Source organism: Synechococcus sp. MEDNS5 (assembly GCF_014279875.1).
In the GTDB taxonomy this organism is placed as follows: domain Bacteria; phylum Cyanobacteriota; class Cyanobacteriia; order PCC-6307; family Cyanobiaceae; genus Synechococcus_C.
Genome location: NZ_CP047952.1, coordinates 1,640,729 through 1,856,709, shown reverse-complemented (window position 1 = coordinate 1,856,709; position 215,981 = coordinate 1,640,729). Strand labels below are relative to the sequence as shown.

At 59.7% G+C, this 215,981-nt stretch carries 241 protein-coding genes, 10 tRNA genes, 1 other RNA gene and 2 pseudogenes (2 of these 254 running past the window's edge); 123 read left to right on the top strand and 131 right to left on the bottom strand.

Features of this window, described 5'->3' with window-relative positions:
• From moeB to SynMEDNS5_RS10060, 4 genes are all read right to left on the bottom strand, one after another.
• On the bottom strand, positions 1-1,003 hold the 5' portion of the coding sequence (gene moeB / locus SynMEDNS5_RS10075) for a molybdopterin-synthase adenylyltransferase MoeB (protein WP_186583262.1). Its footprint begins 146 nt before the window's first position; only the first 1,003 of its 1,149 coding nucleotides appear in the window; its start codon is at positions 1,001-1,003; the stop codon falls past the left edge of the window.
• A gap of 80 nt (positions 1,004-1,083) precedes the next feature.
• Complete coding sequence (locus tag SynMEDNS5_RS10070) at positions 1,084-3,228, bottom strand: ATP-binding cassette domain-containing protein (protein ID WP_186583261.1); 2,145 nt, start codon at positions 3,226-3,228, stop codon at positions 1,084-1,086.
• Positions 3,225-5,402, bottom strand: a complete 2,178-nt coding sequence (locus SynMEDNS5_RS10065; protein ID WP_186583260.1) for a cysteine peptidase family C39 domain-containing protein — start codon at positions 5,400-5,402, stop codon at positions 3,225-3,227. The genes SynMEDNS5_RS10070 and SynMEDNS5_RS10065 overlap by 4 nt, the downstream gene beginning before the upstream one ends.
• Positions 5,399-6,799, bottom strand: a complete 1,401-nt coding sequence (locus tag SynMEDNS5_RS10060) for a hypothetical protein (RefSeq protein WP_186583259.1) — start codon at positions 6,797-6,799, stop codon at positions 5,399-5,401. Before SynMEDNS5_RS10060 ends, SynMEDNS5_RS10065 begins: the two co-directional genes overlap by 4 nt.
• Positions 6,800-6,817: 18 nt before the next feature.
• On the opposite strand from SynMEDNS5_RS10060, the gene SynMEDNS5_RS10055 reads away from it, so the two are divergent.
• The gene (locus SynMEDNS5_RS10055) at positions 6,818-8,482 is read left to right on the top strand and encodes a TolC family protein (RefSeq protein ID WP_186583258.1); all 1,665 of its coding nucleotides are present in this window, start codon (positions 6,818-6,820) and stop codon (positions 8,480-8,482) included.
• A gap of 406 nt (positions 8,483-8,888) precedes the next feature.
• Here the strand turns inward: SynMEDNS5_RS10055 and SynMEDNS5_RS10050 are convergent, their stop codons facing one another.
• On the bottom strand, positions 8,889-9,629 hold the full coding sequence (locus SynMEDNS5_RS10050) for a YebC/PmpR family DNA-binding transcriptional regulator (protein ID WP_186583257.1): 741 nt from the start codon (positions 9,627-9,629) through the stop codon (positions 8,889-8,891).
• A gap of 54 nt (positions 9,630-9,683) precedes the next feature.
• Positions 9,684-10,586 carry a tRNA pseudouridine(55) synthase TruB gene (truB, locus tag SynMEDNS5_RS10045; RefSeq protein WP_186583256.1) on the bottom strand — a complete coding sequence of 301 codons (903 nt, stop codon included), beginning with the start codon at positions 10,584-10,586 and terminating at the stop codon, positions 9,684-9,686.
• 79 nt (positions 10,587-10,665) lie between these two features.
• On the opposite strand from truB, the gene SynMEDNS5_RS10040 reads away from it, so the two are divergent.
• Both SynMEDNS5_RS10040 and SynMEDNS5_RS10035 read left to right on the top strand, forming a co-directional pair.
• Entirely contained in the window at positions 10,666-11,424 is a 759-nt protein-coding gene (locus tag SynMEDNS5_RS10040; protein ID WP_186583255.1) for a bifunctional 2-polyprenyl-6-hydroxyphenol methylase/3-demethylubiquinol 3-O-methyltransferase UbiG, read from the top strand.
• 8 nt (positions 11,425-11,432) lie between these two features.
• Complete coding sequence (locus SynMEDNS5_RS10035) at positions 11,433-11,894, top strand: DUF2127 domain-containing protein (RefSeq protein ID WP_186583254.1); 462 nt, start codon at positions 11,433-11,435, stop codon at positions 11,892-11,894.
• A 15-nt stretch (positions 11,895-11,909) separates the two neighbouring features.
• Here the strand turns inward: SynMEDNS5_RS10035 and rpmA are convergent, their stop codons facing one another.
• The gene (gene rpmA, locus SynMEDNS5_RS10030) at positions 11,910-12,179 is read right to left on the bottom strand and encodes a 50S ribosomal protein L27 (RefSeq protein ID WP_186583253.1); all 270 of its coding nucleotides are present in this window, start codon (positions 12,177-12,179) and stop codon (positions 11,910-11,912) included.
• A gap of 42 nt (positions 12,180-12,221) precedes the next feature.
• A complete protein-coding gene (rplU, locus tag SynMEDNS5_RS10025) occupies positions 12,222-12,596 on the bottom strand; it encodes a 50S ribosomal protein L21 (RefSeq protein ID WP_186583252.1) in 375 nt (124 codons plus the stop codon).
• 127 nt (positions 12,597-12,723) lie between these two features.
• On the opposite strand from rplU, the gene SynMEDNS5_RS10020 reads away from it, so the two are divergent.
• The 3 genes from SynMEDNS5_RS10020 to kaiC all read left to right on the top strand — a co-directional run bounded on the left by SynMEDNS5_RS10020 (position 12,724) and on the right by kaiC (position 15,575).
• A complete protein-coding gene (locus tag SynMEDNS5_RS10020; RefSeq protein WP_186583251.1) occupies positions 12,724-13,614 on the top strand; it encodes a circadian clock protein KaiA in 891 nt (296 codons plus the stop codon).
• On the top strand, positions 13,611-13,970 hold the full coding sequence (kaiB, locus tag SynMEDNS5_RS10015; protein WP_011933861.1) for a circadian clock protein KaiB: 360 nt from the start codon (positions 13,611-13,613) through the stop codon (positions 13,968-13,970). Before SynMEDNS5_RS10020 ends, kaiB begins: the two co-directional genes overlap by 4 nt.
• 66 nt (positions 13,971-14,036) lie before the next feature.
• Complete coding sequence (gene kaiC / locus SynMEDNS5_RS10010) at positions 14,037-15,575, top strand: circadian clock protein KaiC (RefSeq protein ID WP_186583250.1); 1,539 nt, start codon at positions 14,037-14,039, stop codon at positions 15,573-15,575.
• Here the strand turns inward: kaiC and SynMEDNS5_RS10005 are convergent, their stop codons facing one another.
• Together SynMEDNS5_RS10005 and purD are read right to left on the bottom strand one after the other, a co-directional pair.
• The gene (locus SynMEDNS5_RS10005; protein ID WP_186583249.1) at positions 15,576-17,621 is read right to left on the bottom strand and encodes an ATP-binding protein; all 2,046 of its coding nucleotides are present in this window, start codon (positions 17,619-17,621) and stop codon (positions 15,576-15,578) included.
• A 24-nt stretch (positions 17,622-17,645) separates the two neighbouring features.
• Positions 17,646-18,962, bottom strand: a complete 1,317-nt coding sequence (gene purD / locus SynMEDNS5_RS10000; protein WP_186583248.1) for a phosphoribosylamine--glycine ligase — start codon at positions 18,960-18,962, stop codon at positions 17,646-17,648.
• A gap of 101 nt (positions 18,963-19,063) precedes the next feature.
• Here purD and SynMEDNS5_RS09995 point away from each other — a divergent pair, with 101 nt between their 5' ends.
• The 9 genes from SynMEDNS5_RS09995 (at position 19,064) to SynMEDNS5_RS09955 (ending at position 27,485) form a co-directional block, all read left to right on the top strand.
• The gene (locus tag SynMEDNS5_RS09995) at positions 19,064-20,068 is read left to right on the top strand and encodes a hypothetical protein (RefSeq protein ID WP_186583247.1); all 1,005 of its coding nucleotides are present in this window, start codon (positions 19,064-19,066) and stop codon (positions 20,066-20,068) included.
• Positions 20,065-20,817 (top strand): phosphoribosylaminoimidazolesuccinocarboxamide synthase, encoded by a 753-nt coding sequence (gene purC / locus SynMEDNS5_RS09990; protein WP_186583246.1) that lies wholly within the window; start codon positions 20,065-20,067, stop codon positions 20,815-20,817. Before SynMEDNS5_RS09995 ends, purC begins: the two co-directional genes overlap by 4 nt.
• A 46-nt stretch (positions 20,818-20,863) precedes the next feature.
• Complete coding sequence (locus SynMEDNS5_RS09985; protein WP_186583245.1) at positions 20,864-23,131, top strand: BamA/TamA family outer membrane protein; 2,268 nt, start codon at positions 20,864-20,866, stop codon at positions 23,129-23,131.
• Positions 23,131-23,985: a UDP-3-O-acyl-N-acetylglucosamine deacetylase gene (lpxC, locus tag SynMEDNS5_RS09980; RefSeq protein WP_186585956.1), complete on the top strand. Its 855-nt coding sequence runs from the start codon at positions 23,131-23,133 to the stop codon at positions 23,983-23,985. Before SynMEDNS5_RS09985 ends, lpxC begins: the two co-directional genes overlap by 1 nt.
• Positions 23,986-23,990: 5 nt before the next feature.
• Positions 23,991-24,461, top strand: a complete 471-nt coding sequence (fabZ, locus tag SynMEDNS5_RS09975; RefSeq protein ID WP_255440126.1) for a 3-hydroxyacyl-ACP dehydratase FabZ — start codon at positions 23,991-23,993, stop codon at positions 24,459-24,461.
• Between the two features lie 2 nt (positions 24,462-24,463).
• Entirely contained in the window at positions 24,464-25,318 is an 855-nt protein-coding gene (gene lpxA, locus SynMEDNS5_RS09970) for an acyl-ACP--UDP-N-acetylglucosamine O-acyltransferase (protein WP_370593526.1), read from the top strand.
• Positions 25,318-26,511 (top strand): lipid-A-disaccharide synthase, encoded by a 1,194-nt coding sequence (lpxB, locus tag SynMEDNS5_RS09965; RefSeq protein WP_186583243.1) that lies wholly within the window; start codon positions 25,318-25,320, stop codon positions 26,509-26,511. Before lpxA ends, lpxB begins: the two co-directional genes overlap by 1 nt.
• Positions 26,511-27,146, top strand: coding sequence for a peptide-methionine (S)-S-oxide reductase MsrA (gene msrA / locus SynMEDNS5_RS09960; protein ID WP_186583242.1), 636 nt, complete (start codon positions 26,511-26,513; stop codon positions 27,144-27,146). Before lpxB ends, msrA begins: the two co-directional genes overlap by 1 nt.
• Before the next feature lie 156 nt (positions 27,147-27,302).
• Positions 27,303-27,485, top strand: coding sequence for a hypothetical protein (locus SynMEDNS5_RS09955; RefSeq protein WP_186583241.1), 183 nt, complete (start codon positions 27,303-27,305; stop codon positions 27,483-27,485).
• Here the strand turns inward: SynMEDNS5_RS09955 and SynMEDNS5_RS09950 are convergent.
• From SynMEDNS5_RS09950 to SynMEDNS5_RS09930, 5 genes are read right to left on the bottom strand one after another with little or no spacing between them, the layout of a single operon-like run.
• Positions 27,482-27,730 carry a hypothetical protein gene (locus tag SynMEDNS5_RS09950; RefSeq protein WP_186583240.1) on the bottom strand — a complete coding sequence of 83 codons (249 nt, stop codon included), beginning with the start codon at positions 27,728-27,730 and terminating at the stop codon, positions 27,482-27,484. The two genes, SynMEDNS5_RS09955 and SynMEDNS5_RS09950, sit on opposite strands and share 4 nt — an antisense overlap.
• A gap of 24 nt (positions 27,731-27,754) precedes the next feature.
• On the bottom strand, positions 27,755-29,245 hold the full coding sequence (locus SynMEDNS5_RS09945) for a leucyl aminopeptidase (protein WP_186583239.1): 1,491 nt from the start codon (positions 29,243-29,245) through the stop codon (positions 27,755-27,757).
• A 37-nt stretch (positions 29,246-29,282) separates the two neighbouring features.
• The gene (locus SynMEDNS5_RS09940) at positions 29,283-29,870 is read right to left on the bottom strand and encodes a GIY-YIG nuclease family protein (RefSeq protein ID WP_186583238.1); all 588 of its coding nucleotides are present in this window, start codon (positions 29,868-29,870) and stop codon (positions 29,283-29,285) included.
• Between the two features lie 4 nt (positions 29,871-29,874).
• Positions 29,875-30,447 (bottom strand): type II secretion system protein GspK, encoded by a 573-nt coding sequence (locus tag SynMEDNS5_RS09935; RefSeq protein WP_186583237.1) that lies wholly within the window; start codon positions 30,445-30,447, stop codon positions 29,875-29,877.
• A 34-nt stretch (positions 30,448-30,481) separates the two neighbouring features.
• A complete protein-coding gene (locus SynMEDNS5_RS09930) occupies positions 30,482-31,207 on the bottom strand; it encodes a response regulator transcription factor (RefSeq protein WP_186583236.1) in 726 nt (241 codons plus the stop codon).
• A 125-nt stretch (positions 31,208-31,332) separates the two neighbouring features.
• Between SynMEDNS5_RS09930 and SynMEDNS5_RS09925 the strand changes: the two genes are divergently transcribed.
• A complete protein-coding gene (locus tag SynMEDNS5_RS09925) occupies positions 31,333-31,659 on the top strand; it encodes a DUF1825 family protein (RefSeq protein ID WP_011933843.1) in 327 nt (108 codons plus the stop codon).
• 41 nt (positions 31,660-31,700) lie between these two features.
• Positions 31,701-32,945 (top strand): tyrosine--tRNA ligase, encoded by a 1,245-nt coding sequence (gene tyrS, locus SynMEDNS5_RS09920; RefSeq protein ID WP_186583235.1) that lies wholly within the window; start codon positions 31,701-31,703, stop codon positions 32,943-32,945.
• Here the strand turns inward: tyrS and SynMEDNS5_RS09915 are convergent.
• The 3 genes from SynMEDNS5_RS09915 to SynMEDNS5_RS09905 all read right to left on the bottom strand — a co-directional run bounded on the left by SynMEDNS5_RS09915 (position 32,935) and on the right by SynMEDNS5_RS09905 (position 34,192).
• On the bottom strand, positions 32,935-33,345 hold the full coding sequence (locus SynMEDNS5_RS09915) for a type II toxin-antitoxin system VapC family toxin (protein WP_186583234.1): 411 nt from the start codon (positions 33,343-33,345) through the stop codon (positions 32,935-32,937). The two genes, tyrS and SynMEDNS5_RS09915, sit on opposite strands and share 11 nt — an antisense overlap.
• Positions 33,345-33,572: a type II toxin-antitoxin system Phd/YefM family antitoxin gene (locus SynMEDNS5_RS09910; RefSeq protein WP_186583233.1), complete on the bottom strand. Its 228-nt coding sequence runs from the start codon at positions 33,570-33,572 to the stop codon at positions 33,345-33,347. The genes SynMEDNS5_RS09915 and SynMEDNS5_RS09910 overlap by 1 nt, the downstream gene beginning before the upstream one ends.
• Before the next feature lie 182 nt (positions 33,573-33,754).
• Positions 33,755-34,192, bottom strand: coding sequence for a cupin domain-containing protein (locus SynMEDNS5_RS09905; RefSeq protein WP_186583232.1), 438 nt, complete (start codon positions 34,190-34,192; stop codon positions 33,755-33,757).
• 24 nt (positions 34,193-34,216) lie between these two features.
• On the opposite strand from SynMEDNS5_RS09905, the gene pyrF reads away from it, so the two are divergent.
• Positions 34,217-34,978: an orotidine-5'-phosphate decarboxylase gene (pyrF, locus tag SynMEDNS5_RS09900; protein ID WP_370593525.1), complete on the top strand. Its 762-nt coding sequence runs from the start codon at positions 34,217-34,219 to the stop codon at positions 34,976-34,978.
• On the opposite strand, the gene SynMEDNS5_RS09895 is transcribed toward pyrF, so the two are convergent.
• Complete coding sequence (locus tag SynMEDNS5_RS09895; protein ID WP_186583231.1) at positions 34,962-35,171, bottom strand: hypothetical protein; 210 nt, start codon at positions 35,169-35,171, stop codon at positions 34,962-34,964. The genes pyrF and SynMEDNS5_RS09895 overlap by 17 nt on opposite strands.
• Before the next feature lie 71 nt (positions 35,172-35,242).
• Between SynMEDNS5_RS09895 and SynMEDNS5_RS09890 the strand changes: the two genes are divergently transcribed.
• Entirely contained in the window at positions 35,243-35,500 is a 258-nt protein-coding gene (locus SynMEDNS5_RS09890; RefSeq protein ID WP_186583230.1) for a type II toxin-antitoxin system Phd/YefM family antitoxin, read from the top strand.
• Entirely contained in the window at positions 35,501-35,890 is a 390-nt protein-coding gene (locus SynMEDNS5_RS09885) for a type II toxin-antitoxin system VapC family toxin (RefSeq protein ID WP_186583229.1), read from the top strand.
• Here SynMEDNS5_RS09885 and SynMEDNS5_RS09880 read toward each other — a convergent pair.
• The 6 genes from SynMEDNS5_RS09880 to SynMEDNS5_RS09855 form a co-directional block, all read right to left on the bottom strand.
• A complete protein-coding gene (locus SynMEDNS5_RS09880) occupies positions 35,845-36,105 on the bottom strand; it encodes a hypothetical protein (protein ID WP_186583228.1) in 261 nt (86 codons plus the stop codon). The two genes, SynMEDNS5_RS09885 and SynMEDNS5_RS09880, sit on opposite strands and share 46 nt — an antisense overlap.
• 78 nt (positions 36,106-36,183) lie before the next feature.
• Positions 36,184-36,795: a glycerol-3-phosphate 1-O-acyltransferase PlsY gene (gene plsY / locus SynMEDNS5_RS09875; protein ID WP_186583227.1), complete on the bottom strand. Its 612-nt coding sequence runs from the start codon at positions 36,793-36,795 to the stop codon at positions 36,184-36,186.
• A complete protein-coding gene (locus SynMEDNS5_RS09870; protein WP_186583226.1) occupies positions 36,795-37,751 on the bottom strand; it encodes a DUF3086 domain-containing protein in 957 nt (318 codons plus the stop codon). The genes plsY and SynMEDNS5_RS09870 overlap by 1 nt, the downstream gene beginning before the upstream one ends.
• Positions 37,752-37,854: 103 nt before the next feature.
• Positions 37,855-38,286 carry a DUF3119 family protein gene (locus SynMEDNS5_RS09865; RefSeq protein ID WP_186583225.1) on the bottom strand — a complete coding sequence of 144 codons (432 nt, stop codon included), beginning with the start codon at positions 38,284-38,286 and terminating at the stop codon, positions 37,855-37,857.
• 12 nt (positions 38,287-38,298) lie between these two features.
• Positions 38,299-39,045 carry an ABC transporter permease gene (locus SynMEDNS5_RS09860; protein WP_186585954.1) on the bottom strand — a complete coding sequence of 249 codons (747 nt, stop codon included), beginning with the start codon at positions 39,043-39,045 and terminating at the stop codon, positions 38,299-38,301.
• A 23-nt stretch (positions 39,046-39,068) separates the two neighbouring features.
• Positions 39,069-40,427, bottom strand: coding sequence for an MFS transporter (locus SynMEDNS5_RS09855; RefSeq protein WP_255440123.1), 1,359 nt, complete (start codon positions 40,425-40,427; stop codon positions 39,069-39,071).
• Positions 40,428-40,522: 95 nt separating this feature from the next.
• Here SynMEDNS5_RS09855 and SynMEDNS5_RS09850 point away from each other — a divergent pair.
• Positions 40,523-40,593 (top strand) — tRNA-Gly (locus SynMEDNS5_RS09850).
• A 32-nt stretch (positions 40,594-40,625) separates the two neighbouring features.
• On the opposite strand, the gene SynMEDNS5_RS09845 is transcribed toward SynMEDNS5_RS09850, so the two are convergent.
• Positions 40,626-42,704 carry a glycogen-debranching protein gene (locus SynMEDNS5_RS09845; RefSeq protein WP_186583224.1) on the bottom strand — a complete coding sequence of 693 codons (2,079 nt, stop codon included), beginning with the start codon at positions 42,702-42,704 and terminating at the stop codon, positions 40,626-40,628.
• 63 nt (positions 42,705-42,767) lie between these two features.
• Between SynMEDNS5_RS09845 and SynMEDNS5_RS09840 the strand changes: the two genes are divergently transcribed.
• From SynMEDNS5_RS09840 to gluQRS, 3 genes are all read left to right on the top strand, one after another.
• Positions 42,768-43,442 carry an MBL fold metallo-hydrolase gene (locus tag SynMEDNS5_RS09840; RefSeq protein WP_186583223.1) on the top strand — a complete coding sequence of 225 codons (675 nt, stop codon included), beginning with the start codon at positions 42,768-42,770 and terminating at the stop codon, positions 43,440-43,442.
• Between the two features lie 156 nt (positions 43,443-43,598).
• Complete coding sequence (locus tag SynMEDNS5_RS09835) at positions 43,599-43,874, top strand: HU family DNA-binding protein (RefSeq protein WP_006043393.1); 276 nt, start codon at positions 43,599-43,601, stop codon at positions 43,872-43,874.
• A gap of 99 nt (positions 43,875-43,973) precedes the next feature.
• Positions 43,974-44,822, top strand: coding sequence for a tRNA glutamyl-Q(34) synthetase GluQRS (gene gluQRS / locus SynMEDNS5_RS09830; protein ID WP_255440122.1), 849 nt, complete (start codon positions 43,974-43,976; stop codon positions 44,820-44,822).
• 214 nt (positions 44,823-45,036) lie between these two features.
• On the opposite strand, the gene SynMEDNS5_RS13190 is transcribed toward gluQRS, so the two are convergent.
• Positions 45,037-45,168 (bottom strand): hypothetical protein, encoded by a 132-nt coding sequence (locus SynMEDNS5_RS13190; RefSeq protein WP_255440401.1) that lies wholly within the window; start codon positions 45,166-45,168, stop codon positions 45,037-45,039.
• Positions 45,169-45,190: 22 nt separating this feature from the next.
• On the opposite strand from SynMEDNS5_RS13190, the gene SynMEDNS5_RS09825 reads away from it, so the two are divergent.
• The 4 genes from SynMEDNS5_RS09825 (at position 45,191) to SynMEDNS5_RS09810 (ending at position 46,636) form a co-directional block, all read left to right on the top strand.
• Complete coding sequence (locus SynMEDNS5_RS09825) at positions 45,191-45,529, top strand: hypothetical protein (RefSeq protein WP_255440121.1); 339 nt, start codon at positions 45,191-45,193, stop codon at positions 45,527-45,529.
• Positions 45,530-45,596: 67 nt separating this feature from the next.
• Positions 45,597-45,842: a lactate dehydrogenase gene (locus tag SynMEDNS5_RS09820; protein ID WP_186585951.1), complete on the top strand. Its 246-nt coding sequence runs from the start codon at positions 45,597-45,599 to the stop codon at positions 45,840-45,842.
• Positions 45,843-45,923: 81 nt separating this feature from the next.
• Complete coding sequence (locus SynMEDNS5_RS09815; RefSeq protein ID WP_186583221.1) at positions 45,924-46,130, top strand: hypothetical protein; 207 nt, start codon at positions 45,924-45,926, stop codon at positions 46,128-46,130.
• 11 nt (positions 46,131-46,141) lie between these two features.
• Positions 46,142-46,636, top strand: coding sequence for an early protein (E6) (locus SynMEDNS5_RS09810; protein WP_186583220.1), 495 nt, complete (start codon positions 46,142-46,144; stop codon positions 46,634-46,636).
• Here SynMEDNS5_RS09810 and SynMEDNS5_RS09805 read toward each other — a convergent pair.
• Entirely contained in the window at positions 46,633-46,866 is a 234-nt protein-coding gene (locus SynMEDNS5_RS09805) for a hypothetical protein (RefSeq protein ID WP_186583219.1), read from the bottom strand. The two genes, SynMEDNS5_RS09810 and SynMEDNS5_RS09805, sit on opposite strands and share 4 nt — an antisense overlap.
• 115 nt (positions 46,867-46,981) lie before the next feature.
• Between SynMEDNS5_RS09805 and SynMEDNS5_RS09800 the strand changes: the two genes are divergently transcribed.
• From SynMEDNS5_RS09800 to SynMEDNS5_RS09785, 4 genes are all read left to right on the top strand, one after another.
• Positions 46,982-47,323 (top strand): hypothetical protein, encoded by a 342-nt coding sequence (locus SynMEDNS5_RS09800; RefSeq protein ID WP_186583218.1) that lies wholly within the window; start codon positions 46,982-46,984, stop codon positions 47,321-47,323.
• Positions 47,324-47,396: 73 nt separating this feature from the next.
• Positions 47,397-47,657, top strand: a complete 261-nt coding sequence (locus SynMEDNS5_RS09795; protein WP_186583217.1) for a hypothetical protein — start codon at positions 47,397-47,399, stop codon at positions 47,655-47,657.
• Between the two features lie 45 nt (positions 47,658-47,702).
• Positions 47,703-47,900 carry a hypothetical protein gene (locus SynMEDNS5_RS09790; RefSeq protein ID WP_186583216.1) on the top strand — a complete coding sequence of 66 codons (198 nt, stop codon included), beginning with the start codon at positions 47,703-47,705 and terminating at the stop codon, positions 47,898-47,900.
• Between the two features lie 224 nt (positions 47,901-48,124).
• The gene (locus tag SynMEDNS5_RS09785) at positions 48,125-48,460 is read left to right on the top strand and encodes a hypothetical protein (RefSeq protein ID WP_186583215.1); all 336 of its coding nucleotides are present in this window, start codon (positions 48,125-48,127) and stop codon (positions 48,458-48,460) included.
• A gap of 901 nt (positions 48,461-49,361) precedes the next feature.
• Here the strand turns inward: SynMEDNS5_RS09785 and SynMEDNS5_RS09780 are convergent.
• The 4 genes from SynMEDNS5_RS09780 to SynMEDNS5_RS09765 form a co-directional block, all read right to left on the bottom strand.
• Positions 49,362-49,430 (bottom strand) — tRNA-Arg (locus tag SynMEDNS5_RS09780).
• Positions 49,431-49,595: 165 nt separating this feature from the next.
• Positions 49,596-50,069 carry a hypothetical protein gene (locus SynMEDNS5_RS09775; protein WP_186583214.1) on the bottom strand — a complete coding sequence of 158 codons (474 nt, stop codon included), beginning with the start codon at positions 50,067-50,069 and terminating at the stop codon, positions 49,596-49,598.
• Positions 50,070-50,437: 368 nt separating this feature from the next.
• A complete protein-coding gene (locus tag SynMEDNS5_RS09770) occupies positions 50,438-50,746 on the bottom strand; it encodes a hypothetical protein (RefSeq protein WP_186583213.1) in 309 nt (102 codons plus the stop codon).
• A gap of 442 nt (positions 50,747-51,188) precedes the next feature.
• Positions 51,189-51,262 (bottom strand) — tRNA-Arg (locus SynMEDNS5_RS09765).
• Positions 51,263-51,330: 68 nt separating this feature from the next.
• Here SynMEDNS5_RS09765 and SynMEDNS5_RS09760 point away from each other — a divergent pair.
• Positions 51,331-52,071, top strand: a complete 741-nt coding sequence (locus SynMEDNS5_RS09760; RefSeq protein WP_186583212.1) for a helix-turn-helix domain-containing protein — start codon at positions 51,331-51,333, stop codon at positions 52,069-52,071.
• Between the two features lies 1 nt (position 52,072).
• Here SynMEDNS5_RS09760 and SynMEDNS5_RS09755 read toward each other — a convergent pair whose 3' ends face one another.
• Both SynMEDNS5_RS09755 and rsmI read right to left on the bottom strand, forming a co-directional pair.
• A complete protein-coding gene (locus SynMEDNS5_RS09755; protein WP_186583211.1) occupies positions 52,073-52,300 on the bottom strand; it encodes a hypothetical protein in 228 nt (75 codons plus the stop codon).
• A 22-nt stretch (positions 52,301-52,322) separates the two neighbouring features.
• Positions 52,323-53,189, bottom strand: coding sequence for a 16S rRNA (cytidine(1402)-2'-O)-methyltransferase (gene rsmI / locus SynMEDNS5_RS09750; RefSeq protein ID WP_186583210.1), 867 nt, complete (start codon positions 53,187-53,189; stop codon positions 52,323-52,325).
• 23 nt (positions 53,190-53,212) lie between these two features.
• Here rsmI and SynMEDNS5_RS09745 point away from each other — a divergent pair, with 23 nt between their 5' ends.
• On the top strand, positions 53,213-54,124 hold the full coding sequence (locus tag SynMEDNS5_RS09745) for a 3'(2'),5'-bisphosphate nucleotidase CysQ (RefSeq protein ID WP_186583209.1): 912 nt from the start codon (positions 53,213-53,215) through the stop codon (positions 54,122-54,124).
• Positions 54,125-54,136: 12 nt separating this feature from the next.
• Here SynMEDNS5_RS09745 and SynMEDNS5_RS09740 read toward each other — a convergent pair whose 3' ends face one another.
• The 14 genes from SynMEDNS5_RS09740 to sppA form a co-directional block, all read right to left on the bottom strand.
• A complete protein-coding gene (locus SynMEDNS5_RS09740) occupies positions 54,137-56,302 on the bottom strand; it encodes a polyribonucleotide nucleotidyltransferase (protein ID WP_186583208.1) in 2,166 nt (721 codons plus the stop codon).
• A 163-nt stretch (positions 56,303-56,465) separates the two neighbouring features.
• Entirely contained in the window at positions 56,466-56,768 is a 303-nt protein-coding gene (gene rpsN / locus SynMEDNS5_RS09735; RefSeq protein ID WP_186583207.1) for a 30S ribosomal protein S14, read from the bottom strand.
• 43 nt (positions 56,769-56,811) lie between these two features.
• On the bottom strand, positions 56,812-57,897 hold the full coding sequence (rseP, locus tag SynMEDNS5_RS09730) for an RIP metalloprotease RseP (RefSeq protein ID WP_186583206.1): 1,086 nt from the start codon (positions 57,895-57,897) through the stop codon (positions 56,812-56,814).
• Between the two features lie 19 nt (positions 57,898-57,916).
• Positions 57,917-59,194 (bottom strand): serine--tRNA ligase, encoded by a 1,278-nt coding sequence (serS, locus tag SynMEDNS5_RS09725; RefSeq protein ID WP_186583205.1) that lies wholly within the window; start codon positions 59,192-59,194, stop codon positions 57,917-57,919.
• 59 nt (positions 59,195-59,253) lie between these two features.
• Entirely contained in the window at positions 59,254-59,415 is a 162-nt protein-coding gene (locus SynMEDNS5_RS09720) for a hypothetical protein (RefSeq protein ID WP_186583204.1), read from the bottom strand.
• 72 nt (positions 59,416-59,487) lie between these two features.
• On the bottom strand, positions 59,488-60,987 hold the full coding sequence (locus SynMEDNS5_RS09715; RefSeq protein WP_186583203.1) for an AAA family ATPase: 1,500 nt from the start codon (positions 60,985-60,987) through the stop codon (positions 59,488-59,490).
• Positions 60,980-61,534: a DUF177 domain-containing protein gene (locus tag SynMEDNS5_RS09710; RefSeq protein WP_186583202.1), complete on the bottom strand. Its 555-nt coding sequence runs from the start codon at positions 61,532-61,534 to the stop codon at positions 60,980-60,982. Before SynMEDNS5_RS09710 ends, SynMEDNS5_RS09715 begins: the two co-directional genes overlap by 8 nt.
• Positions 61,531-62,682, bottom strand: a complete 1,152-nt coding sequence (yidC, locus tag SynMEDNS5_RS09705; RefSeq protein WP_186583201.1) for a membrane protein insertase YidC — start codon at positions 62,680-62,682, stop codon at positions 61,531-61,533. Before yidC ends, SynMEDNS5_RS09710 begins: the two co-directional genes overlap by 4 nt.
• A 75-nt stretch (positions 62,683-62,757) precedes the next feature.
• Positions 62,758-63,189, bottom strand: coding sequence for a PH domain-containing protein (locus tag SynMEDNS5_RS09700; protein ID WP_186583200.1), 432 nt, complete (start codon positions 63,187-63,189; stop codon positions 62,758-62,760).
• Entirely contained in the window at positions 63,186-63,581 is a 396-nt protein-coding gene (locus SynMEDNS5_RS09695) for a ribonuclease P protein component (protein WP_186583199.1), read from the bottom strand. The genes SynMEDNS5_RS09700 and SynMEDNS5_RS09695 overlap by 4 nt, the downstream gene beginning before the upstream one ends.
• 24 nt (positions 63,582-63,605) lie before the next feature.
• Positions 63,606-63,743: a 50S ribosomal protein L34 gene (gene rpmH, locus SynMEDNS5_RS09690; protein WP_011360548.1), complete on the bottom strand. Its 138-nt coding sequence runs from the start codon at positions 63,741-63,743 to the stop codon at positions 63,606-63,608.
• A 53-nt stretch (positions 63,744-63,796) separates the two neighbouring features.
• Positions 63,797-64,387 carry a DUF2808 domain-containing protein gene (locus SynMEDNS5_RS09685; protein WP_186583198.1) on the bottom strand — a complete coding sequence of 197 codons (591 nt, stop codon included), beginning with the start codon at positions 64,385-64,387 and terminating at the stop codon, positions 63,797-63,799.
• A gap of 98 nt (positions 64,388-64,485) precedes the next feature.
• Positions 64,486-64,866, bottom strand: a complete 381-nt coding sequence (aroH, locus tag SynMEDNS5_RS09680) for a chorismate mutase (RefSeq protein WP_186583197.1) — start codon at positions 64,864-64,866, stop codon at positions 64,486-64,488.
• Positions 64,863-65,675 carry a signal peptide peptidase SppA gene (gene sppA, locus SynMEDNS5_RS09675; protein ID WP_186583196.1) on the bottom strand — a complete coding sequence of 271 codons (813 nt, stop codon included), beginning with the start codon at positions 65,673-65,675 and terminating at the stop codon, positions 64,863-64,865. Before sppA ends, aroH begins: the two co-directional genes overlap by 4 nt.
• Before the next feature lie 53 nt (positions 65,676-65,728).
• On the opposite strand from sppA, the gene SynMEDNS5_RS09670 reads away from it, so the two are divergent.
• From SynMEDNS5_RS09670 to SynMEDNS5_RS09660, 3 genes are read left to right on the top strand one after another with little or no spacing between them, the layout of a single operon-like run.
• Positions 65,729-66,691 carry a DMT family transporter gene (locus tag SynMEDNS5_RS09670; protein ID WP_186583195.1) on the top strand — a complete coding sequence of 321 codons (963 nt, stop codon included), beginning with the start codon at positions 65,729-65,731 and terminating at the stop codon, positions 66,689-66,691.
• Positions 66,688-67,791: a glycosyltransferase gene (locus tag SynMEDNS5_RS09665; RefSeq protein WP_186583194.1), complete on the top strand. Its 1,104-nt coding sequence runs from the start codon at positions 66,688-66,690 to the stop codon at positions 67,789-67,791. The genes SynMEDNS5_RS09670 and SynMEDNS5_RS09665 overlap by 4 nt, the downstream gene beginning before the upstream one ends.
• Positions 67,791-69,635: a glycosyltransferase family 39 protein gene (locus tag SynMEDNS5_RS09660; protein WP_186583193.1), complete on the top strand. Its 1,845-nt coding sequence runs from the start codon at positions 67,791-67,793 to the stop codon at positions 69,633-69,635. Before SynMEDNS5_RS09665 ends, SynMEDNS5_RS09660 begins: the two co-directional genes overlap by 1 nt.
• On the opposite strand, the gene SynMEDNS5_RS09655 is transcribed toward SynMEDNS5_RS09660, so the two are convergent.
• Entirely contained in the window at positions 69,629-70,171 is a 543-nt protein-coding gene (locus SynMEDNS5_RS09655) for a DUF721 domain-containing protein (RefSeq protein WP_186583192.1), read from the bottom strand. The genes SynMEDNS5_RS09660 and SynMEDNS5_RS09655 overlap by 7 nt on opposite strands.
• Before the next feature lie 83 nt (positions 70,172-70,254).
• Here SynMEDNS5_RS09655 and SynMEDNS5_RS09650 point away from each other — a divergent pair, with 83 nt between their 5' ends.
• The 5 genes from SynMEDNS5_RS09650 to SynMEDNS5_RS09630 are packed head-to-tail and all read left to right on the top strand — an operon-like array spanning position 70,255 to position 74,362.
• The gene (locus SynMEDNS5_RS09650; RefSeq protein WP_186583191.1) at positions 70,255-71,022 is read left to right on the top strand and encodes a PspA/IM30 family protein; all 768 of its coding nucleotides are present in this window, start codon (positions 70,255-70,257) and stop codon (positions 71,020-71,022) included.
• A gap of 55 nt (positions 71,023-71,077) precedes the next feature.
• Positions 71,078-71,404: a thioredoxin gene (gene trxA / locus SynMEDNS5_RS09645; protein ID WP_186583190.1), complete on the top strand. Its 327-nt coding sequence runs from the start codon at positions 71,078-71,080 to the stop codon at positions 71,402-71,404.
• Positions 71,391-72,584 carry an aminotransferase class I/II-fold pyridoxal phosphate-dependent enzyme gene (locus SynMEDNS5_RS09640; RefSeq protein WP_186583189.1) on the top strand — a complete coding sequence of 398 codons (1,194 nt, stop codon included), beginning with the start codon at positions 71,391-71,393 and terminating at the stop codon, positions 72,582-72,584. Before trxA ends, SynMEDNS5_RS09640 begins: the two co-directional genes overlap by 14 nt.
• Positions 72,584-73,354, top strand: coding sequence for a biotin--[acetyl-CoA-carboxylase] ligase (locus tag SynMEDNS5_RS09635; protein ID WP_186583188.1), 771 nt, complete (start codon positions 72,584-72,586; stop codon positions 73,352-73,354). Before SynMEDNS5_RS09640 ends, SynMEDNS5_RS09635 begins: the two co-directional genes overlap by 1 nt.
• A 30-nt stretch (positions 73,355-73,384) precedes the next feature.
• A complete protein-coding gene (locus SynMEDNS5_RS09630; protein ID WP_186583187.1) occupies positions 73,385-74,362 on the top strand; it encodes a M23 family metallopeptidase in 978 nt (325 codons plus the stop codon).
• Here SynMEDNS5_RS09630 and SynMEDNS5_RS09625 read toward each other — a convergent pair.
• Genes SynMEDNS5_RS09625 through SynMEDNS5_RS09615 form a run of 3 tightly spaced genes read right to left on the bottom strand, consistent with a single transcriptional unit; the run spans position 74,351 to position 77,424 of the window.
• Positions 74,351-75,091, bottom strand: a complete 741-nt coding sequence (locus SynMEDNS5_RS09625) for a response regulator transcription factor (protein ID WP_186583186.1) — start codon at positions 75,089-75,091, stop codon at positions 74,351-74,353. The genes SynMEDNS5_RS09630 and SynMEDNS5_RS09625 overlap by 12 nt on opposite strands.
• A gap of 31 nt (positions 75,092-75,122) precedes the next feature.
• Entirely contained in the window at positions 75,123-75,860 is a 738-nt protein-coding gene (locus SynMEDNS5_RS09620) for an ABC transporter ATP-binding protein (RefSeq protein WP_186583185.1), read from the bottom strand.
• A complete protein-coding gene (locus tag SynMEDNS5_RS09615) occupies positions 75,853-77,424 on the bottom strand; it encodes an NAD(P)H-quinone oxidoreductase subunit N (RefSeq protein ID WP_186583184.1) in 1,572 nt (523 codons plus the stop codon). The genes SynMEDNS5_RS09620 and SynMEDNS5_RS09615 overlap by 8 nt, the downstream gene beginning before the upstream one ends.
• A 127-nt stretch (positions 77,425-77,551) precedes the next feature.
• On the opposite strand from SynMEDNS5_RS09615, the gene topA reads away from it, so the two are divergent.
• The 5 genes from topA to SynMEDNS5_RS09590 are packed head-to-tail and all read left to right on the top strand — an operon-like array spanning position 77,552 to position 83,583.
• A complete protein-coding gene (topA, locus tag SynMEDNS5_RS09610) occupies positions 77,552-80,272 on the top strand; it encodes a type I DNA topoisomerase (protein ID WP_186583183.1) in 2,721 nt (906 codons plus the stop codon).
• On the top strand, positions 80,272-80,742 hold the full coding sequence (locus SynMEDNS5_RS09605) for a hypothetical protein (protein ID WP_186583182.1): 471 nt from the start codon (positions 80,272-80,274) through the stop codon (positions 80,740-80,742). The genes topA and SynMEDNS5_RS09605 overlap by 1 nt, the downstream gene beginning before the upstream one ends.
• Positions 80,742-81,386 carry a DUF2232 domain-containing protein gene (locus SynMEDNS5_RS09600; RefSeq protein WP_186583181.1) on the top strand — a complete coding sequence of 215 codons (645 nt, stop codon included), beginning with the start codon at positions 80,742-80,744 and terminating at the stop codon, positions 81,384-81,386. The genes SynMEDNS5_RS09605 and SynMEDNS5_RS09600 overlap by 1 nt, the downstream gene beginning before the upstream one ends.
• Positions 81,358-82,563 carry a nicotinate-nucleotide--dimethylbenzimidazole phosphoribosyltransferase gene (locus SynMEDNS5_RS09595; RefSeq protein ID WP_186583180.1) on the top strand — a complete coding sequence of 402 codons (1,206 nt, stop codon included), beginning with the start codon at positions 81,358-81,360 and terminating at the stop codon, positions 82,561-82,563. The genes SynMEDNS5_RS09600 and SynMEDNS5_RS09595 overlap by 29 nt, the downstream gene beginning before the upstream one ends.
• Before the next feature lie 9 nt (positions 82,564-82,572).
• Positions 82,573-83,583, top strand: coding sequence for an ABC transporter substrate-binding protein (locus tag SynMEDNS5_RS09590; RefSeq protein WP_186583179.1), 1,011 nt, complete (start codon positions 82,573-82,575; stop codon positions 83,581-83,583).
• On the opposite strand, the gene SynMEDNS5_RS09585 is transcribed toward SynMEDNS5_RS09590, so the two are convergent.
• Both SynMEDNS5_RS09585 and SynMEDNS5_RS09580 read right to left on the bottom strand, forming a co-directional pair.
• Positions 83,572-84,708 carry an aldo/keto reductase gene (locus SynMEDNS5_RS09585; protein WP_186583178.1) on the bottom strand — a complete coding sequence of 379 codons (1,137 nt, stop codon included), beginning with the start codon at positions 84,706-84,708 and terminating at the stop codon, positions 83,572-83,574. The genes SynMEDNS5_RS09590 and SynMEDNS5_RS09585 overlap by 12 nt on opposite strands.
• Positions 84,709-84,725: 17 nt before the next feature.
• Positions 84,726-85,316, bottom strand: a complete 591-nt coding sequence (locus tag SynMEDNS5_RS09580) for a bifunctional nuclease family protein (protein ID WP_186583177.1) — start codon at positions 85,314-85,316, stop codon at positions 84,726-84,728.
• A gap of 57 nt (positions 85,317-85,373) precedes the next feature.
• On the opposite strand from SynMEDNS5_RS09580, the gene SynMEDNS5_RS09575 reads away from it, so the two are divergent.
• Both SynMEDNS5_RS09575 and SynMEDNS5_RS09570 read left to right on the top strand, forming a co-directional pair.
• Positions 85,374-86,021, top strand: a complete 648-nt coding sequence (locus SynMEDNS5_RS09575) for a riboflavin synthase (RefSeq protein ID WP_186585950.1) — start codon at positions 85,374-85,376, stop codon at positions 86,019-86,021.
• Between the two features lie 73 nt (positions 86,022-86,094).
• Positions 86,095-86,685 carry an HdeD family acid-resistance protein gene (locus tag SynMEDNS5_RS09570; RefSeq protein ID WP_186583176.1) on the top strand — a complete coding sequence of 197 codons (591 nt, stop codon included), beginning with the start codon at positions 86,095-86,097 and terminating at the stop codon, positions 86,683-86,685.
• A 76-nt stretch (positions 86,686-86,761) separates the two neighbouring features.
• Here SynMEDNS5_RS09570 and SynMEDNS5_RS09565 read toward each other — a convergent pair whose 3' ends face one another.
• From SynMEDNS5_RS09565 to SynMEDNS5_RS09550, 4 genes are all read right to left on the bottom strand, one after another.
• Positions 86,762-87,139: an AbrB family transcriptional regulator gene (locus SynMEDNS5_RS09565; protein ID WP_186585949.1), complete on the bottom strand. Its 378-nt coding sequence runs from the start codon at positions 87,137-87,139 to the stop codon at positions 86,762-86,764.
• A gap of 95 nt (positions 87,140-87,234) precedes the next feature.
• Entirely contained in the window at positions 87,235-87,837 is a 603-nt protein-coding gene (locus SynMEDNS5_RS09560; RefSeq protein WP_186583175.1) for a cytochrome c oxidase subunit 3, read from the bottom strand.
• A complete protein-coding gene (gene ctaD / locus SynMEDNS5_RS09555; protein WP_186583174.1) occupies positions 87,834-89,504 on the bottom strand; it encodes a cytochrome c oxidase subunit I in 1,671 nt (556 codons plus the stop codon). Before ctaD ends, SynMEDNS5_RS09560 begins: the two co-directional genes overlap by 4 nt.
• Positions 89,501-90,325, bottom strand: coding sequence for a cytochrome c oxidase subunit II (locus SynMEDNS5_RS09550; RefSeq protein WP_186583173.1), 825 nt, complete (start codon positions 90,323-90,325; stop codon positions 89,501-89,503). The genes ctaD and SynMEDNS5_RS09550 overlap by 4 nt, the downstream gene beginning before the upstream one ends.
• 225 nt (positions 90,326-90,550) lie before the next feature.
• Here SynMEDNS5_RS09550 and SynMEDNS5_RS09545 point away from each other — a divergent pair, with 225 nt between their 5' ends.
• Genes SynMEDNS5_RS09545 through SynMEDNS5_RS09515 form a run of 7 tightly spaced genes read left to right on the top strand, consistent with a single transcriptional unit; the run spans position 90,551 to position 95,715 of the window.
• Entirely contained in the window at positions 90,551-91,480 is a 930-nt protein-coding gene (locus SynMEDNS5_RS09545; RefSeq protein ID WP_186583172.1) for a heme A synthase, read from the top strand.
• Entirely contained in the window at positions 91,473-92,474 is a 1,002-nt protein-coding gene (locus tag SynMEDNS5_RS09540; protein WP_186583171.1) for a heme o synthase, read from the top strand. The genes SynMEDNS5_RS09545 and SynMEDNS5_RS09540 overlap by 8 nt, the downstream gene beginning before the upstream one ends.
• A 29-nt stretch (positions 92,475-92,503) precedes the next feature.
• Positions 92,504-93,517: an ATP-binding cassette domain-containing protein gene (locus tag SynMEDNS5_RS09535; protein ID WP_186583170.1), complete on the top strand. Its 1,014-nt coding sequence runs from the start codon at positions 92,504-92,506 to the stop codon at positions 93,515-93,517.
• A gap of 38 nt (positions 93,518-93,555) precedes the next feature.
• Positions 93,556-94,413, top strand: coding sequence for an ABC transporter permease (locus SynMEDNS5_RS09530; RefSeq protein WP_186583169.1), 858 nt, complete (start codon positions 93,556-93,558; stop codon positions 94,411-94,413).
• A 4-nt stretch (positions 94,414-94,417) separates the two neighbouring features.
• Positions 94,418-94,825, top strand: coding sequence for a hypothetical protein (locus SynMEDNS5_RS09525; protein ID WP_186583168.1), 408 nt, complete (start codon positions 94,418-94,420; stop codon positions 94,823-94,825).
• Entirely contained in the window at positions 94,825-95,514 is a 690-nt protein-coding gene (locus SynMEDNS5_RS09520; protein WP_186583167.1) for an N-acetylmannosamine-6-phosphate 2-epimerase, read from the top strand. The genes SynMEDNS5_RS09525 and SynMEDNS5_RS09520 overlap by 1 nt, the downstream gene beginning before the upstream one ends.
• A gap of 18 nt (positions 95,515-95,532) precedes the next feature.
• Positions 95,533-95,715, top strand: a complete 183-nt coding sequence (locus SynMEDNS5_RS09515; protein ID WP_186586031.1) for a hypothetical protein — start codon at positions 95,533-95,535, stop codon at positions 95,713-95,715.
• Positions 95,716-95,752: 37 nt separating this feature from the next.
• Here SynMEDNS5_RS09515 and groL read toward each other — a convergent pair whose 3' ends face one another.
• Positions 95,753-97,423: a chaperonin GroEL gene (groL, locus tag SynMEDNS5_RS09510; RefSeq protein WP_186583166.1), complete on the bottom strand. Its 1,671-nt coding sequence runs from the start codon at positions 97,421-97,423 to the stop codon at positions 95,753-95,755.
• 129 nt (positions 97,424-97,552) lie between these two features.
• Between groL and SynMEDNS5_RS09505 the strand changes: the two genes are divergently transcribed.
• Complete coding sequence (locus SynMEDNS5_RS09505; protein ID WP_186583165.1) at positions 97,553-97,741, top strand: hypothetical protein; 189 nt, start codon at positions 97,553-97,555, stop codon at positions 97,739-97,741.
• A 28-nt stretch (positions 97,742-97,769) separates the two neighbouring features.
• On the opposite strand, the gene fabG is transcribed toward SynMEDNS5_RS09505, so the two are convergent.
• Genes fabG through SynMEDNS5_RS09490 form a run of 3 tightly spaced genes read right to left on the bottom strand, consistent with a single transcriptional unit; the run spans position 97,770 to position 100,487 of the window.
• On the bottom strand, positions 97,770-98,522 hold the full coding sequence (fabG, locus tag SynMEDNS5_RS09500; RefSeq protein ID WP_186583164.1) for a 3-oxoacyl-[acyl-carrier-protein] reductase: 753 nt from the start codon (positions 98,520-98,522) through the stop codon (positions 97,770-97,772).
• A 47-nt stretch (positions 98,523-98,569) separates the two neighbouring features.
• Positions 98,570-99,655, bottom strand: a complete 1,086-nt coding sequence (locus tag SynMEDNS5_RS09495) for a TrkA family potassium uptake protein (protein WP_186583163.1) — start codon at positions 99,653-99,655, stop codon at positions 98,570-98,572.
• Positions 99,656-99,659: 4 nt separating this feature from the next.
• The gene (locus tag SynMEDNS5_RS09490) at positions 99,660-100,487 is read right to left on the bottom strand and encodes a glycosyltransferase family 9 protein (protein WP_186583162.1); all 828 of its coding nucleotides are present in this window, start codon (positions 100,485-100,487) and stop codon (positions 99,660-99,662) included.
• A 72-nt stretch (positions 100,488-100,559) separates the two neighbouring features.
• Between SynMEDNS5_RS09490 and ispD the strand changes: the two genes are divergently transcribed.
• On the top strand, positions 100,560-101,231 hold the full coding sequence (gene ispD / locus SynMEDNS5_RS09485) for a 2-C-methyl-D-erythritol 4-phosphate cytidylyltransferase (RefSeq protein WP_186585948.1): 672 nt from the start codon (positions 100,560-100,562) through the stop codon (positions 101,229-101,231).
• On the opposite strand, the gene SynMEDNS5_RS09480 is transcribed toward ispD, so the two are convergent.
• Both SynMEDNS5_RS09480 and SynMEDNS5_RS09475 read right to left on the bottom strand, forming a co-directional pair.
• On the bottom strand, positions 101,222-102,142 hold the full coding sequence (locus SynMEDNS5_RS09480) for an LD-carboxypeptidase (protein WP_186583161.1): 921 nt from the start codon (positions 102,140-102,142) through the stop codon (positions 101,222-101,224). The genes ispD and SynMEDNS5_RS09480 overlap by 10 nt on opposite strands.
• Positions 102,142-103,038: a 4-hydroxybenzoate polyprenyltransferase gene (locus SynMEDNS5_RS09475; protein ID WP_186583160.1), complete on the bottom strand. Its 897-nt coding sequence runs from the start codon at positions 103,036-103,038 to the stop codon at positions 102,142-102,144. The genes SynMEDNS5_RS09480 and SynMEDNS5_RS09475 overlap by 1 nt, the downstream gene beginning before the upstream one ends.
• Positions 103,039-103,135: 97 nt before the next feature.
• On the opposite strand from SynMEDNS5_RS09475, the gene SynMEDNS5_RS09470 reads away from it, so the two are divergent.
• A complete protein-coding gene (locus tag SynMEDNS5_RS09470) occupies positions 103,136-104,797 on the top strand; it encodes a Ppx/GppA phosphatase family protein (RefSeq protein ID WP_186583159.1) in 1,662 nt (553 codons plus the stop codon).
• Here SynMEDNS5_RS09470 and SynMEDNS5_RS13185 read toward each other — a convergent pair.
• From SynMEDNS5_RS13185 to petC, 7 genes and pseudogenes are all read right to left on the bottom strand, one after another.
• Positions 104,781-105,059, bottom strand: a complete 279-nt coding sequence (locus SynMEDNS5_RS13185) for a DUF4115 domain-containing protein (RefSeq protein ID WP_255440389.1) — start codon at positions 105,057-105,059, stop codon at positions 104,781-104,783. The genes SynMEDNS5_RS09470 and SynMEDNS5_RS13185 overlap by 17 nt on opposite strands.
• Before the next feature lie 345 nt (positions 105,060-105,404).
• Positions 105,405-105,599: pseudogene (locus tag SynMEDNS5_RS13180) on the bottom strand (helix-turn-helix domain-containing protein); the annotation flags it as partial.
• 115 nt (positions 105,600-105,714) lie between these two features.
• Positions 105,715-105,786 (bottom strand) — tRNA-Val (locus SynMEDNS5_RS09460).
• 38 nt (positions 105,787-105,824) lie between these two features.
• On the bottom strand, positions 105,825-106,586 hold the full coding sequence (cobM, locus tag SynMEDNS5_RS09455; protein ID WP_186583157.1) for a precorrin-4 C(11)-methyltransferase: 762 nt from the start codon (positions 106,584-106,586) through the stop codon (positions 105,825-105,827).
• Positions 106,583-107,449 (bottom strand): prolipoprotein diacylglyceryl transferase, encoded by an 867-nt coding sequence (lgt, locus tag SynMEDNS5_RS09450; RefSeq protein WP_370593521.1) that lies wholly within the window; start codon positions 107,447-107,449, stop codon positions 106,583-106,585. Before lgt ends, cobM begins: the two co-directional genes overlap by 4 nt.
• A 5-nt stretch (positions 107,450-107,454) precedes the next feature.
• On the bottom strand, positions 107,455-108,387 hold the full coding sequence (gene petA, locus SynMEDNS5_RS09445; protein WP_186583155.1) for a cytochrome f: 933 nt from the start codon (positions 108,385-108,387) through the stop codon (positions 107,455-107,457).
• Positions 108,388-108,428: 41 nt separating this feature from the next.
• Positions 108,429-108,965: a cytochrome b6-f complex iron-sulfur subunit gene (petC, locus tag SynMEDNS5_RS09440; protein WP_186583154.1), complete on the bottom strand. Its 537-nt coding sequence runs from the start codon at positions 108,963-108,965 to the stop codon at positions 108,429-108,431.
• Positions 108,966-109,050: 85 nt separating this feature from the next.
• On the opposite strand from petC, the gene SynMEDNS5_RS09435 reads away from it, so the two are divergent.
• On the top strand, positions 109,051-109,416 hold the full coding sequence (locus SynMEDNS5_RS09435; RefSeq protein ID WP_370593594.1) for a DUF3067 family protein: 366 nt from the start codon (positions 109,051-109,053) through the stop codon (positions 109,414-109,416).
• Here the strand turns inward: SynMEDNS5_RS09435 and tatC are convergent.
• Together tatC and SynMEDNS5_RS09425 are read right to left on the bottom strand one after the other, a co-directional pair.
• Positions 109,367-110,101: a twin-arginine translocase subunit TatC gene (gene tatC / locus SynMEDNS5_RS09430; protein WP_186585946.1), complete on the bottom strand. Its 735-nt coding sequence runs from the start codon at positions 110,099-110,101 to the stop codon at positions 109,367-109,369. The genes SynMEDNS5_RS09435 and tatC overlap by 50 nt on opposite strands.
• 113 nt (positions 110,102-110,214) lie before the next feature.
• A complete protein-coding gene (locus SynMEDNS5_RS09425) occupies positions 110,215-111,930 on the bottom strand; it encodes an NFACT family protein (protein WP_186583153.1) in 1,716 nt (571 codons plus the stop codon).
• A 63-nt stretch (positions 111,931-111,993) separates the two neighbouring features.
• On the opposite strand from SynMEDNS5_RS09425, the gene gmk reads away from it, so the two are divergent.
• The gene (gene gmk, locus SynMEDNS5_RS09420) at positions 111,994-112,563 is read left to right on the top strand and encodes a guanylate kinase (protein WP_186583152.1); all 570 of its coding nucleotides are present in this window, start codon (positions 111,994-111,996) and stop codon (positions 112,561-112,563) included.
• A 65-nt stretch (positions 112,564-112,628) separates the two neighbouring features.
• On the opposite strand, the gene psaJ is transcribed toward gmk, so the two are convergent.
• On the bottom strand, positions 112,629-112,742 hold the full coding sequence (psaJ, locus tag SynMEDNS5_RS09415; RefSeq protein ID WP_011933743.1) for a photosystem I reaction center subunit IX: 114 nt from the start codon (positions 112,740-112,742) through the stop codon (positions 112,629-112,631).
• 40 nt (positions 112,743-112,782) lie between these two features.
• Positions 112,783-113,262, bottom strand: a complete 480-nt coding sequence (locus SynMEDNS5_RS09410; protein ID WP_186583151.1) for a Photosystem I reaction center subunit III — start codon at positions 113,260-113,262, stop codon at positions 112,783-112,785.
• A 76-nt stretch (positions 113,263-113,338) separates the two neighbouring features.
• On the opposite strand from SynMEDNS5_RS09410, the gene tsaD reads away from it, so the two are divergent.
• A complete protein-coding gene (tsaD, locus tag SynMEDNS5_RS09405) occupies positions 113,339-114,409 on the top strand; it encodes a tRNA (adenosine(37)-N6)-threonylcarbamoyltransferase complex transferase subunit TsaD (protein WP_186583150.1) in 1,071 nt (356 codons plus the stop codon).
• Between the two features lie 39 nt (positions 114,410-114,448).
• Positions 114,449-114,643, top strand: coding sequence for a high light inducible protein (locus tag SynMEDNS5_RS09400; RefSeq protein ID WP_186583149.1), 195 nt, complete (start codon positions 114,449-114,451; stop codon positions 114,641-114,643).
• 21 nt (positions 114,644-114,664) lie between these two features.
• On the opposite strand, the gene SynMEDNS5_RS09395 is transcribed toward SynMEDNS5_RS09400, so the two are convergent.
• A complete protein-coding gene (locus SynMEDNS5_RS09395; protein ID WP_255440388.1) occupies positions 114,665-115,759 on the bottom strand; it encodes a type IV pilus twitching motility protein PilT in 1,095 nt (364 codons plus the stop codon).
• Between the two features lie 200 nt (positions 115,760-115,959).
• Here SynMEDNS5_RS09395 and wecB point away from each other — a divergent pair, with 200 nt between their 5' ends.
• Genes wecB through SynMEDNS5_RS09375 form a run of 4 tightly spaced genes read left to right on the top strand, consistent with a single transcriptional unit; the run spans position 115,960 to position 119,083 of the window.
• Positions 115,960-117,072 (top strand): non-hydrolyzing UDP-N-acetylglucosamine 2-epimerase, encoded by a 1,113-nt coding sequence (gene wecB / locus SynMEDNS5_RS09390; protein WP_186583147.1) that lies wholly within the window; start codon positions 115,960-115,962, stop codon positions 117,070-117,072.
• Complete coding sequence (locus SynMEDNS5_RS09385) at positions 117,053-117,598, top strand: DUF1643 domain-containing protein (protein WP_255440120.1); 546 nt, start codon at positions 117,053-117,055, stop codon at positions 117,596-117,598. The genes wecB and SynMEDNS5_RS09385 overlap by 20 nt, the downstream gene beginning before the upstream one ends.
• Complete coding sequence (locus SynMEDNS5_RS09380; RefSeq protein ID WP_186583145.1) at positions 117,598-117,843, top strand: hypothetical protein; 246 nt, start codon at positions 117,598-117,600, stop codon at positions 117,841-117,843. Before SynMEDNS5_RS09385 ends, SynMEDNS5_RS09380 begins: the two co-directional genes overlap by 1 nt.
• Positions 117,833-119,083, top strand: a complete 1,251-nt coding sequence (locus SynMEDNS5_RS09375) for a sodium:proton antiporter (protein ID WP_186583144.1) — start codon at positions 117,833-117,835, stop codon at positions 119,081-119,083. Before SynMEDNS5_RS09380 ends, SynMEDNS5_RS09375 begins: the two co-directional genes overlap by 11 nt.
• Here SynMEDNS5_RS09375 and gltX read toward each other — a convergent pair.
• The 6 genes from gltX to SynMEDNS5_RS09345 all read right to left on the bottom strand — a co-directional run bounded on the left by gltX (position 119,066) and on the right by SynMEDNS5_RS09345 (position 121,986).
• Positions 119,066-120,496, bottom strand: a complete 1,431-nt coding sequence (gene gltX, locus SynMEDNS5_RS09370) for a glutamate--tRNA ligase (protein ID WP_186583143.1) — start codon at positions 120,494-120,496, stop codon at positions 119,066-119,068. The genes SynMEDNS5_RS09375 and gltX overlap by 18 nt on opposite strands.
• Before the next feature lie 21 nt (positions 120,497-120,517).
• Positions 120,518-120,591 (bottom strand) — tRNA-Asp (locus tag SynMEDNS5_RS09365).
• A gap of 192 nt (positions 120,592-120,783) precedes the next feature.
• Positions 120,784-120,972, bottom strand: a complete 189-nt coding sequence (locus SynMEDNS5_RS09360) for a hyperconserved protein Hcp (protein ID WP_006043540.1) — start codon at positions 120,970-120,972, stop codon at positions 120,784-120,786.
• A gap of 36 nt (positions 120,973-121,008) precedes the next feature.
• Positions 121,009-121,081, bottom strand: a tRNA-Trp gene (locus tag SynMEDNS5_RS09355).
• 63 nt (positions 121,082-121,144) lie between these two features.
• A complete protein-coding gene (rplS, locus tag SynMEDNS5_RS09350) occupies positions 121,145-121,639 on the bottom strand; it encodes a 50S ribosomal protein L19 (protein ID WP_186583142.1) in 495 nt (164 codons plus the stop codon).
• A gap of 32 nt (positions 121,640-121,671) precedes the next feature.
• Positions 121,672-121,986 carry a PepSY domain-containing protein gene (locus tag SynMEDNS5_RS09345; RefSeq protein ID WP_186585945.1) on the bottom strand — a complete coding sequence of 105 codons (315 nt, stop codon included), beginning with the start codon at positions 121,984-121,986 and terminating at the stop codon, positions 121,672-121,674.
• Positions 121,987-122,056: 70 nt separating this feature from the next.
• On the opposite strand from SynMEDNS5_RS09345, the gene map reads away from it, so the two are divergent.
• Positions 122,057-122,896 (top strand): type I methionyl aminopeptidase, encoded by an 840-nt coding sequence (gene map, locus SynMEDNS5_RS09340; protein WP_186583141.1) that lies wholly within the window; start codon positions 122,057-122,059, stop codon positions 122,894-122,896.
• Here map and SynMEDNS5_RS09335 read toward each other — a convergent pair.
• Positions 122,877-123,659, bottom strand: a complete 783-nt coding sequence (locus SynMEDNS5_RS09335) for an SDR family oxidoreductase (protein ID WP_186583140.1) — start codon at positions 123,657-123,659, stop codon at positions 122,877-122,879. The two genes, map and SynMEDNS5_RS09335, sit on opposite strands and share 20 nt — an antisense overlap.
• 20 nt (positions 123,660-123,679) lie before the next feature.
• Here SynMEDNS5_RS09335 and ebsA point away from each other — a divergent pair, with 20 nt between their 5' ends.
• The 3 genes from ebsA to SynMEDNS5_RS09320 are packed head-to-tail and all read left to right on the top strand — an operon-like array spanning position 123,680 to position 125,726.
• Positions 123,680-124,060: a type IV pilus biogenesis protein EbsA gene (gene ebsA / locus SynMEDNS5_RS09330; protein WP_186583139.1), complete on the top strand. Its 381-nt coding sequence runs from the start codon at positions 123,680-123,682 to the stop codon at positions 124,058-124,060.
• Positions 124,061-124,088: 28 nt separating this feature from the next.
• On the top strand, positions 124,089-125,177 hold the full coding sequence (locus SynMEDNS5_RS09325) for a phosphotransacetylase family protein (protein ID WP_186583138.1): 1,089 nt from the start codon (positions 124,089-124,091) through the stop codon (positions 125,175-125,177).
• Positions 125,178-125,213: 36 nt separating this feature from the next.
• Complete coding sequence (locus tag SynMEDNS5_RS09320) at positions 125,214-125,726, top strand: DNA recombination-mediator protein A (protein WP_186583137.1); 513 nt, start codon at positions 125,214-125,216, stop codon at positions 125,724-125,726.
• 3 nt (positions 125,727-125,729) lie between these two features.
• Here the strand turns inward: SynMEDNS5_RS09320 and SynMEDNS5_RS09315 are convergent, their stop codons facing one another.
• Complete coding sequence (locus SynMEDNS5_RS09315) at positions 125,730-126,173, bottom strand: NfeD family protein (protein WP_186583136.1); 444 nt, start codon at positions 126,171-126,173, stop codon at positions 125,730-125,732.
• Between the two features lie 56 nt (positions 126,174-126,229).
• Between SynMEDNS5_RS09315 and SynMEDNS5_RS09310 the strand changes: the two genes are divergently transcribed.
• Positions 126,230-127,144 carry an SPFH domain-containing protein gene (locus tag SynMEDNS5_RS09310; RefSeq protein ID WP_186583135.1) on the top strand — a complete coding sequence of 305 codons (915 nt, stop codon included), beginning with the start codon at positions 126,230-126,232 and terminating at the stop codon, positions 127,142-127,144.
• Here the strand turns inward: SynMEDNS5_RS09310 and SynMEDNS5_RS09305 are convergent.
• Positions 127,141-127,644, bottom strand: a complete 504-nt coding sequence (locus SynMEDNS5_RS09305) for an MAPEG family protein (protein WP_370593520.1) — start codon at positions 127,642-127,644, stop codon at positions 127,141-127,143. The two genes, SynMEDNS5_RS09310 and SynMEDNS5_RS09305, sit on opposite strands and share 4 nt — an antisense overlap.
• Between SynMEDNS5_RS09305 and SynMEDNS5_RS09300 the strand changes: the two genes are divergently transcribed.
• Both SynMEDNS5_RS09300 and SynMEDNS5_RS09295 read left to right on the top strand, forming a co-directional pair.
• Entirely contained in the window at positions 127,643-128,209 is a 567-nt protein-coding gene (locus tag SynMEDNS5_RS09300; protein WP_186583134.1) for a CHRD domain-containing protein, read from the top strand. The two genes, SynMEDNS5_RS09305 and SynMEDNS5_RS09300, sit on opposite strands and share 2 nt — an antisense overlap.
• A 25-nt stretch (positions 128,210-128,234) precedes the next feature.
• Complete coding sequence (locus SynMEDNS5_RS09295; RefSeq protein ID WP_186583133.1) at positions 128,235-128,729, top strand: YajQ family cyclic di-GMP-binding protein; 495 nt, start codon at positions 128,235-128,237, stop codon at positions 128,727-128,729.
• Position 128,730: 1 nt separating this feature from the next.
• Here SynMEDNS5_RS09295 and SynMEDNS5_RS09290 read toward each other — a convergent pair whose 3' ends face one another.
• Together SynMEDNS5_RS09290 and hemL are read right to left on the bottom strand one after the other, a co-directional pair.
• Positions 128,731-129,978 (bottom strand): carbohydrate porin, encoded by a 1,248-nt coding sequence (locus SynMEDNS5_RS09290; RefSeq protein ID WP_186583132.1) that lies wholly within the window; start codon positions 129,976-129,978, stop codon positions 128,731-128,733.
• A 5-nt stretch (positions 129,979-129,983) separates the two neighbouring features.
• On the bottom strand, positions 129,984-131,285 hold the full coding sequence (hemL, locus tag SynMEDNS5_RS09285) for a glutamate-1-semialdehyde 2,1-aminomutase (RefSeq protein ID WP_186585943.1): 1,302 nt from the start codon (positions 131,283-131,285) through the stop codon (positions 129,984-129,986).
• Positions 131,286-131,420: 135 nt separating this feature from the next.
• Between hemL and SynMEDNS5_RS09280 the strand changes: the two genes are divergently transcribed.
• Complete coding sequence (locus SynMEDNS5_RS09280; protein ID WP_186583131.1) at positions 131,421-132,893, top strand: FAD-linked oxidase C-terminal domain-containing protein; 1,473 nt, start codon at positions 131,421-131,423, stop codon at positions 132,891-132,893.
• Here SynMEDNS5_RS09280 and xth read toward each other — a convergent pair.
• On the bottom strand, positions 132,890-133,720 hold the full coding sequence (gene xth, locus SynMEDNS5_RS09275) for an exodeoxyribonuclease III (RefSeq protein WP_186583130.1): 831 nt from the start codon (positions 133,718-133,720) through the stop codon (positions 132,890-132,892). The genes SynMEDNS5_RS09280 and xth overlap by 4 nt on opposite strands.
• A 60-nt stretch (positions 133,721-133,780) precedes the next feature.
• Here xth and SynMEDNS5_RS09270 point away from each other — a divergent pair, with 60 nt between their 5' ends.
• On the top strand, positions 133,781-134,107 hold the full coding sequence (locus SynMEDNS5_RS09270; RefSeq protein WP_186583129.1) for a hypothetical protein: 327 nt from the start codon (positions 133,781-133,783) through the stop codon (positions 134,105-134,107).
• On the opposite strand, the gene SynMEDNS5_RS09265 is transcribed toward SynMEDNS5_RS09270, so the two are convergent.
• On the bottom strand, positions 134,052-134,816 hold the full coding sequence (locus tag SynMEDNS5_RS09265; protein WP_186583128.1) for a tetratricopeptide repeat protein: 765 nt from the start codon (positions 134,814-134,816) through the stop codon (positions 134,052-134,054). The two genes, SynMEDNS5_RS09270 and SynMEDNS5_RS09265, sit on opposite strands and share 56 nt — an antisense overlap.
• Before the next feature lie 79 nt (positions 134,817-134,895).
• Here SynMEDNS5_RS09265 and SynMEDNS5_RS09260 point away from each other — a divergent pair, with 79 nt between their 5' ends.
• Genes SynMEDNS5_RS09260 through SynMEDNS5_RS09230 form a run of 7 tightly spaced genes read left to right on the top strand, consistent with a single transcriptional unit; the run spans position 134,896 to position 143,045 of the window.
• Positions 134,896-135,546, top strand: a complete 651-nt coding sequence (locus tag SynMEDNS5_RS09260) for a hypothetical protein (protein WP_186583127.1) — start codon at positions 134,896-134,898, stop codon at positions 135,544-135,546.
• Positions 135,546-136,184: a hypothetical protein gene (locus tag SynMEDNS5_RS09255; RefSeq protein ID WP_186583126.1), complete on the top strand. Its 639-nt coding sequence runs from the start codon at positions 135,546-135,548 to the stop codon at positions 136,182-136,184. Before SynMEDNS5_RS09260 ends, SynMEDNS5_RS09255 begins: the two co-directional genes overlap by 1 nt.
• On the top strand, positions 136,181-137,401 hold the full coding sequence (larC, locus tag SynMEDNS5_RS09250) for a nickel pincer cofactor biosynthesis protein LarC (RefSeq protein WP_186583125.1): 1,221 nt from the start codon (positions 136,181-136,183) through the stop codon (positions 137,399-137,401). Before SynMEDNS5_RS09255 ends, larC begins: the two co-directional genes overlap by 4 nt.
• On the top strand, positions 137,395-138,360 hold the full coding sequence (locus SynMEDNS5_RS09245; protein WP_186583124.1) for a lysylphosphatidylglycerol synthase domain-containing protein: 966 nt from the start codon (positions 137,395-137,397) through the stop codon (positions 138,358-138,360). Before larC ends, SynMEDNS5_RS09245 begins: the two co-directional genes overlap by 7 nt.
• Positions 138,361-138,419: 59 nt before the next feature.
• The gene (locus tag SynMEDNS5_RS09240; RefSeq protein WP_370593519.1) at positions 138,420-139,847 is read left to right on the top strand and encodes an MFS transporter; all 1,428 of its coding nucleotides are present in this window, start codon (positions 138,420-138,422) and stop codon (positions 139,845-139,847) included.
• 7 nt (positions 139,848-139,854) lie between these two features.
• A complete protein-coding gene (locus SynMEDNS5_RS09235; RefSeq protein ID WP_255440118.1) occupies positions 139,855-140,862 on the top strand; it encodes an esterase-like activity of phytase family protein in 1,008 nt (335 codons plus the stop codon).
• Between the two features lie 2 nt (positions 140,863-140,864).
• Positions 140,865-143,045, top strand: a complete 2,181-nt coding sequence (locus tag SynMEDNS5_RS09230) for a PhoX family phosphatase (RefSeq protein WP_186583122.1) — start codon at positions 140,865-140,867, stop codon at positions 143,043-143,045.
• Here SynMEDNS5_RS09230 and SynMEDNS5_RS09225 read toward each other — a convergent pair.
• From SynMEDNS5_RS09225 to SynMEDNS5_RS09205, 5 genes are all read right to left on the bottom strand, one after another.
• Entirely contained in the window at positions 143,024-144,595 is a 1,572-nt protein-coding gene (locus SynMEDNS5_RS09225; RefSeq protein ID WP_370593593.1) for an ABC transporter permease, read from the bottom strand. The two genes, SynMEDNS5_RS09230 and SynMEDNS5_RS09225, sit on opposite strands and share 22 nt — an antisense overlap.
• A 28-nt stretch (positions 144,596-144,623) precedes the next feature.
• Positions 144,624-145,667, bottom strand: coding sequence for an extracellular solute-binding protein (locus SynMEDNS5_RS09220; protein WP_186583121.1), 1,044 nt, complete (start codon positions 145,665-145,667; stop codon positions 144,624-144,626).
• Positions 145,668-145,800: 133 nt separating this feature from the next.
• The gene (locus SynMEDNS5_RS09215) at positions 145,801-145,947 is read right to left on the bottom strand and encodes a hypothetical protein (protein ID WP_011933705.1); all 147 of its coding nucleotides are present in this window, start codon (positions 145,945-145,947) and stop codon (positions 145,801-145,803) included.
• A gap of 52 nt (positions 145,948-145,999) precedes the next feature.
• Positions 146,000-147,115, bottom strand: coding sequence for a GTP-binding protein (locus tag SynMEDNS5_RS09210; RefSeq protein ID WP_186583120.1), 1,116 nt, complete (start codon positions 147,113-147,115; stop codon positions 146,000-146,002).
• A gap of 37 nt (positions 147,116-147,152) precedes the next feature.
• Complete coding sequence (locus SynMEDNS5_RS09205; protein WP_186583119.1) at positions 147,153-147,434, bottom strand: 4a-hydroxytetrahydrobiopterin dehydratase; 282 nt, start codon at positions 147,432-147,434, stop codon at positions 147,153-147,155.
• Between SynMEDNS5_RS09205 and SynMEDNS5_RS09200 the strand changes: the two genes are divergently transcribed.
• The 3 genes from SynMEDNS5_RS09200 to lepA all read left to right on the top strand — a co-directional run bounded on the left by SynMEDNS5_RS09200 (position 147,411) and on the right by lepA (position 151,166).
• A complete protein-coding gene (locus SynMEDNS5_RS09200) occupies positions 147,411-147,749 on the top strand; it encodes a hypothetical protein (protein ID WP_370593518.1) in 339 nt (112 codons plus the stop codon). The genes SynMEDNS5_RS09205 and SynMEDNS5_RS09200 overlap by 24 nt on opposite strands.
• A gap of 7 nt (positions 147,750-147,756) precedes the next feature.
• Positions 147,757-149,289 carry a carboxypeptidase M32 gene (locus SynMEDNS5_RS09195; protein ID WP_186583118.1) on the top strand — a complete coding sequence of 511 codons (1,533 nt, stop codon included), beginning with the start codon at positions 147,757-147,759 and terminating at the stop codon, positions 149,287-149,289.
• Between the two features lie 68 nt (positions 149,290-149,357).
• Positions 149,358-151,166 (top strand): translation elongation factor 4, encoded by a 1,809-nt coding sequence (lepA, locus tag SynMEDNS5_RS09190; protein ID WP_186583117.1) that lies wholly within the window; start codon positions 149,358-149,360, stop codon positions 151,164-151,166.
• 38 nt (positions 151,167-151,204) lie between these two features.
• On the opposite strand, the gene SynMEDNS5_RS09185 is transcribed toward lepA, so the two are convergent.
• The 6 genes from SynMEDNS5_RS09185 to SynMEDNS5_RS13235 all read right to left on the bottom strand — a co-directional run bounded on the left by SynMEDNS5_RS09185 (position 151,205) and on the right by SynMEDNS5_RS13235 (position 156,993).
• Positions 151,205-152,608, bottom strand: a complete 1,404-nt coding sequence (locus tag SynMEDNS5_RS09185; RefSeq protein WP_255440114.1) for a vWA domain-containing protein — start codon at positions 152,606-152,608, stop codon at positions 151,205-151,207.
• A 303-nt stretch (positions 152,609-152,911) separates the two neighbouring features.
• The gene (locus SynMEDNS5_RS09180) at positions 152,912-153,559 is read right to left on the bottom strand and encodes a Tfp pilus assembly protein FimT/FimU (protein WP_186583114.1); all 648 of its coding nucleotides are present in this window, start codon (positions 153,557-153,559) and stop codon (positions 152,912-152,914) included.
• Positions 153,556-153,990 (bottom strand): hypothetical protein, encoded by a 435-nt coding sequence (locus tag SynMEDNS5_RS09175; protein WP_186583112.1) that lies wholly within the window; start codon positions 153,988-153,990, stop codon positions 153,556-153,558. The genes SynMEDNS5_RS09180 and SynMEDNS5_RS09175 overlap by 4 nt, the downstream gene beginning before the upstream one ends.
• A gap of 156 nt (positions 153,991-154,146) precedes the next feature.
• Entirely contained in the window at positions 154,147-155,853 is a 1,707-nt protein-coding gene (locus tag SynMEDNS5_RS09170; protein WP_186583110.1) for a hypothetical protein, read from the bottom strand.
• Complete coding sequence (locus SynMEDNS5_RS09165) at positions 155,854-156,330, bottom strand: type IV pilin protein (RefSeq protein ID WP_255440112.1); 477 nt, start codon at positions 156,328-156,330, stop codon at positions 155,854-155,856. It abuts the gene before it with no gap.
• 159 nt (positions 156,331-156,489) lie between these two features.
• Positions 156,490-156,993, bottom strand: coding sequence for a type IV pilin protein (locus SynMEDNS5_RS13235; RefSeq protein ID WP_186583107.1), 504 nt, complete (start codon positions 156,991-156,993; stop codon positions 156,490-156,492).
• A 131-nt stretch (positions 156,994-157,124) separates the two neighbouring features.
• Here SynMEDNS5_RS13235 and SynMEDNS5_RS09155 point away from each other — a divergent pair, with 131 nt between their 5' ends.
• Positions 157,125-158,411 carry a sensor histidine kinase KdpD gene (locus tag SynMEDNS5_RS09155; protein ID WP_186583106.1) on the top strand — a complete coding sequence of 429 codons (1,287 nt, stop codon included), beginning with the start codon at positions 157,125-157,127 and terminating at the stop codon, positions 158,409-158,411.
• Here the strand turns inward: SynMEDNS5_RS09155 and SynMEDNS5_RS09150 are convergent.
• Positions 158,386-159,093, bottom strand: coding sequence for a response regulator transcription factor (locus SynMEDNS5_RS09150; RefSeq protein ID WP_186583101.1), 708 nt, complete (start codon positions 159,091-159,093; stop codon positions 158,386-158,388). The genes SynMEDNS5_RS09155 and SynMEDNS5_RS09150 overlap by 26 nt on opposite strands.
• Before the next feature lie 76 nt (positions 159,094-159,169).
• Between SynMEDNS5_RS09150 and SynMEDNS5_RS09145 the strand changes: the two genes are divergently transcribed.
• The 5 genes from SynMEDNS5_RS09145 to SynMEDNS5_RS09125 all read left to right on the top strand — a co-directional run bounded on the left by SynMEDNS5_RS09145 (position 159,170) and on the right by SynMEDNS5_RS09125 (position 162,747).
• The gene (locus SynMEDNS5_RS09145; protein ID WP_186583100.1) at positions 159,170-159,667 is read left to right on the top strand and encodes a hypothetical protein; all 498 of its coding nucleotides are present in this window, start codon (positions 159,170-159,172) and stop codon (positions 159,665-159,667) included.
• Entirely contained in the window at positions 159,667-160,071 is a 405-nt protein-coding gene (locus SynMEDNS5_RS09140) for a hypothetical protein (protein WP_186583099.1), read from the top strand. The genes SynMEDNS5_RS09145 and SynMEDNS5_RS09140 overlap by 1 nt, the downstream gene beginning before the upstream one ends.
• Positions 160,068-160,595 (top strand): prepilin-type N-terminal cleavage/methylation domain-containing protein, encoded by a 528-nt coding sequence (locus tag SynMEDNS5_RS09135; protein WP_186583098.1) that lies wholly within the window; start codon positions 160,068-160,070, stop codon positions 160,593-160,595. Before SynMEDNS5_RS09140 ends, SynMEDNS5_RS09135 begins: the two co-directional genes overlap by 4 nt.
• Positions 160,596-160,599: 4 nt before the next feature.
• Positions 160,600-161,190 carry a prepilin-type N-terminal cleavage/methylation domain-containing protein gene (locus SynMEDNS5_RS09130; protein WP_186583096.1) on the top strand — a complete coding sequence of 197 codons (591 nt, stop codon included), beginning with the start codon at positions 160,600-160,602 and terminating at the stop codon, positions 161,188-161,190.
• 93 nt (positions 161,191-161,283) lie between these two features.
• Positions 161,284-162,747 (top strand): HAMP domain-containing sensor histidine kinase, encoded by a 1,464-nt coding sequence (locus SynMEDNS5_RS09125; protein WP_186583094.1) that lies wholly within the window; start codon positions 161,284-161,286, stop codon positions 162,745-162,747.
• Here SynMEDNS5_RS09125 and SynMEDNS5_RS09120 read toward each other — a convergent pair.
• The gene (locus SynMEDNS5_RS09120; protein ID WP_186583092.1) at positions 162,695-163,066 is read right to left on the bottom strand and encodes a hypothetical protein; all 372 of its coding nucleotides are present in this window, start codon (positions 163,064-163,066) and stop codon (positions 162,695-162,697) included. The genes SynMEDNS5_RS09125 and SynMEDNS5_RS09120 overlap by 53 nt on opposite strands.
• The gene (locus SynMEDNS5_RS09115) at positions 163,066-164,475 is read right to left on the bottom strand and encodes a HAMP domain-containing sensor histidine kinase (protein ID WP_186583091.1); all 1,410 of its coding nucleotides are present in this window, start codon (positions 164,473-164,475) and stop codon (positions 163,066-163,068) included. The genes SynMEDNS5_RS09120 and SynMEDNS5_RS09115 overlap by 1 nt, the downstream gene beginning before the upstream one ends.
• A 119-nt stretch (positions 164,476-164,594) precedes the next feature.
• On the opposite strand from SynMEDNS5_RS09115, the gene SynMEDNS5_RS09110 reads away from it, so the two are divergent.
• Entirely contained in the window at positions 164,595-165,413 is an 819-nt protein-coding gene (locus tag SynMEDNS5_RS09110; protein WP_255440386.1) for an ABC transporter permease, read from the top strand.
• Between the two features lie 20 nt (positions 165,414-165,433).
• Positions 165,434-165,694, top strand: a complete 261-nt coding sequence (locus SynMEDNS5_RS09105) for a hypothetical protein (protein ID WP_186583089.1) — start codon at positions 165,434-165,436, stop codon at positions 165,692-165,694.
• 6 nt (positions 165,695-165,700) lie between these two features.
• Here SynMEDNS5_RS09105 and SynMEDNS5_RS09100 read toward each other — a convergent pair whose 3' ends face one another.
• A complete protein-coding gene (locus tag SynMEDNS5_RS09100; protein WP_186585939.1) occupies positions 165,701-166,420 on the bottom strand; it encodes a MauE/DoxX family redox-associated membrane protein in 720 nt (239 codons plus the stop codon).
• 50 nt (positions 166,421-166,470) lie between these two features.
• A complete protein-coding gene (gene trmH, locus SynMEDNS5_RS09095) occupies positions 166,471-167,160 on the bottom strand; it encodes a tRNA (guanosine(18)-2'-O)-methyltransferase TrmH (RefSeq protein ID WP_186583084.1) in 690 nt (229 codons plus the stop codon).
• A gap of 142 nt (positions 167,161-167,302) precedes the next feature.
• Between trmH and SynMEDNS5_RS09090 the strand changes: the two genes are divergently transcribed.
• Genes SynMEDNS5_RS09090 through SynMEDNS5_RS09080 form a run of 3 tightly spaced genes read left to right on the top strand, consistent with a single transcriptional unit; the run spans position 167,303 to position 169,360 of the window.
• A complete protein-coding gene (locus SynMEDNS5_RS09090; RefSeq protein ID WP_186583082.1) occupies positions 167,303-167,635 on the top strand; it encodes a glycine zipper 2TM domain-containing protein in 333 nt (110 codons plus the stop codon).
• Entirely contained in the window at positions 167,635-168,024 is a 390-nt protein-coding gene (locus SynMEDNS5_RS09085; protein WP_186583078.1) for an MGMT family protein, read from the top strand. The genes SynMEDNS5_RS09090 and SynMEDNS5_RS09085 overlap by 1 nt, the downstream gene beginning before the upstream one ends.
• Positions 167,996-169,360 (top strand): 16S rRNA (cytosine(967)-C(5))-methyltransferase, encoded by a 1,365-nt coding sequence (locus SynMEDNS5_RS09080; protein WP_186583076.1) that lies wholly within the window; start codon positions 167,996-167,998, stop codon positions 169,358-169,360. Before SynMEDNS5_RS09085 ends, SynMEDNS5_RS09080 begins: the two co-directional genes overlap by 29 nt.
• On the opposite strand, the gene SynMEDNS5_RS09075 is transcribed toward SynMEDNS5_RS09080, so the two are convergent.
• The 3 genes from SynMEDNS5_RS09075 to SynMEDNS5_RS09065 are packed head-to-tail and all read right to left on the bottom strand — an operon-like array spanning position 169,338 to position 172,560.
• Positions 169,338-171,380: a transglycosylase domain-containing protein gene (locus tag SynMEDNS5_RS09075; protein WP_186583075.1), complete on the bottom strand. Its 2,043-nt coding sequence runs from the start codon at positions 171,378-171,380 to the stop codon at positions 169,338-169,340. The genes SynMEDNS5_RS09080 and SynMEDNS5_RS09075 overlap by 23 nt on opposite strands.
• Positions 171,377-172,330, bottom strand: coding sequence for a chlorophyll synthase ChlG (chlG, locus tag SynMEDNS5_RS09070; RefSeq protein ID WP_186583074.1), 954 nt, complete (start codon positions 172,328-172,330; stop codon positions 171,377-171,379). Before chlG ends, SynMEDNS5_RS09075 begins: the two co-directional genes overlap by 4 nt.
• A gap of 11 nt (positions 172,331-172,341) precedes the next feature.
• Positions 172,342-172,560 (bottom strand): DUF2862 domain-containing protein, encoded by a 219-nt coding sequence (locus SynMEDNS5_RS09065; RefSeq protein ID WP_186583072.1) that lies wholly within the window; start codon positions 172,558-172,560, stop codon positions 172,342-172,344.
• 54 nt (positions 172,561-172,614) lie between these two features.
• On the opposite strand from SynMEDNS5_RS09065, the gene hisF reads away from it, so the two are divergent.
• The 9 genes from hisF to SynMEDNS5_RS09020 all read left to right on the top strand — a co-directional run bounded on the left by hisF (position 172,615) and on the right by SynMEDNS5_RS09020 (position 181,121).
• Positions 172,615-173,406: an imidazole glycerol phosphate synthase subunit HisF gene (gene hisF, locus SynMEDNS5_RS09060; RefSeq protein ID WP_186583070.1), complete on the top strand. Its 792-nt coding sequence runs from the start codon at positions 172,615-172,617 to the stop codon at positions 173,404-173,406.
• Positions 173,407-173,427: 21 nt separating this feature from the next.
• Positions 173,428-173,697: a hypothetical protein gene (locus SynMEDNS5_RS09055; protein WP_255440110.1), complete on the top strand. Its 270-nt coding sequence runs from the start codon at positions 173,428-173,430 to the stop codon at positions 173,695-173,697.
• A complete protein-coding gene (gene ubiE, locus SynMEDNS5_RS09050) occupies positions 173,694-174,395 on the top strand; it encodes a bifunctional demethylmenaquinone methyltransferase/2-methoxy-6-polyprenyl-1,4-benzoquinol methylase UbiE (RefSeq protein WP_186585937.1) in 702 nt (233 codons plus the stop codon). The genes SynMEDNS5_RS09055 and ubiE overlap by 4 nt, the downstream gene beginning before the upstream one ends.
• An 87-nt stretch (positions 174,396-174,482) precedes the next feature.
• Positions 174,483-174,830, top strand: coding sequence for a hypothetical protein (locus SynMEDNS5_RS09045; RefSeq protein WP_186583069.1), 348 nt, complete (start codon positions 174,483-174,485; stop codon positions 174,828-174,830).
• A gap of 49 nt (positions 174,831-174,879) precedes the next feature.
• Positions 174,880-175,770 carry a glycine--tRNA ligase subunit alpha gene (glyQ, locus tag SynMEDNS5_RS09040; RefSeq protein ID WP_186583068.1) on the top strand — a complete coding sequence of 297 codons (891 nt, stop codon included), beginning with the start codon at positions 174,880-174,882 and terminating at the stop codon, positions 175,768-175,770.
• Between the two features lie 53 nt (positions 175,771-175,823).
• Positions 175,824-177,779, top strand: coding sequence for a ComEC/Rec2 family competence protein (locus SynMEDNS5_RS09035; protein ID WP_186583067.1), 1,956 nt, complete (start codon positions 175,824-175,826; stop codon positions 177,777-177,779).
• A 25-nt stretch (positions 177,780-177,804) separates the two neighbouring features.
• A tRNA-Ser gene (locus tag SynMEDNS5_RS09030) sits at positions 177,805-177,891 on the top strand.
• Positions 177,892-178,044: 153 nt separating this feature from the next.
• Positions 178,045-178,452: a hypothetical protein gene (locus tag SynMEDNS5_RS09025; RefSeq protein WP_186583066.1), complete on the top strand. Its 408-nt coding sequence runs from the start codon at positions 178,045-178,047 to the stop codon at positions 178,450-178,452.
• A 500-nt stretch (positions 178,453-178,952) separates the two neighbouring features.
• Entirely contained in the window at positions 178,953-181,121 is a 2,169-nt protein-coding gene (locus tag SynMEDNS5_RS09020; protein ID WP_186583065.1) for a hypothetical protein, read from the top strand.
• A gap of 4 nt (positions 181,122-181,125) precedes the next feature.
• Here SynMEDNS5_RS09020 and SynMEDNS5_RS09015 read toward each other — a convergent pair whose 3' ends face one another.
• Together SynMEDNS5_RS09015 and SynMEDNS5_RS09010 are read right to left on the bottom strand one after the other, a co-directional pair.
• On the bottom strand, positions 181,126-181,443 hold the full coding sequence (locus SynMEDNS5_RS09015) for a hypothetical protein (RefSeq protein WP_186583064.1): 318 nt from the start codon (positions 181,441-181,443) through the stop codon (positions 181,126-181,128).
• A gap of 83 nt (positions 181,444-181,526) precedes the next feature.
• Positions 181,527-182,153, bottom strand: coding sequence for a carbonic anhydrase (locus SynMEDNS5_RS09010; protein WP_255440108.1), 627 nt, complete (start codon positions 182,151-182,153; stop codon positions 181,527-181,529).
• A 93-nt stretch (positions 182,154-182,246) separates the two neighbouring features.
• On the opposite strand from SynMEDNS5_RS09010, the gene SynMEDNS5_RS09005 reads away from it, so the two are divergent.
• Entirely contained in the window at positions 182,247-182,759 is a 513-nt protein-coding gene (locus tag SynMEDNS5_RS09005; RefSeq protein ID WP_186583063.1) for a hypothetical protein, read from the top strand.
• On the opposite strand, the gene SynMEDNS5_RS09000 is transcribed toward SynMEDNS5_RS09005, so the two are convergent.
• Genes SynMEDNS5_RS09000 through SynMEDNS5_RS08990 form a run of 3 tightly spaced genes read right to left on the bottom strand, consistent with a single transcriptional unit; the run spans position 182,720 to position 187,601 of the window.
• Positions 182,720-184,876 carry a hypothetical protein gene (locus tag SynMEDNS5_RS09000; protein ID WP_186583062.1) on the bottom strand — a complete coding sequence of 719 codons (2,157 nt, stop codon included), beginning with the start codon at positions 184,874-184,876 and terminating at the stop codon, positions 182,720-182,722. The genes SynMEDNS5_RS09005 and SynMEDNS5_RS09000 overlap by 40 nt on opposite strands.
• 14 nt (positions 184,877-184,890) lie before the next feature.
• Complete coding sequence (locus tag SynMEDNS5_RS08995) at positions 184,891-185,394, bottom strand: hypothetical protein (protein WP_186583061.1); 504 nt, start codon at positions 185,392-185,394, stop codon at positions 184,891-184,893.
• Entirely contained in the window at positions 185,391-187,601 is a 2,211-nt protein-coding gene (locus SynMEDNS5_RS08990) for a heavy metal translocating P-type ATPase (RefSeq protein ID WP_255440107.1), read from the bottom strand. The genes SynMEDNS5_RS08995 and SynMEDNS5_RS08990 overlap by 4 nt, the downstream gene beginning before the upstream one ends.
• A 48-nt stretch (positions 187,602-187,649) precedes the next feature.
• Between SynMEDNS5_RS08990 and SynMEDNS5_RS08985 the strand changes: the two genes are divergently transcribed.
• From SynMEDNS5_RS08985 to SynMEDNS5_RS08975, 3 genes are all read left to right on the top strand, one after another.
• Complete coding sequence (locus SynMEDNS5_RS08985; protein ID WP_186586030.1) at positions 187,650-188,186, top strand: hypothetical protein; 537 nt, start codon at positions 187,650-187,652, stop codon at positions 188,184-188,186.
• 80 nt (positions 188,187-188,266) lie between these two features.
• A complete protein-coding gene (locus SynMEDNS5_RS08980) occupies positions 188,267-189,280 on the top strand; it encodes a hypothetical protein (RefSeq protein ID WP_186583059.1) in 1,014 nt (337 codons plus the stop codon).
• Positions 189,281-189,792: 512 nt separating this feature from the next.
• On the top strand, positions 189,793-190,518 hold the full coding sequence (locus tag SynMEDNS5_RS08975) for a DUF1345 domain-containing protein (RefSeq protein ID WP_186583058.1): 726 nt from the start codon (positions 189,793-189,795) through the stop codon (positions 190,516-190,518).
• On the opposite strand, the gene SynMEDNS5_RS08970 is transcribed toward SynMEDNS5_RS08975, so the two are convergent.
• Complete coding sequence (locus tag SynMEDNS5_RS08970) at positions 190,519-190,776, bottom strand: hypothetical protein (protein ID WP_186583057.1); 258 nt, start codon at positions 190,774-190,776, stop codon at positions 190,519-190,521.
• Positions 190,777-190,972: 196 nt separating this feature from the next.
• Here SynMEDNS5_RS08970 and SynMEDNS5_RS08965 point away from each other — a divergent pair, with 196 nt between their 5' ends.
• Positions 190,973-191,731 carry a sugar transferase gene (locus SynMEDNS5_RS08965; protein ID WP_186583056.1) on the top strand — a complete coding sequence of 253 codons (759 nt, stop codon included), beginning with the start codon at positions 190,973-190,975 and terminating at the stop codon, positions 191,729-191,731.
• Between the two features lie 156 nt (positions 191,732-191,887).
• Positions 191,888-192,469, top strand: a complete 582-nt coding sequence (locus tag SynMEDNS5_RS08960; protein WP_186583055.1) for a hypothetical protein — start codon at positions 191,888-191,890, stop codon at positions 192,467-192,469.
• 1 nt (position 192,470) lies between these two features.
• Here SynMEDNS5_RS08960 and cbiB read toward each other — a convergent pair whose 3' ends face one another.
• Genes cbiB through SynMEDNS5_RS08935 form a run of 5 tightly spaced genes read right to left on the bottom strand, consistent with a single transcriptional unit; the run spans position 192,471 to position 197,056 of the window.
• Entirely contained in the window at positions 192,471-193,466 is a 996-nt protein-coding gene (cbiB, locus tag SynMEDNS5_RS08955) for an adenosylcobinamide-phosphate synthase CbiB (protein WP_186583054.1), read from the bottom strand.
• Positions 193,467-193,493: 27 nt separating this feature from the next.
• Positions 193,494-194,489, bottom strand: a complete 996-nt coding sequence (ilvC, locus tag SynMEDNS5_RS08950; RefSeq protein WP_186583053.1) for a ketol-acid reductoisomerase — start codon at positions 194,487-194,489, stop codon at positions 193,494-193,496.
• 56 nt (positions 194,490-194,545) lie between these two features.
• Positions 194,546-195,148 (bottom strand): ATP-dependent Clp protease proteolytic subunit, encoded by a 603-nt coding sequence (locus tag SynMEDNS5_RS08945; protein WP_186583052.1) that lies wholly within the window; start codon positions 195,146-195,148, stop codon positions 194,546-194,548.
• Between the two features lie 51 nt (positions 195,149-195,199).
• Positions 195,200-195,871, bottom strand: a complete 672-nt coding sequence (locus SynMEDNS5_RS08940) for an ATP-dependent Clp protease proteolytic subunit (protein WP_186583051.1) — start codon at positions 195,869-195,871, stop codon at positions 195,200-195,202.
• 30 nt (positions 195,872-195,901) lie between these two features.
• Positions 195,902-197,056 (bottom strand): PIN/TRAM domain-containing protein, encoded by a 1,155-nt coding sequence (locus SynMEDNS5_RS08935; protein WP_186583050.1) that lies wholly within the window; start codon positions 197,054-197,056, stop codon positions 195,902-195,904.
• 71 nt (positions 197,057-197,127) lie between these two features.
• On the opposite strand from SynMEDNS5_RS08935, the pseudogene SynMEDNS5_RS08930 reads away from it, so the two are divergent.
• Positions 197,128-198,420: pseudogene (locus SynMEDNS5_RS08930) on the top strand (coproporphyrinogen-III oxidase family protein); the annotation flags it as partial.
• On the opposite strand, the gene panB reads toward SynMEDNS5_RS08930, so the two are convergent.
• A complete protein-coding gene (panB, locus tag SynMEDNS5_RS08925) occupies positions 198,302-199,120 on the bottom strand; it encodes a 3-methyl-2-oxobutanoate hydroxymethyltransferase (protein WP_186583049.1) in 819 nt (272 codons plus the stop codon). The pseudogene SynMEDNS5_RS08930 and the gene panB overlap by 119 nt on opposite strands.
• A 44-nt stretch (positions 199,121-199,164) precedes the next feature.
• Between panB and ffs the strand changes: the two genes are divergently transcribed.
• Positions 199,165-199,261, top strand: an RNA gene (ffs, locus tag SynMEDNS5_RS08920) — signal recognition particle sRNA small type.
• A gap of 8 nt (positions 199,262-199,269) precedes the next feature.
• On the opposite strand, the gene ftsZ is transcribed toward ffs, so the two are convergent.
• The 5 genes from ftsZ to miaB form a co-directional block, all read right to left on the bottom strand.
• Positions 199,270-200,424, bottom strand: coding sequence for a cell division protein FtsZ (ftsZ, locus tag SynMEDNS5_RS08915; protein ID WP_186583048.1), 1,155 nt, complete (start codon positions 200,422-200,424; stop codon positions 199,270-199,272).
• Positions 200,425-200,497: 73 nt separating this feature from the next.
• The gene (locus SynMEDNS5_RS08910; protein ID WP_186583047.1) at positions 200,498-201,349 is read right to left on the bottom strand and encodes a cell division protein FtsQ/DivIB; all 852 of its coding nucleotides are present in this window, start codon (positions 201,347-201,349) and stop codon (positions 200,498-200,500) included.
• Positions 201,349-201,759 carry a hypothetical protein gene (locus tag SynMEDNS5_RS08905; protein ID WP_186585935.1) on the bottom strand — a complete coding sequence of 137 codons (411 nt, stop codon included), beginning with the start codon at positions 201,757-201,759 and terminating at the stop codon, positions 201,349-201,351. Before SynMEDNS5_RS08905 ends, SynMEDNS5_RS08910 begins: the two co-directional genes overlap by 1 nt.
• Before the next feature lie 25 nt (positions 201,760-201,784).
• A complete protein-coding gene (locus tag SynMEDNS5_RS08900) occupies positions 201,785-202,846 on the bottom strand; it encodes a D-alanine--D-alanine ligase family protein (protein WP_186583046.1) in 1,062 nt (353 codons plus the stop codon).
• A 38-nt stretch (positions 202,847-202,884) separates the two neighbouring features.
• The gene (gene miaB / locus SynMEDNS5_RS08895) at positions 202,885-204,378 is read right to left on the bottom strand and encodes a tRNA (N6-isopentenyl adenosine(37)-C2)-methylthiotransferase MiaB (protein WP_255440104.1); all 1,494 of its coding nucleotides are present in this window, start codon (positions 204,376-204,378) and stop codon (positions 202,885-202,887) included.
• Here miaB and SynMEDNS5_RS08890 point away from each other — a divergent pair.
• Positions 204,377-205,459, top strand: coding sequence for a dipeptide epimerase (locus SynMEDNS5_RS08890; protein WP_186583045.1), 1,083 nt, complete (start codon positions 204,377-204,379; stop codon positions 205,457-205,459). The two genes, miaB and SynMEDNS5_RS08890, sit on opposite strands and share 2 nt — an antisense overlap.
• Positions 205,459-206,520 carry a DUF1611 domain-containing protein gene (locus SynMEDNS5_RS08885; RefSeq protein WP_186583044.1) on the top strand — a complete coding sequence of 354 codons (1,062 nt, stop codon included), beginning with the start codon at positions 205,459-205,461 and terminating at the stop codon, positions 206,518-206,520. Before SynMEDNS5_RS08890 ends, SynMEDNS5_RS08885 begins: the two co-directional genes overlap by 1 nt.
• A gap of 17 nt (positions 206,521-206,537) precedes the next feature.
• On the opposite strand, the gene SynMEDNS5_RS08880 is transcribed toward SynMEDNS5_RS08885, so the two are convergent.
• Positions 206,538-206,610 (bottom strand) — tRNA-His (locus tag SynMEDNS5_RS08880).
• An 88-nt stretch (positions 206,611-206,698) separates the two neighbouring features.
• On the opposite strand from SynMEDNS5_RS08880, the gene SynMEDNS5_RS08875 reads away from it, so the two are divergent.
• The 3 genes from SynMEDNS5_RS08875 to SynMEDNS5_RS08865 are packed head-to-tail and all read left to right on the top strand — an operon-like array spanning position 206,699 to position 209,667.
• A complete protein-coding gene (locus SynMEDNS5_RS08875) occupies positions 206,699-207,082 on the top strand; it encodes a DUF4359 domain-containing protein (protein WP_186583043.1) in 384 nt (127 codons plus the stop codon).
• The gene (locus tag SynMEDNS5_RS08870; RefSeq protein WP_186583042.1) at positions 207,079-208,308 is read left to right on the top strand and encodes an amidohydrolase family protein; all 1,230 of its coding nucleotides are present in this window, start codon (positions 207,079-207,081) and stop codon (positions 208,306-208,308) included. The genes SynMEDNS5_RS08875 and SynMEDNS5_RS08870 overlap by 4 nt, the downstream gene beginning before the upstream one ends.
• Before the next feature lie 27 nt (positions 208,309-208,335).
• Entirely contained in the window at positions 208,336-209,667 is a 1,332-nt protein-coding gene (locus SynMEDNS5_RS08865; protein WP_186583041.1) for an FAD-binding oxidoreductase, read from the top strand.
• Here the strand turns inward: SynMEDNS5_RS08865 and SynMEDNS5_RS08860 are convergent.
• The 5 genes from SynMEDNS5_RS08860 to murA all read right to left on the bottom strand — a co-directional run bounded on the left by SynMEDNS5_RS08860 (position 209,657) and on the right by murA (position 214,164).
• Entirely contained in the window at positions 209,657-210,181 is a 525-nt protein-coding gene (locus tag SynMEDNS5_RS08860) for a pentapeptide repeat-containing protein (protein ID WP_186583040.1), read from the bottom strand. The two genes, SynMEDNS5_RS08865 and SynMEDNS5_RS08860, sit on opposite strands and share 11 nt — an antisense overlap.
• 22 nt (positions 210,182-210,203) lie before the next feature.
• The gene (locus SynMEDNS5_RS08855) at positions 210,204-211,448 is read right to left on the bottom strand and encodes a folylpolyglutamate synthase/dihydrofolate synthase family protein (protein ID WP_186583039.1); all 1,245 of its coding nucleotides are present in this window, start codon (positions 211,446-211,448) and stop codon (positions 210,204-210,206) included.
• Positions 211,445-212,665 (bottom strand): aspartate aminotransferase family protein, encoded by a 1,221-nt coding sequence (locus SynMEDNS5_RS08850; RefSeq protein WP_186583038.1) that lies wholly within the window; start codon positions 212,663-212,665, stop codon positions 211,445-211,447. The genes SynMEDNS5_RS08855 and SynMEDNS5_RS08850 overlap by 4 nt, the downstream gene beginning before the upstream one ends.
• Before the next feature lie 81 nt (positions 212,666-212,746).
• Positions 212,747-212,828 (bottom strand) — tRNA-Leu (locus SynMEDNS5_RS08845).
• Between the two features lie 37 nt (positions 212,829-212,865).
• Positions 212,866-214,164 (bottom strand): UDP-N-acetylglucosamine 1-carboxyvinyltransferase, encoded by a 1,299-nt coding sequence (gene murA / locus SynMEDNS5_RS08840; protein ID WP_186583037.1) that lies wholly within the window; start codon positions 214,162-214,164, stop codon positions 212,866-212,868.
• Between the two features lie 146 nt (positions 214,165-214,310).
• Between murA and SynMEDNS5_RS08835 the strand changes: the two genes are divergently transcribed.
• From SynMEDNS5_RS08835 to lpdA, 4 genes are all read left to right on the top strand, one after another.
• Positions 214,311-214,394 (top strand) — tRNA-Leu (locus SynMEDNS5_RS08835).
• Between the two features lie 36 nt (positions 214,395-214,430).
• Positions 214,431-214,679: a hypothetical protein gene (locus SynMEDNS5_RS08830; protein ID WP_186583036.1), complete on the top strand. Its 249-nt coding sequence runs from the start codon at positions 214,431-214,433 to the stop codon at positions 214,677-214,679.
• A gap of 1 nt (position 214,680) precedes the next feature.
• Entirely contained in the window at positions 214,681-215,556 is an 876-nt protein-coding gene (locus SynMEDNS5_RS08825; protein WP_186583035.1) for an RNA methyltransferase, read from the top strand.
• Positions 215,553-215,981: the 5' end (the start) of a dihydrolipoyl dehydrogenase gene (gene lpdA, locus SynMEDNS5_RS08820; RefSeq protein ID WP_186583034.1), read on the top strand. 1,020 nt of this gene lie beyond the right edge of the window; 429 of the gene's 1,449 nt are visible here — the first part of the coding sequence; the start codon lies at positions 215,553-215,555; its stop codon lies beyond the right edge, outside the window. Before SynMEDNS5_RS08825 ends, lpdA begins: the two co-directional genes overlap by 4 nt.

Here is a 215,981-nt window from a genome sequence, read left to right as displayed (position 1 = left end):
TATTCTTTATGTTAATAACTTCTTCATTTGTAAATTCCCATTTTATTATTTTGTTCAATGGGATATGGATAGATTCTTTTATGCTGCATATATTTCGTTCCTGAATAGTTCTTACATCAATTAATGCGATTTCATCTGACTCTTTGCTTCTCAGGCTATTTAGCTCTTTTACACTTATTTCTACACTGCTGTTCTTCGTGTTAATGCTACCCTGATCTTGTTTACTTGCTTTTATTTTATCTATGCTTTCTCGTTTGGGATCTTTTTTTATTTCAAACTCTGTAAATCTCATTTCGATTGCGTCATATATAAGCAGACGGCCGTCCAATGGTTTTCCAATTCCCGTTAAGACTTTTATTGCTTCTGTCGCTTGGATTGTCCCTATGACCCCTGGTAATACCCCTATGACGCCTCCTTCAGCGCAACTGGGAACCATCCCCTCCGGTGGTGCCTCGTAAATGAAATCACGATAGCTTGGGCTATTATCCTTTAAATTAAAGACTGATACATGACCTTCAAATTGTAAAATTGATCCATATATATAAGGTTTTTTAAGAATAACTGACGCATCATTCAACAGATACCTACTCTCAAAGTTATCAGTTCCATCACACACTAGATCATATTCTTTTAATGTATCCAATACATTGTTGTCATTCAGTTTTATATAATGAACCTCAACTATTATATTTGGATTTATCTCTTTGACTCTCTCTTTCGCTGATTCTACTTTAGGCTTGCCTATCCATTTCACATTGTGTATAATCTGCCTCTGTAAATTTGATTTATCAACGATATCAAAATCTACAATTCCAATTCTACCTACTCCTGCAGCTGCTAAATAAATAATTATTGGTGATCCTAATCCTCCTGCTCCAACCACTAACACATTAGAATTGATTAATTTTTCCTGGGCATTGATGCCAAAGCCAGGAAGCGTTAGGTGTCTAGAATATCTTAAATAATCATCCTTACTTAGTTTGTTCTTATTAGAACTCTCCATTCCAATTGCACTTATCTTATGGCGATTCTAATTTAATCTCCAGTTTAAACAGGAATGGATGAAATATTTATTAATCTTGATTAAACTTTTATAATTCCTTTTTCTACTAACTCACTAAACTTACCACTTCCTTCAACCGTTCCTTTTCCAATGTAGATTACTTGGTCAGCATCTGCAATTGTTGACAATCGATGTGCAACGACTATACGAGTCATTTTCATTCTAGATAAGTTCTCTGTGATTAACTTTTGTGATTCATTGTCTAAAGCACTTGTTGCTTCATCCATCAATAACAGTTTTGGTTTTGAGATAATGGCTCGAGCTATAGCTATACGCTGTCTTTGTCCTCCAGATATACCTTGACTAGATTCGTTCAAAACAGTATCTAATCCTAATGGCATTCTTTTGATTTGTTCATCAACAGCTGCATTCTTAAGCGCATCCCACACCTCATCTTCTGTACATTCTAATCCTGCTGATACAATCTTATATATAGTTCCAGATGGCAAAGGTGCTAATTGCATAACGACCCCTATTTGTTTTCTAAGTTGTCGTATATTGTAATCCGTTATTGATAATCCATCTATCAAAATACTTCCATTAATTGGTTCATAAAATCCTAATAACATAGATAGTACTGTAGATTTTCCACATCCTGATTCACCTGTTATCGCTGTCAAACTACCTGCCGATATTTTAAATGATAAATTTGTGAATAAATCTTTTTGTGCTTCGTCATATCTAAACTTTACCTCATTAAATTCAATATCTCCCCTGATGTTTCTGACAATCGTCTCAGGACCGTAACCGGTTTCTTGATCTTGAAAAAGTACTGGCTTTGCTCGTCTCCAGTTTACTATTACTTGACCACCAATATTTGAAAGTGTCCTAAATACACTTACCATATTTTGGTTGAATGCTGAGTAAGCTGCATAAAAGGGGAAAAATGAAATAATTAAACCTGTGCTGCTTAGTGCTGTGTTATTAGCAAATACCAATTGATATACGATGTATCCAAAAAGTGTTGTGGCTCCTAGTGGCTGCACCATAGATGATATTACTTCCGTAACATTTGTCCATAAAGTGTATTGCCTTGTCAAGTAACTAATATTACTAATCTCTTTGAACCACTTTGCAAAAATAAAGGGTTCAGTTTCTGTTGATCTTATTTGAGCTACCCCGTTGATCGTTTCAAAGGTAAAGCTTGTTAAATCTGCTTGCTCCTGTAATAGCGGCCATTGCAGCATTGATTGTTTGTAAATACTATAACAACCAATTACAACTACAATTACCGTTACTGCTAATGCTACCCATGTTAGTGGCGGGTTAGTAAGATACATCATTATAAAGTATATGAATGAAAACAAGAAACTCAATATAGTTGTGAGCGCCTGATTACCTAATAACTGCCTTAATGTTGTTATAGCTGAGATTCTGCTATTCATATCACCTGTGGTGTATTTTAGCATGAATGTAAGAGGTAGTTTTAACGTTCTCTCCCATACTGCAGTCTGGACTTGTAAATCCACTTCTGTTTCTAATCTCAATGAGATCAACGCTTGAAAGTATTGAAATATTCCTGTTAATGCTGCAATTATCAAAGCAGGCCATATCATCTGTATGACGACTTCTTTACTTGTCGATGGTATAGCCGTCGAGGTTAAAAACTGAGTGATAATTGGTTGAGTAAGGTTAAAGCACATCACCAACACAGAAACCGTTACTATTCCAATTAAAACTGATATGAATTTTCCAAATGAGAACGAGAGAATATCTATTGGAGACTCTAACTTATATGGTAAGTGCCTATATAGTTCATATGCTTTTTCAGGCTTTTCTTTGTTAATTCTCGAAAATTCACGAGCTAGCTTTGTTCTATTGATTCTAGGACAGTAAACTAACCTTTGGCCTCTTTTTGTATAGGTTACTATTTTGGAATTATCTTTGTATTTTAAAAGGATTGCCAAGTTTTGTGATTTTTTTGAGCTATATTTTTTGATGTTAAAGTCTATTTCGCGAGGATGTATCCTATTGAAAAACAGTTTGTCTATCAGCTTTAAGTTTTCTGATAAATTATCGACTGGATTTGCATTTGCTAAGTTTCTTGTGATGAACTGAACCAGTCTGTCGTCTTCATTTGTATTACTTATTTCATTTATCTTTTCTAGATCAAGATTCTCTGCATTTTCTATAATTTGTGTAATTAGTTTGTTTTCGGTAGTCATTTCGACGCCTCCTCTGATTTAACAAGTTCTGAAAATAAACCATTCCTTTTTAAGAGCTCATACGGTGGACCATATTCCATAAGTTTGCCATTCTGCATTACCAATACATTATCTGAGTTAACGGCTGTATATAATCTATGTGAAACTGATATTACAGTCATTTTATTTGCTAAAATTGAATTTATTACTTTTGTTTCTGATTTATTATCTAATGCACTTGTGGCTTCATCTAACAGGACTAGTTCGGGACGTCTTGCTAATGAACGTGCAATTGAAATTCTCTGCTTTTGTCCACCGCTTAATTTACTACCACCTTGTCCGATATTGTAACTATATGACTGTGGAAATGTGCGAATAAAATCTGCTATGTCTGCCATATTGCAAGCCCATTCAATATCTTCTTGTTTTATATCAGGATCCCATAATGATATATTATTAGCAAAGGATGTGTCAAACATAAAAATGTCTTGTGGTACATACGCTACTGCACTACTAAATTGCCGAAATCCGTACTCTTCTCTTGTGACTCCGTCAAATTTTATTTTCCCAGAATTTTGTGTATATAAGCCAGCTATTAATTTTAGTAAGGTTGATTTCCCACAACCGCTCGGTCCGCAAATCGTTAGAGAAGTGCCTTCCTTTACTGTAATGTTTAAACTGTCTATAAAATTGTCTTCGTTTGCTCCATAAGCAAAACATAAATCTTTAATTTCTACATTTATCCCTCTTTCATTGTTCAGATCTATTATATTGAAGTCATTTTTTGTTGTTTTTAATGATGTAACATTTGGTTCGTCTTCTTCCTCTGTTAAATCTTCTGTCCTGCCAAAGTAACCATCGACCAATTGTAAAACACTTCCTAGACTGGCAATTCCCCCAATTGGCGCCTGGAGTGTAGGTTGTAGGAATTGAAAAGCAAGTAGTCCACCTAACGTAAATCTACCATCTATTATTTGCAATCCGCCTACAATCAAAACAGCTACATTTAATACAAATCTCGATGTTATTGCCATAGTTGTCATTATACCTACTTGTGAGCCTAATACTTGCTGTTGATAGTTAAATGATGTATACACATTCATCCAATTGTTTAATGTTTCCACTTCAAGTCCACATGATTTTATCATTTGAATATCTTTAATCGCTACTAACCCTGTTCCTGAAACTAACCCTTGTTGCCTTGATAATTTCTTATTTTCATCTTTTCTTGTTTCGGTAAAGTAATAGCTTAGCCCTAAGTTGAAGACGATTACAATTAAAGTCATCAGTGTAAGCCATGCATTGATGAACGCAGTAAATATCAATAATAGTAGAGATGATATTAATGTTAAGACAAATGATAATATTTGACCTATAATTGAACTCGACAATGCAATACCTAGAAGTAGTCTAGTTGCAACCTCTCCGGAAGACCTTTGAGCAAAAAAATTAAGTTGTGACGAAAATAGCTTTATGAACAAATTAGCTGAGATCCTCTTTGAAAGTCTATATCCAAGCCTTCTGAGTATTAGTTTTGATAGCGATGAAAAAATTCCTAGAACTGTCACTGATATTAATGATATCCAAAATATTGGTAATCCAAAATATGCATGCCCCTCCGACAAAAAACCATTTGCAAATTGTGCTGCTGATCCTGCAATGACTAGTTGTGGAACAATATTTAGTATTGCTATGAATAGGAGAGTAACTATTGCTGTTGGGAATGTGAACGAAGTGTTTAATAGTCTTTCCCATATGTTTGTAATTTTCCCACTCTTTTTAAAATCTTCCCCTGGTCTTACCAGTAATGTAATGCCTGTATATGATTCATCAAATTCTGTTTCATTAACAGAGTACTTTCCTTCTGCTGGATCATTCAGGTAAATTTCTGTTTTATTCTCATTCCATCCTTCAACAACTAGGAAATGATAAAATTTCCAAAAAATTATAAATGGTGGTTTTTGTTTAAATAATTGCTCAATACTATATTTTTTACCCCCTGTTATGCAGCCGTATTGTTGTGCTGCTTTTAATATTTTTATTGCACTTGAGCCATCCCTATTAATTCCACATGCCTTTCTTAACTCTGTTAGTCTGCAGTGTTTTCCGTAGTAACCTAAAATCATACCCAATGATGCAGCACCACATTCCGTTGCTTCATACTGAAGAATTGTTGGAGTATTACATTTGATCATTTCTTATCACCTCCTGTAAATGTAGTTGGACCATCGAGTCCAATGGTCTCTTTTACTATTGGTATCACTAGCTGCAATGGTGTTTTCTTTTCTGCTGTGACAGAAATAGATAATACATCTCCCAAGTTTGTTGATCTTGTTGGTTTGTTCTTCGATGTCCATATATAATCATCCTTCTCTTCATCTCTCTCCATTTCTATTAAAATTAAATTTGGTGTACTATTCATCCCTTCAACGGTTTGAGACGCTACGGTACTCGTTCCTAGTATTTTGCTTAAGGTTTTCGAACTTTCGCCGAATGGCACCAATGTTTTAATTCTTCCGACCATCCCTCCATATTCAGCCTTATTTACTCCTACTGGTGTTGCTATTACATGATCACCTTTATTTAAATGGTTACTTGCTTTTGTCTCCACAAGTCCTGCGATTACATCAGGCAAGTGATCTTTATTTTCTCTAGTCGATATTGATAATATTTCTGATCCTTCCGAAACTACGGATCCTTGTCCAACACTTAGATTGGCTATGTACCCGTCTGCTTCTGCTGTCACGAATGATTTTACTATATATTCCTGCATTGCTATCATTAACGACTTTAGCGCCATGATTTTATCGGTTTCTGCTTCCTCTAATGTTGATTTTGATTGTGCTATTTGCGAAATATAGTTTGTCACAAGTGATTTTTGCTCTAAGAACGATACTTTCGATACATAGTTTTTGTTTTCAAGCTTTGCATACGATTTTAGTATTTTTTTCTGTCCAGCCAACAAGGTTTGGTAGTTGTCTATCAATGCTGCTGATCTTGTTTTTCTTGCCTCTGCATCCGCTAAATCCTCGAAGTTTTTCTTTAGGCTCTCCACAAAGCTTTGCCTCGCATCGTCGCTAAAAATAATTCCTACTGGGTATCCTGTTTTTGCAGGAATACGTGATGCTGCGATATCTCGAAGTGCTATACCCGTAGGTAATTTGTCTACAAACTTTTCAAAATTAGCAAAGTCTGTTATGTTCAACATTGACTCGGCAAATACTGCCAATTTTCTTGGTTCTATTTGAAGATCTGGATCATTTTGTATTTTCCATGCCTCTTTAAATATATCTTTATGCTTCTTCAACGTCTCTGATTTTGTCAACACAAACCTACCGGGGCCTCCTGCTAAAACATCCATTTGATTATCCACACTAAGGACAACTGCGGTCCCCGAATAATTGATTGGTATTTTGGCTAGACAAGCCCATATAATTCCTCCTGTTGCTGAAGCTAAGGATGCAATTAATAAAGCTTTTGTTGGTAAACGAAAGATTTGTACTTGTCTTGATTCTAACTTATCCCCTTTCTTTTTTTCCTCCAGCGCTGCTTTTCGGAATATATTTTGAGACATAGATTTCCATATAATCATCAATTTTATAAGGCTTCAGTGGATGCGTCAAATTTCTTTACCCTTTTTTTAATTATTTGTCTTTCTCGTACCTCAATCTTGGTTTATAATTCCCGCTTGTGTTTGCTCCTTATTTTGTATAAAGTAATTTTCGCCTTTTTAGTTGTATTTTCTCTCTACTCCGGAAAATCATATTCACGTGAGCGTGAGCCTTCTGGTTTGGCTTCTGCTAGCACGGATCAACTACCCCTTGTTCAGCTAGATACCAGTAAATTGTCTGCTTTGCCCAAGCTTCTTAGCTTGGTCGATGATCTAAATCTTAGAATCCGCAGATATGAACAATTATCGAAGCCTATAACTTTAAAATCTTCACTCGAGTTGACACTTGTTTCCAATCCAACACTTGCAAGTTATCGTAATCTTATACTCTCTGAGTTCTATAATTTTAAAGCCTCTCAATCTTCCTGGTTTCCTAGTATTATTGCCTCTCCAACTGCACCTGCCTTTGGTCAGGTTTTTTCATCTACGAAGACCGGAAATTCTGCGGACAATATCTCGCCCTTTTCTAGTTCAACCAGTACAATTACTGAGAGTTATCAATTCACTCCAGGTATTGTCATTAATTGGAGTTTTTTGGATTTTAGTCGTCAACCTTTCATTGATTCCAGATTCCAGGCATTTAAGCAAAACCAATTTTTATACGCCTCAGCTGTCCGTGATCAATTGCTTTCTGTTCAAACTAATTATTATCAAATCCAGGCATCTGCAGCTCTAATTGCTTATTATAAGCCCCTTGCTGAAAATCTTCTTGATGAATATATTCTTCAGCTTGCCCAATTCGATGAGGGTTTGATTGATGTTGGTTCACTTTCGCAGCAGCGTTCTCAGTTGTTCCAGACTATTAATCAAATGATCGGATTTTATGATACTTTGTTTAGTTCTTCTTATACTCTTGCTGATAGTATCGGTTTATCCCCTGATTCTATTTTTAGACCAACTGACAAGTTGTTAGTTTCTGGCAAATGGCCTCTTTCCCTAGAAGATACTCTTGTTCAGGCTGAGACTTCTAGAGAGGATATTTTTGCTGCGATAGCAGCTGTTAAAGAGTTTGACGACCTCGCTAAATTTTATATACGTCAATATCTTCCTACATTCTCTTTGTATGCTACGGCTTCTATTGCAAATACTTGGGGGTCTTCTACTGAATCATATTTCCGAAATGGTCAAAGTATCGGTTCTAGAAGAGTGCCGTCCACTTATGATAATACTGCTTCCGCCGCTGTAGGCATTAATTTCTCTTGGTCCATTTTCGATGGCGCTAATAATTATTTTACTTCTAAGTCGAATAAAGAAACTGCGAATTCCAATCGTAACAAGGTTCTTTCTCAAGTTAATTCTGTTTCCGCGGAGGTGAAAAGTGCTTATTCTTTGTATGTGTCTAGTCGTTCGCAGCTTACTGCTGCATCAGAATCGCTTAAAGCCGCTCAAATTTCTCAAGAGGTGGCGCTCGAGAGATTCCGAGTTGGTATTAGTAATATAACTACCTTTATTCAAACCGTTCAGCTCTACTCAACTGCTGCTGTTGATTACACCGAGGCCCTCCAAAATTACAATATCTCACTCGCTCAGCTGTACCGTTATTCCGCCTCCTTCCCCTTGGATGTAGCAAATATTGATCCTAATTCATTTTTTTATGTTCAGTAGCTGATCGTAAGCGTAGAGAGTTTTTGAGTAATTCTTTGTTGCTTGATGATGATATTGTTTGTTTTCATTCATTTGCGATGTAACTTCGAGTTATCCGGGAGCACTCGGCTGGGCATAGCATTAATTTTGCCGTCAAGGCAGCCTTGATCTTTGGGCTTGAGCGTTCTTTGATTGCCGGAGAATTTGTCGGCGGCTTTCTCCGGGACTGATATAGCTTCGATGTTGCTTCTTCGATTATTTTTTGATTTGGAGAGAAGTGCATACCCACCTGCTCACCAGAGCCCTGGCCGACGTTGGTTAGCGCAGCGACGGTACCTGACCTGTGCGCTGATGGACGCCTACTGCGGCAGGGGTGTGCCCAGCTTGAGGTGAAGCCTGGGATTCGTTTGTTGATGGCCAGGTCTTCTCACGTGAATAGAGCCTCATCGATCTTCATATTGGTGCTGATGCTGTTCACATCATCCAGCTCTTCTAGCGCTTCGAGAAGCTTGAGGCACTGCCGCGTGGTATCTGCATCCTGCGGGCTCACCTGGGTGAGGGGATGCCAGGCATGGGTCCATTCCTGCACCGGCCACCCCTGCTCTCTGAGGCCGTTTTGCAGGGATTCAAGCCCCTCGAAAGGACCGTGCACCAGGGCCTGGTCGCCATCGAGCTCATAGCCATCGGCCTCGAGGCTGAGGAGGCTTTCCAAAAGTGCTTCCTCGTTCGCTGCTTCAGCAAGAATCCTCACCTCGCTCCGATGCTGGAACAGGTAGCTGACGCATCCACTTTCGCCGAGGTTTCCGCCGTGCTTGCTGAAGGCCAGACGGAGTTCCGCTGCAGTGCGATTGCGGTTGTCACTGAGGGCTTCCACCAGCACGGCCACGCCGCCGGGGCCATAGCCCTCGTAGCGGATGGATTCCAGTTTGATGGCCTCTCCGCCTTGCCCTGATCCCTTGGCGATGGCCCGCTCGATGTTGCCGGCCGGAACGCCGGCGGCCTTGGCCTTGGCAATGGCCGTTCTGAGCTGGAAGTTGCCATCGGGATCAGCACCCTGTCTGGCCGCAACGGTGATCTCGCGACCGATCCGGGTGAAGACTGCGCCGCGTTTGGCATCCACCACCGCCTTGGTGCGCTTGATCTGGGACCATTTGCTGTGGCCGGCCATCGGATGCGTTGGCGTCCATCTCTGGCACAGCACGGTACCGACCCGTCACCCGATTCAGCCTTTGGCTTCGAACACCACCTTCGGTCGCAGGCCACCGGCTTCATCCGGTACTCCAAGGCCGAGCATGCGTCCGGAGTCGCTGAGCACCACCACCGCGTCGCTCTCAACGTTGACCCCCGGGGTGATCCGTCGCCCGCAGCTCCAGTCTTCCCGCTCACTGGGCGATAACCGACGCTGCGGCAGGTGATGGAGGGCGTCCTGCGGAGGAAGCAGCGGGAGCACCTCCGAATCTGCAGAGGTCACCCCTGGCTCAAGTTGCTCCGGGAGGGGAATCGCCTGGACGTCTTGGAAACCAAGCGCCTGGGTGCGGCGCAGGCTGGCCAGACAGCCGCCACAGCCAAGATTCTCCCCCAGATCTCTGGCCAGTGAACGGATGTAAGTGCCTGCTGAACAGTGCACTTCAACGCTCAGCTGGCCCTGCTCCGGGCACCAGTTGAGGAGGTGCAGGTGGTGAATTGTGATGGCGCGCTCCGGCAGATCCATGTGTTCACCGCGCCGAGCTCTGGCATGGGCGCGTTCTCCATCCACATGAACGGCTGAGACCTGTGGCGGGCGCTGCTGGATCAGGCCGCGGAACGGGGCGATCGCCTGCTCCAGCTCGGCGCTGCTCAAGGCAGGCAAGGGATGGCGTGAAACGATCTCTCCTTCGAGATCATCGGTCGTGGTGGTGACGCCCAGTTGGATCACCCCCCGGTAAGTCTTCTCGCCGGGGAGGTAGGGCAGCAATCGGGTGGCCTGCCCGACGGCGATCGGCAGCACCCCTGTGACCGCTGGATCCAGGGTGCCGCCATGGCCGACCCGACGCATGCCGAGCAGACGCCGGATCCTGGCCACACAAGCGTGGGAGGTGAGACCAGACGGCTTGTCAATCACAGCGAAGCCAATGGGCGCAGTCAAAGGACGGGCAGGAACAGTGCAGGGTTTCGACTGTGGCACCTGGCTCGCACGTAAGTTTGCCCACATCAGCAGGCAGGTCATGCAGCCAGTGATTGCGACCGGAGACGTGTCGATCCAGGAGTTTCTGGCCAGCGGCTTCTCGGTGAAAGACCACCTCGCCTCCTATCTCTCCCTTTCAACGGCTGAGGTTGAGGAGCGGCTTCCACAGAGCAAGGAGGATCTGGCTGCCATGCACCCAGGCGCCTTCGATCCCGAGCGAGCGGAGCTGTTTTATGAAGACACCGTGGGCACAGGCCACCTGCTCGAATTGGCGGCCTGGCATCTCAGCAGTGCTGATTACATCGCCGACACCCTGCGCTTGCAGCAACAGTTCGCCCATGGGGATGTGTTGGATTTCGGTGGGGGCATCGGCACCCATGCGCTGGCTGCCGCTGGCTTGAGCGACGTGCGGCATGTGTGGTTTGTTGATCTCAATCCCCAGAACCGGGCGTTTGTTGCTCAACGCGCTGCAGCCCTCGGACTTGCGGATCGACTCTCCGTGCATCGCGATCTCGACAGTCTTCCCAGCCAGAGTTTCGACACAGTGGTCTGCCTGGATGTGCTGGAGCACCTACCCGACCCAGCAGCCCAGCTGATGGAGTTTCATCGCCGCCTTCGTGCCGGTGGCCGGGCCGTTCTGAACTGGTATTTCTTCAAAGGGCACGAGGGTGAGTACCCCTTCCATTTCGATGACCCAGAGCTGGTCGACACCTTCTTCCGTTGCCTGCAAGGACATTTCCTGGAGGTGTTCCATCCCTTGCTGATCACAACCAGGGTCTACCGTCCCCTCGAGATCTGAGCATTCCAATGGCGCAGTCCCAGGGCCGAGGACGATGGCTGATCAAGCTGATCGTGCTGAAGAAGGTTTTGCTTGCCCTCGTGCTTCTGGCGATCAGCTTTGCTGCTTTGTTCGGTCAAAGCCATTACGCCGAACTTTCCGATTTCGCCCAGTCCTGGGGACAAGCCGATCGCGAACTGCTGTCCCACCTTGCTGAGCAGGGCACCCTCCTGGGTCCCACACGCCTGATTCGGCTGGCGATTGCATCAGCGGTGTATTCGGGGCTGATCCTGCTGGCCGCTTGGGCCACCTGGACAGGTCGGCATTGGGGTGAGTGGCTCCTGGTCGGTGTCCTCGCGCTGGCTCTGCCCCTGGAGGTGATCCATCTGCTTCATGAACCAAGCCCCAGAACGGCGATCGTCCTGGGGCTCACGGTTCTCGGGATGGTTGTCACCCTGAAACAGGCGTTGCGCTCATTCCGGCACCATTAGGCAGTGCCGGCGTGCTCAGCCGGCTGCGGTTGCCACGTTGATCCGCTTGCGATTGCGAAGGCCGCGGCGTATGGTCTCGAACTTCACCACTCCGTCAGTCAGAGCGAACAGGGTGTCGTCTTTGCCTTGGCCGACATTCACACCGGGAAGAACGGAGGTGCCGCGCTGACGAATCAGAATCGAACCGGCCGTGACGGTTTCGCCGCCATAGGCCTTCACGCCAAGGCGTTTGGAGTTTGAATCGCGTCCGTTACGGGTTGAACCTGTGCCTTTCTTATGTGCCATGGGGTGGTGGTGAAAATCGTGAGGGGCTAAGGGTGATTCGAGTCAGCTGATGGACTTGCCGCCGACGGAGATGGACTGAACCATCACCCGGGTGAGTTCCTGCCTGTGACCATTCTTACGACGCGTTTTCTTTTTGGGTCGCATTTTGTAGACGATCACCTTGGGCCCACGGCGATGGGCCATCACCTTCAGTTCAACGCTGGCATCCTTCACATAAGGCTTGCCAAGGGTGGCTCCCTTGGAGTCCTTCACAAGGAGCACGTTGTCGAGAGTGATCGTGGTGTCGACCTCGGCCTGAAGGCGGTCGAGATCGTAATAACGGTTGGGTTGCAGCCAGAACTGCTGGCCCGAGGCCTCAACGATGGCGTAGGTCCCGGTGTCGGGAGCATCGGATCGGCTGGTGCTGGTTTCGGCCATGGAACGAAAGGACGCAGTCAGGCTCGGCGAACCGATTTGGCCTGAACCGCAATCGAAAGACAAACAAAGATCTTCGGCCTTCGCAGCACCCTTCGTCAAGATTCAACTCAGGACACTTACGCGGTGGATGGCCCGTCCGGCACTCACGATCGCCTTGTTGCTCACCACGAAGGAGCTTGTGGATGCCTGTGGCCAGTGGTTGCCGGTGAATCGGTATAAACCTGTGGATCTGCATCAGGCCGCCTCGGGGGAAGGACTTCTGGAGGTGCTGTCTCACCAGCGTGAAGCGGTGGATGCGGTGGTCATCGAGCAGTCTCTTCTCGACGAGAGCACCCGCGAAGGCCTGCGTCGCGAAGGGCTGCTCTTCCCTGCAGTGGTGGTCGGGGAACTGATGGGCCGGGTCGATTACCACCCGGAGGAGGTGCATCTTCCCGTCGATCAGCTCGAGCAGCTGGGATACAACGTGGACGCTGCTATTTCCCGCTTTCTGCGTCAGGGCCAGAAAGAAGCAAGACCGGAGGATGAGTCGGATGCGAGCGCACTGCCCTCAGCGCAGAGCAGTGCGTGGAAGCTGTCGAGTCGTCTTCAGGAGCGCCTGGGCTATCTGGGTGTCTTTTACAAACGGGATCCTTCCCGTTTTCTGGCCAATCTCCCCCCGGATGAGCAGCGGGAGCTGGTGCAGTCCTTGCAGCGCACGTACCGCGATCTTCTGATCAGTTACTTCCGTGATCCGGCCGCTGCCAACCAGGCCCTGGAGAGTTTCGTGAATACGGCCTTCTTTGGAGACCTTCCCATCACCCGCACTGTGGAGATCCACATGAATCTGATTGACGAGTTCTGGAAGCAACTCAAACTTGAAGGGCATAAGAACGATTTTCTGCAGGACTATCGGCTCGCTCTGCTCGACGTCATGGCCCATCTCTGCGAGATGTATCGACGCTCCATCCCCCCCGAGGTCGCTTTGGCGGTTTCTTCAGAGCAACGCCGCTCCCTGATGGATTCGGAGATGTCCTCATGAGCCCACGTAAGACCTACATCCTCAAGCTGTACGTGGCTGGGAATACGCCGAACTCGATGCGTGCACTGAAAACCCTGCGCAACATTCTTGAGACCGAATTCAAGGGCGTCTATGCCCTGAAAGTGATTGATGTGCTCAAGAACCCACAGCTGGCGGAAGAAGACAAGATTCTGGCGACACCGACGCTCTCCAAAATCCTTCCTCCACCGGTTCGCCGCATCATCGGGGATCTGTCCGACCGCGAGCGGGTGCTGATCGGCTTAGACCTTCTCTACGACGAGCTTGCCGACAACAGCCTGACTTCGACGCTGATGGATGCGTTGGAAGACGCAGACACAACGGATTCAGATTCTTAAGCCCGACCGTGTGACTGACCGCCCGCTTCGTTTTTCTCTTTAGCGTTTCTCCATAAGCTCGCCACCATGCAGATCTCCAGCTCCAGTGGTTCGCCACAGATGCAGGTTCAGAAGCTCCCAACAGGGATTGAGGGCTTCGATGATGTCTGCCATGGCGGTCTGCCGATCGGTCGCAGCACCCTGATTAGTGGCACGTCCGGAACTGGCAAGACCGTTTTTTCTCTGCACTTTCTGCATAACGGCATCGCGCACTTTGACGAGCCAGGCATCTTTGTCACCTTTGAAGAGTCGCCCCTCGATATCCTGCGCAACGCAGCCAGCTTCGGTTGGAATCTGCAGGAGATGGTGGAGCAGGACAAGCTATTCATCCTCGATGCATCCCCGGATCCCGATGGACAGGATGTGGCCGGAAGCTTTGACCTTTCCGGTCTGATCGAACGCATCAATTACGCCATTCGCAAATACAAAGCCAAGCGGGTGGCGATCGACTCGATCACGGCGGTGTTCCAGCAGTACGACGCAGTATTCGTCGTGCGTCGTGAGATCTTTCGTCTGATCGCTCGTCTCAAAGAGATCGGCGTCACCACGGTGATGACCACGGAACGGATCGATGAGTACGGCCCCATCGCTCGCTACGGCGTTGAGGAGTTCGTCTCCGACAACGTCGTGATCCTGCGCAACGTGCTTGAGGGCGAGCGTCGCCGGCGCACGGTGGAGATCCTCAAACTCAGGGGAACCACGCACATGAAGGGGGAATTCCCTTTCACCATGGGAGCCCATGGCATCAGCATCTTCCCCCTCGGAGCGATGCGCCTCACCCAGCGCTCCTCGAATGTGCGGGTCAGCTCCGGCGTGCCTCGGCTTGATGAGATGTGCGGGGGTGGTTTCTTCAAGGACTCCATCATCCTCGCCACTGGTGCCACCGGAACCGGCAAGACCTTGCTGGTATCGAAGTTCATTGAGGATGCCTGTCGGAATAAAGAGCGGGCGATCCTGTTCGCCTATGAGGAGTCACGTGCCCAGCTGCTGCGCAATGCCACAAGCTGGGGGGTCGACTTCGAGCAGATGGAGCAGGACGGACTGCTGAAGATCATCTGTGCCTATCCCGAGTCGACAGGTCTGGAGGATCACCTCCAGATCATCAAGACCGAGATCAGCCAGTTCAAGCCGTCACGGATGGCGATTGACTCTCTCTCCGCCCTGGCCCGTGGCGTCAGTCACAACGCCTTCCGTCAGTTTGTGATCGGTGTGACCGGCTATGCCAAGCAGGAGGAAATCGCCGGATTCTTCACGAACACATCGGAGGAGTTCATGGGCAGTCATTCGATCACTGATTCCCATATCTCCACCATCACCGACACGATCCTGCTGCTGCAATACGTGGAAATCCGAGGGGAGATGGCCCGGGCTTTGAACGTGTTCAAGATGCGGGGCTCCTGGCACGACAAAGGAATCCGCGAATTCGTGATCACTGGCAACGGTCCTCAGATCAAAGACTCCTTCTCCAATTTCGAGCGGATCATCTCCGGAGTTCCCCATCGGGTGACCACCGATGAGCGCAGCGAGCTTTTACGCATTGCGCGGGGCGTGGATCCCGATGCCTGATCAGGAATCGTTCTGCCGTTCAGCCTTCCACTGCAATTCTTCGGGATCTTCTTGAGCCAAAGGCAGATCGAACCAGAAGGTTGTGCCCACTTCAAGTTCACTGGCCATGCGGATGTCGGTTCCATGCTTCTCGAGGATGCCGCGCACGATCGAGAGGCCCAGACCGGTTCCCACTTCTGTATGCACGGTATTTTCAACCCGGTAGAAACGCTCGAAGATGCGCTGTTGATTTTCGGGACTGATGCCGTAACCGGTGTCGCAGATTTCCACCCGCATGCGCGGAAGCGGTGATGTGAGTGGGCAGGTTGGCCCATCGTTCTCTTGCTGCTGTGGTGTCATCTGGCAACTGTCCGGCCAGGTGTAGGCACGGATCATCAGCTGACCGCCCTCGCGATTGAATTTGAGGGCATTGCCCACAAGGTTGTCGATCACCTGGAGCAGTAGATCCCAGTTGCCGAGAATGTCGGGGAGGTCTCGATCCGCTTCAAGGCGGAGTTCTACTTTCTTGTCTGACGCATTGAGCTGATAACTGCGCAGGGTCTGCTCCAGTCCCTGACGCAGCTCAATCGGCGCGAAGGTGACGCTGCGGCTGGACTCCAACCGCGACAGATCGAGCACATCGTTCACCAGTCGCGTCAGGCGATCAGTCTCTGCGTTGGCAATGCCCAGAAAGTCGCGGCGGTCTTCATCGCTGAGCTGATCCCCCATGTCGTGGAGGGTTTCCACATAGCTCTTGATGTTGAAAAGGGGCGTGCGCAGTTCGTGGGACACATTGCTGATGAAGCGGCTCTGAGCAGCGTTCAACTCCACTTCGCGGGTCAGATCCTGGATCGTGACCGCCAAGCCTTTCAGGGTTTCGCCGCTGGGTTCGCGAACGGCTTGCAGAACGAATCGGAGGGTTCGCGGTGGATCGCCGATGCTGCTGCGTAGCTCATTGGTATCGGTGCGGTTGCTTGTCACCGCCTCGATCGGCTCATGCAGCTCCACGGCGAGGAGCTCGGGGAGTTCGTTGAGAAAGTCCTGTCCCTCGAGGTTGCGTCCTTCCCAACGGAACAGACGCCGAGCTGTTGGATTGGCCAGCACGATGCGTCCATCGCCGTCCAGCAAAACGGCGCCGTCAGCCATGGTGGCGATCAGGGAGGCCTGTTTTACCTGCGCGGCCTGCAGTTCCTCGATGTTCGCCGCGTCGTAAACCTGAAGCTGGGAGGCCATGGCGTTGAAGCCCTCCAACAGTTCGCCAAGTTCACCGCCAACGGGGAGGCCGATCCGGGCGCGGAAGTCGCCATCGCCGATCGACCGGACCCCTCGAAGCAGCTCCTTCACCGGTCGGGTGATGGTGAGGGCATTGAACACGGCCCCCAGGATCACCAGCACCCAGATGGAGATGAACACCGCCACCGTCACCTCCCGGGTGAGAGCCGCACTCGCCAGAGCCGTTTCGTTGGGATTGACTCCCAGGGCCAGCACACCCAGATAGCGGTTTTGCTCCACCAGGGGAACGAAGACGTCGGTGACCAGACCCTGGGGGGTGATGTGCTGCCGCACCAATGGGTTCTTGGGGCGGTTCGGCATTTCCGCGGGCAGTTCCAATCGCCGATTGAGACGGAGATCACTGTCTGAAGTGTTATCGCTTCCGCTGATGGGAATCCCCAGGTAGACGATTCCCTCCGGGTCGGCGAAAAAGATGTAGCGGAGGCTTCGGCTGGATCGCCAGAACGTTTCGGCCACATTGGCCAATTCCCGATCGCGACCCTCAGCAACCAGCTCGCTGACGTTGCCCGCCAGCAGCAGCCCGAGATCTCTGGCGTAGCGGGTGTCGTTCATCTCTGCATCACGCTGGATGCCATTGAGCGCGAAGAAGGTGATGCCCGTCATCATCAGACTCACCACTAAGGTGGCCACCGCCAACAGCTTCGTTTGAAGGCTGAATTCAGCCCACCAAGCCCCGATCCGCTCTCTCCAGCCCTGGCCTTCACCCTGTTGGGGTTCGATCACCGCCCACGAGGCCAGGCCATCCTTCGAGGCCGTCGCTGGTTCGCTGGCCATGGCTCCGACTCGCTTTGGCTGAGCCTAAGACCGACGCACCTGGTGGCCAATGTCCCGGCGGTATTGCATTCCTCTGTAGTCCACCGATTCGAGAGCTTGGTAAGCGCGAGCGAAGGCCTGGTCAAAACTTTCACCCTGTGCCACCTGGGTCAGGACCCTTCCTCCGCTGGTGAGCAGACGACCGTCCTGATCCCGGCGGGTTCCAGCGTGGAACAGCTGGCGCTGGGGATCGGCAGCCGGCGCAATGCGAATCACATCTCCTTTGCTGGGAACCTCGGGGTAGCCCTCGGCGGCGGTCACCACGCAGGCACTGCATGCCTCGTTGATGGCCAGCGGTGGTGCCAGATCAAGGCATCCCAGGGCACAGGCCTGAAGCACCTGGGCCAGTTCCGGCCCCATCAGCGGCATCAGGGTCTGGCACTCCGGATCCCCAAACCGGCAATTGAATTCGATCACCTGGGGACCAGCGTTGGTGAGCATGAGGCCGGCGTAGATCACACCTCTGTATTGAATCCCTCGGCGGCATAGAGCATTCAGGGTTGGTGTGAACACCTGCTCTCTCACCTGCTCGAGGCCGGCGGCGTCGAGCAGAGGGGCTGGGGCATAGGCGCCCATGCCACCGGTGTTGGGACCCCGATCACCATCGAGAAGACGTTTGTGATCCTGGGCCGGGGGGAGCAGCACCATGCGCTCGCCATCGCACAGCGCAAACACCGAGACCTCTGGCCCTTGCAGGCGTTCTTCGAGTACCAGGCGTTCACCCGCGCTGCCGAACCGGCCTGCGAAGGCTTCCTTGATCGCTGCTGCAGTGGCTTCAATGGTTTCTGCCACGGTCACTCCTTTCCCGGCGGCGAGGCCATCAGCCTTCACCACGAGAGGCCGCTGCAGCTGATCGAGCAGGGCCAGTGCCTCGGATTGCTCCGATACAGCCCAGTGCCCTGCGGTGGGGATTCCTCCTTCCTGCATCAGCTGCTTGGCCCAGGCTTTGCTGGCCTCCAGCTGTGCACCATCGGCACCCGGCCCGAACACCGCCAGTTCTGCTTCTCGAAGACGATCAGCCACCCCTGCAGCCAGGGGTGCTTCTGGGCCGATCACCACCAGATCAATGGCGCTGTTGCGGCAGTGCGCGATCAGGCCATCGGCATCCAGCTCGCTGATGCCAAGAGCCCGACAACCTTCGAGATCCGTTGTTCCGCCGTTGCCAGGGGTGACCCACACCTCCTCCACCCCTCGGCAACGGCGCAGCGCCCAGGCCAGTGCCTGCTCACGGCCGCCGCTGCCCACCACGAGCAGGCGGCGCAGGGGGGGCAGAGACTGGGGACGGGGGCTGGAATGGGCCATGGAGGCAGGCGTGATGGGCGAGGACCCTTAGGTTTGAACGCTCCATCACAGTCTTCGACGGTGATGGAATCCATCCATCTTTGTTGAGCGCCTGCCGGCCCATGGGTTTTTTCCCCCTGTCCCTGACGCTTCTGCTGGCGGCAACCCCGATTCCGGTGGAGGCCCCTCGGCTTCAGGACGATGCTGCACCTGTACTGGAGCAGGCGATGGCGCCGGAAGCGTTCGAGGCCGTGCTTCTCGAGGGCGATATTCCTGCGCTGCAGCTGGCGTGTGCTGATGCTGCTCAGTTCGGCTTCGAGGAGCGATTGCGCTTGTTGCGCAATCGCTTGATGGTGGTGGCACCGGCTCCCCAGCCCTTCGAGGTGGTGATGGCGAACGCTCGGGCTCTGATGCAGTGCAAGGCCCCCGACAGTGTGCCTGTGGTGCTCAGTCGCTACGGACCAGCTTCAGGCCAGCAGCGCCGGGACTGGCTGCTGCTCTCCTGGCAGGCGGCAGCTGCGGCTCTGGACCAGGAGCGGGCGATCCTGGCTCTCCTGCGCCTCGCTGAAGGGGATCCCTCGCGACTGGAAGCTGAAGCTCTCGTGGTGGGGCTGGATGAGGAAGGGCAGCCATTGACGCGGTCTGCTCTTGATCTGCTGGCGGACCACCAGATCGCCAACGGAGAGACCGCTGAGGCAGTGATCACCCTGCTGGCCGGGCGCAGCCCTGGGGTGGCGGCGGCCCGCCGGCTCGGTTTGGCGTCCGACCTGTTGGGCGAGCTGGAACCTGAGCGCAGTGCTCCCCTGCTGGAAGCGGCACTTGATCAGGCTGCCGCCGCTCAAGCCTGGAACCTGGCGGAGGATCTTCTGCGGCTGCAGTTGATGCTGGAGCTGGAGAACGGCGGCAGTGGTGATCGCCCGCGCGAGCGTCTGCGCCGCCTGGCCACGCGGGTGGATGATCGCCTCACCCTGTTGGATCTCGATCGGGACGCGCCGGTTTTGGAGCCTGGGCAGCGTGAGCAGCTGGATCAGGAGCTGCGCTCCCCGCGCGCGCCGGGAGGACATTCCGCACTGGGAGAATCAGAGGCGTCCGAGGCCGACGCGACCGTTCTCCCCGCACAGCCATGACCCTGTCCCACGGCGAACTTCTTTACGAAGGCAAAGCCAAACGTATCTATGCCGGCGGAGACGCCCAGCAGGTTTTGGTGGAGTTCAAGAACGACGCCACCGCCTTCAATGCCCAGAAAAAAGCCCAGTTGGAGCACAAGGGGCGTTTGAACTGCCAGATCTCTGCCTGCCTGTTCGAGTTGCTCGAGCGCCATGGGATTCCCACCCATTACATGGGTGTTTCGGATGCCACCTGGATGGTTGTTCAGCGGGTGGAGGTGATTCCGATCGAGGTGGTGCTGCGCAACACGGCCACCGGTTCGCTCTGCAGAGAAACCCCGATCCCCCAGGGCACAGCCCTCGATCCGGCCCTGCTCGATCTCTATTACAAGGATGATGCGCTTGGTGATCCGCTGCTGACGGATGCCCGGATCGCCCTGCTTGGCGTGGTGAGTGCCGAGTTGCGCCAGCGCATGGAGACTCTGGCTCGCCAGGTGAATGTTGTGCTGGAGCCGTTCTTCAGGGACCTGGGGTTGCAGCTGGTGGATTTCAAGCTGGAGCTGGGTCTGAATCAGGCCGGCGAGCTGCTCGTTGCCGATGAGATCAGTCCCGATACCTGCCGACTCTGGGACCTCAGCAGCACCGATGCCAATGAGCGGATTCTTGACAAGGACCGATTCCGCAAGGATTTGGGCGGTGTGATCGAGGCCTACGGGGAGGTCTGCAAACGGGTACAAGGGGCATGCCCACAACCCCGGATCTACGGGTAGGTTCTCCAGACGTTTGTGGCCTTTCCGGCCGACTTCCGTCCCTCCCATGGTGACCTTCTCCTCCAGCCGAACCAGGACGTCCGTTCGGAGGAGCGTTTTGGGATTAGCGCTTTCGCTCCCTTTGATGACCAGCCTTCCGGCAAGGGCCCAGGCGGAGGCTGAGACGATCCAGGTGGAGGATGTAACCGGTGAGGCTGAGGTCGAGCAGAGCACGACCGAAGAGATCGACGTCACTCCTGCGGCGCCGGATCAAACCCCACCCGCAGAACAACCACCTGCCGCAGAAACCCTTCCCCAGGCTCCGTCAAGCCCCAGGGTGTTGATCACCGAGGTGATCATTGAAGGCATCGCCGACCATCCGGAGCAGGAACGTCTTGAGTTGGCGGCCTACGACGCGATGACCGTGCGTCCGGGCAGCCGGGTGACCCGGGAGGAGCTCAAGCTCGATCTCGATGCCATCTATGCCACCGGCTGGTTCTCCGATGTACGCATCGAGCCGATCAATGGCCCGCTGGGCGTGCAGCTGGTGGTGCAGGTGGTCCCGAACCCAGTGCTCACTCGGGTGGAACTCGAGCCGGAGGACAACAAGATCAAGCCGGAGGTGATCGACGACACGTTCAGCTCCGACTACGGACGCACACTCAACCTCAACGAGCTGCAGCTGCGCATGAAGGAGCTGCAGAAGTGGTACGCCGACGAGGGGTATTCCCTGGCCAGGGTGAGTGGCCCGACCCGCGTGAGTCCGGACGGTGTAGTACAGCTCAAGGTGTTAATCGGCACCGTTGACGGTGTTGAAGTTCAGTTCATAACCAAAGAGGGTGAAAGCACTAACGACAAAGGTGAGCCGATCAAGGGCAAGACCAAACCCTGGGTCGTGACCCGGGAAATTTCGATTGAGCCTGGCGAGCCCTTCAATCGCAAACAACTGGAAGAGGACATCAAGCGCCTATACAGCACGTCGCTGTTCAGCGACGTCAAAGTGACCCTCAAGCCTGTGGCTGGGGAGCCGGGCAACGTCACGATCGTGCTGGGAATCGTGGAGCAATCCACCGGATCTCTATCAGGGGGTTTGGGTTACAGCCAAAGCCAGGGTGTGTTCGGTCAGGTGCAGTTGTCGGATAGCAACCTTTTGGGTCGAGCCTGGAACCTGGCGCTCAACATCACCTATGGCCAGTTCGGCGGGCTCGCCAACTTCACCTTCACTGACCCCTGGATCAAAGGCGATAAACACCGCACATCCTTCCGAACCTCCATTTTCTTGAGCCGGGAAGTTCCCCAGGTGTTCCAGAGCCAGAACGCGGGTGACATTGTCACCGTGACTGACTACCAGGACAACAACTCCAAGTACGCCTTCGACATCAATAACAGCAATAACCCGGCGGATCGACGCTTCAACAATGTGGCCAACGCCAGCAAGCAGTTCCCTGATGAGAGTTGGTTTGAATTTGAAGGTGACTCTGTCGCCTTGCAGCGGGTGGGAGGCAACATCATTTTTGCTAGGCCTCTCAATGGCGGTGATCCCTTCAAAAAGGTTCCCTGGCAGGTGCTGGCCGGTGTGAATCTTCAAAACGTGCGGCCGATCAACTTCAACGGTGACACCCGCCCCTATGGCGTGCCCAGTGGAAATATCGACGACGGCCGCATCCCCAACGATGAGGTGATCTGTATCGCCTTTAATTGCGCCAATGAAAACAATCTGGCCAGTGTGCGTTTTGCGGCCACCTACAACACTCTCAACGATGGAAGGAATCCCACCTCTGGTAATTTCTTCAGTTTTGGTACTGAGCAGTATGTATCGATCGGAGAAAATTCTCCGACCTTTAACCGAGTTCGTACGACCTACACCCACTTCATTCCTGTGAAGTGGCTCAAGTTGTTCAAGGGATGCCGACCTAAACCCGGTGAAAAAGAGAACTGCCCGCAAGCTCTCGCCTTCCAGGTGAAAGCAGGAACGATCGTTGGGCAACTACCTCCTTACGAAGCTTTCTGCTTGGGTGGCTCCAATTCGGTGCGTGGTTGGTTTGATTGTGATCTTGCTGTGGGCCGAAGTTTTGGAGAAGCCACGATCGAATACCGTTTCCCGATCATCAGCATCTTCTCCGGCGAGGTGTTCATTGATGCCGGCACCGATTTCGGCTCCCAGGCCAATGTTCCTGGCAAGCCTGGCCAGCTGCTCAACAAGCCAGGATCCGGTGTATCCCCCGGTGTGGGTGTGATCGTGACCACCCCCGTGGGTCCATTGCGACTGGAAGTGGCCAGCCAGGACTTCACTGAGGAATGGCGCTTCAATCTTGGTGTGGGCTGGAAGTTCTGATGGTTCGCTGGCCCGTTGATTACGACGGTGCCTGGACTCTGGCTGGGCCTGTGCGCCGTAGTGGCATTGGTTTGCACAGTGGCCAGCCGGTGTCGGTGACGCTGAAGCCGTCGGTCGATCCGGGCGTGTGGGTGCACTGGTCGTCTGACGACGCTCCCCCCGTGCGGCTGAGCCCGTCGCAAGTGCGTGACAGCCAGCTCTGTACCACCCTCGACCTTGGGGACCGCCGTTTGGCCACGGTTGAACATCTTTTGGCAGCCCTGGCGGGGTGCGGGCTGACCCATGCCCTTTTGGAGGTTGAAGGGGAGGAGATTCCCCTGCTCGATGGCTCAGCGCTCGGATGGGTGGAGGCGATCGCTGAAGCGGATCTTGAGGAGGTCTCCGGTTGGCGTCCGCAGCGCCCCATGCTCGATCAACCGCTCGCCCTGCATCGCGGCAGCAGTGTGATCACCGCCACTCCTGCTGAGCGGTTCAGTGTTGTCGGCGTGATTGATTTCCCCCAGCCGGCGATCGGCCGGCAACAGTTCGCGTTGGAGCTCACACCGCAGCGTTTCGTCGACGAGATCGCCCCCGCTCGCACCTTCGGCTTTCGGGAGCAGGTGGACCAGCTGCGTGCCGCTGGATTGATCCAGGGTGGAGCACTTGATAATGCCCTTGTTTGTGATGGAGAGCACTGGCTTAACCCACCGCTGCGCTACCCGGATGAACCGGTGCGCCATAAGCTGCTTGACCTGATCGGCGATCTGGCGCTCGTGGGATTCCCGCGCGCGCAGGTGCTGGTCTACCGAGGCTCCCATGGTCTGCACACGGACCTGGCGGCGGCCCTGGCCGATCGTTCCCCTGTTCAGCCCTGACTGTTTTGACCTCTTCCTCCGCCAACGACATCGCGTCGTCCCAGCCCGTGCTCAATGCGGAGCAGATCATGGGTCTGTTGCCGCACCGTTACCCCTTTGCCCTGGTGGATCGGGTGTTGGAGCATGTTCCTGGTGAAAAGGCTGTGGCCATCAAGAATGTGACTCTGAATGAGCCTCAGTTTCAAGGGCATTTCCCAGCGCGACCGCTCATGCCCGGAGTGCTGATCGTGGAGGCGATGGCCCAGGTGGGCGGCTTGATCGTCACCCAGATGCCCGATCTACCGAAAGGACTGTTCGTGTTCGCCGGCATTGACGGCGTGCGTTTTCGCCGGCCAGTGGTCCCTGGTGATCAGCTGCGCATCAGTTGTGAGTTGCTCAGCCTTAAGCGCAAGCGCTTCGGCAAAGTGAAAGCGGAAGCCACGGTGGATGGCCAGCTGGTGTGTTCCGGCGAGTTGATGTTCTCGCTGGTTGATTGACGATGATGAGCGAACAGCGTTCCACTGTTGTGACTGCTGAGAACCGGCCCGCCCAGGTGCACCCCCTCGCTGTGGTTGATCCGCGCGCCGAGCTTGCGGCTGGCGTGGTGATCGGTCCCGGCGCCGTGGTGGGTCCCGATGTGCAGATTGGAGCTCACACCTGGGTTGGCCCCAATGCCGTTCTTGATGGGCGTCTGATCATCGGAGAGCACAACAAGATCTATCCAGGTGCCTGTCTGGGACAGGAACCCCAGGATCTGAAATACAAAGGTGCGCCCACGGAGGTGGTGATCGGAGATCACAACACCATCCGCGAGTGCGTCACGATCAACAGAGCCACCGATGAGGGCGAACAGACCCGAATCGGTGATCACAATCTGCTGATGGCCTACTGCCATCTCGGCCACAACTGTGAGTTGGGCAACGGCATCGTGATGTCGAACAGCATCCAGGTGGCGGGCCATGTGCTGATCGAGGATCGGGCGGTGATCGGTGGTTGTCTGGGCATCCATCAGTTCGTGCAGATCGGTGGCATGGCGATGGTGGGCGGCATGACCCGGGTAGACCGTGATGTGCCGCCTTACTGCTTGGTGGAGGGACACCCCGGTCGGGTGCGTGGTCTGAACCGGGTGGGATTGCGCCGGCGGGGCCTTGATCGCAAGGACGATGGCCAGGACCTCAAGCAACTGCAGGAGATCTGGTCGTTGCTGTACCGCTCCGATCATGTGATCGCCGATGGCCTCAAGCTGGCGCGGGAGCAGTCCCTGCTGCCTTTAGCGGATCATCTCTGTTCCTTCCTGGAAGGCTCCATCGCACCCGGGCGCCGTGGACCAATGCCGGCCCTCGGCTCTCGCTGATGGTGCGATTGCTGATTAGCACCGGTGAGGTGTCCGGTGATCTGCAGGGAAGTCTGTTGATCGAGGCCCTGCATCGGCAGGCTGCCCTCAGGGGTTTGGATCTGGAAGTGCTGGCCCTTGGCGGCAGCCGGATGCAGGCGGCTGGAGCGGAACTGCTGGCGGATACGGCGCCGATGGGGGCGATTGGCCTGTGGGAGGCCCTGCCCCTGGTGATGCCCACCTTGAAGCTGCAGGCCCGTGTGGATCAAGAGCTGCAGCAGCGCCCACCGGATGGGGTGGTATTGATTGATTACATGGGGGCGAATGTGCGCCTGGGCAACAGCCTGCGGCGTCGGTTGCCATCGATTCCGATCACTTATTACATCGCACCTCAGGAATGGGCCTGGCGTATCGGTGATGGAGGCACCACCCAGCTGCTGAAGTTCACCGATCGGATTCTGGCCATCTTCCCGGAGGAGGCTTCGTTTTATGCCAGTCGGGGGGCGGACGTGACCTGGGTTGGCCACCCCCTGCTCGACAGTGCGGCCAACCGCCCTGAGCGTGCTGCAGCCCGTGTGCGGCTGTCGCTGCCGGAGGAAGGCCGGCTGCTCTTGTTATTTCCGGCATCCAGGCCCCAGGAGTTGAAGTATCTGATGCCGGTGTTGGTGCAGGCGGCAGCCCGTCTTCAGGCCCGGGATCCCTCCCTGGATGTGATAGTTCCGGCCGGATTGGCCACCTTTGAACAGCCCCTCAAGCAGGCCCTGGCCGCTGCTGGTGTGCGGGCTTCCGTGGTGCCGGCCGCAGAGGCCGACACCTTGAAGCCCTGGTTGTTCGCGGCGGCGGATCTGGCCCTGGGCAAATCCGGCACGGTGAATGTGGAGTTGGCGCTCCATGGAGTGCCTCAGGTGGTGGGGTATCGGGTGAGCCGGGTCACGGCCTGGGTGGCACGGCACCTGCTGCGCTTTCAGGTGAAGCACATCTCTCCGGTGAATCTGCTGCTGGATGAGCGCCTGGTGCCGGAGCTGCTGCAGGATTCATTCAATGCCGACCATCTCGTGCAGTTGGCGGCGCCGCTGCTGGATGACCCTGGGGCACGGCAAGCCATGCTGAGTGGCTACAAACGGCTCACGGAAAGGCTTGGCGAACCAGGCGTGACCGATCGCGCCGCCTGCGCCATTCTCGATCAGCTTTCCTGCACCCCAACCGCCTCGTGATGCGCCTCGTTCTGCCTCTGTTCATGGTGGGAGCCATGCTTCTCGGGGCTCCCGGCTCCGTGTTCGCGGCCGTGGAGAACGCCGTGCTTGCCGGGGGATGTTTCTGGTGTCTGGAGAGTGACCTGGAGAAACTGCCCGGGGTGCTTTCGGTAGAGAGTGGCTACAGCGGCGGGACCGTGGCCAAGCCCACCTACCGGCAGGTGACCAGCGAGACCACGGGCCACCAGGAGGTGGTGGAGGTGCGGTTTGATCCGGCCAAGATCAGCTACCCCCGCCTGCTGCAGTCGTACTGGCGCAATGTGGACCCCTTCGATGGTGGCGGGCAGTTCTGCGATCGGGGCGATTCCTATCGGCCGGTGATTTTCACCAACAGCGAGGCACAGGCCCAGGCGGCCCGCGCCAGCCGCGCTGCGGCCGCTCGAGAGCTGGGGGTGCCTGAAGCCAAGCTCAAGGTGGAGATCAAGCCCCTCAAGAAGTTCTGGCCTGCAGAGGGCTATCACCAGAACTACGCCAAAAACAACTCCCTCCGCTATCGCTTCTACCGCTTCAGCTGTGGCCGTGACCGCCAGCTCGATCAGGTGTGGGGCAGCAAGGCCCGCAGCGGCGCTGCTTGGAGCACACCGGCGAAGCGTTGACAACGCTGGGCAATCTGGACTAACGAATTCTGAGGAAATTCTGTAGTCGTCGATTCGTTCTGACTCACTGACTTCTCAGTGAAGGTGCGGGTTTTACCCCATCCTCTTCCTCGATTGATCTGGTTACCATGACGCCGAGGCGCTTAGGAGGTCTGTATGTATCTGCTGACCATCAAGGACGGTCTTGTCACCCGTCACGTTGGCCCGTACCCCTCACCCAAGCAGGCTTCCGATGATCTCGATCGGGTGCTGGCCAATTGCTCTGAGCGGGCCCGCTGGCAGATTCATGCTCTCGAGCACCCACTATCCGTCGTCAAGCCTGTAGCTGTGGCCTCCTAGGGCGACGCCTGATCGGACCGCCGGCCGGGGTAGCCGCGTAGCAGGCCGGATTCGATCATCAGACCCACGCCAGCATTGATGGCAATCAGGCTGAGGGTGCCGTACCAGAACCAGGGGCCCCGATCCTGTCCGAGCATCTGCACGATGCGCCGACTCACCGCTTCCCCGAAGAGGCAAAGCCCAGCGGGAAGCAGCAGCACCCCCAGCTGGGCTCGGATGTACCAACGCAGGGGTTTGGAAGCCATGGCGTGCGGTGACGGCCCCCGAACTTAGGTGGTGGTGGTGCCGGCCTGGTTGCGGATCCAGTTCACCAGGGTGCGAACCCCGTAGCCGGTTGCCCCCGATGGGTCCAGCCCCCGGCCCTTGTCGCTCCAGACCGTGCCGGCGATATCAATGTGGGCCCAGGGAATGCCGGCATCCACAAACTCCTTGAGGAACAGGGCGGCCGTGATCGAACCACCCGGCCGGGGGCCAGTGTTTTTCATGTCCGCCAGCAGGGATTTGAGGCCTTTGCGGTACGCACTGTGCAAGGGCATGCGCCACAGTCCCTCGCCGGCGGCCTGGGCGGCCTGCTCCAGTTGGGAGGAGAGGCTGTCATCGCCGCTCCAGAGGCCAGCGATCTCCTCACCAAGCGCGATCACACAGGCACCCGTGAGCGTGGCGAGATCAACGATGGCGTCGGGTTTGAGCTTGCAGGCATAGACGAGGGCGTCGGCGAGGGTCAGCCGCCCTTCGGCATCGGTGTTGTTGATCTCGATCGTGGTGCCGTTGGAGGCGGTGACGATGTCGCCGGGGTGTACGGCGGAGCCATTGATCATGTTTTCGCAGGACGCCACCAGCATGTGCACCTCCACGCCAGCAGGACGCAGTTCTGCGATCGCCCGCATGGCGCCGAACACGGCCGCGCTGCCGCCCATGTCGAACTTCATCATGTCGATCTGAGCGGCACCCACTTTGAGGTTGTATCCGCCTGAATCGAAGGTGAGCCCTTTGCCCACCAGCACCAAACGCCTCTTCACCTCATCGTTGGGGCGGTAGGTGAGGTGGATGAATTTGGGGTCCATGTCCGACCCCTGGCATACCGAGAGGAAGGACCCCATGCCGCGCTCCTCGCAGTCGGAGCGCTCGAGGATGGTGAGCTCCAGGCCATGTTCATGGGCCAGGTGGCTGGCGGTGCGTGCCAGTTCCGCCGGGGTGACGCTGTTGGGGGGGGCGGCGACCAGCTCGCGGGCCAGTTCCACGCCGGCGCACACCGGATGAACGGCTTCCAGGCCGTGGGATAAGCCTCCGGGCAGAGGTCCCAGCAGCTCAAGCTGGTTGGGTCTGGGGCTGGGTTCGGGCTTGCTGCGGAAGCGCTCGTCGCTGTAGAGCGCCAGACGCACCGCTTCCGCGGCGGCGGCGGCATCCTCTTCGGGGGTGTCGCTGCTCCAGGGGAGCAGCAGGCCCAGGGTGCCCCCTTGCCCCAGGGCAGCCCTGGCCGCGGCGGCCGCAGCCAGGCGCAGGCGGTCGCGATCAACGCTGGAGGCCTCCCCCAGTCCCACCAGCACGAGGGCCGTGCAGTCGCTGCGCAACAGGGGCAGGCTGACGCAGTCGCCGGGCTTGCCGTTGAAGGGTTTCTGCTTCAGCCAGCCGCTGAGTTGCAGGCTGAAACGCTGCTCCATTGCAGCCACCAGGCCCTGGGGGTCGTTCTCAGGGATGCCGAGGGCCAGAACGGAACCGCTCCAGGCCTCAGGGGTGGCCGGAGAGAGGGAGATCTTCATGGGGAGCCGATGCCTGCATCGATGCTAGAAGCCACCCTCAGGCCGCATGGAAGGGTGTGGCCCAGCGCTCGCGCGTTTCCTTGTTGAAGGGCGGTTGCCAGCGTTGGATCAGGGTCTGCTCCAGCTGCCGGCGGGCCCTGGTGGCCCTGGGCACATCGCCCCAGAAACGGATGCTGGTGCTGCAGCGCAGACCACAAGCCATGCAGGCTTCCTGGTAAGCGGCCAGGTAGGCCTTGCAGTCGTGCTCCCCCTTCCAGCGGCGATCGGCGGCGATCGTTTCACCGATGTAAAGCAGCAGGGGTTGCTCGAGATCAGCGGGCCGGTCCATCACCAGATAGAGCGCTGCACCTTGATGGGGGCCTTCCGGCCAGCGCCAGAAACTGAGCGGCAGGGGTTTGAGTTGTAGGGGGTCAAAGCCTGCAAGCAGATCCCGCTCCGGCTCGAACAGGACACCCTGCAGCGCCTCCGGCGGTGTGGGCGCAAACAGCGCTGCCTGGAAGGCATGCACCCGCTGCTGCCAGCGGCGCAGCTGGGTGGCCGTGATCGCCAGCTCTACGCCGCCACCAGTCTCGCTGGCTTGGGAGGCCGCGTCGAAGAGATCGCCCTGGCGGGGTGCGTCAGCCATGCACTCAACGCCGCGGCGGCAGGCTGGGGCCGGAGGGCTTGGCTCCGAACGTCACCCGGCCGATGAGCGCTTCCACGGCATCAGGCGGCAGACAGAGTCGCTCCTGCAGGTCCGCAAGGTGCTGGAAGGGTTGGCGTCGCCGCTCGCTGATCAGGCGCTGCAGCCGCTCCTCCGGCCAACCCAGGCTGGCGGCCAGCAGGGAGGGACTGCCGGCATTGAGATCAAGGGTCGTTTGATCCGGCAGCGGGGGTGCGTCGCCATGCCAGCGGAACACCAGATGGGGGCGCCAGCGATCGCAGAGCGCAGGTGGCAACTCGAGCAGACGGGCCAGATCCTCCAGCTGGCTGAACTGCACCCCGCCTTGCTGCAGGCGCAGGAGCAAATCCACCATGGCGTCGCTGCAGCCGGGTAGTCGGCGCCAATCGTCGGCAGTGGCCCGGTTCACATCAATGCACCAGCTGGGTTCTTCTTCCTCAGTGGTGGAGGCAGCGGGTGTGCCCACCGGATCGGCAGGCAGGTCGCCGATGGCCTGCAGCACCTTGCGTGCCAGGGGATCGAGCCAGTGCCGGCGGGCCATTGCCGCGTGTCTCCTTAGCAGCCTGGCCAGGACCCTAGGTCCAGCGGGGCGGTCTGGCGGGGACCTGCACGAGCCCCTCACGGAAAGCGGTCACCACTGCCGCGGTGCGGTCCTTCGCCGACAGCTTGCGCAGCAGGCTGCTCACGTGGCTTTTCACGGTCTCGATCGACACCACCAGGTCGTTGGCGATCTCCTCATTGGTCATGCCGCGGCACAGCCCGCGCAGCACGTCTTCCTCACGCATCGTCAGGTCCTGCAGAGGCAGCGGCCGGCTGCTTCCGTTGAGCCGGCTGTGGTGGAGCACGCCGCTGATCACCGGATCGAGGTACTGCCCATCGCTGTCAATCGCGGTGAGGGCGGCGGCCACCGCTCCTGTGCCTGCGCTCTGAACGGCGCAGATGCCATGGCAGCCGGCCTCGATCGCGTCCAGGATCGTGCGGGCGATCGGCCTCTGCAGCAGGATCAGCGCCTTGAGCTCCGGTTGGAGAGCTAGGGCGCGCCGCACCAGGCTGATGCCGCTGCCGCTCTCCAGCAAGTCGGTGCAGAGCAGCAAGGTGGCTGCGTGGCTCTCAAGCTTGTTGAGGCAGTCGTCTTCCCTGGTGCAGGCGGCCACCAATGGCCCCTGGCCTTCGAACCAGATCGTCCAACTGGCGAGCAGCACAGGGTCGGCGGTGGCGATGGCGGTGCGGCTGCGCCGCAGCAGGCTGTGACCCTGGCGGGATTGCTGTTGCAGAGAGGGGATCCGGGAGCTGAGATCCATCGGTGAAAACGGTCGGGAACCAAGGCCGCTGGCGTTTTCATCGTGGCTCGAATCCAGGGGTGTGGATCCGCACTGTCAGCGACGGCGGCAATTGTTCAGACTTTCTCAAGTAAACGGATGGAGCCATGGCGTTCTTCGACTCCGAAATCGTGCAGGAGGAGGCCAAGCGGCTGTTCGGCGATTACCAGCAACTGATGCAGCTGGGTTCTGATTACGGCAAGTTCGACCGGGAGGGCAAGAAGAAATTCATCGACACGATGGAGGAGCTGATGGAGCGCTACCGCGTGTTCATGAAGCGCTTCGAGCTTTCGGAAGACTTCCAGGCCAAGCTCACGGTGGAGCAGCTGCGCACCCAGCTCGGTCAGTTCGGCATCACCCCGGAACAGATGTTCGAGCAGATGCACGGCACGCTGGAGCGAATGAAGAGTCAGCTGGAGCAGCCCCCCAGCTGAGGCGACCCGTACGATTCAGCCCGCAACCGCTCCGCCTGTTCATGGCCCCGACCCCGTCCTTGCCGGCCAGGCTGTCGCGCGGCATGGCCGATCTCTTTCCTGCGGGAGACCCCGCCGATGCGGATCAGGCCCTGGCGGCGCGCCTGGCGCAAGCGGAGACGCAGGGGCGGCCGTTGCGCGTGAAATTGGGCATCGACCCCACCGGCAGCAGCATTCACCTGGGTCATAGCATCCTGTTCCGCAAGCTGCGTGCGTTTCAGGAAGCGGGCCATACGGCGGTGCTGATCATCGGGGATTTCACCGCACGGATCGGCGATCCCACCGGCAAAAGCGACACCCGGGTGCAGCTCAGCAAGGAGCAGGTGGCCGCCAACGCCTCCACCTACCTGCGGCAGTTGGGCCAGGGCCAACCGAAGGACACAGCCCTGCTGGATTTCGAGACCCCTGGACGCCTGGAGGTGCGCTACAACTCCGAATGGCTTGAGGGCATGGACCTGCCGGCGGTGATCGGCCTGCTCGGCACTGGCACCGTGGGCCAGATGCTGGCGAAGGACGACTTCTCCAAGCGCTATGGCAGCGGCACGCCCATTGCCCTGCATGAGTTTCTCTATCCGCTGCTGCAGGGGTACGACTCGGTGGCCGTGAATGCCGATGTGGAATTGGGCGGCACTGATCAGAAGTTCAATGTGGCCATGGGCCGCGATCTGCAGCGCCATTTCGGCAAGGGAACGCAGTTCGGGTTGCTGTTGCCGATCCTGGTGGGTCTGGACGGGGTGCAGAAGATGAGCAAGAGCCTCGGCAACGTGGTGGGGCTGGAGGAGGATCCCCTCTCGATGTACTCCAAGCTCGAAAAGGTGGGCGACGGGGCGATCAACGACTACGTGACCTTGCTCACCGACCTGGATCTGGCGGCATTGCCGGAGAATCCGCGCGAGAAGCAGAAGGCGATGGCCCTGGCGGTGACCGCCAGCCGCCATGGACTGGAGGCAGCCGAGAAGGCCCAGCGCGATGCCGCCACCTTGGTGAGCGGAGCTGGTGATGCGGCGGCGGAGGTGCCCGAGGCCTCCCTGGCGCAGGTGAACTTCCCGGCCAAGGCCTTCTATCTGCTCAGCGCGGTGGGCATCTGTGCCAGCAGCAGCGAGGCGCGGCGTCAGATCAAGGGTGGTGCTGTGCGTCTGGAGGGAGAAAAGATCAGCGATCCCAACCAGGAGTTTGCGTCCGCAGCGGAGCTGGAGGGCAAGGTGCTGCAGCTGGGCAAGAAAACCTTCCGGAGGCTCACCGATTGAGCAGCGTCACGCTGGTTCCGTAGTGGCGCAAGCGCTGATCGCAACTCAGCAGCTTGAGCTGTTCCCGCTCAGCCTGAGCGATCAGCAACCGATCAAAGGGATCCTTGTGGTGCCAGGGCAGATGTTGAACGGCTAAGCAATGCTCGGCCTGGATGGCTAACTCTTCAAACCCTTCACGCTGGAGATGCTGGCGTAACGCAGCAGCGTCAAACTGAAAATCGGGCCGGTTGAGCGAGCGTTTGATCGCAACTTCCCAGAGGCTGACCACACTCACGACAAAGCGTTGTTGACGGTCTTCCAGATCTGGGATCAGCGTGGATGGGAGCTGTTCCGGTGCAAAGGCCATCCAGATCAGCAGCTGCGTGTCGAGCAGGCGCGGCGGTGCTGTTCGGCTGGTCATTAGCTGAACATGGCGTTGATGTCATCAACGAAGTCGCCTTTCACATCAGCGGTGGCGATGCCCTGGCTGCGCATGAACCCAAGCGTCCGCCTGCGCGGTGAGGTGTCAACGGGCACGAGCTTCACCAACGGTTTGCCGGCCCGAGCGATCACCACCTCATCCCCATCCAGGGCCTGCTCCACATAGCGGGAGAGGTTGGTCTTGGCGTCGTGGAGATTCACTTGCATCTATTTAGCTTAGCCGGAAATCCGGCTAAGTCTTTCCAGTGCCGGCGCGATGGGATGGACTCCGGATCCATTGCTTGCCTTGGTTCTGTCGCTGGCCGCTGATCTGCCTGATCTCAATGTGTGGCTCGCGCCGCCAGCATCAGCGTTCCCTTGCGTCGAGGATCCGCGAGAGCCACGGGGCGTCAAAGGCTGCGCAGCACCTCCAGATCTTCGGGTTCGAGGGCAGTGGGGATGCCCTGGCGCAGGATTTCCGAGAAGCCCTCATCGCGGTTGAGCACGGTGAGCAGGTAAAGGCGGTCGGGGCCGGGATTCTCGAAATCGTGAATGGCCTCCGCTGGAACCACCACAAAGTCGCCGGTGTTCGCCGTGATCGAGCGTTCCTCGATGTGGAAGATCACCGTGCCCCGCAGCACGAAATAAAACTCCGCAGAGTGATGGTGGGTGTGCAACGGCACCCGGTCGCAGGGGTCATGGATTTCCAGAAACAGGCTGATCCCTTCCTGGGAACCGCGGTCGTCATCCCCATCGGCTGGTGAGCTGAGCAGGGCCAGTCGGCAGTGGTCCTGATCGCTGAAGCGGTAGCCCTGGAGGTTTTCGGGGTGAATGATGCGCGGAAGCATGGCTCGGGTCGCTGTGGCCTCAGGATGGAGACTGCTGCTGCGGCTGTCTTGGCTTCGTTGCGTTCCGCCCTTCCGGCTGATCGGATCATCGTGGCCCTCGACGGCATGGCGCCTGATCAGGCTTTGGCCTTCAGCGCTCAAGTGGAAGGGCTGCGTTGGGTGAAGGTGGGGCTGGAGTTGTTCTTGCAGGCTGGGCCGGAGGTGGTGGCTCAGTTGCGTGAGCAGGGCCTGCGGGTGTTTCTCGATCTCAAATTTCACGACATCCCGGTCACGATGGCGGGCGCTTGCCGGCGGGCGGCGGCGCTGGGTGCGGAGCTGATCACCGTGCATGCCTGCGCCGGCAACGAAGCGTTGCAGGCGGCTCAGACCGCGGCGGTGGAAGGAGCGCAAAGCAGCGGGCAGCGGGTTCCCACTTTGTTGGCAGTCACGGTGCTCACCAGTTGGGAGGAGCAACGACTGCAACGGGAACTCGCCATTGCCCAGGCCATCGCCGAACGGGTGCCGGCATTGGCGCAGCTCTCGGCGACTGCCGGCATCGGCGGCTGTGTGTGCTCACCTCTAGAGGCCGCGGCGTTACGGGCCCAGCACCCCGAGCCGTTTGCGTTGGTGACGCCCGGGATCCGTCCCAAGGGGGCAGCGGTGGGTGATCAGGCCCGTGTAATGGGGCCTGCTGAGGCGATTTCAGCAGGTGCAAGCCAGTTGGTGATCGGCCGGCCGATTACCAAGGCGGAGGATCCGAGTGATGCGTTTGCCGCTTGCTGCGCTGAACTCAGAACCGGAAGTTGAGACCGCACTGCACCTGCCAGGAGGTGCCGCGATCACCACCCCAGAGCACCACCCCGGTGCGGGCGTAGACGCCCATGGAGGTGTCGGTGAAGTTGTAGGTGGTGCAGTCGAGGCCGAGTTCCACCAGGGCACCGTTGTCGGCATCGCTGTTGATGCTGTTGCGATTGGTGGATCCGGCTTCCAGGAAGGTCACCGCAGTGATCCTCCTGGAGCGACCCTTGCCTTGGTTAGTCGACTGAGCTGGTTGAATTGTTGAGGGGCGTGGTGAAGCGGGTCAACATGCACGAGGCCAAAACTCATCTATTGCGCTTGGTGGATGAGGCGGCAGCTGGTCAGTCGTTTGTGATCTGCAAGGCCGGTAAGCCGATGGTGCGCGTCACACCCCTGGCCCAGGCCGGTGATGCAGCACCGGTGTCCTCGCGGCTGGGGTTGCTGAAGGGTCTGGTCTCGGTGCCGGACGACTTTGATCGTATGAGCCAGGAGGCGATGGCCAACTTGTTTGAAGGGGTTGCCCAGAGCTGAATGCAGTTGTTGTTGGACACCCACCTGTTGGTGTGGGCCATGGGGGAGCCCGAGCGTCTTGATCCAGCGCTGGTTCGCTTGCTGGAAGACCCCATGAATACACCTGTGTTCAGCGTGGCAAGCCTCTGGGAACTGGTGATGAAACGTGGTCTGGATCGGCCCGACTTTCAGTTGGAGCCCTCTTTGCTCCGCCAGGTCCTAGTGGAGGCTGGCTGGCGTGAGTTGCCTGTGGAGGCGCACCATGTTTTGGCTGTGGGGCAGTTGCCGCCGCTGCATCGTGATCCCTTCGATCGCTTGTTGCTGGCCCAGGCGCAGGCCGATGGCTTATTGCTGATCACAGCGGATCAGCAACTTGCGCAATACCCCGGCCCCGTGCGCCGGATGGACTGATCGCTTTCAGCAGATCGTCGTCGGCGAGGCGTGCATTCAGCCCAGTTCACCCCTGAGTCAGGCTTCTTGTCGCCCCAGCGCTGGAGCTCCCTGGCTTCTTCCTCCAGGGCGTTTACGCGATGTGCAGCATCGAGTTGATCCGCCAGTTCCGGCTGGCGGCAGTGCTGCAGCCGGTGCATTGCTTCATGCAGCAGCGTGCTTTTGAGCGCAGTCATCCAGCACCAGCACACGCGTGTGCCCTGCAATCTCAACCTGTGCAATCAGCGTGAGCAGGCCCAGGCCGGTCGCTGCACTCAAGGCTTCTGTCCCACCTTGGGTTCGCTGCCGTTGATCAGGCGCTGCAGGTTGCTGCGGTGGCGCCAGAGCACCAGCACCATCGCCACCAACGTCACCAGGATGTAGGGAGGGCTGCCGGTGGAGAGCACCATCAGCAGGGGCAGGCTCACGGCGGCTATCACGCTGGCCAGCGACACGATCCGGCTCAGGCTGAACACGGCCACGAACACCCCGAAGCAGGCCAGTCCCACCGGCCAGGCCAGGCCGAGGAACAGGCCAAAGCCAGTGGCCACTGCCTTGCCGCCCTTGAAGCCCAGCCACACTGGCCAGATGTGACCAGCCAGGGCCGCCAGGCCAGCCAGCACCTCCACCCAGTTGCGCATCAGCTCCATCCCCACCAGGCCTTCGGTGAGGGCCCGGGCCAGCAGCACTGCCGCCGCTCCCTTGCCCACATCCACCAGAAACACCACCAGGGCCGGGCCCTTGCCCACATTGCGCAGCACGTTGGTGGCGCCGGTGGAGCCCGATCCGATCGTGCGCAGGTCGATGCCTTTGCACCAGCGTCCGGCCAGGAAGCCGCTGGGGATGGAGCCGAGCAGATAGCCCAGCAGCACAGAGAGGAGGCCCATCAGAGCAGGTCGTCGATGTCGTCGGTTTCACCTGGTCCGGCCGCAAAGGCCAGCCAGAGCGGAAACTGAAGCACGGGAATGTCCACCACTTGCTCCGAGGCATCGATCAGGATCAGTGGTACCTCACCCCGTTCCTCAAGGCGGTCGGCCCGTTCCACCAGGGCGTCGCCTCGCTCAAAAAGCACGATGCCGCTGTTGGGGCCGAAATCCTCCCGGCCCAGGCCCAGGGCATCCTGCAGACCCCGTCGCCAGTCGCCCAGCCGTTCGGGTTGGCCCGCCAGCACCAGGGTCTGGAACTGATCGCCGTAGAGCTCCCCAACCACTGCGATCAGCGCGGACGCCAGCAGCACGTTGCGCGGCCGGCTGCCCCGACTGGGTTGGGCTCCGCGTCCTCCCTGATTGAAGAACCAGTCCTCGAGTACGGCGGTGTCCGCCCCATCCAGGCTGCGGCGCAGCTTCCAGGGGTCGGCGTAGAAGTCGGGCTGCTCCAAGAAGCGTTTGAGGTTGGCGCGGATCAGCTCCTCATCGGGGCGGAAGGTGTCGGCCAGCGCCGGGGCTGCGCCTGCGCTGGCCGCCTGATCGGCGGCCTCGGCTGCGGACTGCTGCGCGTCGAGCGGTGAGGGCTGCACCACCACCGGCTGGGCCACCAGCTCCAGGGTTTCCACCGACTGGGCAAGCCCCTGGAGGGCGCCGCCCAGGTATTCCTGGAAGCCCTTCACGCGTCGGGCGATCGCATCGGATTGCCCGGCAAAGCTGGCGGCCATCTCCGTTTCCAGCTGCTGTTTGCGTTGCGTGAGGGTGTCGATCTCCTGCTGCAAAGCGTCGCGGCGTTCTTGCAGCTCGGTGAGGGCCAGCTGGATTAGGGGCGCATGGTTTTTCTGTTCACGGTTTTGCAGCTCGGGGCCTGGCTCCGGGGGGGCCGGCACCTGGGGCGTCAGATCGGTGTCGTCAGGCATGGCGCACTTGTCCTGACTCCATTCCAGCGGATCGCCGACGACCTAGCACGCAAGGTACGTGGATGCGTTAAATGCGTTTCTATTTCGTAACGCTGGCGTGTTTTCAGGGGGTGTTGTTCTGGGGGGTCGGCTGTTCCAGGGCGCCCACCCGCAGCACCAGCTGCTCGCGTAGCTGTGCTGGATCAAACAGGATTGGCAGGAAGTGAATGCTGTTCACCTCGCGGAAAAACAACAGTCCGGGCAACCAGGCTGCGAACAAACGCCAGCTCTGCCACTCCGCGTAGGGAAAGCGCCGCAGTTCCTGCTGGCCGCGCCACACCACCAGGGTGTCGACGCAGAACTCCAGGCGCAGGCTGTAAGTCTGCACCAGCAGAAACAGACCGAACAACCCAACCACCAGGCTCGGCCAGGGGCGCAGCGGTAAGGGCAGCAGCGCTGCACTCAGCAGCAGAATCGCCAGGGGTAGCCGCGGGCTGGGGGCGATGCTCACGCTGTTTGCGTCAGTGGTGGCTGGTGCTGGAGAAGGTTCGCTCATGGGGGTGGGGCTTCAGCCGAAGAGGATCTGGGTGAGCACGGTGTCCATCAGGGCCACGGTGACCAGGATCATCACCACGGCTCCGGTGGTGCTGGTGCCCACCTCCTTCGGGCCGCCCTGGGTGGTCATGCCCCAGCCGCAGGAGAGCACGGCGATCTGCAGGCCGAACACCAGGGCCTTGATCAGCATGAACGGCATGTCGTCGGGCAGAAGCCAGCTGCGAACCGACGACCAGAACACCTCTGGCGGAATCGCGTAGAGCTCGGTGCTGCTGATCTGGGCGCTCCAGATGGCTACACCGAAGAACAGCAGGCACTGCACCGGGGCCATCACCACCATGGCGATCAGTCGAGGCACCACCAGGTACTCCACCGGGTCGGTGCGCAGCATGGTGATCGCGTCGATCTGTTCGGTCACTTTCATGGTTCCGAGCTGGGCGGCGTAGGCCGTGGCCACCTTGCCCGTGAGCAACGTTGCCGTGAGCAGCGGCGCAATCTCCCGCGCCAGGCCCACAGCCAGCACGCCACCCACCGTGGCGCTGGCACCCATGCTGCTCAGCTCCTTGGTGATCTGGATGTTGAATACCGTGCCCGCAGCCAGGGACGTGATGATCACGATCAGGAAGCTGCCGGGACCCGCTTCCTGCAGTTGGTCGAGCAGGTCAACGGTGTTGATGCGGCCCCTGGCGGTGGCCGTCACGGCCTGCCCGCCGATGATCAGGCTGCTGCCGAGCCTGTTCAGCCAACGGGGGGATTTCAAGCGGAGACGGAGCGGGGAGGAGGTCATGCGCGTTGCAGGTGGGCGCCGCGGTCGGGCCAGCGTCGCATCAACAGAAGCCCGAGCACGACTAACACAGCTGGTATCAAACCCATGCAAAGCCGAATGGCAATCAGTGCTGTTTCAGGTTGTTGGACAGAACTCAAGGCGCCATCGGCTGTCTTCGTGGAGATGTATCCAGTGAGCGAGAGCAAGGTTCCAAACACGCTCATGCTGAGGCCAATGATTAATTTTTGCCCAAACACCATCCAAGCGGTGTAAAGGCCCGCTGGGCGGGTGGAATCCGCGTCGATCGCATTGGGAAGCAGGGACCAGGGGATGAGATAAGCGGTTGAGGCTCCGAGTCCCACGAGCATGATCAAGCCGATCACAGGGATCAGAGCAACCACGCCACTGTTTTCAGGGATCGGGTTGAGGAGCGTGGAAAGAAGGCAGGCGGTAATCCAGATGCTCGAGCCCCAACCGAGAGCTGTGATGCGTCCATGCCGGTTCGACAGCACGCTCCAAACCTGAAGTCCCACCAATGCTGCGACATTGAAGGCAAGCAAGAGCAACGTGGCGATTCCAGCTGGAACGTGGATGACTTGGACGAGCCAAATCAAGGCAACCACTTGCATCAGCTGTAGGCCAAACCACAGCAGCAAATACAGCCCTAGCACCATCAGAAATCGTGAGTTTGAGCGAATGCGCCGCAGTTGTTGCAGCAAGGGCTCTTTGTTGCCACTGGGGCGTTGCGCTTTTTTGGCATAGGGGGCCAGACCCCAGCAGCAAAGCAGGGTTGCCACTGCTGCGATCGTTCCTGAGATTTGTCCCATCAATAGGTAGCCACCACTGCCCTCTCGCAAGACGAAAACAGCGATGAGCAACCCGATGGTTCCCGCCATGATGGATCCGGTAAATCGAGCTGCATTCAGCCGCGTGCGAATCGCCGTATCCGGTGTGAGCTCGGTGGAAAGCGCCGCGTAGGGCAGATTCACGCTTGTGTAGGCCGTCATCAGCAGGATGGCCATCAGTACGTAATACGCTGTGCGTTGCAACGTGCTGCCCTCAGGGACCCACCACATCGCTGCCAGGCTGATGCCTAACGGCAGCGCAGCTGCAAACATCCAGGGAAGTCTTGGGCCCCATCGACTGTTGGTGTGATCGCTCATCCAACCGATCAGGGGATCATTGATGGCATCCCAAAGTTTGATCACGGTGAGGAGGGAGCCGGCAATGAAAGCTGGCAACCCTGCCGCAGAGGTGAAGAAGGGAAACAGGTAAAAACCCAGCGTCGTGGCGGCTAGTCCGGTTCCAGCATCTCCGAGTCCATAGGCGAACATCAGGCGTTGTCGGGATCCCCCGGAAAGGGTGCTCTTGCTCATCAGGCCAGGGGAGGGGGCAGGCGGAACGCCATAATGGTGAAGCATGCATCCAGGAACACCACCCAACGAGGGTGAACTGATTCGGATGTATTAATGCGGGCGTAGTTTAGTGGTAAAACCTCAGCCTTCCAAGCTGATGATGCGGGTTCGATTCCCGCCGCCCGCTTCCTGAAATTTTGCTCAAGCCGTGCTCCTGGCTTACAGCTTGAGCGTGTTTGTGTACTCCCTGGCCACCATCACCACCAGGCTTCTGGCCTCCAGCGGCACCCCTGGCGGTGTCCAGGGTTCGGGATGGGCCGGAAGGTCCTCTCCCGGTGGCAGGGCCGTGTCGATCAAGCGATGCCACGGTGTGGCTGCCACCGGTAAGTCGAAGTGCATGGCCTTGAAATAGGCGTTGAAGCCAGCCCATAGCACCGCCCCCTGGCTTCCTCTGTGCACGCTGAGTGCCAAGCAGTGCGACCAGCTGGCCCAATCGGGTTTGCCCAGTTCCACGCCATGCCACTGACGCCAGAACCCTTCATGGTCGCTGCTGAGCTGTTGGGGCTTTTCGTTGTGGGCGATCAGCGGGGTGAACAGATCCCTGAGCTGATGACGCACTGCGATCAAGCGCCGCACATAGGTCAGCAGATCCCTGTCGCAGTGATGATCCGACCAGATCATCCAGCTCAGCGGGCTGTCCTGACACCAGGTGTTGTTGTTGCCTCCCTGGCTGCGGCCTACTTCATCACCCATTAACAGCATGGGCACACCGCGGGCCAGCAACAGGGTGCTGAGCATGTTGCGCTGCTGGCGCCGGCGTAGGGCCGTCACTGCATGGTTGGTGGTCGGCCCTTCCACGCCGTGGTTCCAGCTGATGTTGTGATTTTCACCATCGCGGTTGTCTTCCCCATTGGCCAGGTTGTGCTTGCCGTTGAAGCTCATCAGGTCCATCAGGGTGAAGCCGTCGTGAGCCGTGAGCAGATTCACAGAACGCCCCAGATTCACGGGCTTGCCTTCGTAGAGGTCTGGGCTGCCGCGCAGGCGTTGACCCAGGGCCCAGGTGCTGTTTTCGTCCCCTTTCCAGAAGCCGCGCAGGGCATCGCGAAAGCGGCCGTTCCAGGTGCCGATGCGCTGGGCCGGGAAATCGTTGAGTCGGTAGAGCCCGCCGCAGTCCCACGGTTCACTCACCAGCTTGAGATCGCTTAAAAGCGGGTCAGCTTCCATCGCCTCCAACAGGGGTGGCTGCTCGAGAGGTTTCAGGCCTTCCCCCCGGCTCAACTCAATCCCTAGATCAAAGCGGAAGCCATCCACCCCCAGCTCGATGGCCCAGCAGCGCAGGGACTCCAGGATCAATGTTCGCGACAGGGGCTGATGGGCGGCAATCGAATTGCCGCAACCGCTCACATCGAGATAGTCGCCGTTGCTGGACTGGTGGTAATAAACCCTGTCTCCGAATCCACGCCAGCTCAGGGTGGGCCCGTTTTGATTGCCTTCAGTGGTGTGGTTGTAGACCACATCCAGAAGTACCTCGAGGCCGGCGTCATGGCAGGCGGCCACAAGGGCGCGCATCTGATGGCGGGCCTGCAGGGGGTCGTCTCCGCAGATGTAGCCCGAATGGGGTGCGAACCAACTCAGCGGGCTGTAGCCCCAAACGTTGTCGCGTCCTGGAGGTGCATCGTCCGGATCAAAGGCCTGCACCGGCAGCAACTCGATCGTGGTGACACCGAGGTCTTTGAGATAGGGAATCTTGTCGATCACGCCCAGAAGGGTGCCGCGCCGCTCAGGTGCCACACCGCTGTTGCTCCGGCGGGTGAAGCCCCCCACGTGCAGTTCGTAGATCACCGTCTGCTGCCAGCTGTGGCGCGGTCTGGGGTGGGCATCAAAGTCGAAGCGGTCCCGCTCACACACCACGCCTTTGAGGCAGCAGTCGGTGTTCGGTGAGGCCCCGGTGGCCATCTCCCGCTGGTACACCGACCAGCCCTCGATCCCCCGGGCGCAGGGATCAAGGAGCACTTTCGCCGGCCTGAAGCCGTGCCCACCCGGTGCCAACGGTCCGAACACCCGGTAGCCGTAGAGACAGCCTTCCTTCAGGCCCTCCACCTCCACATGCCAGTAGTCACCGGAGCGGTGGGTCTGCACATCAAGATCGATGATGCGGTCGGGACTGGGGGCCTCACTGCTGTTGAAGAGCAGCAGCTCCACCCGGTTGGCCCGCGGTGCTGCCACAGAAAAATTCACCCCCCGTGCTGTCACGGTGCTGCCCAGGGGCCAGGGTTTGCCTCGAAGGATTGCGCTCACTGAACCGCCCGCCGGCCGCAGGACGCACTGGTTTCAAAGTAGTGGTAACTGCGGTGAAGCACCGTGACTGTGTTGACGTCCGCCCTTGAACCCGGTCGCCCTCCGCAGCGCATCCGCCCGGATCTCTGGCTGTTTCCTCCCAATCGCGACTGCCGGGGTGGCTCCTCCTGGTGGTTGGATGTGGCTCCGGAACCGGTGCTGATCGACTGCCCCCCGCTCACAGAGGCCACGCTGACGGCCCTGAAGGAGCTGGCTGGAGGCCGCGTGGCCCGCATCCTGCTCACCAGCCGGGAAGGCCATGGCCGCTTGCGCCGCCTGCAGGAACAGCTCGATTGGCCGGTGCTCGTGCAGGAGCAGGAGGCCTACCTGCTTCCTGAGGTGCCAAACCTCAGCACGTTCGCAGACGCCCACTCCACCATCTCCGGGTTGCGCCTGCTCTGGACTCCGGGGCCGACCCCGGGGCATGCGGTTGTATATGCCCCAGCACCATCCAATGTGCTCTTCTGCGGACGCTTGCTGGTGCCAGTCGCCGCCGATTCTCTGGCCCCACTGCAGCACCGACGCACATTTCATTGGCCCAGACAGCAGCGCAGCCTGCAGCATCTTCGGGAGTGGCTTCCTTCAGATGCTTGTCCAGCACTAGCATCTGGGGCCGGGCTTGGTGCCTTGCGCGGTGGGCGTCTGGCCCCGTTCAGCAGTTGGAGTCCCGCCGGGCAGCGCGGAGGATCTGAGGTCTGAATCAGGCAGATTTTCAGAGAAAGCATTGCGGCACGGTGTTTTTCGGTTGCCGCACTGCTCAGACCTCCATACGATTGGCGCGCTTAGGCAAGCCGTGCGGATGTCGACCTCCGCATCGTCGTTCCAACCGCTTCCGCCACTTTCCTCTTTTTCTCCATGAACAAAGCCGATCTCGTCAATCTGGTTGCTGCCCGCACCGAGCTCACCAAAACCGACGTGTCCCTGGTTGTGGACGCTGCCATCGAAACCATCATCGATTCCGTTGTTGAAGGCAAGAAGGTCTCTATCCTTGGCTTCGGCTCCTTCGAGCCCCGTGAGCGCTCCGCGCGTCAGGGCCTGAACCCCAAGACCGGCGAAAAGATCAAGATCCCCGCCAAGCGCGTGCCTGCCTTCACCGCCGGCAAGATGTTCAAGGACCGCGTTCAGGGCTGATTTGCCTCTGCTAAACGCTTTGAGGTGGTCCCTTGGGACCACCTTTTTCATGTGATCTGCCCAGACCATCTTCTTGCCGTCCTGAGCCGCGGTGAGGCCTTGCGTTCCACGGGATACCGAGGACGGTTTGCTCCGACGCCCTCCGGCCCCCTGCATCTGGGCAATCTGCGCACAGCCTTGCTGTCGTGGTTACAGGCCCGTTGGCATCAAGGCCAGTGGCTGCTCCGCATTGATGATCTCGACACGCCGCGGGTTCAGCCCGGAGCGACTGAGTCGGCTCTGAATGATTTGCAGTGGCTGGGTCTTCACTGGGATGGGCCTGCGATCGTTCAGAGCCAACGCCAGGGCCTCTATGGATCCTTCCTGTCGGCCCTGCGCCGCCAGGGTTTGGTGTATGCCTGCCGCTGCAGTCGCCGGCAACTGACCGGGTTCACCCGTTACCCAGGAACGTGCCGTGGCCGAGACCTGAGCTGGGGATTGAAAGACGGCCGTCTTCCGGCCTGGAGACTCACCGTGCCGGAACCCTATGCATCGTCCTGCGGTGATCCGGTGTTGCGCCGCGCGGATGGTTTCGTGGCCTATCACCTGGCCACGGTGGTGGATGAGCTCTCCCTGGGCATCACAGAGGTGGTGCGCGGCAAGGATTTGGCTCCGGCTTGTTTGCCGCAGCAGGCTCTGGCGGCGGTGCTGGGGCAAACGGCACCCGCTTACCGCCATGTGCCACTGCTCCTTGCGGATGACGGCATGAAGCTTTCGAAGCGCGAGCGGGCACGGGGATTGACCCCCCTGAAGCAACAAGGATGGGGGCCGGATCGGGTGGTGGGCCACCTGGCCGCATCCCTGGATCTAGTCCCTGCGGAGACCGCCCTTTCAGCGCTTGAGCTGCTCGACCATGTGCGTCGGCAGCCCGAGCTATGGCAGAACCGCATTCAGTTGTTGCATTCTTAAGGAAGGCTTCGGGATCAAGTGGGTCTGTTGCTCCCACACTGATCCCATTACTTGGTTTCGGTCATGGCCATCTGCTCCTGCTGCGGAGGCAGTGGAATTCAACGGGTGAGTGAACAGCAGTTCCGCACCTGTCTGGCCTGTTTGGGGCAAGGCTGCAACGGGGCTGAGGATGCTGAGATCGAGTCACGGCTTGATCAGCCAGCATCCAAGGGCATCAACGCAGTTGCTTCTTCCGCTGCTGCCAGATGAAGAAGGTGGCGGTGGCCACCACAGCCAGCAGGGGAACGCTGGTGAACAGCAGCAGGGCGACGGCGGTCCAGTCGGTGTACATCCAGTCAGCGATCAATCCCGATCATTCTCTCAGGAGGATGCGTCGATCTGCTGACCGGTTGGGGATGCGTTCTCTCGGGATGGGTATTGCTCTGGGGATGGTGGCTCTGATCCGTCCGGTAAGCGCGGGGGGGCTGGAGACGATTCAGCCGGTCCTGAGGGCCTGCTTCTCCACGGGGGATCCGACCCGCTGCGATCAGGCCCTGGATCTCACTGAACAGCTGCAGCGCCGAGCCGCCAGGGCCGATCGTTATCCCTGCCAGACCCTGTTGCTGGGCCTGCAGGCTGATGTTGTGATGGTTCAGCTCTCCCAAGGGCGCGGGGAGCGGGTCTTTGACACCCTTCAGGCCAGTGCCCGTGCCTGTCGGGGGCTGTAGGGGCAGATCGCAGCGATCAAGGGCAAACTGGAGCCCAACTGCGCTATCCGTCATGAAGGCAATCTTGATGTCCTTCTCCGGCATTACACTGGCCGGTGCGCTTCTGGCGGGCACGGTGGATGCACAGATCCGCTTCGATGATTGCCAGCCGGCAGCGGGGGGTGGCATCACCTGCAACACGGTTCCCTATGGCAACACCAGGGCCGACATGATCGATGGCGAGTACGGCCTGCTCGATCAGGCCAGTCCAGGCTGGGCTGAATACAACCCCTACGAGGGCTACGACGACATGCTGGGTGGCAATCAGACCTGAGCCGCAGGGGGAGGCACCCCTGACAATCCTCTGGACGCCCGGCCAGAACTCGATCAGCATGAATTGGCGCGCTTTGATTGCATGGATCAGGATCCAAACGCCACCAACTCAAGGGAACGCACGGTGCTGATTGTTCTGCTCCTCGCCCTGGGGCTTGGGCTTGTGGCCATCCCACCTGTGCGGGAGGGGATCCTCAAGGATTTCAGGCGTAAGTGGGAACAGAACGGGCAGGTGCATCAAACGGGATCGATCCTGTTGGCAGCCCGTGCTGATGCCTTGGTTCACTGACCATGGTTTGAATGCCATCGCAACCCCGAAATCGTGTCGGCGAGGTGTACGGCAAGCTCACGGTGCTGCGGCTTTCAGAGCGGCGCACCAAGGGCGGGAATGTCTTCTGGTGGTGCCGTTGCTCCTGTGGTCGAGAGCGGGAGGTCCCTGGAGACAAGCTCTCGCACAACACCAGTCGTAAGAAACCGGTCGTGATCGCGTGCCTTGCGTGCGCTCGGGAGCTGCAGGTTGAGGCGGTCCAGGTACGGAATGATCGCGATGAGCAGGAGCGGCGGGAGGAGGCGCATCGCAACAGGAGCGCATTGCAAGGCCAGGTGCCAGACAGCTGGCTCAGGCTGGCGTTGACGGATGCCCACGCGCGGGAGCTCGGCCAGGTGCTCTTTTTCCGGGGGACGCGCTGCCTGCGCAATCATCTGGCGCCTTATCGCATCAATGGGGGATGCCTGGCTTGTGCTGGTCAGAGGCCCTCAGCGCTGACTGAAGCGCCTTCTTCGGGGTCTGATTAGTTCCAGAGGGAGTCGGGCATGCTCATCCAGAACCAATCGATGGCGAACTCAATCAACAGCGCGTGAATGATGAATTTGGGTTGCTGGCTCGCGAGCGGCCGACGTCGCCGTGGTTGCCCAAGGCCTGTATTGGCTTCTCCGTCGCTCCCCAGTGCCAACGAAGCCCCCCAGTTCAGGATCAGCCAGGTGAACAACCACTGGATCAGAAAGGGAAGGGAGAAAAAATTCACGGGGAGCCAACGTCAAGTTGAGACAAGTTTCGCCTGTGATTGAGCCTCTGTCGGCTCGGCGACTTGCAGATCCTTTTTGAAGCGCGTAGAGAGGCGATACCAGCAGCACAGATCCATGGCATCCAAGTTCTTCCACGTTCACCATGAATTCCGCGCGGGCAAGGCTGCGCAGTGGTGGCAGGCTGCGCAAACAGCCATGGCTCCTGGTGGCGGTTGGGATGACGCTGTTGCCAAGAATCTCGAGGCTGGTTTTTATAACCACGCCTTTTGCCCTGTTGGTCCAGAGGGACCGGCGTTCTGCATCTGGGAAGTGCGTGAAGGCATCACAGCCGAGCAGTTTCAGGAGTTCATCGATGGCCCGATGGGTGTCAATTTCGGGCTGGGTGCATGGATGAACATCTGCAGAGAAATCAACATCGAGCTTGCCGGTAACCCTCCCTATCCCAGGAAGTTTTGACCCTGAATCCCACCAACGCCCCAACCATGGGTCGTTGGTGGGAGACTGACTGTCTTTCAAAGGCATCGGCGCGTTGAACCCATCCACCATCAGGCGATTTGTTTTCACGCTGATTACCGGATACCTGGCGATCTATGGGGTCAGGCAAATTCCCTATGAATTTCCCAACGAATGGGGCGTCATCATCCCTGTTTTGATTGTCGTTTATATCATTACCGTTTGGCTCGATGGGCTGATCTTTAACGACGCCACAGCGGAAATCACGTCGGATCGTGTCGCAGAAACGCCATCAAAGAGGAAGCCCAAAAAGCGTGCGTCTGGTTTTGGCGATTAATCAGCCATCGCTGGCATCGGAACCACTCTTGTCCACAATGGTTGAATGACAACTCCCACTCTTGAAGCCGCCACCGCTGCGCTCAAACGCCTGCTTCTGAGCAGCATCACCCCTGCCATGGCATCAGAAACGGAAGGCATGGCAAGTATCAGCGAGCGTATCAACGCCTGCATGGCGCGGGCGAAGGTTGATGCGTCAGAGGGGCCTCCCTCGTTTCTGAATGCGCTCCCCATGGGCGAGTGATGGCGGCCCAGGCTCAGAAGGCCTTGGCAAACATTGAAGCTCTGGCGGTGATGGAGACGCTTGTGGCTGAACTCGATGGAGCCCCGCGATGGGGGTGAAGATCGCCTGTCATGGCAGATGGGGATTGCCTTGTAACCCAGTTGGGGTGTAGAATCATCGCTCTAGTGTGCAGGCCTAAGGAATGCCTTCACGCACGTAAATTTCAGATGAAACTCTTCAATTTCTTGAGTGCTTCCGCTGTTGTTGGTGCAGCACTTTTCACTTCGAGCTCAGTTGAAGCAAGACCTCATCTCTACACAGGTGTTTTTGGCTATAGCGGAAACTTGGAAGAATGCATCGGAGGGGCAAAGACTTTGCTAAAAACGAACGGATTCAATAAATCACTTGAGGTTGACAAAAAAGAGAGAATGGCGTATGTGACTGCTTACCATGAAAATGAATACATGGTGGTAGAAATTGGATGCGACCAAAAACTAGGCGTGACTTATCTTGCGGTCTCAGGTCTTGATAATGATACGACGTATAAAATCTATTCAAAGCTATACGGATCTGAGTGGTAATCGCCATCGTCCAGGAATCCGTAAGTCCTAAAGATGAAAGCGATGCAAGACCCAACAAGGGGAAAAACAAGGTGCTTTGTTGTCGCTATCTATCTCGCAACGTTACATGCATCCCGTCAGCAATGGCGGGGTTTTTTGTTGCTAGAACGTAAAAATTCTTCTTTTGACTCAGTCAGCTGCGCAAGCCACGTTACGAAGTACTTAAGCCCAGCATCGCACTGACCCAGAAAGACCCTCAGACAGCCCCAGGTGTGTGGTCAGCGATCCGATAAGCCTGGTGTTTGAATGGGGCAGTGTTCGTGAGCCATCTGGCGTAAGACAGCATCTGTTCCGTTGGTGTTATGAGTCTCTTTGTAAACAGCCAGTTGATTGTTTAATTCTTGGCAGCTCTTGCGTTTGAGGTCCATTTGGTCAGTCCGTGAACTGAATTAACTATGGCCATCGTTGAACAGCAGTTGAAGTATCAGATAGCACTTTTTGTCTCTCAATCTCGTTACGGGAAAGCCTTCCCATCGGCCCGTCGTTAGCTCCTGCGTCTTGGGGGCTTTCTGCTCAATCCACTCCTACGCGGTGAACCAGCAGTGATTGAGCTGATGCTCGACGGGCTGAACCCAATCCTCACGACAGACGAAACCGACAGGCTGGTCGGTTGGCACCTTGGGGTGAGCCTCTAACCCAGTTGGGGGGATGCACCCGCCATCTCTGGCCAACCGTTCCCTTCAGCGTTTCGCGTAGCGCCTGAGCCCATCTAGGCGTGGATCTGGGCATTGAAGGGTCGTTTTGAAGCTGCAAACAGTTTGCAGATGCGTTTGCAAAATGGCCAGTATTTGTTTGCACAGGTTTTGCCATGCTGCCCAGAGTGTTTCTAAGAAGCATTGCTGTGACTGGCTTTTGGTGACGCCCCCTGATGGATTCGAACCATCGACCGACTGCTTAGAAGGCAATTAATTCTCCAGTCATACCAAGGGTTTTCAAGGCTATGACGAGGAATTAAATGTTGGAGGGAACCCTAGGGCGCCCCGAGATGGGGTGTTTCTGGAGACATCTTGTGGGGTGTCTCCAGTTTTAAAAACCGACTGCTTTTGAGGCAGTCAGTCGATGGTGTCTTGGCAACTTGGCTTCTGATGGATGTGGTTCAAATGTCGACGTCCGCCCCAGGGAGCAACGTCTTGGCGCGATGGACCTCAGCAGCAGCGGACAAGTTGTGGCCGCTGTACAGCCAGCCCTGGGCATCGAGAAAGGTGAACATCTTGATCATGTGATCAACGCACTCACCTGCCTCATTGGATGCCTTCTGGTTCGCCTCCTCCCAGCGCCTCACACCATCGGCGTCGATGTATTGATCGAGCACCTCAGTGATTAGCTCCTGTGCAGCGCTTGGCCGTGTGATCAAAGCGTTGGCTTCAACCTTGCGGGCGCCATGCTCTGACAGGTATTGCTGGACGTGAGGCTTGCGGTGGTCCTTGTGGTTTGGATCAGAAAGATCCTTCCCGCTAGACGTTTCCAGCCCATCGATCCACAACAGGCCGTTGCTCTCAATGAAGTCGGCGTTAAGGCCAAACCGGACGATCTTGAGATCATCCATTGAGTACAGAGACCGGCTGTGCATCTCCTAGGGCTGCTGGTGATCTGACCGCAACACATCAGCAATGGGCTTAAGGTTGTTCCGGATTTGATCACTGATTTGCAGGCCAATTACATCCTTCATGCAACTTTCCTACCTTCTAGTCAACGAGCAGAAAACCAACTTTTATCGAGAATAAGTCGACTCTGGCTCGTCAATGTGGCTGTATTCGAGTGCGGCGAACACCAACGCTCGTTCCATCAAGATCGACCAACCGGCGATGCTTAAACCCAGCTCAGCTATCGTCCGAATTGGGTCCTTATCAAATAACGACTGGAGGGCTTTCATGCAGTTCACACCCCGCTTAGAGGCAAGGTCGAACGCTTCCGCAGATGATTCCAAATTGTGCACTCTTAAAAGTTGTAGCGGAAGTTCTTGACTTCTTCTTTCTTTCCTTCTTTCAAGCCTTCTTTCCACTCTCCTCTCTCCATTGTTTTGTTCATTAGACCTAGTACTTGATTCGTCATTGCCTCTCTCTCACAGGCTCTTGAATATGCCTTTCTTTGATAGCCTGAATATGAAGGTTTGCCGTAATCGATTATTACTTCGTCTGCTTTCCACTCAAGACACGCATCCATTGCTTGTCTTTCTGATGTGTAGTTAGAACATCTTATTACACCAACAAGTAATACTGCTGGTGCTAGTGCTGTTAGTAGTTTCATTTCCTGTGACGTTTTGACTGGCGGGGCCAGGCGACATAGACGAGAGAGCGACTGTTACCAGTCTGCAAAATAATCGGCGCAAGGTCTATTCAATGGGGACGGTTGTTTGATTACGAAGCCGCTTTGTAATGGTTGGTTTACGGCCTCCGCTGCAGTTATCGACCTGGGCCCATCTCGGAGTTGCCCAGCCATCGTCCTGAGTATTAGAGAAGCCCACCGCACGCCCGAAACGAGGAGTTGCTTGCAGCGTTCACGGGCTGCGGTCGGTGATCTCAGCTGCTGTTGCTCGTGCCATGGCCAATAAGCCTTTGAAAGCCGCTGGCACATCCAGCTTTTGGGGAATAATCAACACTAGGACAACTTGGGCCACGCTTTGGGCCACACAAAGCAACAAATAAGAAAAAAGGGCTCAGCTTTCGCTGAAACCCCTTGCTGTGATTAACGCCCCCTGTGTGATTCGAACACACGACCGACTGCTTAGAAGGCAGTTGCTCTATCCAGCTGAGCTAAGGGAGCTCGCGGGACCATTCTTGCAGTCAATCCCGACAGCGCCGCCTACTCTTGGAAGCTGTGCAGTGCAGGCGATGGCTCCAAGCCGGCTTAACGACAGTCAGAAGCAGGAGCTCCTGGATCGCTACCGCAAGGGTGAGCCCAGTGTCGCTCTGGCGGATGCCTTTGCCTGCAGTGCCAACACGGTGAGTCGCACGGTGCGCGCCTTGCTCTCGGAGGAGGAGTACAGCGCCCTCAAAGCCTCCCGTGCTCGCGGGGCTTCATTGCCACAGCCTCAGCGGCAGCCTGAGGTTCCGATTGAGGTGTCTGTTGAGGATCCAGCCAGCCCCGAGGGAGAGGACGAGGCTTCGTCAGGTCTGGCTCTGGATGACGCCGATGATTTTGGGGCCGATGAACCGGAGGCCCTCGCTGATGAGGAGTCTGGAGAAGGGTTCCCAGGTGGGGAGGAGTTCCATGAGGTGGCGGTGCTCCCCGTTGACCTGCCCCAGGTGAACACTCAGCAGGTGCATTGCCTGCCGTTTGAAGCCGGAGTGCTTCCCGACAGTGTTTACATGCTGGTGGACAAGACGGTTGAACTGGATCCGCGGCCGCTCAGCGATTTTCCTGAGCTGGGTATGGCTGATCCTGAAGAGCAGTCGCTGCAGGCGCTTTGCCTGTTCACCAGTCCGCGCACAGCGAAACGCCAGTGCGGCCGCAGCCAACGTGTGATCAAGGTGCCTGATACCCAGGTATTTGCCATCACCACGCGCCACCTGGTGGCCCGAGGCATCACCCGCTTGCTGGTGGAGGGTGCGCTCTACGCGCTCGACGCCTGATTCAGCGTCTGGAGTTTGGCAGCAGCAAGGCCGTGAGGCTGCCGCCTCCGAGCAGACCGAGAACGGCACTGACGCCCACCACAAAGCCTGCCGGCAGAGGTGCGGTGGAGCCCACCCCCAGGTTCAGGCGGTAGCGATCTCCCAGATTCTGAGCTCCGAGGCAAAGCACCACCAGCAGGGCTGCACCCCCGCCCAAGGTGAACATCAGCAGACGCAGGCGCAGCAGCATGGCGCCAACCATCGAGGCCTCGTCAGTCTGCCTGCTTTTCCGCCTCATGCAAAAGCGCATAAAGCTCTCTGCGGCTGCGTCCGCTGGTCGGGGCCAGCTCCCTCGCCGCTTCGCTGGCTTTCAGGCCCTGGTTGATCAGCTCGCGCAGCTCTTCGAGGCAGCGCTCTTCGCTGTACTGGGGCACTTCAGTGGGCGTGGCCCCTCCGAGCACCAGGGTGAATTCCCCCTGGGGAGCGTGCTGGGCAAAATGCTCCAAGGCGGCATTCACACTGGGACCCACCTGCTCTTCATGGCGCTTGGTGAGCTCCCGGCCCACTTGCAGCGGCCGGTCGCCACCGCAGTGCTCCGAGAGCTCCTGCAGCAGTTTGAGCAGGCGATGGGGGGCTTCGTACAGCACCGTTGTGCGCTGCTCAGCGGCAAGTTCCATCAGGCGCTCCTTGCGTTCCCGGCCTTTGGAGGGCAGGAAACCCTCGAAGCAGAAACGACCGCTGGGAAGGCCGCTGCTCACCAGCGCTGTGGTGGCGGCACAGGGGCCTGGGATGCAAATCACCGCATGCTTCGCCTCTCGGGCTGCCATCACCAGCTCCTCTCCAGGGTCACTGATGCCCGGCAGGCCAGCATCACTGATTACAGCAACGCTGCGGCCATCCCCCAGTTCCTCCAGGAGCTGGGGGATGCGGGCGTGGGTGTTGTGCTGGTGGAAGCTGCAGCGCCTCGCCTGGGATCCCAGGGCGCTGAGGAGCTGGCCGCTGTGGCGGGTGTCTTCACAGGCGATGGTGTCCACCGCGATCAGCAAAGCCCGGGCGCGTGGGGAGAGGTCGCCGAGGTGCCCGATCGGGGTGCCGACCACATAAAGCACTCCGGCATCAGGCTCGGCCCGCTGCTTCACAATGGCTCCGCCAAGATCTCTCCATGATGCCGATTGCTCCGACCCTTCCTGCCGGCATCGATCAAACCCAACTGCTCGAGGCCCTGCGCCCGCTCTGTTGGGGTGCGGCCGATATCCTCCGGGCCTACGCCCGCGGTGAGCAGCCCCCTCACGGTTTTCCCAGGGCTCTCAGTGTTGAAGATGGCGGTGAAGGCCCTGTTTCAGCGGCGGATCTGGCCGTGAATCAGTGGCTTCTCGATGGCTTGCGCTCGGCATTCCCGGATGCCGGGTGGACCTTGCTGAGCGAGGAGACCGCCAAAGAGCAGCTCACTCCGGGCAAGCGCCTACCCGCTGAGTGGCTCTGGATCCTCGACCCCCTCGACGGCACCAAGGATTTCCTGCAAGGCACGGGGGAATACGCCGTGCATTTGGCTCTCGTGCAGGGGGAGCGTCCGGTGCTGGGGGTGGTGCTGCTTCCAGAGGCCAATGAGCTCTGGTTCGGTGTGGTGGGCCAGGGCAGCTGGTGCGAGAATCGTCCTGCCGAGCGCAGCCCCGTGCGCTTCAGTGACCGCACCAACGATCTGGTGCTCGTGGCCAGCCGCAGCCACCGGGATGATCGTCTGGAACGTTTGATCGATGCTTTGCCCCTGGGCAGCTCCAAAGCTGTGGGCAGCGTCGGCTGCAAAGTGGCCACGATCCTGCGCGGAGAGGCTGATGTGTACATCTCTCTCTCTGGCAAGAGTGCCCCGAAGGACTGGGACATGGCGGCTCCAGAAGCGGTCTTGCTCGCTGCTGGAGGGGCTTTCACACATGCCGATGGCCGTCTTCTCACCTACAACACCGGCGACGTCCGCCAGGCTGGTTGCCTGATCGCCAGTCATGGAAAAGCCCATGCCGCCCTGGAGAATCAGGCGGCACGGGCGATGGCAGAGATTGATCCCGGGTTCCCGGTGTGAAACGGGCTGTTTTCAGTTGAGGGGTGCCACCGGTGTGGGGGCCGGTGCGGGTTCGGCGTCCTCTCCGTTCTGAGGCACACCGCGCAGGGTGAGGTTGATGCGGCCGCGGTTGTCGATCTCGCGCACACGCACGGTGACCTCGTCGCCCACTTTCACCACATCCTCCACTTTCTCCACGCGCGCCTCGGAAAGCTGGGAGATGTGAATCATGCCCTCTTTGCCAGGAAGGATCTCCACGAAGGCACCAATCGGAATAATCCTTGTGATCGCACCGCTGAAGACTTCGCCTTCGTTCACCTTGCGGGTGAGCCCTTCGATGATCTTCTGAGCTTCATCGGCCGCCGCTCCGTCGTGGGAGGCGATGGTCACGATGCCGCTGTCTTCGATGTCGATCTTGGTGTTGGTGCGCTCGGTGATGCCCTTGATGGTGCGGCCACCAGGACCGATCACGGTGCCGATCAGTTCTGGGTCGATCCGGAAGCTCAGTAGACGCGGGGCATGGGGAGAGAGTCCGTCGCGCGGTGTGTCGATCGCTTCCATCATCTTTTCGAGGATGTGAAGGCGTGCCGGCCTGGCTTGATTGATGGCCTCGGAAATGGTGCTCATCGCCAGCCCGGTGATCTTCATGTCCATCTGCAGGGCGGTGATGCCCTTGTCGGTGCCGGCCACCTTGAAGTCCATGTCGCCAAGGAAATCCTCGATGCCCTGGATGTCGGTGAGAATCCGCACCTCATCACCTTCCTTGATCAGACCCATGGCGGCACCACTCACGGGTGCTTTGAGGGGGACACCCGCATCCATCAGGGCCAGGGTGCTGCCGCACACAGAGCCCATGGAGGTGGAGCCGTTGGAACTCAACACCTCGCTCACCACGCGCACCACGTAGGGGAAGGTGTCCTTGGCAGGCAGCACGGGCATGATGGCCCGCTCTGCCAGTGCTCCATGGCCGATTTCTCTGCGGCCAGGCGAGCGCATCGGCTTGGTTTCACCCACGGAGTAGGGGGGGAAGTTGTAGTGATGCAGATAGGTTTTTTCGGTGCTGGGGTTCAGGTCATCCATCTCCTGCGCGTCACTGGGGGTGCCCAGGGTGGCGGTGGAGAGCACCTGGGTCAGGCCGCGTTGGAAGAGGCCTGATCCATGCACGCGTTTGGGAAGCACCCCGGCGGCAGCACTGATCGGGCGAACCTGGTCCAGGGTGCGGCCGTCCACCCGCTTGCCGTCCTTCACGATCTGCTGACGCATCAGCTTCTTGGTGAGCGCCTTGAAACTGGTGGGAAGCGCTTTGCTGTTGGCTGACACCAGCTTGCGCACCGGATCGCTCTCTTTCAGCCCTTCGATCGTCTCCGCGGTGCTGCTGCGGATGGCGTCCAGCTTGCTGTCGCGATCCGCCTTGCTTTGCTCGAACTGGCTGAGAACTTCGCCGATCGCCTTGGTGCAGGCTTTTTCCAGATACACCGGCAGGGTGGAGTCCTCTTCGGGTTGTTCCGGCTTCACCTGTTCGATCCCCGCCTCCTTGAGGATCGACTCCTGAGCCTTGATCAGCTCGCAGACCGCTTCGTAGCCGAAGTCGATCGCTTCGATCACATCCTGTTCGGGAAGCTGATTGGCTCCGGCTTCCACCATCACGATCCCTTCTGGGGTTCCAGCAACCACCAGATCCAGATCGCCTCGCTCGATTTCGCGGTAGCTGGGATTGAGCACAAAGTCGTCGCCAAGCAGGCCGACGCGCACGGCCGCCATCGGCCCATGGAACGGAATGCCGGCCAGCAGGGTCGCCATCGACGCGCCGGTGACTGACAGCACATCAGCCGGTACGCGCTCATCAAGGGACATGCAGGTGGCGACGATCTGCAGGTCATCGCGGAGCCAGCTGGGGAAGAGCGGCCGCATCGGCCTGTCGATCAGTCTGCTGATCAGGGTGGCCCGCTCGGGGGGGCGGCCTTCCCGGCGCATGAAGCTGCCTGGGATGCGACCTGCGGCGTACAGCCTTTCTTCGTAGTCGCAGATGAGAGGCAGGAAGTCGATGCCTTCACGGCCTGAGGATCGGGTGGCGGTGACCAGCACCGAGGTGTCCCCACACTCGATCATCACGGATCCGCCGGCCTGAGGGGCATAGCGCCCCGTGGTCAGCCGAATCTCCCGACCGTCGAAGGAGATTGACTGTGTCTGACCTTGCACTTGTGCTTATGTCTTTCTGTCAAGTCTGATTCTGGCATTCAGCAGGAACGAATCGTCAAATCACCTGAGTGCAGATGAATTTTGTTCTGTATGAGGCAAAAAAAAGGAGGTGAATGGACACCTCCGGGAAGCTTTCTTTGTTGGCGTTCCAGCAGAACGCTGATCACCAGCTGGACTTCACAACGCCGGGGAGCTCGCCTTTGTGGGCGCGTTCACGCAACTGGTTACGGCACAGTCCGAAATCGCGGTACACACCCCGGGGCTTACCGGTGGCCCAGCAGCGATTTCTCATGCGGGAGGGGGCGCTGTTGCGGGGCAGGGCCTGAATCTTGCGGTGGATTTCCAGGCGCTCCATGGGATCATCCGCTGCATTGAAGGCGGCCATCAGGGCCGACCGCTTAGCGGCGAAGCGCTCAACCATTTTCTTGCGCTTCGCATCGCGAGCGATCATCGACTTCTTGGCCATGCAGCGGTTGGAAAAGAGCAGTTCAATCTGAAACTTTACTGCCTCACTGACCCATCAATTGGCGCACCACCGTCAGCTGGCTGGTGTCACGCACGATCAACAGAACGCTGAGACCGAGCACGAGCAGCAGGCTGGATTGCATCACCACGAGTTGAAAGCGCTCGGGCAGCGGCCGTCCCCGCACACCTTCCAGCAGTAGGAAGACCAGTTGCCCGCCATCAAGAAGAGGCAGGGGCAGGGCATTGAGGACTCCAAGATTGATGGAGATCAGAGCCAGGAACAGGGCCAGGCCGGATCCTCCCTGGCTGGAGAGCTGCGCCCCCATTTCCACGATCTTCACGGGCCCAGACACCTGCTGAGCCGTGGTGCCGAAATCGGTAAACAAACTGGCGTAGCCCGACACCGTGCGGCTAAACAGACTGGCGAATTGCCTGCTGCCAGCGCTGATCGCTTCCAAAGGAGACCGCACTGGACGGCTGCCGCCGCTCATCGCCACCTGCAGCTGGGCGCCGATCCGACCGGTGCCCTGCTGGTCAGCGGGGATGAGCCGCAGCGTTCTGACGACCCCATCGCGCTGAACCTCAAGCTCCAGCCTCTGGCCAGGGCTGCGGCGGATCGGTTCAACGGCCGCTCGTACCGCTGGATCGCCGCTCCCCAGTGATTGGGAATCGATGGAGACAATGCGATCCCCCGGCCTGAGCCCGGCCTGGGCTGCTGGAGCACCGTCCTGCACCGTCATCACCATCACGCCGGGGGCTGGATCACCGGGAACACCGGCAGCGGCCGTATGGCCCACCAGCACCAGCCAGGCCAACAGCAGATTCGCCAAGACCCCGGCACTGATCACCAGAACGCGTTGGGGAATCGGACGGTTGCGAAGCAAATCCGGATCATCCAAAGGAATGGATTGGTCGTTGTCGTCGTCATCCGGGAACGAAACGAAGCCGCCCAGTGGCAGCAGCCGTAAGGCATAGGTGATGCCGTTGCGCTCGGTTTTCAGCAGCGCTGGACCGAAGCCCACGGAAAAGCCGTTGACGCGGATGCCTTGCAGACGGGCGGCCAGAAAATGACCTGCCTCATGAATCACGATCAGCAGCCCCAGAGCGAGCAGTGAGGCCAGAACGTTCATGAGGATTCGCGCAGTTGGATCATTCTGGCTGGAGACGATCCGAACCGAAGTAAGGCACGAGCGCCTTCGGCAAGAGCACGCTTCCATCGCTCTGCTGACCGTTCTCCAGCAGGGCGGCCATGGTGCGGCCGATGGCCAGGCCGCTGCCATTGAGGGTGTGCACGAGGCGGGTGGCCTTGCCGTCCTTGGTTCGAATGGATGAGCGCCGGGCCTGGAAATCGCCGCAGACGCTGCAACTGGAAATCTCCCGGTAGGCCCCGGCCCCTGCAAGCCACACCTCCAGGTCGTAGGTGCGCGCTGCTGAGAACCCGAGATCACCCGTGCAGAGTTCCAGCACGCGGTAAGGCAGCTCGAGCGCTTGGAGAACAGCTTCGGCATCGGCGGTGATCGCCGCATGCGCCTCGTCAGCGTGGTCGGGGTGCACGAACCAATACAGCTCAACCTTGTTGAACTGATGCAGGCGGATCAGCCCCCGGGTGTCCCGGCCGTAGCTGCCCGCTTCCCTCCGGAAGCAGGGGCTGTAAGCCACGTAGCGCAAGGGAAGTTGATCCGGAGGAATGATTTCATCGCGGTGAAGCGATGTCAGCGGCACCTCCGCCGTGGGGGTGAGCCAGAGGTCGTCGTCTGCACAACGGAAGCTTTCCTCGGCGAATTTGGGCAGCTGCCCTGACCCGGTGAGGCTGGCGCTGTTCACGAGCACCGGCGGCAGAACTTCGCGGTACCCCTTGCCAGTGTGGAGGTCCAGCATGAAGTTGATCAGGGCCCGCTCCAGGCGAGCACCCTGCCCGAACAACGTCACAAAACGGCTCTGAGCGATCCGCACCGAGCGCTCACTGTCGAGGAGCCCCAGGCGATCGGCGATGGCCCAGTGCTCTTCAAGGCCTTCCTGCCGGCGCGGGTCTCCCCAGGTGCGCACCTCGATGTTGTCGTTCTCATCCCGGCCGTCTGGACAGTCGGGCGAGGGAAGATTGGGGAAGGTGAGCAGCTGGGTCTTCAGCTCGGCGGCGAGTTGGCGTTCCTCGTCCTCCAGCACCGCCACGTTTTGTTTGATGGCATTGCCCTGCTGACGAAGTTCAGCCACTTCGTCGCCCTTCGGATCAGCCCCTGCCTTGATCTTGAGGCCAACCTCCTTGCCCACGCGGTTGCCTTCGGCTTGCAGGCTGCTGCGCTGCTCCTCGAGGTCGCGCTGCTGTTGGGCGAGGGCCTGCAGGCCGTTCAGATCAACCGTCAAGCCGCGGCGAGCAAGCTCCCTGGCCATCAGCTCAGGGTTCTCTCGCACCAGACGCTGATCGAGCACAGGGATTTCAATGACGGCGCGGGCAGCCTACGCGTCCGTCTTCGGGGACTTAGGCCGATTCAGAGAACCTGGCCCACCATCACGGCCGCCACGGCAGAAAACAGGGTGATGCCGAGGGCTGTGATCGGATTCTGGCCTTGCACCACAGCAACAGTGGTGATCACTCCAGCGCCGAGACAGGCTGCTGCGAGTTGGGTGGTGAGGTCTGTGGAGCGGTTCACGGCCGAGCTGTCTGTAGTGCAGGCAACCTACGGAGCTTGTTGAATGTCGTCTTGGCGACAACCCTGGATTTGTTACGGCGCGTCAGGGTTCGTTACTTGCCGCAATGAAGCGGGTCTGGCCCGGCCTGCACTGGCCCATTGCTTCAGGGCCTCCAGCTGTTCCCGGGCGGTGCGTGCCAGGGGGACCAACTGGGATGCAGCCTTGATCAGGTCACTTTCGTTCAGTTCGCGACGTTCAGCAAAGGCGAGGTGCATCGCTTCGATCACCACTTGCTCCAGTTCGGCGCCGGAATAGCTCTCTGTTCGGTCCACCACGGTGGACAGGGGCAGATCGAGTTGCGGGCGTCTGCGCTGGAGATGGAGAGCCAAAATGCCGCATCGCTCCTCTCTAGACGGCAGGTCCAGAAGGAAGATCTCGTCAAAGCGCCCCTTGCGCAGCAGTTCGGGTGGCAATCGCTCCACTCCGTTGGCCGTGGCCACCACGAACACGGCGGATCGTTTCTCCGCCATCCAGGTGAGCACTGTGGCCAGAACCCTCTGACTGGTGCCGCCATCGCTGCGGCCGTCCTGGCCGAAGCCCTTGTCGATTTCATCAATCCACAGCACACAGGGCGCCATGGCTTCGGCGCGCAGGATCATGTCGCGTGTGCGTGCCTCGCTGGCCCCAACCAGCCCTGAGAACAGGCGGCCCACATCCAATCGCAGCAGGGGCATTGACCAGCTGTGGGCAATCGCCCGGGCGGTGAGTGATTTCCCTGTTCCCTGCGGACCGACCAGCAGCACACCCCGCGGCAGGGGTAGTCCGAAACGGCGTGCCTCGTCGCTGAAGGCGCGATGACGCTGGTCGAGCCAATGTTTCAGAGTCTCCAGTCCACCGATATCCGCGGGTGTGGCATCCGTGCGGCAGAACTCCAGCACTTCGCTTCGTGCCAGGGACAGGCGTTTTTCCTCGAGCACATCGGCCAGATCATCAAGGCTGAGGCGGCCGCGCTGGGCCAAGGCTTTGGCAGCCACATGCCTCACCCTGGATTCACTGAGGCCGCAGCAGGCGTGGGTGAGCTCTTCCAACACCTCCTCCTCGAGGACGGACCCACTTGCTATGGCGATATTGCTCAACAGGATTCGCAGTTCCTCCTCCCGAGGCAGCGGCAGATCCAGCAGGGTGAGGGCCTCGTCGAGGTCGGTGGGCGGGGTCCACTGGCCGCAGCTCAGGATGAGGGTGTGCGGGGTGGACCGCAACTCGCTGGCCAGATTGCGCAGCATGCGCGCGATGCCGGGGTCATCGCAGAACCGATGCACATCCTTGAGCAGCAGCAGGGTGGGATCGTTGTTCGATCGTTCCTTCAGCCACTGCAGAACAGCCATCGGCTGCCGTGCCCCCAGGTTGTCCTGGCCCAGAGCACCGCTGAGTCCGCCGACAAAATCCCATCGCGCCAGCAAACGGTCGCCGAGACGCTGACTGGCCTGGGCCAGGAGGGCCTCAACTCTCTCCTCTTCATGGCTTCGGATCCAGATCAGAGGGGTTCCCGATCGGATCAGAAGATCCAGCTGACGGCTCCAGGATTCAGTCATGCCGTTGGTCCGGTGACGGCTCCATGGACGCTTGAAGGTCCCGCAAAGCCTGCCAACGGGGATCCTTCGGCGGCGTTGTCGTTGTGGGGGCTGCTGCTGCGCTGGTTTGCAAGGGGGGGCCGGGGCAGTGATCACCGCAGCGGTTGACCACCGACATCTGCAGGCTCAGTTGCTCAAACACCCAGCGCTCAGGCTCGAAACAGCCCCTTGGGTCGAGGCATTCCATCAGTCCCTCAGGGGCCTCAGCGTCAAACACCCCATCGCCGAGGCTTGCCTCTGAGGAATCCGAGCCAAGCCAGATCAGTTCGCGGTTGTCGACGCTGAGTTGCTGGTTGAAGTGTCCAAGGCAGCGGTCACAGCGCAGGCAGATGATGGTCTGCAGGGATCCCTCAACCTCAAGGATGTTGCCGCGGTGTTCCGCGCACACACGACCTCTGATCGGTGTGAGGCTTGAAAGCTCGTTGTGGTTCCCATTCACCTCCCAGATCCTGGGCTGACCCAGGGCAAGGAGCTCTTTCAGGGCCACCGGCTCCAAGCCGGGAATCATTTGCTTCCGCCCTTGGGTTCAAAGGGCAGACGGCCCGCCTGGGATCCGCCGCCGGCTGCGGCAGTTGCAGGAGTCTGGGCCTGCTGCTTCATCTGGTCATCCAGGATCGCCTGCAGATTGTCCGGCAGTGCTTCGCGGGTGAGAAGGAAGGTCTGAAGGGCCTGGAAGATGTTGGCGATCACCATGTAGAGCAATACGCCGGCCGGCAGGGGAAAGAACAGAAACATGCCGGTGATCATCACGGGCGTGATCTTGTTGGCCGTGGCTTGCTGGGGGTTGGCCGGCATGCCCATGCCAGACAGGAGCTGGGAGATGAAGAGGCTCAAGCCGAAGGCCCCCACGAGGATGGCGATATCCCAGTTGATGGCCCCCTCGGTGTAAAAGCCCACCTGTCCAAGGGCTTTGATGAACAGGAAGCCGCTTCGCGCTGCGAGGCCAGGGATCTTGCCCTCAACCGTGGCATCTCCTGGGGCCAAGGTCTTGATGGTGCCGTCCTCAGAGACGGACACGATCGACTCTCCTTTGGTCACCGACCAGCTGGGAAGGAAGGACTGACCGTTCTCCACATCACTGAGAACTTTGCTGAAGGGTTCACCGCTCTTGGTTTGAAGCTGGATCTGAACGTTCTCTCCAGTGCCGATCTTGGTGCCGCCGGGGAGGCTTGCGATCACAGGAACGTGATCGGTTTCAGTCACGAAGATCGAGTGGCTGGCGCTCGTGAAGGGTTTGGGGTCGACCGTGGCGATCTGGTCGGCAGGCAACACCTTGAGGTTGAGGGTGTAGGGGACGTCAGCGAACGGTGATCCCCGCAGGGTGGCGAACAGGGCGAAGAGGATCGGCATCTGCACGAGCAGGGGAAGACAACCGGCGAGAGGGCTGCCGAACTCCTTCATCAGTTTTCCCAGCTCCTCCTGCTGCTTCTGCGGGTTGCTGGCAAAACGAGCCTTGATTTCTGCCTGGCGCTTCTGCATCACCGGCTGGGCGATGCGCATGCGCCGGGCGCTGCGAATGGATCCTGCGCTGAGCGGGAACAGCGCCAGTCGAATGACGACCGTGAGCGCCACGATGGCCAGTCCGTAGCTCGGAACCAATCCGTAGAAGAAATCCAGGATCGGCAGGAGCAGATTGTCGGAGATGTAGCCGATCACGATGGCGTTCCGCGGTGTGGTGAAAGGTGATGCCAGTGTGCAACAGCGTCGCCGCTCTTGCGATGCTTCCGGGCTTCAGGCAGCGAAACCCTTGCTAGTGGACTCGTCGACACCAGCCTGGCTGGGTCGCTCGCTCGTGGGACGCGATTGGATGCGTTCAAGGATGTAGGTCTCAACCTCTCGGAAGCGGGGCAGCGAACGCATTTCGAGTCTGGATCCGTCAGCGAGCACAAGCACCATGTCTCCCCAGGCGCCGAACCCTCTGGGCACGCAACGCACCTCGCGGATCTGGCTGTACACCACCTGACTGCGGTCACGCCCCATCCAGCCCCCGCTGACGGAGACTCTGCGGCTGGTGATGTTGAAGCGCAGCCAGAGGGCTCGCACAACAGCTCCGATGGTGAAGGGAAGTCCGATGAGCGTGAAACCAAGGAGAAGGTTGACGATCAGGTCCCCCTTGGCCGGACCTCCTTCGTAGAAGGTGTCTTCCTGAATGGACTTCGTCATGGCTGGAGGCCCGCCTGTTCAAGCAATCTGTCGCATTCTTCCAGCAAGTTGGCCTCTTCTGCGTCAGCACCGGGCCGAAGACTGATCAGCAGCCAGCAGTCACTGTGCTCTGAGCGCGCTTCGAAGCGCGCTCGCAGATGGTCATGCAGCAACCGCCTGAGACGGTTGCGCACCACCGCACGCTTGTGGACCTTGCCGCTGATCACTACTGCAATCCTGCAGCTCTGGTGCTGAGCATGCATCAAGTAACTGATGGCATCGCGACGCAGCAGCTTGGAGTCGGATGATGCCTTCCGCAGCACCATCAAGGTGCCGTGATAACGCTTGCCACGCCTGTGCAAGTGATCGAAACAGCGATGGCCACGCAAACGCATGGAAGCGGGCAGAACCATCGCTGAAAATGTGGTGAGACCGGATCAGACGGCCAGACGGGTGCGGCCCCGCTTGCGACGGGTACGGATCACACGGCGGCCGGTGTGCGAACGCATGCGCACGCGGAATCCGGAGACGCGCTTGCGCTTACGGCTGGTACCACCGAGGGTTCGCTTAGTCATGAATCTGTTCCGGCGTCCGGCTTTTTCTCAAGAGGAGAGTTTATCAGGGAGGGTCAATCGATATCGATCAACCAGCTGCCGAGATAGCCGGCTACGGGAACGTCGCCAGGGGCCTGGGCCAGCGCATTGAACTGATACATGCCCTGGGAGTTGGGATTGAAGATGTTCATCACAACCGCGTAGGTGCCGCCTGTGGGAATCGGGGAATCGGGAAACACTTCGATCGCGGTTTGTTTTTCGTTCACCTCGAACACGGCGGGCAGCACATCCTTGCAACGGCTACGGGAGAGGACCCCGCCGAGCTTCATCCTGCAGAGCGACAGATTCTTGGGCTGGATCCGGGCATTGAAGTAGCTCGGAACCGTGATGCTCAGCTTGAGGATGGCGGTCTTGCGATCCTTCGGTCTGAGCATGAAGAAGTACTCGGCCCGCTCGAGTTGCGCCGTGCTGCTCTGCACGTAGTAGAGCTTCTTGTAACCCTTCGAGCCATCCCAGCGGAATTCCAGCAGCGATGGGGTGTTCTGGGCCCGCACGGCTTGAGGCGCTGTGGTGGTCAGAAGGGCTGCAGTGCCGATGGAGCCGGCAATGAGTGCAGCGGTCAGACCGGCACGGCGGGGGGTGAATCGAAACAGGCTTGGAGTCATGAAGTCAGATTGCTTACGACGATGTCGCCATGGGACGTATGTGAATTGTCCTGAGAATTGAGGGCAGATCGGCCCTTCCATGGTCGGCCCTTCAGCTGTCAGCTGTGACCGGATCTGTCCGGCCGCAGACGCGAGGCTCCGCGGAGATAGGGGTGATGCAGCGGTTGGTCCCCTGGAAGCCAGGCATGGGCCAGCAGCCGGATGCAGCGAGCGAGGTCACCATGGACGGCCATCTGCTGCACATCCAGCAGGGCGACGGCGTCCCAACCGGCACGGTGCCGGGCCGTTGCGGCTGGGAAACAGGCATCAAGATCGGTAGTCACCGAGAACGTCACCGACACGAGTTGATCAGGTTGCAACTGGTTCTGCTCCATCAGGGCATCCACCAACTCCGCCACGGCGTTGGTGATCGATGCGGCTGTGTTGTCAGAGCTGGTGGTGGCTCCACGCAGGCCACGCAGCTGCAGGGGGTGGGTCATGGCCGGTGCATCCAAAGGAGTTGACCACTCAGCTCCAGTTCCGCACGCAGCCGTTGTTGAACGGCGCTCAGCAATGAGGAACCCGGCAGTCCCTGGAGCAGGCTTTTTCGCGGCTTCCCGAGGGTTACGGGTCTGCAGCGTTCCTCATCCAGATCGGCCAGTCGGGCCGCCAGAACCCTGGCCTGTTCCTCATCGCCGAGTTCATCCACCAGGCCAAGCTCCTTGGCTTGGGCACCGCTGAACACCCGACCGTCGGCAAAGGCCCGCACGGCATCGTGCTCGAGTCCGCGTCCTTCAGCGACGGCACCAACAAATTGGTCGTAACTGCTGTCAATCAGGTCCTGCAGCAGCTGCCGCTCCTCAGCATTGAGGGCCCGATCCGGCGAAAGGATGTCCTTGTAGGCCCCGCTTTTCACGGTTTCGAAGCGGATCCCGATCTTGTCGAGGAGCTCGGAGAGATTGTTGCCGCGAAGGATCACGCCGATCGATCCGGTGATGGTGCCGGGATTGGCCACGATCGTTTCGGCTGCGACGCCCACGTACACCCCACCAGAGGCAGAGATGTTGCCGAAACTGGCCACCACCCGGCAACCTTTCTCGCGCAATCTCAGCAGGGCGGCATGGATTTCCTGGCTGTCGCCAACCGTGCCTCCTGGGCTGTCGATGCGCAGCAGCAAGGCTGGAAACTCACGCTCCTGCACCTCGCGGAGAGCCTTGAGAACCCGCCGGCGGGTGGACCCGCTGATGGCTCCTTCGATGGCGATTCTCGCCATGCGACGTCTGGATTTCCGGCGCCACGGCCACACCATGACTCTCCGTTCAACTGGCCGGATCTTAAAAAGGACCCTGTCGGCCCGATTTTATGTCCTCCCTGCAGCGCGGGCTGTTGATGGTTCTCCCCTTCGCTTTGTGGGGTACGGCCATGGCTGCGATGGCTCCCCTGGTTCATTCCGGCGGGCCAGCGCTGGTGGCCTGTCTCAGGCTTCTTCCTGCTGGAGCTGTTCTGCTGGTTGCCGTTCCCTGGCTTGGTCGTTCCCTGCGGATCGACCCCGGCGATCGGGGTTGGTTTGTGCTGTTCACCCTTGTTGACGCCTTCTTTTTCCAGATCTTTCTCGCCAAGGGAATCGAAGGAACGGGTGCAGGACTCGGTTCGGTGTTGATTGATTCCCAGCCGTTGATCGTGGCGCTCCTGGCGCGATGGCTGTTCGCGGAATCGATCAATCCATTCGGTTGGCTCGGCTTGGCCCTTGGTTTGGCAGGAATCGTTTGCCTCGGTGTTCCCGCTCCCCTGCTGAACCACTGGTGGCTGGAGGCCGATCTGTCCTCATGGGAGTCCGGATGGCAGTCCGGGACCGGATGGATGCTGTTAGCGGCCCTCACCATGGCCCTGGGAACGGTGATCAGTCGCTTTGCCTGCCGCCGCAGTGATCCGGTGGCGGTAACTGGGTGGCACATGGTTTTCGGGGGCATTCCTCTGCTGATCTGGCATGGGCTCGACCCGGCGACATCCATGCTTCCGCCCTGGAGTGGCCTGGACTGGGCGCAGATGGCCTACGCCTCCATCCTTGGCAGTGCCTTGGCCTATGGCCTGTTCTTCTGGTTCGCCAATCGTGAGGACCTCACTGGGTTCACCACCCTGGGCTTCCTCACCCCTGTGTTTGCCCTCGCTTCAGGGGGTGTGCTCCTCGGGGAACGCCTTGCGGGCTTGCAATGGCTCGCCGTTTTGCTCGTTTTGGCCTCGGTCCTGCTGGTCAGTCAGCGGCAGAAGCTCTGGGATCCATTGCTGCGAGCCGCTTCACCCCAGCCCGGAGACATGAAGGCATGACGGAGCGCCCCCTGAATCTGGTGTTGGTCAGCACGCCGATCGGTCAGCTTGGCAGTGGGCGGGGCGGGGGCGTCGAGCTCACCCTTGGATCGGTGATGCGCGGCCTTGTGGGCCGCGGCCACCAGCTCTCGCTCGTGGCACCGGAGGGATCGAGGTCGCCGGTGATGGCTGACACGGTGCAGCTCCATCCGTGCCCGGGAGTGGATCAGCCGAGCTGGCAGCACGCCCACCGTGGAGCTCCGATGCAGATTCCCGAAGACGGGGTGCTCCCCCGCCTCTGGGAGCGTGCCCTGGACCTGGGCCGTCAGGCCGATGCCGTGCTCAATTTCGGTTACGACTGGCTTCCTCTGTGGCTGACGCCCCACACCCCAGCGGCCCTGTTTCATCTGGTGAGCATGGGGTCGGTCTCGCAGGTGATGGATCGTGCCGTGGCTGCGGTGGCTCGCTGGGATCAGCGCAGACTGGCCTTTCACACCCGCCGTCAGGCCCAGGATTTCGACCTGGTGGCTCCGCCTGAGGTGGTGGGCAACGGCTTCGATCTGTCTCGCTACGAGCTACAGCTCAGACCATCGGGTCCCTTGGGATGGGCCGGTCGGGTCGCACCGGAAAAGGGACTGGAGGATGCGGCGGCCGCGGCTGCGGCCCTTGGGGAAACGCTGCGGGTTTGGGGCTTTGTGGAAGACCAGGCCTATGCCCAGCGGGTGGAGGCGGATGTGCCGCAGGGCACGATCGAGTGGTGCGGCTTCAAGCCCACGGCCGAGCTCCAGAGGGAGCTTGGGGCATGTCGGGCGCTCCTGAACACGCCCAAATGGAATGAGGCTTACGGGAATGTGGTGGTGGAGGCTCTGGCCTGTGGCGTGCCAGTGGTGGCTTACGACCGCGGAGGTCCTGGGGAGATCGTTCAAAACGGAGTCACGGGCTGGCTCGTTCCCCCCGATGACCGCGACGCCCTGACCCGAGCCACGCAGCGTGTAGGTGCCATCGATCGGCGGGCCTGCCGTGGCTGGGCGGAACAGTGGGCGAGTCAGGACGGTCTGGCCTTGCGCGTCGAGACCTGGATCCGCAGGGGGTTGTCTCGGATGGATGGCACGATCGTCTGATGACAGGGGATCGGCTTCACACGACTGAGCTCACGCCGCTGGTGCGGCGCAGCGGGCTCTGGTGCATTTTCGTTCTGGCTGTGGTGATCTTCACCTGGCAGCTGGGAAGTACTGGATTGGTGGATGAAACGCCACCTCTCTTCGCTGCCTCAGGCAGGGCGATGGCGGAAACCGGCGACTGGTTGACCCCCCGGGTGAATGGCCTGCCGCGCTTCGACAAGCCGCCTTTGGTGTATTGGCTGATGGGGCTGAGCTACAGCCTGCCGGGGTCGGCGGCATGGGACCCCCTTGGCACCTGGGCTGCGCGCCTGCCTTCGGCCCTGGCGTCGATGGCCTCGATGCTGATGGTGGGTGACACGCTGCTTCGCTATCCGCTGGCAGGCGATGCCAACCCACGGCGGACGGCGGTGGCTGGAGCGCTGGCCTTCGCCCTCTCCCCTCTGGTGCTGATCTGGAGCCGTACCGCAGTGAGCGACGCCTTGCTCAGCGGCACCCTGAGTCTCAGCCTGCTCTGCCATTGGCGCTGCTACGCGAGTGGATCCACGCGGCGCTGGTGGCTGGCCTGGGTGCTGCTGGCCCTTGCGGTGCTCACCAAGGGGCCCGTGGCGGTGGTGCTCACCGGAATCACCCTGAGCCTCTATGCCCTGATTCGCAGGGATCTCTCCGGTCTGTGCCGGCTCCTTCGCCCCATCCCTGGCTTGCTGATCACAGCCGCGCTCAGCCTGCCCTGGTACGTGGCCGAGCTGGTGGTGGAGGGCCAGCCGTTCTGGGACAGCTTCTTTGGCTATCACAACCTCCAACGCCTCACGAGCGTGGTGAATGATCACCTCCAGCCCTGGTGGTTCTTTGGTCCGGTGCTTGTGGTGGCGTCTCTCCCGTTCACGCCGCTGCTCCTGCTTGGCCTTGCACGCTGCCTGGCCGCGTTTCGGGGCGAGGGATCGCGTCTGCAGCTCCCAGCTCGCCAGAGCCTCCGCGATTTCGCTGGTTGCTGGGTGTTGTCGTTGCTGATTCTGTTCACCCTGGCGGCAACCAAACTTCCCAGTTACTGGTTGCCGGCCACCCCAGCCGCTGCCCTGTTGATCGCCCTGACGGCCCAGGCCCCCTCGCTCAAGCGACGTCCACTGCTGGTGTGGATGTGGAGCCTCACCTTGCTGCTCACCGCAGTGCTTGCGGCTGGTCTCTGGGTGTCGCCCCTCTGGATTCCCCTGATCCAGGACCCGGAGATGCCCACCCTTCCCACTGAGCTTCTGGCCAGTGGTCTGGTGTTCAGGGCCGCTGTCTGTTTCACGGTGGCGGCCTTGCTTGGCCTGTTCAGCCTGTTGCGGACCATCGATGGTCGCCTGCTTGCGGTGCAGGGGCCCCTGGTGGTGTTTCAGCTCGTTGCGCTTCTGCCGATGATCGAACTCGGTGACCGGGTACGGCAGCTTCCCGTCCGGGAGGTGGCTGAAACGGTGGTGAGTCAACGGCGATCCGGGGAGCCCGTGGCGATGATCGGCGTTCTCAAACCCTCACTGCATTTCTATACCCGACAGGTGGTGCTGTACGAGGGCAAGTCGAAGTCGGCGCTGGTCAATTTGGTGGATCGACTCAGCCGCGAGGAGCGCCAGGGATTTCAAGGCATCCCCCTTAGCGATGCCGACAGCTCGGACACGGTGCTGGTGGTGATTGATGGACGCACCGCCGCGCGTGAGCACTGGCAGGATTTGGCTCCTGAGATCTTGGGCCGATCGGGCATCTATTCGCTCTGGCGTGTAGATCGCAGCCGTCTGGAGCAGCGGGCTGCAGCTCTTCAGCGGCGTGGTGTTGCCCTGACCTGGCGGGATCCAAGGCCAGAGCGTTACTGATCGGCGCCGCTGGCAGCCTCCGAGCCCAAGTCGGCGCTTCTGCAGAAGCTGCAATGGCCCCAGTAGGCCATCTCTCCCGTCGGCGCCGGTGATCCGCAGCGCGGGCAGGTCGCCATTCCATGAACATCCATGCGGCTGGGATGGCGGTTCCATTCGTCCAGAGGGTCCCCTGGATCAGATCGGCGGGCCGTGTGGTGTTGCAGGATGCGAAGGTCGCGCACGGGGTGACCGGCAGCACGGATCGCGGCGAGAAGTTGAAGCTTGCTGTACAGCAGAGCCTGGCGCCACTGGGGATGGCTGGCACCCACGCTGAGCACCCCCTGTCTCAGGGATAGAGGCCGGCAATGTTCAGCCAGGGACGGTCCTGCCAGCTTCGGCCAGTCCTGCCATAGCGCTGCCATCGAACCGTCCTGACGCCATTGCTGGTTCAGCCGGTCCAGACATCCGCGGATTGACTGTGCCGGCTCAGGAGGCGCCGGCATCAAGAGCTCACCCTTGCCGAAGCGGCGTCGCTGTGATTTCGGAGCCCTTCCCATGGTTGATCAGGGATCGATCCCCTGACGATAGGGAGGACTGGCGAACTCTCTCGCTAGCCTCTGGTGGCTGCTTGCCCTGATCCATGGGTTTCTTTGATCGGCTGAGTCGTCTGGTTCGCGCGAACGCCAATGCTGCGGTAGGCAGCATGGAAGACCCCGTCAAGATCCTCGATCAGTCGGTGGCTGATATGCAGTCTGATCTGGTGAAGCTGCGCCAGGCGGTTGCCATGGCCATTGCCAGCCAGAAGCGTCTGCGCAATCAGGCCGATCAAGCCGAGACCCAGTCACGCACTTGGTATGAGCGGGCTGAACTGGCTTTGAAGAAAAACGAGGAGGATCTGGCCAGGGAAGCCCTGACCCGCCGCAAGACCTTCCAGGACACCGCCACATCCCTCAGCACCCAGGTGCAGGCGCAGGAAGCTCAGGTGGAGACCCTCAAGAAGAGCCTTGTCGCTCTCGAGGGAAAGATCGCTGAGGCGCGTACGAAGAAGGACATGCTCAAGGCACGGGCCCAGGCCGCCCAGGCGCAGCAGCAGCTGCAGAGCGCTGTGAACGGCATAGGGACCAACTCCGCCATGGCCGCTTTTGAGCGGATGGAGGACAAGGTTCAGTCCATGGAAGCGACAAGTCAGGCGGCGGCCGAGCTGGCCGGAGCAGACCTTGAAAGCCAGTTCGCTGCCCTGGAAGGTGGCAGCGATGTGGATGATGAACTGGCCTCCCTGCGGCAACAGCTTCAGGGTGGGCCTGAGGCCGTGGCCCTTCCGCAGGCTGATGACAAGGTGCAGCCCGTGAAGGTCGCCGAAGTGGATCAAGATCTCGAGGAACTTCGGCGTTCCATCGACAAGCTCTGAACTCCCTCCAGAGCCCCTCTTATCCATAGGATCAGATTTCCTTCGTCGTCTTGCTGTGTCTGCTGCTGTTTCCGACTTCACCGATGCCGGTTTTGATCAGGACGTCCTGAAGGCATCCGGAACAGTTCTGGTGGATTTCTGGGCGCCTTGGTGCGGTCCCTGCCGGCTGATGGTTCCTCTGATGGACTGGGCGGCCGAAACCTATGCAGAGCGTCTGCAGGTGGGAAAGCTTGAAGTGGATGGCAATCCCGCAACCCGCGATGCTTACCAGGTGCAGGGAATTCCAACGTTGATTCTCTTCCGCGATGGAGCGGAGATCGGCCGTCACGAGGGGGCCATTGCCCGTCCTCAGTTGCAGGCTTTCCTGGATGCTCACCTCTGAACGCCTGGCCCGGCTGGGCAGTGGTGTTTTCGATCGGAATGATCGCCGCAAAGCCCAGTACTGCCTTGGGAGTCGTCATCCCCAGCAGCCGCTGATTGATCTTTCGCTCGGCTCAACCGATCTGGCCCCACCTGCAGAGGTGATCGCGGCCATGGCTGGTGCGCTTCAAGATCCCATCAGTTCGGCGTACTGCCTGCATGCCGGAACCGAAGCGTTCCGACAAGCAGCGGCCGCTTGGTGTGAGCGTCGCTTCGGTGTGGCGGTTGATGCTGAAACCGAAGTGCTGTTGTTGGTGGGGTCCCAAGAGGGGACCGCCCATCTGCCGATGGCCGTTTTGGATCCAGGCGAGAGCGCCTTGATCCTTGATCCCTCCTATCCCTCCCATCGCGGCGGTCTCGAACTGGCGGATGCCTCCATCCATACGCTGCCGCTTCACGCCGAGCGGGGATGGGCTCCCGACTATTCCAGTCTCACGACTGAGCAGTGGAGGCAATTGCGCCTGATGGTTCTTGGGTTTCCCCACAATCCCACCGCTTGTACAGGGGATCAGGTTTGGCTCGATGAAGCGATGGCGCACTGCCATCGCCATGATCTCGTTCTGGCGCATGACAACCCTTACGTTGATCTGGCTCTGGACGGAGAGGCGCCGGCTCTCCTGCGCTGTCCCCAGTGGAAAGAGCGGGGCATTGAGTTCTTTTCCCTGTCCAAGGGCTGGTGCCTGGGGGGATTCCGTCTGGCCTTTGCCGTGGGGGCTGCACCCCTGATCAGCGCCCTCCGGCAACTCAAGGGCGTGGTGGATTTCAATCAGTGCCGTGCCCTGCAACAGGGAGCGGTGCTTGCGCTGGATCGCTTCGCCGATTGGCCAGGATCCCTGCGCCCTGTCTATCGGGATCGCAGGGATCGCATGCTGCGTTCCCTGGAGCGAATCGGCTGGTCGGTGCCCCAGCCCTCCATGGCCTTGTATCTATGGATGCCCCTGCCGTCCTGGGCCCGCTCTCGAGGCTGGAGCGATGAACACCTGGCCGCTGAAGTGCTCGAGCATTGCGGTGTGGCGCTCACTCCCGGTTCTGGATTTGGAGCAGCCGGAGCAGGATGGTTGCGACTGGCCTTGGTGCGCCCTTCGGCCGACCTCGAGTCTGCTGTGGACCGGCTTGCGCCCTGGTGGGCACTCCAGAGCTGATGCGCCCGGTCGCCAGGGGAGGCGCTCGCATCCTCAGGGATCTGCGCCATTGCGGCGGCACGCACTGGAGACTGCGGCAATTGCAGGTTTGCACCAGTACAGAACTCGAGCTGGTGCGTTGGCTGAAGACCCAAGCCTGGAGCGGTGATCAACCGCGTGCTGTGGTCTCCTCCCATCAGACCAGGAGCCATGGTCAGCACGGTCGTGTGTGGCTGGCACCGCGGGGCGGTGTCTGGCTCAGTGCGGCCCTGCCTTGGCCGCATCCGATCAGGGCCACTGGGTTATTCGGACTGGTTGTGGCCCTGGCGCTGACGGAACAGCTCGAATCCCAAGGTGTGCCGGTGCGCATTAAATGGCCGAACGACCTGTTGGTGCACTCCAGGAAAGTGGCGGGGATCTTGCCCACGTTGGTGTTTCGCGGGAGCCGGGTCCGGCAAGCCCGCGTTGGGATCGGACTCAATGTGTGCAATGCCGTTCCCTCCGGGGGCGTCGCGCTGAAGCAGCTCCTGCCACGAGGTCGCTGCCGGCTGCGGTGCTGGCAAGGCGCCGTCCTTCAGGCTCTGGATCGGTCGATGGATCTGGCCCGTGATCCCGCTGTTGTGGTGCGTGAAGTGGAGCGTCGGCTATGGAGTGGCAGGGTGCGCGATCCCAGTAGCGGGGAGGATTGGCAGGTTCGAGGGCTCGGGCTGGATGGACGCTTGCTGCTGGCTCAGGGCACCCAGACCTGCAGCTGGACCCGATGGGGTGACAGCAACGGCAGGAGTGTCTAGGTTCTCGCACGATGAGATCGCTTGGATCCGTTGGCACTTCGTTGGCTTGCTGCACCGATCCTTCTGACGCTGCCGTTGGCGCCGGCTCCCCCATCGGACTTCCCTGATTCAGCCCCACCGATCAAACCAGAGTTTCAAACGCCAGTTGCTCCTCCACAGACGTTTGATCACTCCCTCGACTCGCTTGAACAAAATCGCGTCATTACGCGGCAAGAACGACTCCAGATCGAAGCCGGCGGAGGAGGTGTCGCGCGTCCCATCGATGTCCCAGCGTTTCAGCAGGCCTGCCGGACGGGCGCCCTTTCGAAGCAGGAATGCCGGCAGGGTGTCGCTGTGCGTGGTAGTGATCGACGCCGTGGTGCACGCGTGGTGCTGAACGGTCGCGATCAAACCACGCCCATTTCCGTGCCGGTGTCCGCTCTTCTGACCGGCTCAACAGGCGGCTTCCGCCTCGAATCGGTCTTGGCGGTCTCGCCTCGTCCGGCTGCGATCCCCGGCAACGGCAACCGACAGCTCCTGTTTCCCATTCTTGGATCGGCCATCACCACCAGTGGGTTCGGCTGGCGCATGCATCCCATCGTGGGGCAATGGTTGATGCATGCAGGCAAGGATTTTGCTGCTCCAGAAGGAACGCCGGTTGTGGCAGCTCTGTCGGGAACCGTTCTGAGCAGTGGTCTTGCTGGTGGTTATGGCATCGCTGTTGAGCTCGACCATGGTGATCCCCCACGGCGGACGCTCTACGGCCACCTCTCTGAGATTTATGTTCAAGCGGGCCAGACCGTGCGCCAGGGAGAGGTGATCGGGCGTGTGGGAAGCACGGGCCTCAGCACTGGACCCCACCTTCACTTTGAGCTGCGTCGCCCTGAAGGTGACGGTTGGGTCGCCACGGATCCCGGCGATCTTGATCTCAATCCACTCACCGCATCGGGTGCCGATGCGGTCTCTCTGCTGGTTGGGCAGCTGATGAACAGTCTCGAACGGCCGGAAGCCTCAGCCTCAGGAGCCTGACGCGGGCTTCTCCTCTCTGAGGATGAACCCGACCCCTCGCACGGTGTGAATCAGGGTGGGCAGTTCTTTCGACTCCACCTTCTGTCTCAGATAGCGGATGTAGACATCCAGAAGGTTGTCGTCTCCATAGAAGTTCTCTCCCCAGACCCCGCGCATGATTTCGGCACGCTCCAACACCTTGCCCTTGCCGCGCATCAGGAAATGAAGCAGCTCGTATTCCTTCACAGAGAGCTGAATCACCCGTTCACCTCGGGACACATCACGAGTGATGGTGTTCATGCTGAGGTTCCCCACTGTCATGGTTTCCGGTTGTGGTCCATCACCATTGACGGCCGCAAAGGTGATGGCGCGGCGCTGCATGGCCCGCAACCTGGCCATCAGTTCCTCGATGGAAAAGGGCTTGATTAAGTAGTCATCCACGCCTGCATCCAAGGCGGTGACCCGATCAGAGATGTCGTCATGCCCGGTGAGCATGAGAATCGGTGTTGTAACACCACTGGTTCGAATTCTTTGGCAAATATCAACACCACTGAAATCAGGCAGATTCCAATCCAAAACAATCAGATCAGGGCCAGGAGTTTCTCGGGCATGGAAGAGACCTGAGGCTCCATCAGCGGCCACAACCACCTCATACCCTTCCACCTCCAGTTCCATCTTGAGGAGATCCGTTAATCGGGCCTCGTCATCCACAAGAAGGATGCGGATGGATGGAGCGGCAGGAGCTCCCATGCGAACCATTCCTGATACCTGCACACCCTAATCAGAGGTGTTTTGAAGGACCTGTTTTCGTTTCCGGGATTTCCCAGCGTTCCACCTGTCCATCGCGGAAATGCGCCACACGCTCTGCGCGGGCTGCCACGTCGTCTTCGTGGGTGACAAGAACCACGGTGATGCCTTGGCTGTGCAGGCTGTCGAACAGGTTGAGAACGTCGTCTGTTGTGCGTGAATCGAGGGCTCCGGTCGGCTCATCGGCGAGCAGGAGCGCGGGTTGATTGATGATGGCCCTTGCAATGGCCACGCGCTGCTGCTGGCCTCCAGACAGTTGATTCGGTCTGTTCTCGAGGCGATCCCCCAGGCCAACCCTCTCCAGGGCTGCACGGGCGCGATCCCGCCGCTGGTTCACATCAATTCCGGCGTAGATCATCGGCAGCATCACGTTCTCCATGGCCGTGGCATGGGGAAGCAGGTGGAACTGCTGGAACACGAATCCCAGTTCCTGGTTGCGTAGATCGGCGAGCGCATCATCGTCGAGCTGCTCGACCGCATGGCCATTCAGAAGGTACGACCCACTGGTGGGGCGATCCAAGCAGCCAAGGATGTTCATGGCGGTGCTCTTGCCGGATCCGCTGGCACCCATCACGGCGAGGTAGTCCCCTTGCAACACCGTGAGATCAAGTCCATCCAATGCTCGTACCTGGGTGTCCCCTGCGCCATACACCTTGTCGACTGCTCTCAATTCAGCAACCGGCCGACGTTCGGGTGGGATGGCGTCAGCCAAGGGGAGATCCGTTCACACTGGCGATCGCCTGCTGCAGCAGGGGCGTGCCGGCCACCGCATCACTGGCCCATTGGAAGAGGGGATTGGAGAGAATTCCGCCCACGGCGGTCACCACCACACAGGCCACGAGGGCGACGCGCAGGGGGGGAAGCCCAAGCGTTGACCATTGAACAGGGGGGTAGGCCTTCACGGCGTCTGACGCCTCCTGGGGCTCCTTCACCACCATCATCTTGATCACACCGATGTAGTAATAGATCGAGATCACTGACGTAATCAAACCAACGACCACCAGCAGGTACTGGTGATCAGCCCAGCCGGCGAAGAAGAGATAGATCTTGCCGAAAAAGCCGAGCATCGGGGGAATGCCCCCAAGGGAGAGCAGGCAGAGACTGAGTCCGAGCGTGATCAGTGGATCTTTCTGGTAAAGCCCCGCGTAATCAGCGATCCGGTCACTTCCTGTGCGGATTGAGAACAGGATGATGCAGGCGAAGGCGCCCAAGTTCATGAACAGATAGGCCGCCGTGTAGAGAACCATGGCTGCGAAACCATCTTCGGTTCCGCACACCAGGCCGATCATCACAAATCCGGCTTGACCGATGGAGCTGTACGCCAGCATCCGCTTCATTGAGGTCTGGGCCAGTGCCACGACATTGCCCAGGGTCATGCTCAGCACGGCCAGCACGGTGAACAGCAACTTCCACTGGGTGTCGAAGCTGCCGAAACATCCCACGAGAAGTCTCAGGGCAAGGGCGAAACCAGCAGCCTTCGAGCCCACTGAGAGGAAGGCGACCACAGGCGTCGGTGAGCCTTCATACACATCAGGTGTCCACTGGTGGAAGGGAACAGCAGCGATCTTGAACGCCACGGTGGCCAGAACAAACACCAGCGCCAGAGCGGCCAGTGGGGTGGGACTGGTGAGCAGCGCCTGTCCGATCGCTTCAAGGCTTGTGGACCCGCTGAGGCCGTAGAGCAGGGAGGAGCCGTAAAGGAAGACCGCGGCCGCGGCCGATCCCACCAACAGATATTTAAGAGCGGCCTCGGAGCTGCGGGCATCGCGCTTCATGTATCCCGACAGGAGATAGCTCGCGACGGAAAGGGTCTCCAGTGACACGAACACGCTCACCAGATCGGTGGCTCCGCAGAGAAGCATCCCGCCAAGGGTTGCTGCGAGGAGGATCGCCGCATATTCCCCGACGGGGGTTCCGCTCTGTTCGGCGTATCGCCAGCTGATCATCAGCGACAGCAGGGTGGAAAGCGCCACGACAGCCCGGAAGGCAATCGCGAGGTGGTCAGGCAGAAAAGCTCCGAGGAAAGAGGGTTCCAGGGGGGCATTCCACTGAAGCGCCAGCAGGAGAAGAGCTGTCCCCAAACCCGCGTAACAAATGGGAGGAACCCAGCGCGTGGAGATCTTCTCGCCGGCCAGATCCACCAGAAGGGTGGCCAGCATGGCGAGCAGAACAGCACCCTCTGGTGCAACAGCACTCGCATTCAGCGAGAGATTGAGCAGCTCCCCAGGAGCTGCCAATGCCGTGGTGGACAGAAGCAGAGCACCCATCTCGGGCATGGTGCGCGCAGGGCAGAGCGATAGGGGGGACTGTAGCGGCGTTGCCGATCAGGCTTGAGATGAACGGTGAATTCGCTGCAGCCGGAGCGGCGGTGCGATAAAGAAGGGGACGGTTATCTGCCCGCCTGTGGCGCACACCCTGGTCATTGTTGAAAGCCCTACCAAGGCCCGCACCATCCGTGGATTCCTGCCAAAGGCCTTCCGCGTGGAGGCTTCCATGGGCCATGTCCGTGACCTCCCGAACAACGCCAGCGAGATTCCAGCGGCTCATAAAGGGCAGAAATGGGCCAATCTTGGTGTGAACACCGAAGCCGACTTCGAGCCGCTGTATGTGGTTCCGAAGGACAAGAAGAAGCTGGTCAAGGAGCTCAAGGATGCGCTGAAAGGGGCTGATCAGCTCTTGCTGGCGACGGATGAAGATCGCGAAGGAGAAAGCATCAGCTGGCACCTCCTGCAGCTGCTGGCCCCCAAGATCCCCGTCAAGAGGATGGTCTTCCACGAGATCACGAAGGAGGCGATCGGGCGGGCTCTCGATCAGACCCGCGAGCTTGATATGGAGCTCGTGCATGCCCAGGAAACCCGCCGAATCCTCGACCGATTGGTGGGCTACACCCTCTCCCCGTTGTTGTGGAAGAAGGTGGCCTGGGGGTTGTCAGCGGGCCGGGTTCAGTCGGTGGCAGTGCGTTTGCTGGTGCAGCGGGAACGGGCCCGACGGGCGTTCCGAAGCGGTAGTTACTGGGACCTCAAGGCCGCTTTGGAGAAAGCTGGCACTCGTTTTGAAGCAAAGCTCACCCATCTCGAGGGGCAACGCATTGCCACTGGCAATGATTTCGATGAGAGCACCGGTGGCCTGAAAGACGGCAGCAAGGTGCGGCTTCTCAGCGAGGACGAGGCCCGAAACCTGTCAGCCGCTGTCGAGTCCGCTGGCTGGAGCGTGACGGCCGTGGAGGAGAAACCCACGGTGCGCCGTCCTGTTCCGCCCTTCACCACCAGCACGCTCCAGCAGGAATCAAATCGAAAGTTGCGGCTGTCGGCACGGGAGACCATGCGTTGCGCTCAAGGGCTTTATGAGCGGGGCTTCATCACCTACATGCGAACGGATTCGGTGCACCTGTCGGATCAGGCCATCAGTGCAGCAAGAAGCTGTGTGGAATCCCGCTACGGCAAGGAGTACCTCAGCAAGTCGGTGCGTCAGTTCAGCACCAAGTCCCGCAACGCCCAGGAAGCCCATGAGGCGATCCGCCCCGCCGGCGAGAGTTTCCGGGCTCCCCAAGACACTGGTCTGGACGGGAGGGATCTGGCCCTTTACGAACTGATCTGGAAGCGCACCGTGGCCAGTCAGATGGCTGAGGCCCGTTTGACCATGCTCTCCGTGGATCTCAGCGCTGCAGATGCCGTGTTCAGAGCCAGTGGCAAGCGCATCGATTTCCCAGGGTTTTTCCGTGCCTACGTGGAGGGCAGTGATGATCCGGATGCAGCCCTGGAAGGCCAGGAGGTGCTGCTTCCCTCGCTGAGCGTTGGTGACGCGCCGTCATTGAAGGATGTTGAGGCTCTTGGACACCAGACCCAGCCACCGGCGCGGTTCAGCGAAGCGTCCCTGGTGAAGATGCTGGAGAAGGAAGGCATCGGCCGGCCCTCCACCTACGCCTCGATCATCGGCACGATCGTGGACCGTGGTTACGCCACGCTTCTGAACAACTCCCTCACCCCCAGCTTCACAGCCTTTGCGGTGACATCGCTCCTCGAGGCGCACTTCCCTGATCTGGTGGACCCGGGGTTCACGGCCCGGATGGAGAACACACTCGATGAGATCTCTCATGGGACCGTGCAGTGGCTTCCCTACCTCGAAGAGTTTTACAAAGGCGATCAAGGGCTTGAATCCCAGGTTCATCAACGCGAAGGCGATATCGATCCCGGCGCCTCCCGCACCATTGATCTCGAAGGCTTGCCTTGTGTGGTGCGGATCGGTCGTTTCGGTGCCTACCTGGAGTCGAAACGCGTTGGAGAGGATGGCGAGGAGGAACTGATCAAGGCCACCCTGCCGAGGGAAATCACCCCTGCGGATCTCGATCATGATCAGGCGGAGCTGATCCTCAAGCAGAAGGCCGATGGCCCTGAAGCTTTGGGTGAAGATCCCGAAACGGGCGACCTGGTGTATCTGCTGTTCGGGCAGTACGGCCCTTACGTGCAGCGCGGGCAGGTGAGTGATGAGAACCCGAAGCCCAAGCGTGCCTCCTTGCCCAAGGGCGTGAAGCCTGAGGATCTCAGCCTTGACGATGCACTGGGATTACTGCGCCTGCCGCGTCTGCTGGGGGAGCATCCCGATGGTGGCAAGGTTCAGGCCGGTCTCGGTCGTTTCGGTCCCTATGTGGTGTGGGACAAGGGCAAGGGAGAGAAGGACTACCGATCGCTGAAAGGGGATGACGATGTGCTGGCCGTTGGCCTGACCCGGGCCCTGGAATTGTTGGCGATGCCCAAGCGGGGGCGGGGCGGCCGCACAGCCCTCAAGGACCTGGGGATTCCCGAGGGCAGCGAAGAGACCATCCAGGTGTACGACGGTCCTTACGGCCTGTATGTGAAGCAGGGCAAGGTCAATGCATCGCTTCCCGAGGGCAAGGGCGCTGAGGACATCACCCTGGAGGAAGCGGTGGAGCTGCTGGCTGCGAAGGCCTCAACGAAAAAATCCAGCAGTCGCAACTCCGCTGCCGCCAAAAAGCCTGCGGCGAAGAAACCTGCCGCCAAAAAACCAGCTGCGAAAAAGCCAGCTGCGAAAAAGCCACCGGCCACCACCAAGTCGGGACGCCTTCGGGCCAGTGCGGTGCGGGTGATCCGGCCTGGTGATTCCTGATGTCCCTGAGGCTGCTTCCTGGTGTTCTGCTGGCTCTGATGCTCCTGCAGGCTTGTGACGGCACGCCGTTTGGCCAACGGCTGTCAGACAGTTTTGATGGCCCAACGGCCCAGCCCTCCTCAGAGGACGCAGCGCAGTCTGTTCAGGTCAAGCCAGAGCCCGTGGAGGAGGCGCCAGTCGAAACGGATTCAGTGAAGAAGGATTCAGCGAAGGCTGAGCCTGTGGACACCAAGCCTGTGGACACAAAGGCTGTGGAGATCAAGGCTGATCTCCCTCGCGCCATGACCGGACGCACGCTGCCGTATCGCATCACCATCCGACTGTCGTCGGCCGATCCAGCGGCCCCTGCCGAGGGGGTCACCGAAGCTTTGCGCAAGGCCGGAATTGGCTTTGAAGTGGAAACCATCGAGAAAATCTCCACGGCACAGTCGGCGAAGCCGATGGAGGAACAATCGACTCCATCGCCCTGATGCCTCCAGCCCTCAGCCATCGACAGGCTCTGCGCATGATGGAGTGCTCGTACCTAGCGGCCGCTGCCGCTCTGATCTGGCTCGCGCTCTATTACCTCCCGGTGGGTGGCTCGCTGTTTCGCCTGGCTCTTCCCCTTCCCATTGCCCTTCTGACGGTGCGTCGGGGGAGCCGTGCGGGACTTGAAGGGCTGGCTGTGTCGATCCTCTTGCTGATCGCCTTGATGGGGCCCGTGCGTGGACCCTTGATGCTCTTTCCCTACGGCTTGCTGTCGCTCTGGCTGGGCTGGTGCTGGCAGCATCGGCAGAGCTGGTGGATCAGTTGGTGCTTCGGCCTGGTGATCGGAGCCGCAGGGTTTTTGGTGAGGGTCGTGGCTCTTTCATTGCTCGTGGGTGAGAACCTCTGGGTGGTGATCACCCGAGCCGGCGCTGGACTTCTCGATCGCCTGCTTGAGCTGCTTCAGCTTCCGCTCGCGCCGGATCTTCTTCTGGTGCAGGTTATGGCCCTCGTGCTGGTTGTGATTCAGCAGCTGATTTATGTGCTGGCCCTCCATGCCTTGGCCTATTGGATCTTCCCCCGGCTGCAGGCGCCGGTTCCTGAGCCTCCACGTCTTCTGCATGGTCTGGTTGCCCTCGATCCCCTCTGATCTCGATCTCCCTTCCGGCTGTCGCCGGCTGACAGGGACGTCTTCGGGAGCCAGAGGGACAGCCCTGCTCAACCGCTGGCAATCCCAGGAGTTGTCCACCCCGGATTGTTTGCTGGTGCTCGCCTCCACGCGCTCTGCCGAGGTTCAAGGCATCTCCGCCGCTGGATGCACGGCCGCAGCCCGTCGCACCACGGCCCTCGCGGATGCTGAGCTGCTGATTCATGGCCCTGGCGTGCCTCCCCGCTGGCCGCTGCCCCCTCTCCCTGCAGGCGTGTCACCGGCGCTGATCAGCAGGGTCGTCGCTGAGACGATCCCACTCAATCTTCAGGTGGCAGCCCTTGGGCTGCCGATCGAGCCTCCTTTCCCCCATCTGCGTTTCGAAGCCCCATCCCATGGGCCTGCGCATTGCCTCAGCGGTGGTGCCGCGATGGATCCCGATCGGGCGGGACAGCTGATCCAACGGGGGAAACGGCTGGGCCGCCGCCTGCGCAGGCCTTTGGTTCTGGCGGAATGCGTTCCCGGAGGAACCACGACGGCGTTGGCCGTGCTCACGGGCCTTGGTCTTCCCGTGGCCCAACTCGTGAGTGGGAGTGCACTGCATCCACCGATGGAGCTCAAGCAGGCGCTTGTCGCTGAGGGGCTGTCTGCGATCCAGCCCATCACGACGGATCCGGAGGTGCTGCTGGCGGCGCTCGGTGATCCGTTTCAGGCGTTGACCATGGGGGTGTTGCTGGGGGCGGTGGAGGCAGATCAGCCGATTCTTCTGGCCGGAGGCAGCCAGATGGTGGCGGTGCTCGCTCTTGCGCTAGCAGCGCTCCCGCCCTCCCAGCGGCAGCGTCTCTGCAACAGGGTGATGCTGGGGACCACGGCATGGCTGGCGGCCGAATCGCTGGAGTCAGCGATCGGTCCCTCATCTCTCGAAGCCCTGCTGCTTTGCCTTGAACACCACTTCGGCGTTGCGTTGGAGGCGTATGCAGCGGGGTTGCGTTTCTTCCACAGTCGCCATCAACAATTGCGCGACTTTGAATTCGGTCACGTAAAGGAAGGGGTGGGTGCCGGAGGTCTGGCTCTGCTGGCCGCCTTGCGTGGTGTGGACCACGGCATGCTGCTGCAGGGGTGTGACGACGCGATGGATCGGTTGCTGCAGGCCACGGGCCTGCGTCCGCCCGCCCCGTAGGTTCGGGTCATGAAGGCTGCCACTTCCTCCCTGCCACCCCTGCGTCGTAGGACGCTGCTGCAGATCGGTGCTCTCGGTGTGGCGGCAGGCCTGGCGGGGTGCGCTCAGGGGGTGATCAGGCCAACGCTGCGCGCCCCTGCGGACATCCTGCCCTCCCTGTGGCGTCGCCAGCTCCCTGCTCCTTGGCGGTTTGAACCCCTCAGCGGGTCAACGCCGTTCCAGAGCCCCTGGCCCAAGCCCACGGATCTCATGGCTCTGGCGGATGGCTGGTTGTCGTCTCTGACCCCAGATCAGCTCCAGTCGGTGGCCGCTCCTGCGCTGGCAGCCGAGCTGGGACCGCTCGGGCAGCGTTTTCTCACGCAGGCTCCGTCGGCTTGGAGTTCCAAACTTCTCCCGGTGGGCTTCAGTCCTTACGTGCTGCTGTTTCGCCGGGAGGGCCGTGCACGTCCGGCGGCGGATGACGGCTGGATGACCTTGTTGGATCCTGCCCTCAAGGGCAAGGTGCTGCTGCCGGCCAGCCCGCGTCTGCTGATGTCCCTGGCGGATCGCATGGATGGTCCGGATGTGCTCAGCCATCTCAGGCAGGCAGCTATCAGCTTTGATGATCGCTACGGCCTCAATTGGCTCCTGCAGGGCGACGCCCGGGTGGCTGTGCTGCCCCTCCAGCGCTGCATGCAGGCTCTGAAGCGGGATCCGCGGCTGACCGCTGTGTTGCCAGAGAGTGGAGCCCCTCTGCACTGGACACTGCTGGCCCGTCCTGCGGGGACGGCCGAGCCCCTGCCACAGGCCTGGGTTTCCGAAGCCTGGAAACCGCCATTGCTTGCGCGCCTCCTGGCGCAGGGCTGGATTCCGCCTCTTTCTCGGGAGGAGCTTCTGGAGGCAGGCGGTCGAGTTCCTACCGATCTGCGCGCTCTCGTCCTTCCCTCCCAGGAGGTCTGGATGCGCAGCTGGACCCTCTATCCAGCTGCGGACGACGAGGTTTTCCGTCTGCAGCAGCGATGGAGATCGTCAGCCCCATAGGCGCCGCCTTGGGGCGGCGGCAAGCCTGCGGTGGGTGTCATCCAGCAGATCGGGGATCGGCAAATGATTGGGACAGCGGGGCAGACAGTCGCCGCAGTGAGCGCAGGCCTCGGCATTCACCGTTTCCCACCAGTGCCCGGCCCGTCCGATCAGGTTGTATCGCTCTTCTGCGAACTCCTTGAGATCGTGGCCGAGGGCCAGATTGCGCAGTCGCAGCAGCTCGGGAATTGGGACTTCGCTGGGACAGGGCAGGCAGTCACGGCATTGACCGCAGAACTCTGATCCCAACCGTTCGCTTCTTAGCGCTTCCAGGCGGGCAAGAACCTTCGTTTCCTGCTCCATCAGGGGGCCGTCTTGATTGGCCAGGGCAGTGGCCAGGCGCAAGTCGGTGGGTGTCTCCGCTCCCACCGTGAGTGTGCTCACCCCTGCTGCCAGAAGAAAGCGGTAAGCCAGCGCCAGGGGAGCGAAGGGAGCGCAGTCGCTGACCAGTTGATCACTCGGTGCCTGCAGCCGCCCGCCCTTGTCGGCCGGTGAGATGGCGAGCACACCCATCTTTTGGGCTAAAGCTTTCTCAGCCAAGGGGATGCGCTGCGGATCCAGTAGGTGGAGGTGAAGTCCGCAGAACCGGAAGCGGCCGCTGTGGATCGCCTGCTGGATGAGTGCATTGGATCCATGACTGGTGAATCCCACCTGCCCGATCCTGCCGCTGGTCAGTGCCCAGTCGATCAGCTGTGCCCCATCACCGATCAGGGCCCAGTGGAGATGCTCCTCCCTGTTGATGCCATGGATCGCCAGGTTGTCCAGCCTGGGGCGATGCAGGCGTTCCAGGCTGGCATCAAGAGCGCGACGGGCTTGGTCCAGGGTTTGGCCGGGCAACAGTTTGCTGGTGATGACCCAGTCGCCTTCCGCAGGACCGGTCTCCTCCTGATCCAGCTGCCTAAGCGCTTGTCCCAGAAAGGTTTCCGCCGGACCGTACGCTGGTGCCGTTTCCACGTGGTTGATGCCAGCGTCGCGGGCGCCTCGCAGCACGGACAGCATCTGCTGCTGAGATTGCAGCGCTCGCATGGTGCCGAGGGTGAACAGACTCACTGCTGGGCCGTCGCCGAAGGCGCGCCGCCTTGTCATTGGCGCGGGTGCCTCGCTCAAACGTCCGGTGAGTCGGTCGGTGCATCATTGGGATCCGCCGAGTCTCGGCTTTCCAGGTGGCGCACCAGCGCGGCTGGGCTCACTTGATCCAGAAAGCGGCGGAATTCATCCTGATCCTCTGCGTCGGCTTCGGCATCCACAGGGATTGAGGCCTCAGACACCACCTCCTCCAGCATCCAGATGCTGCTGCCGGTGCGGATCGCCAGGGCGATGGCGTCACTTGGGCGGGCATCGATCTCTGCAAGGCACTCCTCCTCTGGTGCCGACGCGCTCGCATCCCCCTCAGCGGGCTGATCATCGTCCTGATCGTGCCTGAGCCGCAGCACAGCACGGAATGTGCTGTCTTCAATGGCATGGATGATCACCCGCTCAAGCTGCAGGCCTCCTGCCTCAAGCAGGGCGGCCATGAGGTCATGGCTGAGGGGGCGGGGCTGGGGCGTTCCGTTCAGGCCGGCCATGATGTTGTGCGCTTGGGCCTGATCGATCCAGATCGGTACCTGACGGCGCCTGGATGGGTCGCGCAGCAGCACGATCGGACTTCTGCTGCTGGCATCGAGGGCGATGCCAGCCACACTCATCTCCACCACGGACGGCTCCGCCGCTGTATCGATTATGACCAGTTATGAGGGCACTGAATGGAACCGATGTTCACTGGGTTGGTGCAAGCGGTCGGACGGGTGGAACGCCGGGGCCGGGGACTGCTCGTCGAGGGCTGTGCTCCGTTTGCACCGCTTCAGCTCGGCGACAGCGTTGCCGTCGATGGTGTTTGTCTCACCGTGGCGTCGCTGGTGGGTGATGGCTTCCTCGCTGATGTGAGCGAGGAGACATTGCAAAGGACGTCACTGGGCCGCAAGGCATCCAGGGGAGGGGCTGTGAACCTCGAGCCCGCTTTGCGACTCTCGGACCGACTTGGAGGTCATCTCGTGAGTGGTCACGTGGATGGAACTGGCGAAGTGGTCTCCGTTGAGGCGCTTCCCCAATCCTGGACGGTGGAACTGCGGTGGAAGAATTCCCATTTCGGCCGCTACATCTGCGATAAGGCCAGTGTTGCCGTCAACGGCATCAGCCTCACCGTGGCCGGGAGCCGTGACCAGGGCGCACGCTTCTGGGTTGCTGTGATTCCCCATACCTGGTCGGTCACGGCACTCAGGGATCTTGAGGTCGGAGACGACGTCAATCTTGAGATTGATCTGTTGGCGCGTTACACCGAAAGGCTTCTTGCTGCCGGTGATGGAGGTGGGGCCTCCGGTGAGCTCAGCGCAGAGTGGCTCTCCGTCCATGGCTGGGACTGAGATTCGATCACAATTCATGGCGAGAATCGTGTGACCTCAATACCTTGCGAGGGTTGTTCATAGTGAACCTTTCATGAGCTCTGAGGACCGCTCCGGTTCCTTTGGAACCTTCAAGACCTTTGCGATTGCCGAAGGAATCCTGCTGATTGTTCTTGGCATTCTTGCCCTGGTGTTTCCTGTCATCGCTTCGGTTTGGACCACCGTGGTGATTGCCGTTCTGTTCCTGGTCGGTGGCCTGGTGGGTTGGATCAGCAACCTGGCCCGTTCCGGACGGATGGGCCGTTGGATCTGCTTCTGGCGTCTTGTGGTGTCAACCCTGTTCCTCGTGGCCGGCGCTTCGATGATCAGCAACTTTGGCGATACCGCTGATGCTCTTCAGCAGGTCGCTGCCTTCGCTCTGGCGATCGGCATCGTCTTCTTGGTGGAGGGCCTCGTGGCCTTCTTCAGTGGGTTGGCCCATGCCAAGCGTCCTGGAGCCGGCTGGGCTATCGCCAATGGTGTAATTACCTTCATCCTTGGACTGTTGATCGTGACCTTGAAGTTCTGGGGATTGCTCTGGGTCCTCGGCACCCTGGTGGGAATCAGCTTCCTCTTCAGCGGTCTTGAGCTGATTGTGTTCAGCAGCTCCATGCACGACGATCAAGATCCTCCGGCTGCAGCCTGATTCAGGCCTGATCGAGCCCAAACGCTGACCGTACAACCAGCAAGGAACCGGCAGATTCCACCTTTTGCCGGTTTTTTTAGTGCTCGACGTTGTGCTGTGGGCTGTCTGAATCGTTCATTGGATTAAGGGCGATCGTGCCGGTGTCTTTGTTGAGTTCAATCCTGAATTCCTGACCCGGCGTGAGTCCCAAACGGCGCGTGTAGGCATGGCCAATCAACAGGTTGCCATTGCCATGCACCCGCGTACGGAATTCAGCCTGCCGGCCACGCGCTCCGCCTGGGCTGGGTGAGTTGGAAGGAAGTTTGTAGCCTTTGGCTTCGACAAGTGCGCGATAGAAGCTTTTGCGGAGCACGCGGCCACTTGGACCGACATAACCGCATCCTCGTGCAATCTCATCTTCAGGCCGGTTGCTAAGAGCCCGGGCCTTCGATAGCAATTCGTCTCCAACCAGCATCTCAATTGAGAGAGACACATCAATTGTGACTTCAGACAGCCCTGAGGGCAAGGCATCGACCTTAAATCGGTTCCGGCTATGCGGCAGGGGCTTCGTTAAATGAGGTAGAGAATCACGAAGAGAATCACCCAGATGCCATCGACGAAATGCCAGTAGAGCTCAGCGGCTTCGAGGGGAAAATGATTGCTGGCGCTAACTCTCCCTGAAGGAGTGCGGCACTGCCACCAGACAATCAGGATCATCAAGGCCCCAAGCGTGACATGCAGGCCGTGAAATCCAGTGAGTGCATAGAACGTGCTCGCGTAGAGATTGTCGGCGAGTCCGAAGGGCAGCGTGAAGTACTCCACCATCTGACTGACGAGAAAGGCCAAGCCGAGCACTGCTGTACCCAGGAGCCACGCACGGCAGCGTTCGTTGAGCCCTTTGCGCAGATTCACCCCTGCGCGATGAAAGGTTGCACTGCTCACCAGAAGCAGGATGGTGTTGAGGGTGGGCAGGGGTAATTCCAGCTCGTAGATGGCCCCGGGCATCAGGGGGTTGACGGCCTTGAACGTGAGGTAAGCGGCGAAGAAGCCAGCGAACGTCATCGCGTCGGCCACAAGGAATGTGGCGAGTCCGAACATGCGATGGTCGGGGTGCTCCGCCTCGTGATGTTCAACCTGCTTTTGAATCTGGTCCTGAGGGCTGAGGGATGTCATTGGCCATTTCTCCAGAGATCACTTCCACTCACGGAACGAAGATCGATCTCATCGTCCGGAGTGCCATAGGCATAGGGATTGCTGACGAGCGGCGGCTCCCCTTTCCAGTTCTCCACCGGTGGCGGAGAGGTAGTGAGCCATTCGGGTGTGAGGGCATTCCAGGGGTTGTCGCCGGCGATGGCACCCCGGCGGGCGCTGGCGATCACATTCCAGAGAAAGGGAAGTGTGCTGATGGCCATCAAGAGGGCACCCACACTGCTGAACTGGTTGATCAGCTGGAATTGCGGGTCGTATTCCGCCACCCGTCGGGGCATTCCGTTCAGTCCGAGCCAGTGTTGCGGTGCGAAGCAGAGGTTGAATCCAACAAAGGTGAGCAGGAAGTGGAACCTCCCGAGATGTTCATTCATCAGCCGCCCCGTCACCTTGGGGTACCAGTGGTAGATCGACGCAAAAATCACAAACACTGATCCGCCGTAGACGATGTAGTGGAAATGAGCAACTACAAAGTAGGTGTCATGAACATGCACATCGAAAGGAACCTGGGCCAGTGCCACACCAGTGATGCCGCCGAGGACGAAATTGACGATGAAACCACAGGAAAACAGCACGGCGCTGTTGAGGCTGATCTTTCCTCCCCAGAGGGTGGCCAGCCAGTTGAAGAATTTGATTCCTGTGGGAACGGCGATGAACGCTGTGGCGATCGTGAAAAACAGACGCATCCAGGGAGGTGTACCGCTGGTGAACATGTGGTGGGCCCAGACCACTAAACCCAACACCACAATGGCCATGATCGAATACACCATGGTGGTGTAGCCGAACAGAGGCTTTCGGCAGTGGATCGGGAGAATTTCACTCACCAGTCCAAAGGCCGGAAGCACCATGATGTAGACCGCTGGATGGGAATAAAACCAGAACAAGTGTTGATACACAACAACATTGCCGCCCAATCCTGGATTGAAAAATCCGGTATGAGCCACGATGTCGAAACTGAGCATGATCAATGTCCCAGCCAGAACAGGTGTGGACAACACCACCAAAATGCTGGTCCCCAGCATGGCCCAGCAATACATTGGCAGTTGCATCAACTTCAGCCCTGGTCGGCGTAATTTCAGAATTGTGGCAATGAAATTGATGCCTCCAAAGATGGAGCTTCCCCCCAGTAACAGCACACTCAGGATCCAGATGATCTGTCCACTCGCTGGCGTTGTAAGGCTGAGCGGTGGGTAGGCCGTCCACCCCGACTGAGCCGCCCCTGTGATGAAGTAACTGCTGATCAGAAGTAAACCGGCTGGAGGAATCAGCCAGAAAGCCACGGCGTTGAGGCGCGGAAACGCCATGTCACGGGCTCCCACATAAAAGGGAATCAGATAGTTCCCAAATGCACCGTTGACCACGGGAACAATCCAGAGAAAGATCATCACCGTGCCGTGCAAAGTGAGGACCTGGTTGTACACATCTCGAGGCATGAAATCCGAGATGGGGCTGACCAGCTCCGTACGGATCGCGCCTGCCAGCGCTCCTCCGATCAGATAGAACGCAAACCCGCAGACCATGTATTGCAGTCCGATCACCTTGTGATCAACGCTGAAGCTCAAATAGCGCAACCAGCCTGTTGGTTGAAGGGATTGAGGAGCGGGTGGTGATTGCTGGGGAACGGTGAGTGTCATGCCTCTTGCACAGGGGATTTTCGGTTCGCCTGAAGCCAGGCATTGAAATCGTCAGCGCTGTCCACCACAACGGTTGAGCGCATGCCTCCGTGGTAAGGGCCACAGAGCTCGGCGCAGACGATCGGGTAACGCCCCGGTCGGGTCGGGGTGAAATCCAACAGGGTTGGTTGTCCGGGGATCACGTCCTGTTTGAGACGGAACTCAGGGACCCAGAACGCATGAATGACATCTTTTGCTTCCATGCGCAGGGAGACGGGGCGACCAGCCTGAACGTGGAGTTCTCCAGACATGATGTCGCCATCCGGATAATGAAACAGAAATGCGAATTGCATGGCTGTGACTTCAACCGGTAATGGTTGTAACGGCGATGCTGAAGATGTTGTAGAGATTTCCGACGATCCAATGCCTCCCCAGATGCGTTGTTCGGTTTGCATCGCTGTTCCATGGTCAGCGTGACTGAGAGGAGCCATTCCTCCCATTCGTTCGTAAATGTCGTAACTAAAAAGACCAACGAATAGAACCACGATCGCTGGAACGGCAGTCCAGAACACTTCCAATGGGAGATTTCCTTCCAGGGCCAGGCCATCTCCGAGTTGGCCCGGGCGACGGCGGAAACGCACAAGGCTGAAGATGATCAGACCAACAATGCCGAGAAACAGGATTGTTCCGATGCTGAAAAGAACACGGAACAGCTCGTCGTAGATGGGTGCATTGGCACTGGCGTCAACGGGCAGAAGATTGATGTTCTGGCCGATCCACAGTCCCCCGAGGACAAGGAGCATCCCCAGCACCAGAGTGACGATCGCTGAGGGGATCTGCACGATGACCTCATCACAGGCAACTTCAGACTATGGAGCTCTGCGTCATTCACCACGGGGTGATTGTTAAAAACGCCTGAAATTCCTTCGTTTTGACTTGCCTGATCCGGCCCATGTCAGCGAAATCGCATTAATCAGGAGACTTCATGTTGCACTCCTGCATAGAGCGTGTCGTTCTGAATCAGATCGCTACGTTTTGGACATGACTGGTTCTTCTGGGGGTCAGCGTTGACTACATCCTCGTTGGATTCGATTCGTCTCCGCCTCGCTCAGCTGGCCGCGCATCTCGTGGTGGCACTCGTGGCTTTGGTGGTCATTGGCGGTGCCACCCGGGTGATGGAGGCCGGTCTGGCTTGCCCGGACTGGCCGCTCTGTTACGGGACTTTCCTCCCCGGCCGGCAGATGAATCTGCAGGTTTTTCTGGAATGGTTCCACCGGCTTGACGCCTTTGTGGTGGGCGTCGCTCTGCTCGTGCAGCTCGCGGCCGTTTGGTGGTATCGACGCACTCTGCCGGCTTGGCTGCTTCCCCTCAGCGGACTTCTGGTGCTGATGGTGGCTCTGCAGGGAGGCTTGGGGGCTCTCACCGTGCTTCAGCTGTTGCCCTCGGCCGTGGTGACCGCCCATCTGGCTTTGGCGCTGACCCTGGTGATGTCCGTGAGTGGTCTCACCCAGATCTTGCTCAGCGGAACCACGACCGGTCCTGCTCCTCGCTGGTGGCCCTGGCTCGGTGGCCTCAGCGTGATCGCTGTTTCCGCGCAGAGCCTGTTGGGCGGTCGCATGGCGACTTCCTGGGCAGCCCAAAGCTGTCTTGAGGCCGGCCGGGCCTGCCAATGGCTGCACTGGCATCGATCCTTCGCCACTCCAGTGGCGCTGACCGTCGGTCTCTTTGTGGTTGTCGCCCTGCTCGCCGGTGGGTGGGCCCGGCAGCAATGGCCGCTGTTGCTCACGGCGCTTTGTCTTGTGGCAGCTCAGGTCGCCCTCGGGGTTTCAACGCTGCGCATGGGCCTGTCCCAGCCGGCCTTGACCGTGGGGCATCAGCTCGTGGCCTGTCTTCTGGTGGCCGTCCTCTCCGCTCTCACCTGCCGTCGTCCTCCCTCGCCCTCGGCCCCCCGTCCTGTCGTTCTCGACTCATCAACTCTGGAGACTTGTCATGGCTAGTTCATCCGCCACAGCAGTCCCGCTCACCCGTGAGCAGGTTGTTCCCTCGAGAAAACGCATCAAGCTTCCGGCCTGGTTGGAAGTCGCCAAGCCTCGGCTGATTCCTCTTCTTCTGGCCACAACCCTGGGGGGGATGGCACTCACTGAAGGCTGGCCCCTCTCATCTCCTCGCCTGGTTTGCACCCTGGGTGGGGGCGCCTTGGCGGCCGCAGCCGCAGGTGTGCTCAATTGCCTCTGGGAGCAAGAACTCGACGGTCGCATGCAACGCACCAGTGGGCGGGCCCTGCCATCGGGCCGCCTCTCTCCCACTGCGGCCTTCGCTGGCGCGATCTCCTGCACTCTGGCCGCTGCAACCCTGCTGGTAAGTGGGGTGAACTGTCTGGCTGCCGGCCTGTCATTGCTTGGGCTGTGCAGCTATGTACTGCTCTATACCGCCCTCCTCAAGCCTCGGACCCCGCAAAACATTGTGATTGGAGGGGTGGCAGGGGCGATTCCTCCGTTGGTTGGAGCTGCGGCCGCCACTGGTCATATTGGCCTCGGCGGTTGGTGGTTGTTCGCATTGGTGATGGTGTGGACTCCAGCCCACTTCTGGGCCCTGGCTCTACTCCTGCGCGAGGACTATCGCGCCGTCGGCATTCCCATGCTGCCGGTGGTGAAGGGGCCAGTGGTGACGGCAAAGGCCATTCGTCGCTACGGATGGGCGACGGTGATCATCAGCTTTCTGGGGGTCTGGGCCCTGCCCGAGGGAGGTCTGCTGTATGGCCTGCTTCTGCTTCCATTCAATGGAAGGCTGCTGCAGATGGTTGAACGGCTCGCCGATGAGCCCGACAGCACTGAGCGCGCCAAAGGGCTATTCCGCTGGTCGATTCTCTATCTCTTCGGGATCTGTCTGCTGCTGATCTTCAGCCGTCAGTCAGGCGCTGCGTTGTTCGACCTCCAGCTCAGAGGCTGGATTGCCGCCTTCCCGAGCGGCTTCCCCGGCATCAGTGCCTAGATTTTGCCCCACGTGTTTCCTAAGACGGGATGTCACTGATTGAGCTGGATCACTTGGTGAAGTCCTACGGGATGGTTCCGGCTCTGACGGATCTCACGCTTGCGGTTCCGGAAGGCTGCCTCTACGGATTTCTCGGTCCCAATGGGGCTGGGAAAACCACCACATTGCGCATCCTCGCCACGCTGTTGTCACCCGACCGCGGACGAGTCATCGTGGCGGGTGTCGATGCGTTGCAGAACCCCCGTCAGGTGCGGCAGATCCTGGGGTATGTGGCCCAGGAGGTGGCGATTGACAAAATCCTCACAGGGCGTGAACTGCTGGCTTTGCAGGGCGATCTTTATCACCTGCCCAGAACGGAGAGGAATCAGCGCATCGATGATCTGATTCAGCGTCTCTCGATGGAGGATTGGATCGACCGGCGGTGCGGAACCTATTCCGGTGGGATGCGGCGACGCTTGGATCTCGCAGCTGGCTTGCTTCACTCTCCCCGCCTTCTGGTGCTTGATGAGCCCACGGTCGGTCTTGATCTCGAGAGTCGCGCCGTGATCTGGGAGGTGCTCCAGGACCTGAGAGATCAAGGCACCACCATCCTGCTCAGCAGTCATTACCTTGAAGAGGTGGAGGCCTTGGCCGAACGCATGGCGATCATCGACGCAGGGCGTGTGATTGCTGAGGGGTCACCGGAGGAGCTCAAGTGCGCCCTTGGCGGTGATCGCGTCACTCTGCGCGTGCGCGAATTCAGTGACCAGGCCGAGGCAGAGAAGATCCGTGCACTTCTGGATGCCGTTGAAGGTGTTCGCCGGATTGTGATCAACCGGTCCCAAGGGCATTCCCTCAATCTTGTGGTGGATGGCGATCATGTCCTTCCCCGTCTCAAGCAGCGCCTGGGCGAAAGCGATCTGTCCGTTTTCTCCCTGGCGCAGAGCCGTCCGAGCCTGGATGATGTCTATCTCCAGGCCACGGGGCGCACCCTGATGGACGCTGAACTGGCGGTGGCTGGTCAGCGTGATCCAAAGCAGGAGCGTCGCCAGTCGATGCGTTGACGTTTTTTCGCGGTTGCTCTTTTTCGTTGTTCTGATCCATGACCAACTCCGTTCTCGATCTCTCCACTCCAAAGCAGAACCCACGCTCCGCTTTTTCGGAACTGGCTCAGGAGACAGGTGCACTCACCCGCAGGCTGTTTGTTCAACTCCAGCGGCGACCGTCCACCCTGGTGGCAGGAATCCTGCAGCCACTGATCTGGCTGGTGCTCTTCGGAGCCTTGTTTTCCCGAGCTCCGGAGGGCCTTTTGCCTGGAGGGATGAGTTACGGGCGTTTCCTGGGTGCTGGCGTGATTGTGTTCACAGCGTTCAGCGGGGCTCTCAATGCCGGCTTGCCGGTGATGTTCGATCGGGAATTCGGGTTCCTTAATCGTCTGCTTGTGGCTCCGTTGCGCAGTCGCAGCTCCATCGTGCTCGCATCTGTGATCTATATCACCACCTTGAGCCTTGTTCAGAGCCTGGCGATCATGGTGACCGCTTCACTTCTGGGCTACGGCTGGCCAGGCGCTGCAGGTTTGCTGCTCGTCATGGTCACGCTTCTCCTGCTGGTGTTTGCCGTGACGGCCTTGAGTCTGGGTCTCGCATTCGCGCTTCCCGGCCATATCGAGCTGATCGCGGTGATCTTCGTGGCGAACCTTCCCCTGTTGTTCGCGAGTACGGCCTTGGCTCCGCTGAGCTTCATGCCTCCCTGGTTGGGCTGGCTAGCGGCGCTGAATCCCCTTACCTTCGCGATAGAGCCGATCCGTGCCGCCTATGCCGGTCCATTGGATCTTTCTTCCGTTCTTCTGGAAGCTCCTTACGGCTCTGTCACCGGCACCACCTGTCTGCTTGTGCTCACTCTGCTGACGGCCGGCCTGTTTCTGCTCATTCGTCCCCTGCTCAACCGCAAGCTCGCCTGATCCCGTGACTTTTTCTCCTTACCAGCATCAGGACCCTCGCCAAACAACGCTGCAGCGTCAGATCGAGCAATCGCGGCAGGATGGCGATACTGAACGTTTGCAGCGTCTGGAACTTCAGTGGGTGCACCGCTTTGGTGTGGCCTCCCTGCCCGGTGTCGATCGGCCCATGCTTCAGCCTGAGATCCACCGGACGGAGCTCGAGCAGGAGATCGAGCAGCCCTCAGGAATCGGGCGGTTCACCGCCTTGCTTCGCGACTCGCTTGATGATGTGGCCCGCGCCTTGGATGAGAGCAGCGGGGATTCTCTCGAGCAGAACCGCCCGGCTTCGGCTCCTGTTCCGGTGGCCAGCCCCCAGAGGCTGCGGCGCTGGCTCACGCCAGTGAGCAGCGATGAATTTCCCAAAGCCTCCTGATGACTCTGTCCCTTAGGAACGGCCTGATCGTTTCTGTTCAGGCTCCTGAAGGCTCGCCGATGCGCCACCCGGATGTGATCGCCGCCATGGCCGACGCCTCACTCCGAAACGGGGCCCTTGGCGTGAGGTTGGAGAGCCCAGAGCACGTCGCTGCTGTACGCGAACGCTGTCCGAAGGCTTTGATCATTGGTCTCTGGAAGCGGTCTTGGCCTGATAGCTCGGTCTACATCACACCGCGTTGGCACGAAGTGAAGGCCATTTGGGGCGCTGGTGCCGATGTGGTGGCGCTGGATGCAACTGATCGGTTCCGGCCGCAGGCTGAGGAGCTGGAAAGCTTGGTCAAACGGGCCAAGGATGAACTGGGGGCTCCGTTGATGGCGGATGTTGACAGTGTGGAGAACGGCTTGAGAGCCGCGTCGTTGGGATGCGACTGGGTCGGCACCACCCTGTTCGGTTACACCGAATCCACCAGGGGGGCGAGACCACCTGGCTTGCATCTGTTGAAGCCTCTGCGTGCCCAGCTTCCAGCGGAAACAATTCTGATCTGTGAAGGGGGCATCGCGTCCCCGCAGACCGCCAGGAATGCCATCGGCGAGGGCGCCGATGCAGTGGTGGTGGGTACGGCGATCACGGGCGTGGATCTTCAGGTGGCGTCTTATCACCAGCACATCACCAGGCAAACTGTGTGAGTCCCGTGAGACCCGGCCGTGGATCGCCTGCTTGTTCTTCCGGTTGTGATGACCGGTTTTGTGTTCGGGCTGCCGATGGCCACTCTGCCGATGGGTGAGCTTCAGGCCCTCAATCGGGAGTTAGGGCAGCTTTGCCGTAAGCCACCCCAAGAGGCTTTGGCGGTGTGCCGTATTCACGCCCGCCTGATTCGCGCTCTCTGATCATCGGATCATGCGGGCCAAACGGGCGTGAGCGGGCTCACATCATTCCAGGCATGCCCATTCCACCCATACCGCCCATGCCACCCATGCCACCCATGCCACCCATGGGATCACCTCCGGGTGCAGGAGCTGCTGGAGGTTCGGGCTTGTCGGCCACCACCACTTCGGTGGTGATCAGCAGCGATGCGATGGAAACCGCATCCTGAAGGCCCAATCTCACCACTTTGGCGGCGTCAAGGATGCCAGCCTCCAGGAGGTTTTCATAAGCACCTGAGAGTGCATTGAAGCCCTGGCCGGTGCGCTGCACTTGCTCGACAACCACATCGCCATTGGCCCCTGCATTGATCGCGATCTGGCGAAGAGGTGCACTCAGAGCGCGACGCACAATCTCGACCCCGGTGCGCTGATCACCGTGCAGTTGATCAGCCAGCCCGCTCAAGGATCCGGCCAATTGGATCAACGTGCTGCCACCGCCGGCCACAATGCCTTCTTCAACAGCGGCTCTGGTGGCATTCAGGGCATCTTCGATCCGCAGTTTGCGGTTCTTGAGCTCGGTTTCCGTCGGAGCTCCGACCTTGATCACGGCCACACCGCCGGCGAGTTTGGCGATGCGCTCGTTGAGCTTCTCGCGGTCGTACTCGGAATCGGTGTTCTCCAATTCCCTGCGGATGGACGCCACGCGCTCAGCGACGGCATCACGGCTGTCTTCGCTGGCGACGATGGTGGTTTCTTCCTTGCTGATGGTGATGCGGCGGACCCGGCCGAGATCCTCCAGCGTCACCTTGTCGAGCGTCATCGCTCGGTCTTCGCTGATCACGGTTCCACCGGTGAGGATGGCAATGTCCGCGAGGGCGGCTTTGCGGCGCTCGCCAAAGGAGGGTGCGCGGACAGCAGCCACCTGAAGCACGCCGCGGTTTTTGTTCACCACCAGGGTTGCCAGGGCCTCTCCATCGACTTCCTCGGCCAGAATCACCAGGGGAGATCCTGTTTTTTGAACCGTCTCAAGAACCGGCACGAGATCAGCCACGGCACTGATCTTGCGATCGGTCAGCAGCAGCAGGGCATTTTCGAACTCACAGATCTGACGATCACCATCGGTGACGAAATAAGGCGAGCTGTAACCCCGGTCAAAGGCCATTCCTTCGGTCACCTCCAGCTCCGTGGCCAGAGACTTGGATTCCTCCACGGTGATCACCCCATCGACGGTGACCTTGTCCATGGCTTCAGCCACCATGCGACCAACTTCTTCATCGCCTCCGGCACTCACTGTGGCCACCTGACGGATGGCATCTCCACTGACGGACTGGCTGCGCTCAGCGAGACCTTCGACGATCAGAGCGACCGCTTTCTCCATGCCGCGACGGAGCTCGATCGGGCTGGCACCGGCTGCGGTGTTGCGTAGGCCTTCCTCGACCATGGCCTGAGCCAGAACGGTCGCTGTCGTGGTGCCATCACCCGCTTTGTCCTTCGTCTTCGACGCCACCTGTTGAATCAGTTTGGCCCCGATGTTTTCGAAAGGATCCTCAAGTTCAATCTCTTTGGCGATCGTGTCGCCGTCATTGACGATATCGGGAGCTCCGAAGCTTTTCTCCAGCACCACGTTGCGTCCACGGGGGCCGATCGTGACGCGCACGGCATCGGCCAGAGCATTCATGCCTCGCTCCAGTGCGGCGCGAGATTCATCCGAAAAACTGAGAAGTTTGGCCATGAGTGACACTTACCCGTTGGTCAATGTCCCACAGCGGCAGGTCTCCTCGGGCGGTTCCTGAAGTGGGGAAAGCCGAATCTTTCTCCGTTCAGGCCCACCAAAACCAAAGCTGCTCGGTAGCTTTAAACCATGAACGATTCGGGCGCGCTGTTCTTCGTTCTGATGACCGGTCTGGCCGGGATCATGGCGCTGGTTTACGTGCCACTGCGGATCTTTCTCACCGCGACGGAGCGAAGACGCCGGTACAAGCTGCTGCAGAAAATTCGCAGGCTGAGAGATGAGCTGGTGCAGCCGCTTGAACCGGGTGCAGCACCCTGAATTCTGAGATCGATCCGAGGGATTGAGATCAACCCATCACCATGCCGCCATCCACCTGCAGAACCTGCCCAGTGATGTAGGCCGCTGCCGAATCTGCGGCAAGGAAACGCACTGCCCCTGCCACCTGCTCCGGGGTCCCGAATGTTCCCAGGGGAATGGCTGTGAGAATGCCCTCGGCTTCAAGGTCCTTAGTCATGTCGGTGGCGATGAATCCAGGAGCCACCGCATTCACGGTGATTCCCCGGCTCGCCATTTCCTTCGCAGCACTGCGGGTCAGGCCCACCACACCGGCTTTGGCCGCGGCGTAATTGGCCTGCCCTGCATTGCCCATCAGGCCAACAACTGAGGTGATGTTGATGATCCGACCGCTTTTTTGCTTGAGCATTGGCCGGGTCACGGCGCGGGTGCAGAGAAACACTCCGGTGAGATTGAGATTGATCACCGCGTTCCAGTCGGCGGATTTCATCCTCATCAGCAGTCCGTCGCGTGTGATGCCCGCGTTGTTGACCAGCACATCGATGCGACCACTGCGCTCCAGCACCGTTTTGATCAATGCGTCCACGGCGTCTTCATCGGCCACGTCGGCCTGAAGGGCATAGGCCTTCTCTCCCATGCTCTCGATCTCCTTCACCACGGCTTCGGCCGCATCCGGGGAGCTGGCGTAATTCACCACCACTTCTGCGCCGCATTCAGCCAGGGCCAGAGCCACGGCACGCCCGATCCCCCGGCTGGCACCGGTCACGAGGGCGATTTGACCATCGAGGGTCCGGGTTGAGTTCATTCGATCTCTGCAGCCGAATGATCGTAAGCATCAACCCAAATCGGGCTTCAGCCAGATGCCGGTTCATTCAGGTGCGTGGCTCCGCCCATCGTTTCAACAGTGTCGAGGGCGTCTCCCAGGATCGTCCTGAACGCAGTGAGCTGATCTTGGCTGCCCATCACCACCAGCATCTGTCCTGGAGCCAGAGTCATGCTGCCGCTTGGATTGGCGGTGAGTGTGTTGTTTTCACGGATGGCAAGCAGCATGGCGCCACTCCGACGATCGAGCGCCAGCTCCGCCAGGCTGCGGTGGGAGAGATGGCTCATCAGCAGAGGATCCCGGCTCAATCGGAACTCCTCGATTTCGCAGTCAGTGCCAGCCAGTAGATCCATGAAGTCAACGGCGATGGGCCGCAGGGCCGTGGCTGCCATCACCCGGCCTCCTGCCACGTAGGGGCTCACCACCACGGAGGCTCCCGCCAGTTCCAGTTTGGAGGCGGCCTCATCGCTGTCGGCTCTGGCGATCAGCCGGCAGCTTTTGCGCAGACCCCTCGCGCTGAGAATCACATACAGATTGGCGGCATTGCTGGGTAGCGCCGCCACCAGGCTTCGACAGCGGTCGAGCCCTGCCTCCAGGAGTGTTTCATCGAGGGTTGCATCGGCCTGAAGCACTCGCAATCCTCGTTCCTGCGCGGCTCTCTGGCGTTTTGGATCCATTTCCACCACGAGAACCTGAACGTTCTCAAGCAGCAGCTGCTCACCGATCTCCTTACCGATCCGGCCATATCCACAGAGGATCACGTGGTCGTGCATGCGCCGCAGCAATCGACGAAATCGAATCTCCCGCAGCTGGCGGAAGTAGCCAGATTCTGACAGTCCCAGCACCCGTTGAATCGTGAGCTGGACCACCAAAAGCCCGCCGGCGATGATCAGCACGGTCACAAGGCGTCCTGCCTGGGACAACGGCTCCACCTCGCCATAGCCGATGGTGCTGATGGTGATCAGCACCATCCAGAGGCAGTCTCCCCAGTCCCAGCCTTCGGTGATGCGGTACCCAATGGCCCCACTGAGAATCACGGCTGTGAGCGCCATGATCGGCAGCAGCCATGGACGCGCCAGCAGCTGCAGATGGCGGCGACGTTGACCAGCTTTCATTTGATCAGAACCCGAGGGCTTTCATCACTTCCTCGGTGCTCAGGCCCTGACGATCGCCAGGCAGAACCCTGATGACGTCCCTTGAGGGCAGGGCATCGGCAGAGGAGCCCATCGCCACCAGGGGAACTCCGCAGTACGCCGTTAGCAGTTGGGTGATCGCGGAGCTGCTGAGAACAACATCGGCGCAGGCCACCGCTGCCGCACGTTGGGCGAATGGTGCTTGGGGGGTGAGGGTCTCGCAGCGCAGCTGTGGCAACCGCTCACGAATCCTCTCGGGCAACAACTGCCAACGATCTTCCGGCCAGTCGTTGGCGGCGTTATCTGGAGCCAACAGCAGCAGTGGTCCCTCCCCGAGCGGTTGTCGCTGGCGGGCTGTCTCCATGGCTTCGGCGGGCAGGCTGAGGCGGAAGTCGTCCGCCCTCAGGGACAGACCCAAAGGTTTGAGATACGACGCGAGTCGCTGGGGCTTCCATCCCTGGTCCGGAGAGACCACGGCTGTGCTCGAAAACCCTTCGGTTGCCACACGAACGGGGATATGGCTCATCGACAGCATCAGGTTGACCTGACGTCCGCTTGCGAAATTGAGGCAGGCCTGGAAGTCGGGTTCGCGCACGAGCCCTAGAAGGTTGGCCCACTCAGCGAGATTGGGATTTCCCGCAAAGGGGAAGGGAATCACTTTCTCAACCGATGGAAGCAAGCTCCATAGCGCCCGATGGGATGGCTCGCAGGCCACCTGAATCTGGGCTTCGAGCTGTTCGGCGACGGCGGCGAGGGCAGGAAGACGCTCCAGCTGCTGCAGCAGGCTTCCGGGGCTGAGAGCAAGAACGCGCATGAAGCGGCAGCACAGGGGGTGCGTGCTGATTGTATGGAGGCCGTTTCAGCCTGCCGTCAGCAGGAGTCGCTTGTGCATCTGTTGATTGCTGCAGCGGGTAGTGGCCGGCGTATGGGGGCGGATCGCAACAAGCTTCTGCTTGCTGTGCATGGGCGACCCGTCCTCGCGTGGACCTTGGAAGCCGCCGGCGCTGCGGCGTCCATTGATTGGATCGGTGTGATCGGTCAACCGGTGGACCAACCCGCCATGGCGGCCTTGTTTCACCATGCAGGGCAACCAGTGACCTGGATTGAGGGGGGCAGCACCCGGCAGGAGTCGGTGGAGCGAGGTCTGCAGGCATTGCCCAGGGATGCACGCCACGTGCTCATTCATGACGGTGCCCGTTGTCTTGTTTCTCCACAGGTGTTCAATCGCTGTGCTGAAGCACTTCTGAAGGGCGGTGCGGTCATTGCCGCGACTCCGGTGACTGACACCATCAAGCGTGTTGACTCCCAAGGCGTGATCACTGACACTCCCGATCGTTCTGAGCTCTGGGCCGCCCAGACGCCCCAGGGATTCTCGGTGTCAGAACTGCGCGAAGGTCATGCCCAGGCGAGAGCCCGAAACTGGGTCGTAACGGACGATGCCTCGTTGTTTGAGCGTCTCGGATGGCCGGTGCGGGTGCTCGATGCAGGGCCAGGAAACATCAAGGTGACCACACCGTTCGATCTCACCGTGGCAGCGGCCGTGATGGCTCAGCGCTGATTCGGACGTTCAAGGCTCAGAGTTCCCCGGTCGGCGTCCAGCCTGGCTGGAACGCCCATCGGCAGAGCTGCATTGCCTCCTTGGCCATGCCCTACCGGCAACCCCGAAATCACGGGAATGCCCAGATCGAGAGTGCGCTCCTTCAGGACCTGCTCCAGGCTGAAGGTTTGTTCCGCGTTGGCTGAGAGGTTGGCATCATCACAACCGCTGAACCGCCCCAGTCCAATCCCTGCCAGGCCCTGAAGAGTGCCCGTCAGTCGCCAGTGCGTCAGCATCCGGTCCAGGCGGTAAGGGGCTTCACCCACGTCCTCGATCACGAGGATCATTCCCCTCAGATCCGGTAGGTGGGAACTGCCCAACAGGTGAGATGCCACGGTCAGATTGACGGTGATCAATGGGCCTTGGGCTTTCCCACCCACCCAGGTCTCCCCATGGAGATCAGGTGCTGTCCGATCGAAGAGCAATTCCTGGAGGCGTTGCTGGCTCCAGTCGGGTTCATCGGCCAGCGTTGTGACCAACGGTCCGTGCACGCCGCCTCCCACGCCCTGGGCAAGCCTTGAGCAGAGCAGGGATGTGATGTCAGAGAACCCCAGCAGCCAGCCAGGGCTCCAAGGCCATGGGTGTTCGAGCAGTCGTGCTGCTCCCCAACCTCCCCGGGCGCAAGCCAGCAGGGGTGGGGACTGTCGCTGATCGAGGTCGGCTCTGCGTTGCTGGTCGGTTCCAGCCAGATAGCCCCAGTGCCGAGCATCAAGCTGATGGGGTTGCACCTCCAGTCCCCAGGATTCGAACACGGCGATTCCTCGATGCAGGCTGTCGTCGTTGCGGAGAGCCGAACTGGGCGCCGTGATGGCAAAGGCATCGCCGCGATTGAGTGACGGCGGTTGAACAACCGGAACCTTGGCGTGTGGCATCAACCCAACCGGCTGAGGATCACCCCGGCGAGTAACAAGCTGCCGATTTGCACTTGTCGGGCGAAATGTTTGGCGTACACCGAGGCTGCTTGCTGCTCCTTCGCCTTCAAGGGAAGTGTTGAACGCCAGAAGCCGATGCAGGCAACACTCCAAAAGATCCAGAAAACCACCCCCGCTTGGGTCGCGGCGGCGGCTATAGCGAGCCCTGCGGCCGTCAGGCCATAGCCAGCGCGTACAACCTTCACCGCGGAATGTCCGAGAGTCAATGCGCTGCTGCGCAGCTTGAGCGTGGCGTCGTCAGGGCGGTCCGCCATCGCGTACACGGTGTCGAAGCTGAAGGTCCAGCAGAACGTCGCCCCCCAGGTTGCGATCAGCGGCAGGCTGAAACTTAAAGACCCAGTGGCTGCAGCCCACGGAATCAGCACGGCGAAGCCCCAGCAGATTGCAAGGATGGCCTGTGGAAAGGGAAACCAGCGCTTGGCGGAGGGGTAAAGGAGGATCGGTGGTAAGGCCAAAACCGCCAATTGGAGGCAGAGCAGTCGCACGTCTGCAGGCAGGCTGATCACCACCATCAGCGACAGCGTCAGCAGAACAGCCAGCAGAGTGAAGGCCTGCACACGATTGAGATCGCCACGGGCTAAGGGTCTTTGACTGGTGCGTGCGACTTCACGGTCGATTCTCTGGTCCCAGAGGTCGTTGGCAACGCAGCCTGCCGCACTGACGGCGAGACCTCCGATCAGGATCTGCAGGATCAGCCGCAGGGATGGTGTTCCGGATGGATTCAGCCAAAGGCTCCATCCGGCTGGAATGAGAAGAATCAGACGGCCACTGGGTTTATTCCAGCGCAGCAGGGCTACCCAGGGGGACGTGAGGCGGGAGGAGAGCGTGCCGGTCACGGACTGGGCTGACGGACTTGAATTTCTCAAACCTTAATCAGCGCCGGTGTCCCCTGGTGCCGATGGCAAAGTGGGCTGGTTTCCATCCCGGTGCTCCATGCCAGGTGCCGAGCCTTTTCTTGAGACTGTGATGGACAAGAACAGCCGTCAGCTCAATCAGGAGTTATCCGACGCCTCTCCGTTCGGGGAACGCCTAAGGCAGGTTGCTGCCATCGATGTCGGCACGAATTCCACCCACCTGTTGGTGGCATCCGTAGATGTTGCGTTGGGAACGTTCAGCATCGAGCTTGCCGAGAAATCCACCACACGGTTGGGTGAAAAGGACCCAGACACCGGCGAGCTGACACCAGAAGCGATGGAACGAGGGCTTGCAAGCCTTCGCCGCTTTAAGGAACTGGCGATCAGTCACCAGGTGGAGCAGATTGTGATCGCAGCCACCAGTGCTGTTCGTGAAGCTCCCAACGGTCGGGATTTTCTGCAGACGGTGCAGGATCAGATCGGGCTCGATGTGGATCTGGTGAGCGGTCCGGAGGAGGCTCGGCTGATCTATCTCGGGGTTCTGTCTGGGATGCCCTTCGGCGATCGTCCCCATCTTGTGCTGGACATTGGCGGCGGATCCACCGAGTTGATCCTTGCGGATGGTCGTGATGCCCGTGCTCTGACGAGCACTCGGGTGGGTGCGGTGCGTTTGCAGAGAGATTTCGTGAAGGACGATCCAATCCCACCGCATCGGCGATCGTTTCTTCAGGCGTTCATTCAGGGATCACTTGAGCCAGCTGTCGACAAGGTTCACCGACGGATCAAACCGGGTGAGACCCCTGTGCTGGTCGCGACCAGTGGCACGGCCATGGCCATTGGTGCGCTGGCAGCCACTGAAGACGATCGGCCGCCGCTGAAGCTGCATGGCTACAAGGTTTCCAAGCAGCGCTTGGATCGCGTGGTGGAGCGCCTGGTGGTGATGACACCTGAGCAACGGCGGGACCTGGCACCGATCAACGACAGACGGGCGGAGATCATTGTTCCTGGAGCCTTGATTCTGCAAACCACCATGCAAATGCTGGGTGTTGGAGAGCTGGTTCTCAGTGAAAGGGCCCTGAGGGAAGGGCTGATCGTGGACTGGATGCTGCGTCATGGACTGCTGGAGGACCGCTTCAGCTTTCAGAGCAGCATCCGCCAGCGCACGGTGATGCATCAGGCTCAGCGATTTGCTGTCAACCGGGTCCGGGCGGAACGCGTCGCCAGTCATGCCCTCAGTCTTTACGACAGCACGCAGGGGTGTCTGCACCGTGATGACGGTTCAGGCCGTGATCTGTTGTGGGCGGCTGCCTTGCTGCATGCCTGCGGCCAACACATCAATCTCAGCGCCTACCACAAGCATTCTTGGTACCTGATCAGGCACGGAGAACTGCTTGGTTACTCAGAATCCGAGCATCTGATGATCGCGGCGATCGCGCGCTACCACCGCCGCAGCTTGCCCAAGAAACGACATGAAGCCTGGCAGGCATTGCAGACACGCCAAAACCGACGAACAGTCTCTGAAATGGCTTTGTTGCTTCGATTGGCAGCCGCTCTGGATCGGCGCCCGGACCCTGTTGTGAAAACACTTTCTGTGGAGTTCACGTCCAGTTCAGTGACCCTCGAACTCGTCCCAGAGCGCCTGAATCAGAATCTCAGTCTCGAGCAGTGGAGCTTGGAAAGCTGTGAAGCGATTGTCCGGGAGGTCACCGGACTCAACCTGAAGATCAGGATTCAGGAGTGATCTTGTGCCAGCGAATATCGCTGATATCACCAAGTGGTTCGGGGGGGTTATCGCCAATGCTGAGTAAAACGAGATCAGGGCGTCCTGCATAGATCTCGTCTCCTGGGTTGACAGCCAGTGGACTCTCTCCGTCAAGTGTCCCCTCGTAAACCGTCTCGCGATTGGCATTGCGGACTTCCAGCCAGCTTGGTTCCCGACTCGTAATGGACAGAGAAGGAGCTTCGGATGACTGGATCAGCGAGGAATCCGGCTCTGTTGTCATCACTGGCTCAGGGATCTCTTGAGTAGGTGGACGCAACGTTGTGTTTGAGGCCACTGCAGGAGGCGAGATCTGCCGCTGTTTGGCGAACACCAAAGCACTGCCAACTCCAACGCCAGCGAAGAGGGCGATGATTGCCGAAACCTTCCAGATTGTCGTCGATAGGTTTGATTCAGACCGTGCTGGAGATGGCTTGTCTCGGGAGACAAGAGGGGACGGGGTGGAGGGAGTCAACTGATGCGATCTTTCGGCTTGCCCCTCTGCCATCGCGATGCTCAGCTCATGGACGAGCGGGTCTGCATCAATCTGAAGCCTGGCCGCCACACGTCGGGTCATGGCCTTGATGAAAACCGGTTCAGGCAATCGGTCCCGCTCACCCTTTTCAAGAGCATCGAGCTGCTCGTGCCCCATGTGCAGGGAGTCAGCAAGTTGTGCGCCACTCAGACCCGCCGCTTCCCTCGCCGAGCGCAGTTGGCTGCCGACAGTCACCAGCTTGGACGCTGTCTCATGCCTAGCTTTGTCACCTGACTGCTCAGAGCGCATTGGGGGACAGATTCTCTGAATTCGTCCGAACATAATGGTGATCTCGGTTCTTGTCAGTCAGATCGCGCACTAACAGTCACGCCATTGCGAATGGCTGGAGTTGCAGCAGAAATCATGGGCGATACTGGATTCGAACCAGTGACCCCTTCCGTGTGAAGGAAGTGCGCTACCACTGTGCTAATCGCCCGCACAACGTAATCTTAAACCACCAGATGCTGCCCAGTCTTAGCCCCGTGGTCTGAAGAGGTGGTCGTGATCGGGAGAATAAAGCCGCGACCGATCGGAACTGTTTCGTTCTCGTAGAGCAGGGCTGATCACATACAACGTGGTGCGGATCAGGTTCCGTGCCCTCGTTGCATCAGCCATTGCCTCAAGCGGAACCACATCGATTGACTGATCGGGCCAGCTCACCCGGTAGCCGATCGCGACAGGAGTGTCAGCGGGGTAATGCTTGAGGAGCGTGGACTGAACCTCATCAACATGCCGCGCACTGAGGTAAAGGCACAGAGAAGCTCTCAATCTGGCGAGATCATTCAGTTGTTCCCGCTCAGGAACCCCTGTGCGGCCGCCGGTGCGACCGAGCACGATCGTCTGCACGATTCCGGGAATCGTGAGCTCCGCATTGATGGCCGCTGCGGTGGCTTGATAAGCACTTATCCCAGGCACAACCTCCACCGTGATGTCGGCATCGGCGAGTGCGCAGATCTGTTCGTTCAGAGCGCTGTAAAGGCAGGGATCGCCGTCATGAAGACGGACAACACGCAACCCCTGGCTTGACCGATCGATCATCAGGGGGATGACCTGTTCGAGGGTGAGTGTGCTGGTGCGGATTCGCTCGCAATGGTCCGGTGCTAAGGCGGCGATCTGCGGCGATATGAGGGAATCGGTCCAGATCAGCACATCCGCCGACTGAATTCTCTGTTCAGCTCTGCGGGTGAGTAAGTCGGGAGCACCGGGGCCGGCGCCAACGATGGAAATGGTTGTCATGAAGGGTCGACGCGGCGGAGACCAGGATCTGGAAGTGGTGCGCGGCGTCCGTAGAGCCAAAACAGTCCAGCAGAAGCCAAGGCCATCAGAGCGAGGCTCATCAACTGGGCAATCCGCAGGCCGCCCTCGCAGAACGGTGGCTGACCTCCCAGGCAGAGCGGATCAATGCGCAGACCCTCAATCCAGACGCGTCCGAGGCTGTATCCGAGGAGATAAAAGCAGCTCAAGGCTCCAGCTGGTAGCTGAATTCGGCCTCGCTGTCCAAGTCTGAACAAAACAATGAGGCCGATGAACAGAGCCAGATTCCAGAGAGATTCGTAGAGAAATGTGGGGTGGAAATATTCTGAATCTGCGAAAATCTTCGGTCTGTTGGCAAACGGAATCAGGAGTTTCCAGGGAAGATCCGTGGGAACTCCGAAGGCTTCTGAGTTGAAAAAATTGCCCCACCGACCGATGGCCTGCCCGAGAATCACCGATGGCACCAGAACATCGAGAACATCCCAGAAGGAAACGCGTCGCCACCTGCAGAACACGATCACCGAGAGCGTTCCTGCGATCAACGCTCCATGGATGGCAATTCCACCCCGCCAGATGGCGAAAGCGTCCCACCATGAACCTTGATAGGTTCTCCACTCAAAGGCCACGTAATACATCCGAGCACCCACAACGGAGGCGAGCACAAGGATGGGCAGGAGATCGCTGATCAAAGAGCCATCAAGACCACGTTGACGGGCAAGCCAGCTGGAGAGATTGAGGCCAATCAGCACGGCCAGGGCGATGAGCAGGCCATACCAACGAAGAACGAAAGGCCCGAGCTGAAAAAGCTCGGGCCCAGGGGAGGTGAAGACGGCAGGAATCAACACCGAATTCAAAAGCCCTCCGCAGCCTGCACTTTCTCAAACTGCTTTTTCTTCAGCACCAGCATGATCTGGGCCAGGGCCACGGCTGCGAAGAAGGCCAGCAGTCCGTAGATACGCACGGGGTTCTGGAGCACAACTTCGGTATCGAGTTGTCCAAAGCCGCCCACATTGGGATCGTTGCTGATGGGAGCACCCGCCTCAACGGCATCGCCGACGGACACGATCAGTGCTGGTCCAACAGGAACGGTTTCGGACAGCTCACTGCCATCAGCTGAAGCGATGGTTACCACGCTGGATCCGTTCTCACCTGCTTCGATGGAACTCACAGTTCCGGTGGACGGCGCTGTGTAGACGGCGTTGTTGCTCTTTTCACCCGTGGGATACACCTGGCCACGGCCCCGGTTGCCCCCCACGTGAATGGAGTATTTGCCGAAATGGATGTTGCTGTCAGTGGCAGGATCCGGTGACAGCACTGGGAAGACGATCTCCTGGTGCTGATCACCGGGGATTGGACCCACAAGGATCACATTGGGCTGATCATCGCTGTATTCAGAGAAGTAAACGCCCTCGGTTTCTTCCTTGATGTCATCCGTCCAGCGGTCTTGCGGTGCCAGGGTGAAACCATCGGGCAGCATCACGACAGCTCCGACCTGGAGGGGCACTTCACTGCCATCAGCACCAATTTCCGGGACAGCGGTGTCGTAGGGAATCTTCACGACAGCTTTGAACACGCTGTCGGGCAAGACCGACTGGGGTACCTCGGCTTGGGTCAGTTTTTGAGCGAGGTGGCAGTTGGCGCAAACGATTTTCCCCGTGGCTTCCCTAGGAGAGTCGTAGTTCTGCTGGGCCCAGAAGGGGTAGGCCCAACTGGTGGTGGGAGCGGTCAGCACTGTGACGCCCACGATCAGGGCGGCGAACAGAGGTGAGAGGAGGCGACGCATTGGTGGCTGGAAACGAAGAGGGGCAGGAAAAGCGGAGGTAATCAGGCCCACCAGGGCTTGTCGCCCGTGCGGAAATCGGTGTCCGTCCATTGGCTCACGAACACGTTGTCGTTTTCGACGCTCACATTGGCCAGGGCGAGCGAGAGGGGCGCGGGACCTCTCACGACTTTGCCAGTGGCGTCGTATTGGCTGCCGTGGCAGGGGCACATGAATTTGTTGGCTCCGCTGTTCCAGGGCACAACGCAACCGAGGTGCGTGCAGATGGCGTTGATGCCGTAGCTACCGATGGCATCGTCGCCCTCAACGATCAGATAGGTGGGATCGCCCTTGAGACCCTGCACAAGGCTGCGGTCTCCCTCCGGGTGAGAGCTCAACCAACCGCTGGCGGTGACTGCATTCCCGAGTTCATCCTTGGCACTGGTGCCGCCACCGCTGCCTGCGGCGCGGGGAGGGATGAAGTAGTTCACAACCGGGTAGAGAGCACCGAGCGCAACACCTGTGACCGACCCGAAGGTCAGCAGATTCATGAACTGCCTGCGCCCCATTCCGGGCACATCACCTGCTGGCATTTGGGTCATGACGGACTGTCAATCGGCACTGGATGGCGTTCATTATGGATGCATTGGGTCCTGTCAGTCTTTGCGGCGACTGGGATTTTCATCGATGTTCAAGGACGGCTTCGTGATGCCCCAGGCTGCCTCTCCCACACCGGCTGCACCGCTTAGTGCTGAGGAGGTCGTCGCCCTCTTCCGGTCCCGCTGGCAGGCCAGTTACGACATGCAGATTGTTACGCGCCGTCGTCGTTTGTACGTGCAGGTGATGTGGGCTTATCTCGAACAGCAGTCCTTCCCCCTCACGGAAGACGCCTATCAAGAGCATCTGGCTGAGGTTCTCGAAGTAGTGAACAGGCTCGGTGAGGCAGCGGCCGTGCGGGCCTGGCTGCAGACAACGAAGGACCGCCCTCGGCTTGGGAAAGCCCTCAGCCTGCAGCTGCCGGGGGAGGGTCGATTGGAGGAGTTTCTGCTTTGAATCGCTGCACAACTGCCACCAGCAAGACCCCGATGAGAAACAGGGCTGTGATCGCTCCTCCCAGAAGCAGCATGGTGATTGGGTCCGTGGAGGGTGTGAGCACCGCACCGGCCAGGGCGGAGGTGAGCACCACCCATCGCCAGGCCGAAAGCATCCGCTTCCAGTTCACCAAGCCGAAGGCACCAAGCAGCAACTGGAGCACTGGTAACTGAAAGGCCAGTCCTGTGGACAGCATCAAGAGCAGCACGAAATCGAGGTAGCGCTCGATCGACCAGATCGGTTCCACCACGTCGGCTCCATAGCTCACCAGAAAACTGAGGGCCGCCGGCACCAGAGCCCACCAGGCGAAGCCCAGTCCGGCCAGAAACAGCACCGCTGATCCTGCAACGGCGGGGGCAATCAGGCGACGTTCGTTGCGCGTGAGTCCAGGGAGAACGAAGGCCAGTCCCTGATACAGCACGTAAGGAAGCGCCAGGGTGAGCCCGGCATAGCCAGCCACCTTGAACGATACGAACAGGAACTCGCCCGGTGCCAGTTGGAGAAAGCGGATTGACCCTGCGGGCTCCTCCAGCAGTCGGACCAACGGCCTCACGGCCAGCAGACAGGCGAGAGCGCTGACTGCAACAGCGAGAAGGCTGCGAAACACCCTCTGCCGGAGCTCCTCGAGATGGTCCACCAGCGGCATCTCAACGTCATTCACCGCATCGCCCGTTGCCGTCACCTTGATGGGCGGAGGCGGTGGAAGAACGCTGGATTCGTTGGGGTCGGAGGGCTTCAGATCAAGAATCTGTTCAAGCCTCAGGCTAAGAGTTCTCTTCCCTCAAGTTGGCGCCTGGCCCGGTCAGGCTCTGCCCAGAGCAGTTCTGCATTTCGATGACGCACGGTTCCGGGCAGGGCTCCGGGAATGCGCTGAAGGGCATCGACCGCCGCCATCACCACGGGGACGGTGCGATTGCCCCGGGCACGACTGAACCATGCAGCCAGATCGGCAGCCTGTTGGATGGCTTCTTCGGATGCAGGCGCTATCGAGGCTTTCAACACCACATGACTGCCTGGACATTCCTGAGCGTGAAACCAGAGATCGCCATCTCTGGCTTGACGCAAGCTGATCCATTCGTTCTGGCGGTGGTTGCGGCCCACCTGGATCGTCAGTCCATCACTGGTGTTGATCTCAAGCGGCTGAGGCTGCCCCGTCGGTGAACTGCCACGGCGACGTCGCTGTCGTGGGGCCAACAACTCCTCCAGTTCTTGATGAAGATCCTTCAGTTGCAGACTGCGCTCATCGGGATTGTCCCAGTCAGCACAGGTGAGATCCTCCAAAAAACTTTCACTGCCTTCGATCAGCATCAGACGTCGGTCGTGATGCTGGAGTCGCTCTTCGATCAGGGGAACGGCCCGTCGCAGGCGCCGAGCTCGGTGGTAGAGCTTCTGAGCACGGGTGATCGTGTCGCGATCAGGATCCGGTTGGCACAGCAGCTGATCCGCTTCCGACTGAAGGGTTGCGGCACCTGCGGTGTCCTGCAGCCGTTGCTTCTGCTCGTCGCGTTGGGCCTGTTCCCGCTCGCGACATTGTTGGAGTCGCTGTTGCAGGTTGCCGATCTCGCGCGAAAGTCGGCGCTTTGTCACATGGTCTTGGTAATAGCAACCCAGCCTGAGACTGAGCACCCCCTGATCCCTGCCCGCAAGGGGTGGTTCGTTCCAGACGCGAAAACCGCTGCCCTCCAGCTGCAGAGAAAACGTTTCTTCGTTGAGATGGTGCAGCCAGCAGCCCCAGCGCTCATGGAGGCGTTGCCATTGCGATTCGGAAATGTCGCTGACCAGCTGTTCCTTCAAGGTCTTCCCGTGGCTGTCGAGCGACCCGGGGAAGGTGGTGAGCTGGGTTGCTAACGCTGGGCTGATTCCCTGATAGGTCTCGCGAAGTGCTTTGCCAAGGGGAATCGGCAGCAGGGAGAGCCGGCGCTTCCACTGATCAAAAGGTTCATCACAGCTTGGTGGCAGACCCTGAAGCGGTGGAGGTGGGGTATAGAAATCACCAGTGCTGAGCGGGCGGATCCTGGACTGGTGTTGCCGCACCTGACGGCCGATCGCGGTGATGCGTTTCTGTTCATCCAAGAGCAACAGGTTGCTGTGGCGTCCCATCAGTTCGAGAACCAGGGTTCGCACGGGGGGGCTGCCGGGGCGTGGCGCCAGATGAAAGAACACAACACGTTCGAAGTCATGTTGTTCGAGCTCCACCAGAGCCAGTTGCCTCAACCCGTGCTGAACCTGCTGGGCCAGGGTGCTCCCTCCGCCAAGACGTCGCGGGGCATCGATCTGTACGAGCCTCGCGGATTCCGCCTGCCAGCTGAGCTCAAGCCAAACCATGCCTTGCAGGGTTCGGAAGCCCAGCTGGAGCGCATGGGCATCGGGTTGCTGCGCCTTTTCAAATCGGCTCGGCAACACCCGGTCGCGCAGATCCTTCAGCACCGCTTTCAGAGCGGTCAGGTCCATCACCTGGAGCGTGCTGATTGCCATCCGCGCGTGCTGGTCCGGTGAGTTAGGTGCCTTCCTACCCTGCAGCCTGACTGCAGACAAGCGATGGCATCGTCTCAAGCCACTGCCCGGCTCGCGTTGCTCACCGGACCCAGCGGTGTCGGTAAGGGCACGCTGGTCGCCCGCTTGCAGGAGCGCCATCCCAATCTGTGGTTATCGGTGTCGGCCACCACACGGGCCCCCCGGGCGGGTGAGCAAAACGGTGTGCACTACTTCTTCAAGACACGCCAAGACTTCGATGCTCTGGTCAGCAGTGGTGGTTTGTTGGAGTGGGCTGAATTCGCCGGTCATTGCTACGGCACTCCTCGTCTGCCCGTGGAAGAACGGCTTGGCGCAGGAACTCCCGTTCTTCTGGAAATCGAATTGGAGGGCGCCCGCCAGGTGAGAAAGAGTTTTCCCGAGGCTCTACAGATCTTTTTGGCGCCACCGAGTTTCGAGGAGCTGGAACGGCGCATCCGGGGCCGGGCCACTGAATCCGCGGATGCGATTCAACGCCGCTTGGAGAGAGCGCGCGCCGAACTGGATGCCCAGTCTGAATTTGATGCCGTTGTTGTGAATGATGATCTCGACACAGCCCTTTCGGAGCTCGAGGGGTTGATGGGACTTTCGGGATAACGCTGAATTAACGCCAAAGAAAAGAGGGCCCGAGGCCCTCTACACGTTCATTGATGGAATGACATTTATGGGTGGAACAGGAGATCAGGGAAGAATCGATTCCACTCAATCAGAATTCCAGCTGTGAGTGTGAACCAAATGGCTGCAACCACTGGTGCAGTTGTGAGAAATTTCTGCATCGATCGGAAATGTTGGTGAAGGTTTGAGAGCTGAAAAGCTTTAGCGAGGAGACACGGTGATCTTGTTGTCGCTTTCAAGCAGCTTTCCACTGGTGAGTTCTCCGAACGCTGCAATGGGCCATGTGGCGGCAGCGATGCAGGATTTCAGCGCCAGGGGGAGGTCGATCTGGATCTCCTTGGTGTACTGCTCCTTGGTTCCGCGGGTGGCTTTCAGATATTCACGGCCGGCCCAGCCGATGGTGCCAGCGATGTAGAGAAACATCAGGCCTGGCAGTACAAATTCGCCGGCATGATCCCAGCGACCATCAACGATGAGGTGGGGCAGCCCGTCCTCACCACACACGGCTTGGCTGTACATCTCAAACCTGGCTTTGGCTTGGGCTGTGGTGGCTGCGCTGGCACGTTGCTGGAAACGGGCGCTTTCAGCGCAAGGGGTCAGGCCTGCAACATCGGCCTTGGCGACCGGTGCAAAGCCAAACACCAGCAGGGCCGAGAGCGCTAGAGCGAAAAGACGACGCATCGGAACGGTTCCTGTTAAGCCTGCCCCGGAGCGGCAGGATGTCACAAGCGGACAGTAGTGGAGGGTTTCGGCCTGAATGCCCAAGGTGCTTGCGCTCGAAACAAGTTGTGACGAGTCGGCCGCAGCTGTTGTGGAGCTCTGTGCCGGCCGAACGGAGGTGCTGGCTCACCGCATCGCCTCCCAGGTCGAGGAGCATGCCCAGTGGGGAGGCGTTGTCCCCGAAATCGCCTCCAGACGCCATGTGGAGGCCCTGCCGCACCTCATCGGCGCGGTGCTGGACGACGCAGGTCAAACGGTGGCAGAAATGGATGCCGTGGCTGCAACCGTGACGCCGGGGCTGGTGGGGGCCCTGATGGTGGGTTCGGTGACAGGGCGCACCCTGGCGGCCCTTCATGGCAAGCCCTTCATGGGAGTGCATCACCTGGAGGCGCACCTTGCCTCAGTGCGTCTGGCCTCATCACCTCCCGAGCCTCCCTACGTCGTGCTCTTGGTCAGTGGCGGACATACCGAACTGATCCTGGTGGCGATCGACGGCGGCCTGCAACGGCTGGGGCGTAGCCATGACGATGCGGCTGGAGAAGCTTTCGACAAAGTGGCCCGTTTGCTAGGGCTGGCCTACCCAGGTGGTCCTGCCATCCAGGCGGCTGCCAGAGATGGCGATCCCAAGCGGTTTTCCCTTCCCAAAGGACGGGTGTCCCGTCCGGAGGGTGGGTTCTATCCCTTCGACTTCTCGTTCAGCGGTCTCAAGACGGCCATGCTTCGGCAGGTGGAGAGCCTGAGGGCTCAGAGTGATGCGCTGCCCCTCGAGGATCTCGCTGCAAGCTTCGAGCAGGTTGTGGTGGATGTGCTGGTGGAGCGCAGCCTGCGGTGCTGTCTTGATCGAGGCCTGCACACACTGGTGATGGTGGGCGGGGTGGCTGCGAATGTCAGGCTGCGTGGACAAATGGAGCGGCATGGACGGGAGCGTGGGGTTTCCGTCCACCTCGCGCCTCTGGCGTACTGCACCGACAACGCTGCGATGGTCGGTGCCGCCGCCTTAGGTCGGCTTCAAGCCGGATGGGGCGCGAGTTCCATCCGGCTTGGAGTTTCAGCCCGCTGGCCCTTGGAGGCTGGAGGAGATCTCTATGCCCAGGATCCACAGTTTTAAGAGTTTCGGGAATAATGTTGAAGCAGGAGCTTTCTGGTGATGGTGGTTGAGTCCGAGTCCCAGCAACGGCAGCAATCACAGCCGGTTGATGCGGGTGAGCTCAATGAGTGGCGCCGCGGCTTCACCCCTCAAGCTGAAATCTGGAATGGGCGTCTGGCCATGCTGGGCCTGTCCCTTGGGTTGCTGACGCTCATTCTCGTCAGACTTTTTAGTGAAGGAATATCTGCAAGCTGAAGGCGCTCAGCTACCGGCGGTTCACGCGCTCCTCCCACGGATGGCTTGCGACAGCTCATTCGGTTTGAGGCTGACGGCAATCGCGTCCTGGGATTGGATCCGTCCGGCTACGACCAGCTCCAGCAGGGATTGATTGCTGGTCACCATCCCATCGAAGCCGCTGCGCTCCATAATTTCCTCTACCTCTTCGAGGGCTCCACGCTGGATGTAGTCCTTGCAGGCCTCCGTATTGATCAGGATGTCGTGATACGCAGCTCGTTTTCCATCGTTGGTTCGGATCAACCCCTGGGCAATCACACCCAGAAGGGATTCCGATAGCGAGCGGCGAACGCTGTCTTGATCCTCAGGGGCGAAGAGCCCAAGGACGCGTTCGACTGTTTTTACTGCCGAATTGGTGTGAAGCGTCCCGAACACAAGGTGGCCCGTTTGGGATGCTTCGAGAGCCGTGCTCAAGGTTTCGCGATCACGGATCTCACCCACCAAGATCACGTCTGGATCCTCTCTTAACGCTGCTCTCAGAGCGTTGTGAAACTGCAATGTATGCAGACCCACTTCCCGGTGCCTGATCAGCGAGCGCTGACTCTGATGAACAAACTCCACAGGGTCTTCAATCGTGAGGATGTGGCGTGTCTGATGGCGGTTGATCCAGTCAATCATTGCCGCAAGAGTGGTGCTTTTTCCTGATCCAGTTGGTCCGGTCACTAACACCAGTCCCTTGGGACGTGACGAGAGTTCCCGCAGCACCTCGGGAAGTTTCAGATCTTCAAGCGTGAGGATCGTCTGAGGAATTAACCGCAGAACCATGGCGGGTCCCAGCAGCGAATCCAGGAGGTTGATCCGAACCCTGACAAATGGGAACGCATGGGAGCCGTCGAATTCCTTCGTCTGCTGAAAGAGATCAATCTGCTGGGGCGTGAGTATTTCCCTGAGCCAGCGATGAAACGTGCTCGGATCTGTGATCGGCCACTCTGTTTGCAGCATCTCTCCGCGGGCGCGGAAGCGCGGGATTTCCCCCACACCGAGGTGCACGTCGGAGTGGCCCTTGTCTTGGGCCATCCGCACGATGTCCTCAAGGCTTGGTGATCCCTTGGCTGACGACGTCGGTGAAGGCTTCAGTGATGCAGGCGCCGCAGATGAGGGGCTATGGGTGGGGGCCGCAACAGGTTGGGGCGGAAAACCCGGGGGGAAGATCGGTTGATTCATCGGCTTCCGCTTCTTTCTTGCCTCAGCTTCGCCACTGCTGCTGCCGTGGCAAGTGAGGGTCGGCTGGGAGCTCTCTAAATCGCGCTTAGGATCCCGCCACCGATCCTGCGTTTATGGCGGCCAAACCTCGCGTCACCATTGTGCTCGGCACGCGGCCGGAAGCCATCAAACTGGCTCCGGTCATCCAGGAATTCCGAGCCTGCTCGGCATTGGAAACCCGCGTTGTGCTCACTGGGCAGCATCGGGAGATGGTGACCCAGGTGATGGACCTTTTCCAGCTCACCGCCGATCAGGATCTCGACCTGATGGCCCCCCGTCAGACGCTGACGCACGTCACCTGTGCGGCATTGCAGGGGCTCCGCGACGATTTTCAAGCCTTCCCTCCGCAAATGGTGTTGGTGCAGGGAGACACCACCACGGCCTTCGCGGCGGCTCTTGCTGCGTTTTATGAGCAGATCCCTGTTGGGCACGTGGAGGCAGGCCTGCGCACCGACAACCTCCTTGATCCCTTCCCTGAAGAAGCCAATCGCAGGCTGATCTCCCAGGTGGCTCAGCTGCATTTCGCTCCGACGCAGCGTTCCCAGGCCAATCTCGAGGCCTCGAGCGTTGTCGGTCGGGTCATGGTCACTGGCAATACGGTGATTGATGCGCTGCTGCGCATGGCTGAGCGCGCCCCTGAGCTCACCGACCTGCCCCTCGACTGGGCCAACCAGCGCGTCATCCTTGCCACCGTGCATCGCCGGGAGAACTGGGGGGATCGCCTGCGCAGCATCGCTGAAGGAATGTTGGCGGTGCTGGAGTCCCATCCCGACACCACACTCCTGCTGCCCCTGCACCGGAATCCCACCGTGCGCGAGCCTCTTCAGGATCTGCTTGGTAGCCATCCACGCGTGGTGCTCACCGAACCTCTCGATTACGACCGGTTGGTGGCGGCCATGAAAGGTTGCACCCTTCTGCTCACCGATTCCGGTGGCCTGCAGGAGGAGGCTCCCGCCCTTGGTAAGCCGGTTCTAGTGCTCAGGCGCACCACCGAGCGTCCAGAGGCCGTTGATGCTGGAACAGCGAAGCTGGTGGGTACGGACAACGCATCGATCGCTCAGGAAACAGCCCGTCTCCTCGATGACCCTGCGGCGTACGACCAGATGGCCCGTGCGGTCAATCCCTTTGGAGATGGTCTCGCCAGTGGGCGAATTCTCCAGGCCGCCCTTGATCTGCTGGTCTCCTGACGCATCCTTCAGCAGCTGTGGCCATTACCGCTGGCTGCTGCAACGTTCTCTGGTGGAGCCGTTGCAGGCTGAAGTTCCGCGAACGCTGATCTTTGTGGGGTTGAACCCTTCCCGAGCCAGTGATCATCGCGATGATCCCACCCTGCGACGTCTCATGGCGTTTGGAACGCGCTGGGGGTATCACCGGCTTGTGGTGATCAATTTGTTCGCGCGGATCTCTCCTTCACCAGAGGCGTTGCAGCGCTGCAGCGATCCGATCGGTGACAAGACCGATGCTGTTCTTCAGTGCTGGATGGAGAATTGGGCTGACAAGCCGTTCTGGGATCTCTGGCTGGGCTGGGGAACCCGAGGTGTCCTGTTTCAGCGGGATCAGACAGTGCTGGCCAGGCTTGCGCTCTGCCTCCGACGCCGTAAGGCCGGGGCTGGCCCCTTGACTCTGGGAACAACGCGCAGCGGACAGCCGCGCCATCCCCTCTATGTTCCAGGGGACCGAGTTCCGACTCCCTGGGCCTGTACGGTTCGCTGATGCCCCGTCAACCACGCCGCTATCGCATTTCTCTCCACCTCTCCGGTGGCCAGACTGAAGTGGTGCACTTCCCTACCCTCGAGACCTTTCAGGAGTGGTATCAGGACCTCGTGAACGGCGGCCAGGGGCAGGCATTCGTGAATGTCCCCCTCGGTGAGCTCGAAGGGGAATATCTGGTGATCCGCCCGGAGGCGGTGATCGGACTGCGTGTGGAACCGCAATACGCCTCCATCGATGACGCCTGAGCGGCTGGGATTGCTCTGGGGCATCACGGTGTTCGCCGGTGCCGGTGCCAGGCTGTTGGCTGCCCTTTCCGGGCTTCAGGGAGTCGTTCTTCTGCTCCTCTCCGGACTGTTGATCGGACGCTCCGGACTGGGACTCGTTGAGCCGCTGGACCTCGGGCTGGGGCTGGAGACCACGGTGGGACTTCTGGTCAGCCTGGTGTTGTTCGACGGCGGTCTGAACCTGCGTCTCCCTGGGGACACCATCAAGGCGACCGTGTTGCGGATTTCTCTGCTCCGTCTGCTGTTGTCTCTCGGGGCCGGCGTGCTGGCCGCACACTGGCTGGCGGGATTGGGCTGGTCGGTGGCTGCCGTGTACAGCGCGATCGTGTTGGGCACCGGGCCGACCGTGGTCACGCCGATTGTTCAGCAGATCCGTCTGGCATCGCCGTTGGGGGATGTGCTGGAGGCCGAGGGCCTTGTGCTGGAGCCAGTGGGTGCGGTGCTGGCCCTGCTGTTGCTTGAACTGCTGCTGGGAAATCTCCATGGCTGGCGTGAGCTGGCGATCGGGCTGATGTCCAGGCTCGGGGGCGGCGTGCTGATTGGCTTGGCCGTGGGCTGGCTGCTGTCGGAAGTGCTGCGGCGATTGCCTTCGGAGCATTCCGTGGGGCTGAGGCTTCAACTCACCCTTGGAGTGCTGTTTCTGATGTTCTCGATTGCCGAATGGCTACTCCCGGAGTCAGGACTTCCCGCTTCGGTGGCCGCCGGTGTGGTGGTAGGGCGTCGCCCCTCCACCCAGGCAGGTCAGCTGGATGAGTTGATCAGGGAATTGGCCCGGCTTGCGATCACCATGCTCTTCCCACTCCTGGCAGCCGATGTGTCCTGGGCCGAGCTCAGTCCCCTCGGATGGGGTGGAGTGAGCTGCGTGCTGGTGCTGATGCTCGTGGTTCGCCCAGCGGCAGTGAGCGTGGCCACCGTGGGACTTCCTCTCGATTGGCGACAGCGTCTTTTCCTGGGATGGCTCGCACCACGGGGAATCGTGACGGCTGCTGTGGCCTCGCTGTTTGCGATCAGACTCGAGCAGGCCGGTGTGCTCGGAGCTGGACGCCTGCAAGGTTTGGTGTTTCTCACAATCCTGATGACCGTTGGCCTTCAGGGCCTCACGGCTCAGCCCCTTGCCAAGGCTCTCGGTCTGATCGATCAGACACCCGATCCGGTCAACGACACTTCGTTGCCTGCGAAACCGTCAGAGGCAGCGCCTTAACCGGGGGCGATCCTGATCGATCTTGGCCAGAAGAGACCAGGTGGTGAGGAGGTCGGGTCCCTGCAGTCGGCCTAGCAGGGCTGCCCTGAGGCTTTTCATCAAGACTCCTTTCTTCACTCCTGCTGTGGAGGCAGCGCTTTTCAGGATCTCCTGGGCTTGGTCGATGCTGTCGCCAGACCAGGGGGCCTCGTCAAGGGCGCTTAAAAGAGCCTGCAGACAGGGTTTTGCTCCCTCCTGGTCAAGCTGTTTGAGGGCGTCCTCCTCCAAAGCGGGTTCCATGAAAAAAGGCCTGGCCTGATCCACTCCGTCGTTCAGCAGTGTCAGCGATGGTCCAAGCAGCTCCACCAAGGACAGAGCCCATCTGTCGGTGTCAGGAATCGTCCAGCCTTGATCGGCCCAGAGCGGTGAGAGTGCGTCTAGAAGCCTGGGCGGCTCCCAGCTGTGAAGGATCTGGGCATTCAGCCAGTTCAATTTGTCCCAGTCGAACTTCGCGCCGGCTTTGTTGACGCGATCGAAAGCGAAGACCTTGGCGGCTTCGTTGAGCGTGAAGATCTCTTTCATGCCTTCAGGGACCGACCAGCCCAGCAGGGTCATGTAGTTCGCGAGTGCTTCCGGGGTGTAACCCATCGCGCGGAAATCATTGATGGAGGTGACTCCATCCCGTTTCGACAGCTTGCGACCCTCGGGATTGAGGATCAAGGGTGCATGGGCGAACGCCGGCACCGGCAAGGACAGCGCCTCGTAGAGAAGCAGCTGTTTGGCGGTATTGGCGATGTGGTCTTCACCTCGGATTACATGGCTGATGGCCATTGCGGCGTCGTCAACGACCACGACCAGGTTGTAGAGCGGATCTCCGATTTGATCGGCGGGAGCCCGCCTGGCCACCACCATGTCACCACCGAGGTCGGCACCACGCCAAAGCATCGGACCACGCACGAGGTCATTCCAACGAATGTCGCGCTGCTCATCAATACGGAATCGGATCACGGCTTCCCGCCCCTCGGCCTGGAAGGCCTTTTCCTGTTCAGGCGTGAGATTGCGGTGGCGATTGTCGTAACGGGGTGCCTGGTTGGCCGCTTTCTGTTGGGTGCGCATGGCATCCAGTTCCTCTTCGCTGGCGTAGCAGCGGTAGGCCAGTCCTTTGTCCAAAAGGCCTTGAATTGAGCTGCGATGGTTTTCGGCCTGCTGGCTCTGGATCACCGGGTCGTCGTCCCAGTCAATGCCCAGCCATTGGAGGCCTTCGAGGATGTTCTGGGTGAATTCCGGCTTGGATCGCTCCTTGTCGGTGTCTTCAATGCGCAGCAGGAAGCAACCGTTTTGGTTTCGCGCAAACAACCAGTTGAAAACGGCCGTCCTCGCTGTGCCGATGTGGAGGGTTCCCGTAGGGCTGGGAGCCAGACGAACGCGAACCATGCGAAGTCTTGAGAGATGAAACGGGACCGACGGGATTCGAACCCGCAACTTCCGCCGTGACAGGGCGGTGCTCTAACCGGTTGAACTACGGTCCCAGGTTGCCGGCGGACATCTCAATCCGATCGGTTGTCCTGTGTCGCCTGCGCGACCAAATTAGTATCGACCTTTGGCCTGCCCTCCGTCAACACTGTGAAAGGGAAACGATCCCTCGCTGTTAGAGGAGGTCTGCTGACCATCAAAAAACCCCACCATTGGGTGGGGTTTTGAGGAACTTAGACGATTCAGCGTTAGGGACGAAAGCCAGCAGGCTCAATCAAACGAACTTGATTGCCGCGGGCGGTGAACTCGCGACCTTGGTCGCTCTGGACGACGACACGACCACCAGATTTGACACGAATCACCCGTGCACGAACCCAGCCGAGGGCGGCTGATTCGAGCACCTTGACCACATCACCAGGTTGAAGATCCAACTCCATGCTCGAACTCAGGAAACTGCAGTAGGGGTCATCGGACGCGCCGTGGAGGACTCGAACCCCCGACATCAGGTTTTGGAGACCTGCGTTCTACCAACTGAACTAACGGCGCAAGGCGATGAACCCCTCGACCATCGCCGAAACGATGGTATTTGGATTGAACGAGGTCGAAACCTCAGCGATCGAAGCGCTGCTTCACGCGGGTGGCCTTGCCCACCCGTTCCCGCAGATAGAAAAGCTTCGCCCTTCTTACTTTACCGCGACGTTCAACCTTCACGGAGGCAACCTGCGGACTGTGCAGCATGAAAACGCGCTCGACGCCGATTCCTTGGAAGATACGGCGCACGGTGATGGTTTGATGCATGCCGCCGTGACGCTTGGCAATGACTACGCCCTCGTAGGGCTGAACGCGTTCCTTATTGCCTTCGCTGATTCGCACGCCAACGCGGACGGTGTCGCCAACGTAAATATCTGGAAGGTCGCTCTTCAGCTGAGCTGTTTCGAATTCCCGGATCAGATCTGCAGGCTTCAGGCGAACCGTGCTGATCTTGGGCGATGACTCTGTTATCGACTCTGCAGCCGCAGTATCAGTACCACCGTTCTCAACAGCGCTATCCGTCGCCGCTGTTGCGCTGTCCTTTACAGAAGTGTCGTTTGGATCCGCTGCCATCCAGCTCCGGGGAATCACACCAAACAACTACCTTACCCTGCCGACTCCCCCTTGTTGAAACGTTTTTTGAGAGCGGAAGTCCAGCTCTGAATCAGCATGGCCCCGCCGGTGGCCAACATCCAAATCAACCCCAGGGCGTTGAGCAAAACCACAACAGGTTCGAGTTCAGGTCCAAGCCACTCGCCTTCGTGCAGGCTCATCAGCCAGTGAGCCTGATCACGACTCAATCCTCCCCAATCCCGGGCCAGTCGATACGTCAGACCACTGATCACTGATGTGAGTAGTGGCAGCAAAACGAACGGAGCAATCCATCGATGCCAGCGCCTGATCTGCGCCATCCAACGCATCACCGTCATTCCCTTTGCACGATTGATAGCGTGACAGGAAGACGTCGGGATTGTCCCGAAGGAACGACCGATGAACTTGTTCGCAGATCTTCTCGCCTCAGCTCAGAGCGGTTCCGTCACCGCGACAGGTCCACGCATTCAGCAGCGACGAGGGGTTGAGATCAAGTCGGCACGCGAACTCAAGATCATGGCGAAGGCCAGTCGCATCGTGGCCACCGTGCTGAGGGAAATCATGGATCTGGTGGAACCAGGCCAGACCACAGGCGATCTCGATGCCCACGCTGAGCGAAGAATCCGCGAAATGGGAGCCACTCCAAGCTTCAAGGGGTATCACGGCTTTCCCGCCAGCATCTGCGCCAGCATCAACAATGAAGTGGTGCATGGCATTCCCAGCAACAAGCGCGTGATCAAGGCTGGAGATCTCCTGAAAGTGGACACGGGCGCATTTTTTGAGGGCTACCACGGCGACAGTTGCGTCACGATCTGCGTGGGCGATGTCAACGAAGAAGCGGCCACGCTCAGTCGCGTCGCCCAGGAATCACTTCTTGCAGGACTCGCTCAGATTCGTGCCGGCAACACCTTGCTCGACATCGCTGGTGCGGTCGAAGATCGCGTCCGTGAGGGCGGTTTCAGCGTGGTGGAGGACTACACGGGACATGGCGTTGGCCGCAATCTCCACGAGGAGCCGTCCGTGTTCAATTTCCGCACTGACGCCCTGCCCAATGTGACGCTCAGGCCGGGTATGACTCTCGCCGTAGAACCCATCCTCAATGCCGGTAGCAAGGCTTGCCGCACCCTTAAGGACCGTTGGACCGTGGTGACTCGAGATGGGCGAATGTCGGCCCAGTGGGAGCACACCATCGTGGTGACATCGGATGGCTGTGAAATTCTTACGGATCGGGGCGATTGAGCCTGAAACTCCGGTTGTAGATCCAGCGGCCAAGCTCTGTCAGTGGCATCAAAACGAAGGTCAGTGGATTCGGTGTGACCACAATCAGTGGTAGCCCGAGGTTCGCTTGAACGAGAACTTGCTTGGCGACAAAGGCCGCAGACATCACACCGATGGGATTGAGGCTCGAGCGAAAGGGCCCAAGCACTAGTTTGCGTAGGCGAGGCAGACCCGCGCGCTGGCGTTCGGGAACACTCCAGCGCAAGCTGACCAATTGGCCGATCAGTCGTTTGCTCAGCTCATAGCCGGGACTGAGAGCCGGTTGGATTTCAGCCTCTGAAGTGTTCACCCAAAGTTCCCTTGGCCGCAGAGGGTCTTCGAGACAAATCTGCTCGAAACGCTGGATCAGGCGCCAGTGGCTCAGCGCATTGATCTCGATCGCTTTGGTCAAGGCTTCAGAAGCCTGATCTCCACCGGGATTCACGCCATGGTTAAGCACCAGCACATCAAGATCTCTCAGAGTCGGATCGAGAGCCTCTTCCTCACCACTGCACCAGCACACCCAATCCTGCGCGGACTGCAGTGGCGATGGTGCCTCGACCCTGGCGCGGTGACTGATGCCAACGACCCAGGCACCGCGCTCCCTCAACTTCGCTGTGAGGGCGCGCCCCAGTTCACCATTCGCTCCGGTGATTCCCACCCGTTGCCCCTGCCACCCCTTGGGCTCCACACCGGTCTGGGGAGAGCTGCTTCTGGTCTGTGCCATCGCGATGAACTGGGGCATGCTTGAGGCACACCGACGGTATGACCTTGTCTGGCCTTTCCTGGGAGGCTCAGTTGGCGCTCTTTGCTCCCTACTGCGGGGGGCGTGAGAGGGAATCCTTACTCAGGCAGGCGCTGGCCATGCTGCCGTTTGGGGAGCATGCCGGTGAACGGACGCTGGTCGATGCCCCTGCGCATCGTTTTTTTCTGCGTTGGGATCCAGTGCAGGCCCCGCTTGAACCCTGTCGTTGTGATCTGCGCTTTGAGAGTCATCCCGGGGTTGATTACCGCTTCGAATGTCCCGCTCATCAGTTGCTGAGCTGGTTGATGGAGGGGCCGGTGCATGGCCGCGGCAACGATCTTCCTGACAGCTTTTGGCAATGGCTCCTGCTCAGCAGGTTCGCGGACGACCGACCCCTTTAAATTGCAACAAGAACCACCAAATTCCCGCATGGGCTCCACGTTGCTGATCGGATCCTGTGAACCCTTCAGTGGCAAATCAGCCCTTGTGTTGGGCCTGGCGCGCCATCTGCTCTCATCCGGTGAACGCGTTCGGTTTGGAAAACCCCTGGCCACCAGTTTCGATTGGATGCCTGAGCAAGGTGCCTTGCCCGATCCTTTGATCGATGACGATGTTCGTTTTGTTGGTGAAACCCTTGGTCTTGATGATCAGGAGTTGATTTCATCGCTTCATCTCCTGTCGCCGTCCACCGCCGAGAAGCGTTTGGCGGAGGGCCTGTTAACTGCGGGCAATGGTTTGGATCATCTTCGGAAGCAACTCCTTGGGTTTGACGGTGGGGTGACCCTTCTTGAGGCTGCCGGTAATCTCCACGAAGGCCTGCTCTATGGCTTGAGTCTGGTGCAGCTGGCGAATGATCTTGATGCCCCCGTCGTGCTGGTGCACCTCTGGCAAGACAGCTGCAGTGTGGATGCTCTGCTTGCGGCGAAGACGCAACTCGGGGATCGCTTGTGTGGCGTTGTGCTGAATGCGGTCACCCCTGATGAGGTTGAAGGGCTCGAACGAGAGGTGGTTCCAGCCCTGCAGAGGTTGGGCCTCTCTGTGTTCGGGGTGATGCCCCGCTCTCCCCTGTTGCGCAGCGTCACAGTGGGCGAGCTGGTACGGCGATTGGATGCGCGGGTGATCTGCTGCCCCGAGAAGCTGGAGTTGCTGGTGGAAACCCTCAGCATCGGTGCCATGAATGTGAACTCGGCGATGGAGTTCTTCAGGCGTCGCCGCAACATGGCCGTGGTGACAGGCGCGGACCGGACCGACATTCAGCTGGCTGCTCTGGAGGCCTCCACCCAGTGCCTCATTCTCACCGGTGCTGGCGAACCTCTGCCGCAGCTGATCAACCGGGCTGATGAGCTGGAAGTCCCATTGCTGAAAGTGGATCACGACACTTTGGCCACGGTCGAAGTAATCGAGCAGGCTTTTGGCCATGTGCGGCTGCATGAAGCGGTCAAAGCGACCTACGCCTTTCGCCTGGTGGAAGAGCATTGCCGTTTGAACGACCTCATCAAGGCCGTTGGTCTGGCTTGATCGCTGCTAACTTCAAGACACGCACGCGCGTCGTCATTGAGCCGATCCCTCGATCTTCCTGCACTGGACAAGGTCGACACCCTTGCTCAGGAACTGGCCTTGCTGCAGGACAAGGGTCAACGGCGCATCGCCATTCTTGGTAGCCGTCACGTTCCTGTGGTGGCGATCCACCTCATTGAGCTGATTGCACGCTCTCTGGCACAGGAAGGTCATTCCCTGGTCACCTCTGGAGCACAGGGCGTGAATGCGGCGGTGATCAGAGGTGTTCTGGCTGTGGATGCTTCGAAGCTCACTGTGCTTCTTCCCCAAAGCCTCAGCCGCCAGGGACCTGAGATCCAGGATCAGCTCGAACAAGTGCTGCATCTCATTGAAAAGCCTGAGCACGACGACCTGTCGTTGCCGATGGCAAGCAGTCTCTGCAATCAGGACATCATCACCCGCTGTGATCAGCTGATCTGTCTGGCCTTTCATGACAGCGAAACCCTGCTCGCGAGCTGCCGCAACGCCGAGGACATGGGGAAAGTGGTGAGCCTGCTGTATTTCGACTGAAGGTCAGCGCAGAGCGTTGATTGGAAGAATTTGAAGTTGGGTTCCGTCTCGCCCCATCACCAGCACCTGGTCTCCGGCCTCCAGGGTTTGCTCCAGGTCGAGCGAACTTGCGGCCCAGCTTTGGCCATGCCAACGCACCCGCCCCTCTCCACCTGGAGTGATGGTGCCGAGAACCTCCGCGGTGTCTTCGTTCAGTCTGCGGCGACTTGACGATGGTGTGCGCTTGGCGGACCAGCGGCTGAGCCAGAGGGTCCCCGCCACAGTGATCACGACAAAAAGGCCGATCTGGAGCCAGATCGGCAGAGGGAGGAGGGCCGTCAGCACGGAGAGGCTCAGTCCTCCCAGCACAGCCACCATCAGGCCGTCAAAGCCTGGTTGTGATAACTCGATGGCCAACAGAAGCCCTGCCAGCAGTAGCCAAACCAGAGGGACTGCAAGAGGAGGCATCGCAAGCGACTGACTTCTCTCACTCTGGTCTCTATCGTTGAGGAAAACCAAAAATCATGGAAGCTCTTGTTGGATTACCCGCTCTGCTCCTGCTAGCGCTTCTGGGGACCGGCAGCGTCAAAGTCACCAGCGGCGGCCGATCGAGATTGGTGGAGCGTCTTGGGAAATACGATCGCGAGCTTCAGCCCGGGTTGTCCATTGTGATTCCTGTGGTGGAAAAAGTTGTGAGCCACGAATCACTGAAAGAGCGTGTGCTGGATATTCCTCCTCAGCTCTGCATCACGCGAGACAATGTTTCCATTGAGGTGGATGCGGTGGTGTATTGGCAACTTCTTGAACATTCCCAGGCTTATTACGCCGTTGACAATCTTCAGGCAGCAATGGTGAATCTGGTGCTGACTCAGATCCGCGCCGAAATGGGCAAACTTGATCTCGATCAGACCTTCACGACACGCAGTGAAGTGAATGAATTGCTTCTCAGGGCACTTGATGAAGCCACGGATCCATGGGGCGTGAAGGTGACCCGGGTGGAGATGCGCGACATCAATCCTTCCCCAGGGGTGAAGCAGGCAATGGAGGCTCAGATGACGGCAGAACGGGAAAAACGGGCTGCGATTCTGCGTTCCGAAGGAGAAAAGGAAGCGCAGCTCAACGAAGCACGGGGGCGGGCTGAAGCTCTTGTGCTCGATGCGCAAGCTCAGAAAGAGGCACTGATGTTGGATGCCGAAGCCCAGGCCAATCAGCAGAGCGTTCTGGCTGAAGCGAAATCCCAGGCTGCTCTTGTGGTTGCGAAAGCTCTTGCAGAGAGTCCGCAAACGGAAGAGGCGATCCGTTTAATGCTTGCCGAGAATTGGATGGAGATGGGGCAACGCATGGCTGATTCACCCGCGGGCAGCGTGTTGATGGTGGATCCCCAGTCCCCGGCGTCGCTGTTGGCGGCGTTGAAACAGTTCCAGCAGGGAGATCGCTAAGCCGTTGCAATCAGGGCTCGCAGCCCCTCCAGATACAGAATTCCCGTGCAGGAGAGGGCTCCTGCCCAGCAGAGACCTCTTAGAGGTGGCACGTTGGCGACATAGGCCGGCAGGTACACCAGTCTGAGCACGGGTTGAAGCAGAGCCGCAGGAATCGCAAGTCCACCCAGCGGCCCCAGTTGCAGCACAGCCATCAGGGCCAGTAGTGCAGCAGGGGCGTGCAGCGTGAAGGCTTCGAAACTGTTCTGATGAGCCCAACTGGCCCGCTGTCCCCAAGCGGGAAGGCGCTCAAACATCGCGCGGGGCGCCTTCATGTCATTCATGGTGAAATTGGCCTGAGAGCGAGCCGCGCCGAGGGGCACAACGCTGGCGATCACCACGCCACCCGACAGCACCAGCGACCAGGCGTAGGGGGCAGCGGGTGTTTGGGTCAGGAGATCAATCAAGTTCACAATGAACAGCGCAATGGCTATGACGATAGGAATCGCCTGAATCGCCATGCGCCGTGCTCTGCTGATTCCAGGTGTGTTCGCTTTGGGCGTTGTCGCCACGGCGATGCCCGCCGTCGCTGACGTCACTGTTTTTCGGCTCACCGGGGAACAAGGAAATGGCCTGTTGCCTGGTAACGGAGATTCCGGCAAGGGATTTGCAGACAAAACGGATTCATCTGCGACGGGTGGCCTGATTGATCCCAAAAGTCTGTATTACGACGCCAAGACGCGCACGCTTCACTTCGATTTCGCGTTTCAGGATCTTTCCAGTGGCGGGCTGTTTCTCCCCGCCGTGCATGGAGGGATTCATATCCATGGCCCCACACCCCAAGGGATGCCCGGCGCCAATGTGGGCGTGCTTTACAAGCTCAACACCACAGACAAGTTTCAACCCACCCTCAAGCTCAGCCGTGGGCCCCTGCCTGAAGGGATCCGCGCTGGACGCCTCAAAGGCTCTGTGCAGATCGAGGCCAAGGATCTCAAGGCTTTGATGGGATCCCAGACCTATGTCAATATTCACTCCAAGAAATATCCCAATGGAGAAATCAGAGGAACGTTGGTGCCCCAGCGCTAGGGTGGTCGAAGTGAAGATCTGAACGATGGCAACGTTTTCATTCGACGTCGTCTCTGATTTTGATCGCCAGGAGTTGGTCAACACTCTCGACCAGGTGCGGCGGGATGTTGGCCAGCGATACGACCTGAAAGACTCCAATACTGAGATTGAGCTGGAAGACGCCGCGGTGGTGATTACAACCGCCAGTGATATGACGTTGCAAGCCGTTGAAGATGTTCTCCGTGCAAAAGCGACCAAGCGCAATTTGTCTTTGAAAATTTTTGATTTTCAAACGCCTGAAGCAGTCGGAGGCAATCGCGTCAAGCAGGAGATCCAGTTGAAGAAAGGCCTCAGTCAGGAGCTGGCCAAGAAAATGAGCAAGATCGTGCGTGATGAGCTGAAAAAGGTAACGGTTGCGATCCAGGGCGAAAGCCTTCGTGTGACCGGAAAGAGTAAAGATGATCTTCAGCAGGTGATTCAGTTGTTGCGTTCTAAGGAGGATGATCTAGATGTTCCCCTTCAGTTTGAAAACTATCGCTGACTCATAGATTCAGATTCAACTGAACACCTCCGGCCCAGATGCCTTGAATTTGGCCTTGTCCGCCGGGATTGATCACCCACTGCATAACAGGTTGCAGTTGCACTGTCTCAGACAAATGTATTGAATAATTGAGTTCAATCACACCTTCATAGGTGGCGCCTGGAGAGAGGGTTGGGCTGAAGCTGGTGCGGCTGAATCCAAGAGCGAGAACATCGAGTGGACGGTTGGGCAGTACGCCTTGAGAAAGCCAACCGCCTCCCAGGAATGTGGGGAACGGGTTGTTCACAGGATCAAGGCTGAGGCTCCCTGCAGCCCAGAGTCGGTTGTCCATTCCCAGAGGAAGTTTCAACGGCCAGGTGAGCGAGCCGTAGATCCCACGGTTCAGGCCTGAACCCACTCCCGCCGTTTCCGTTGATGGAAGCTGCGTGGAGGCGAGATAGCTCCCGAGTTGCGCCTCCGGTGCAGGCAACAGGCGCTCCACTGTGATGGGGCTGTTGTTCACACGAATCGGTTCAAGTAGATCCTGGCGCGACCTCAGTGGATTGGTGCTCCACTGCAGGGCCTGGACACCCCCTCGTACCTGCGGCTGCTCAGGGTTGACCCCCAGGCTGGAGGCGATCGAAGTTTCCGGATCGAGATAGAAATATCCATAGGTCAGTGAGCCCATGGTTTCTGAGTGAGCTGCCACTTTCACGCCAGGGGTGACAAAGGGATTGATCGGCAGGCCAACCACCAGCAGGTTGAGTGTGTTGTTGAGGGTTGAATTGATGTATGAATTCATCGCTGGCGTGACCAGAAAGTCTGGATCCATCGACAGCAAGCCTGCGGATGCGCTCCACCAACTTTCGCCGCGATTGCGCTCCACACTGGCGGCCGTGATCCAGGTGCCAACCGGGTTCACCAAGGTTTGAAGCGTGAATTCTGAGCCGAGCTCCGTGTTGAGGTTGGGGTTCCCTGCCTGATTGGTGAGTTCAAGATTCACCTGCCAGTGATCCAGTGGCTTCCAGGTTTTTTCCGGCTTGTTGAGGCCGCTGCCCACGCTCAGTCCCACCACCGTGTTTTGAAACCAGCTGCTGACCGATGGATTGAGGCCCCCTTGGATGCCTCCCATCGGCTCAGAGGTGAACTGAATGCTGAAGTCAACCCAGTCCGGAAGACCGAGAAATGTCTGAAATGGACCCGCTTCAACAGGTGCGCCTAGCACGACCGACAACGTGGCAGCGCCGATGCACCTGATCGCGGAACGCACTGGGTTTAAGCGATTTCAGCGAATGATTCGCGGAATGCCTGAAGCGTTGCTTCGATATCGCCGTCGGAATGCGCCAGTGAGGTGAATCCGGCTTCGAATGCTGAGGGTGCCAGGTAGACACCGCGTTGCAGCATCGCCCGATGCAGCTTGCCGAAGCGTTCAGCGTCTGTGGCTTTCGCTTCTTCGAAATTGCGAACCGGACCCTCGCAGAGGAAGAATCCGAACATTGCGCTGACACTGCCCCCGGTGATCGCCAGGCCGGCGGCTGATGCTGCTTCCTTGATACCAGCGATGAGTTTTTCGGTGGTCGCAGTCAGCTTTTCGTAGCTGCCTGGCTGACGGAGCAGTTCCAGCGTCTTGATGCCAGCGGTCATGGCCAGAGGATTGCCGCTCAGGGTGCCCGCCTGGTACATCGGGCCGGCGGGAGCCACCATCTCCATGATGTCGCGGCGTCCGCCGTAGGCACCCACTGGCAGGCCGCCACCGATCACCTTGCCCATGGTAGTGAGGTCCGGAGTGACACCGAAATGTGCCTGGGCTCCCCCGTAACTGATACGGAATCCGGTCATCACTTCGTCGAAAACCAGCAGAGCTCCATGCTCCTTCGTGAGCTCCCGCAGACCCTCGAGAAAGCCTGGTTCGGGTTGGATGAACCCAGCATTGCCCACAATTGGCTCAAGGATCACTCCAGAGATGGCGTCTGGATTTTCAGCAAACAGCTGCTTGACCGCTTCCAGGTCGTTGTAGGGAGCGGTGAGAGTGTTGGCTGTGGTGCTTCTGGGTACGCCGGGAGAGTCGGGGAGTCCGAGGGTGGCCACTCCAGAGCCAGCCTTCACGAGGAACATGTCCGCGTGCCCGTGGTAGCAGCCTTCAAATTTGATCACCTTGTCGCGACCGGTGAAGGCACGCATCAGACGCAGCACCGCCATGCAGGCCTCTGTGCCGCTGTTCACGAAGCGCACCATCTCCACGCTGGGGACGGCGTCGATCACCATCTCCGCCAGGGTGTTTTCAAGTGCACACGGAGCGCCGAAGCTCGTGCCTTTTTCAATCGCTTCCTGGAGAGCGCTGATCACCTCAGGGTGGGCATGGCCGCAGATGGCAGGCCCCCAGCTGCCGATGTAGTCGATGTATTTATTTCCATCCACATCCCAGGCATAAGGCCCCTTGACCCGATCGAAAACGATCGGTTGCCCTCCCACGGAACGAAATGCCCTCACCGGAGAGCTCACGCCACCGGGCATCAGGGCCTGTGCGGCACTGAACAACTCCTGGGAGCGGGTTGTGTTGAGGGTGGGTGCAGTCACAGGGGCGGAAGCCAATGGGCCGATGCAAACCGTGCAACATCCTGACCCAAGAACGACCCAAATTGCTGGAACTGTTTCGGAAGGCAGGGTTTGACACGTTTGCTCTCTAGGTTATGGGCGTCTTGCAGACCGGGAGTGGTTCACGACTGGGCAGCACTTGAGCGTGATCTGAAGCGGTTTCTTGATCCCAAGGCTGTGGTCTCGCGCCGCGAAGAACTCCTTGTTTACGACTGCGACGGGCTCACCATGGATCGCCATGCGCCTCCACTTGCGGTGCTTCCCAGAAGCACCGATGAGGTTGCAGCCATCGTGGCTGCCTGTCATCACCATTCCATCCCCTTTGTTGCCAGGGGCAGCGGGACCGGACTGTCTGGAGGCGCCCTGGTGGAAGAGGAGGCGCTTTTGATTGTGACCAGCCGGATGCGCAGAATTCTCGACGTGGATCTCAGCAACCAGACGATCACCGTGGAACCCGGCGTGATCAACAGCTGGGTGACCCGTGCAGTGGCTGGTGATGGCTTCTATTACGCGCCCGATCCCTCCAGCCAGGTGGTCTGCAGCATCGGTGGGAATGTTGCTGAGAACTCCGGCGGCGTGCACTGCCTTAAGTACGGAGTCACGAGCAATCACGTGTTGTCGATGCAGGTGGTGTTGCCTGATGGCCAGGTCACACAACTGGGGGGAGAGCTCTCGGAGACCTGTGCCATCGATCTGCGCGGAGCATTCATCGGCAGCGAAGGCACGCTGGGAATCGCCACGGAGATCACCTTGCGTTTGTTGCCGGCGCCCCAGGAGGTTGCCGTGCTGCTGGCCGACTTTCCTTCTATGGAAGCGGCGGGTGAGGCCGTACGACGGATCACGTCTGCCGGAGTGCTGCCTGCCGGTTTGGAGATCATGGATCACACCTGTATTGCAGCGGTCAATGCCGCCTTCGGCGAGGAGGAATACCCCCCGGACGCTGGTGCTGTTCTTTTGATTGAGCTGGATGGCCAGGCCCTTGAAGTGAAGGAGGCTGTGACGCTGGCCATCAGCCTCTGCCGCGAGGCAGGAGCAGGGCGGGTGCGAGAGGCCTGGGATGAAACCGAGCGCGCCAGGCTCTGGAAGGGCCGAAAAAGTGCGATCTCGGCTCTGGGGCGCCAGTGCCCCAGCTACTACCTGCAGGATGGCGTCGTTCCGCGAACGGCCCTTCCGTCCGTTCTGGCTGCCATCGACCGCCTCAGTGCTGAGCATGGTCTAGTGGTGGCCAATGTGTTTCACGCCGGTGATGGCAACCTTCACCCCCTCATCCTTTATCGGGCCTCGGATCCCGGTGTGAACGCGAAGGTGAAGACCCTTGGTGCCGCCATCATGGAGCTCTGCCTTGCGGCAGGGGGAAGCATCAGTGGAGAACACGGCGTAGGCAGCGACAAGCGTTGTTTCCTTGATCGCATGTTCAGCGAGGACGATCTCGCAACGATGAAGCGACTGCGCTTGGCCTTTGATCCCGACGGTCTGGCCAATCCGGGCAAGATCTTCCCCACTCCGAAGAGCTGTGGTGAATCGCAGCGGCGCTTCGTCGCCTTGGAGCGCTCCGGGCGTCGGTTGCCCGACGAGGCTCTGGTTTATTAATCGAGCTCTGTGTCTTCGCCCTCATCGCCGAAGTCCCAGGCCAGATCCACCACCACCGGAGCATGGTCGCTCGGTTGCTCCCTGCCCCGCTCTTCTTTGTCGATGCTGCAGCTTCGGGCCAGTTCCTGCAGATCACTGCTCAGATAGATGTGGTCGATCCGCCATCCGCTGTCGCGGTTCCAGGCTCCGCTGCGGTAGTCCCACCAGCTCCAGTGTCCGCTGCCTGATTCAAACAGGCGAAAGGCGTCCCCCAGATTGGATCCGAGCACCTTGAGGAGAGCCTCTCGCTCCGCCTCGGAGGCCATGATGCCTCCGGTGAGTCGATCGGGGTTGTGGAGATCCCTCGCTTCCGGCCCGATATTGAAGTCACCCACTACACAGAGGGGTTCATCCCTGGTTTCCGCAGACCGCAGATAGCGCTCCAGGCAGCCCATCCAGTTGAGCTTGTAGTTGTACTTCTCTGAACGCAGGCTCGAACCATTCGGCACATAGAGATTCACCACCCGTATGCCATCCACAAGAGCGCTGATCACGCGCTTTTGAGCACCAAGCTCTTCGGCGTCCGCGTCATCAGGCAATTCGCCCGTAAAGCCAAGGCGCACATCCTCGAGGGGCTGGCGACTGATCAGAGCAACGCCGTTATAGGACTTCTGCCCGTGAATGCTGACGTGGTAACCCCTCTCCTGGAATGGTTCCAACGGAAATAAAGGATCGTCAACTTTGGTTTCCTGAAGGGCGAGCACATCGACACTGTTCCGATCCAACCAGCTGAGAACATGCCCCAGACGGGTCCGTACGGAGTTGACGTTCCAGCTGGCGATCTGCACAGACCCTGTTGTTAATGGCCAGTGACCCTTAGCATCGCAGTCCTGGCTCGGAGTCGACCAATGCCCTCTCTGTTGAAATCCGGAGCACTGTCGGTGGCATGGTCCGTTCTGCTGCTGGCTCCTTTGCCAGCCGCTGCCCAGACGTCTCTCTCCGAGACAGGCCCGAGTTTCGAGACGAATAATGATCGGGGAATCCTGGACACAACATCGGGCAATAACAGCGAAGGATCGGTGCTGGACGCCACCAATCCAATGCAGTTGATGCAGCGCCTGCGTCAGGCCACATCGCTCAACGATGCCACCGACCCTGTGGATGCGATCGACGCGGCACTCAAGGCTCTCGAACAGCCTGCTCCTTCTGCTGGGACGGCTGGGACTCTTCCTTAATCGCTAGCCGACGGGCGCTCGACTGGTTGCGCGCTGCTTCCAACGCCCAACTCAGCTTGGTGGACTCCAACGTGCGCTGATCGAGCTCCCCTCCACCTTCCAGGCGTTCAGCCTGCCGCAAGAGGGTCAATGCCCGGTCGCCCTCACCTTGATCGCGCTTTAAAAGTGCCAACGCCAGCAATGGTTCGGCGCGGTCTGGGTTTTCCTTAATTAACAGCTCATAGCTGGATCGCGCTCCTGTCAGCTCTCCGGCCTGACGCTGCAGATCTGCCAGCATTAGGCCAAGTTTCAGCCGCTGCTTTGGCGTGGATTGCTGGAACAGCTTCTTTAGCTGATCCACCTCCGGTTTCAGTTGCCCCTTCTTCAGGGCCAGGAGGCTGCTCAGTGCGATCACATCCGGGTGGTTGGGATGAAGCGCACGCAGCCGTTTCAACGTAAGCGTTGCAGCCTCTTGATCCCCTTGGCTGAGCTGAGTTCTTGCCAGCAGAACCGCCCATCGCCAGTCGCGCGGATGCGCCGAAACCTGTGCGCTGATCAGCTCCAGGCTTGCGCTGGCTGGTGCAGTCCTGTCCTGATTCTTGCGATGGCTCTGGAGCGGCTGTAATCCGTTGTTGGCCACAACCCATCCGCTCAGCAGGCTGAGGCCGATCCCCAGCATGAGCAGAAGGGAGTTCCGGATGCGTGTGTCGCGGAGCCCTGCCACGGACATGCGTGATCAGGTCACAGTCTGAAGGGAATCCCTAGCGCTGGCTAGAGTCCTTCCGGGCTAGTGAATGCCCTTAATACCAATGCGCGACCATCCCATTCCCGCGGTGACTGAGCCGCTTCAGTACAGGGCCATTGGTGTGGTGCGCGGAGAGTTCCGTGCTGACTCCGACGACAAGTCCACGCGCGGACAGCTCATCGATGCCGATGGCCAGGCCCTGGACTGTGTGGTGCTCGGACGGATGCTCACGTTGATGCGCCGACATCTGGATATGAGTCAGCCCCATCTGTGGGTTGTGTACCCCCGCTGCCGAGAAGAGGAGCATCTGCATCTTCAAATCGCCGGGATTTGGGAACCCAGCACGCTGTCGCGCTCGGATGACGCTGAGGACAGTGCTCCCGCCGAGGACACGTTGCCTGAAGGTGATGACTACTTTTCCATTCGCGGGGAGCTCATTTACACCAAGGCCGAGACTGCGGATGTGGTGGTGAAGGTGCGTCAGCAACCCCGAGCCGATGGCTTTCGGCCTCTTCCCTTCAAGCTTCAGCTCAAGGGCGAGCTGGCTTTGGAGCATCTGCGCCATTTCGTCAGCCTTGATGTGCGCCGACAGGGGCAGTTGCTTCAGATCGAATCCTCGGAAGTCATTGCTCCAATGCCCACACGCGGCGGTAAAGGGGGACGCGGTGGTTCAGCCCGCCGCGGTGCATCCAGCACGCGACCGGTCGGCAGCTGATGGCGTCGTCGCCTGTGTCGTCCACCACTGCGGGTCTTGCCGTTGCTGGCTGCACTGCCTTGGCTGTGTTCGGGCCGCTCGTTGGCTTGTCTCCGGCGTGGATCGCCCTTCTGATCGGCGGTGGGCTGCTTGGACTCACGGTGGATGCCTCCCAGCTCGAAGGAATGGGCGGGCACCTGGTGGCCGAAGCGCTTCCGGGGGGGAAAGCCCGGTTGCGCCGGGTGGCACGCCATGAAGCGGGTCACTGGCTCGTGGCCCGCGATGAGCAGATGGGTGTGAAACGAGTGCTGGTTGGAACGCGGGCTTGCCTGGAGGCCGGTTTGCGTTGCAACGGGGCCACCGAGTTCGCACTTCCAGACCATGCACGCCTGCCCCTTGAGGAGCTGCGCCGCTGGAGTCGGGTTCTGCAGGCGGGCATCGTGGCTGAGGTGTTGCTCGAGGGGGCAGCGCGGGGAGGCGAGGATGACCGGGCTTTGCTCGGACGGATCTGGGGCCTTTCCGGGCAAGACGTGGAGACAGCACAACGGGAGCAACGCCGGGCGCGGCGAGAAGTGGAGCAATTTCTGCGCCGTCATCGCGATGATCTTGAGGCTGTGGCCGAACGGCTGCTGGAGGGCCTGGAACCGGAGGCGGCATGACCTCCCTGTTTGTGGACTGTCCCACCGGCCTCGCCGGAGACATGCTGCTAGCGGCCTGCCTGGATCTCGGCGTTCCTGAGGAGGTGATCCATCGGCCGCTGCACCAGCTTGGTTTCGCTCATGCCTACAGCCTCAGGGTTGAGGAGGCGTCCAGCTGCGGTTTGCGTGGTTTGCGGCTCGTGGTTGAGAGCACGGAAGCGGAACCGCCTCATCGGCACTGGCGTGAGCTGCGTGACCGCATCAGCAGCTCCCCCCTGGCTGCACCGTTGCGCCAGCGGGTTCTTTCGGTGTTTGAAGCCCTTGCTCAGGCCGAAGCAGCGGTGCATGGCACCGACCCTGAGGCAGTTCATTTCCATGAAGTGGGAGCGATCGACAGCCTTGTCGATGTGGTGGGAGTGTGTGCTGCCCTGGAGCATCTGCAGGTCAGTTCCTTGCTTTGCCAGCCCCCACCGGCTGGTCGGGGCACGGTGACCACGGCCCATGGGGTGCTGCCCGTTCCCGCTCCTGCGGTGCTGGAGTTGGCCCGGCGGCATGGGTTGACCCTGCGCTGCGGCATGGAGTGGCCTGAAGCCGAACTCACCACACCCACAGGGTTGGCACTCATTGCCGTCCAGGCTGATGGATTTGGTTGGCCATCGGTGCTTGAGCCGGTCGCGACAGGGATCGGGCTGGGGCATCGCCAACTGGATCGTCCCAACCTGTTGCGTCTGATCCAGATGAAGCCTGCTCAGCGCTCTGCGTCGGATCAACCCCAGTGGCAGGACCTGGTGGTGCAGGAGGCCTGGATTGATGATGCCTCAGCTGAAGCCATCGCCTGGTTGGTTGAGCAGCTTCGCAGCGGTGGGGCTCAGGATGTGGCCTGTGCTCCCATTCAGATGAAGAAAGGCCGGGCTGGCACGGCCGTGACCGCCTTGGTGCGAGCGGATTTTGCCGAGGGGCTGCGGCAGATCTGGTGGCGGGAGAGTCCAACTCTGGGGCTGAGGGAACGGCGCCAGGGGCGCTGGGTGCTTCCCCGGCGCAGGGGAACGCTCTCCACGTCCTGGGGGGACCTGGCGGCCAAGCAGACCCGGCGTCCGGATGGCCATCTCGAGGTCAAGCCGGAACGCGATGCTCTGCAGCAGCTGGCCGACCAGAGCGGATTGTCCCCATCGCGGCTGCTCAGTCAGCTGCAGCTGGATGGTGAGGGGTTCGAGCCCTGTGAGGACTGGCGATGCTGAAGCTGCGACTCTTTCCATGGTCTGGCTCCGTGCCCGGTGGCCTGAAGCTGTGGGTGACGCTGCTGACCCTCTCGTTTGTCGCTTGGGCGCTGAAGGGGCACCTGGCAGGCCTGCGCAGCCTCACGATTTCGACCCTCGGCTGGTGGTGGCTGATGCTGGCCCTCGGGCTCAGTTGGCTCAGCCTGGTGGTGAATGCTGTCAGTTGGAGAGTCCTTGTGCTCTGGCTGGGGCATGGCACTGGCCAGACCCCCTTGTTGCCGCTTTATCTCAGCAGCAATCTTCTCAAGTACCTCCCCGGTGGGATCTGGCATTTCGTGAAGCGCGTGAGGGCACTGGCACCCTCCATCGGTACAGGCCCGGCTCTGGTTTCCGTGTTGCTTGAGCCCATGGTGATGGCTGTCGCCGCCCTGCTCTGGGTTCCTTTCGGAGGGTTCCAGGGCGGACTTGCGCTTCTCGCTCCCCTGCCGGCCTTGCTTCTCCTGCCTCGCTGGCGGGAGCCGCTGTTGCGTCGCCTCGAGCGTCAGCGGCTGCGCCAGCTCAATCGGGTGCAGGACGATTCGTCAGGTGTTCTGACTGAACCCGAGCAGTACGGAAGCGGCCGTGATGGCTACCCATGGAGCCCCTTGCTGGCTGAGCTGCTGTTTGTGGCCTGCCGTTTCTCAGGATTTTGGGCCTGTCTGCATGTCTTTGGCCTCAATCAGGTGCTGCCGATCACCGCCTGGCTGGCGGCTTTCGCCCTGGCCTGGACGGCCGGATTGGTGGTGCCGGCAGCCCCGGGAGGCCTGGGCGTTTTCGAGGCGATGCTTCTTCTGAGACTGGGGCAGTCGGTTCCTGAAGCGCCGCTTCTGGCGGTGGCGTTGAGTTACCGCTTGGTGGTCACCCTGGCGGATGTGTTGGCTGCCGGTGGCGTGTGGGCGGACAGGGTTCTATCAGCACGTTGGCTGGTGCCCAAGTCTTAATCCCGTCCTAGTGCCGACTTCTCGCCTTCTTCGCAAGGTGGGGAGGTTGGGATTTGGTGATGTCGAAACGCTCCGTTCAAGCGCATATCGAGGACATCCCCCGCTGGGAGGACGGTGCGCCTCTGGCCAGCCCTCCTCTTTCCGGCATGCAATGGCTGGTTTGGTCTCTGGCCACAGCAGGGAAGTTTTTCGAGGGCCTGATCGTGTTCATGCAGGGGGTGGGTTTGCCCCTGATCGCCAGAGACTTCGATCTCAGTGATCTCGACAAGGGGTTCGTGACAGCCGCCACCTTGGCCGGCATCCTGTTTGGCGCACTGCTGCTCGGCGGACTGGCGGATCGCCTCGGGCGCAAGCCCGTGTTCATCGGGGAGATGGTGCTGCTGCTCGTGGCATTGATCGCTGCCGCGACGGCACCATCCAAAGAAATCCTCATCTTGAGCCTGTTCGTGATCGGGCTGGCGTTAGGCGCCGACTACCCAACGGCGCACCTCGTGATTTCAGAGAGCATCCCTTCCGCCATCCGCGGGCGACTGGTGCTGGGTGCGTTCAGCTTTCAGGCGATCGGCGCGGTGTTGGGCACGGCGATCGCGGCGATCATCCTCAGTGCGATGCCCAGTGTTAACGACTGGAGACTCTTTTTCCTGGTGCCTGTTGTTCCCGTGGCAGCGGTGGTGTGGGGGAGGTTCTTCCTGCCGGAAAGCAGCCACTGGTTGGTGAGTCGCGGGTTGCCAGAGAAAGCGGAAAAACAGTTGCGCAAGTTGCTGAACCGTCAGAACCTCTCCCTCGCCAGCGTGGATCGTCTTCAGGAGGTCGCCCCAGAGCAGCGCAGTCGCGATTGGATAAAGCTGTTCCGCGGTAAGTACGTTCGCGCCACCATCCTCACGTCCGTTCCCTGGTTCCTCCAGGATCTCTCCACCTATGGAATCGGCATCTTCACGCCCGTGATCATCGCCATGGCGTTCGGGGAGATGAACCAGGCAACCACCGTGGGCGATCTGATCCAGAACGACATGATCGGAGCCAAGGGCACAGCCTTGATCGATGTGGGCTTCCTCGTGGGGATCGCAGCCGCCATCGTTCTCGCCGATCGTTGGGGGCGCATTCCGCTTCAGATCACTGGCTTTATTGGTTGTGCGGTTGGCTTGATCCTTGCGTCTCTCGGTGGTGCTGGTGGCCACACCAACCTCCCTCTCACCGTTGCTGGATTCCTGCTGTTCCAGTTCATGACCAATCTCGGCCCGAATGCCACCACCTATCTGATGGCCGGGGAGGTGTTTCCCACCAAGATCCGTGGGCTTGGAGCCGGCTTTGCCGCGGCATCGGGCAAGGTGGGAGCGGTGCTAACGGCGTTTTTCTTTCCCACACTGATTCAGACCTGGGGAACGGAGAAGGTGTTGTCCGTTCTGGTGATCACGTCCCTGCTGGGTGCAGTGATCACCTGGCTCTACCGCATCGAACCCAAGGGCCTGGATATGGAGACCCTCTGAGATGGACATGCAGCCCGTTGCTGCTCAGGTGTTGCCCTGTCCACTCGCCGCTGGTTGGGAGCTGCTGCGCACGATTCCTCTGCCGCGCACGGGCTCTGATGGACAGCCGATGGGGGGCTTCTCGGCGGCGGCTTACGACCAGAACGATGATCGGCTCTGGCTTCTCAGTGATGCCCCCCGAGGGCATCTGGTGCCGTTCAGCGGTTTGCGTGCACAGGTGACAGGGAGAGGTGCTCTGCGAGCCGGCCCCCGCTTGCTGCTCAGGGACTCTGAGGGTGAGCTGCTGCCTGAAGGGTTTGATGGTGAAGGCCTGGTGCTCGAAGGGGACGAGGCCTGGATCGTCAGTGAAGGCCGCCGCACCCCGGAGCGGCGGGCGAGGCTGCAGCGTCATTCCTTGCGCAATGGTCGTCTTCAGGAGGAGCGTTCGCTTCCTGCAGCCTGGCAGGAGCAGCCTGGGCAGGGGCTGAGGGCCAACAAAGGGCCTGAATCGCTCACGCGCACACCGGCCGGTGATCTGGTTCTGGCCGCTGAAGCTCCTCTGGTGCAGGACAGCCCTCTGGCAGGCCAAGACCTGGTGCCACTGGCGGTTCAGGCAACCGGTGAGCCGCCGCGGACCCTGGGGCGGATCGCGCTCGGCCCCGCTGGGGCCGCGGCATCCCGTTCCCTGGGCCTTACGGAGCTTCTGGCCTTGGATGCTCCACCGGCCTTGCTGGCGCTTCTGCGCAGTTATGCGCCGCCCCAGCGTTGGACTGCGGAGCTGCAATTGCTGCCCCTGCCCGCGTCCCCTCTGAAGGAAGCGCCGCCCTTGATCCCAGCCCAAGGCTGGGATCTGCTGGAGGCCGGGTTACCCGCCGATAACTGGGAAGGAATGGCCTGGGGGCCCCAACTCGATGACGGCAGGCTCGTGCTTGTGCTGGTGAGTGACGACAATTTCAATCCGCTTCAGCGAAGCTGGGTGTCGCTGCTGGTGCCGCGTCGCGGTTCAGGCTGCCCTTCCGGTCGCTTTCAGTTTTGATCATGACCCTGCCTCGCCGTTCCGTTCTTGCGCTGCTCGGTCTTGGGGCTGCCGGTCTGGTGGGATCCCGGCCCAGGGGCCAGGCCGCTGCGGCTGCTGATTCAGCGGCACCTGTTCCGTCTGCATGGCCTTTCAAGCCAGTGCCGACCCCCCTGCCAGTAGACAGCGACGGCCTGACGGCTGCGCAGCAGCAGCAGGTGTACCGGCGCATCGCGGTGGAGGACCGCTTGGTGGTTCCCGAGGGGTATCGCGCTGATCTGATCGCCGCCTGGGGAGATCCGATGCCCCAGGGGCGCTTCGGCTTCAACAACGACTACCTCGGCTTTGTGTCCAGCGGACCGGACGACGCACTGCTCACGGTGAATTTCGAATACATCAGTGCCTTGCCCTGGACCGAGGGCTTCCGCGAGGTGGTCGGCCGCCCGCTGCCCTGGCAGCAACTGGTCGCAGCTCTCGCCTCCCGCGATGGGGTGATCGATTGCGCCGCCTTGCAGGGGAATGAGCGGTTGCTGGCTCTGATTCGCTCCGTCAGCGATGAAGCCATGGCGGATCTCGGGCTGGGGGTGATCGCCATCAGCCGGAATGGCGAGGGCCAGTGGGCACGCCGCAGCGATCCCGTGGAGCGCCGAGTGGATGGTCTGGCTGGCTGGACTGACCCCTCCCAGCGCCTGCAAAGCACCGGGCCAGCGGCCGCGGTGTTCCGCCGCGCCGAGCGGATGGGCTACGACGACGGTCTCGGTGATCAGGTGATCGGCACCTTTGCCAACTGTGCTGGTGGCACCACGCCCTGGGGCACGGTGCTCAGTGCGGAGGAGAACTTCCAGTCCCAGGTGCCGGAGCCGGTGTACGCCGATGGCAGCGCGGTGTCTCCCTCTGAACGCCCCTTCGTCTGCCGGCAGACCAGGCTGGGGGGACTGGGCAATGTGTACGGCCTGGCTGGCAACAAGTACGGCTGGATGGTGGAGATCGACCCTGCAGCCCCCGACAGGCCCGTGCGCAAGCACACGGCTCTGGGGCGTTTCCGCCACGAGGCTGTGGCGCTTCGTGCTGAAGCGGGTGCTCCGTTGCGGGTTTACTCCGGTTGTGATCGCCGGGGCGGTCATCTCTACCGTTACGTGAGTGCCGATCCGGTCATAACCCCTCGCGATCCAGGCAATTCGCGGCTGCTCGAGAACGGTGAGCTGCAGGTGGCCGTCTTCCATGCGGATGGCACCGGTGAATGGCTTCCCCTGCGTGCGGATGCACCGGTGCGGCCGTTCCTGCCCAGCCGCTTCACCCAAGCGGGCCTGAGTTGCCCGGTGGAGCTTCCCCATTCCGATCGCCGGCGTGCCGGTGCGGAGTTCTTTCGCGAGGACGCCGCAGTGCAGGCCTACGCAAAGCGCTTCCCGACCCTGGGCACTCTGTATGCGGGGGAAGGAGAACTGCTGCAGGGAGCCATCCTGGTGGATGCCCACCTGGCCGCCCGAGCGGCAGGGGGAACTCCCACAGCCCGCCCCGAAGACACGGAGATCGATCCGTTAACGGGAGACCTTCTCGTGGCCTTCACCTCCGGCTATCCCAACACCACCGGTGGGCCGGACCCCGCCATCTTCCGCGGGCCCAATGGCGAAGCGATCTGGGGGCATGGCTGGGTGATGCGTCTGTCGGATGATCCGGCCCGCAGCGGCGAGGCCAGTGGAGGTGCATTCCGTTGGCGCATGGCGGCCACAGGCGGGGAACCCTGGGCTGGCGGTCTGGGGTTCACCAATCCCGACAACTTGGCCCTGGATGGCCAAGGCAATCTCTGGATCGTGACCGACCGCTCGGCCAAATCTTCAGCGAGCGATCAGTTCGGCAACAACAGCTGCTGGTTTGTGCCCCGAACCGGCGATACCGAGGCTGAACGGGCCGCCTGCTTCGCGACCGGGCCGATGGAGTGTGAGCTTTGTGGACTGAGTCTGGACGACCAGGAGCGGGCCCTCTTCCTCGCCATTCAGCACCCTGGTGAAATCCATGGTGCCCGTGGGCCCAGGGACCAGGAAATGCAAGTGCACACCTTGCGTGACCGCGATGGAGGGGTGATTGAACAGCTGCGCACGGTTGCGATGGGCTCCAACTGGCCGGCTCAGGCACCCGGGCGACCTCCTCGCCCAGGCGTGGTGGCGGTGCAGCGACGCAACGGTCAGCCGCTGCTGGAGGGCTGATCTGTTTCCCGACTGAGCTTGGGAATCAACGCTGTTGCAGCCAGCAATCCCAGGGTGAGGATCATCAGGGCCGGCCATAGGGCGGCGGCGAGGCGTTCGTCACTGGCGTACTGAAACACCCGGATGGAGAGAGTGTCGAAGTTGAACGGACGCACCGCCAGGGTGAGGGGGAGTTCCTTCACGGTGTCAACGAAAACCAGGAGGCTGCCCACCAGTAGCGGTCCGCGAAGCAGGGGCAGATGCACGCGGCGGAGCACGGCGGGCCAGCGCAGACCCAGGCCTGTGGCCGCTTCATCCAAGTTGGGCGAGAGCCTTTCCAGGGCGGCGTCCAGCCCCCCCTTGCCCACGGCCAGGAAGCGATCGCTGTACCCCCAGAGCAGCAGCAGGATCGGCGAGAGTTGCCAGGGGCCGCCCAGTAACAGCAGCGCCAGGGCCAGAACGGCTCCTGGAATGGCGTAGCCCATTCCAGCGAGGAAGGTCACGCTCCCCAGCCATCGGGAGCGACTCCAGCGCTTGGCGATGGCGAGCAGCAGGGCCGCCAGTCCCGTGAGCGCCGCGGCAGCGAGGCCCAGGGAAAGGCTGCGCGCCGTCAGAAGCAGCAGTTCCGGTTGCCAACCTGCGGCCAGTTGCCCCAGGTTGTGGCACGCCCAGATCAGGGGAATCCCCAGGCTCAGCAGCGGTGGGATGCCCCCGAGCACCTGAGCCAGCACGGCCCGAAGTCCCCCCAGTTGCCAAGCGGGGGATTCACCGCCGGCCACGCCCTCGGCCCAACGGCGGCTGCGCCGGCGCAAGCGCCGTTCTCCGAACACCAGCAGCATCACGATGCAGAGGGTGATCAGTGCCAGCCCGACGGCACCCGCGGGATTGCCATCCATCTGCCAGGCCTGAAGGATGCCGGCCGAGAGACTGGGAATCCCCAGCAGCTGAACGGCTCCGTAGTCGTTCACCACTTCCATCCCCATCAGGGCAATCCCGGCGCCGATGGCCGGTAGGGCCAGGGGCAGTGCAATACGGCGGAAGCTGTTCCAGGGGCCGACCCCGAGGCAACGACAGGCTTCGAGTTGCCGACGCCCGCAAATGGTGAAGCTTTCAGTGCTCAGCAAGAACACGTAGGGGTAGGTGCTGAGGGCCATCACGGCCACCCCCCAGCTCAAGCCATGGATGCGTAGGCCATGCAGGCTCCCCAGATCTACCAGCGTGGCGGCCAGCAAATAGGAGGGACTGGCCAGGGGCAGCAACTGGGCGATCCGCAGCCAGCGCCGACCAGGGAAGCGGCAGTTCGCCAGAAGCCAACCATTCACGGTGCCAAGCAGACCTCCGGCTAAGCCGGTTCCCACTAGAAGCACAAGGGTGCCGCGCAACTGGCTGACGCCGTCGGAGCCGAGGCTGGCGTTGCCGTTTCTGAGCCCCTGCAGGCCTTCCCCCACCAGTCCGAGCACCGGTAGCAGCGCCAGCACTGCAATCAGAAGGGCACCGGCTACCAGCAAGCGCCGGCCCGGCACCCATCGGCTGCCCTCTGGGCTTGTGCCCTGGGGCAGGGGGCAGGGAATGGAGGGACTGACGCTCTTCACCCTTTGATCATTGCCAACCGTTGGCCCTCATCAGTTCCACAGCCTTGCTATTCAGTTCACCAAGGCGTGCGGCAGACACATCAGCCTGGCGGAAGGGGCCCCAGGCCTTGAGCACTGGATCTTCACCCATGCCCTTAATGGGGTACTCGTGGTTGGCCGCGGCATAGCCCCCCTGGTTTTCGCTGGCGACCAGGAAGGCCAGGAAGCGGGTGGCCGCTTCGGGATTGCGACTTGAACGGGTCACGCCGCCGCCGGTGATGTTCACGTGAACAGGTTCGGGCCAAACCACGGTCACCGCTTCACTGAGCTTGCGGTCCGCTTCGCCTTTGTCGCCAGCCTGCAGACGTCCGAGGTAATAGCTGTTGGCGAGCGCCACACCGCAATTGTTCTGGGCCACGGCCCGAATCATTGGGGTGTCACTGCTGAAGACCGGCTGGGAGAGATTGGCGACCATGCCGCGGATCCACTTGGCTGTTGCCTCTTCTCCTTCCCGATCGAGCATGAAGGCCACCAGCGACTGGTTGTACACGCTGCGGCGGTTGCGCAGGCAGAGGCGACCTTTCAAAGCCGGAGCAGCCAGCTTCTTGTACTGATCCACCTCTTCGGCTTGCACCGAGGCGGTGTTGATCATGGGGGTGCGCAGCCTGCGGGTGAGTCCGAACCAGCGTTGCTTGGGATCGCGCAGCGCTTCAGGGACCGCCGCATCCAGTTGGTTAGAACGCACAGGTTGGAAGAGATCGAGATCGGCCGCCTGATCCAGGCGTGCGGCATCAGCAAGAATCAGCACGTCGGCAGGTGAGGTGTCGCCTTCGGTGCGCAGTCGCTGAATCAAGGCGTCATCTTTGGCCTCCAGCAGCTTCACCTTGATGCCTGTTTCGGCGGTGAAGCGGTCATAGAGCTGTTGGTCAGTGTTGTAGTGACGGCCGGAATACACGCCGATCTCAGACTGCTGGCCTTGTTGGCTGCAGGCGGCCAGGAGGGTTGTTGCTGCCAGGAGCAGGGGCAGGCCAGCGGCTCGGCCGTGGTTCAAGCCCCGGGGAAGCTTGCGCATGGAGAAGCGACTAAATGAATTTGAGAATCGTACTCAATAAGGGTGTGGCTGTTGTCTGTTGCGTTCCGGGCCCGTGCCTAGCCATCAAAAAACCCCGACCATGGCCGGGGTTGCTCAAACTTTTGATTGGCGATCAGCGGTCACTGCGCCGCACAGGGATGGGCACAAGAGTGGGCTCCATCAAGCCGCCGCCGCCGTTGTCATCGTCGGAATCAAGGAGAAGCCAGAAGGCCAGCCCTAAAGCAATCAGCAAGCTGCCAGCTGCAAGGAGTTCCACCATTCCTTCTCCACGTTGGTAGTCAGCCTAATCACATTGTTTGAAAGTGGTGCAACTAGCCGAAACCCTGACCAGCGTCCTTGGCGACGCAGGCCTGGAGTTGCTTGCGCAGGGTGTTGTGGTCGAGATCGCGACCGATGAGCACCAGTTGATTCTTTCGCTCCCCAGTCCAGTCGCTGTCGTCGATGGAAAAGCGCTTGCCAGCCAGGTGGAAGACATGCCGCCGCTCACTTTCGTTGAACCAGAGAATGCCCTTGGCCCGAAACACGCTTTCCGGAAGCTGGTTGTCGAGGAAATTCTGGAACTTGCGCAAACCAAAGGGGCCGTCACTGCGGAAGGACAGGGAGGTGAAGCCTTCGATCGCGAGGTGATCCGCCGATTGATGGGCGTGGCTGTGGTCATGCTCGTGGTCATGACTGTGCCCGTGGTCATGGTCATGGTCATGGTCATGGTCATGGTCATGGTCATGGTCATGGGCGTGATCGTGGCTGTGCCCGTGGTCATGGCTGTGTCCGTGGTCGTGATCCTCAGAGGCGCGTACAACGCGATCCGATTCGAACAGGCCCACGCTCAGGAGGAGGGGCAGAGGAACCTCCCCCTTCTGTGAGCGCAGAATCCGCGCGTCGCTCTTCACCTCCCGGAGCGTGCTCTCAATCGCTTCGAGGCGCGCTTCGTCGACCAGGTCGGTTTTATTGAGGAGAAGGATGTCTCCATAGATCACCTGGGAGCGCCCCACTTCGCTGGCGAGAATCTCCTCGCCGAAATTCTCCGCGTCGATCAGGGTGATGATCGAATCCAGGCGCGTCTGATCCCGCAGTTCGCTGCCAAGGAATGTCATGGCAACGGGGAGGGGATCAGCCAGACCGGTGGTTTCCACCACCAGATAATCCAGATCTTTGGATTGTTCGAGAATGCGATCAACGGTCTCCAGCAGTTCGCCATTAATCGAGCAGCAGATGCAGCCGTTGCTGAGCTCCACGATGTCGTCGCCGGTGCTCACCACCAGATCGTTATCAATCCCGATCTCTCCGAATTCATTCACCAGGACGGCTGTCTTGAGGCCGTCCTGGTTGTTGAGGATGTGATTGAGCAGCGTGGTTTTTCCAGCTCCGAGAAAGCCTGTGAGGATGGTTACTGGCACGGTGCTGGCCTGCTGAGCTGTGCCTGTCATTCAGGGGTCTCTGCGCGTCACACCATCGTGGCAGCTGTCAGCTGAGGGCGTCGATGGACCGGGCCAGCTGAACATCCAGATCACTCAGCCCGCCCAGGTCGTGGGTGGTGAGTTCGATCGACACCCGGTTGTAGACGTTGCTCCAGTTGGGGTGGTGCTGCATCGTCTCGGCCAGCAGGGCTACCCGCGTCATAAAGGCGAACGCTTCGCTGAAATCCTTGAATCGCCAGTCTCGCTTCAGGCGATCAGCCTCAACCTGCCAGTGAGGCAGGGTGTTGTTGAGGTTGTCCCGTTCGTGCTGCGGCAGCAGGGAGGCCATGAACTCGATGTGATCCTGACGTCACCCCTAGCGTGGCTTCAGAGGAGTGTGTTGGGACGTCGGGTGAACGACATGATGCAGAGACTGTTGATCGCACTGCTGATTCCGGCGGCTTTCGTGGCCGCGGCTCCCCGCGGGCAGGCCCAGAGGGTCGTGAAGCGCATCGCCAGCGAGTGCCCGATGGGATACATCGATATGGGAAATGGCAAGTGCAGTGCCCTTGGATTGATGACCTACACCCTCAGGCCAGCGATGGGGGAGGACTGTCCGGCAGGCTGGACGGATGTGGGTGGTGGCTACTGCCGCCGGGACTGATGCCTGAATGACGCGCGACGTGCCTTCCTCGGCCTGGACCTCGCTGGGTGATTACCTCCGGGAAACGCAGCTGCTTGGCTCGATTCAGAGCACGCTCTACTGGGATCAGAACACTCGGATGCCCAGTGGCGGTGCGGCCTGGCGCGGAGAACAGCTGGCTCTTCTGGCCCGCCAATTGCACGCGCGGCAAAGCTGTGAGCGTTACGCGGCCTTGATCGCGGAGGCGCGGCAGGCCTGGCAGGCCTCGTCGGAGCAGACCTCTTCAGCAGACCGAGCTGCCCAGGCCAGAAATCTGGATCTGTTGGAGCAGGAGTTGCGCAGGCAGCAGGCCCTCGACCCCGATCTGGTGTCTGCGATTGCCGTGGCCAAGTCGGAGGGGTATGAGTGCTGGCAGCAGGCCAAGGCTGCAGCAGCGTTCGGTCAATTCGCCCCTGCTTTGAAGCGCATGGTGGCGCTCCGCCAGGAGCAGGCGCGCCAGCTGGCGGAACCGCGCTCCTGCTGGGAAACCCTGGCCCAGCCCTTCGAGCCCGACCTCACCCTGGCCCGGTTGCAGGAGCTGTTTGCGCCGTTGCGCCGGCGTCTTCCCGAGCTGCTCGGCCAGCTTCAGGGCGGCCCTCGACCCACCTCTCTGAGCTGGGATCTGGAGGCCTCCACCCAGCAGGATCTCTGTGACCAGTTGCTCAAGGCCTGGGGACGGGATGAAGCAATCACCTGCGTGGCGGCTTCGCCCCATCCGTTTTCGATCACCCTGGGGCCACGCGACTTCCGGATCACAACCCGTGTGGTTGCTGGTCAGCCCCTCTCCTGCTTCCTGGCTACCGCCCACGAGTGGGGGCATTCCTTGTATGAACAGGGCCTGCTCCCCTCCAGCCACCAGTGGTTTGCCTGGCCCCTCGGCCAGGCCACCTCGATGGCCGTGCATGAGAGCCAGTCGTTGTTCTGGGAGAACCGGGTGGCCCGCAGCCAGCCGTTTTCCGAGCATTGGTGGCCGCGTTTTGCTGCGGCTGGAGCGCCGATTGCCAACGCCATGGATCTCTGGCGTGCCATGAATCCGATGGCACCCGGCTGCAACCGGGTGGAAGCGGATGAGCTCAGCTACGGCCTTCACATCCTGATCCGCACAGATCTTGAGCTGGCCTTGCTCGAGCAGGGTCTGGAGGTGGAGGCGCTTCCGAGCGAGTGGAACCGTCGCTACGGCGAACTGCTGGGGGTGACTCCCGCGGATGACGCCGAAGGTTGCCTGCAGGATGTGCACTGGAGCGAGGGGTTGTTCGGCTATTTCCCGTCGTATCTGCTGGGCCATCTGATCAGTGCCCAGATCAGTGAGGCCATGGAAACGGCGATCGGGGCTCCGGAAGAGCATGTGCGCCGGGATGATCTTCAGCCCGTTCTCAGCTGGCTGCGGGAGGCGGTGCATCCGATCGGCCGGGCGCTCAACGCTGAGCAACTGGTGGCCAGCGTCACGGGACGCCCTCTCTCCAGTGAGCCGTTTCTCCGTTATCTGGAAGCCAAGATCGAGCGTCTGGGGACGTCGCCTTGATCAACGGAACGGCTCTTTAGGATTGCGCTATCGACAAGAGCAGCCCGAGCCGGGATTCCGCCAACCGCATGACCGACGCCCCCGTCTCACGGATCCGCAACTTCTGCATCATTGCCCACATCGACCATGGCAAGTCGACCCTGGCCGATCGCTTGCTGCAGGACACGGGCACGGTGGCCAACCGGGACATGCAGGAGCAGTTCCTGGACAACATGGATCTGGAGCGGGAACGGGGCATCACGATCAAGCTCCAGGCGGCGCGCATGAACTACACGGCGGCCGATGGGGAGGAGTACGTCCTCAACCTGATCGACACTCCCGGCCACGTGGACTTTTCCTATGAGGTGAGCCGCAGCCTGCAGGCCTGTGAGGGCGCGCTGCTGGTGGTGGATGCCAGCCAGGGGGTGGAAGCGCAGACTCTGGCCAATGTGTATCTGGCGCTGGAGAACGACCTCGAGATCATTCCCGTTCTCAACAAGATCGATCTGCCTGGTGCCGACCCCGATCGCATCAAGGAAGAGGTGGAGGCGATCATCGGGCTCGACTGCAGCAAGGCCATTCCCTGTTCAGCCAAAACAGGGATGGGTGTACCCGAGATCCTGCAGGCGGTGGTGGACAGGGTGCCGGCACCGAAGGATTCGGTGGAGGAGCCCACCAAGGCGCTGATCTTTGATTCCTATTACGACCCCTACCGGGGGGTGATTGTGTACTTCCGGGTGATGAGCGGCCGGATCAGTTGCAAAGACAAGGTGCTGCTGATGGCCAGCAAGAAAACCTACGAGCTCGATGAGATCGGTGTAATGGCACCGGATCAGCGCAAGGTGGATGAGCTTCACGCTGGGGAGGTGGGCTATCTGGCGGCATCGATCAAGGCTGTGGCTGATGCCCGCGTGGGCGACACGATCACTCTGCTGAATGCCCCGGCGGACGAGGCCTTACCCGGCTACACCGAGGCCAAGCCGATGGTGTTCTGCGGGCTGTTCCCCACCGAGGCCGATCAGTATCCGGATCTGCGCGAGGCGCTCAACAAGCTGCAGCTCTCCGATGCGGCGCTGCAGTTCGAACCGGAAACCAGCAGTGCGATGGGCTTCGGCTTCCGTTGCGGCTTCCTGGGGTTGTTGCACATGGAAATCGTGCAGGAGCGGCTGGAACGTGAATACGACCTCGACCTGATCGTTACTGCGCCTTCGGTGATCTACAAGGTGAACATGATCGACGGAACGGAAGAGATGGTGGATAACCCCGCCACACTTCCCGACCCGCAGAAGCGTGAATCGATTGAAGAGCCTTACGTGAAGATGGAGATCTATGCGCCGAATGAGTACAACGGCGCGCTGATGGGCCTGTGCCAGGAACGGCGCGGTGAGTATCTCGACATGAAATACATCACCACCGATCGGGTGACCTTGATTTACGAATTACCTCTGGCGGAAGTGGTGACCGACTTCTTCGATCAGATGAAGACGCGCACCCAAGGCTATGCGTCGATGGAATATCACCTGATCGGCTACCGCAAAAATGAATTGGTGCGTCTGGATGTGCTGATCAATGGCGAGCGGGCTGATCCTCTCACTACGATCGTGCACCGCGATAAGGCTTACAACGTGGGCAAGGCTCTGGTGGAAAAACTGAAGGAACTGATTCCCCGCCAACAATTCAAGATTCCCCTGCAGGCCTCTATCGGCAGCCGCATTATCGCCTCCACCAGCATCAGCGCCATTCGCAAAGATGTGCTGGCCAAGTGCTACGGCGGCGATATTTCACGAAAGAAGAAACTGCTGAAGAAACAGGCCAAAGGCAAGAAGCGGATGAAGGCCATGGGCAAGGTGGACGTGCCCCAGGAAGCCTTCATGGCTGTTTTGAAGCTGAATGATTGAGGGGGAAGTTAAGTCTGCCCCCTTCTCCATCGGATGGATCAACTCACGTCGTCTTGCCCCTCTGTCAGGGAATTCTTGTCGATTTGATTGTAGTAACCCTGGGTGAGTTCAGACAGTTTCTCCAGCCAGGGTGACTCCAAACCCAGAGAGGTCGCGTTAACAATCAAAGCGCGATCTGTTCCCTGATGTTGGCGATTTGTGTTTTCCCCGGCGTAGAACGTGGCGGTGGGTTCATGATCCCTGCTCGACCAGCCGCCACCATCGCGATCTCGATTGGGTTGTCCATCCGACATTAAATACAGCGTGTCAGTTTCTGTGTCGTCAAATGCTTTCTGAATGGCATTCCAAGGATCTGTTCCGCCCCATTTGGTCACTCTTTCATCGTCAAGTGTGTTCACAAACTGAATGGCTGAGTTGCGTTTGCCCTCATCCCCCAAGCGCACCAAACCACTTGACGATTCACTCCATTCCTTGTTGTTCTTGTAGCCACCGGAGCTGAAAGCGGTTAAGCCCACCTTGGTGTTGTTGGGCAGCTGCTCAAGGATCATCGTCATTTCACTGATCAAGGATTCCATGCGGGTTAACGCGCAAATCCGGCGGGTGTCCCGGTAGCGCCCTTGGTTGGGGTCGTAAAAGGTGCGCCAGGAGCCATAGCCATCTCCCCACATCAAGCAGGCACTCATTGAGCCTGATCCGTCGATCACAAAGCGCACATTGCTGCTGGTGATGTTCTGGAAGAAGGCACCGTTGAGTGGACCCCCCTGGCCCTCACCGCCAAAGTTGTCGACGCGTTTATCGGCACGCGCGAAAGCTGTGAAATAGAGGGGTTGGTACGTCACTTGTCTGTCGCCCACCCCCAGCTTGTTGATGAAGCTTTCGGTGATGGTGTCTTCATCCTGCCCCTCGCTCCCTGCGGTGGGGTCGATGAACTTCACCAATTTGTAGTTGGTGTCGGTTTCAATCCGCAGGGCTGGTTGGCGTTCTGACCGACTCGGGGTTTTCCCTGCAGTGAAGGTGAAATTTGTGCTGTTCAGAATCTGGGCCTTGGTAGGGCCATCCTCTTCACACACGGTGGCCAGGCTTTGGCCTTCCTCGAGTTCGCTTTCCTTGCGGCAGGGAATGGCACCGATGTCGTCCAGGACGCGAGAAAGGAAAAGATTCGCCGTTTCGTTGTATTTGCCATCTGGATTCAGTGGTGCACCACAGCGTTCAATCGTGAATCCACCTGATCCCAGGCTCATGCCATAAAGAACGGGTTGATTCAATTCAATCATCTTCACACCGAATAAGGGCTTGAAGGGACGATTGCCAGCTAGAGCTGTGCACTCGCTCACTAAGGATGTATAGCGGCTGTCATGCAGGTTTATATGGGCTTGATCCTCTGTAAATGCTTCTGATTTGTTGAGCACAAGGTGCATGCTGCGCTCGACTTCTGAGCGCATGAGCCGGAGGCCATTGGTGGAATTCTGGCGAAGAGTTGTTTTCTCCTCAGATTGTTTAATAAGCTTTCCTGTGGATTGGAGTGCGACCCCAGAAGCCATGATTAAGAGTGTTCCTACTCCAGCTGCGATAACCAGTTCGTTCATTCCCGCAAAGCCGTTCTGTTTTGGCTTGTGTTGAGCATTGGTAAGCAAGGTTCTGAGTTTCATGCCCCATTCACAGCTTGATTTATCTACTGTGGTTGATTGTTGATCAATCGGTCTGTGTTGGTCCTGATAATGATCTGAGCGGCAACTGAGAAGAGCTTATTTTTCGCATTTGGAGGTGTTTGTATTCCAGCTTGCTCGGAATACTGTTCCGGTTCCAGAAATCTGCAGGCAGCGGGTGCGTAAGCGTTGTTCCTGGGTGTTGGTGGAGCGGATCAGAAAAATAAGATCCTCCGACATCGTGCTGGTTCCTGGGGGTGTGAGCTCATAGCTTGCGAGATTCACGCTCATGACCACTGCTTCTGATTCTGGTGTCCCTTCACGATCAAGTAGACGCAGCGAACGGTCGCGGATGATTTTGTCTTTTTCCGCTCCGCTGGAATCTCCAGCTAACAATGTCCCAATCTCAGGCCCATAGGCGCAGCCGCTGGATCGACCTGCAGCTTCAATATCGCTGTTGCAGCATTCGATGCGCTCAGGATGGTCTTTCATCTCCACCACATCAGCGGGTGCAGCGAAATTGTTGAGTCCACTTGTGTCGAAGTTCAATGTGCAACTGGTTTTCTGTTGGCCGAGCTTGGCGCGCAGTCCAAATAAGCCGGCTTCCAATTGCTGGGTGTAGCGGTCGACCTCACCCTGACGCATGTTGCGCAGATAGGACGGAATCGCTGCCGATACGCCGATGGTGACGATCACCATCCCCACAAGGAGTTCAAGGAGTGAAAAACCTGCTGATTTGGTTTTCATCGTGTGCTGTAACACTTGGCTGCAAAGTTTGGGGTCATCTCAATAACTCGTTGTTCCGCCTTGACCTGCTGTTCGGGGCCTTCAAAGCTATAGACAATGCGGAGAATTCCAGGAATTGAATCAATGTCAAATGTGCGTGTGATTGCTGCGAGACGAGGCTCTGGTGCAACAGTTTGGAGGTGATTACCCAGTTTTTCTGGAGGGTTCGTGCAAGCGCTTTTTAGGGCTTCTTGTCCTCCATTCTCGACGATCCACGCATCGGTGTAGTAGGAATCTTCTTTTTGCATGGCTTGAATATTGTCATTAATTGCGGCCTCAATGCTTGCCCGATCTGAGAGGTTTGCGCTACCACTTAAAGCTGCTACCGAAATTCGGCTCACCGCTGCTAAAGCAGAAGCCAGAAGAATCCCCGCGATCAGCACCTCGACCATGGAAAATCCATTAACTGGTTTCCTTGATCGCTTCTGGTGTCGATAGCGAAGTCTGTTCTTCACCCGATGGTGTCAATCAATAACAATTGAAGTGCTCTACCAATCAGTTCTAACTGATCTTTGTTGGCTGGGTCTGAGTAGTGGATGAGCGTTGAATTACCAACGCCGGAACGTATCGAGGCCTGTGCCGCGGATCCCGCGGGTCACCATCTGGCCATAACCCGGAAAGTTCTGGCTTTCCCAATCCCACTGTTCATTCAGATCACGCACAACAGTGCTGTCGCCACTGGTGCCGCTGACCAAAGTGAAGGGACCTGCATCCGTACAGATCCCATCGGCCCAGATCAGTCCATTCAGGCTGGTGCGGCTGGTCCCTGTTTTCACAATGCCAGGAATCAGATGCACGCTCGCCGCAGGAAGACTGTCGCCTTCAAAGGCAAGCACATACTTATCGCTTACGGGTGATACCCCGCAACTGCGCACGCCGCTGGGTTTTGGTGCAGCAGACAAGATGATCAGTTGTTCTGGCTTGCCATTGCAGATGTCACTGCTCGCGTCGACGCCGCAGAGTTGAGCGCCACTGCCAAGGTTGATGCTGCCGGTGATGCCCGGTTCTGAGGGGGGCACGGTGGAGGTGCCGGGGTATTCCAAATGCAGAACAACAGGGCGGTTTGCACTGGTTTCAATCAGCAGTCGCGTGCTGGTGAGGTTGATATGTTCCACAAAGATATGGCAGTCGTCTCCAGTCCCTTTGCAGAGTTCGCTCGAACTGAGCCGGATGACAGAACCGCCATCTTCTTCCAGATCGTCACGTTCTTCGGCGTTGGCTGAGTCGGAATCACGGCTGCAGACAATGGCATCACAATCTTCCAATGAATCGGTGTCGTCAAAGCTCCAAATCCGCACCTTGTCTGAGTCACTTGCCTGGTCTTGGGTCAGGCCAAGGTTCCACAAATTGCTGGTGGGCAAGCCTTTCTCGAGGATGGGAATTACTCTGTTTTTTAGGTTGTCGTTGGTGTTGCTGACTCCCACATCCTCGAGCAGGTTGGAGGGCAAGCATCCGTTGGCCGTGAGATAGCGATCAGCCGAGTTGACGTTTAGCAGCACTTTGCCCTCACCTGTGTTTCCATTTCTGTCGAGAATTTCGGTGTCTCCCAGCGAGAGTGTTTGGCCCGCCAATACCGCCCAGTCCCCTTCTCCGGCGACAATCGAGTTCACATAGAGCGATCGAAGTAGCAGGGTTCTGGCGAGATAGCCCTTGCCTGGATCATCACCATCGCGCACCACCAGGCCTTCGATTTGAAAGCGTCCTTCCCCTGCACCGTTGTTGCTGGCCGTTGCCGTGGTGGTGTAACCCCGTAATCGGTACTGAAGTTGGATGTTGGCTTTCCCATCGTCCCGTTGGCTGGATGTGCTCTCCGTTAGTGCTACGTGGGGAGGCTCGCCTGTGCTGCTGCTGGCTGGCACGGCCTCTGGCAATTGGCTGCGGTTGGTGCACAGTTCTCTTAAAGGAAAATCATCTTGGTTGGAGGCGTTCCAACCCCATTTCTCACTTCCAGAACTATCAATATCCCCGCCGTGATGATCGAGGGTGAAAAGGTAGCCCTTGTAGGCCGTGTTGTCATCGTTGTTGAGTTCGCTGAGGATCCTGTTGAAACCGTTCAATGCAGCGGTTTCGGCCATCTGCTGATAACTCTCCGCGGCTCCCAGCTTTCGGCCCATCAACTGCCGAAGCAGTAATCCAGTAACGCCGGCCATCAGCACCATTCCCATCATCAAGGCAATCAACATCGAAAGCCCTTGCTCCTGCTTAGGGCTCTTGCGTGCTGAGTGCTTCTTGAAGGGAGGGCGTGGAGATTTCATTTATCCGCAGTTGGGAGCCGAAGCGGCGGCAGTTTGGGTTCCTTGGTTGATACCGCTGGCTCCGTTGGTGAGATTCACGCAGGCAATGACGTTGAGATTGGGTTCATCTTCACGTATAGCTGTGATCGTGAAGAGGTTGTCGGTGTTGCTGATGGCTACGTCGTAATAGCCTCCTGCAAGGGTGATTGCTTGAAAGTTGTCTTGGGTGGCTGGTCCATCGTCGGTCATTACTGCACTCGTGTCGTTAAGCTCAGCCCAGCTTGTTGGTAAGACGCCAAATTCATCGGCATAGGATGCGATGGTGGTTTGGATTTGAGCGATTGTTGAAGCGGCTTCGTTTTGCCGAGTGCGGTTGACTTGGTTGAGGTAATTTGGCAGCGCAACAGATGAAAGTATTCCAACTAATGCGGTGACAACCATGACCTCAGTAAGCGTGAAGCCTGCTGAAGACCAATGCTTCTTGTGTTTGATTAACAAGGCTGACTTTTCTTTGCATTCATATTAGCACTTGCCTGCAGAATTAAACCATGAGCATGTTTAGTTTTTCATGAGTTTTTCCTTAGCAAGGTGTATTTAATGCAGAAAGCCCGCCATGAGGCGGGCTCTGAATCTTTCTGTAGTGTGATGCTATTTCTTTTATCCTTCTGGTGGGGCTTCGCATGCGGTAAACCCTGGCGCATCACCGCAGAATGCAATATTTCCGCCTTTTGTCACGTCTACGCTTCCAACAATCTCTTTATCTTTGAGGTCTCCAGAATCGGCGCCTCCTTTGGCCGTAACAGTTACGGTTGCTGGTGTTGAGCCGTCACATGTAAATCCGAAAGTGTTTGTGGATGCTGGGCACTGGCCTGGTGCATCAGCATCGTCTGAAGCCACTTCCCACGCACCTAGGCCGGTAGTTCCAGTTTCCGTCCAGGCAATTTGCGCCTCTTTCAGTGCTGAGGAGGTGAGGGTTTTGGCTTCAGTAGCTTTCGCTTTGCTGGTTTGACTTAAGAAGTTTGGAAGTGCCACAGCTGAGAGGATTCCAACAATCACAATCACGATCATCAGCTCCACGAGGGTGAAGCCCTTCTCGAGCAGATTGCGGGATTTCTTGCGGTTGAGCAGTGCCAGCTGGAGCCGGCTGTTGAGTGTGGTCATGGCTGGTCCGATGGTGATAAGTGAACTGGCACGTTTCGTGCTCACGGATCAACCATCTCCTTTTCTCATGGTTCGTACAGGAAGGAACGGCTAAAGCTTCCTAAGAAGGTTCTTAGGGTTGCTCTCAGCTTTTGCGGCGCACCGTTCTGCCATCACTGCGCGGCTGGCTTCAGTCCACCGCCTTGCTCTCGGTGATTGCCGGCTATGTGCTGCTGCTGCTGGTGAATGCTGCCTTGGGCGATCTCCAGCGCAAACAGCAGCACCTGAAGCTGGCGGCATCCCTGCTTCAGCAGGCCTCCACCGGTGCTTTGGACGCTGGACCCCTCGGTTCCCTGGGCCTGGACGCGCGTGTGCTCGCTGATGGTGAGCTGCAGTCGCCCACGCTCCAACCAGGCCTCTCGGGCCAGCAGTGGTTGCTCAGCCGCTCCAGCTTCCGATTACCCAATAACGAGCGCCGCCTTCTTGAGCTGCGCCAAGACGTGACGGACTCTCTTCAGCAGCAGCAGTTCTCGCAGATGCTGCTGGTGGCCGCCGCTGGCGCTTCCATTTTGTTCACCTCCCTTCTCCTGAGGCCGGTGTTGAAGCGCGGGCTGGTGCTGCCCCTCAATGACCTTGATCAGGAGCTCCAGGCTCTCGAGGCCGACACCCTCGGTGAGCACCTGCTCGATTCCAGCCGTCAGCCCCAGGAACTGCGTGCAATCGCCGAGGCCTTCAACAATCTCCAGCAACGCCTGGCAGCGGCCTGGCAGCGGGAGCGCTCGTTTGTGGATGGCGTGGCCCATGAGCTGCGCACGCCGATCACGGTGATCTCAGGCCACAGCCAAAGGCTGCAGCGTCAAATGCTTTCGGATTTGGCGCGGGATTCAGCCGACAGCATCGATTTAGAAGCCAGGAGAATGGGCACGTTGCTCACAGCCCTGCGCGAACTGGCCCGCTGCGATGCCGGTCGTTTGCAGTTGCAGCCGGCGCGTCTTGATGCCGAGGAACAACTGCTCCTGGCCTATGAGCAGGCCTGTGCCCGTGCAGGGGAACGCCTGCATTTGCCGCTTCCCTCTTCTCAACGGCTGCCACTGTTTTCAGCTGATGCCACGCGTCTGCAGCAGAGCCTGCAGTTGTTGATCACCAATGCCCTCAGCTTCAGCACCGGCTCTGTGCGCTTGTTCGCCGAGGTGATCGGCCATCAACTGGTGCTGCATGTGCAGGATTCCGGGCCGGGTATCGCCGAATCGGAGCGAACGCTGGTGCTGCAGCGCTTTCAACGGGGATCCACGGCTGCGGGGCAACGCGGTCCTGGCATCGGCCTGGCGTTGGTGGATGAACTTACGCGGGCGATGAATGGCGAGGTGGTGATTGCTGAGGCACCCGGGGGTGGGGCCGATCTGCAGCTGCGTTTCAAGCTTGCGGCAGCCGCGCCATGAAGCCCACACCGCGCACAGTATGCAGCAGCCGGGGACGATCGGGCCCTTCCAGCTTGCGGCGCAGATAGCCCATGTACACATCCAGGGTGTTGGGGTCGCCGACGAACGGCGCCCCCCAAACGCTGTCGAGGATGTGTTGGCGGGCCTGCACTTCGCCATGGTGTTTCACCAGAAAGGCGAGTAGATCAAACTCCCGCTGAGAGAGCGCTAACTCCTGTTCGCCGAGCTGCACTTTGCGGTTGATCAGGTCCAGCTGCAAATCGCCGAGGGTCAAGGTTTCGGCGGAGGAGCCTGGGTTGGTGTAGCGGCTGCGCCGCAGCTGGGCGCGCACCCGTGCATGCAGTTCCGGCAGCTCGAATGGTTTGGTGATGTAGTCATCGGCGCCCAGATCAAGGGCTTGCACCCGATCCTCCAGATCGTGATGGGCCGTGAGCATCAGCACCGGTGTGGTGTCGCCGCTGCTGCGCAGACGCCTGCAGATCTCAATGCCATTGAAATCCGGAAGGTTCCAGTCGAGCACCACCAGGTCAAAGCGCTGTTGGCGCAGTAGCAGCAACGCCTCCGCGCCGCAGTTGGCCCCCTGGCACTCAATGCCGTCCTGGCTGAGTTCCTCCAGCAGAAACTGCAACAGCTCCGGGTCGTCGTCGACGATCAGCAGTTGGCCGCTGGGCTCCTCGGCCATCGCGAATAGGTCGTTGCCGTCACCTTATGGCTGGAGTGCGGGGAAAGCTCTAGGCAGTTGCGATGCTCACGTTCCCATGCTCTGTCGCGAATCGCTCCGGCATCAGCACCGGCCGCTGGCCCAAGGCTTTGTGATGCCCCTGGCCCTGGGGGTGTCATCCCTGTTGCTGCTGGGCAGTGCCTCTATCCACACCCTCAGCCTCCAGGGACGCTTGCGGGCGGCGGCCCATCAGCAGCGCGCCACCAGTGCGGATCGGCTGCGTTCGGCGGCGCAGGCGTTTGCTGCAGCTGCCCAGGGTCCCCAGGCCTGCTTGTTGTCTTTGCCATCCATGGCCTGGGAGGTCGCACCATCCACCTGCCCAGAGGCGGATCCCCAACTTTTGACAAGTGGCGTTGTGGACGGGGAGTCCTGGCGGCTGATCCGTTGGGAACCGTCCGCGAACCGCGGAACCCTGCTGCTGGCGCTGGACGACGGCCGCCAAGCGCGCGTGTTGGTTCGTCTTACGCAGGAGTCAGCGGTGGCCTCGCTTGCGGAGCCCCAGCTGCTGGGCCGTTCCGGCCAGGAGGACGCCTGATGAACCTGATTGAAGTGCTGATCTCCAGCCTGCTGCTCGCAGCAAGCAGTGCCGCTGCTTTGGGGGTGTGGAGTCAGGCGGCAAGCGAAGTGGCGGCGTCCACTCGGCTGGAGCAGCAGGCGGATCAGTTGGAACGTCTCCGTTTGGCGAGCCATCGCTGGCTGATCGCCGAAGCCGGGGCCCATACCCTCATCAACGGCTCATGCCGGTTTGATGTGAGCAGTCTCAGCGTAGCCATGGATCAGGCTTTGCCAGCACCCGAGGGCACCACTCGGCACCTGAGTGCCGATCCCCATGGCCTGGGGCTCTGGCAGGAGCTGGAGGCCCGCGCACCCCAGGGCCGTGCTGTTCGGCAGCGGCGGCAGCTGATCACCCCAGGGGCCTATGGCCTGTGCCAGCCATGACGCGCTCCCGCAATGGATTCACCCTGGTGGAGGTGATGGTGGTGGTCGCCATCGTGGGCATCAGCTGCAGCATCGGCCTGGTGCATGCCGGGGCCGACCGGGATCGTCTGCAGCTCGATGCGGCGGCTCGTCGCCTGCGCCTGGGGCTTGAACGTGCCCGGCTCTCAGCCCGCAGGGATCAGCAGGCCTGCGCTGTGGCCTTGATGGCAGACGGCTGGGTGGCGGCCGACCACGCCAGCTTGCCCCCCTGCAGCGGTGCGGCCCTGTCGCTCCAGGAGGGTATTGGCCAGGCCGAGATCAAAGTGCACACCAACCTGCCCTCTGTGCTGCGGGTGTCAGCCAACGGTTTGCTCCTTGATGGCGGCACAACGGTGTTAAGTCACTTCAGAGTGTCTGGCAGCCCCTGTCTGGTGGTGAGCCTTCCCCTGGGGATCAGCCGAATTGGCCGTTATGCGGGCTCTCCCCTAGCTGGGGGCGATGCCTTGCGCAGCAGCCAGTGTCTGCCCTTGCCTCAGGAGGGCTGAACCGATGATTCATCGCCGATGCGCCAGGGGCTTCACCCTGTTGGAGCTGTTGCTGGCTCTCACTCTGGGCACTGCGCTGTTTGCGCTGCTGCTGTGCTTGATCAGTGCCGACCTGCGGCTTGGCTCGGCCATGGCTGAGCGCCTGCAGACCAAAGGCCTTCAGCGCCGCACCCTGGAGCTGATCAAAGCCGAGATTGCGACCGCTCAGGGCTGGATGGTGGATCCACCCCCCTCGAAAGCCTGGCCTTGCGCCCTCAGCGGACGGCGACCCGTGCTCGCCATCGCCATGGGGGCCGGCGATCCTGATGCCCGGGGCAGCGATGTGATCGTCTATTCCGTTGGCCGGGCACCTTCGGCGATCTGGCGTGGACAGGTGCTGATGCGCTGCGGTCCGTCTTACGGGATCGATGGCGTGATTAATCTTGAAGGGGCCTATCAAAACCGGGTGTTGCTGGATGCATTGCCCGATCGTTCCGTTCCTGGATTCAGCGCGCAGAACCATCCAACGCTTCCGCTGCTCCAACTGCAACTGGAGCAGGAGCTTCGTGATGGGTCTGGCCAACACCGGCGCTTCCAGAGCCGTCTGGATGCCTGAGCAGAGGATGTGTTGGCTCGTTCATCCCCTAGTTGGGGGACGACAAGGGCTTGGCTCTGCTTTGAAATGACTGTGTTGTTCCCAGGTTGGCTGATGCCTTGGCGGCCACGCCTGTTAACGGCACCACCTACAGCGATTCAGCGTCGTTTGGAACGCACAAGCCTGGTGGCTGTTTTGCTGGGCTATGGATTGCTGCTGGTGGTGAACCTGCAGGTGTTTGCCCAGCAGCGTTATCAACGCCAGCTGGACATGATGCGCAGAGCGGAGCGTGTCGTCCTGCGCAGCAGTGCGGAGCAGGTGGATGCGCAGACGCTGCAGCGCACCTTGAGCCACTTCTCAACATTTGATCTGGCCCTCTGGGGGCATCCCACGGGCTTTCCAGCCGGCATGGTGATGCCCCAGCTCAGCAGCAACGATCTAATCGTCTCCACGCCGGCGCTGCGTTTTCAGGCCGAAGAACAGGTGCGCCGCATGTCCCGTCCGCAGACCTTTGAGGCCGAAGGACGCACCTACACGGTGAGTGGCACGACCCTCACCCTGGGCAAGACCCCCTGGAGTCTCTATCTGCTGAAGGATGTGAGCGAGGACGTGGCCCTGCAGCACCAGCTCAATTGGATCCTCACCGCTGCGGCAGTGCTGGCGTCCCTGATCACGATCCTGTTAAACCGCCGCGGCATTCAGCGCAGCCTTCGTCCCTTGCGCCGTTTCGGCGACACCCTCAGCGCTGTGCGCTCCAGTTCGCTGCAACAGCAACGCTTCACGCCGGGCCAGGAACCAGAGGAGCTCCGGCCCCTCGCCCATGCTTTCAACGAGCTGTTGGATCGCCTGGCTCAGTCCTTTGAGCGTCAGCGGCAGTTCGCCAGCACTGTGAGCCACGAGCTGCGCAATCCGATCACTCTGATCGCCGGCTACAGCCGCCGTTTGTTGCGTCGTTCCGACAACCTCTCCGAGGACCAGCGCCATCAACTGGCGATCGTCGAGGAGGAAAGCCGTCGTTTGGGTCGGCTGGTCACGGGCTTGCTGGCGATCACGCGAGCCGAAACCGGCAGCCTGCAACTCGAGCTCCAACCCTTGAGTGTTTGCGAGGCGGTGCGGCAGGCGATTGCCCTGGCCGAGGGGGCTGGCGAACGCCAGTTTCTCTTCTGCCCTGCTGATGGCATCGATCCCCACAGCCTGCAGGCCTGGGCGGATCGCGATCGGGTCGTGCAGTGCCTCGTGAATCTGATCGAGAATGCCTGCAAGTACAGCCCCGCACACACTCCGGTTGAGATTGGCTGCTCCAGCACACCGTCGCGGGTAGAGCTGCGCGTTCGCGACCATGGCCCGGGAATTCCGCTAGACGAACGCAGCCTCGTTTTTGAGCGGTTCCGCCGCGGGCAACACAACACCGGCATCCCTGGTAGCGGAATCGGTCTGGCGGTGGTGTCCACCCTCGTCTCCCAGATGGAAGGAGCTGTGTCGGTGGAGGACGGCGAGGGCGGAGGAGCCGTGTTCGTGATCAGCCTCAGGCGATGCCCTGGTCCCTCGGATCCACGGCTTCAGCCTCATCGCCAGTGAGGAGATAAAACGCGATCACGGCAAGGCAGGCGATGGTGAGAAACAAATGATCGATCCAGCCAAAGCGCACGCCCATGCCCATCAGGGCAATGTGAGTGTTCACCACCACCAGTACAACCGAGAAGGGAGCGAACAGCAACGCGGGCAGCGGCTGGACGCTGCGGCGTTGACGCCACAGGCTCACCAAGGGGGGGATCAGCACGGCGGTTGAGAGTGCATGCAGCAGGCGCATGCTCACCTCGCTGTGCAGGTGGGGGGTGATCGTGGCCCAGAGGTTGGCCGGCACCAGCAATGTGCAGAGGATGAGGTAGGCGATCATCAAGCCGATTGCAGAAGGATGCGGAAGCGGCTGCCCATCCCGGGTTCACTGGCCACAGTGATGGATCCCCCCATCGCCTCCACCAGTAATTTCACCACGGAGAGACCGAGGCCGCTGCCGCTGTGGCCCCCGGTGTTCGACCCGCGATGGAAGCGTTCAAAGATGTGGGGTTGGTCGGCGCTGGGAATGCCGATGCCATGGTCGATCACCTCCACCTGAACTCCCTCGGCAACCCGCCCAAGGGTGAGCTGGATCGGTTGATCCGGCGGTGAGTACTTGTGAGCGTTTTCCACCAGGTTGACCAGCACCTGATGCAGCCGGGATGCATCGGCGAGGGCGACGAGAGATGCCTGATCGTTGGGTCCTTGGACTTCCATCGTGCGGCCGTAGACAGGCCCCTGCACGCGCACGATGCTGTCGATGAGGGGGGGCAGGGGCACCGCTTCCTCCTTCACCTGCAACCGGCCGGAATCACTGCGGGAGAGATCCAGCAGGTCGTTGAGGAGCTGCTGCATGTCGGTGGTTTCGTCTTGGGCGTCTTGGAGGCGTTGCATCAATGCCGGATCCAGATCCGGTGCCTTGCGCATCACCCGTTTCAGCGAACCGGATACGAGGGTGAGTGGCGTTTGCAATTCATGGCTCACCGCGCTCACGAATTGGCGCTGCTGACTCCACGACCAAGCCAGCCGCTCGATCAGGGCGTTGTAAGTGCGCGTGAGGCGGGTGAGCTCCAGAGGCCCGGTGGGGACCGGCAGAGCTGCCGATTTCAGCCCGTCGGCGGTGAGTTCAGCGCTGCGGTCGCTCAGATCCTGCAAGGGCTTGGTGATCCGTCGCACCAGCAGGGTGACCAGCGCTAGGGAGCCCCCAAGGCAGCTTCCCCAGATCAGAATCATCCAGCCCAGGAATTCCGTCTGCGATTGCCCCAGCCCGGTGATCTCCGTGCTGCTCCAGAGCAGGGCACCGGAGGTCAACTTGCGGTCGAGCAGGGTGAGGTAATCGCGCCCATTCAGCTCGATCACATGGGCCTGTCCTGGCGTGCGCGTGCTGTTGGCGGCCATGGCTGTTTGCAGCAGGCCCTCCGGTCGTGGCAGGTGCGAGCGTTCCGGGCTGAGCACTGAGCCATCTGGCTGTTCCAGCCAGAGTTGGGTGCGCACGCTGGAGTGATCCTGCAGTTCCCTGCGGATCACATCCTGCCCCTCGCCGCCGTGGGCCACCAGGCAGAACGCCAGCGATTCCGACCCAGCCCGGAGCTCAGCCTCGCCCACTTGCAGGCGTGTGCGTTCGCTCAACCAGAGCCCTGTGCTTGTGGCCGCTGTGAATCCCAGCAGCACGGCGGCATAGGTGGCCAGCTGCAACTGGCCCAGCATGCTGCCTGTGAGGCGTTGCTTCCAGGGGCGCGTCGGTTGCATAGGCCAATCCTGCTCGTTGCCGCTCAGGCAGGCAAGAATGCACCTCACCACACTCTTGCGCTGACGTGAGCTTTGCGTCGTCTCCCCTGGGCACCGCCAGGCCGAGCCTTTCAGGCCGCATGGCGCGCTGGGGCCTGGTGATCGTGACGATTTACGTGCTCGTGGCGTTGGTCACCCCCCTGCTGCTGGCGGCTGGAGTGCTTCCCGATCCCAATGCCGGGCTGGACAATCCCATCTATGCACCCCCATCCCTGCAGCACTGGTGCGGTACGGACCGGCTTGGGCGGGATGTGTGTGTGCGCACGTTGCAGGGCAGTGGAGTGGCCTTGCAGGTGGTGCTGCTGGCCGTGGCGCTTGCCCTTGTGATCGGAGTGCCCCTGGGCATGGTGAGCGGGTATCTCGGCGGCGGTGTGGACCGAGTCCTGGTGTTGCTGATGGATACCCTCTACACCCTGCCGGTGCTGCTGCTGTCGGTGGTGCTGGCCTTTCTGCTCGGTCGGGGCATCCCCAACGCGGCTGCAGCCCTTTGCGTGGTGTATGTGCCGCAGTACTTCCGTGTGGTGCGCAATCAAACGGCCCAGGTGAAAGCTGAATTGTTCGTGGAGGCGGCCCGCACCTTGGGCGCGGGTCCGGTCTGGATTCTCCGCCGCTACCTGCTGCGCAACGTGATCACCTCCGTGCCGGTGTTGCTCACGCTCAATGCGGCTGATGCGGTGTTGGTGCTGGGAGGCCTGGGATTTCTTGGCCTTGGTTTGCCGGAAACGGTTCCGGAATGGGGCAGTGATCTCAATCTGGCCCTGGCCGCTGTCCCCACCGGGATCTGGTGGACAGCTCTCTATCCAGGGCTGGCGATGTTCATCTTGGTTCTGGGGCTCTCTTTCCTGGGTGAAGGTCTGGAGGCGTGGGTGAGCAGCACAGGCCGAGACGCGGCACACTGAAACAAGCGCTTGATCCACCCATGCCTTACTGGGCCACGCTCGTGTTGTTGTCGCTGATGGTGATCCTCTGGGTGTCGGGCCGCGGCAATCCCGACGATGTGATCGGCCTGCTGGAGCAGATGCTGGCCATCACCCTGGGGCTGGTGGTGTTGTTCATCGGCCGCAGCCTGCTGCTTGAGGCGCTGGCGCTTGTGTTCGCGCTGCGTCTGCCTGCGGCCCGTCGCAACCATCCCGTTCAGCAGCGCACCCAGGGCAGCAAAGACGTGTTGATGCCGTTCTGAAGCCCATCAGAACGCCAGTTGAAACGCCACGACCACGCCCATCACGGTGAGGATGGCGTATTCCGTGAAGCTGATGATTCCCAAAGGCGTTTTGGTGTTGCCTCCCACGCAGGCGCAGTTGAGGGCGAGCTTGTCGACAAACACCGCCTTGATCACCGAGGCCATGCCGGGCACGCCTACCACCAGCGCGGCCCAACCGGCCAGAGGCAAGGGAGAACTGAGCAGAAATCCAAGGCCGATCAGCAGCTCAACTCCTGGATAGAGCTTTCCCCAGGGCCGCCAGCGCTGGGTGATGAGGTCGTATTTCACGAAGCTGGCCGCGAAAGACTCCACATCCATCAACTTGAGCATCGCTAGAGCGCAGATCGAAAAGCCCATGAAGCGCTGGATGATGCTGTCGCCTAGCACCAGCGCCATCAACAGAGCCGTGCCAAACACGGCGATGACGGGTGTATAGGAGTAGTCGGCGCTTTCAGCCTCTGCTCCCAGCACAGCAGCCAGATCGCTGTAGCCCCCGATGCGCCTGTCACCCGAAAAGATCTGGGGCGTGGTGGGCACGTTGTGACGCTGCTTGAAGGCGTTCACCTCCTCCTGGCTGCTGAGCAGATGATCCTGAAAGGCGATGCCTCTGCTCTGCAAAAGAGCGATCGCCTTCAGTCCCCAGGGGCACTCATGCTCCGGCATCGACATGCGATAGAGATGCACATCACCCAGATCGTTGGCCATCGCGGGGCTGTCGCAGTCGATCATCCGGACCGTAGCCGTTGGCTCGAAGGTCAGCAGCGCAATCTGGAGGTGCGCGGAAGAACCTCAAGAATCTCTCCATCCCCGCTCAGTTCTGGATAACTGCGCTCCTGCTCCCGGCACCAGGCGGCCACCTGGGGATAGGCCCATTCGAACAGCAGATCGCCGTACTGCTCCGCTGGAATGCCTTCGCCGTTGCGCGGTGCCAAGCCCGCCGCCTGGCGTTGGCGCAGCGCCTCGAACAGCAGGGTGGCCGTGGCCACCGACACATTCAAAGACTGCACCATCCCCCGCATGGGAATAAACACGGCCTGGTCCATCAAGCCCGTGGCCTCCTCGGTGAGACCCCACTTCTCAGCGCCGAGCACGAAGGCGCAGGGCCCTGTGAAGTCGCAGTCGCGATAGTCGCGTGCATCCACGCCCAGGTTGGTTCCGTAGAGCCGGAAACCCTGTTCCTTGAGGTGGTGCACCGCGGAAGCGATATCGGCGTGGTCGCGGAGGGGAACCCAGCGCTGACTGCCCTGGGCGGTGCTGTTGAAGGTTCTCGGTCTGCCGCTGAAGCTCACCGCATGGGCTTCCAGCACACCCACGGCATCGCAGCTGCGCAGAATGGCCGAGAGGTTGTGGGGCTTCTCCACGTGCTCCACCAGAACCGTGAGGTCGGCCATCCGTTGATTGAGCACGGTGCGCAAGCGCTCGAAGCGCCGGGGGAGCAGGGGCATCAGCCGATGGGGGAATGCATGGAGCCTGCTTTGAGGGTATGCAACGCCCCGCCCAGTCAGATTCCGACGCAACCTTGAGGCCGATCAGTCATGAATTGGCGTTGAAGCGATTCAGCATCAAAGCCATTGCACAAGCACTGGCATGAAGCGTTCGTTCGGCACCGGCGTTGCTGTGGTGATCGCCCTGGCGACCACGACTCCTGCGTTCCATCTCCCAGCTGCGGCTGCACCCCTCACGGTGTATGACTACGACAGGGAAGACGTTGATCGCCGCTATGGGCACTCAGGGCGACCGGTGCGATCCAGTGCAGCTGCCGACACCGATACCAACAGCTGCGTGGAAGGCAGCGTGATCGGCGGATTGCTGGGGGCCGGTCTGGGCGCTGCCCTGTCCCGCGGGAATGGTCGATGGATTGGTGTGCCGGTGGGAGGCGCTGCCGGTGCCCTGATCGGCTGTCAGGTGGATGGTGGTTGATGGCAAAGGCGCCCTCTTGCCTTGGCTTTGATGGGCGTGTCCATGCCGTCGTCGCCCTCATTCCCCATGGACGGCTGGCGACTTACGGGCAGGTGGCTGACTGGATCGGTGCCTATGGCTGTGCGCGGCAGGTGGGCTGGGCCCTGCGCAGGCTCTCTCTTCCGACGTCGATCCCTTGGCAGCGGGTGGTGAATGCCCGCGGACGCATTTCGATGAGCCTGAGCCGCGAGGGCTCTGATTGGATCCAGCGTGAGCTGCTGATCAGCGAAGGCATTCCCGTGGATGACGAAGGACGGCTGCCGCTGCGTCGTTTCCTCTGGGAGCCGCATCCCTTGGCGTTGCATGAGGCGCTAGGTCTGGATGCTGTGTGGCCTGACACGCGTGAGTGAGTCGCCGTCTCGATCTGAAACACCCGGGCTGGCATCGCGCCGAGTGGCCTTGGAGGTGCTTGAAGCTGTGGCGGCTGGGGCTTACGCCGATGTCGCCCTCGAGCGGTCGCTGCGGCAGCACCTCTTGCAGGCCGCTGACCGCGGCCTGGCCACCGAGCTGGCCTACGGCGCGATTCGCTGGCGTCAGTGGCTGGACGCCTGGCTCGACAAGCTTGGAAAAGTGCCGGCACGCAAACAGCCTCCACGTCTGCGCTGGCTGCTTCACCTCGGTTTGTACCAGTTGCTGCGCATGGAGCGGATCCCGGCCTCCGCTGCTGTGAATACGTCCGTGGAACTGGCAAAGCGGGGCAAGTTGGTGCGCCTGGCGCCTGTGGTGAATGGTCTGCTGCGTGCAGCGCTTCGAGCTCGTGATGCGGGCGAAGGTTTGGTCCAGCCGCCTGATCCGGCGATGGCGCTGGCGCAGGACCAGTCGCTGCCGCTCTGGTTCACCAGGGATTTGCTGCGTTGGTGCGGCCCGACTCAGGCCGCTCAAGTGGCGCAGGCCTGTAATCAGGTGCCCGCGTTGGATCTGCGCATCAACCGGCTGCGTTCATCGCCGGCAGAGGTGGCTGCGCGCCTGGCGGAACGGAGTATGTCCACGGCGGCGATCCCAGGCTGTCCGGATGGCTTGCAGGTGTTGGAACCGGCAGGGGATCTGCGCCAGTGGCCGGGTTACGACGAAGGCCACTGGTGCGTGCAGGATCGTGCGGCCCAGTGGGTGGCTCCGTTGCTGGCGGCAGAGGCAGGGCAGCGGGTGCTGGATGCCTGCGCAGCGCCTGGCGGTAAGGCCACCCACCTGGCGGAATTGATGGGTGATCAAGGTGAGGTTTGGGCTGTGGATCGTTCTGCCGGGCGCCTGCAACGGGTGGCCGCCAACGCCGCTCGACTTGGCAGTGGCTGCATCAACGCCCTGGCGGCGGATGCAGCGCAGTTGCTCGAGGAACGCCCCCAGTGGAGAGATTCCTTTGATCGGATCCTGTTGGATGCCCCCTGTTCAGGTCTGGGCACCCTGGCCCGTCATCCTGATGCGCGCTGGCGCATCACCGAGGCTTCGATTTCTGATCTGGTTCAGCTTCAGGCCGGTCTTCTCGACGGACTGTTGCCGTTGCTCAAGCCCGGCGGCCGCATCGTGTATGCCACCTGCACTGTGCATCCTGCCGAGAACACCGATCAGATTCATGGCCTGCTGCAGCGCCATCCCCAGCTTGTGCTGGCGTCTGAACAGCAGCGCTGGCCAGATCCACAGGGGGGGGATGGGTTTTATGCGGCTGTGATCACTGCACCGGCAGGGGCCTGAAATTTTCATCGACCGGGGGTCCCCCCGGTGGGGCGACGTAACGGGGAGGCGGCGGAGCTGGTGCAGCCGGCGGTTCCGTTCCCCCGAGGAAGGGCTCTTCTCCCGGCGCCCAGAGATCGGACCCAGGGGGATATTCGTATCCCCGGTAGGGAGCTTCTTTCTTCTTATCCGAACGTTTGGCTTTGCCAGGCGGCTGGAATGTGCGTGTGAGCACGGGCTTGGGGGGGAAGTTCTGCACTTGGTAAGTGCCCTTCACCTCCTCCATGAACTGCTTCCAGGCCCAGGCTGCTTCCCCGCTGTTGCTCTTGGTTTCGTTGTTGTTGTCGTAGCCGAACCACACCGCTGTGGTGAGTTGGGGAATTGATCCGATGAACCACAGATCCCGCGCCCCTTCCGAGGTGCCGGTTTTGCCGGCCACCGGGCGGTCATCCAGGCGGGCGGCGGCCCCGGTTCCTCCGCTCACCACCCGTTGGAACATCCAATTCATGGCGTCGGCCACGTCGCTGTCGAGAGCCCGCCGTCCTTTGTCGCCATCCACGCGACGGCTCCAGAGCACGTTGCCGTCGGGGCCTCGGATCTCTTCAAAAGCCGAGGGTGTGACGTAGACCCCGCGGTTGGCAACAGCGGCATAAGCGGCCGTCATGTCGAGAACGGTCTGTTCGTAGGCCCCGATGGCCATTGGGTAGTACTTACCCAGTGGGCGCTGGTTGCCAATGCCCAGCTGGTTGGCGGTGCTGATGATCGCGTCGAAACCGACCTTGTCCTGCAGCTGCACCGCCACGGTGTTGAGCGAGTTCTTCAGGGCATCAGCCAGGGAGATAGCGCCGAAGTATTTGTTTCCGAAGTTCTTGGGGCAGTAGCCCGCCCAGCAGCGGGGAGCATCGACAAACTTGTCTTCCGGCTTCACACCGGCATTGATCGCTGCGGCGTAGGGGAACAGCTTGAAGGTGGAACCGGGCGAACGCAGGGCCTGGGTGGCGCGGTTGAACTGGCTGCTGCTGAAGTCCTTGCCACCCACCATCACGCGCACCATGCCTGTGCCGGGTTCCATCGAGACGATCGATCCTTCGGTGTCGAACGGTGCGAATTCACGCACCACGGCTTGTGCTTTTTTTTGCCATTTCAGATTGAGGCTGGTGCGGATTTTCAGGCCGCCCACTTCCAGCTGTTCCGGGGTCAGCAGACGGGGCAGCTGCTGGGCGACCCAGCTGGTGAAGAAGGGCGCCGCGCTGTTGAAGTATTTGGGGATGGCAGGTTTGAGCTCCAGAGGGCTGTTGCGGGCTTGCTCGGCTTCGCTGGCTGTGATGAATCCCGCCTGACGCATGCGGTCGAGCACCAGACTGCGCCGTTCCAGGGCCAGTTTCGGATTCACCAGAGGGGAATACACCGAGGGCGCTGGGGGCAGGCCGGCGATCAAGGCGGCCTCAGGAAGGTTGAGCTCGTCGGGTGTTTTGGAGAAGTACACCCAGGCGGCATCGGCTAGGCCGTAGGCGCTGGAGCCCAGATACACGTAGTTGAGGTACTGCTCAAGAATCTGCTCCTTGCTGAGTTGGCGTTCGAGCTTGTAGGCCAGGGCCGCTTCCTTGAGCTTGCGGGTGAGCGTGCGGTCCTGGCTGAGGAACACCGTGCGGGCCAGCTGCTGGGTGATCGTGCTGGCTCCTTCGCGCACAGCTCCCTGGCGAACGTTGCGCACCAGGGCTCGTCCGATGCCCCAGAGATCCACACCATCGTGGTCGTAGAAGCGACGGTCTTCAGCGGCGATGAAGGCCTGCTTCACCAGCAGGGGCATCTGTCCAGGCTCAATCTTTTCCCGGGTAGCAGGGCCGAGCTTCTGGATCACTGCACCGTTGCTGGAGAGCAGAGTGATCGTGCCCGGACGGTTGAAGCGACTGATGCCGCGGGCATCGGGGAGGGTGGCGTCGAAGGCGCGGGTGACAGCGGCCTGGGCGAGGGCCACACCAACGCCCACCACGACGGCAGATCCACCGATCAGCGCCCAGTGGCGACGGGTGCGTATCACATCCCCGGGGTCAGGGGGCTATGGCCAATCGCCAGGGCTGTGACCAGCATGCCGAGAACCAGGAATGGCTGGGCGCTGGCTTGATATTTCACGTCGTAGGCCACGGGATCTCGCAGCAGCCAGATGTCCTGGAAAGTGATCTGAGGCACGATCAGCAGCACAAGCAGCACAGCAGCGAAATGCTGCCCGATGGCGATCAGCACGGCAACCATCAACAGCTGGAAGATGTCGATCATCCCAGCGCTGATCCAGCTTGCTGGCCGAATTCCGAATGCAACCGGAAGTGACTGGAGCCCAAGGGCACGATCTCCTTCCACGCTCTTGAAATCGTTGACAACAGCGATGCCGAGTCCTGCAAGGCTGTAAGCCAGCGTGAGAAGTGCTGTCGCCCAGGTGAGCTGACCGAACAGCGCCTGACCGGCCCACCAGGGAAGTGCGATGTAGCTCGCTCCAAGGGCATAGTTGCCGAGCCAGCCGTTTTGCTTGAGCTTTAAGGGGGGAGCGGAATAGATGAAGCTCACAAAGGAACCGCCCAGTGCGAGTAGTAGGAGCACCGGAGTGGAATGTTCTGCCCAGGCATCCAAGGCGTAGGCCACGGCGAGGCCTGAGACCAGCAGAATCCAGATCTGCAGTTTCACCTGGCCCAGGGCGATGGCCCCAGATGGGATCGGCCTGTAAGGCTCGTTGATCGCGTCGATCTCGCGGTCGTAGTAGTCGTTGATGGTTTGGGTGTAACCAGCCAGCAGGGGGCCACTCATCACCATGCAGGCAAGGGCTGCTGCGAAATGATCCAGGCGCCACTCGTAATGACCGCTGGCCGCTGCACCACAGACCACACCCCAGATCAGTGGAATCCAGGTCACGGGTTTCATCAGCTGCAGGCGCAGCTTCCAGATGTTGGTGGTGCCGCTGGCACCTTTCATGCCGAGCAGCTGACGGGCGTCACTCACGCGTTGAGTCCTCAGGCGGGAGCAATTTCATCGTCGAAGAACCAGTTGGTTGACCCATCACTGAGCTCAACAACCACACCGATTCCTTTGCCATCCACGGTCCGAAAATCAGTCACGGTGCCGTTGGCGTCGGATTTCAGCAGTTCGACAAGCGCTTTGGGAATCCGATCACGGACGCGGGTGACACGCACCTTGGAGCCGATGTCGATGGTGACTGCCTGCTGTGACATGGCCTGCGAGGCTTGGGAAGTGGCCGCAACCCTAACAGCCGCAAATCAAACGCCATGGTCGCTCTCCGCCTGATTCCCTGCCTTGATGTGGCCGCTGGCCGGGTGGTGAAGGGCATCAATTTTGTGGGACTGCGCGATGCGGGAGATCCCGTTGAGCTCGCTTGCCGGTACAGCCAGGCCGGAGCCGATGAGCTGGTGTTTCTCGACATCGCAGCCAGTCACGAAGGGCGCGCCACTCTCGTTGATCTGGTGAGGCGCACGTCCGAGCAGGTCACGATCCCATTCACCGTGGGTGGAGGGATCGGCTCCGTGGAAGCCATCACGGAACTGCTGAGGGCCGGAGCCGACAAAGTCAGCCTCAACTCCTCAGCGGTTCGGCGTCCTGAACTTGTGAAAGAGGGAGCGGAACGTTTCGGTTGCCAGTGCATCGTTGTGGCGATCGATGCCCGTCGCCGTGATGGCGGCGGTTGGGATGTGTACGTGAAGGGGGGGCGCGAGAACACCGGTCTTGACGCTGTTGATTGGGCCCGTGAGGTGGCCAGGCTCGGAGCTGGAGAAATCCTGCTCACATCCATGGATGGTGATGGCACCCAGGCGGGATACGACCTGGACCTCACCCGTGCTGTCGCAGAGGCGGTTCCGGTTCCAGTGATTGCCTCAGGTGGAGCCGGGACGCTTGATCACATTGCGGCGGCCCTCGACCAGGGGCCGAGCGGTGGACACGCATCGGCCGCGTTGCTGGCGTCCCTGCTTCACGACGGAGTGCTGTCTGTTCAAGAGATCAAAAACGACTTGCTGCGTCGTGGTTTGGCGATTCGTCCCCTTGAGTTCGCTTCGGATTATTAAAGTTTTTAAACGTGATGTGAAGTGGCCAGCGCTGTGCTGCTCCCAAAATCCAAACCTTTCGTTCTGAGCGCACTTTTGCTGCCAGGGGATGCTGCATGGTCACCGGCTACCTGGATTGGCCTCGCCCTGGTCAGCGTCGTGATCGCTTTGGTGGCTTGGGGGCTGCAGCTCATGCAATCGGCCATTGATCAACAGGAGTTCTCATTGATGTTGGCTGGATGCCTGGTGTGTTCAGCTGCCGTTGGACTGGCCACGGTGATGGTGATGACCCTGAACGACTTCTTGCTTTGAGACCAGGAGATCCAGAAGCTGTTGAACAATTGTTCAACGACGCAGCCCCCACCTACGACCGGCTGAACGACCTGCTCAGTCTCGGGTTGCATCGCCAATGGAAACGCCAGCTGCTTCTGCACCTGGCTCCGCGTCGGAGAGAGGTCTGGCTTGATCTCTGCTGCGGCACCGGCGATCTGGCCCTCGCTCTGTCCCGCAGGGTTCGCCCCGGAGGCCAGGTGGTCGGCGTGGATGCAGCCGAGGCGCCGCTTGCGGTTGCGCGCAGTCGTGCAGCGCGCGAGCCCTGGTTGCCGGTTGATTTCCAGCAGGGCGATGCCCTGGTTCTGGACTGCGACACCGCTTCGGTTGATGGGGTGGTGATGGCCTACGGGCTGCGAAACCTTGCCGATCCGGCGGCTGGCCTCAGGGAGATCAAGCGGGTGCTTCGCCCCGGGCACCGGGCAGGGCTGATTGATTTCAATCGTTTGCCGCCCACCTCCGTGGCGGCACGCTTCCAGCGGGCCTACCTGCGGCGCGTGGTGGTGCCTGTTGCCGAAGGGCTTGGCCTCAAAGACCACTACGCCTATCTCGAGGCCAGCCTGCAGCGCTTTCCCGATGGTGCATCCCAGGAACAGCTGGCGAAAGACGCAGGCTTTTCGCGTGCCTGCCATCGCGCCATGGCCGGGGGGCTGATGGGGCTTCTGATCCTGCGTTCTTGAAGAGCCATCACAGCTCAGCCTGTGTCGCTTGCGACAAGTAAGACCGGTGACTTATGAAGGAATCATTAAGAAACGGGGGGAACCACGTTGGCCTTTCCGCTGCCGTCGCTGTTGTCGTCGATCGAAGATCTGCTGGATGAAGTCCAGTGGCTGGACGGGATGATCCTGGTCACCGACTCGCAGAAAGCCACATTCGTGTCTTTCGCGCAGGTGGATCCCGTTCTGCGTCGGCTGCGTTCCCGTCCGCGGGGAGCAGAGGTCGCGGAGCAACTCTGCATGTCACTGCTTGAGACCCATGGGAAGGGAGCCTCCAAGCCTGTGCTCGTGTTCCAGGGGGATGGCAGTTTCTGGCTGGGCCTGATGGGGCCGGGCCATGGCCACCCTCACCGTCATCACGCCATCGCGCATCTCCACCGTTGCCTGTCTCTGAGTTGAGCCGGGAAGGCCTTTGAGGAGAATGCCTTGCAACGGTTCCAATGCACGGATGCATTTCCAAGACATCATCAGCACCCTCAACCGTTTCTGGTCTGAGCAGGGATGTCTGTTGCTCCAGCCCTACGACACCGAAAAGGGGGCTGGAACCATGAGTCCGCACACCGTGCTGCGCGCCATCGGGCCCGAGCCTTGGGCTGTGGCCTATCCAGAACCCTGCCGCCGACCGACCGACGGGCGCTATGGCGATAACCCCAACCGAGCTCAGCACTATTTCCAATACCAGGTGCTGATCAAGCCCTCCCCCGACGGCATTCAGGAGACGTATCTCGCGTCCTTGGAGGCTCTCGGCATCAGAGCATCTGATCACGACATCCGCTTTGTGGAAGACAACTGGGAGTCCCCCACCCTCGGTGCCTGGGGTGTGGGCTGGGAAGTGTGGCTGGATGGCATGGAGGTCACTCAGTTCACCTATTTCCAGCAGTGCGGCGGTCTGGATTGCAAACCAGTGTCGATTGAGATCACCTACGGCCTCGAGCGCCTGGCGATGTATCTCCAGGATGTGGAGAGCATCTGGGATCTGAGCTGGAATGCCCAGCGCAGTTACGGCGATCTCTGGCTTCCTTTTGAGAAGGGTCAGTGTCATTTCAACTTCGAGGCGTCCAACCCAGAGCGGCTGAAGCAGCTGTTCGCGATCTACGAAGCCGAGGCCACGGATCTGATCGCCCAGAACTTGCCCGCTCCGGCCCTGGATTTTGTGCTCAAGTGCTCGCACACCTTCAATCTCCTGGAGGCCCGTGGCGTGATCTCAGTGACCGAGCGCACGGCCACCATCGGCCGGATTCGCACGCTTGCCCGCAAGGTGGCAGAAGCCTGGCTGGCTGAGCGAGAGGCTCTTGGGTTTCCCTTGCTGGAACCGAGTGCGGAGGCTGCAGTGGTCTGATCCCCTTGCGGCCAACCGGGGAATCCTCGCTGCATCTCTGATGCGGGTGCGGCATGAATTCGGCCCTGGCCACGGCGTTGCTCTTGCTGCTGGGAGCTCTGGGGGCGGCGCTGTCCCAGACCTGGCACCACTGGTGCACGCTGCTGTTGGTGCTGGGTCTTGGTCTTGCTGTTCTGCGCCGATGCCTGCGGCTTTCTGGACAATCGCTGGGCCTGATCACCCTGTTGCTGGCGCTCGTGATCGCCCGCTCCGGCCTGGCCGCTGAGCCACGCCCCCATCCTCTGGATCCCAGTCACCGGATTCCGATGAAGGGCCCGGCTGAGGTGCTGACCCTCCAGGGACGGCTGTTGAACGATGGACAGCTCCGCAATGGGCGTTGCCGGGCTCTTGTGGAGGTGAACCATCTTGATGGTGAGCGGCGCAGGGGGCGGACTGAACTCACCGTCGATCCTTGTCAGGAGCCTTTGCGTCGAGGGGATTGGATTGAAGTCACAGGGCCGCTGCGCAGGCCTCGGCCTGCCGCCCACCCCTTGCTTCGTGGCGGAGCGGAGCGGTTGGTCGTCCGAGGAAGTTGGAGCCAGATCCGCAGTGAATCCATTCGGGTCTTGCGCCAGTCCTGGACGCCGTTGGCGGATGGCCGCCGGCGCATTGCCGAGGCCTTCACCGAGGCAGCCGGACCAGCGCCTGGTGGTCTGCTGGCTGCCCTCGTGCTCGGCAGTGCGCAAGTGAATCTGATGGCGGATCTGCGTGAGGCCTTCCGCGTGGCGGGCTTATCCCATGCTCTGGCCGCATCGGGTTTTCATCTTTCCGTGCTGCTTGGCACCACCCTGGCGGCCACCCGCTCAGGTCCGTCTGCGCTGCGCATCGGGGCCGGAGGCAGTGCCATGGCGTTGTTCCTCGCGCTTGCCGGTGCCCAGCCCTCCGTGGTGCGGGCCGTGCTGATGGGAGCGGCCGCTCTCCTGATCCGTGAAGAGGGGCAGCGCAGCCGCCCTCTCGGCGTGCTGGTGCTCACCCTGCTGCTCATGCTGCTGATGCATCCAGCTTGGGCCCGTTCAGTGGGATTTCAGCTCAGCGCTGCGGCAACAGCTGGTTTGGTGTTGTCGGCTGGCCCCCTGGAACAGTGGCTTTGCACCCATGGCCCGGGATGGCTGCGCCCCCTCGCCCCTGCCCTGTCCGTGCCCCTGGCTGCCCTGGCCTGGACCCTGCCGTTGCAGTTGCTCCACTTCGGTTCGGCGCCCCTCTACGCCCTTGTCAGCAATCTGCTGGCAGCTCCGTTGCTCGCTCCGCTCACCTTGTCGGCGATGGCGTTGGCCCTGCTGGTGCTGGTGGTGCCGGGAACGCTCATCACCTTCGTTCTGCCCTGGCTGATCTGGCCTGTTCAGCAGTTGGCGGGCGTGCTGATTGCCTTGGTGCACTGGATCAGTGGCTGGCCCTGGGCCCAGCTGCTCACCGGCCGTCCGCAACCGCTAGTGGTGCTCACGCTCGCCCTTGCCTTGATCCCCTGGTGGTTACCCACGCTTCGCCGTTGGCGTTGCCACGCCGTTCCCCTGGCCTTGTTGGCCGTGGTGGTGCAGGGGTGGGTGCAGTTCAGTGATGACTTGATCAGGGTGGAGCAGTGGGGACGCCAGTGGCTGGTGCTGCGGCATCGCGGCCGTGCGGCTTTGTTGAGCAGCCATGGCGATGGTCTGAGTTGCCATGTGGCCAGGCAACTGGGCGAGGGGCTTGGCCATGACCGTTTCGATTGGGTAGCGGTGATGGATCCTGTGGCCATGGACCAGTCCGGGTGTTGGAGTCCCCTGGCTCATACCGTTGTGGCGGAACATCAGGGGCAGCTGCCCCTGCGTTCTGGGCAGATGTTGACGAGTGAAGGCCTCGGTCTGCGCGTGGCCGACGTTAGAGGTCGTCACTTGCAGGTTCAGGTGGGGCAGCGGGTGTTTCCTCTGCGTCGCGGGGATTTGTCACCTCCAAGCGGGGAGGTTGCCTTGGTGGTGCGTGGGGCGGAGCCCTAAAGTGATCATGCGCTTCACTGCGCAAGGAGAGGTGGCAGAGTCCGGTTGATTGCGCACGACTCGAAATCGTGTAGGGGTCACACCCTCGTGGGTTCGAATCCCACCCTCTCCGTTTTTTTGCTTTTCGTTGTCTCATCGGTTGCAACGTCTTGCTCTTGATGCGATTGCGGAGTGTGAGAAAGGGTTTAATTCGCTGGCGCTAGCCAACACTATTTTTTGTCAAGTGATGCTTATGATTGATTTGTCTGTTTTTGATTAATGCGTTGTGGCCTTTCAGCTTCGGGAGTTTTTTGCGCCGTGGTTAAAAAGTTCACCTGAAAGGCGCGACTTCTTTTTGCGTCATCCTCGCCAGGCCATGGAAGAGATTGTTGGTGTCCCGGATGATATTTACGTTGATGTTGAATGGATCAAGGAGCAAATTTGGTTCCAAGCGTCCATCCCAAAGCTTCCTGGCGATGGTGATCGTTCACTTGTGGCCATGCGTCAGCGTAATGAACGCTTGAATCGTTGTCCTGTGCTGCGTGTGTCAGGCCAAGAATTTATTAACAACCATATTCAAATTTTGGCTGAGCATGGCATGCGTGTACCCGAGGATGTCGTTGTTTTGATTGATCCAGGCGCGGATGGTTATATTCATTTTCGGATAAGACTTGACGTGTTGTATAGTTCTTGAAAAGTGTTTAAATCCTAGGATTTGTCGTCCGGAATGTTCAATGTGAACGGGAATGTGATGAATCCTGTCGCCATTGCCTGGTTGGGAATGAAACAGCAGTGCAAGCCCAAAGCTGATTGTTGGAGAGGCCTGTCGGTGTTTGTTGCTTTTGCTTGAGTGCCTTCAGGCTGGCCGTTATCCGAAAAATGCGTTTGAAGGAAAAAATCTTTGTTTTGATGGATTTGCGACTGTGCATTAGTCGGGGTAATCGATGCTCAGATGTTCTTGGTCTGTCTTCATTGATAGCCTTTGATTGTTGATAGGCTGAGGCTAAGTTTCGACCTTTCGCAGGTGATTCTGTGGCTCTTGTCTTTAAAGATGATGGCAAAATATTTGAGAACCTCTGGGGTTAGAAGTTTTCGGGGCCGGATGAGTTTTCGAGGGCGAGTGCCTTTCTCCTCCCAGGAATGGCCTCAGTTACAAACCAATGCTGTTTGAAGGTTGCGAGCGACACCTGGCTGATGCCTTCACCACGCCACGCTGTGGTCATGAAGCATTTGTGCGTCGGTCAGGTTCTGCTCTGTCCAGCCAGCGGCATGCACTGGCAGGTGATGCACTCCATTCCAGGCCGACTGCGACTGCGCAGCGTGGGCTGTTCCCTGGACCCTTTTCAGGTGCAGGCACTCACCCATCAGGCACTCCAGCGTCGTTGGGTCCGCCATGTTCGGGCCAATGCCATGGCCGGCAGCCTCACGTTGGAGGGAGACCCGCGTCGTCTCACGCGTAAACGAGCAGTCCTCATGCTCCTTCAGCAGTCCGCGCAACAGGAGGCGGCTCTGTCCCTGTCCATTGCGCCCTCCGTCAATGCGCAGGCTCTGCGTCGACTGTCTCTTGTGCTGGCCCTGTTCGGTGTCAATGCGCTTCTTGACCTGCCGATTCTGCTGCTGTTGCTTCCAGTGGGCCCGCTTTTGTTCCTGCCGTTGTTGCGAGCCTTTTGGTCCGAACGGCGTGCAGGGCAGATTCCAGCCAAGACCCTGGATCTTCTTTGGTACGGCTCCCTCGCTTTTCGCGGTCATGGTCAGGCATTGCTGTTGGAGTGGGGGATTGAACTTGGCAATCATTCGCTCAAGCGTTGGACGCCTGGCCCTGAGCAGCGCACGTTGCTTCGGGAGCGTCTTGATGACTTTTGTCAGCGTTGTTCGGTGAGGTTGCAGGCGTCCGATGGGGCCTTGGTCGAGATTCCTCGTGTCAGCCTCAGGGCCGGTGATCATCTGCGACTGCTGGAAGGCGAGCGATTGCCCTGTCACGGACAGGTGGTGCAAGGGGCAGGAACTGTTGCTTCGCTCTGGGCCGATGGTCGCTCTGTGCAGATCCCAGTCAGGCCTTTTCAACAGCTGCCTGCGGGGATCCGGCTGGTCAGTGGTGATCTTGTGATCCGGGTGATTGCAATTGAAGACCCCTTGCAACCAGAGGATTACCTCACCAAAGTCATGGCCTCAGAGGTCGCTCCACCACCAATCATTGAGGCTTCACGTCGTCTGCACTCGCGCACCGTCCCCATGATCCTGATGGCGGGAGGTGGTTTGCTTCTCTCAGGACAGTCCAGTCGTGCGGCAGGACTGCTTCAGTTTGATCCCCTGAGCGACTGGGAGTTGAGCTGTTCATTGCAATTGGGCGCTCTCCAGCGGGATGCCTTGAATCTGGGCATGGTTCTGCAAAGACCTGAGGTCTGTGCCTCGGTAGCGGCCAGCCATCAGTTGTTGATCACGGAAGCAGTGCTTGGCCGTTTCATGTCGATGGAACTGGAAAGCCTTCACCCACTCATGGATGCGAGTGCCGACGAACTGGTGCAGATCCTGGCTGGGTTCCGTTGCAAACAGCGACCTTTCGGACTCACGGCTTACACCACGCTTCTTCAAGTCATGGATCTGGATCCATGCAGCGTGGAAGAGATCGAAATGAATGGCTCGTTCGGATGGCGTGGTCAGGTGTTGGGTGAGCAGATTGAGATTGGAGGGCCGAATCTCTTGCGTGCCCGTCAGCTCCACCATTCAGGGGATCTCGGTCCCATCGGTCACCGGACCTGGATGTATGTGATCCGCTCCGGTCAATTGGTTGGAGGGGTGACCTTCAAGGTGAGTCAATCGCGACGGGTCTTAAGAGCTTTGCGAAGACTGAAGCGAAGTGGTGTGCAGATCACGCTCATGATGCGGTGGGACATGCAGTACGCCAATCTGTTGCGCCAACGACTCGATCTTCCGGATCAGAATGTTGTGTTTGAGCCCGATGTTTCCAAGCAGTTGGCCTGGCTTGGGCAGTGTCGCTCCCAGGGACCGGTGATGCTGCTCGCGGGTGAGGATACGGATGTTTCCTTAATCGCAGCTGCTGATGTGGGGATGCGGATCTCTGACCTGGATCAGGCGTTCTCCCAGGAGCTTGCCGATGTTCTGATAGCACCTCGATGTATTGATCAGCTCCCTGTGCTGGTCAATCTTTGCCAACGGTTCCAGCGACGGCAGAAAGAGCAAGTGATTTGGGTGCTCATGCCTCACTTGTTGGTGGTGTTGGTGAACCTTGTGATCCCACTCAACCCTTTGGTTGCAGTGATTCTTGTGGATCTACCGATCCTCACCGCTGATATTTTCAATTCCCGCTCTGTTGCAAGCCTCATGCGTGGAAAGAGGGCTTAGGAGTTCAACCGCGTTTGGATGTCACGGTCGCAGCAGGTTGGGCTGACTTGTTGGTTTCAAGGTCCGCACGAGCTTCAGCGAGAAGGTCTGTGAAGGTTTCGCTGACCTCTGAAAAGCCGTGTCCTACACCTTTCAAGAGAGCCCCCGTTGTGTCCGCCAGACGAATTCCAAGCTTGAGGCCCTGCTTGGTAATGGTGCGTCCGCTGTTGCTAACCGAGCGGCTCCAGTCGGTTTCCTTTCCACTGATGGCTTTCACGGTAGGTGCCACAGCAACAAGAGCAGCGCCGACGCCCATGGCCAGGAGAAATTCGAGTTCGAACATCGTGGTGAAGGGGCCGGAAAGGAAGGCCGATAAACAATTTCAAATTTAGTGCTTTATGCCGAAAAAGCAGCGACTTGTGCTCATCAGGAGACAGCACCGAGCCACTCGATGGCCCCCTCTTCGAGGGTGTAACAAGCCGCTTCGATACGAAGAGTTCCTTGCTTCACCCGCTCCTGCATCAACGCACTGCCATGAACCAAGCTGCGAGCCGATTCCATGCTGTTGGCTCGGCAGGCTGCGCCCACATCATTGCTCATACCAACGCGTTTGAGATTGGAGCGGATGGTGCCAACCAGATCGCTGAGCGCTGGCGTGAGCGTTTCCTCTGAAGTGCAGGCTGCTGTGACGGCTCCGCAGCGTTCATGCCCCATCACCACAATGAGATGAATGCCTAACGACAGCACGCCGTAGTCGAGAGAGCCAATGGTGTCGCTGTAACTTGTGTTCCCTGCGGTGCGGACCACGTAAAGATCTCCAAACCCCGCATCGAAGAGCAACTCAACCGGAACGCGCGAGTCGGAACAACTCAAGATGGCGGCCATCGGACGTTGACCATCCACCAGCTGCTTGAGCCTGTGAGCTGAGGAATGGGGGTGCCGCGATTTTCCCGCCATAAATCGCTCATGCCCCGCCTTCAAGGCTTGAAAACTCTGTTCGGGCGTCATCGTCATGTCCGTTTTCGTGGAGGGGTTTTGGTCGAAGGTTGCCATGAATTGCCTCGATGTTCTGGACACGGTGTCGTCATGACCACCCCGTTCTGAACTGTTCGCGACCAACATGTCCCGGTGGTCCGTTGCTTGCCCATGGCTGATGAGATGCTGACCCTCTCGAGGCTCGAATCCGAGCTGGGACTCTCGCGAGCTGAGATCCTTGTCTTGGCTCAGCGCATTGGCATCACTCCTGAGCGTCGAGGGCTGCGAACATTCCTGCGGGCGAGTGACGTTTCACGTTTGAGAGCTGCGGCCACCGGCGAAGGTGGGGAGCTTGTAGCGACCGAGCTTGAGCTGGTTCAGGCCCATGGCGAGAGTGATGCGTCGTCTTTGCCTGTCGTCAGTGGCGAATCCAATTGGATGAAAGCTGAGCAGTTCGCAGATCTAAGGCTGTTCAGAGAACGTCTCGAGATCCTTGAACAGCTTGTGCGAACTGGCATCGAAGTGGACAGCCGTGAGCTGGCGGATCTTCTTCAGCTCAGGCGCTTACCTCCTTTGCAGGATCTCTGCGACGGCAAAGGCTTCGAGAGACGAGGGCTTCGCTGCCTGCGGATCCAGCGGCCGGGTCAGCGATCGTCATGGCGACTTGTGAAGGCCGCCAGCTGAGTTCCAGCATCCCCAGCCGGGTAGCCCACTCGTTCAACGCTCAAGATGTTGTGCAATTCAGCAATCAACATCGGTAGGTCGGCGAGAAGGATGGTCTGAAGCGGCGGGATCCAACCCACAACGGTTGCCAGGGTCGAAATGAGCTGGGTTGTAGTGATCAGTCCAAAGTTGCCGTTCTCTGTGGACTGCAATCTGCGGCTCAGCTCGATCAGTCTGGGAATCCATCCTGCGTTCGTGGGAATCGTCAGATCGCAGAGTTCGGAGATGAAGAGGCTGTCGTCTTCGACGCGCATGCCAATTGAGACATCGGCCAATTCAAGGGCTGCGAGGTCCTGGATCAGGTAGCCCAGATAGGCCACCCCAGTTTGGGATTGTCCTTGAAGGCGTCTGACCAGTGCGACCCGCTTGGCTCCGTCGCAACCTCCATGGATTTGACCATCAGGAATGCCCAGGCTGTGAACGCTGGTTCTCAGCTGTTTCGGCGGAAGGGTGGAGACCACATGAAGCTTGATTCCCTGTCTCTTGAGCCAAGAAGAGGCTTGAATCCAGTGATCGTCAGGACAAACTGTCATGGTGATCCTGCCGATTGCGTTGCCATCACGGAAAATGGTCAGGGGCTGCAGGATCTCCGGAACATCTGAGGTGGAAGGCGATTCCGTCACCCCAGGCTCCACTAAGTATCTTTCACCAGTTGCTGTCACTACATTGAAGCGACGGCTTGCTGACTCGATCGTTACCGAGTCGATCGCTGTGGGATTGTCGATCTTGCGTAGCTGATCAGCCCAGATCGAGGGCCCTCCTTCTTCAACCAACCAGGACTGGATTCCCGACAGAAGTCTCACCAGGCTTCCTTCTGCTAAGCCATCCTCGATCCTGTGCTCTTCTAAATTGATCCCACGGTGATGGTTTAGGCCGCTGAAGGTCACCACAAGGTGCTTGACCCTGCCGAAACTGCTCAGCGTGTTGGGGTTGTGAATATTGACGTTGTGTAGCTTCAGATCAGCTACCGCTGTCAGCCTGGCACCACTTACGCTCTGTTCCCAGTTATGCAAGGGCGTGAATTGCAGGGGGGCGAGCGCCGCGTGGCCGGCACCAGTGGCAATCAAGGCACCGCTGCTCAGCAGCAGAAAAGGATTCATCCAGCGACCGATTGATGCGAGATCGTCCGCTAAAACGTTGTCTTCGAGGCCGCTGTGTGTTTGCTGTTTATGCAATAAGGCATAGGTAGGGTCGTTGTCGAGTTCCGTCTGCAGGCTCAGGACTCCCTTGCCTTTAATCACCAGCGCCCCAGCTTTGACGCCATCGCCTTGCTTCAACCAGCGTGGTTGCCAGTCACCGTTGATGCGTTTATCAATCACAAGTAGATCCCCGCATTCCACGCGTGAACGCAAGGGACACATTTGTTCGGCATGAATCAGATACTTTTGCCCGCGTTTCGCATCTGAAAGGCAGATGGTCTTTTGATCGGGATCCGGCGATGTGAGATGAATTCGCTCTTCGAGTCGCTGCAACAAGCGCTTGGGGCTTCCGGTCTCTTCGGCGGGCAGCATGGATTGCTGCATTAGGCCCGTTCCATCATGAATGCTGAGATCCAAGAGAACTTCCTCGGGAAGTCCTTGGAAGAGCATGAGCCCGGAGAGTCCAAGCTCCATCAAGTCGTAATCGGTCTCCCCCTTGAAGAGAGATCGCAAGCCTGTAAGGATCCTTGGCCAAATCATCACCGACGACAGGCCAACCAGCAGGGTGAGCGGCAGAGGAATTAAGAGATCAAACAACAGGATCCCCGTGCAGACTCCACCGTGCAACAACACGCGGCTTGCGCGTCTCGACCGCACCAAAGCCTCGCAATCCGGCTCGAGTTGAGTGCCACCTGGATCGAATGCCAGGGCAAGCAGCTCCTCCAGCTTCGAGCGGTGGTCGGAGCGCACATGAATGCAGAGACTTCCGGCCAGGGGGTTGATGCGGAATCCCAGCAGCCAGGGACAACCACCCAGCACCAATCGGGTGTGACGTAGTGTCTCAACGTTGAAGAGTGCAGGGTTCCAGCGAACCCTCACCCTGCCGGGAAGGTCACTGACCACTGTCCAGAGTTGGACATCCGAGGTGATCGAAACCATGGTTGTCACGGCAATCAGGGGGCGTATTGAACGAAGGGACGTCGTATCAGCAGTGAAAGTTCAAGACACCAAGTCGCCAGGAGAATCAGAACAGAACCCGGGGACAACGGCAGCAGGAGCGCTGGCAGACCAATCAGCAGAAGCAGAAAGGCCATCAGGGCGAGACTCACACTGAGTGCCAACGTGATGGCATTGCCAAGGGGTGGCAATGGGGACCGGATCGTTTTTACGGAAATCGCCAACACCTTGGCAGGGGGAGGCGTGGCCCCCAAAGCATTGAGGGACGCCACCAGGGCCTGGGTTGCGACGTGCCAATTCAGTTCACCCAGAGCTGCTGTGGTGTGAAACGAAATCGAACCGGCTAGTTTGTTGCAACGGAACTGAATGCTGTGGTTGGCGAGGCGATTGGAGAGTTCTCGTTCGAGTTGACGCCAGCAAATTGAGGTCGACGAACAAATCGTGTATCGGCAACGCAGGGAGTTGCGGTGGCGCAAGATCAGGCAGTCGCTGCTGCTCAAGCCACCGCCTCAGCGATTTCCAGCGGGTGGTAGATCTGAGTTGTTTCGCAGTAGCGCCAGCTGTGTCCGTCAGGATCTTGGAGGCGGCTCCAAGAGTGAAGTCCCCCTCTCCTGCGCATCGAGCTAATCCTTTGATGGGTCGTTCCCAAGCGTTTGGCAAGATCACTGGCGCGCAATGGTGCCGGCAGGTCGCAGCTTTGCGGTTCTGGTAGGGGGGAAGGACGAAATCTGAGCGTGCGCATGGCATTGCCAGCAGCTACCAAGGAGGACCCGTTATTAATCAGCACGGCTGTGATGGGTCCCAGGGGGAAGAAGGTTCCGATGAGCAGTGCGGTGAGGTTGGGAACGCCAACGATGCCGATGTTCTCGCGGATGAGTTTGAAGGTGAGCCGAGACAGATCCTGTGCAGCGATCAGATCGGAAACACGATCGTTCGTGAGCACGATGTCAGCGGTTTCCCTGGCCAGGTCGCTGCCAGAGGCGAATGAAACAGACACATCGGCGTAGGCCAGAGCCGCTGAGTCATTGATGCCATCTCCCACGAACACGACGCGTTTGCCTTGGTCTTTGAATGCTTTCACCAGTTCGGCTTTCTGATCGGGTAGCGCTTCCGCGTGCACTTCATCTGGCCTTAGACCAAGCCGAGCGGCCACAGCGTGAGCAACGGGTGCAATGTCGCCGGTGAGCATGTGCGCTTGGATTCCGCGGCGGTGCAGTTCTTGCACCAGGGCGTGGCTGTCGGGACGCAGGGTATCGGCGGCGTGGAAGACACCGACGATGGCACCGTCGACGGCAAGAAAAACAGGTGTTGCTGTGTCTAGATCAGGGCGAATCGCTAGTTCTGGCTCAGTTAAGCCTTCTTCGCGAAGCAATCTGGAGTTCCCGATCAACACGGAATGGCCATCGATCACAGCGGAGACACCACGCCCGACCTTGTAATCCCATGCATCAGGAGTGGCTGGGTGCTGTTCTGAGAGTGCCGCGTATTGAACGACGGCTTCTGCAATCGGATGGTTTAGTCCTTGTTCGGCGGATGCCGCCAGATGCATCAGTGTTTCTGGCGCAAAGGACGGGTCGAGCACATCAAAATGAACCACGGAGGGGTGGCCTTTGGTGAGTGTGCCGGTCTTATCGAAGACAACAACGTCGATCTCATCGAGAAGTTCGAGCGCACGTCCACTACGAATCAGGAGTCCCTGGCTCCCTGCGCGTGTCAGGGCGGCCATGATCGCAGTTGGGACAGAAACCCTGAGGCCGGTGCCCAGGTCGAACATCAGCAGGGAGGCCGCCTGGGCGAGATTGCCTGCACTCAGAAGCAGTGAGACCCCTGCCAATGCAAGAGTCGGCAACACGAAGCGATTAGCAACCCTGGCTGCGACATTGCCCACCCGAGTGTCGAAAACAGGAGCTGAGTCGATCAACGCTGTGATTTGGCCGATACGGGTGTCGCAGCCAACAGCCGTGATGCGCATGATCATGGTCCCTTCAAGCAGGATGAATCCAGCCAAAACTTCATCTCCTGCCTCGGCGTGACGGGGGACAGATTCACCGGTGAGCTTCACAACATCGAAGCTGACTTCGCCTTTTTCAACGATTCCATCACAGGGAATGCTGTCCCCTGGATAAAAGATGGCTCTGTCGTCTGATTTGAGTTCGGAGCTGGGCACGATCGTTTCGTTTCCGGCGTCATCAACACGGCGGACATCCGCCTCAAGACCTGCCAGGAGATCGGAACTGGCTGAATGCGCAATCCGTTGGGTGGCATCGCGAACCGCTTCACCGCCCTCAATCATGCTGATCATCAACGCCGGGCCAATAAGAAATCCCTCGAGACTGTGAATACCCACAGCCAAAGCGTCGAGAGCATCGACGTTGATGCGGCGTTCATCCCGCAGGCCCTCCCAGGCCCGACGGAAGCTCAGGCGGGCTGCAATGAGAATGAAGATCGCCACGCCCAGAGGTGGCAGCGATAAGGGGCCGGCGAGTAGTGCCAGTGCCAAGGAACTGACAGGAAGAATGATCCGGGAGGGGACGAAGGGCTCCTCCTCATTGCCACCACTCAACGCAACGTCCTGAATCGGAGGACAGGCGTTGAGTTGATGAACCAGTTCCCCATCGCTGGGGAGGGAATTCATCCAGCGGATCACGTCATCGTCGCTCCAGCCTGAGTTGGATGGAGGCAGCGTGATGATGAGTGATTGAGCCAAGGTGTTGACCCTGGCTGAGAGGATTTCAGGTTGACTAGCCAACCATTGATGCAGCGCCTCAGGAGCCTTGCGATCGTGAGGAAGACTCAAGCGCAGTCGCTGATTACTGCGATGAATGAGCTGAAAGCCAGTAGTCGACTGCTCCCTCATAGTGAGGCAACCAGAGATGGTGGTGGAATTCCTCACTCGACAGTGACTTCAGTGACTTTTTTGGATTTGGTCGACTTGACAGCAGGCTCATCTGTTTCTCCAGAGGACTCCATTTCATGCCTGGCTTCAGCAACCAAATCTCCAAGCCCCTCGGCTGCTTCAGCAGCTCCGCGCGCGACCCCCTTGGCAGCAGCACCAGCTGCACTGGCCACGGTGACCCCCAATTTGATTCCACTTTTTGCCATGGAACGCCCTGTCTGGTTCATCGAATCGCCGAGTTGGGGATTGCCGAAACGCTTCACCATTGGTGCCAATGCAACCAATCCGGCACCAACGCCGAAGGCAAGTACTGTCTCCAGCTCGAACATCGCTTTCACCCATCTCCCGGGAATTTACTTGCTTTTCTCCGATTCAGCGATGCCAAAATTGACGTGATGGCTTGAAACGTAGTGGTCAATACATTGCAAAGGCTGACAGTGCCATCGCTGGTCTTCCTTTGCGCTGATCAACTGGAAATGGCCTCAGATCTGTTGATTGCACAGCCTGATGATGGTCCCGTTCTTGACCTTGCAGGGGATCTGTCGCTGATTCTTCCAAACGACTTTCCTCGCACCGTGAAGCCCTTCGCTGTCGATGCGCATTCCCGCATGCTTTGGAGTGAGCTGAAACAGCCCCTCACTCCCTGGCTTCTGATGCTGGGTTTCGAGGATGTTGACCCCAGGCCTCCCTGGCTGCTGCCGGGACTCCGGGATCTCCAGGCCTTGCTATGGCTTGCTGAACAGCTGGATCACGAGATCGAGTCCAGCGTTGCCGGCGCTGTAACGGTGGTGCTTCCACCGGCTACCCAGGCTCTTGCCATGCTTCAACTGGCTCGCCAGGGCCCTGAGCTGCTCGATTCCCTCTGGGGCCCCCTGTTGACCTGGTGGACTGAAACCCGGCGGAAGCTTTCGCACTTTGACCGAGTGCTGCGCTTGCAATTGCCTGCTGCTGACGATCTACGACCACCAGAGGTGTGGAGAAGGCGGTTGCAGAAACTCTCCACTTACTTGAACAACCCTGCTCACAGCGAGTTGGTGCTGGCGCTGATTGGAGATGCTGCACGCTGGCCTTTGCTGAGACGACGCTGTGCCCTGATGCCTCTTAATTCCCTTCCACTCACTCGCATTGTTCTGCAGGGTCAGGGCTGGACCGTGACGCCATTACCAGATTCGGGACTCCCCGTTCTCATCACTGGGCGCGACGAAATGAATCAACGGGATTTCATTCAACAATGGTGGAGCTCAGCATCCACACCGCCTCCATCCGTGCGCTGGGATCGTGGGGATCAGCAGGGGCGATTGACGCTCACCTGCCGTGTTTTTGCTCCCGGTGTCCAAAAGGCGGATTTGCGCATCACCTGCCGAGATCAAAAGCTGGAAATCTCTGCATTTGAACAGCGTCTGCAGATCGTCTTACCCAAAGAATCTCATGGATTGGCTCCTTTATCCGCAAGGGTTAAAGGCGTTTGCATCGAGATCGATTTCCGCTGAGAGGCAGGCGATGGGTCTGGTCTCCATCCCAACCACCAGGCCATCAAAAAGAAGGGTGTACCAGGAAGGACAGGGAGAGCCCAACCAGCCACGGCAAGGGCCATTAGAACTTTGATGCCACCCTTACGGGATCGCTGAAGCACGCCGGCCAATCCGCGTGCGGGGGGGATGACTAGGTGCGCGCAGGGAGCTTGCAGCACGTTCTGGAGGAGTTGTAAGCCAATCTCGATGGATTGTTCCTTGTCGACACACCAGAGCACGAGCCCACGTCCCGCCAGTGCTGAGCGAGCCATGACGCCCGATTCATCACGCTCAATCAGCCAGATGACGCTCCGCAGCGTCTCTGGACTGGGCTCAGACCTGAAGCGAATGCGGGCTCTGGCATGGAGTCGATGCTCCACTCCAAAGTGAGTGGTTTTATGCGCATCAGCGCTCATGGCCGCGTCAATAGACCTCCTCTAACTTAAGCATCAGGAGTAAAACCTCATTTGGAGCAGGTTCCTGACCTATGAATGGATTTGAATCATGAATATGTGGCCATGACGGCCTCGTCTTTTTCCCATCAGCTGTTCAGTGCATTTCATGATCTTGAGCGCGCCAAGATCGCTGGCTCGATTGGTGTTGTTGTTGCCCTGATCATCTTCTGGGTCATGGGGGCGCGTTGGAATGTGCTTGATGAAGCCTTTTCTGTTGGGTTTCTCAGCGCCATGCTGATCGACCTTGTCCGTTTCAATGTTTGTGCATCACGATTGAATCTTCCGCAAACACGAACGCTCTTCGGCCATGAAAGGGCTCGTCGTATGCGGCTTATCCTCAGAACGATTTTGTTTACTTTTATGAGTATTGCCCTGTTAAGCTTGAGCATCAGTGACATTCATTCCGGTCAGAGTTTCTTGCCAGAATGGCTGAGGATTGTTGTGTATTTCTTGTCTATGTTCGCTACGTGGATGCAATTGCATAATGGTTTCGGTATTCACTATGCTAAGAGTTATTTTCAGCTCAACCCCCGAAGTGGCGAGAATGGTGAGTCCCCGCAGGGATTGATCTTCGAAGGGAGTGAGCCAATCTTTACCGATTTTCTTTACGTCGCTTTCGCGGTAGGTCTCACCTATGCCATGAGTGATGTAACGCTTGAAGATTCGAGGATTCGAAGGGTGGTCTGGTTCCACTCCATTGTAAGTTTTCTTTTTTATTCAACGGTGATTTCTGCCGTGCTCAACCTGGTCACCAGTGCCTGATTAGGAATGAAACAGCAGAACAAGCCCAAAGCTGACCTGATGAAATTCGCGTTCTTCGCGGCTGAGATCGAGTCCGACTTCCAGCCCCTCTTTGAGGGCATCGTCAAAGGGAGGGGTGAGCGGCTGGCTGTTGGATTGCCAGAGCGCGGCGATGCCCACAGGCGTGGCATGCCACCGAAAGTTGCCGGTTTCACCGATCGAGGGCTCCTTGAGGGACTCTTCGAGCAGGCTGTTGAGAGGGGTGCTGGTCGTTGCCATGACCCAAGCTTCGGGACAAGTCACCCCGGCGGCAATTGCCTGAGAGACTTCGTGATGAATCTGTCGCGTTGTAAGACGGCTTGATGCGGAGGCAAGGTCGCGTGCATTGGTTCTGTGCCGTTGCCGCTACTGGCCCCGTTCGCCTGACGGATCGTTCGCGGTGCGATTGATTGGGATGAGACACGAGGGACGGAGATTGCTCAGCGCATCAGGGCGATCTGTATTGAAGTCTTCGGCCTCCGGGCTCAGGCGTCGTGCCTCTCGCCGGCATCTCGAGCTGATTTCCGCGCCTCCGTCGAGCCTGACAGCGCTCACCCTTGTTCGCCGTCAAAGCAGGGTCGGGCGAAGCATCAAGCGCAGCGGTGATGTGCTCTTTTCACTGGCTGTTCTCGCCTTGGGCGCCCCATTGTTTGGCTTGTTGGCAGCACTGGTGAAGCTCAGTTCTCCGGGGCCTGTGTTTTACGTGCAAAAACGCGTTGGTCGGGGATACCGCCGCTTCGGCTGCATCAAATTCCGCACCATGCGAGCCGATGCGGATGCCGTGCTGGCGCAGGTGCTGGAGCGATCGCCAGCCATGCGTGCTGAGTTCGAGCGTGATTTCAAGCTGCGGGAAGACCCGCGGATTACGCCGATTGGGCGTTTTCTCAGGCGATCAAGCCTTGATGAACTCCCCCAGTTCCTCAATGTGTTGCGTGGAGAGATGAGCGTGGTGGGTCCGAGGCCGATTGTGGATAAGGAAATTGAGCGCTACTCCGACTACATGGATGAGGTTCTGGCCGTCCGCCCAGGACTGACTGGGCTTTGGCAGGTAAGCGGTCGCAACAACCTCAGTTACTCCAAAAGGGTTCGACTAGATCTGGCTTATGCCAGAGGCCGATCATTCTTTCTGGATTTCGCCATCATCTTGCGCACATTCGGCGTGCTTCTTCTGCCGATGGATCGGGGAGCTTATTGATCCACAGGAATGGGGCATTACTCGAAAGAGCAGATACAGCGTCTCCGATTCCGTCACAGGGGCTACTTCGTACTCCTGGTCAATAAGCTGCTGTTTCTGCTTTTGCTCCCGCTTGCGGTTCAATATCCGTTTTTTCTGTCGGTTCTTCTGATCTCCTTGGCAGTCGTGCTGATGGGATTCTTAGTGCGTTACAGCCGAATCAAGCGTCAAATCAGGTGGCTCTACGCCCTCGGATTTCTAGCGATTGCACTCGAAGTGCTCTGGCATTTGGCATTGGTCTTTCTGCCGGCTTTTGGTCATTGGCTCACGCTGCCGCATGTGCTCGTTTGGACCGTTTTTTTCTTAGCGAATGTTCTGTGGATGATTCGGTCGCTGGTCCGAGAGCCGTTTGTGACTGTGGCTGTGGTGATGGGGGCTGCGCAGGGGTACCTCCTGATTGGGATTGCGGGTGGAGTTCTGCTGAACGCAGCGCTCGAACTGCATCCATCGGCCTTTGATTTATCTGTATTGACCCAGGGTGATCCTGCTGCTCTCGCAGGGGGCGAGGCGCTGGCTGTGGAGCGTTACGCCCCGGTGCTGATGGCGGCCTCGTTCAACCTGCTCACCACTGTTGGATCCGGAGTGATGAACTCTGCTGATGTCACGTCCCAGGTCATCGTCACCGTGATCACCGTGAGCGGCCAGCTGTACGTGGCCATTCTCATTGCCCTGATCTTGGGACGTTTTCACACCCGCTGAGTCATTGCTTCGTGAGCAGGCTCATCCCACTCGCGGCAACCAGCCACATCCATTCCAGTCGTGCCGACAGGCTCAGGATGGTGCGTACTCCGTGCGCGTCGGCTTCAGCTCCTCCGGCCTTGAGAAGGGGTTTTTCGATCCACGTGTCTCCATAGCGGTTGCTGCCTCCCAGCTGAACTCCAGCGCAATGGGCGTAGATCGCTTCCGACCGTCCAGCGTTGGGTGAAGGATCCAGGGATCCATCCCGTTCCGCTGCCCGTACCAACGAGGGCCACACCCCCCAGCTGCGGCTGATTAGCGGCAGCGTCACCATCACCAGCCGGCAGGGCAGCCAGGTGAGGGCATCATCCAAACGGGCGCCTGCTGTTCCCAGCCAGCGCAATCTCCCGCGTCTGTAGCCCAGCATGGAGTCGAGGGTGCTGCTGGCCTTGAATCCCCAGGCCAGCGCGAGGGGGCCTGGCCCTTGGAGCCAGCCTGCTCTCCACAGAGCAACGCCAACCAGCATCCAGAACAAGGGCGCGAAGATGCCGTCCACTGCATTTTCACTGGCCGTTTCCGCTGCTGCTCGCAGAATCTCCTCGTGGCTGAGTTGCTTCGTCTCACGGCCCACAATCCAGCTCAGACGCTCGCGTGCAAGGGCCGGCTCTTGATCGCCGTTCTCTGGGAGGGCATTGATCACAGCCATGACTCCGTCCTGCAGGCTGCGTGCCGCCAGAGCACTGGCCAGCGCCACTACCAGGATCAAACCAGCAGCCCACTGCCATAGTCCGTTGGACTGCAGCCAAAGGCGCTCAACCAGCCATCCAGCAGCAACGCTGGTCAAGACCAGCACAGTGGTGATCAGGCCACCGCTCAACCTGAGTTCCCTGGGACGGTCTCCCGCCCACTGTTCCATCCGTTGCCTGAGAAAGCGAATGCCCTGCCCCATCCACACCACGGGATGGGGTGACCATCGGGGATCGCCGATCAACCAGTCGAGACCGGCAGCGGCGATCACCAGGTACGCGGGCTGAATGGCCCTGGCTCAGGAGGCTTTCAACCAGCTGAACATCGATCGCAGACCCTTGCCCACTTCCTCGATCTTGTGGTGGCGGTCTTGGTCCCGGATCTTGTTCATCTCAGGCTTGCCAGCCTCGCATTCAGCCACGAAGTTTTTGGCAAAGGTGCCGTCCTGGATGTCGCCCAGGATGCGCTTCATCTCCGCCTTGGTGTCAGCCGTGATCAGGCGTGGACCACTGACGTAGTCACCGTATTCGGCGGTGTTGGAGATGGAGTCGCGCATGGCCGACAGGCCACCCTTGACCATCAGATCCACGATCAGCTTCACCTCATGCAGGCACTCGAAGTAGGCCAGCTCCGGCTGGTATCCCGCTTCCACCAGGGTTTCGAAACCGGCCTTCACTAGTTCAGACAGACCGCCGCAGAGCACAGCCTGTTCACCGAACAGATCGGTCTCGGTTTCTTCCTTGAAGTTGGTCTCCAGAATTCCCGCTCGGGTGCCGCCGATCCCTTTGGCGTAGGCCATGGCCAGGCCCCTGGCGTTGCCGGAGGCGTCCTGTTCGATAGCAAACAAGGCAGGAACGCCCTGGCCGTTCTGGTATTCCCAGCGCACGGTGTGACCGGGACCTTTGGGGGCGATCATCACCACATCCACGTCGGCGGGCGGCTGAATCAGCCCGAAGCGGATGTTGAAACCATGGGCGAAGCTCAGCACCTTGCCCGCTTTCAGGTGGGGTGCAATCTCCTTGGCATAGACGTCCTTCTGGAATTCATCGGGCAGCAGCACCATGATCCAGTCGGCTTTTGCTGAAGCCTCTGCCACGGAGAGAACCTCAAGGCCATCCGCCTTGGCTTTCTCAGCAGAACGGCTGCCTTCGTAAAGACCGACAACCACCTCAACACCGCTGTCCTTGAGATTGAGGGCGTGGGCATGACCCTGGGAGCCATAGCCGACGATGGCTACCGTCTTGCCGCTGAGCAGCGAGAGATCGGCATCGGTGTCGTAGAAAAGCTGAGCCATCCGGACGGTGGTTGTGGAGCTGGGTAACGACTGAGCTTACGCAAGCGCCGGCTGGCTCAGGCCTCGTTCGGATGAGCGATCACGCGATCGATGAGGCCATAGTCCTTGGCTTCCTGGCTGCTCAGGAAGTAGTCACGATCGGTGTCTTTCTCAATTTTTTCAAAACTCTGGCCGCTCATCTCTGCCATGGAGCGGTTGAGCATCTCTTTCATGCGCAGAATTTCTTGGGCTTCGATCTCGATGTCGCTGGCCTGCCGCTGCGCCGTTCCGCCCAGGGGTTGGTGGATCATGATCCGGCTGTGAGGGAGTGCCAGTCGCTTCCCTTTGGTACCAGCTGCAAGCAGAAACGCGCCCATGGAGGCGGCCAGGCCGACACAGATGGTGACAACGTCACTCTTCACGTATTGCATGGTGTCGTAGATGGCCAAGCCTGCTGTCACCGAGCCGCCGGGAGAATTGATGTAGAGGTAAATCGGCTTGCCGCTGTCCTCGGAATCGAGATACAGCATCTGAGCGACGAGGCTGTTGGCGACGGCATCATTCACCTCTGAGCCAAGAAACAAGATCCTCTCCACTCCCAGGCGGGTGTAGATGTCGACCCAGCGCTCCATCTGGCTGCCGGGAAGGCGGTAAGGGACGCTCGGGGTTCCGATGGGCATGGTTCCTTGGGGGTGACGTGTGGGAAAGGTTGGGGATGAAGGGGGAGAGGGTCAGGCAGCGGGAACCGGTGCCGGAAGATCCTTGCGACTGGTTAGAACGCGATCGATCAGTCCGTAGTCCTTGGCTTCGTCGGGAGTGAGATAGCTCATGCGGTCGGAATCCTTCGACAGTTCTTCCACAGAGCGCCCCGTGTTGGTGGAGAGGATTTCAAGCATGGCGCGCTTGTTGTGGAGAACCTCCTGCGCGCGGATCTGAATGTCGGTGGCTTGGCCGCGGGCACCACTACGGGGTTGGTGCAGCACGATTGAGGCGTGGGGAAGAGCTGCGCGCTGCCCTTTAGTGCCGGCTGAAAGGATGACGGCCGCTGTCCCCATCGCCTGGCCAATGCAGATGGTGTGAACAGGCGGTTTCACGTAACGAAGGGTGTCGCAGATCGCGAAGGCTTCGGTTTCAAAGCCGATGGCGTCACCGGTGTACCAGCTGGTGCCGGTGGAGTTGATGTAGAAGTAAATCGGCTTATCAGGATTGTCGAACTCCAGATAAAGGAGTTGGGCGATGATCAGCTCTGTGACATCGATGCCCACCTGACGCTTGGTGTCGTCATCTGAAAAGAGAGGAAGCCCTAGGTAGACGATTCTTTCCTTGAGCAGCAGCGACGGCAGATCCGGCGGTGGTGTTCTCATCACCGACGAGTCGCCGTAATACGGGGCTGACGTGGTCATCTGCTTCTCATCAGCTGTCGTGGCAGGAGCCTAGCGGGATTCTGGCGCTGGACGCTCATTGCTTTTGGACTTGCGGGGAGCTTTGGACGCCTTGCTCTCCTTGCCAACGACGCTTGGGGCCCGGTCTTGATCCAGACGGGCGAACACCATGCGTCCACTGGGATTCTGAAGAGCACCGGTGATCACGACAGGCCGCCGTTCTCCGATGGCCGATCGGGCGTTTTCCACCACCACCATCGTGCCGTCCTCCAGGTAGGCCACACCTTGGTGCTCCTCTTTGCCCTCACGCACGATTTTCAGGTTGAGTTCATCTCCGGGCTGCACTTCAGGACGCAACGCAATCACAAGTTCACTGAGATTCATCACCTTCAGATCCTTCAGACGGGCCACCTGGGCCAGGTTGAAATCAGCGGTCACCAGGGTGCCACCGGTGTCTTCGGTCAGCTGAAGCAGACGGTCATCGGTCCCTGCACCGTCGTAGCGGGTGGTGTTGATCACCAGGCGGCGCTCGTAGGCCTCTCGCAATTCATTCAGGAGCTTGAGTCCACGGCGCCCTTTGCCGCGCTTATCCAGGTTGTTGGAGTCAGCAAGCTGCTGCATCTCATCAATCACGGTCTGCGCCACGATCACCTTGCCTTCAAGCAGGCCGCAGCCGACCATTCCACGGATACGTCCGTCGATGATCACGCTGGTATCAAGAATCTTGGCCGTCGCTGGTGTCAGAACACCATCAGCCACCAGAAGAGCTTCCGTAGAAGTTGGGTTGAAAAGCCTCAGCAGGGTTCGTCCGTGAACCTCGGCCAGGTTGTACCCCAAGACGCCGAAGAATCCATTGCTGAGGATGGCTGCCAGCGGTTTCACTAACGAGCTGGCTCCTGCCAAAGGCAGCAACAGGATTGGTGCCAGCAGCAGGTTGGCCACCAGAAGCCCCAGGATCAGTCCCACAGCCCGGCTCACCAGGAGGTCGGTGGGCATGGTGCGGACTTGCCGCATCAATTGTTGCCGCAGCCTGCGGAACACCAGCCCTGCCACGATGCCGATGCCCGCCCCGGCAGCCGTGAGCCCGAAGCGCACCCATTGGGCATTCACATCATCGAGAAGCTCCTGGGGAAGCAGGTGCACTCCCATCCAGCCGGTGGCTGAACCGGAGATGAGAAACAAAATGAGAATGAGCGCTTCAACCATCGTGTCGGATTCCGGCTGCTCACTCCGTTTGAAGGCAGCATGCATCATCGTCGATCGTTTGGCTCGGGATGATGTCCGCACCCGCGCCCCGAAGCGCGTATCTCCATATTCCTTTTTGCCACCGCCGCTGCTTTTACTGCGATTTCGCAGTGGTACCTCTCGGTGATCGCGTCAATGCGCTGGATGGTCCTGGCAGTCGTTCCATTGCGCTCTACCTGGACCAGATTCTTCTGGAGATCCGCGCGTCGCCACCAGGGCCTCCGCTGGCAACGGTCTACATCGGTGGCGGCACCCCGTCCCTGCTGACACCGGATCAGGTGAGATGTCTGCTCGATGCCCTTGCGGATCGTTTCGGCCTGCAGCAAGGGGCTGAGATCACGTTGGAGATGGACCCTGCCAGCTTCTCTCTCGCTGAACTCACGGCGCTGGTTCGCTACGGCGTGAATCGGGTGAGCCTCGGTGGGCAGAGCTTTGATGATGTTGTTCTCGCCGCTCTGGGGCGCCGGCACCGCCGGAAGGACCTGCTTGAGGCCTGCCGCTGGATGCACCACTTCCTGCAGGAGGGACGTCTTCGCAGCTGGAGCCTGGATCTGATCCGCAATCTCCCCGATCAAAGTTATGCGGCCTGGGCTGCTGCGTTGACAGAGGCTGTGGCGCAGCACCCCCCCCACCTATCGATCTACGACCTCAGCATTGAGGCCGGCACCGTGTTCGCCAGGCGCGAGCAGCAGGGGACCCTGATGCTGCCCGATGAGGACGGTGCCGCCGATCGAATCGCTTTCACGACAAAGCACCTCTTCGATGCGGGCTACTGCCGCTATGAGATTTCCAATTTCTCCAGGCCGGGGCATGCGTCCCGCCACAACCGGGTGTATTGGAGTGGTGCGGGATGGTGGGCTTTTGGCCTCGGCGCCACCAGTGCCCCCTGGGGCGAGCGATTCGCTAGGCCGCGCACCCGGGAGGCCTATGCCCTGTGGCTCAACCAGCAACAGCGGGACGGTCCCCATGCCTCGTTGCTTCAGGAGAGTGCTCTGCCGCTCACGCTCGAAGACCGTCTGTTGGTGGGGCTACGCCGTCGGGAAGGGGTGGATTTGCTGCAGCAAGCCCAGTGCTGTGGTTGGACTGTCCAGCGCTGTTCCTTGCATCTTCCTGAGTTGGAAAGGCGTTGGGAGGAGTTCCTCACTCAAGGCTTGATGGTGCAACGGGGGCGTCGCTGGCGACTCACAGACCCCCTTGGCATGGCCCTCAGCAATCAGATCCTGGTGGAGGTTGTGCAGTGGTGGGATCTGCTGCCGGATGACGCTGTTCCTCCAGCCAGGACCGAAGCGCTTCAATGCCCAGAGTCCTCCCATCCAGGCGCGCGGGGCTGAAGGGTGGTTGCATGGGCGTCAGCCCCAGAAGATCGGCTGTCACGCTGACCTGGCCATCACAGTCCTGCCCAGCGCCGATTCCGATCACAGGGATTTGAAGGTTTTCACGCATTCGGCCAGCCAGTGCCTCCGGCACGTGCTCCAGAACCATCGCAAAGCAACCGGCCATCTCGAGGCTGGTGGCCTGGCGTAGTAAGCGCTCCTGGCTCACTGGATCCTTCGCTTGGCGGCGGTACCCCAGCTGATGCACGGATTGAGGTGTCAGACCTAAGTGGCCCATGACGGGAATTCCCATGCGCACCAGGCGCTCGATCACCTCCACCACCTCCGGTTCGGCACCTTCCAGCTTCACGCCGGCTGCAGAGGAGTGCTTCAGCAGGTGCCCTGCAGCGGCCACTGCACGGTCGAGACCGCACTGGTAGCTGAGAAAGGGCAGATCGGTGATCACCAAAGGCTGCTCGGATGGAGGCTTGCGCAACCCTCTGCAGACCGCCTGGGTGTGAAGCAGCATCTGCTCAAGGGTCACAGGCAGCGTGGTGGCGTGCCCAAGGCTCACCATGGCCAGGGAGTCCCCGACCAGCACGATGTCAGCTCCTGCTTCTTCGACGACTGAGGCGCTCAGGGCATCCCAAGCTGTGAGCATCGTGATGGTGCGGCCGGATTGTTTGAACCGGATCAGATCAGAGGCTCTCAACCTCTTCCTCGTGGCAGCGTGAGTCCATTGCTAACATCCGAAGTGACTCGGACCCATGCGGTTCAGACGCCCAAACCTGGTCAGATCCGGAAGGCAGCAGCCACACGGGATGCTCGGGACAGGCGTGGATTCCGGGTCACCACCTTCCTTCAGTTCGCTTGATCCTGACGGGATTGACGTTGACGCAAAAACTCGGGGATTCTGGCTCCGGAATCTGAACTCTCAGGGGCTACGTATGCCGAGGGGGCGGCTTTGGGAATGCTGCGCTCACTGCGATAGGGCTGACCGTTCTCGAAGCCGGTGGCAATCACCGTCACATGAATTTCCCCTTCGAGAGCCTCATCCACCACAGCTCCCACAATGATGTTGGCTTCGGGATCCACCACGTCGTAAATCACTTCGGAAGCGCTGGTCATGTCTTCGAGGGTCATGTCACGACCGCCGCTGATGTTGATCACGCATCCCTTGGCGCCATCGATTCGAGCCGCCTCAAGCAGTGGGCTGTTGATTGCGGTCTGGGCTGCTTCGATGGCCCGGGAGCGTCCTGATCCAACGCCGATGCCAAGAAGAGCCGTACCGGCTTCTGTCATCACCGAACGCACGTCGGCAAAATCCACGTTCACAAGGCCTGGGCAGGTAATGATGTCGCTGATTCCCTTCACACCCATCCGCAACACATCGTCGGCACTGCGGAATGCTTCCTGAAGAGGAGCACCTGCGATGGCATCCCTGAGCCTGTCATTGGGGATCACAATCAGGGTGTCCACGTGTTCCGCCAGGCGAGCGATCCCTTCATCGGCCTGACGCATCCGCCGGCGACCTTCGAATCCAAAGGGTTTAGTGACGATGCCAACGGTGAGAGCGCCACTTTCCTTGGCGACTTCGGCAACAACGGGTGCAGCGCCGGTGCCGGTTCCGCCTCCCATGCCGGCAGCAATGAACACCAGGTCAGCACCCTGGATGGCTTGCTGAAGATCAGCGCGGGATTCTTCAGCCGCTTTCTGGCCGATGTTGGGATTGCCACCAGCGCCAAGACCCCTGGTGAGGGTTTGACCGAGTTGGACCCGGTGTTCGGCCGATGACTGAATGAGGGCTTGGGCATCCGTATTGAGGACCCGATAAGCGACTCCTTCGAGTTCGCTCATGATCATGCGATTAACGGCATTGCTGCCACCACCGCCAACGCCGATCACCTCAATCCGCGCTGACTGACTGGGAAGAATCCCTTCGACTGCAGGAGACGACGACATCTGACCGTTCACCATCTCCATGGTTACCGCTGACCCGTTGAGCTGCGTTTGCATTATGTCCCTGCGAGTGACGATTGCCGATAATCGAGACACACTCGGTTTCCTTCACAGAGAACGCAACCAGTGGTCAGGATTCGCTCGCTTTCTTTGCAGCTTTTGCCGGCAATTGCAATTCGGGCTTGCTCGGGTCTGATAGATCAATGCTGGTGTCGCTCTGACCTCGCAGCTGGGCCGGAAGGCTGTGTGTCAACTGAACCACGGTATTGAGTTGCTGGTCCAGCAAGGCTCCGTTGGAGCCGAGTTTGACGAGACCGAGTGAGGCCGTGCGCAGGCTGAGGTCTCCATCGGGAGCCACATGGATCACCTGCAAGGGGCTGCCCAGCCGATCTCTTTGTTCGAGCAGCTTGGCGATGGTTGAGCGTCGGCTTGGAATCCAGCCCTGCACACGAACAGCACTCGCCGGTGCCTCGCCCTGACGCGCCACGGTCAGGGGCATCCAGTGCCCTTCGCGATCCACCATGCCCTGCTCCGTTCCCCCAGCTCCACTGCGTGTTGCTGCGGCGATCGGGCGTCGGTCTTTTAGTTCTACCTCCAGGCCTGGTGGCAATAACCGGCGTTGCACGGTCACCGACTGCACAGGAAGTTCCGCCATCAGGCGACGTTCGAGCGTGTTCGGTTTCAACGACAGAAGCGGAAGTGGGAACTGCAGCCGTCCTGCTTTGGCGACGTTGTCTGGGCCGAGGCGATCACTACCGACGACTTGGAGCTGGTCAATGGAGCGCAGCGTCCAGCCTGCACTGAGAATGATCCAGGCCAGCGCGGCGGACGATCCGGTGAAGACCATGATCCGCCAGGCCTGAATCAACTGGTCGCGCCGTCGCTCTCGCCTTAGCTGCCTGCGACGTTCAACGCTTGGAGGCAGCGGACCCGAAGACTTCGAAGCCCGACGCTTGACGGATTGGCTCTGACTGCGGGGCATCAGAGGTCACAGCGGGCCTTGGCCATCAGTTGCTCCATCCAGCGACGGGCCCGTTCCGCATCGGAGAAAGGAACGTCCATCTGAAGCCCTTCGCCGATCAGTCGAAGGCGGCACTGACCCTGGGATTCCTCCGAGAGCGGTGTGTCTCCCGAAGCAAGAGACATCAGCTCAACCAGCTCCAGGGTTTTGATCACAAAGCGACCCTCTTCTCGGAAACTTCCGGCGTGAAAACTGCTCCAACAGAGTTCACCCTCCTTGAGCCGGGCTGCTCCACAGCCATCCAGTTTGGCGAGCTCCGACGACTGACTCCACTGTCTGAACAGGGACTGCCTTCGACGTTCGAGCCAACCCAAAGCGGCCAGCAACACGAACACCAGCAGCAGTGGAAGCCAGAGCAGTCCGTGCATCATCGCGGCGTTACCAGCATCAATCAACTCATTCTTGCGCTGTATCGACCAGCTCTGCCACCAATTGCGGCAATGGGATACCTGTGGCTTCCCAGAGCGTGGGATACATGCTCTGGGAGGTAAAGCCAGGCAGGGTATTGATTTCATTGAGCCAGATCTGGCCGGATGTTTCCTCGTAGAAGACGTCCACGCGGGCCTGGCCGAAGGCATGCACGGCATGGCAAGCCCGAATCGCCATGGCCTGAATCTGCTGGCTCACCGATGCTGGAAGTGGAGCGGGAATCAGCGTGTGACTGCGCCCCTCGGTGTACTTGGTTTCGTAGTCATACCAATCGGCGTCAAAGCGGATCTCTCCCACTACGGAGGCCCGCAGATGACGCCGCCCCAGCACGGCACATTCCAGTTCCCTGGCTTTGATGCCCTGTTCGACGAGCAGCCTTGGGTCGAGTGCGGCCGCCTGGTGCAATCCAGCCAAAAGCTCATCCCTGTTGCACGCTTTGGTGATGCCCACCGATGAGCCCAGGTTGGCGGGTTTGACAAAACAGGGGTAACCCAGCTCCTGCTCCAGCCGGGTTAACAGCTGCTCCAGTCGCTCTGGTTTCTCGAGGTCGGCCGCATTTAGGCCCACATAGGGAACCTGGGGCAGTCCAGCGGCGGCAAAGGCGGCTTTCATTGCCAGCTTGTCCATTCCCACAGCTGATCCGAGTACCCCGGAGCCCACGAAGGGTTTGTTCATCAGCGTGAACAGACCCTGCACCGTCCCATCTTCACCGTTGGGACCATGGAGAACTGGATACCAAAGATCCACCGTGTCGGGATCGACCGGCCAGTGACGAAGCCCAGGAGCAGGCAGAGGCTGGGGTAGGTCGTTGGCGTCGAGGGCCCTGGTCTGATCAAGCGCACGCTGGGCAACGGTCGGGTCCCACCAGCGACCATCGCGATCGATGTACAGCGGGATCACCTCGAACCGCTCGAGATTCTCCGGGGCCCTCAACGCCTTGATCACCGTGAGGGCTGATCGGATCGACACGGCATGCTCGCCGGAGGCTCCTCCGAACACCACGCCAACGCGGAGAAGGGAAGTCGGCATGGGGGCGGTGTCGGTACGTCGGGTTGTCCCGCAACGTATCAGCAGTTCAGAGGAGTGCCACTGAGGGAGAAGGAGCGCACGGCATCGATGCGCACCTGAACCAGGTCACCAGCACTGAAGCGGCGGCCTTCTCCGTTCTCAGCACGGAAAAATGTGAGTCGGTTGGTGCGGGTGCGCCCCATCAGCTGGGATGGATCTTTGGGATTGATGCCCTCAGCAAGCACCTCTTCCACGCGGCCGGAATAGCGCCCGTTGCGTTCCCGCGCGCAGCGCTCCACCAGAGCATTGATTTCTCTGAGTCGCTCCACCTTGATGTCTTCAGGCAGCTGGTTGTCCCAGTCGGCGGCGGGGGTGTTTGGTCGCGGTGAGTAAGCGGCCGTGTTCACCTGGTCGAAACCGATCTCTTCAATCAGCGCCAGGGTGCGCCGGTATTGGGCATCGGTTTCACCCGGGAAGGCCACGATCACATCCGCACTCAATGAGGCGTCGGGCATGCGCTCACGGATTCTGTCGATGATGCGCCTGTAGCGCTCCACGGTGTACCCCCGGGCCATGGCCCGCAGCACGTCGTTGTCACCGCTTTGGAAGGGGATGTGGAAGTGCTCGCAGAGTTTGGGGAGGTCGGCGCAGGCGTCGATCAGGCGCTCGGTGAAATAGCGGGGGTGACTAGTGGCGAAGCGGATCCGCTCAATGCCCTCCACGGAATGCACGTGATGGAGCAGATCGGTGAGGGTGTGCTGCCGGCGGCCCTCGGGCGTGATTCCCGGTAGGTCACGTCCGTAGGCATCGATGTTTTGCCCCAGCAGGGTGATCTCCTTGAAGCCCTGGGCCGCGAGCCCTTCCATCTCAAGCTTGATGGCATCAGGAAGCCGTGACTGCTCCTTGCCGCGGACGGAAGGAACCACGCAATAGGTGCAGCGTTCGTTGCAGCCGTAAATCACATTCACCCAGCCGCAGATGCTGCTGTCGCGCCGGGCGGTGGTGATGTCTTCAAGGATGTGGTGCTCTTCGGTGGCCACCACTTGCTGGCCGCTGTCCACTTGCTGCAGCAGCGTTTCGAGGCGGTTGGCGTGCTGAGGCCCCATCACCAGGTCGAGCTCCGGCACCCGCCTGAGAAGCGATTCACCTTCCTGCTGCGCCACACAGCCCGCCACCACCAAGGTGAGATTCGGGTTCGTGCGTTTGCGTTGGGCCTGGCGTCCCAGGTAGCTGTACACCTTCTGCTCCGCGTTATTGCGAATGGTGCAGGTGTTGTAGAGCACCAGATCGGCATCCAGTTCGGCGCTTGCCTCCTGGTAGCCCATGGATTCCAGAATCCCTGCCATGCGCTCGGAATCGGCCTTGTTCATCTGGCAGCCGAAAGTGGTGATCCAGTAGCTGCCACGCTCCCGGTTCGGCAGCGTTTGGGTGGTGGGCGAAGCGGTCACGGTCAAGGCAGAGAGCCGACCGAGGGATCGGCGGCGTCGAAGGCTGCTTTCAGTGTCGGATACGGCGGTGCTGTGCCAGCTTGTGGATTGGTGCTCGCGGGCCATGGGCTGGAGTCTGCGTCGATTTCCCCTCACCAAGGCGGTGCCACTGGCGATCAGCAGAGGAACCACGTCCGTTGTGGAACGTTTGGAACTTCGCCTCGACCATGGCGGGACTGTGGGGTTAGGGGAAACAGGTGGTCTCGATACGGGCCATCGCGCCTACGCGCTGCAGGGCATCGAGGCTGAACTCCAGGCCCTGTTGCCGACCTTGGAGTCCTTGAATCCTCAGGACCATCATGGCCTGGCACCTTGGCTGGCCCCCCTGTCTCCACCGGCGCGCTGTGCTGTGGATCTGGCCCTATGGGACTGGTGGGGACAGCAGCTTGGGCAACCGATCTGGAGGCTGTTTGCGCTGGATGGAACCAGGGGGGTGGCCACGAGCGTCACCCTTGGTCTCGCCTCTGTTGAAAAGGTCCTGGAGCGTCTTGAGCGCTGGTGGAGTCAGATGCCGGCAACCCGCATCAAGCTCAAACTCGGCAGTCCCGAAGGACTGGAGCATGACCGCGCCCTATTGCAGGCGGTGGCCATCGCCCTTCAGGAGCGCTCCCAGCGGATGGCGGTGGCGCACGAACTTCAGGTGGATGCCAACGGAGGCTGGACTCTTGAGCAGGCCAAGGCGATGCAGGTGGATCTGGATCAAGCTGGGGTGGTGTTGCTCGAGCAACCGCTGCCCGCTCGTCTTGATCCGGACGAGGATCTGGAGGGATTTGCAGCGCTACGCCCTGCTTGCAATCTGCCCTTGGTTGCTGACGAGAGCTGTTGGGATCTGAAGGATCTGCTTCGGTTGGCGCCCCATGTGGACGGTGTGAATCTCAAGCTTCTCAAGACCGGTGGTCTTTCGGAGGCCTGGCTGATGGCCCAGGTGGCTGAGCGGCTTGATCTGGATCTGATGGTGGGCTGCTACTCGGACAGCACCTTGATGAATGCTGCTGCGGCGCAGTTGCTTGCCTGCATCCGTTGGCCTGACTTGGACAGCCACCTCAATCTGGTGGACGATCCTTACGAGGGTTTGCCGCTCAAAGGGGATCAACTGCTGCCACCGCAGGGAAGCGGCTTGGGCGTTACGCCGGTGGAGGCCTCCTGATGCTTGCTGACCAAGATCCTGTGGTGCTTCTCCAGCACGGAGGCCTCGACAGCCTCACCGGCAAGACCGGTTTGGCGATGTTGCGGCATCGGCGCGGACCGATCGTGGCGGTGATTGATCCAGACCATGCCGGCCAGCGATTGGAGACTGTGACCGGGATTCCCAGGCCTGTTCCGGTGGTGAGGGATCTGGCTGAGGCCCTTGCCTTCAGGCCGTCTGTCGCCGTGGTGGGTCTGGCGCCCTCCGGTGGTGTGCTGCCAGCAGCTCTGAGGTCGGATGTGTTGTCTGCTCTGAAGGCGGGGCTTTCGGTGGCCAGCGGCTTGCACACCTATCTGGCCGATGATCCGGAGCTGAGCGCGGCGGTTCAGCCTGGACGCTGGATCTGGGATCTCCGCTGCGAGCCCAAGGGACTCAGGGTTGGCCAGGCCAGGGCTGCCGCTCTGCCCTGCAAGCGCGTTCTGGCTGTCGGAACCGATATGGCTGTCGGCAAGATGAGTGCCTGCCTGGCGGTGCAGGAAGCGGCGCAGCGTCTCGCTGTGTCCGTGGCCTTCGTGGGAACAGGACAGGCGGGAATTCTGATCAGTGGCCAGGGGGTTCCCCTCGATGCCGTACGGGTTGACTACGCCGCTGGTGCGGTGGAGGCGGCGGTCCTCAGCGCAGCGTCCGCAGCAGGGGACGATGCTTTGCTGCTGGTGGAAGGGCAGGGATCGCTCTGTCATCCCGGTTCGACGGCCACCCTTCCGTTACTGCGTGGCTCCCAGCCAACAGCCCTGCTGATGGTGCATCGCGCCCATCAGAGCTGCATTCATCGTTTGCCAGACATTGCCCTTCCTCCCCTGGAGGATCTGATTCAGCTCTGTGAGGGTCTGGCTTCCATCGGCCGACCGCGAGGAGCCGGACCTCCACCCCTGGTGAGAGCGGTGGCCCTGAATACGGAAGGACTGAGCGATGCGGAGTGCGCGCGTTTCAGCGCAGAACTCAGCGAGAGGCTTTCGCTTCCCTGCGTGGATCCGATCAGACAGGGAGCTGATTCCCTGCTCGAGGCCTTGATGGCTCCGTGACCCATGAAAAATGTGAGGGCGAGCGAGGGGATTCGAACCCCCGAATAGCGGCGCCACAAGCCGCTGCCTTAACCACTTGGCGACGCCCGCCGCGTCGGTAAGAATCTACCAATCCGCCCCCCAGGCCCTGCCTACGTCCCCCGTCCATCGGCGCTGGTCTCCGGCGACAGCGATCGCCATGGCCCTCTTGCTTGGGGGGAGCGTCACCGCATTGGCTGTCACCAATCCCACCAAGGAGGACTACAGCGACCATGCAGGGAGCCAACTGGTCGGTCTGGCGACCGACGAGCTCTGCTCTCAGCGCACGCTCCCCCTGGTGCTGCAGCTCTGGATCAAGGACTGCCCTCGGTTGATCGCTGACCAGGAGGCCACGCTGGCGTCGCTCGCCACCCAGTTCACCCGGCGCTGGAATTTGGGCGTTGCCAGCGTCTATGTGACCACTGTGGGGGGACAGGATCTGCTGCCCACCTTGCGTCTCCCTCGCTACTCCGTCACGACCCTGGGGGTTGCGGGTCGGTTTTTGGTCCTGAAGACCCAGTCCGATGCCGGAGAGTTGGAATGAGGCCGCAAGACGCTGGATCGCTGCGCAGCCGCTGCCCGGTCAGCCTTGTTGACTTGTCTCCTGAAGTGGCACCAGAGCAGCCTGCAGATGGCCTGCTCTCGGTGGAGCTGCGTTGGATGGACGGCAGGATCACGTCCGTCTTGCCTGTTGCTGACGGGCAGGGACTGGTGCTCCCCCGGTTGGTCGAGCCCCATGCCCATCTCGATAAAGCCTTCTCCTGGACCGATTACCCCAATGGTTCAGGGACCTACGCCGGTGCGATGGAGGCCAACATGCGCGAACATCGCACCCGAACCGCTGATCGGGTTCACGAACGCAGTGAGCGAGCTCTGGGGCTGGCCTGGGGCCATGGCCTTCGGGCCATTCGCACGCACATCGACAGCCTGGGACCAGGGGCCGCCTGCAGCTGGGAGGTGTTGACGGAGAGACGTCAGCACTGGAAGGAGCGCATCGAGCTCCAGCTGGTGGCGCTCGTGCCCATCGCCCATTGGTCCACCCCGGAGGGAGAGCAGCTGGCCTCTCAGGTCGCAGCGGCCGAGGGGGTGATCGGTGGTGTGATCGAACCTCCTTGTCGGGGCAGGGGCCCTCGCCAAGCGCTGCGACGTCTCCTGGCGCTGGCGGAGCGCTTTGGGTGCCCGGTTGATCTGCACATCGATGAGGCGTCGGAGCATCCAGCAGCCGGGGTTCGGCAACTGCTGCGGGTTCTCAGCACGATGGACGTGTCGGTGCCAATCACCTGCAGCCATGCCAGCAGCCTTTCGCTGCTGAATCCAGGCTCGCTTCGGCGTCTGGGGGAGCGGATGGCGGAGCATCAGCTGCAGGTGGTGGCCCTGCCTCTCACCAATGGATGGCTGCTTGGGCGTCGAGGGCAGACCACACCGGTGCAACGACCCCTCGCTCCGATCCGCCAGCTGCGTGATCGCGGAGTGTGTGTGGCTGTGGGGGGAGACAATGTGCAGGATCCCTGGTTTCCAGGCGGGAACCTGGACCCTCTGGCCTTGATGGCCATGAGTGTTCCCCTTGCTCAACTGGCTCCCTGGGATCAGGAGGGGATTGCTCCATTCAGCACGGACGCCGCCCGTTTGCTGGGCCTTGCTTGGGATGGAGTTCTGCGCCCCGGTGCTCCTGCGGATCTGATCCATATGCCCACTGGCGGCTGGCCCGAACTGCTCTCGGCTCCTCCCCAGCGCAAGGTGCTGGCGGGTGGCGTCTGGGTTCAGGATTGAAAGGTCGTTCCTCTGATCGTGACGTTCATGGTTCCTGAGATGTTGCGTGCGGAACTGGCGGCGGTGCCAGGCCTCACCCTGCTGGAACGTCCAGAGGATCTGGATCGTTATTCCAGAGATGCCTACGACTACTCACCGGTGTTGCAGGAGCGCCTGGCGTCCTGCCGGGCGGCGCTGGTGGTGCGCCCCGAAACGGTGGATGCCGTGGTGGGTGTGGCTGCGGCCTGTTGCCGTCATGGCATTGCCCTCACCCTGAGGGGCGCCGGGACCGGCAACTACGGACAGAGCGTCCCCCTCGAGGGAGGGGTGGTGATGCTGATGGGACGCCTGCGTGCCGTCCGCAGGATCGAGGCGACTACTGGTGTCGTCACTGTGGAATGCGGCTGCATCCTGAAGGATCTCGATCAGACCCTGCGTGGGCACGGTCGTCAGCTGCGCCTGCTGCCCAGTACCTGGCGCAGCGCCACGATCGGTGGCTTCATTGCCGGTGGCTCCGGTGGCATCGGTTCGGTGCGCTGGGGCTTTCTGCGCGATCCGGGCCACTTACTCGGTCTTGAGGTGGTGACGATGGAGCCGGAGCCAAAGCGGCTCCAGTTGGACGCCTCCGATGCGGAGGCGTTGAATCATGCCTACGGCACCAACGGGATCATCACCGCATTGACGCTCGCCACCGCGCCAACGGTGGAGTGGCAGGAAGTGGTGATCGACTGCGTTGATTGGCCATCCGCTGTTGAGCTGGCGCGACACTGCTGCGGATCGGCTTTGAACCTCCATCTCTGCACCGTTCTGGAGGCTGAAGTGGTGGCTCAGTTGCCGGCCTGGGACTTCCCGAACACAAAGGCGGACCGTGTCCTCTTGCTGGCGGCCCCCGATGCGGTCAGCACGGTGGAGCGGTTGGCGGCCGACTGCGGTGCGGCCGTGGTGCATCTCGGTGCGGAGATGCACCATGCCGGCCATGGCCTGCGGGAACTGACCTGGAATCACACCACCCTGCACATGCGCCAGAGCGAACCTGACTGGACCTACCTGCAGATGCTGCTTCCGCAACCTGAATTGGACTGCCTGCAAGCGCTGAAGCAGACCTGGGGAGGGGATGTGCTTATTCATCTGGAAGCCGTGCGACAGCAGGGTGTTCAGCGGCTTGCGGCTCTGCCGCTCGTGCGCTGGCGCGGGGCTGACGAGCTGGAGCGTTTGATGCAGCACTGCCGCGACCTCGGGGCTCTGATCTTTAATCCTCACGTGCTCACCGTTGAGGGCGGAGGGCTTGGCGTCGTGGATGGCGATCAGGTGGCCGCCAAGCAGCGTTTGGATCCAGCGGGTCTGCTGAATCCTGGGAAGCTTGGCGGATTCAGCAGCTGAGGCTTTCGCGGGTCAGCACACCGGTGGTGGGGTTGATCCCCTCGGCCTCTTGGCAGAGCCTTCGCTGGTCATCCCGGTCCAGCAGGGCATCGCTGAAATCGGCGCCATCTACCTGAGCCCCGGCAAAGCTGCTTCCGGATGCGATCACGCCGATCAAGACGGCATCCCGCAGATCCGTTCCTGTGAAATCCGCACGATCCATCAGGGCATCACTGAGGTCGGCGCCATGGAAGTTGGCATCGGCAAACGCACCCTGCGTGAAGATCGCCCCTTGCAGATTGGCTCCGCTGAAATCAGCGCCCTTGCCCGCCGCGCCAGCAAAGGAGGTGTTGCTGAGGACCTGATCATGAAAATCAACGCCGTTTTGATTGGTCAAGGTGTAATCCACCCGTTCCTGAAACAAAGCTCTGTCCTGCAGGCCAACCCCGGCTGAGGTGTCGAGCGCCATGACGGGGTCGCACAGGACGCCGATCACCAGGGTGATGGCGGTGATGAGTTTCAGCAGCGGAGGCATGAACGACGAGCACAGCATCAGTTCACTCTGCCTGCAATTGATGCGTCTCCAGCAGATGACCGATCAGATACAAAGAACCGGCCACAACAGGGGCCACCTGCGGCCACCCGTCGTGCTCGAGCTGGGTGAGCGCCCCAGTTGCATCTGCGGCGCCCCTGAGCTGGTGGGCAAGCTCCGGAGCGTCAAGCTGCAGCTGCTCCAAGCTCCAGCTGCGGTGCTCTGGAACGGGAACGATCCAGGCCAGATCGTTGGGCTGCAGCAGGTGCTTCAGCATCTCCGGGGCCTGCTTGTGTGCCTGGATCGCCAGCACCCAGATCTGCGCTTGATCGGCAGCTAGCCAGCGGCAACGCTCGTTGGCCAAGGCAGCCGCAGCTGGCGGGTTGTGGGCTCCATCAACGCGCACCGGTCGACCATGCCACTGCATCCACTGCAGCCGGCCTGGCCAGCGGGCCGCAGCAAATCCCTTGCGGATGGCATCGACTGTGATCTGCGTGTTGATGTCGCGGCCGATCCATTCCAGGGCAGCCCAGGCCACAGCTGCATTGCTTCGCTGCAGACCTCCAGGCAGGCCCAGCGTCCAATCATTGGCGAGCGGTTCCACCCAGCGAAGGCTGGCGTGCATCGCTGCAGCACTGTGCTCCAGCACCCGCTGCACCTCCGGGAGCTGCGCCGCACTCACCACGTGGCTTCCTGGTGGGATGGCCGCGGCTTTCTCAGCTGCGATCTCCTCGAGGGTGGCCCCGAGATGTTCCCTGTGGTCCAGGCCGATGGAGCCCACCGCGATCAGGCGGCGATGGGGATGGGCTGTGGTGGCGTCCAGCCGGCCTCCCAAACCGGCCTCCAGAACTAACCAGTCGGGGCGCTCGGCCTCGAAATGCACCATGGCAGCACAGATCAGTTGTTCAAATGGGGTGAGCCGGCAGGTGGTCACCACCGGCTGCAAGGTCTGGAGCAGGCAGCGAAGCTTCTCGATGGTGATCAGTCGCTCGTTCACGCGGATGCGCTCGCACCAGCTCAGCAGGTGGGGCGAGATGGTGAGGCCTGAGCGCAGCCCGGCGGCCATCAGTGCATGGTGAAGGAAGCAGGCGATGGACCCCTTGCCATTGGTCCCCACCACCTGAACCGCGGGGATTTCAGCAGCCGGATGCTGCAGTTCCCTCAGGGCCTCCTGCATGCGTTCGAGGGAGAGGTCCATCCCCCTGAGATCGAAGCGCGGCAGCAGATCACTCAGATCATCTCTTCCGGCCCCAGGGTGGAGTGGATTCACATCAGCTGCTGGAGAGCGCGATCCAGTCGGGTGAGCAAGGTCTGGATTTCCCTGGGCCCGATCACCAGGGGAGGCACCATGCGCACCACCGCAGCGCCTGCAGGCACCAGCAGCAGCTGCTCTTCAAGAGCGGCCTTCACCACATCGGCGGCTGAAAATTGGCAGGTGTCCCGGAGAACCAGACCCTGTAGCAATCCCCAGCCGCGACTCCCCGCTAAGTGGTCGGGATAACGCTCCACCAGGTGGTTCAGTCCTTGATGCAGTTGCGCTCCCCGAGCCTGGACGTTCTTCAGCAGATCGCGACGCAGAATTTCGCTGGCCACGGTGAGACCCGCACGGCAGGCGAAGGGATTGCCGCCGAAGGTGCTGGCGTGATCACCGGGTTCGAACACGTCAGCGTGCTTACTCACCAGCAGGGCACCGATCACGTGCCCTCCTCCGAGGCCTTTGGCCAGGGTGAGGGCATCCGGTGTGACCCCGAGTTGTTGATAACCCCAGAGCGTGCCCGTGCGGCCCATTCCCACCTGCACCTCATCAAAGATCAGCAGAATGTCGCGCTCGCTGCAGAGCTTGCGGATGCGCTGCATCACAGCGGGATCGCCAGGGTTCACACCGCCTTCGCCCTGAAGCGGTTCGATCAGAACAGCAGCCACCCTGGGGCCGTTCTGCTCCAGCTGCATCAGCAGCTGCTCGAAGGCGTCGCCGTCGTTGTAGGGGAAGAATGCGAATCCTTCCACCATGGGCTCGAATCCTTGGTGGTAACGCGGTTGACCGGTTGCACTTACCGCAGCCAACGTCCGGCCATGAAAACTGGCAGCGGCTGTGATGATCACTGGCCGCTCGATACCGCGGCGCATGTGGCCGTGCTTTCGCGCCAGTTTGATCGCTGCTTCGTTGGCTTCCGCTCCTGAATTGCAGAAGAACACGCTGTCAGCGCAGCTGTTGGCCACCAGCCACTGCGCCAGTTGTTCCTGTTCAGGAATTTTGTAGAGGTTGGAAACGTGCTGAAGCGTCCTCAGCTGGCGGGAAAGGGCGCGCCGCAGGACCCGATCGCTGTGCCCGAGTGTGCAGGTGGCGATCCCAGCAACGGCGTCGAGGTGCCGTCGGTTCTGGTCGTCCCATACCCAGCAGCCACGACCCTTCACAAGGGACAGAGGGAAGCGGTTGTAGGTGCCCATCACCGCTGAGGACATCAAATCAGCTTTGGGCTCCACCATGACGCTGTGCGATCTGTACTTCGTAGGGGGAGATTGAAAAATCAGTCTCTCAGTGTCCGGTGCGATCCGCTGGTGGTGAAGTAGGAGCGGTGGGACTTGAACCCACATGCCCGAAGGCGCTCGATTTTGAGTCGAGTCCGTCTACCAATTCCGGCACGCTCCCCCGTCTTCGACATTAAGCGACCAACCCGTGCTCCTGATCAGGGGAGATGCCGTTCAAGCACCGCACCACAGGCACGCAGCTTGGCTTCAATGCCGGCATAGCCCCGGTCGAGATGGTTAAGACCACACACCTGACTGCTCCCACGGGCCACGAGGCCGGCAAGAACCATGGCGGCTGCAGCCCTCAAATCCGTGCCGTTCACTGGGGCAGCACTCAGGCTTGAAACACCCTCAACAACAGCCGTGTTCCCCTGGATGCGGATGGCTGCACCCATCCTCTGCAGCTCAGCAACGTGTTGCATCCTGTTTTCGTAGATCTTCTCTGTAATCACGCTGGTTCCATTGGCTGTAGTCAGCAGAGCCATGAAAGGAGCTTGCAGATCGGTGGGGAAGCCAGGAAATGGCTGAGTGGTGATGTCGACGCCCTTGATCTCTCCAGGGGTGATCGTGATGCCTTCCCCGTCAATCTCGAGCGTGCAGCCGCAGTCGCGCAGTTTCTGCAGCACCGCGTTCAGATGTTCGGGAATGACCGGTGCAACCCGCAGGGGTGAACGGGTGATCGCCGCTGCGAGCAGAAAGGTTCCAGCTTCGATGCGATCCGGAATCACGGAGTAGTCACAACCATGCAATCTCTCCACTCCTTGGATCGTGATCGTGGGGCCACCAGCTCCGGTGATGCGTGCCCCCATGGCATTGAGAAGGTTGGCGAGATCCTGAACCTCGGGCTCCTGAGCAGCGTTTTCAATCACGCTGGTGCCTTCTGCCACGGTTGCGGCCATCAGGATCGTTTCCGTGGCGCCCACGCTCGGGCAGTCCAACACGATGGACGCACCTTTCAGTCGCTTGCTCTCCCCCGGGACTGCCGCTGTCACGACCCCGTGCTCCACGGCGACGGACGCTCCCAGGGCTTTCAGGCCCCGGATGTGCTCAACCACCGGCCGTGCGCCGATGCGGCACCCACCAGGAAGGGGCACTTTGGCGTAACCCATCCTGGCGAGAATGGATCCGATCGCAAAAAAGCTGGCCCGCAGACCATTCACCAGTTCGTAGGGAGGTTCAGCGCTGGTGAGATTCGAAGCCTCCAGCTCAACAGTTTCTGAGCGGCGATGAACCTTCACTCCAAGGGACACGAGGATGCTTTCCATCCCGTCGATGTCGGTGAGGGGTGGCACGTTGTGAAGCGTGAGACGCTCGGAGGTGAGCAGGGAGGCTGTCATTAGCACCAGGGCCGAATTCTTGGCTCCGCTGACCCTTAGCTCTCCCTGAAGCTTGTGCCCCCCATCGATAGCGAGATGCGGCTTGAGAATGTCCTGAGACGGAGGCGCCGCGGTTGTCATTCCTCGCTTTCACCAGATGTGCGCCCATCTTGACGAGATCGCTTGAGACCGTCTAGACGGCCGGCGCTCAAACTGGCTTGACAGCTCCTGGGGAGGCGGCCCTTCGATGACCTATGGTCTCTTGGTCGCCTACGCGACACACGCCAGCGGATGTGGCGGAATTGGTAGACGCGCTAGTTTCAGGTACTAGTGGCAGCAATGTCGTGGGAGTTCAAGTCTCCCCATCCGCATTATGTTGTTGGGGCTAGAGCTTCTAACCGCTGACCATGATCGTGCTGAAGATTTCCAACTCTTCCGAGGTGGTTGCGTCGAAAGTCGGCAAATTTCTCGAATTTTTGACACCGGATTCCGTGGATCAATCAACGGTTGAAGATCAGGTGATCAAGAAAATGGTCGAGAATCTTGCTGCCGAGGGGCTCAAAGGTGAGATCGCTGCGGTGAATGGTCTGGATATCGATGGCTCGGATCTGTCCATTCACGAAGGAATGAAGGTGCGGAAGCACACCACGTTCTGACGTGTCGGCGATTTCAGGGGCTGAGGGTGAACCGATTTCGAGTCGGCGCAATCCCCTGATTAAACGGATTCGGTCTTTGCAAAGCAAAGCCGGCCGGGAGAATGAGCAGTGCCTTTTGCTCGAGGGAACGCACCAGGTGCAAGAACTTCTTGTTCATGCCCAAGCTTGGATCGATCCTCTGCAGGTTTTGGCCACGCCGCTGTGGTTTCAGCGCCACCGGGCTCTGCTTGCAGCGTTGCCTGGGCCGGTTCAGTTGCAATTGATCAGTTCAGAAGCGCTCGACGCTGCGTTATCCACCGTGCACCCCGATGGGGTGGCCTGCCTGTGGCCGCTCAAGCGTTTGCCCTCCCCAGAGCCCCATCCAAACTTCGTTCTTGCTCTTGATCGTCTCCAGGATCCCGGCAATGTGGGATCCCTGCTGCGAACTGCGTTGGCAGCCGATGTCGAGCAGGTCTGGATGGGGGCCGGGGCTGATCCACTGGGCTCGAAGGTGGTGCGGTCTGCTGCTGGCGCGATCCTTGCGTTGCCGTACCGCCGTTTCGGTCCCACGGACGCCCTGGGGGTTGAACAATTGGCCACCGTCCTCAAGGACGCCAGAGCCAGAGGACTGCAGGTGGTGGCAACCCTCGTTCCTGATGCTGCGACAGGTCTCCAGGTGCAGCCGTATTGGCAATTGGACTGGTGTCGCCCCACCGTGCTGGTGCTTGGTAACGAGGGGGCCGGTTTGCATCCTCGGCTGCTGGCTTGCTGCAGCCACGGAGTGACCCTCCCTCACGGACGGAAGGTGGAATCTCTGAATGTGGCAGCTGCCGCCGTTCCTCTCCTCTTGGAACGACGACGGGCGACAATGACAGCTCCCATGCAGCAGTCCGGGTGAGCGACGCCAGTTTCGACTTCGATGTGATCGTGATCGGTGCCGGTTATGGCGGTTTCGATGCAGCGAAGCATGCTGCTGAGCATGGCCTGAAGGTGGCGATCATCGAATCGCGCGACATGGGCGGGACCTGTGTGAACCGCGGTTGCGTTCCCTCCAAGGCTCTGCTCGCCGCTTCAGGCCGTGTCCGCGAGCTGGCCGATGCCGAACATTTGGCAGGTTTTGGGATCCATGCCGCCCCGGTTCGCTTCGAACGCCAGAAAATCGCTGATCACGCCAATCAACTCGTGGCCACGATTCGCGGAAACCTCACCAAAACTTTGGAGAGGGCTGGCGTGACCATCATTCGTGGCCAGGGCCGTCTGGAGTCGGCGCAAGCCGTGGGAGTGAGGGAAATCAGTGGCGTGGACAGGGTGATCACTGCCAAA

Excerpts from the sequence above, each read along its gene's own strand:
- SynMEDNS5_RS09375 (WP_186583144.1), top strand. The coding sequence starts at position 117,833 with ATGACGCCTGAGCGGCTGGGATTGCTCTGGGGCATCACGGTGTTCGCC.
- SynMEDNS5_RS09950 (WP_186583240.1), bottom strand. The coding sequence starts at position 27,730 with ATGGCTTCCAAACCCCTGCGTTGGTACATCCGAGCCCAGCTGGGGGTG.
- SynMEDNS5_RS09815 (WP_186583221.1), top strand. The coding sequence starts at position 45,924 with ATGGATCAGGATCCAAACGCCACCAACTCAAGGGAACGCACGGTGCTG.
- SynMEDNS5_RS09835 (WP_006043393.1), top strand. The coding sequence starts at position 43,599 with ATGAACAAAGCCGATCTCGTCAATCTGGTTGCTGCCCGCACCGAGCTC.
- SynMEDNS5_RS09940 (WP_186583238.1), bottom strand. The coding sequence starts at position 29,870 with ATGGCTGACGCACCCCGCCAGGGCGATCTCTTCGACGCGGCCTCCCAA.
- SynMEDNS5_RS10020 (WP_186583251.1), top strand. The coding sequence starts at position 12,724 with ATGGCCCGTCCGGCACTCACGATCGCCTTGTTGCTCACCACGAAGGAG.
- map (WP_186583141.1), top strand. The coding sequence starts at position 122,057 with ATGAACTTGTTCGCAGATCTTCTCGCCTCAGCTCAGAGCGGTTCCGTC.
- SynMEDNS5_RS09905 (WP_186583232.1), bottom strand. The coding sequence starts at position 34,192 with ATGCTTCCGCGCATCATTCACCCCGAAAACCTCCAGGGCTACCGCTTC.
- SynMEDNS5_RS09915 (WP_186583234.1), bottom strand. The coding sequence starts at position 33,345 with ATGACCAGCCGAACAGCACCGCCGCGCCTGCTCGACACGCAGCTGCTG.
- SynMEDNS5_RS09245 (WP_186583124.1), top strand. The coding sequence starts at position 137,395 with ATGCTGAAGCTGCGACTCTTTCCATGGTCTGGCTCCGTGCCCGGTGGC.
- SynMEDNS5_RS09435 (WP_370593594.1), top strand. The coding sequence starts at position 109,051 with ATGTTCAAGGACGGCTTCGTGATGCCCCAGGCTGCCTCTCCCACACCG.
- cobM (WP_186583157.1), bottom strand. The coding sequence starts at position 106,586 with ATGACAACCATTTCCATCGTTGGCGCCGGCCCCGGTGCTCCCGACTTA.
- glyQ (WP_186583068.1), top strand. The coding sequence starts at position 174,880 with ATGCATTTCCAAGACATCATCAGCACCCTCAACCGTTTCTGGTCTGAG.
- SynMEDNS5_RS09945 (WP_186583239.1), bottom strand. The coding sequence starts at position 29,245 with ATGAAGATCTCCCTCTCTCCGGCCACCCCTGAGGCCTGGAGCGGTTCC.
- SynMEDNS5_RS09755 (WP_186583211.1), bottom strand. The coding sequence starts at position 52,300 with ATGCTGCTGCGCCTGCGTCTGCTGATGTTCACCTTGGGCGGGGGTGCA.
- SynMEDNS5_RS08860 (WP_186583040.1), bottom strand. The coding sequence starts at position 210,181 with ATGCCTCCGCTGCTGAAACTCATCACCGCCATCACCCTGGTGATCGGC.
- SynMEDNS5_RS09150 (WP_186583101.1), bottom strand. The coding sequence starts at position 159,093 with ATGGCCGAGGAGCCCAGCGGCCAACTGCTGATCGTCGACGACGACCCG.
- rplS (WP_186583142.1), bottom strand. The coding sequence starts at position 121,639 with ATGGCAGCGGATCCAAACGACACTTCTGTAAAGGACAGCGCAACAGCG.
- petC (WP_186583154.1), bottom strand. The coding sequence starts at position 108,965 with ATGACCCAAATGCCAGCAGGTGATGTGCCCGGAATGGGGCGCAGGCAG.
- SynMEDNS5_RS08885 (WP_186583044.1), top strand. The coding sequence starts at position 205,459 with ATGCTTGCTGACCAAGATCCTGTGGTGCTTCTCCAGCACGGAGGCCTC.
- SynMEDNS5_RS09985 (WP_186583245.1), top strand. The coding sequence starts at position 20,864 with ATGGTGACCTTCTCCTCCAGCCGAACCAGGACGTCCGTTCGGAGGAGC.
- kaiB (WP_011933861.1), top strand. The coding sequence starts at position 13,611 with ATGAGCCCACGTAAGACCTACATCCTCAAGCTGTACGTGGCTGGGAAT.
- SynMEDNS5_RS08900 (WP_186583046.1), bottom strand. The coding sequence starts at position 202,846 with ATGCCGACTTCCCTTCTCCGCGTTGGCGTGGTGTTCGGAGGAGCCTCC.
- pyrF (WP_370593525.1), top strand. The coding sequence starts at position 34,217 with ATGGAGACTGCTGCTGCGGCTGTCTTGGCTTCGTTGCGTTCCGCCCTT.
- SynMEDNS5_RS09325 (WP_186583138.1), top strand. The coding sequence starts at position 124,089 with ATGGGCTCCACGTTGCTGATCGGATCCTGTGAACCCTTCAGTGGCAAA.
- SynMEDNS5_RS09715 (WP_186583203.1), bottom strand. The coding sequence starts at position 60,987 with ATGACTGAATCCTGGAGCCGTCAGCTGGATCTTCTGATCCGATCGGGA.
- SynMEDNS5_RS09520 (WP_186583167.1), top strand. The coding sequence starts at position 94,825 with ATGACTCTGTCCCTTAGGAACGGCCTGATCGTTTCTGTTCAGGCTCCT.
- SynMEDNS5_RS09035 (WP_186583067.1), top strand. The coding sequence starts at position 175,824 with ATGAATTCGGCCCTGGCCACGGCGTTGCTCTTGCTGCTGGGAGCTCTG.
- SynMEDNS5_RS09490 (WP_186583162.1), bottom strand. The coding sequence starts at position 100,487 with ATGCGCGTTCTTGCTCTCAGCCCCGGAAGCCTGCTGCAGCAGCTGGAG.
- SynMEDNS5_RS09865 (WP_186583225.1), bottom strand. The coding sequence starts at position 38,286 with ATGAGCGAACCTTCTCCAGCACCAGCCACCACTGACGCAAACAGCGTG.
- SynMEDNS5_RS09085 (WP_186583078.1), top strand. The coding sequence starts at position 167,635 with ATGGCAAAGGCGCCCTCTTGCCTTGGCTTTGATGGGCGTGTCCATGCC.
- SynMEDNS5_RS10070 (WP_186583261.1), bottom strand. The coding sequence starts at position 3,228 with ATGACTACCGAAAACAAACTAATTACACAAATTATAGAAAATGCAGAG.
- ebsA (WP_186583139.1), top strand. The coding sequence starts at position 123,680 with ATGACCTTGTCTGGCCTTTCCTGGGAGGCTCAGTTGGCGCTCTTTGCT.
- SynMEDNS5_RS09575 (WP_186585950.1), top strand. The coding sequence starts at position 85,374 with ATGTTCACTGGGTTGGTGCAAGCGGTCGGACGGGTGGAACGCCGGGGC.
- SynMEDNS5_RS09230 (WP_186583122.1), top strand. The coding sequence starts at position 140,865 with ATGACCCTGCCTCGCCGTTCCGTTCTTGCGCTGCTCGGTCTTGGGGCT.
- SynMEDNS5_RS09710 (WP_186583202.1), bottom strand. The coding sequence starts at position 61,534 with ATGATTCCCGGCTTGGAGCCGGTGGCCCTGAAAGAGCTCCTTGCCCTG.
- tsaD (WP_186583150.1), top strand. The coding sequence starts at position 113,339 with ATGCCCAAGGTGCTTGCGCTCGAAACAAGTTGTGACGAGTCGGCCGCA.
- SynMEDNS5_RS09185 (WP_255440114.1), bottom strand. The coding sequence starts at position 152,608 with ATGCGCTCAGAAGTCGAGCGCAGCATGCACCTTGTGCTCAACAAATCA.
- SynMEDNS5_RS09315 (WP_186583136.1), bottom strand. The coding sequence starts at position 126,173 with ATGCCTCCTCTTGCAGTCCCTCTGGTTTGGCTACTGCTGGCAGGGCTT.
- SynMEDNS5_RS10035 (WP_186583254.1), top strand. The coding sequence starts at position 11,433 with ATGGCGCAGTCCCAGGGCCGAGGACGATGGCTGATCAAGCTGATCGTG.
- sppA (WP_186583196.1), bottom strand. The coding sequence starts at position 65,675 with ATGGTGTGGCCGTGGCGCCGGAAATCCAGACGTCGCATGGCGAGAATC.
- SynMEDNS5_RS09015 (WP_186583064.1), bottom strand. The coding sequence starts at position 181,443 with ATGTTCGAACTCGAATTTCTCCTGGCCATGGGCGTCGGCGCTGCTCTT.
- SynMEDNS5_RS09005 (WP_186583063.1), top strand. The coding sequence starts at position 182,247 with ATGGCTGATGAGATGCTGACCCTCTCGAGGCTCGAATCCGAGCTGGGA.
- lpxB (WP_186583243.1), top strand. The coding sequence starts at position 25,318 with ATGGTGCGATTGCTGATTAGCACCGGTGAGGTGTCCGGTGATCTGCAG.
- SynMEDNS5_RS09065 (WP_186583072.1), bottom strand. The coding sequence starts at position 172,560 with ATGTCACAGCAGGCAGTCACCATCGACATCGGCTCCAAGGTGCGTGTC.
- fabG (WP_186583164.1), bottom strand. The coding sequence starts at position 98,522 with ATGAACTCAACCCGGACCCTCGATGGTCAAATCGCCCTCGTGACCGGT.
- groL (WP_186583166.1), bottom strand. The coding sequence starts at position 97,423 with ATGGCCAAACTTCTCAGTTTTTCGGATGAATCTCGCGCCGCACTGGAG.
- SynMEDNS5_RS09590 (WP_186583179.1), top strand. The coding sequence starts at position 82,573 with ATGAAGGCTGCCACTTCCTCCCTGCCACCCCTGCGTCGTAGGACGCTG.
- SynMEDNS5_RS09195 (WP_186583118.1), top strand. The coding sequence starts at position 147,757 with ATGACGCGCGACGTGCCTTCCTCGGCCTGGACCTCGCTGGGTGATTAC.
- SynMEDNS5_RS09345 (WP_186585945.1), bottom strand. The coding sequence starts at position 121,986 with ATGCGTTGGATGGCGCAGATCAGGCGCTGGCATCGATGGATTGCTCCG.
- SynMEDNS5_RS09870 (WP_186583226.1), bottom strand. The coding sequence starts at position 37,751 with ATGCCTGACGACACCGATCTGACGCCCCAGGTGCCGGCCCCCCCGGAG.
- ctaD (WP_186583174.1), bottom strand. The coding sequence starts at position 89,504 with ATGACACTCACCGTTCCCCAGCAATCACCACCCGCTCCTCAATCCCTT.
- SynMEDNS5_RS09605 (WP_186583182.1), top strand. The coding sequence starts at position 80,272 with ATGTCCCTGAGGCTGCTTCCTGGTGTTCTGCTGGCTCTGATGCTCCTG.
- SynMEDNS5_RS08975 (WP_186583058.1), top strand. The coding sequence starts at position 189,793 with ATGGATTTGAATCATGAATATGTGGCCATGACGGCCTCGTCTTTTTCC.
- trmH (WP_186583084.1), bottom strand. The coding sequence starts at position 167,160 with ATGCCCCTGCTCCCCCGGCGCTTCGAGCGCTTGCGCACCGTGCTCAAT.
- larC (WP_186583125.1), top strand. The coding sequence starts at position 136,181 with ATGACCTCCCTGTTTGTGGACTGTCCCACCGGCCTCGCCGGAGACATG.
- SynMEDNS5_RS09800 (WP_186583218.1), top strand. The coding sequence starts at position 46,982 with ATGGCATCCAAGTTCTTCCACGTTCACCATGAATTCCGCGCGGGCAAG.
- SynMEDNS5_RS09640 (WP_186583189.1), top strand. The coding sequence starts at position 71,391 with ATGCTCACCTCTGAACGCCTGGCCCGGCTGGGCAGTGGTGTTTTCGAT.
- SynMEDNS5_RS09595 (WP_186583180.1), top strand. The coding sequence starts at position 81,358 with ATGGTCTGGTTGCCCTCGATCCCCTCTGATCTCGATCTCCCTTCCGGC.
- SynMEDNS5_RS09115 (WP_186583091.1), bottom strand. The coding sequence starts at position 164,475 with ATGCAACCGACGCGCCCCTGGAAGCAACGCCTCACAGGCAGCATGCTG.
- SynMEDNS5_RS09535 (WP_186583170.1), top strand. The coding sequence starts at position 92,504 with ATGTCACTGATTGAGCTGGATCACTTGGTGAAGTCCTACGGGATGGTT.
- SynMEDNS5_RS09305 (WP_370593520.1), bottom strand. The coding sequence starts at position 127,644 with ATGGCGATTCAGGCGATTCCTATCGTCATAGCCATTGCGCTGTTCATT.
- kaiC (WP_186583250.1), top strand. The coding sequence starts at position 14,037 with ATGCAGATCTCCAGCTCCAGTGGTTCGCCACAGATGCAGGTTCAGAAG.
- SynMEDNS5_RS09745 (WP_186583209.1), top strand. The coding sequence starts at position 53,213 with ATGATGCCGATTGCTCCGACCCTTCCTGCCGGCATCGATCAAACCCAA.
- murA (WP_186583037.1), bottom strand. The coding sequence starts at position 214,164 with ATGACAACCGCGGCGCCTCCGTCTCAGGACATTCTCAAGCCGCATCTC.
- SynMEDNS5_RS08985 (WP_186586030.1), top strand. The coding sequence starts at position 187,650 with ATGCAGCGCCTCAGGAGCCTTGCGATCGTGAGGAAGACTCAAGCGCAG.
- SynMEDNS5_RS09635 (WP_186583188.1), top strand. The coding sequence starts at position 72,584 with ATGCGCCCGGTCGCCAGGGGAGGCGCTCGCATCCTCAGGGATCTGCGC.
- SynMEDNS5_RS09570 (WP_186583176.1), top strand. The coding sequence starts at position 86,095 with ATGAGCTCTGAGGACCGCTCCGGTTCCTTTGGAACCTTCAAGACCTTT.
- SynMEDNS5_RS09685 (WP_186583198.1), bottom strand. The coding sequence starts at position 64,387 with ATGACTCCAAGCCTGTTTCGATTCACCCCCCGCCGTGCCGGTCTGACC.
- SynMEDNS5_RS09925 (WP_011933843.1), top strand. The coding sequence starts at position 31,333 with ATGGCGTTCTTCGACTCCGAAATCGTGCAGGAGGAGGCCAAGCGGCTG.
- SynMEDNS5_RS09360 (WP_006043540.1), bottom strand. The coding sequence starts at position 120,972 with ATGGAGTTGGATCTTCAACCTGGTGATGTGGTCAAGGTGCTCGAATCA.
- lpxA (WP_370593526.1), top strand. The coding sequence starts at position 24,464 with ATGATGAGCGAACAGCGTTCCACTGTTGTGACTGCTGAGAACCGGCCC.
- SynMEDNS5_RS09335 (WP_186583140.1), bottom strand. The coding sequence starts at position 123,659 with ATGCCCCAGTTCATCGCGATGGCACAGACCAGAAGCAGCTCTCCCCAG.
- SynMEDNS5_RS09760 (WP_186583212.1), top strand. The coding sequence starts at position 51,331 with ATGGCTCCAAGCCGGCTTAACGACAGTCAGAAGCAGGAGCTCCTGGAT.
- SynMEDNS5_RS09130 (WP_186583096.1), top strand. The coding sequence starts at position 160,600 with ATGATTCATCGCCGATGCGCCAGGGGCTTCACCCTGTTGGAGCTGTTG.
- plsY (WP_186583227.1), bottom strand. The coding sequence starts at position 36,795 with ATGGGCCTCCTCTCTGTGCTGCTGGGCTATCTGCTCGGCTCCATCCCC.
- SynMEDNS5_RS09210 (WP_186583120.1), bottom strand. The coding sequence starts at position 147,115 with ATGACAGGCACAGCTCAGCAGGCCAGCACCGTGCCAGTAACCATCCTC.
- SynMEDNS5_RS09655 (WP_186583192.1), bottom strand. The coding sequence starts at position 70,171 with ATGGGAAGGGCTCCGAAATCACAGCGACGCCGCTTCGGCAAGGGTGAG.
- gltX (WP_186583143.1), bottom strand. The coding sequence starts at position 120,496 with ATGGTTCGCGTTCGTCTGGCTCCCAGCCCTACGGGAACCCTCCACATC.
- SynMEDNS5_RS09310 (WP_186583135.1), top strand. The coding sequence starts at position 126,230 with ATGGAAGCTCTTGTTGGATTACCCGCTCTGCTCCTGCTAGCGCTTCTG.
- SynMEDNS5_RS09600 (WP_186583181.1), top strand. The coding sequence starts at position 80,742 with ATGCCTCCAGCCCTCAGCCATCGACAGGCTCTGCGCATGATGGAGTGC.
- rseP (WP_186583206.1), bottom strand. The coding sequence starts at position 57,897 with ATGAACGTTCTGGCCTCACTGCTCGCTCTGGGGCTGCTGATCGTGATT.
- purC (WP_186583246.1), top strand. The coding sequence starts at position 20,065 with ATGACCCTGTCCCACGGCGAACTTCTTTACGAAGGCAAAGCCAAACGT.
- SynMEDNS5_RS09880 (WP_186583228.1), bottom strand. The coding sequence starts at position 36,105 with ATGACTGCGCTCAAAAGCACGCTGCTGCATGAAGCAATGCACCGGCTG.
- SynMEDNS5_RS08935 (WP_186583050.1), bottom strand. The coding sequence starts at position 197,056 with ATGGTTGAAGCGCTCATTCTCATTTTGTTTCTCATCTCCGGTTCAGCC.
- SynMEDNS5_RS10005 (WP_186583249.1), bottom strand. The coding sequence starts at position 17,621 with ATGGCCAGCGAACCAGCGACGGCCTCGAAGGATGGCCTGGCCTCGTGG.
- SynMEDNS5_RS09820 (WP_186585951.1), top strand. The coding sequence starts at position 45,597 with ATGTCCTTCTCCGGCATTACACTGGCCGGTGCGCTTCTGGCGGGCACG.
- SynMEDNS5_RS09505 (WP_186583165.1), top strand. The coding sequence starts at position 97,553 with ATGAACGATTCGGGCGCGCTGTTCTTCGTTCTGATGACCGGTCTGGCC.
- wecB (WP_186583147.1), top strand. The coding sequence starts at position 115,960 with ATGGCGGCCAAACCTCGCGTCACCATTGTGCTCGGCACGCGGCCGGAA.
- SynMEDNS5_RS09700 (WP_186583200.1), bottom strand. The coding sequence starts at position 63,189 with ATGACGAAGTCCATTCAGGAAGACACCTTCTACGAAGGAGGTCCGGCC.
- SynMEDNS5_RS09540 (WP_186583171.1), top strand. The coding sequence starts at position 91,473 with ATGGCTAGTTCATCCGCCACAGCAGTCCCGCTCACCCGTGAGCAGGTT.
- SynMEDNS5_RS09220 (WP_186583121.1), bottom strand. The coding sequence starts at position 145,667 with ATGCGCAAGCTTCCCCGGGGCTTGAACCACGGCCGAGCCGCTGGCCTG.
- tyrS (WP_186583235.1), top strand. The coding sequence starts at position 31,701 with ATGGCCCCGACCCCGTCCTTGCCGGCCAGGCTGTCGCGCGGCATGGCC.
- msrA (WP_186583242.1), top strand. The coding sequence starts at position 26,511 with ATGCGCCTCGTTCTGCCTCTGTTCATGGTGGGAGCCATGCTTCTCGGG.
- SynMEDNS5_RS09170 (WP_186583110.1), bottom strand. The coding sequence starts at position 155,853 with ATGAAATCTCCACGCCCTCCCTTCAAGAAGCACTCAGCACGCAAGAGC.
- SynMEDNS5_RS09885 (WP_186583229.1), top strand. The coding sequence starts at position 35,501 with ATGCAGTTGTTGTTGGACACCCACCTGTTGGTGTGGGCCATGGGGGAG.
- SynMEDNS5_RS09010 (WP_255440108.1), bottom strand. The coding sequence starts at position 182,153 with ATGGCAACCTTCGACCAAAACCCCTCCACGAAAACGGACATGACGATG.
- SynMEDNS5_RS09105 (WP_186583089.1), top strand. The coding sequence starts at position 165,434 with ATGCCTTACTGGGCCACGCTCGTGTTGTTGTCGCTGATGGTGATCCTC.
- rpmA (WP_186583253.1), bottom strand. The coding sequence starts at position 12,179 with ATGGCACATAAGAAAGGCACAGGTTCAACCCGTAACGGACGCGATTCA.
- SynMEDNS5_RS09260 (WP_186583127.1), top strand. The coding sequence starts at position 134,896 with ATGCGCGACCATCCCATTCCCGCGGTGACTGAGCCGCTTCAGTACAGG.
- SynMEDNS5_RS09300 (WP_186583134.1), top strand. The coding sequence starts at position 127,643 with ATGCGCCGTGCTCTGCTGATTCCAGGTGTGTTCGCTTTGGGCGTTGTC.
- gmk (WP_186583152.1), top strand. The coding sequence starts at position 111,994 with ATGGCATCGTCTCAAGCCACTGCCCGGCTCGCGTTGCTCACCGGACCC.
- SynMEDNS5_RS08890 (WP_186583045.1), top strand. The coding sequence starts at position 204,377 with ATGGGCTGGAGTCTGCGTCGATTTCCCCTCACCAAGGCGGTGCCACTG.
- SynMEDNS5_RS09665 (WP_186583194.1), top strand. The coding sequence starts at position 66,688 with ATGACGGAGCGCCCCCTGAATCTGGTGTTGGTCAGCACGCCGATCGGT.
- SynMEDNS5_RS09240 (WP_370593519.1), top strand. The coding sequence starts at position 138,420 with ATGTCGAAACGCTCCGTTCAAGCGCATATCGAGGACATCCCCCGCTGG.
- SynMEDNS5_RS09695 (WP_186583199.1), bottom strand. The coding sequence starts at position 63,581 with ATGGTTCTGCCCGCTTCCATGCGTTTGCGTGGCCATCGCTGTTTCGAT.
- SynMEDNS5_RS09480 (WP_186583161.1), bottom strand. The coding sequence starts at position 102,142 with ATGCCACACGCCAAGGTTCCGGTTGTTCAACCGCCGTCACTCAATCGC.
- miaB (WP_255440104.1), bottom strand. The coding sequence starts at position 204,378 with ATGGCCCGCGAGCACCAATCCACAAGCTGGCACAGCACCGCCGTATCC.
- rplU (WP_186583252.1), bottom strand. The coding sequence starts at position 12,596 with ATGGCCGAAACCAGCACCAGCCGATCCGATGCTCCCGACACCGGGACC.
- SynMEDNS5_RS08905 (WP_186585935.1), bottom strand. The coding sequence starts at position 201,759 with ATGATGCACGGACTGCTCTGGCTTCCACTGCTGCTGGTGTTCGTGTTG.
- SynMEDNS5_RS08870 (WP_186583042.1), top strand. The coding sequence starts at position 207,079 with ATGAGGCCGCAAGACGCTGGATCGCTGCGCAGCCGCTGCCCGGTCAGC.
- SynMEDNS5_RS09135 (WP_186583098.1), top strand. The coding sequence starts at position 160,068 with ATGACGCGCTCCCGCAATGGATTCACCCTGGTGGAGGTGATGGTGGTG.
- SynMEDNS5_RS09825 (WP_255440121.1), top strand. The coding sequence starts at position 45,191 with ATGCGTCGATCTGCTGACCGGTTGGGGATGCGTTCTCTCGGGATGGGT.
- SynMEDNS5_RS09235 (WP_255440118.1), top strand. The coding sequence starts at position 139,855 with ATGCAGCCCGTTGCTGCTCAGGTGTTGCCCTGTCCACTCGCCGCTGGT.
- SynMEDNS5_RS09855 (WP_255440123.1), bottom strand. The coding sequence starts at position 40,427 with ATGAGCAAGAGCACCCTTTCCGGGGGATCCCGACAACGCCTGATGTTC.
- SynMEDNS5_RS09020 (WP_186583065.1), top strand. The coding sequence starts at position 178,953 with ATGCCTTCACCACGCCACGCTGTGGTCATGAAGCATTTGTGCGTCGGT.
- SynMEDNS5_RS09495 (WP_186583163.1), bottom strand. The coding sequence starts at position 99,655 with ATGAAAGCTGGTCAACGTCGCCGCCATCTGCAGCTGCTGGCGCGTCCA.
- SynMEDNS5_RS09120 (WP_186583092.1), bottom strand. The coding sequence starts at position 163,066 with ATGATCGCCTACCTCATCCTCTGCACATTGCTGGTGCCGGCCAACCTC.
- SynMEDNS5_RS09530 (WP_186583169.1), top strand. The coding sequence starts at position 93,556 with ATGACCAACTCCGTTCTCGATCTCTCCACTCCAAAGCAGAACCCACGC.
- SynMEDNS5_RS09625 (WP_186583186.1), bottom strand. The coding sequence starts at position 75,091 with ATGGGAGCTCCTGCCGCTCCATCCATCCGCATCCTTCTTGTGGATGAC.
- SynMEDNS5_RS09790 (WP_186583216.1), top strand. The coding sequence starts at position 47,703 with ATGACAACTCCCACTCTTGAAGCCGCCACCGCTGCGCTCAAACGCCTG.
- SynMEDNS5_RS09145 (WP_186583100.1), top strand. The coding sequence starts at position 159,170 with ATGCTCTGTCGCGAATCGCTCCGGCATCAGCACCGGCCGCTGGCCCAA.
- SynMEDNS5_RS09585 (WP_186583178.1), bottom strand. The coding sequence starts at position 84,708 with ATGACAAGGCGGCGCGCCTTCGGCGACGGCCCAGCAGTGAGTCTGTTC.
- rpsN (WP_186583207.1), bottom strand. The coding sequence starts at position 56,768 with ATGGCCAAGAAGTCGATGATCGCTCGCGATGCGAAGCGCAAGAAAATG.
- psaJ (WP_011933743.1), bottom strand. The coding sequence starts at position 112,742 with ATGCAGAAATTTCTCACAACTGCACCAGTGGTTGCAGCCATTTGGTTC.
- lpxC (WP_186585956.1), top strand. The coding sequence starts at position 23,131 with ATGGTTCGCTGGCCCGTTGATTACGACGGTGCCTGGACTCTGGCTGGG.
- hisF (WP_186583070.1), top strand. The coding sequence starts at position 172,615 with ATGGTCGCTCTCCGCCTGATTCCCTGCCTTGATGTGGCCGCTGGCCGG.
- SynMEDNS5_RS09770 (WP_186583213.1), bottom strand. The coding sequence starts at position 50,746 with ATGAAACTACTAACAGCACTAGCACCAGCAGTATTACTTGTTGGTGTA.
- SynMEDNS5_RS09000 (WP_186583062.1), bottom strand. The coding sequence starts at position 184,876 with ATGGTTTCGATCACCTCGGATGTCCAACTCTGGACAGTGGTCAGTGAC.
- SynMEDNS5_RS09425 (WP_186583153.1), bottom strand. The coding sequence starts at position 111,930 with ATGGCAATCAGCACGCTCCAGGTGATGGACCTGACCGCTCTGAAAGCG.
- SynMEDNS5_RS08910 (WP_186583047.1), bottom strand. The coding sequence starts at position 201,349 with ATGCCCCGCAGTCAGAGCCAATCCGTCAAGCGTCGGGCTTCGAAGTCT.
- SynMEDNS5_RS09935 (WP_186583237.1), bottom strand. The coding sequence starts at position 30,447 with ATGGCCCGCCGGCACTGGCTCGATCCCCTGGCACGCAAGGTGCTGCAG.
- SynMEDNS5_RS09380 (WP_186583145.1), top strand. The coding sequence starts at position 117,598 with ATGCCCCGTCAACCACGCCGCTATCGCATTTCTCTCCACCTCTCCGGT.
- SynMEDNS5_RS09660 (WP_186583193.1), top strand. The coding sequence starts at position 67,791 with ATGACAGGGGATCGGCTTCACACGACTGAGCTCACGCCGCTGGTGCGG.
- aroH (WP_186583197.1), bottom strand. The coding sequence starts at position 64,866 with ATGACCCACCCCCTGCAGCTGCGTGGCCTGCGTGGAGCCACCACCAGC.
- SynMEDNS5_RS08945 (WP_186583052.1), bottom strand. The coding sequence starts at position 195,148 with ATGCCCATCGGAACCCCGAGCGTCCCTTACCGCCTTCCCGGCAGCCAG.
- SynMEDNS5_RS10050 (WP_186583257.1), bottom strand. The coding sequence starts at position 9,629 with ATGGCCGGCCACAGCAAATGGTCCCAGATCAAGCGCACCAAGGCGGTG.
- ftsZ (WP_186583048.1), bottom strand. The coding sequence starts at position 200,424 with ATGCAAACGCAGCTCAACGGGTCAGCGGTAACCATGGAGATGGTGAAC.
- petA (WP_186583155.1), bottom strand. The coding sequence starts at position 108,387 with ATGCGTCGCCTCCTCTCACCTCTGTTCGCCGCCCTGATCGTGGGCGTC.
- SynMEDNS5_RS09615 (WP_186583184.1), bottom strand. The coding sequence starts at position 77,424 with ATGCCCGAGATGGGTGCTCTGCTTCTGTCCACCACGGCATTGGCAGCT.
- SynMEDNS5_RS09995 (WP_186583247.1), top strand. The coding sequence starts at position 19,064 with ATGGGTTTTTTCCCCCTGTCCCTGACGCTTCTGCTGGCGGCAACCCCG.
- SynMEDNS5_RS09955 (WP_186583241.1), top strand. The coding sequence starts at position 27,303 with ATGTATCTGCTGACCATCAAGGACGGTCTTGTCACCCGTCACGTTGGC.
- SynMEDNS5_RS08830 (WP_186583036.1), top strand. The coding sequence starts at position 214,431 with ATGATCGTGCTGAAGATTTCCAACTCTTCCGAGGTGGTTGCGTCGAAA.
- SynMEDNS5_RS09175 (WP_186583112.1), bottom strand. The coding sequence starts at position 153,990 with ATGGTCGAGGTGCTGATCGCGGGGATTCTTCTGGCTTCTGCTTTAGCA.
- SynMEDNS5_RS09100 (WP_186585939.1), bottom strand. The coding sequence starts at position 166,420 with ATGGCCAACGATCTGGGTGATGTGCATCTCTATCGCATGTCGATGCCG.
- SynMEDNS5_RS09090 (WP_186583082.1), top strand. The coding sequence starts at position 167,303 with ATGAAGCGTTCGTTCGGCACCGGCGTTGCTGTGGTGATCGCCCTGGCG.
- SynMEDNS5_RS10065 (WP_186583260.1), bottom strand. The coding sequence starts at position 5,402 with ATGATCAAATGTAATACTCCAACAATTCTTCAGTATGAAGCAACGGAA.
- SynMEDNS5_RS09650 (WP_186583191.1), top strand. The coding sequence starts at position 70,255 with ATGGGTTTCTTTGATCGGCTGAGTCGTCTGGTTCGCGCGAACGCCAAT.
- SynMEDNS5_RS09565 (WP_186585949.1), bottom strand. The coding sequence starts at position 87,139 with ATGCTGGTTGGAGACGAATTGCTATCGAAGGCCCGGGCTCTTAGCAAC.
- SynMEDNS5_RS09400 (WP_186583149.1), top strand. The coding sequence starts at position 114,449 with ATGGTGGTTGAGTCCGAGTCCCAGCAACGGCAGCAATCACAGCCGGTT.
- purD (WP_186583248.1), bottom strand. The coding sequence starts at position 18,962 with ATGGCCCATTCCAGCCCCCGTCCCCAGTCTCTGCCCCCCCTGCGCCGC.
- rpmH (WP_011360548.1), bottom strand. The coding sequence starts at position 63,743 with ATGACTAAGCGAACCCTCGGTGGTACCAGCCGTAAGCGCAAGCGCGTC.
- SynMEDNS5_RS10040 (WP_186583255.1), top strand. The coding sequence starts at position 10,666 with ATGCAGCCAGTGATTGCGACCGGAGACGTGTCGATCCAGGAGTTTCTG.
- SynMEDNS5_RS09470 (WP_186583159.1), top strand. The coding sequence starts at position 103,136 with ATGCCAGGTGCCGAGCCTTTTCTTGAGACTGTGATGGACAAGAACAGC.
- SynMEDNS5_RS09410 (WP_186583151.1), bottom strand. The coding sequence starts at position 113,262 with ATGCGTCGTCTTTTCGCTCTAGCGCTCTCGGCCCTGCTGGTGTTTGGC.
- SynMEDNS5_RS09205 (WP_186583119.1), bottom strand. The coding sequence starts at position 147,434 with ATGGCCTCCCTGCTGCCGCAGCACGAACGGGACAACCTCAACAACACC.
- SynMEDNS5_RS09560 (WP_186583175.1), bottom strand. The coding sequence starts at position 87,837 with ATGACATCCCTCAGCCCTCAGGACCAGATTCAAAAGCAGGTTGAACAT.
- ilvC (WP_186583053.1), bottom strand. The coding sequence starts at position 194,489 with ATGGCTCAGCTTTTCTACGACACCGATGCCGATCTCTCGCTGCTCAGC.
- SynMEDNS5_RS09140 (WP_186583099.1), top strand. The coding sequence starts at position 159,667 with ATGAACCTGATTGAAGTGCTGATCTCCAGCCTGCTGCTCGCAGCAAGC.
- SynMEDNS5_RS08970 (WP_186583057.1), bottom strand. The coding sequence starts at position 190,776 with ATGGCAACGACCAGCACCCCTCTCAACAGCCTGCTCGAAGAGTCCCTC.
- SynMEDNS5_RS08940 (WP_186583051.1), bottom strand. The coding sequence starts at position 195,871 with ATGACCACGTCAGCCCCGTATTACGGCGACTCGTCGGTGATGAGAACA.
- SynMEDNS5_RS08850 (WP_186583038.1), bottom strand. The coding sequence starts at position 212,665 with ATGGTGGAGCCCAAAGCTGATTTGATGTCCTCAGCGGTGATGGGCACC.
- SynMEDNS5_RS09265 (WP_186583128.1), bottom strand. The coding sequence starts at position 134,816 with ATGTCCGTGGCAGGGCTCCGCGACACACGCATCCGGAACTCCCTTCTG.
- tatC (WP_186585946.1), bottom strand. The coding sequence starts at position 110,101 with ATGCCGCTGGTGGACCATCTCGAGGAGCTCCGGCAGAGGGTGTTTCGC.
- SynMEDNS5_RS08865 (WP_186583041.1), top strand. The coding sequence starts at position 208,336 with ATGGTTCCTGAGATGTTGCGTGCGGAACTGGCGGCGGTGCCAGGCCTC.
- SynMEDNS5_RS08980 (WP_186583059.1), top strand. The coding sequence starts at position 188,267 with ATGGCCTCAGATCTGTTGATTGCACAGCCTGATGATGGTCCCGTTCTT.
- SynMEDNS5_RS09180 (WP_186583114.1), bottom strand. The coding sequence starts at position 153,559 with ATGAAAACCAAATCAGCAGGTTTTTCACTCCTTGAACTCCTTGTGGGG.
- SynMEDNS5_RS09930 (WP_186583236.1), bottom strand. The coding sequence starts at position 31,207 with ATGGATCTCAGCTCCCGGATCCCCTCTCTGCAACAGCAATCCCGCCAG.
- SynMEDNS5_RS13185 (WP_255440389.1), bottom strand. The coding sequence starts at position 105,059 with ATGACAACAGAGCCGGATTCCTCGCTGATCCAGTCATCCGAAGCTCCT.
- SynMEDNS5_RS09255 (WP_186583126.1), top strand. The coding sequence starts at position 135,546 with ATGGCGTCGTCGCCTGTGTCGTCCACCACTGCGGGTCTTGCCGTTGCT.
- lepA (WP_186583117.1), top strand. The coding sequence starts at position 149,358 with ATGACCGACGCCCCCGTCTCACGGATCCGCAACTTCTGCATCATTGCC.
- SynMEDNS5_RS09080 (WP_186583076.1), top strand. The coding sequence starts at position 167,996 with ATGCTGTGTGGCCTGACACGCGTGAGTGAGTCGCCGTCTCGATCTGAA.
- SynMEDNS5_RS08875 (WP_186583043.1), top strand. The coding sequence starts at position 206,699 with ATGGCCCTCTTGCTTGGGGGGAGCGTCACCGCATTGGCTGTCACCAAT.
- SynMEDNS5_RS09775 (WP_186583214.1), bottom strand. The coding sequence starts at position 50,069 with ATGCACAGCCGGTCTCTGTACTCAATGGATGATCTCAAGATCGTCCGG.
- SynMEDNS5_RS09110 (WP_255440386.1), top strand. The coding sequence starts at position 164,595 with ATGGCGCGCTGGGGCCTGGTGATCGTGACGATTTACGTGCTCGTGGCG.
- SynMEDNS5_RS09295 (WP_186583133.1), top strand. The coding sequence starts at position 128,235 with ATGGCAACGTTTTCATTCGACGTCGTCTCTGATTTTGATCGCCAGGAG.
- SynMEDNS5_RS09215 (WP_011933705.1), bottom strand. The coding sequence starts at position 145,947 with ATGGTGGAACTCCTTGCAGCTGGCAGCTTGCTGATTGCTTTAGGGCTG.
- SynMEDNS5_RS09270 (WP_186583129.1), top strand. The coding sequence starts at position 133,781 with ATGCCCTCTCTGTTGAAATCCGGAGCACTGTCGGTGGCATGGTCCGTT.
- SynMEDNS5_RS09125 (WP_186583094.1), top strand. The coding sequence starts at position 161,284 with ATGCCTTGGCGGCCACGCCTGTTAACGGCACCACCTACAGCGATTCAG.
- SynMEDNS5_RS09810 (WP_186583220.1), top strand. The coding sequence starts at position 46,142 with ATGCCATCGCAACCCCGAAATCGTGTCGGCGAGGTGTACGGCAAGCTC.
- SynMEDNS5_RS13235 (WP_186583107.1), bottom strand. The coding sequence starts at position 156,993 with ATGACCACACTCAACAGCCGGCTCCAGCTGGCACTGCTCAACCGCAAG.
- SynMEDNS5_RS09910 (WP_186583233.1), bottom strand. The coding sequence starts at position 33,572 with ATGCAAGTGAATCTCCACGACGCCAAGACCAACCTCTCCCGCTATGTG.
- SynMEDNS5_RS10060 (WP_186583259.1), bottom strand. The coding sequence starts at position 6,799 with ATGATTATATGGAAATCTATGTCTCAAAATATATTCCGAAAAGCAGCG.
- SynMEDNS5_RS09670 (WP_186583195.1), top strand. The coding sequence starts at position 65,729 with ATGTCCTCCCTGCAGCGCGGGCTGTTGATGGTTCTCCCCTTCGCTTTG.